Origin of the sequence: Saccharopolyspora oryzae, assembly GCF_027853915.1 — a bacterium.
Classification (GTDB): domain Bacteria; phylum Actinomycetota; class Actinomycetes; order Mycobacteriales; family Pseudonocardiaceae; genus Saccharopolyspora; species Saccharopolyspora oryzae.
Genome location: NZ_JAQGLA010000006.1, coordinates 1 through 191,787, shown reverse-complemented (window position 1 = coordinate 191,787; position 191,787 = coordinate 1). Strand labels below are relative to the sequence as shown.

Annotated in this window: 184 protein-coding genes, 4 tRNA genes and 1 pseudogene; 49 read left to right on the top strand and 140 right to left on the bottom strand. The window is 68.9% G+C overall.

The window, feature by feature from the left end:
- The 4 genes from OU415_RS06725 to OU415_RS06710 all read right to left on the bottom strand — a co-directional run.
- Positions 1–762 (bottom strand): anti-sigma-D factor RsdA (locus OU415_RS06725; RefSeq protein WP_270947698.1); only part of this gene is annotated, 762 nt, incomplete at its 3' end.
- The gene (locus OU415_RS06720) at positions 763–1,335 is read right to left on the bottom strand and encodes a sigma-70 family RNA polymerase sigma factor (RefSeq protein ID WP_093155087.1); all 573 of its coding nucleotides are present in this window, start codon (positions 1,333–1,335) and stop codon (positions 763–765) included.
- A 486-nt stretch (positions 1,336–1,821) separates the two neighbouring features.
- Positions 1,822–2,418 (bottom strand): response regulator transcription factor, encoded by a 597-nt coding sequence (locus OU415_RS06715; protein ID WP_270947697.1) that lies wholly within the window; start codon positions 2,416–2,418, stop codon positions 1,822–1,824.
- 299 nt (positions 2,419–2,717) lie between these two features.
- Entirely contained in the window at positions 2,718–3,803 is a 1,086-nt protein-coding gene (locus tag OU415_RS06710) for a MerR family transcriptional regulator (RefSeq protein WP_270947696.1), read from the bottom strand.
- Between the two features lie 204 nt (positions 3,804–4,007).
- Here OU415_RS06710 and OU415_RS06705 point away from each other — a divergent pair, with 204 nt between their 5' ends.
- A complete protein-coding gene (locus tag OU415_RS06705) occupies positions 4,008–4,313 on the top strand; it encodes a WhiB family transcriptional regulator (protein WP_093155089.1) in 306 nt (101 codons plus the stop codon).
- A gap of 195 nt (positions 4,314–4,508) precedes the next feature.
- Here the strand turns inward: OU415_RS06705 and groL are convergent, their stop codons facing one another.
- Complete coding sequence (groL, locus tag OU415_RS06700; RefSeq protein WP_270947695.1) at positions 4,509–6,134, bottom strand: chaperonin GroEL; 1,626 nt, start codon at positions 6,132–6,134, stop codon at positions 4,509–4,511.
- A 132-nt stretch (positions 6,135–6,266) separates the two neighbouring features.
- On the bottom strand, positions 6,267–6,557 hold the full coding sequence (groES, locus tag OU415_RS06695) for a co-chaperone GroES (protein WP_010316109.1): 291 nt from the start codon (positions 6,555–6,557) through the stop codon (positions 6,267–6,269).
- A gap of 795 nt (positions 6,558–7,352) precedes the next feature.
- On the opposite strand from groES, the gene OU415_RS06690 reads away from it, so the two are divergent.
- The 3 genes from OU415_RS06690 to OU415_RS06680 all read left to right on the top strand — a co-directional run bounded on the left by OU415_RS06690 (position 7,353) and on the right by OU415_RS06680 (position 12,618).
- Positions 7,353–8,927, top strand: a complete 1,575-nt coding sequence (locus OU415_RS06690) for an alkaline phosphatase D family protein (RefSeq protein WP_270947694.1) — start codon at positions 7,353–7,355, stop codon at positions 8,925–8,927.
- Between the two features lie 169 nt (positions 8,928–9,096).
- Positions 9,097–9,687 carry a SanA/YdcF family protein gene (locus OU415_RS06685; RefSeq protein ID WP_270947693.1) on the top strand — a complete coding sequence of 197 codons (591 nt, stop codon included), beginning with the start codon at positions 9,097–9,099 and terminating at the stop codon, positions 9,685–9,687.
- Positions 9,688–9,801: 114 nt separating this feature from the next.
- On the top strand, positions 9,802–12,618 hold the full coding sequence (locus OU415_RS06680; RefSeq protein ID WP_270947692.1) for a PQQ-dependent sugar dehydrogenase: 2,817 nt from the start codon (positions 9,802–9,804) through the stop codon (positions 12,616–12,618).
- 223 nt (positions 12,619–12,841) lie between these two features.
- Here the strand turns inward: OU415_RS06680 and tsaD are convergent, their stop codons facing one another.
- The 3 genes from tsaD to tsaB are packed head-to-tail and all read right to left on the bottom strand — an operon-like array spanning position 12,842 to position 15,023.
- A complete protein-coding gene (gene tsaD / locus OU415_RS06675; RefSeq protein ID WP_270947691.1) occupies positions 12,842–13,897 on the bottom strand; it encodes a tRNA (adenosine(37)-N6)-threonylcarbamoyltransferase complex transferase subunit TsaD in 1,056 nt (351 codons plus the stop codon).
- Complete coding sequence (gene rimI, locus OU415_RS06670) at positions 13,894–14,373, bottom strand: ribosomal protein S18-alanine N-acetyltransferase (RefSeq protein WP_270947690.1); 480 nt, start codon at positions 14,371–14,373, stop codon at positions 13,894–13,896. Before rimI ends, tsaD begins: the two co-directional genes overlap by 4 nt.
- A complete protein-coding gene (gene tsaB, locus OU415_RS06665; RefSeq protein WP_270947689.1) occupies positions 14,370–15,023 on the bottom strand; it encodes a tRNA (adenosine(37)-N6)-threonylcarbamoyltransferase complex dimerization subunit type 1 TsaB in 654 nt (217 codons plus the stop codon). Before tsaB ends, rimI begins: the two co-directional genes overlap by 4 nt.
- A 124-nt stretch (positions 15,024–15,147) precedes the next feature.
- Between tsaB and OU415_RS06660 the strand changes: the two genes are divergently transcribed.
- Complete coding sequence (locus tag OU415_RS06660) at positions 15,148–15,474, top strand: hypothetical protein (RefSeq protein WP_270947688.1); 327 nt, start codon at positions 15,148–15,150, stop codon at positions 15,472–15,474.
- A 452-nt stretch (positions 15,475–15,926) separates the two neighbouring features.
- Here OU415_RS06660 and allB read toward each other — a convergent pair whose 3' ends face one another.
- Positions 15,927–17,282, bottom strand: coding sequence for an allantoinase AllB (allB, locus tag OU415_RS06655; protein ID WP_270947687.1), 1,356 nt, complete (start codon positions 17,280–17,282; stop codon positions 15,927–15,929).
- 332 nt (positions 17,283–17,614) lie between these two features.
- Between allB and OU415_RS06650 the strand changes: the two genes are divergently transcribed.
- Together OU415_RS06650 and OU415_RS06645 are read left to right on the top strand one after the other, a co-directional pair.
- A complete protein-coding gene (locus OU415_RS06650; RefSeq protein WP_270947686.1) occupies positions 17,615–18,913 on the top strand; it encodes an MFS transporter in 1,299 nt (432 codons plus the stop codon).
- Between the two features lie 125 nt (positions 18,914–19,038).
- Positions 19,039–19,686: a GntR family transcriptional regulator gene (locus tag OU415_RS06645; RefSeq protein ID WP_270947685.1), complete on the top strand. Its 648-nt coding sequence runs from the start codon at positions 19,039–19,041 to the stop codon at positions 19,684–19,686.
- Between the two features lie 12 nt (positions 19,687–19,698).
- On the opposite strand, the gene OU415_RS06640 is transcribed toward OU415_RS06645, so the two are convergent.
- The 4 genes from OU415_RS06640 to OU415_RS06625 form a co-directional block, all read right to left on the bottom strand.
- The gene (locus OU415_RS06640) at positions 19,699–20,820 is read right to left on the bottom strand and encodes a glycerate kinase (protein ID WP_270947684.1); all 1,122 of its coding nucleotides are present in this window, start codon (positions 20,818–20,820) and stop codon (positions 19,699–19,701) included.
- Between the two features lie 271 nt (positions 20,821–21,091).
- Positions 21,092–22,795 carry a glyoxylate carboligase gene (gene gcl, locus OU415_RS06635; RefSeq protein WP_270947683.1) on the bottom strand — a complete coding sequence of 568 codons (1,704 nt, stop codon included), beginning with the start codon at positions 22,793–22,795 and terminating at the stop codon, positions 21,092–21,094.
- Positions 22,796–23,073: 278 nt separating this feature from the next.
- The gene (locus OU415_RS06630) at positions 23,074–23,952 is read right to left on the bottom strand and encodes a 2-hydroxy-3-oxopropionate reductase (protein ID WP_270947682.1); all 879 of its coding nucleotides are present in this window, start codon (positions 23,950–23,952) and stop codon (positions 23,074–23,076) included.
- A gap of 18 nt (positions 23,953–23,970) precedes the next feature.
- The gene (locus tag OU415_RS06625; protein WP_270947681.1) at positions 23,971–24,771 is read right to left on the bottom strand and encodes a hydroxypyruvate isomerase family protein; all 801 of its coding nucleotides are present in this window, start codon (positions 24,769–24,771) and stop codon (positions 23,971–23,973) included.
- Between the two features lie 209 nt (positions 24,772–24,980).
- On the opposite strand from OU415_RS06625, the gene OU415_RS06620 reads away from it, so the two are divergent.
- The 9 genes from OU415_RS06620 to OU415_RS06580 all read left to right on the top strand — a co-directional run bounded on the left by OU415_RS06620 (position 24,981) and on the right by OU415_RS06580 (position 32,189).
- The gene (locus OU415_RS06620; RefSeq protein WP_270947680.1) at positions 24,981–25,238 is read left to right on the top strand and encodes a thiamine-binding protein; all 258 of its coding nucleotides are present in this window, start codon (positions 24,981–24,983) and stop codon (positions 25,236–25,238) included.
- Between the two features lie 10 nt (positions 25,239–25,248).
- Entirely contained in the window at positions 25,249–25,614 is a 366-nt protein-coding gene (locus OU415_RS06615) for a helix-turn-helix domain-containing protein (RefSeq protein ID WP_408641809.1), read from the top strand.
- Between the two features lie 461 nt (positions 25,615–26,075).
- Positions 26,076–26,579 (top strand): 2-oxo-4-hydroxy-4-carboxy-5-ureidoimidazoline decarboxylase, encoded by a 504-nt coding sequence (gene uraD, locus OU415_RS06610; RefSeq protein WP_270947679.1) that lies wholly within the window; start codon positions 26,076–26,078, stop codon positions 26,577–26,579.
- Positions 26,576–26,911 carry a hydroxyisourate hydrolase gene (uraH, locus tag OU415_RS06605; protein ID WP_270947678.1) on the top strand — a complete coding sequence of 112 codons (336 nt, stop codon included), beginning with the start codon at positions 26,576–26,578 and terminating at the stop codon, positions 26,909–26,911. The genes uraD and uraH overlap by 4 nt, the downstream gene beginning before the upstream one ends.
- 7 nt (positions 26,912–26,918) lie before the next feature.
- Positions 26,919–27,809, top strand: a complete 891-nt coding sequence (gene pucL, locus OU415_RS06600) for a factor-independent urate hydroxylase (protein WP_270947677.1) — start codon at positions 26,919–26,921, stop codon at positions 27,807–27,809.
- Between the two features lie 291 nt (positions 27,810–28,100).
- On the top strand, positions 28,101–29,582 hold the full coding sequence (locus tag OU415_RS06595; RefSeq protein WP_270947676.1) for a nucleobase:cation symporter-2 family protein: 1,482 nt from the start codon (positions 28,101–28,103) through the stop codon (positions 29,580–29,582).
- Between the two features lie 189 nt (positions 29,583–29,771).
- On the top strand, positions 29,772–30,833 hold the full coding sequence (locus OU415_RS06590; RefSeq protein ID WP_270947675.1) for a S8 family serine peptidase: 1,062 nt from the start codon (positions 29,772–29,774) through the stop codon (positions 30,831–30,833).
- 204 nt (positions 30,834–31,037) lie between these two features.
- The gene (locus tag OU415_RS06585) at positions 31,038–31,262 is read left to right on the top strand and encodes a hypothetical protein (protein ID WP_270947674.1); all 225 of its coding nucleotides are present in this window, start codon (positions 31,038–31,040) and stop codon (positions 31,260–31,262) included.
- Positions 31,263–31,277: 15 nt separating this feature from the next.
- Complete coding sequence (locus OU415_RS06580) at positions 31,278–32,189, top strand: serine/threonine-protein kinase (protein WP_270947673.1); 912 nt, start codon at positions 31,278–31,280, stop codon at positions 32,187–32,189.
- A 146-nt stretch (positions 32,190–32,335) separates the two neighbouring features.
- Here OU415_RS06580 and OU415_RS06575 read toward each other — a convergent pair whose 3' ends face one another.
- The 4 genes from OU415_RS06575 to aceB form a co-directional block, all read right to left on the bottom strand.
- Complete coding sequence (locus tag OU415_RS06575; protein ID WP_270947672.1) at positions 32,336–32,665, bottom strand: hypothetical protein; 330 nt, start codon at positions 32,663–32,665, stop codon at positions 32,336–32,338.
- Between the two features lie 157 nt (positions 32,666–32,822).
- Positions 32,823–33,749: a carbon-nitrogen hydrolase family protein gene (locus tag OU415_RS06570; protein ID WP_270947671.1), complete on the bottom strand. Its 927-nt coding sequence runs from the start codon at positions 33,747–33,749 to the stop codon at positions 32,823–32,825.
- Between the two features lie 242 nt (positions 33,750–33,991).
- Positions 33,992–35,245 (bottom strand): DUF6986 family protein, encoded by a 1,254-nt coding sequence (locus OU415_RS06565; RefSeq protein ID WP_270947670.1) that lies wholly within the window; start codon positions 35,243–35,245, stop codon positions 33,992–33,994.
- Between the two features lie 150 nt (positions 35,246–35,395).
- Positions 35,396–36,982: a malate synthase A gene (gene aceB, locus OU415_RS06560; protein WP_270947669.1), complete on the bottom strand. Its 1,587-nt coding sequence runs from the start codon at positions 36,980–36,982 to the stop codon at positions 35,396–35,398.
- A 237-nt stretch (positions 36,983–37,219) separates the two neighbouring features.
- Here aceB and OU415_RS06555 point away from each other — a divergent pair, with 237 nt between their 5' ends.
- The gene (locus tag OU415_RS06555) at positions 37,220–37,999 is read left to right on the top strand and encodes an IclR family transcriptional regulator (protein ID WP_270947668.1); all 780 of its coding nucleotides are present in this window, start codon (positions 37,220–37,222) and stop codon (positions 37,997–37,999) included.
- A gap of 181 nt (positions 38,000–38,180) precedes the next feature.
- Positions 38,181–39,050 carry a PhzF family phenazine biosynthesis protein gene (locus OU415_RS06550; RefSeq protein WP_270947667.1) on the top strand — a complete coding sequence of 290 codons (870 nt, stop codon included), beginning with the start codon at positions 38,181–38,183 and terminating at the stop codon, positions 39,048–39,050.
- On the opposite strand, the gene OU415_RS06545 is transcribed toward OU415_RS06550, so the two are convergent.
- From OU415_RS06545 to glmS, 6 genes are all read right to left on the bottom strand, one after another.
- Positions 39,040–39,636 (bottom strand): DedA family protein, encoded by a 597-nt coding sequence (locus OU415_RS06545; protein ID WP_270947666.1) that lies wholly within the window; start codon positions 39,634–39,636, stop codon positions 39,040–39,042. The two genes, OU415_RS06550 and OU415_RS06545, sit on opposite strands and share 11 nt — an antisense overlap.
- Positions 39,633–40,112, bottom strand: coding sequence for a tRNA (adenosine(37)-N6)-threonylcarbamoyltransferase complex ATPase subunit type 1 TsaE (gene tsaE / locus OU415_RS06540; protein WP_270947665.1), 480 nt, complete (start codon positions 40,110–40,112; stop codon positions 39,633–39,635). The genes OU415_RS06545 and tsaE overlap by 4 nt, the downstream gene beginning before the upstream one ends.
- Entirely contained in the window at positions 40,109–41,194 is a 1,086-nt protein-coding gene (locus OU415_RS06535) for an alpha/beta fold hydrolase (protein ID WP_270947664.1), read from the bottom strand. Before OU415_RS06535 ends, tsaE begins: the two co-directional genes overlap by 4 nt.
- A gap of 16 nt (positions 41,195–41,210) precedes the next feature.
- A complete protein-coding gene (alr, locus tag OU415_RS06530; protein WP_270947663.1) occupies positions 41,211–42,350 on the bottom strand; it encodes an alanine racemase in 1,140 nt (379 codons plus the stop codon).
- Positions 42,351–42,404: 54 nt separating this feature from the next.
- Positions 42,405–43,919, bottom strand: coding sequence for an NAD(P)H-hydrate dehydratase (locus OU415_RS06525; RefSeq protein WP_270947662.1), 1,515 nt, complete (start codon positions 43,917–43,919; stop codon positions 42,405–42,407).
- Between the two features lie 399 nt (positions 43,920–44,318).
- On the bottom strand, positions 44,319–46,181 hold the full coding sequence (gene glmS, locus OU415_RS06520) for a glutamine--fructose-6-phosphate transaminase (isomerizing) (protein WP_270947661.1): 1,863 nt from the start codon (positions 46,179–46,181) through the stop codon (positions 44,319–44,321).
- Positions 46,182–46,297: 116 nt separating this feature from the next.
- Between glmS and OU415_RS06515 the strand changes: the two genes are divergently transcribed.
- Entirely contained in the window at positions 46,298–47,134 is an 837-nt protein-coding gene (locus tag OU415_RS06515; RefSeq protein ID WP_270947660.1) for a dienelactone hydrolase family protein, read from the top strand.
- 55 nt (positions 47,135–47,189) lie between these two features.
- On the opposite strand, the gene OU415_RS06510 is transcribed toward OU415_RS06515, so the two are convergent.
- Positions 47,190–47,945: a hypothetical protein gene (locus OU415_RS06510; RefSeq protein WP_270947659.1), complete on the bottom strand. Its 756-nt coding sequence runs from the start codon at positions 47,943–47,945 to the stop codon at positions 47,190–47,192.
- A gap of 113 nt (positions 47,946–48,058) precedes the next feature.
- Between OU415_RS06510 and OU415_RS06505 the strand changes: the two genes are divergently transcribed.
- A complete protein-coding gene (locus OU415_RS06505) occupies positions 48,059–48,682 on the top strand; it encodes a hypothetical protein (protein WP_270947658.1) in 624 nt (207 codons plus the stop codon).
- Between the two features lie 230 nt (positions 48,683–48,912).
- On the top strand, positions 48,913–49,530 hold the full coding sequence (locus tag OU415_RS06500; protein ID WP_270947657.1) for a hypothetical protein: 618 nt from the start codon (positions 48,913–48,915) through the stop codon (positions 49,528–49,530).
- Between the two features lie 64 nt (positions 49,531–49,594).
- On the opposite strand, the gene OU415_RS06495 is transcribed toward OU415_RS06500, so the two are convergent.
- From OU415_RS06495 to OU415_RS06395, 21 genes are all read right to left on the bottom strand, one after another.
- Entirely contained in the window at positions 49,595–50,188 is a 594-nt protein-coding gene (locus OU415_RS06495; protein ID WP_270947656.1) for a hypothetical protein, read from the bottom strand.
- Between the two features lie 34 nt (positions 50,189–50,222).
- Positions 50,223–52,853, bottom strand: a complete 2,631-nt coding sequence (locus tag OU415_RS06490) for a hypothetical protein (RefSeq protein WP_270947655.1) — start codon at positions 52,851–52,853, stop codon at positions 50,223–50,225.
- Positions 52,853–53,059 (bottom strand): hypothetical protein, encoded by a 207-nt coding sequence (locus OU415_RS06485; RefSeq protein WP_270947654.1) that lies wholly within the window; start codon positions 53,057–53,059, stop codon positions 52,853–52,855. The genes OU415_RS06490 and OU415_RS06485 overlap by 1 nt, the downstream gene beginning before the upstream one ends.
- A gap of 264 nt (positions 53,060–53,323) precedes the next feature.
- Positions 53,324–53,608: a hypothetical protein gene (locus OU415_RS06480; RefSeq protein ID WP_270947653.1), complete on the bottom strand. Its 285-nt coding sequence runs from the start codon at positions 53,606–53,608 to the stop codon at positions 53,324–53,326.
- Between the two features lie 51 nt (positions 53,609–53,659).
- The gene (locus OU415_RS06475; protein WP_270947652.1) at positions 53,660–53,932 is read right to left on the bottom strand and encodes a hypothetical protein; all 273 of its coding nucleotides are present in this window, start codon (positions 53,930–53,932) and stop codon (positions 53,660–53,662) included.
- Between the two features lie 51 nt (positions 53,933–53,983).
- Positions 53,984–54,229, bottom strand: a complete 246-nt coding sequence (locus tag OU415_RS06470; RefSeq protein ID WP_270947651.1) for a hypothetical protein — start codon at positions 54,227–54,229, stop codon at positions 53,984–53,986.
- A gap of 329 nt (positions 54,230–54,558) precedes the next feature.
- A complete protein-coding gene (locus OU415_RS06465) occupies positions 54,559–54,696 on the bottom strand; it encodes a hypothetical protein (protein WP_270947650.1) in 138 nt (45 codons plus the stop codon).
- 7 nt (positions 54,697–54,703) lie between these two features.
- Complete coding sequence (locus tag OU415_RS06460) at positions 54,704–54,862, bottom strand: hypothetical protein (protein ID WP_270947649.1); 159 nt, start codon at positions 54,860–54,862, stop codon at positions 54,704–54,706.
- A 51-nt stretch (positions 54,863–54,913) separates the two neighbouring features.
- Positions 54,914–56,248: a phosphoglucosamine mutase gene (glmM, locus tag OU415_RS06455; RefSeq protein ID WP_270947701.1), complete on the bottom strand. Its 1,335-nt coding sequence runs from the start codon at positions 56,246–56,248 to the stop codon at positions 54,914–54,916.
- A 201-nt stretch (positions 56,249–56,449) separates the two neighbouring features.
- Entirely contained in the window at positions 56,450–56,920 is a 471-nt protein-coding gene (gene rpsI, locus OU415_RS06450) for a 30S ribosomal protein S9 (protein ID WP_408641810.1), read from the bottom strand.
- A gap of 26 nt (positions 56,921–56,946) precedes the next feature.
- Positions 56,947–57,393: a 50S ribosomal protein L13 gene (gene rplM / locus OU415_RS06445; RefSeq protein WP_093155151.1), complete on the bottom strand. Its 447-nt coding sequence runs from the start codon at positions 57,391–57,393 to the stop codon at positions 56,947–56,949.
- A 356-nt stretch (positions 57,394–57,749) separates the two neighbouring features.
- Positions 57,750–58,040 (bottom strand): WXG100 family type VII secretion target, encoded by a 291-nt coding sequence (locus OU415_RS06440; protein WP_270947647.1) that lies wholly within the window; start codon positions 58,038–58,040, stop codon positions 57,750–57,752.
- 55 nt (positions 58,041–58,095) lie between these two features.
- Positions 58,096–58,407 carry a WXG100 family type VII secretion target gene (locus OU415_RS06435; protein WP_270947646.1) on the bottom strand — a complete coding sequence of 104 codons (312 nt, stop codon included), beginning with the start codon at positions 58,405–58,407 and terminating at the stop codon, positions 58,096–58,098.
- Positions 58,408–58,545: 138 nt separating this feature from the next.
- Positions 58,546–58,965 (bottom strand): hypothetical protein, encoded by a 420-nt coding sequence (locus tag OU415_RS06430; protein WP_270947645.1) that lies wholly within the window; start codon positions 58,963–58,965, stop codon positions 58,546–58,548.
- 26 nt (positions 58,966–58,991) lie between these two features.
- Positions 58,992–60,770, bottom strand: coding sequence for a type VII secretion-associated protein (locus tag OU415_RS06425; RefSeq protein WP_270947644.1), 1,779 nt, complete (start codon positions 60,768–60,770; stop codon positions 58,992–58,994).
- Positions 60,771–60,958: 188 nt separating this feature from the next.
- Complete coding sequence (locus OU415_RS06420) at positions 60,959–61,783, bottom strand: ESX secretion-associated protein EspG (protein ID WP_270947643.1); 825 nt, start codon at positions 61,781–61,783, stop codon at positions 60,959–60,961.
- 11 nt (positions 61,784–61,794) lie between these two features.
- On the bottom strand, positions 61,795–62,310 hold the full coding sequence (locus OU415_RS06415; protein ID WP_270947642.1) for a hypothetical protein: 516 nt from the start codon (positions 62,308–62,310) through the stop codon (positions 61,795–61,797).
- An 892-nt stretch (positions 62,311–63,202) separates the two neighbouring features.
- Positions 63,203–63,730 carry a DUF3558 domain-containing protein gene (locus OU415_RS06410; protein ID WP_270947641.1) on the bottom strand — a complete coding sequence of 176 codons (528 nt, stop codon included), beginning with the start codon at positions 63,728–63,730 and terminating at the stop codon, positions 63,203–63,205.
- 13 nt (positions 63,731–63,743) lie between these two features.
- The gene (locus tag OU415_RS06405) at positions 63,744–64,163 is read right to left on the bottom strand and encodes a hypothetical protein (protein WP_270947640.1); all 420 of its coding nucleotides are present in this window, start codon (positions 64,161–64,163) and stop codon (positions 63,744–63,746) included.
- A 136-nt stretch (positions 64,164–64,299) separates the two neighbouring features.
- The gene (locus OU415_RS06400) at positions 64,300–64,539 is read right to left on the bottom strand and encodes a DUF397 domain-containing protein (protein WP_270947700.1); all 240 of its coding nucleotides are present in this window, start codon (positions 64,537–64,539) and stop codon (positions 64,300–64,302) included.
- A gap of 7 nt (positions 64,540–64,546) precedes the next feature.
- Entirely contained in the window at positions 64,547–65,392 is an 846-nt protein-coding gene (locus OU415_RS06395; RefSeq protein ID WP_270947639.1) for a helix-turn-helix domain-containing protein, read from the bottom strand.
- Between the two features lie 129 nt (positions 65,393–65,521).
- Between OU415_RS06395 and OU415_RS06390 the strand changes: the two genes are divergently transcribed.
- From OU415_RS06390 to OU415_RS06380, 3 genes are all read left to right on the top strand, one after another.
- Positions 65,522–65,740, top strand: a complete 219-nt coding sequence (locus OU415_RS06390; RefSeq protein WP_270947638.1) for a zinc finger protein — start codon at positions 65,522–65,524, stop codon at positions 65,738–65,740.
- Between the two features lie 90 nt (positions 65,741–65,830).
- Positions 65,831–66,103, top strand: coding sequence for a hypothetical protein (locus OU415_RS06385; protein ID WP_270947637.1), 273 nt, complete (start codon positions 65,831–65,833; stop codon positions 66,101–66,103).
- 520 nt (positions 66,104–66,623) lie between these two features.
- Positions 66,624–66,989 carry a hypothetical protein gene (locus OU415_RS06380; protein ID WP_270947636.1) on the top strand — a complete coding sequence of 122 codons (366 nt, stop codon included), beginning with the start codon at positions 66,624–66,626 and terminating at the stop codon, positions 66,987–66,989.
- A gap of 298 nt (positions 66,990–67,287) precedes the next feature.
- Here OU415_RS06380 and eccCa read toward each other — a convergent pair whose 3' ends face one another.
- Positions 67,288–71,400, bottom strand: coding sequence for a type VII secretion protein EccCa (eccCa, locus tag OU415_RS06375; protein ID WP_270947635.1), 4,113 nt, complete (start codon positions 71,398–71,400; stop codon positions 67,288–67,290).
- Positions 71,401–71,692: 292 nt separating this feature from the next.
- Here eccCa and eccD point away from each other — a divergent pair, with 292 nt between their 5' ends.
- Together eccD and mycP are read left to right on the top strand one after the other, a co-directional pair.
- A complete protein-coding gene (eccD, locus tag OU415_RS06370) occupies positions 71,693–73,132 on the top strand; it encodes a type VII secretion integral membrane protein EccD (RefSeq protein WP_270947634.1) in 1,440 nt (479 codons plus the stop codon).
- A gap of 11 nt (positions 73,133–73,143) precedes the next feature.
- The gene (mycP, locus tag OU415_RS06365; RefSeq protein WP_270947633.1) at positions 73,144–74,553 is read left to right on the top strand and encodes a type VII secretion-associated serine protease mycosin; all 1,410 of its coding nucleotides are present in this window, start codon (positions 73,144–73,146) and stop codon (positions 74,551–74,553) included.
- Between the two features lie 125 nt (positions 74,554–74,678).
- On the opposite strand, the gene OU415_RS06360 is transcribed toward mycP, so the two are convergent.
- From OU415_RS06360 to eccB, 3 genes are all read right to left on the bottom strand, one after another.
- On the bottom strand, positions 74,679–75,998 hold the full coding sequence (locus OU415_RS06360; protein ID WP_270947632.1) for a WXG100 family type VII secretion target: 1,320 nt from the start codon (positions 75,996–75,998) through the stop codon (positions 74,679–74,681).
- Positions 75,999–76,000: 2 nt separating this feature from the next.
- Positions 76,001–76,312: a hypothetical protein gene (locus OU415_RS06355; RefSeq protein ID WP_270947631.1), complete on the bottom strand. Its 312-nt coding sequence runs from the start codon at positions 76,310–76,312 to the stop codon at positions 76,001–76,003.
- Positions 76,313–76,727: 415 nt separating this feature from the next.
- Entirely contained in the window at positions 76,728–78,323 is a 1,596-nt protein-coding gene (gene eccB, locus OU415_RS06350; RefSeq protein WP_270947630.1) for a type VII secretion protein EccB, read from the bottom strand.
- A gap of 175 nt (positions 78,324–78,498) precedes the next feature.
- On the opposite strand from eccB, the gene eccE reads away from it, so the two are divergent.
- Both eccE and OU415_RS06340 read left to right on the top strand, forming a co-directional pair.
- Complete coding sequence (eccE, locus tag OU415_RS06345) at positions 78,499–79,821, top strand: type VII secretion protein EccE (RefSeq protein ID WP_270947629.1); 1,323 nt, start codon at positions 78,499–78,501, stop codon at positions 79,819–79,821.
- Positions 79,818–80,549 (top strand): hypothetical protein, encoded by a 732-nt coding sequence (locus OU415_RS06340; protein WP_270947628.1) that lies wholly within the window; start codon positions 79,818–79,820, stop codon positions 80,547–80,549. The genes eccE and OU415_RS06340 overlap by 4 nt, the downstream gene beginning before the upstream one ends.
- Before the next feature lie 134 nt (positions 80,550–80,683).
- Here OU415_RS06340 and OU415_RS06335 read toward each other — a convergent pair whose 3' ends face one another.
- Together OU415_RS06335 and OU415_RS06330 are read right to left on the bottom strand one after the other, a co-directional pair.
- A complete protein-coding gene (locus tag OU415_RS06335) occupies positions 80,684–81,145 on the bottom strand; it encodes a VOC family protein (protein ID WP_270947627.1) in 462 nt (153 codons plus the stop codon).
- The gene (locus OU415_RS06330; protein WP_270947626.1) at positions 81,142–81,714 is read right to left on the bottom strand and encodes a DinB family protein; all 573 of its coding nucleotides are present in this window, start codon (positions 81,712–81,714) and stop codon (positions 81,142–81,144) included. Before OU415_RS06330 ends, OU415_RS06335 begins: the two co-directional genes overlap by 4 nt.
- Before the next feature lie 178 nt (positions 81,715–81,892).
- Here OU415_RS06330 and OU415_RS06325 point away from each other — a divergent pair, with 178 nt between their 5' ends.
- Together OU415_RS06325 and OU415_RS38435 are read left to right on the top strand one after the other, a co-directional pair.
- Complete coding sequence (locus OU415_RS06325; RefSeq protein ID WP_270947625.1) at positions 81,893–82,852, top strand: helix-turn-helix transcriptional regulator; 960 nt, start codon at positions 81,893–81,895, stop codon at positions 82,850–82,852.
- Between the two features lie 262 nt (positions 82,853–83,114).
- Positions 83,115–83,228: pseudogene (locus OU415_RS38435) on the top strand (WCX domain-containing protein); the annotation flags it as partial.
- Between the two features lie 80 nt (positions 83,229–83,308).
- On the opposite strand, the gene truA reads toward OU415_RS38435, so the two are convergent.
- The 8 genes from truA to infA form a co-directional block, all read right to left on the bottom strand.
- Entirely contained in the window at positions 83,309–84,187 is an 879-nt protein-coding gene (gene truA / locus OU415_RS06315) for a tRNA pseudouridine(38-40) synthase TruA (RefSeq protein WP_270947624.1), read from the bottom strand.
- Positions 84,188–84,204: 17 nt separating this feature from the next.
- Complete coding sequence (gene rplQ / locus OU415_RS06310) at positions 84,205–84,708, bottom strand: 50S ribosomal protein L17 (protein WP_270947623.1); 504 nt, start codon at positions 84,706–84,708, stop codon at positions 84,205–84,207.
- A gap of 47 nt (positions 84,709–84,755) precedes the next feature.
- Positions 84,756–85,841: a DNA-directed RNA polymerase subunit alpha gene (locus OU415_RS06305; RefSeq protein ID WP_270947622.1), complete on the bottom strand. Its 1,086-nt coding sequence runs from the start codon at positions 85,839–85,841 to the stop codon at positions 84,756–84,758.
- 145 nt (positions 85,842–85,986) lie between these two features.
- Positions 85,987–86,592 carry a 30S ribosomal protein S4 gene (gene rpsD / locus OU415_RS06300; RefSeq protein ID WP_270947621.1) on the bottom strand — a complete coding sequence of 202 codons (606 nt, stop codon included), beginning with the start codon at positions 86,590–86,592 and terminating at the stop codon, positions 85,987–85,989.
- Positions 86,593–86,618: 26 nt separating this feature from the next.
- Complete coding sequence (rpsK, locus tag OU415_RS06295) at positions 86,619–87,023, bottom strand: 30S ribosomal protein S11 (RefSeq protein ID WP_009948668.1); 405 nt, start codon at positions 87,021–87,023, stop codon at positions 86,619–86,621.
- 25 nt (positions 87,024–87,048) lie between these two features.
- Entirely contained in the window at positions 87,049–87,426 is a 378-nt protein-coding gene (gene rpsM, locus OU415_RS06290; RefSeq protein WP_270947620.1) for a 30S ribosomal protein S13, read from the bottom strand.
- 147 nt (positions 87,427–87,573) lie between these two features.
- Entirely contained in the window at positions 87,574–87,687 is a 114-nt protein-coding gene (rpmJ, locus tag OU415_RS06285) for a 50S ribosomal protein L36 (protein ID WP_010315372.1), read from the bottom strand.
- A 54-nt stretch (positions 87,688–87,741) separates the two neighbouring features.
- On the bottom strand, positions 87,742–87,963 hold the full coding sequence (infA, locus tag OU415_RS06280; protein WP_009948665.1) for a translation initiation factor IF-1: 222 nt from the start codon (positions 87,961–87,963) through the stop codon (positions 87,742–87,744).
- A 385-nt stretch (positions 87,964–88,348) separates the two neighbouring features.
- On the opposite strand from infA, the gene OU415_RS06275 reads away from it, so the two are divergent.
- Positions 88,349–89,011 carry a class I SAM-dependent methyltransferase gene (locus tag OU415_RS06275; RefSeq protein ID WP_270947619.1) on the top strand — a complete coding sequence of 221 codons (663 nt, stop codon included), beginning with the start codon at positions 88,349–88,351 and terminating at the stop codon, positions 89,009–89,011.
- 232 nt (positions 89,012–89,243) lie between these two features.
- Positions 89,244–89,846, top strand: a complete 603-nt coding sequence (locus OU415_RS06270) for a class I SAM-dependent methyltransferase (protein ID WP_270947618.1) — start codon at positions 89,244–89,246, stop codon at positions 89,844–89,846.
- A gap of 315 nt (positions 89,847–90,161) precedes the next feature.
- Here OU415_RS06270 and map read toward each other — a convergent pair whose 3' ends face one another.
- The 34 genes from map to OU415_RS06100 form a co-directional block, all read right to left on the bottom strand.
- Positions 90,162–90,953, bottom strand: coding sequence for a type I methionyl aminopeptidase (gene map / locus OU415_RS06265; protein WP_270947617.1), 792 nt, complete (start codon positions 90,951–90,953; stop codon positions 90,162–90,164).
- Between the two features lie 118 nt (positions 90,954–91,071).
- Positions 91,072–91,626, bottom strand: coding sequence for an adenylate kinase (locus OU415_RS06260; RefSeq protein WP_270947616.1), 555 nt, complete (start codon positions 91,624–91,626; stop codon positions 91,072–91,074).
- Between the two features lie 174 nt (positions 91,627–91,800).
- A complete protein-coding gene (gene secY / locus OU415_RS06255) occupies positions 91,801–93,114 on the bottom strand; it encodes a preprotein translocase subunit SecY (protein WP_270947615.1) in 1,314 nt (437 codons plus the stop codon).
- Positions 93,115–93,506: 392 nt separating this feature from the next.
- The gene (gene rplO, locus OU415_RS06250) at positions 93,507–93,956 is read right to left on the bottom strand and encodes a 50S ribosomal protein L15 (RefSeq protein ID WP_270947614.1); all 450 of its coding nucleotides are present in this window, start codon (positions 93,954–93,956) and stop codon (positions 93,507–93,509) included.
- 1 nt (position 93,957) lies between these two features.
- Positions 93,958–94,140: a 50S ribosomal protein L30 gene (rpmD, locus tag OU415_RS06245; protein ID WP_270947613.1), complete on the bottom strand. Its 183-nt coding sequence runs from the start codon at positions 94,138–94,140 to the stop codon at positions 93,958–93,960.
- A 3-nt stretch (positions 94,141–94,143) separates the two neighbouring features.
- On the bottom strand, positions 94,144–94,755 hold the full coding sequence (rpsE, locus tag OU415_RS06240) for a 30S ribosomal protein S5 (protein WP_270947612.1): 612 nt from the start codon (positions 94,753–94,755) through the stop codon (positions 94,144–94,146).
- A gap of 35 nt (positions 94,756–94,790) precedes the next feature.
- Positions 94,791–95,192: a 50S ribosomal protein L18 gene (rplR, locus tag OU415_RS06235; RefSeq protein ID WP_270947611.1), complete on the bottom strand. Its 402-nt coding sequence runs from the start codon at positions 95,190–95,192 to the stop codon at positions 94,791–94,793.
- A 2-nt stretch (positions 95,193–95,194) separates the two neighbouring features.
- The gene (gene rplF, locus OU415_RS06230; protein WP_270947610.1) at positions 95,195–95,734 is read right to left on the bottom strand and encodes a 50S ribosomal protein L6; all 540 of its coding nucleotides are present in this window, start codon (positions 95,732–95,734) and stop codon (positions 95,195–95,197) included.
- Between the two features lie 16 nt (positions 95,735–95,750).
- Positions 95,751–96,149 carry a 30S ribosomal protein S8 gene (gene rpsH / locus OU415_RS06225; protein WP_270947609.1) on the bottom strand — a complete coding sequence of 133 codons (399 nt, stop codon included), beginning with the start codon at positions 96,147–96,149 and terminating at the stop codon, positions 95,751–95,753.
- Between the two features lie 228 nt (positions 96,150–96,377).
- Entirely contained in the window at positions 96,378–96,563 is a 186-nt protein-coding gene (locus OU415_RS06220; RefSeq protein ID WP_270947608.1) for a type Z 30S ribosomal protein S14, read from the bottom strand.
- A gap of 3 nt (positions 96,564–96,566) precedes the next feature.
- On the bottom strand, positions 96,567–97,130 hold the full coding sequence (rplE, locus tag OU415_RS06215; protein WP_270947607.1) for a 50S ribosomal protein L5: 564 nt from the start codon (positions 97,128–97,130) through the stop codon (positions 96,567–96,569).
- Positions 97,131–97,132: 2 nt separating this feature from the next.
- The gene (gene rplX, locus OU415_RS06210; protein WP_270947606.1) at positions 97,133–97,447 is read right to left on the bottom strand and encodes a 50S ribosomal protein L24; all 315 of its coding nucleotides are present in this window, start codon (positions 97,445–97,447) and stop codon (positions 97,133–97,135) included.
- Positions 97,447–97,815 carry a 50S ribosomal protein L14 gene (rplN, locus tag OU415_RS06205; protein ID WP_150067120.1) on the bottom strand — a complete coding sequence of 123 codons (369 nt, stop codon included), beginning with the start codon at positions 97,813–97,815 and terminating at the stop codon, positions 97,447–97,449. The genes rplX and rplN overlap by 1 nt, the downstream gene beginning before the upstream one ends.
- 153 nt (positions 97,816–97,968) lie before the next feature.
- Complete coding sequence (gene rpsQ / locus OU415_RS06200; protein WP_093155214.1) at positions 97,969–98,247, bottom strand: 30S ribosomal protein S17; 279 nt, start codon at positions 98,245–98,247, stop codon at positions 97,969–97,971.
- Positions 98,244–98,486, bottom strand: a complete 243-nt coding sequence (gene rpmC, locus OU415_RS06195) for a 50S ribosomal protein L29 (RefSeq protein ID WP_270929395.1) — start codon at positions 98,484–98,486, stop codon at positions 98,244–98,246. Before rpmC ends, rpsQ begins: the two co-directional genes overlap by 4 nt.
- The gene (gene rplP / locus OU415_RS06190; RefSeq protein WP_270947605.1) at positions 98,486–98,905 is read right to left on the bottom strand and encodes a 50S ribosomal protein L16; all 420 of its coding nucleotides are present in this window, start codon (positions 98,903–98,905) and stop codon (positions 98,486–98,488) included. The genes rpmC and rplP overlap by 1 nt, the downstream gene beginning before the upstream one ends.
- Positions 98,906–98,908: 3 nt before the next feature.
- The gene (rpsC, locus tag OU415_RS06185) at positions 98,909–99,742 is read right to left on the bottom strand and encodes a 30S ribosomal protein S3 (protein ID WP_270947604.1); all 834 of its coding nucleotides are present in this window, start codon (positions 99,740–99,742) and stop codon (positions 98,909–98,911) included.
- Positions 99,742–100,161, bottom strand: a complete 420-nt coding sequence (gene rplV / locus OU415_RS06180) for a 50S ribosomal protein L22 (protein ID WP_029536138.1) — start codon at positions 100,159–100,161, stop codon at positions 99,742–99,744. The genes rpsC and rplV overlap by 1 nt, the downstream gene beginning before the upstream one ends.
- A 43-nt stretch (positions 100,162–100,204) precedes the next feature.
- Positions 100,205–100,486: a 30S ribosomal protein S19 gene (gene rpsS, locus OU415_RS06175; RefSeq protein ID WP_270947603.1), complete on the bottom strand. Its 282-nt coding sequence runs from the start codon at positions 100,484–100,486 to the stop codon at positions 100,205–100,207.
- A gap of 18 nt (positions 100,487–100,504) precedes the next feature.
- Positions 100,505–101,338 (bottom strand): 50S ribosomal protein L2, encoded by an 834-nt coding sequence (gene rplB / locus OU415_RS06170; RefSeq protein ID WP_270947602.1) that lies wholly within the window; start codon positions 101,336–101,338, stop codon positions 100,505–100,507.
- A gap of 29 nt (positions 101,339–101,367) precedes the next feature.
- Positions 101,368–101,667 carry a 50S ribosomal protein L23 gene (rplW, locus tag OU415_RS06165; RefSeq protein WP_270947601.1) on the bottom strand — a complete coding sequence of 100 codons (300 nt, stop codon included), beginning with the start codon at positions 101,665–101,667 and terminating at the stop codon, positions 101,368–101,370.
- Complete coding sequence (gene rplD / locus OU415_RS06160; protein ID WP_270947600.1) at positions 101,664–102,347, bottom strand: 50S ribosomal protein L4; 684 nt, start codon at positions 102,345–102,347, stop codon at positions 101,664–101,666. The genes rplW and rplD overlap by 4 nt, the downstream gene beginning before the upstream one ends.
- On the bottom strand, positions 102,347–102,997 hold the full coding sequence (gene rplC, locus OU415_RS06155; RefSeq protein ID WP_270947599.1) for a 50S ribosomal protein L3: 651 nt from the start codon (positions 102,995–102,997) through the stop codon (positions 102,347–102,349). The genes rplD and rplC overlap by 1 nt, the downstream gene beginning before the upstream one ends.
- A 33-nt stretch (positions 102,998–103,030) precedes the next feature.
- Positions 103,031–103,336: a 30S ribosomal protein S10 gene (gene rpsJ, locus OU415_RS06150; protein ID WP_009948626.1), complete on the bottom strand. Its 306-nt coding sequence runs from the start codon at positions 103,334–103,336 to the stop codon at positions 103,031–103,033.
- A gap of 716 nt (positions 103,337–104,052) precedes the next feature.
- Positions 104,053–105,246: an elongation factor Tu gene (gene tuf, locus OU415_RS06145; RefSeq protein WP_270947598.1), complete on the bottom strand. Its 1,194-nt coding sequence runs from the start codon at positions 105,244–105,246 to the stop codon at positions 104,053–104,055.
- 201 nt (positions 105,247–105,447) lie between these two features.
- Entirely contained in the window at positions 105,448–107,550 is a 2,103-nt protein-coding gene (gene fusA / locus OU415_RS06140) for an elongation factor G (RefSeq protein ID WP_270947597.1), read from the bottom strand.
- Between the two features lie 77 nt (positions 107,551–107,627).
- On the bottom strand, positions 107,628–108,098 hold the full coding sequence (gene rpsG / locus OU415_RS06135) for a 30S ribosomal protein S7 (protein ID WP_093155232.1): 471 nt from the start codon (positions 108,096–108,098) through the stop codon (positions 107,628–107,630).
- Positions 108,098–108,472 carry a 30S ribosomal protein S12 gene (rpsL, locus tag OU415_RS06130; protein WP_093155402.1) on the bottom strand — a complete coding sequence of 125 codons (375 nt, stop codon included), beginning with the start codon at positions 108,470–108,472 and terminating at the stop codon, positions 108,098–108,100. The genes rpsG and rpsL overlap by 1 nt, the downstream gene beginning before the upstream one ends.
- Positions 108,473–108,981: 509 nt before the next feature.
- The gene (locus OU415_RS06125) at positions 108,982–110,577 is read right to left on the bottom strand and encodes a TNT domain-containing protein (protein WP_270947596.1); all 1,596 of its coding nucleotides are present in this window, start codon (positions 110,575–110,577) and stop codon (positions 108,982–108,984) included.
- The gene (locus OU415_RS06120) at positions 110,574–114,347 is read right to left on the bottom strand and encodes an ADP-ribosylglycohydrolase family protein (protein WP_270947595.1); all 3,774 of its coding nucleotides are present in this window, start codon (positions 114,345–114,347) and stop codon (positions 110,574–110,576) included. Before OU415_RS06120 ends, OU415_RS06125 begins: the two co-directional genes overlap by 4 nt.
- Before the next feature lie 19 nt (positions 114,348–114,366).
- On the bottom strand, positions 114,367–118,467 hold the full coding sequence (locus OU415_RS06115) for a type VII secretion system-associated protein (protein WP_270947594.1): 4,101 nt from the start codon (positions 118,465–118,467) through the stop codon (positions 114,367–114,369).
- A 75-nt stretch (positions 118,468–118,542) separates the two neighbouring features.
- Positions 118,543–120,726: an ADP-ribosylglycohydrolase family protein gene (locus tag OU415_RS06110; RefSeq protein WP_270947593.1), complete on the bottom strand. Its 2,184-nt coding sequence runs from the start codon at positions 120,724–120,726 to the stop codon at positions 118,543–118,545.
- Between the two features lie 16 nt (positions 120,727–120,742).
- Positions 120,743–121,981, bottom strand: coding sequence for an ADP-ribosylglycohydrolase family protein (locus tag OU415_RS06105; RefSeq protein ID WP_270947592.1), 1,239 nt, complete (start codon positions 121,979–121,981; stop codon positions 120,743–120,745).
- A 3-nt stretch (positions 121,982–121,984) separates the two neighbouring features.
- Positions 121,985–125,116: a hypothetical protein gene (locus OU415_RS06100; protein WP_270947591.1), complete on the bottom strand. Its 3,132-nt coding sequence runs from the start codon at positions 125,114–125,116 to the stop codon at positions 121,985–121,987.
- 1,951 nt (positions 125,117–127,067) lie between these two features.
- Between OU415_RS06100 and OU415_RS06095 the strand changes: the two genes are divergently transcribed.
- Positions 127,068–127,409, top strand: a complete 342-nt coding sequence (locus tag OU415_RS06095) for a hypothetical protein (RefSeq protein WP_270947590.1) — start codon at positions 127,068–127,070, stop codon at positions 127,407–127,409.
- A gap of 571 nt (positions 127,410–127,980) precedes the next feature.
- On the opposite strand, the gene OU415_RS06090 is transcribed toward OU415_RS06095, so the two are convergent.
- On the bottom strand, positions 127,981–128,289 hold the full coding sequence (locus OU415_RS06090; protein WP_270947589.1) for an ESX-1 secretion-associated protein: 309 nt from the start codon (positions 128,287–128,289) through the stop codon (positions 127,981–127,983).
- A gap of 27 nt (positions 128,290–128,316) precedes the next feature.
- Positions 128,317–128,871: a YbaB/EbfC family nucleoid-associated protein gene (locus OU415_RS06085; protein WP_270947588.1), complete on the bottom strand. Its 555-nt coding sequence runs from the start codon at positions 128,869–128,871 to the stop codon at positions 128,317–128,319.
- 402 nt (positions 128,872–129,273) lie between these two features.
- Between OU415_RS06085 and pdxR the strand changes: the two genes are divergently transcribed.
- From pdxR to OU415_RS06060, 5 genes are all read left to right on the top strand, one after another.
- Positions 129,274–130,659, top strand: a complete 1,386-nt coding sequence (pdxR, locus tag OU415_RS06080; protein WP_270947587.1) for a MocR-like pyridoxine biosynthesis transcription factor PdxR — start codon at positions 129,274–129,276, stop codon at positions 130,657–130,659.
- A 92-nt stretch (positions 130,660–130,751) separates the two neighbouring features.
- Positions 130,752–131,246, top strand: a complete 495-nt coding sequence (locus tag OU415_RS06075; RefSeq protein WP_270947586.1) for a DUF6319 family protein — start codon at positions 130,752–130,754, stop codon at positions 131,244–131,246.
- A gap of 343 nt (positions 131,247–131,589) precedes the next feature.
- Complete coding sequence (locus tag OU415_RS06070) at positions 131,590–132,039, top strand: YbaB/EbfC family nucleoid-associated protein (protein ID WP_270947585.1); 450 nt, start codon at positions 131,590–131,592, stop codon at positions 132,037–132,039.
- Positions 132,040–132,042: 3 nt separating this feature from the next.
- Complete coding sequence (locus OU415_RS06065) at positions 132,043–132,369, top strand: hypothetical protein (RefSeq protein ID WP_270947584.1); 327 nt, start codon at positions 132,043–132,045, stop codon at positions 132,367–132,369.
- Complete coding sequence (locus OU415_RS06060; protein ID WP_270947583.1) at positions 132,369–133,610, top strand: WXG100 family type VII secretion target; 1,242 nt, start codon at positions 132,369–132,371, stop codon at positions 133,608–133,610. Before OU415_RS06065 ends, OU415_RS06060 begins: the two co-directional genes overlap by 1 nt.
- Positions 133,611–133,694: 84 nt before the next feature.
- Here OU415_RS06060 and OU415_RS06055 read toward each other — a convergent pair whose 3' ends face one another.
- The 4 genes from OU415_RS06055 to OU415_RS06040 form a co-directional block, all read right to left on the bottom strand.
- Positions 133,695–134,447, bottom strand: a complete 753-nt coding sequence (locus tag OU415_RS06055) for a hypothetical protein (RefSeq protein WP_270947582.1) — start codon at positions 134,445–134,447, stop codon at positions 133,695–133,697.
- Positions 134,448–134,507: 60 nt separating this feature from the next.
- The gene (locus OU415_RS06050; RefSeq protein ID WP_270947581.1) at positions 134,508–135,710 is read right to left on the bottom strand and encodes a hypothetical protein; all 1,203 of its coding nucleotides are present in this window, start codon (positions 135,708–135,710) and stop codon (positions 134,508–134,510) included.
- Positions 135,711–135,843: 133 nt separating this feature from the next.
- The gene (locus OU415_RS06045; protein WP_270947580.1) at positions 135,844–136,134 is read right to left on the bottom strand and encodes a hypothetical protein; all 291 of its coding nucleotides are present in this window, start codon (positions 136,132–136,134) and stop codon (positions 135,844–135,846) included.
- A 90-nt stretch (positions 136,135–136,224) separates the two neighbouring features.
- Positions 136,225–136,437: a zinc finger protein gene (locus tag OU415_RS06040; RefSeq protein WP_270947579.1), complete on the bottom strand. Its 213-nt coding sequence runs from the start codon at positions 136,435–136,437 to the stop codon at positions 136,225–136,227.
- A gap of 341 nt (positions 136,438–136,778) precedes the next feature.
- Between OU415_RS06040 and OU415_RS06035 the strand changes: the two genes are divergently transcribed.
- Together OU415_RS06035 and OU415_RS06030 are read left to right on the top strand one after the other, a co-directional pair.
- Positions 136,779–137,681, top strand: coding sequence for a helix-turn-helix domain-containing protein (locus tag OU415_RS06035; protein WP_270947578.1), 903 nt, complete (start codon positions 136,779–136,781; stop codon positions 137,679–137,681).
- A 30-nt stretch (positions 137,682–137,711) separates the two neighbouring features.
- Complete coding sequence (locus OU415_RS06030; protein WP_270947577.1) at positions 137,712–137,903, top strand: DUF397 domain-containing protein; 192 nt, start codon at positions 137,712–137,714, stop codon at positions 137,901–137,903.
- 191 nt (positions 137,904–138,094) lie between these two features.
- Here the strand turns inward: OU415_RS06030 and OU415_RS06025 are convergent, their stop codons facing one another.
- From OU415_RS06025 to rpoB, 3 genes are all read right to left on the bottom strand, one after another.
- The gene (locus tag OU415_RS06025; protein WP_270947576.1) at positions 138,095–138,889 is read right to left on the bottom strand and encodes a hypothetical protein; all 795 of its coding nucleotides are present in this window, start codon (positions 138,887–138,889) and stop codon (positions 138,095–138,097) included.
- A gap of 351 nt (positions 138,890–139,240) precedes the next feature.
- Positions 139,241–143,152, bottom strand: a complete 3,912-nt coding sequence (locus OU415_RS06020; RefSeq protein ID WP_270947575.1) for a DNA-directed RNA polymerase subunit beta' — start codon at positions 143,150–143,152, stop codon at positions 139,241–139,243.
- Positions 143,153–143,259: 107 nt separating this feature from the next.
- Positions 143,260–146,754 carry a DNA-directed RNA polymerase subunit beta gene (gene rpoB, locus OU415_RS06015; protein WP_270947574.1) on the bottom strand — a complete coding sequence of 1,165 codons (3,495 nt, stop codon included), beginning with the start codon at positions 146,752–146,754 and terminating at the stop codon, positions 143,260–143,262.
- Positions 146,755–147,848: 1,094 nt separating this feature from the next.
- Here rpoB and OU415_RS06010 point away from each other — a divergent pair.
- A complete protein-coding gene (locus tag OU415_RS06010) occupies positions 147,849–150,977 on the top strand; it encodes a CHAT domain-containing protein (RefSeq protein WP_270947573.1) in 3,129 nt (1,042 codons plus the stop codon).
- 42 nt (positions 150,978–151,019) lie between these two features.
- On the opposite strand, the gene OU415_RS06005 is transcribed toward OU415_RS06010, so the two are convergent.
- From OU415_RS06005 to rplJ, 13 genes are all read right to left on the bottom strand, one after another.
- A complete protein-coding gene (locus tag OU415_RS06005; RefSeq protein ID WP_270947572.1) occupies positions 151,020–152,051 on the bottom strand; it encodes a hypothetical protein in 1,032 nt (343 codons plus the stop codon).
- 37 nt (positions 152,052–152,088) lie between these two features.
- Positions 152,089–152,598, bottom strand: a complete 510-nt coding sequence (locus OU415_RS06000) for a nuclear transport factor 2 family protein (protein ID WP_270947571.1) — start codon at positions 152,596–152,598, stop codon at positions 152,089–152,091.
- A gap of 15 nt (positions 152,599–152,613) precedes the next feature.
- Positions 152,614–153,717, bottom strand: coding sequence for an MlaD family protein (locus OU415_RS05995; protein WP_270947570.1), 1,104 nt, complete (start codon positions 153,715–153,717; stop codon positions 152,614–152,616).
- Positions 153,717–154,850 carry an MCE family protein gene (locus OU415_RS05990; RefSeq protein WP_270947569.1) on the bottom strand — a complete coding sequence of 378 codons (1,134 nt, stop codon included), beginning with the start codon at positions 154,848–154,850 and terminating at the stop codon, positions 153,717–153,719. Before OU415_RS05990 ends, OU415_RS05995 begins: the two co-directional genes overlap by 1 nt.
- Positions 154,851–155,026: 176 nt before the next feature.
- A complete protein-coding gene (locus OU415_RS05985) occupies positions 155,027–156,199 on the bottom strand; it encodes an MCE family protein (RefSeq protein WP_270947568.1) in 1,173 nt (390 codons plus the stop codon).
- Positions 156,196–157,176, bottom strand: coding sequence for an MCE family protein (locus OU415_RS05980; protein WP_270947567.1), 981 nt, complete (start codon positions 157,174–157,176; stop codon positions 156,196–156,198). The genes OU415_RS05985 and OU415_RS05980 overlap by 4 nt, the downstream gene beginning before the upstream one ends.
- Positions 157,173–158,195, bottom strand: a complete 1,023-nt coding sequence (locus OU415_RS05975; RefSeq protein WP_270947565.1) for an MCE family protein — start codon at positions 158,193–158,195, stop codon at positions 157,173–157,175. Before OU415_RS05975 ends, OU415_RS05980 begins: the two co-directional genes overlap by 4 nt.
- Positions 158,192–159,526 (bottom strand): MCE family protein, encoded by a 1,335-nt coding sequence (locus tag OU415_RS05970; RefSeq protein WP_270947563.1) that lies wholly within the window; start codon positions 159,524–159,526, stop codon positions 158,192–158,194. Before OU415_RS05970 ends, OU415_RS05975 begins: the two co-directional genes overlap by 4 nt.
- Complete coding sequence (locus tag OU415_RS05965; protein WP_270947561.1) at positions 159,523–160,362, bottom strand: MlaE family ABC transporter permease; 840 nt, start codon at positions 160,360–160,362, stop codon at positions 159,523–159,525. The genes OU415_RS05970 and OU415_RS05965 overlap by 4 nt, the downstream gene beginning before the upstream one ends.
- 22 nt (positions 160,363–160,384) lie before the next feature.
- Positions 160,385–161,176, bottom strand: a complete 792-nt coding sequence (locus tag OU415_RS05960; RefSeq protein ID WP_270947558.1) for an MlaE family ABC transporter permease — start codon at positions 161,174–161,176, stop codon at positions 160,385–160,387.
- Positions 161,173–162,411: an ABC transporter ATP-binding protein gene (locus OU415_RS05955; RefSeq protein ID WP_270947557.1), complete on the bottom strand. Its 1,239-nt coding sequence runs from the start codon at positions 162,409–162,411 to the stop codon at positions 161,173–161,175. Before OU415_RS05955 ends, OU415_RS05960 begins: the two co-directional genes overlap by 4 nt.
- A gap of 287 nt (positions 162,412–162,698) precedes the next feature.
- A complete protein-coding gene (gene rplL, locus OU415_RS05950) occupies positions 162,699–163,085 on the bottom strand; it encodes a 50S ribosomal protein L7/L12 (protein ID WP_270947556.1) in 387 nt (128 codons plus the stop codon).
- A gap of 88 nt (positions 163,086–163,173) precedes the next feature.
- Positions 163,174–163,701: a 50S ribosomal protein L10 gene (rplJ, locus tag OU415_RS05945; RefSeq protein WP_270947555.1), complete on the bottom strand. Its 528-nt coding sequence runs from the start codon at positions 163,699–163,701 to the stop codon at positions 163,174–163,176.
- 325 nt (positions 163,702–164,026) lie between these two features.
- On the opposite strand from rplJ, the gene OU415_RS05940 reads away from it, so the two are divergent.
- Complete coding sequence (locus OU415_RS05940; protein ID WP_270947554.1) at positions 164,027–164,836, top strand: hypothetical protein; 810 nt, start codon at positions 164,027–164,029, stop codon at positions 164,834–164,836.
- 78 nt (positions 164,837–164,914) lie between these two features.
- Here OU415_RS05940 and rplA read toward each other — a convergent pair whose 3' ends face one another.
- From rplA to OU415_RS05915, 5 genes are all read right to left on the bottom strand, one after another.
- The gene (gene rplA / locus OU415_RS05935; RefSeq protein ID WP_270947553.1) at positions 164,915–165,625 is read right to left on the bottom strand and encodes a 50S ribosomal protein L1; all 711 of its coding nucleotides are present in this window, start codon (positions 165,623–165,625) and stop codon (positions 164,915–164,917) included.
- 80 nt (positions 165,626–165,705) lie between these two features.
- Entirely contained in the window at positions 165,706–166,140 is a 435-nt protein-coding gene (rplK, locus tag OU415_RS05930) for a 50S ribosomal protein L11 (protein ID WP_150067079.1), read from the bottom strand.
- Positions 166,141–166,292: 152 nt separating this feature from the next.
- Positions 166,293–167,162 (bottom strand): transcription termination/antitermination protein NusG, encoded by an 870-nt coding sequence (gene nusG, locus OU415_RS05925; RefSeq protein WP_270947552.1) that lies wholly within the window; start codon positions 167,160–167,162, stop codon positions 166,293–166,295.
- Between the two features lie 79 nt (positions 167,163–167,241).
- Positions 167,242–167,643, bottom strand: coding sequence for a preprotein translocase subunit SecE (gene secE / locus OU415_RS05920; RefSeq protein ID WP_270947551.1), 402 nt, complete (start codon positions 167,641–167,643; stop codon positions 167,242–167,244).
- A 30-nt stretch (positions 167,644–167,673) separates the two neighbouring features.
- A tRNA-Trp gene (locus tag OU415_RS05915) sits at positions 167,674–167,746 on the bottom strand.
- 204 nt (positions 167,747–167,950) lie between these two features.
- On the opposite strand from OU415_RS05915, the gene OU415_RS05910 reads away from it, so the two are divergent.
- Positions 167,951–169,174 carry a pyridoxal phosphate-dependent aminotransferase gene (locus tag OU415_RS05910; protein WP_270947549.1) on the top strand — a complete coding sequence of 408 codons (1,224 nt, stop codon included), beginning with the start codon at positions 167,951–167,953 and terminating at the stop codon, positions 169,172–169,174.
- A gap of 64 nt (positions 169,175–169,238) precedes the next feature.
- On the opposite strand, the gene OU415_RS05905 is transcribed toward OU415_RS05910, so the two are convergent.
- From OU415_RS05905 to OU415_RS05870, 8 genes are all read right to left on the bottom strand, one after another.
- Entirely contained in the window at positions 169,239–169,664 is a 426-nt protein-coding gene (locus tag OU415_RS05905) for a MaoC family dehydratase (protein WP_270947548.1), read from the bottom strand.
- Positions 169,664–170,122, bottom strand: coding sequence for a MaoC family dehydratase N-terminal domain-containing protein (locus tag OU415_RS05900; RefSeq protein WP_270947547.1), 459 nt, complete (start codon positions 170,120–170,122; stop codon positions 169,664–169,666). The genes OU415_RS05905 and OU415_RS05900 overlap by 1 nt, the downstream gene beginning before the upstream one ends.
- Before the next feature lie 153 nt (positions 170,123–170,275).
- Complete coding sequence (gene rpmG / locus OU415_RS05895) at positions 170,276–170,440, bottom strand: 50S ribosomal protein L33 (RefSeq protein ID WP_093155303.1); 165 nt, start codon at positions 170,438–170,440, stop codon at positions 170,276–170,278.
- A gap of 71 nt (positions 170,441–170,511) precedes the next feature.
- Positions 170,512–170,587: transfer RNA gene (locus OU415_RS05890), tRNA-Met, on the bottom strand.
- Between the two features lie 105 nt (positions 170,588–170,692).
- Positions 170,693–170,765, bottom strand: a tRNA-Thr gene (locus tag OU415_RS05885).
- Between the two features lie 135 nt (positions 170,766–170,900).
- Entirely contained in the window at positions 170,901–173,528 is a 2,628-nt protein-coding gene (locus OU415_RS05880) for a putative bifunctional diguanylate cyclase/phosphodiesterase (protein ID WP_270947546.1), read from the bottom strand.
- A gap of 312 nt (positions 173,529–173,840) precedes the next feature.
- Positions 173,841–174,824, bottom strand: a complete 984-nt coding sequence (locus tag OU415_RS05875) for an alpha/beta hydrolase (RefSeq protein ID WP_270947544.1) — start codon at positions 174,822–174,824, stop codon at positions 173,841–173,843.
- Positions 174,825–174,999: 175 nt separating this feature from the next.
- Positions 175,000–175,242, bottom strand: a complete 243-nt coding sequence (locus tag OU415_RS05870) for a hypothetical protein (protein ID WP_270947542.1) — start codon at positions 175,240–175,242, stop codon at positions 175,000–175,002.
- A gap of 79 nt (positions 175,243–175,321) precedes the next feature.
- On the opposite strand from OU415_RS05870, the gene OU415_RS05865 reads away from it, so the two are divergent.
- The 4 genes from OU415_RS05865 to rfbA all read left to right on the top strand — a co-directional run bounded on the left by OU415_RS05865 (position 175,322) and on the right by rfbA (position 177,445).
- The gene (locus tag OU415_RS05865; RefSeq protein WP_270947540.1) at positions 175,322–175,630 is read left to right on the top strand and encodes a hypothetical protein; all 309 of its coding nucleotides are present in this window, start codon (positions 175,322–175,324) and stop codon (positions 175,628–175,630) included.
- Between the two features lie 84 nt (positions 175,631–175,714).
- A tRNA-Tyr gene (locus OU415_RS05860) sits at positions 175,715–175,796 on the top strand.
- A gap of 143 nt (positions 175,797–175,939) precedes the next feature.
- Complete coding sequence (locus OU415_RS05855; protein ID WP_270947538.1) at positions 175,940–176,431, top strand: YajQ family cyclic di-GMP-binding protein; 492 nt, start codon at positions 175,940–175,942, stop codon at positions 176,429–176,431.
- A gap of 132 nt (positions 176,432–176,563) precedes the next feature.
- Positions 176,564–177,445: a glucose-1-phosphate thymidylyltransferase RfbA gene (gene rfbA, locus OU415_RS05850; RefSeq protein WP_270947537.1), complete on the top strand. Its 882-nt coding sequence runs from the start codon at positions 176,564–176,566 to the stop codon at positions 177,443–177,445.
- Between the two features lie 4 nt (positions 177,446–177,449).
- On the opposite strand, the gene htpX is transcribed toward rfbA, so the two are convergent.
- Complete coding sequence (htpX, locus tag OU415_RS05845) at positions 177,450–178,322, bottom strand: zinc metalloprotease HtpX (protein WP_270947535.1); 873 nt, start codon at positions 178,320–178,322, stop codon at positions 177,450–177,452.
- A 241-nt stretch (positions 178,323–178,563) separates the two neighbouring features.
- Between htpX and OU415_RS05840 the strand changes: the two genes are divergently transcribed.
- Positions 178,564–179,463, top strand: coding sequence for a YceI family protein (locus OU415_RS05840; RefSeq protein ID WP_270947533.1), 900 nt, complete (start codon positions 178,564–178,566; stop codon positions 179,461–179,463).
- Positions 179,464–179,854: 391 nt separating this feature from the next.
- Here the strand turns inward: OU415_RS05840 and ddaH are convergent, their stop codons facing one another.
- Complete coding sequence (gene ddaH / locus OU415_RS05835) at positions 179,855–180,709, bottom strand: dimethylargininase (protein ID WP_270947532.1); 855 nt, start codon at positions 180,707–180,709, stop codon at positions 179,855–179,857.
- Between the two features lie 74 nt (positions 180,710–180,783).
- On the opposite strand from ddaH, the gene OU415_RS05830 reads away from it, so the two are divergent.
- Positions 180,784–181,227, top strand: a complete 444-nt coding sequence (locus OU415_RS05830; RefSeq protein WP_270947531.1) for an Lrp/AsnC family transcriptional regulator — start codon at positions 180,784–180,786, stop codon at positions 181,225–181,227.
- A 122-nt stretch (positions 181,228–181,349) separates the two neighbouring features.
- Here OU415_RS05830 and OU415_RS05825 read toward each other — a convergent pair whose 3' ends face one another.
- From OU415_RS05825 to nuoH, 9 genes are all read right to left on the bottom strand, one after another.
- Positions 181,350–182,327 (bottom strand): sunset domain-containing protein, encoded by a 978-nt coding sequence (locus tag OU415_RS05825; RefSeq protein ID WP_270947530.1) that lies wholly within the window; start codon positions 182,325–182,327, stop codon positions 181,350–181,352.
- Between the two features lie 118 nt (positions 182,328–182,445).
- Entirely contained in the window at positions 182,446–183,474 is a 1,029-nt protein-coding gene (locus OU415_RS05820) for a polyprenyl synthetase family protein (RefSeq protein ID WP_270947529.1), read from the bottom strand.
- Between the two features lie 48 nt (positions 183,475–183,522).
- On the bottom strand, positions 183,523–185,076 hold the full coding sequence (gene nuoN / locus OU415_RS05815; protein WP_270947528.1) for an NADH-quinone oxidoreductase subunit NuoN: 1,554 nt from the start codon (positions 185,074–185,076) through the stop codon (positions 183,523–183,525).
- 11 nt (positions 185,077–185,087) lie between these two features.
- Positions 185,088–186,665 carry an NADH-quinone oxidoreductase subunit M gene (locus OU415_RS05810; RefSeq protein WP_270947526.1) on the bottom strand — a complete coding sequence of 526 codons (1,578 nt, stop codon included), beginning with the start codon at positions 186,663–186,665 and terminating at the stop codon, positions 185,088–185,090.
- 55 nt (positions 186,666–186,720) lie between these two features.
- The gene (gene nuoL, locus OU415_RS05805; protein WP_408641798.1) at positions 186,721–188,724 is read right to left on the bottom strand and encodes an NADH-quinone oxidoreductase subunit L; all 2,004 of its coding nucleotides are present in this window, start codon (positions 188,722–188,724) and stop codon (positions 186,721–186,723) included.
- A gap of 20 nt (positions 188,725–188,744) precedes the next feature.
- Positions 188,745–189,044, bottom strand: a complete 300-nt coding sequence (gene nuoK / locus OU415_RS05800) for an NADH-quinone oxidoreductase subunit NuoK (RefSeq protein ID WP_270947525.1) — start codon at positions 189,042–189,044, stop codon at positions 188,745–188,747.
- Positions 189,041–189,976: an NADH-quinone oxidoreductase subunit J gene (locus tag OU415_RS05795; protein ID WP_270947522.1), complete on the bottom strand. Its 936-nt coding sequence runs from the start codon at positions 189,974–189,976 to the stop codon at positions 189,041–189,043. Before OU415_RS05795 ends, nuoK begins: the two co-directional genes overlap by 4 nt.
- A complete protein-coding gene (nuoI, locus tag OU415_RS05790) occupies positions 189,973–190,539 on the bottom strand; it encodes an NADH-quinone oxidoreductase subunit NuoI (protein ID WP_270947521.1) in 567 nt (188 codons plus the stop codon). Before nuoI ends, OU415_RS05795 begins: the two co-directional genes overlap by 4 nt.
- A complete protein-coding gene (gene nuoH, locus OU415_RS05785) occupies positions 190,526–191,785 on the bottom strand; it encodes an NADH-quinone oxidoreductase subunit NuoH (protein WP_270947520.1) in 1,260 nt (419 codons plus the stop codon). Before nuoH ends, nuoI begins: the two co-directional genes overlap by 14 nt.
- Positions 191,786–191,787 lie beyond the last annotated feature (2 nt).

The following is a 191,787-nucleotide window of genomic DNA, read 5'->3' as shown; positions in this document are numbered from 1 at the left end:
CTGCAGCGCGGCCTGGGCCTCGTAGCGGTTGCCGCGCTCGATCGCGCTCTCCGCGCTGTTGAGGTCTTCGCGCGCCGAACTCGCGGCCACCACCGCGCGGGTGTGGTCGGAGTAGAGGACCTGCGCGACGCCCCACAGCATGTCGCCGGGCTGCGCGTCACGAGCTGCCACGCCGACACCGGTGAAGCCGATCATCAGCACCGCGGCCGCGGTCGCGACCGGCACCAGGTGCCGCCGCTTGAGCCGCCGGCGCGGGCGCGTGCCCTCCGAGATCGCGGTGGCGGCGGTCTCCACGTCGACCAGATCGCCGATCGGCGAGGAGTCGACGTCCTGCCGCCAGGCCACCAGCAGTGCTTCCAGGCTGGGACGTTCGCCCTCCGCCGGGACCGCCACGTCGGGGTTGGTCCCGCCGAGCGCGTCCAGCAGTGCGTCGTCGTCCTGCAGCGCTGCCAGGTCGATCGGCTCGTCCAGGTCGTCGTGGTCGACCAGCTCACCGGAGTCGCCTGCGTCGTCCCCGTCTTCCGCGCGCTGGCGGAAGGCGAGCACCGCGGCGCCGTCCGCGTCAGCGTCGCTGCGGGAGGTTTCGGACTCGCCCGAGTCGGAATCCCGATGGTTGTCGATCAGTTCCGTTCCCTCGTCTGCGGGCTCCTCGGCGGGAGCCACGTCCCGCTCGTCCGCCCGGGTCGAACGGTCTTCGTGCTGGCCGGACTCGATCGGGTCGCGTCCTGCCTGCTCCCCCTCGGGCCCCTTCCGCTCAGCCATTCAGACCACCTCCTCCGCGGACAGCGTCTTTCGCAGCCGGGCCAACGCGCGGTGTTGAGCCACGCGTACTGCGCCCGGCGTAGAACCGACCGCTTCGGCGGTTTCCTCCGCCGACAACCCGACGACCACCCGGAGCAGCAGGATTTCCCGCTGCTTGGCCGGGAGGACGCGAAGTAGTTGCGCCATCCTGCCCGAGAGCTCACCTTGCATCGCCCGCTGCTCCGGACCGGCTTCGGACTCCGGGGTGTCCGGAACGTCCGCCACGGGTTCGGAGCGGTTGCGGGCCAACGCTCGGTGCGCATCAGCCACCTTGTGCGCGGCGATGCCGTACACGAACGCCAGAAAAGGACGACCCTGGTCCTTGTAGGAGGGCAACGCGGTGAGCACCGCGAGACACACCTCTTGGGCCACGTCGTCCGCCGAAGCGAACGACCTCTCGTTTCGTCCGACTCTGGCGCGGCAGTACCGCACCACCAAAGGACGGATTTCGGCTAGCAAGCGCTCGATCGACTGACGATCGCCGTCGACGGCGGCGCTTACAAGAGCGTCCAGCCCGTCCCCCACGTTGGTCATCGCAGACAGCAGCCCTGGTGTTACGCGTTCAAGCGACTCGGATTTGCCCGGCGGACTTCGCGTGCACCGCACGCCGCGCCGAGCTCACCGTACCGGCAGAGGAGTGCTCGATGAACAGGGAGTCGAGATCAGGGGCGGGCGTAGTCACCCGTCCACATCTACCAGACGCCTCACGAAATGGCGTTTCACCTGGTCATCGAGATCTTCCCCGGAACGGGCGATGGGTTCCGGGGAGAACGGGCGAAGAGATCCGGCGGCATTTCGCGGTGTTCAACCGATTTGCCGCCTATCGCCGTTCGGCCCGCTATCGGCCGACTCCGGCAGGACTATGGCTCGCGTCACTCCGCCCGTCCGGGCGCGGTTCCGGACAACTGGACGGTGACGCGAGCCACACTCACTTCCGTAACGTCAGCTCGCGCGAGGCCAACATCGTCGAACACCGGCGGCCATTCGGGTCGCCCGCCGATGCACCGGCGATCTAACGGATCAAGCGACGAGGCCGCGGCGGAAGCCGTGCGCCACGGCCTGCGCGCGGTCGCGGACGCCGAGCTTGCGGAACAGCCGGCGCGCGTGGGTCTCGACGGTGTCCTCCGACAGGTAGAGCTCGCGGCCGATCTGGCCGTTGCTCTTGCCCTGGCTCATGCCCCGCAGCACCTGGAGCTCGCGCTCCGTCAGCTGGACACCGGGGTCGGACGGCTGCCGGGGAGCGGGCACCGAAGTGCTCGCCAGCGTGTGCGCCAGCGCAGCGACCAGCTCCGGCCTCGAGGCGTCCCAGCGGAGGTATCCGCGGGCCCCACCGGCGATCGCCGCGGCGATGCTCGCCGCGTCGTCCGGTGCACCGAAGACGATCACGTTGGCTTGCGGGTGCGCCGAGACGAGCCGTCGAGTCGCCTCGACACCGTTCGGGACGGCGCGCTGGGTACCGACCAGCACGACGTCCACGGCCTGCCGCGAGAAGCGGGCCAGCAGCTCGTCACCATGCGCGACGCAATCTATTCGACTCACTCCGGGGACAGCAGACATCACACGAGTGAGCCCTTCCCGGACGCTACGTCGGTCATCGCAGATCAGGACCGTCGTCACGGGAACTCCTTTCCTGCAGGCGAGTGACGTTCCACCTCCCCTATCGGACGCAGGGGCCAAAACCTTGACACGATCCGGTGCTTAATCCGTCAAGAAATTTCGCAATCAACCCATCCGAGCGGGGTTCACCGGATCGGAGCAAGGCGGACGGCGACTACCCCGTGCAGTCGCCCGTCACCCGTCATACCTGCAGTATTCACCCGATTGCTGATCGTTGTGGCCGAAATTTCGCCCGTCCGCAGGAACCCCAGAACGCGCCCTCATCCGATCGGTGTGACTTGTGTCACATGAGCCTCAACTCAGCCCAGAACGGTCTCCGAAACACGCGCCACAGCCGTCTCCAACGAGCCGAGCAGTTCCGCGTGCGAGGGCAGCGCCTCCGGCGACCACCCGGCGCCCGCCACGAACGCACGAGCCCGCTGGCGGGTGATCGGGATGTCCTCCAGGACCCGCGGAGAGGCGTAGTGCGACTGGTCGGCCCACAGGACGACGGCGGCGGGTGCTGAGCGCCGCACAGCGGCCGCCAGGCCCTCGCGGGGCAGCGAAGCACCGAACAGGCGGTGGCCGACGCGGTTGGCGGCCAGCGCGGCGGCGAGCGCCACGAGCTCGAGCTCCTGGGCCTCGCCGGGCGCCGGGGCGAGCACCACTGGACGCGGGTTGAGCGGCGCCGGGGCGGTGGCGATCACCGAGCGCAGCGCCGTGGAAGCGCAGTCGACCAGCAGCTGGAGCACTTCGATGCCGGATCCGGACCGCTGGCGGCGTTCGCTGACCGCGCGCAGGACCGGCTGCAGCATGTTCTGCCACACGGCGACGACGCCGTCGGCGTTCATCGCCTCGATCAGCAGCCGCTGCACGGACCAGGAGTCCAGCGCGAGCGCCGCCCGTCCCAGCCCTCGGGCCTCGGGGCCGGCGCCGGTGAGCTTCAGGCCCCGGCCACCGGTGTTGGAGCCGCCGACCAGCTTGAGGTCGTTGCCGCCGTCCAGAACACCGGACAGGAGCACGGGGCCACTGCCGGCATCCTCGGGCTGCTCCGCGACCTCCAGCGAGCGCTGCGGCGGCGGAGCGGCGACCGTGCGCGCGTACCGGGCGGCCTCCATCGGCGAAGCGCCGCGCAGCAGAGCGCGCTGCATCTGCTCGAGCCGCGCGATGTCGGCGGGTCCGTAGCGGCGGTGCCGGCCACTGGTGTGGTCGCTGGGGCCCAAGCCGTAGCGGCGGTCCCACGTGCGCAGAGTTGCGGGTGCGACGCCGAGGCGACGGGCCACCGCCGCGACGCTGAGCCGTGGTTCGTCGTCCGCTCCGGCGCCGTCCGAGGTGGCCGGTCGCCCCGAATCGTCGATCGGGACGGGGGTGTCCTCCCCTGGAGATGGTTCCGGCCGCGTCGTCACGCGGACATATTCCGGTTCCCGCCCGTTCGGGGCAAGCCGGTCGGTTCTCGATCACGCTGCCGAAAGATCACTCCAATGATGAACAAGTTTTGGCGCGATAAGGGTTGAACAAGTTTTGGCGCGGTTCTACGGTCGGATCATGCGAGGCTGCGGCGGGCCCGTCGCAGCAGGGAGGGGATCCACCGGTGGGAGGTGGTTGTCGCAATGGCAGACACTCGACGTCTTCCAGGACCGAACGCCGATATCTGGGATTGGCAGATACGAGGTTCTTGTCGAGGCATGGACAGCGCGTACTTCTTTCATCCGGACGGCGAGCGGGGTCCGGCGCGAGCTCGGCGCGAGGCGAAGGCAAAAGAGGTGTGCCAGCACTGCCCGGTGATCGCTCAATGCCGCGCCCACGCGTTGGCTGTGCAGGAGCCGTACGGCATCTGGGGCGGGCTGTCGGAGTCGGAGCGAGAAGTGATCATCAAAGCGCGCAAGCGCCAGCAGCTGGCGGTCGCGGCCAGCTGACCCGCTTGTGCTGATCGGGGCGGTCGGAGCCCCGGTCGCCGGAGTCGAATGACCACGAGGGGCGTCATTCGGCTCCGGGCGGAGCGGAACACGGAGATCGGGGCGGCACCCGCGCTGGGTGCCGCCCCGATCTCTTGGCGTTCTTGTGGTGCGGGCCGGGTCGTTCAGCCGACCCGCACCGCGGAACTCGTCAGGTCAGTGACCGTGGCCGTGGCCGTGCCCGTGACCGGCGGCCTCGGGGGCCTCTTCCTCCGGCTTCTCCACGACCGCGCTCTCGGTGGTGATGACCATGCGGGCGATGGAGGCCGCGTTGGCGACCGCGGAGCGGGTCACCTTCAGCGGGTCCACGATGCCCGACTGGACCAGGTCGCCGAACTCGTCGGTGGCGGCGTTGTAGCCCGAGCCCCAGTCGAGGTCGCGGACCTTGGCCACCACGACGGCGCCTTCCTGGCCCGCGTTGCTGGCGATCCAGTACAGCGGCGCCTCCAGCGCGCGGCGCACCAGCTGCACGCCGGTGGCCTCGTCACCGGAGAGCCCGAGGTCGTCGGACAGCACCTTGGCGGCGTGGATCAGGCTGGACCCACCGCCGGGCACGCTGCCCTCCTCGGCCGCGGCCTTGGCGGCGGCGACCGCGTCCTCGATGCGGGACTTGCGCTCCTTGAGCTCGGTCTCGGTGGCCGCGCCGACCTTGATCACCGCGACGCCGCCGCCCAGCTTGGCCAGGCGCTCCTGCAGCTTCTCGCGGTCCCAGTCGGAGTCGGTGGCCTCGATCTCCTTGCGGATCTGGTCCACCCGGTCCTTGACGTCCTCGGCGCTGCCGCGGCCGTCCACGATGGTCGTGGTGTCCTTGGTCACGGTGACGCGGCGGGCGGAGCCCAGCACCTCCGGACCGGCCTCGGCCAGCTTCAGCCCGACCTCGGGCGCGATGACCTGGGCGCCGGTGGCGACCGCCAGGTCGTCCAGGAACGCCTTGCGGCGGTCGCCGAAGAACGGCGCCTTGACCGCGACGACCTTGAGGGTCTTGCGCAGCGCGTTGACCGCCAGGGTGGACAGCGCCTCGCCCTCGACGTCCTCGGCGATGATCAGCAGCGGCTTGCCGTTCTGCGCGATCTTCTCGAGCAGCGGCAGCAGGTCCTGCAGGTTGGAGATCTTGTCCCGGTGCAGCAGGATCTGGGCGTCCTCCTGCACGACCTCCTGGCGCTCCGCGTCGGTGACGAAGTGCGGGGAGATGAAGCCCTTGTCGAACTGCAGGCCCTCGGTGATCTCCAGCTCGGTGGCCAGCGTCGAGGACTCCTCGATGCTGATCACGCCGTCCTCGCCGACCTTCTCCATCGCCTCGCCGATCAGCGCGCCGATCGACTCGTCGCGGGAGGACACGGTGGCGATCTGCGCGATGTTGTCGCGGCCCTTGACCGGGGTGGCCTTGCCCTTGAGGGCCTCCACCACGGCGTCGGTGGCCTTCTGCACACCGGCGTTCAGCGCCGTCGGGTTCGCGCCCGCGGCCAGGTTGCGCAGGCCCTCGCGGACCAGCGACTGGGCGAGCACGGTCGCGGTGGTGGTGCCGTCGCCCGCGACGTCGTTGGTCTTGGTGGCGACGTTCTTGGCGAGCTGGGCGCCCAGGTTCTCGAACGGGTCGCTCAGGTCGATCTCGCGGGCGATGGTCACGCCGTCGTTGGTGATCTGCGGTCCGCCGAACTGCTTGTCCAGCACGACGTGCCGGCCGCGGGGTCCGAGGGTGACCTTCACCGCGTCGGCGAGCTGGTTGACGCCGCTCTCCAGCGCGCGCCGGGCCTGCTCGTCGAAGGTGATCTGCTTAGCCATGGTTGCAACAGCCCTTCACAGGTGCCTGATCTGGTCTTTCCACGTCCGAGGCATCGCACCCCGGACATGGGACCGCCCCGGGGTCCCGCGGTCGGGACCGCCGGGGCGGCTACTGCTTCGCGCGTGGGTGCGTCAGTTGACGACGGCCAGCACGTCGCGGGCGGAGAGGATCAGGTACTCCTCGCCGTTGTACTTGACCTCGGTGCCGCCGTACTTGGAGTAGATGACGACGTCACCCTCCTTGACATCCACGGGGATGCGGTTTCCCTTGTCGTCCACGCGACCCGGGCCGACGGCCAGAACCTTGCCCTCCTGGGGCTTCTCCTTGGCGGTGTCCGGGATCACGATGCCGGACGCAGTCGTCGTCTCGGCCTCGCTCGCCTGGACGACGATCTTGTCCTCAAGCGGCTTGATGCTCGCCACGGTGTGACCTCCACCTTCTGGGGCCTTCGAAGCGTTGTCTGGGTTAAGACGGCTCCGTGGCTCCCCGCCGTCGCGGGTGCCGGGGCGCTGCGGCGCCGTTCTGCTAGCACTCTACCGACGAGAGTGCCAACGCTCAACAACCACCCGCATCCCCCGTTCGCCGGAGTGTCGCAGCACCCCCTCAGCGGCAGGTCGGCGCGATGCCCGAACCGCGGACCGGGGCGACCACCCGGCGTGCTCGTCCCGGTTCGCACCGCTACTCCGGCGGCTTCCGGCGCCGTCACCTGGGACGTCGTGACAGATGATCTACGCTGCGTGATCTTCGCAGGTAGATCGACATGCGGGAAACCTCACCAATCCCGGAGGCGGTGCACGGAAGTGGCGTTGTGTGCCCTAAGTTGCCAGGCATGCCAGCCCTCTCCAAGCCAGCGAACCGGCCGTGGGAACGTCGCCCCCGACCCGCGCGACCGCCCGGCCCACCCGGCCCGCCGACCCGAGCCGGTTGGCGTCCGAAATGAAGCCGACCAGCCGGCCGCGCTGAAAACCCGACGTTCCTGATCATCACCTCCGGCCGTCCCGATGTGGCCGCTTCTCGTGCACCGAGCCGGCCGCATCGGGCAACGCGGAGAATCCGACTTCGAGCAGCAGTTCCCCGATCGCAGCAGCGTCGCCGCGCGAGCGACGCTGAGCCGGTTGGGCTGAACGGGGCAGTCTTGTCAGAAATTCACGTGGACCTCATCACAGTCCGGTAGTTTCCGGCGACCGAACGCCGGAAACGTTCTTGGAGGACCAGTGATGAACGAATCCCCCGTCCCGTTATCCAGCCGGGTCAGCCGGCGCGCCGTGCTCCTCGGTGGTGCGGCAGCGCTCGGGGCCACCGCGCTCGGCAGTTCCGCGCTCGCCAACGCCCTCTCCTCGCCCGGCGCGGGCCTCCCCCGCCTCGCCGATCCGTTCACCCTCGGCGTCGCCTCCGGTGACCCGATGCCCGACGGGGTCGTGCTGTGGACGCGGCTCGCCCCGAAGCCGACCGCCGACGACGGCCACGGCGGCATGCCGGACAAGGTCGTGCCGGTGCAGTGGGAAGTCGCCGAGGACGAGAAGTTCACCAAGATCGTGCAGAGCGGCGAGACCGACGCCGCCCCGGAGTACGCGCACAGCGTGCACGTCGAGCTGGAAGGCCTGCAGCCCGGCGCCGAGTACTTCTACCGCTTCCGCGCCGAAGGCGAGATCTCGCCGGTCGGCCGCACCCGCACCACCCCGGCACCGGACGCGCTCAGCGAGCTGACCATGTGCTTCGCCTCCTGCGCGCACTACGGCGAGGGCTACTTCACCGCCTACCGCCGGATGGCCGAGGACGACCCGCACCTGATCCTGCACCTCGGCGACTACCAGTACGAGTACGCCGCCAAGGACGGCGACGTGCGGGAGGTGGTGGGGCCGGAAACCCGCACCCTGGCCAACTACCGGCAGCGCTACGCCCAGTACAAGACCGACGCGGACCTGCAGCTGGCGCACGCGACCGCGCCGTGGGTGGTGGTCTTCGACGACCACGAGGTGCAGAACAACTGGGCCGACGAGACGCCGCAGAAGCCCGACGACGGGTTCCTCGACCGGCGGAAAGCCGCTTTCCGGGCCTACTACGAGAACATGCCGCTGCGCAGCACCGCGAAGCCCTCGGGCATCGACCTGCAGCTCTACCGGCGGCTCCAGTGGGGTTCGCTGGTCAACTTCCACATGCTCGACACCCGCCAGTACCGCGACGACCAGGCCTGCGGCGACGGCTGGCAGTCCGGCTGCACCGAGCGCGAGGACCCGAAGCGGTCGCTCACCGGCGAGGAGCAGGAGAAGTGGGTCCTCGACGGGTTCCAGAAGACGACCGCGCGCTGGGACGTGCTGGGCCAGCAGGTGTTCTTCTCCAAGCTCGACCGCACACCGGGCGACGGCGAGAAGTACAGCATGGACTCCTGGGACGGCTACGTGGCCAACCGCGACCGGATCGCCACCGCGATGGCCGACAGCGCGGTCCGCAACGGCGTCGTGCTCACCGGTGACGTGCACCGGCACTGGGCCGCCGAGATCAAGCGCACCCACGACGACCCGGACTCCCCCGCCGTCGGCACCGAGTTCGTCACGACCTCGGTGACCAGCGGCGGGGACGGCGAGGGCGGCGGCAACGAGGACGTGCTGAAGGAGAACCCGCACGTGAAGTTCTACGCCGACCGGCGGGGTTACGTGCGCACGAAGTTCACCGAGGGCGAGCTGCGCGCGGACTACCGCGTGCTCGCGAAGGTGACCGAGAAGGACGCCCCGGCGGAGACGGCGAAGTCGTTCGTCGTCGAAGACGGCAACCCGAAGCTGAACCCGGTGTAGCGGTTCCGCTGGTCGAGTCCCGTGAGCACTTTCTGGTGCTATAGCCCCGCAAAGTGCTCACGGGGCGGGTCCGGGCTGCACAGCGCCGTCCTCAGCTCGGCGACGTCCTGGTGCGCGCGGGAGACGGCGGGCGGCACCGAACCCGATCCGCGGCTGGCACACTTGGTTCGTGGGTCGGCTGAAGGTTGGGATCTCGGCGCTGATCGGGCTCGGTGTGATCACCGGGGTGCCGTCGGCGTGGGCGTTCGCGCGCAGCGCGCGCCGCATCCGGACGTTGTCCGACGTGCCGGAGACGGAGGTCGGGCTGGTGCTCGGCGCCGGGATTCGCTGGGACGGCACGCCCAGCCTGATCCTGCAGGGGCGGCTGAACGTCGCGAAGGAGCTGTACGACGCCGGGAAGATCAAGCGGATCATCGTCAGCGGCAGCCCCGAGTCCCGGGGGTTCAGCGAGCCCGTCGTGATGCGGTACCACCTCTTGTCGCACGGGGTCCCGGCCGACGCGATCGTCCTCGACGAGTCCGGTGTGGACACTTGGCGGTCCTGCCGCCGGGCGGCCGGGGAGTTCGGCCTGCGCGAGCTGACCGTGATCAGCTCGCAGTTCCACCTGCGCCGCGCGGTGGCGATGTGCCGCCGGCTGGGCGTGGACGCCCACGGCGTCGGGCACGACGCGGCGGCCGACCGGCGGCTGGAGCGGGTCGCGGCGCGGGGCGTCCGGCGCGAATTCCTGGCGACCGTCAAGGCCTTCTGGTACAGCCGCTGACCGATCACTTCCCGTGATCTCCGATGACGTAGCGCGAGATCACGCGAAGTTGGCAACGTAATCGGAAGTTCGGGCGATATCAGCACATCCTTCCTGAACAGGGGTGTGGTCACCGTGATCGCTCGAAGAGCTCGCGCCTGGTTGTGCGCGGTTTGTTCGGTACTGCTGTCCATCGGCCTGCTGGCGGCGCTGCCCGCGCACCGCGCGGAAGCCGCTGTCCCGGCCGGGTTCGTGCTCCGCAACCAGCCCAGCGGCCAAGCCGCGTTCGACCTGACGGACTTCGCCCACCTGCCCGACGGCAGCGTCCTCAGCACCGGCAAGAAGGGCACCGTGGCGTGGGTTTCCACCGACGGCAAGGCCCGCACCATCGCCACCCTGCCCACCGAACCGACGCAGGACCTCGGGCTGGTCGGCATCGCGATCGCCGCCGACTACGAAACCTCGCACCACGTCTACCTGATCCGCTCCGTCCCCGGCGGCACCGGCGGCTACCTGCTGCGATTAGCGCGCTGGACGGTCACCGGCGCGCCGGAACCCACCGGGCTGTCCGGTGAAGCGGTGCTCTTCGAGTTCCGCAGCCCGTACGCGGTGCACGGCATGACCGGGGTGGTGGCGGCCGACGACGGCACGCTGTGGGTGTCGATCGGCGACCTCTCCGACTTCACCCGCACCGACCGCAACGCGCTGCGGTCGATGGACCTCGACAGCCCCAACGGCAAGGTCCTGCACGTCAACGCCGACGGCAGCGGTGTGCCGAGCAACCCGCACTTCCAGGAGTCGAACCCGTCGTCCTGGCGCAGCCGGGTGTACGCCAGCGGGTTCCGCAGCCCGTTCCGGCTGTCGCTGGACCCCGAGACCGGCACCCCGATCGTCGGCGACGTCGGCTACAACACCTGGGAAGAGCTCGACCTCGTCCGACCCGGCCAGAACTACAAGTGGCCCTGCTGGGAGGGGAACCACCCGACGCCCGGCTACACCGACCTGCCCGAATGCGCCTCGGTGGTGAACACGCCACCGCTGTGGGAGTACCACCACGGCGGCGGGGTCGACCAGGGCAACAGCGTCACCGGCGGCATCGTCTACCGGGGCGAGACCTACCCGGAGGCCTACCGGGGCGCGTACTTCTTCGGCGACTACACCACCAAGAAGCTGTGGACGCTGCGCACCGACGCGGAAGGCGGCCTGGCGCGGGCACCGGAGAGCCCGCCGTTCGCCACCGACATCGGCGGCCCGGTGAAGTTCGCCGCCGCGCCGAACGGCGACGTCGAGTTCGCCGACATCTACTCCGGCACCATCCGGCGGCTCAGCTACCCGCAGGGCAATTCGGCACCGGTCGCGGAGGCGGAGACGAGCACCGACCCGGCGACCCGCACGGTCACCTTCGACGCCTCCCGCTCGCAGGACCCCGACGGCGATCCGCTCACCTACCGCTGGGAGTTCGGCGACGGCACCACAGGCAGCGGGGTGCGCACCAGCCACACCTACCCGCCCGGTGACCGCTTCACCGCGCGGCTCGTGGTGACCGATCCGCTCGGCGCTTCCGGCAGCACCGACCTGGTCGTCGCGCCGTCGAACCACTCGCCGCAGCTCGTGCTGACCACTCCCGGCGACCGGACCTTCGCGGTCGGCGAGACGGTGTCGCTGTCCGCGCAGGCCAGCGACGTCGAGGACGGTGCGACGGCGGTGACGTGGATCAGCGCCGAGGTGCACTGCCCGGAGGAGTCGACCTGCCACCGGCATCCCGGTGTCGGCGGCGACGGGCCGGACTTCGAGGTCCCGTTCACCGACCACCCCGACTCGCGGATGGAGATCACCGCGTCGACCACCGACAGCGCCGGGGTCCGCACCAGCCAGACGTACTCGGCGATGCCGCGCGAGCACCTGCTGACCTTGACCAGCAACGTTCCCGCGGTGCTGCAGATCCCGTCCGAAGGCGGCCGGAGCTCGGCGATGGTCACCGAAGGGGCGACGCTGGACGTCGTCGCGGCGACGACCGCCACCGACGGCGTGGCCGGCTTCGCGGGCTGGGCGGACGGCGTCGGCGACCGGTCCCGGGTGCTGCGGATGGGCGCCGAGGACCTGACTCTCACCGCGCGCTACACCACTCCGATCGACCGGCGCTACGAGTCCGAGCCGGGGCTGCGCAGCCTGCTCGGCGCGCCGACCGGGCCGGAGATCGCCGAGGGCGGCACCCGCTACCGGACCTACGAGCGCGGTCGGCTGTACTGGTCGGAGCAGACCGGGGTGCACTACGTCTTCGGCGGGAACCTCGCGAAGTACCTGCAGCTCGGCGGGCACGGCAAGTTCGGCCCGCCGACCACCGACGAACTGTCCACACAGGACGGTACCGGCCGGTACAACCACTTCGCCGGGACGCCCAGCACCATCGCGGCGTCGATCTACTGGACGCCGGACACCGGCTCGCACGCCGTGTGGGGCGCGATCCGGCAGAACTGGGCGGCCAACGGCTGGGAGCGGGGACCGCTGGGCTACCCCACCACCGACGAGGTGACCACGCCGGACGGGATCGGCCGGTACAACCACTTCTCGAAGGCGGGCTCGATCTACTGGTCACCGGGCTCCGGCGCGCACGCGATCTGGGGTGCGATCCGGGTGACCTGGTCGCAGCTGGGCTGGGAACTCGGCCCGCTCGGGTACCCGACCACCGACGAGACGACCACCCCGGACGGGATCGGCCGCTACAACCACTTCTCGAAGGCCGGCTCGATCTACTGGACGCCGGGCACGGGAGCGCACGAGGTGTACGGGCGCATCCGGGAACGCTGGTCGGCCCTCGGCTGGGAGCGCTCGTACCTGGGCTACCCGACGACCGGTGAGTTCGCGGTCTCCGGCGGACGCCGGAACAACTTCCAGCACGGCTACATCCAGTGGACCGCGAGCAACGACACGACGATCGACCGGAGGTACTGAATTCTCCCGCGGCGATCGGCGGACGTCCCCGCCGCGTCGTCCGGGGTGACGCAATTTCAATGGAAATCGGACCTCTGATTTCCATTGAAATTGCGGAAGTTCTCCACAGGACCGAGGACCTGTCCACAGGTGTCGGCATGTCCGGGCCCGACACGCCGGTGCCGTGTCCGGTCGGATCTGCAGTTTCAATTGAAACTGCGGTCCGACCGGACTCAGCCGGGGGTCACTGGACGACGATGGTCTCGACCGGCAGGCCCGGGTTGGCGCCGAGGTCGACGGGCGAGGGCTTGGCGCCCGATGCCAGGACGTGGGCGCCCAGGGCCGCGATCATCGCGCCGTTGTCGGTGCACAAACGCGGGCGCGGCACGCGGAGCGTGATGCCCGCTTCGGCGCAGCGCTGCGCGGCCAGCTCCGACAGGCGGGAGTTCGCCGCCACCCCACCGGAGATCACCAGCGTGTCCACGTCCAGGTCCTTCGCCGCGCGCACCGCCTTCGCGGTCAGCACGTCGGCCACCGCTTCCTGGAACGAGGCGCACACGTCCGGGACCGGGATGTCCTCGCCCTCGCGCTGCGCCGTCTCGACCCAGCGCGCGACCGCCGTCTTCAGCCCGGAGAAGGAGAAGTCGTACTTCGCGTCGCGCGGGCCGGTGAGGCCGCGCGGGAAGGCGATCGCCTTCGGGTTGCCGAGCTTGGCCTGCTTGTCGATCGGCGGGCCGCCCGGGTAGGGCAGGTCGAGGATGCGGGCGACCTTGTCGTAGGCCTCGCCCGCTGCGTCGTCGATGGTGGTGCCGACCTCGGTGATCCGCTCGGCGATGCCCTCCACCAGCAGCAGCTGGGAGTGCCCGCCGGAGACCAGCAGCGCCAGGCAGCGATCCGGCAGCGGACCGTGCTCCAGGGTGTCCACCGCGACGTGCCCGCCGAGGTGGTTCACGCCGAACAGCGGCACGCCCAGCGCGGACGCGTAGGCCTTGGCCGCCGCGACGCCGACCATCAGCGCGCCCGCCAGGCCCGGCCCGGCGGTCACCGCGATCGCGTCCACATCGGACAGTTCTAGGCCGGATTCGTCCAGCGCGCGGCGCATCGTCGGCGCCATCGCGGTCAGGTGCGCGCGGCTGGCGATCTCCGGCACCACGCCGCCGAAGCGCGCGTGCTCGTCGACGCTGGAGGCCACCGCGTCGGCCAGCAGCTCGACCGTGCCGTCCGCGGCCAGCCGCACCAGGCCGACACCCGTCTCGTCGCAGGAGCTCTCGATGCCGAGAACCACCCGGTCCGCAGTCATCCCCCGGCCTCCGTTCCCGCCGCGGGCCGGCGCATGGTGTGCGCGTCGGCCCCGGACGGCTGGTAGTAGCGCTTGCGCAGCCCGACGATCTCGAAGCCGTGCTTGCGGTACATCGCGATCGCGGCTTCGTTGTCGGTGCGCACTTCCAGGAAAGTCGTCGCCCGCTGCTCGTCGGCGCGCGCCAGCAGCGCCCGCAGCAGCGCCTTGCCCGCGCCGTGCCCCTGGTGGTCGGGGTCGACGCCGATGGTGTGCACCTCGGCTTCGGCGTGCGGCGCGCGACCGACCACCGCCAGCCCGGCGTAGCCGATGAGCTGCTCGCCGAGGTAGGCGCCGACGTAGTAGTGGCCCTGGTCGAGCTCGGAGGCGAACGCCTCCCACGACCACGGGTCGTCGCCGGAGAAGAGCACCTGCTCCAGCTCCGCGCACCGCTTCAGGTCGCTGCGGCGCAGCTTGAGCACCTGCGCGACGTCGGTCACCTGGCACCCCTGGTCAGCACGGACTTCCGCTTGCCGGGCAGTTCCGCGTCCGGTCGCCGCAGGTAGAGCGGCACCAGCGGGGCCGGTTCGGCGTCCAGCGCGTCGGCCGCAGCCGCGACCAGGCCCACCGGCGCGGGGTAGCGCGGCTCGATGACAGGCAGGTCGAACGCCTCGGCCAGCTCGCCGGCGACGGCGGTGCAGCCCTCGGTCGGCACGTCGGCGGGGCGCAGCACGTGCGGGCCGTCGATCCGGGTCCGCCCGGAGTAGGTGGCCCAGTAGGCCTCCTTGCGGCGGGCGTCGGTGGCGACCAGCAGCTGCCCGGTCACGTCGGCCTGCGCGGCGATCGCGTCGAGGCTGCACACCGGGTGCACCGGGCGACCGAGCGCCTGGCCGAGCGCCGCGGCGGTGACCATGCCGACGCGCAGACCGGTGAACGGGCCGGGGCCAGAGCCGACGACGATCGCGTCGGCGTCGGCCAGCTCGTGGCCGGCCTCGGTCATGACGTCGAGCAACTGCGGCATCAGCAGTTCGCCGTGGGCGCGCGGGTTGATCGTGACGCGTTCGGCGAGTGAACGGGGACCACCTTCGTCCAGCGCGACCAGCCCGGCGGTCACCGCAGGGGTCGAGGTGTCCAGCGCAATGACGAGCACGGTTACTCAGCGTACGTCAGCGCTGGTGGGAGGTGGCGCGGGGCTGCCCACCCGCGCTCGGGGCCGCAGGTGGCCGGTGCCCTGGGAAGATCGCCGGTGAACCGTTGGCGAAAGAGGGGGTCAGATGTTCGGCAAGCGCGAAACGCACGTGATCGTGCTCAACGACTTGGACAACGGCCGGGAGTCCGTCCGGCGAGCGCTGGAGAACGCCTCGGCCGAGGACGTACCGGGCCTGCAGCTGGCGCTCCGGCTCCTCGACGAACCGGCGTCCGCCGAGGACCCCAAGGTCCGCTGGACCCGCGAGGTCCTGGCGAAGGCCGGGATCGACCCGCTGGAGCGCGAGATCCACGCGGTCCGCGAGGTCCGCAAGGAGCTCCCGGGCCTGTCCCTGCAAGCCGCGGTGGACATGGTCCGAGCCCTCAACCCCGACGCACGCGGCCACCGGAAGTGACCGACCGCGATTTCGTCGAGGTTTTCCATCCTCGTCTTGCGTGACGGTGCCGCCGCGGGTGGGCTATGCGCCTGCGGCGCATGCGACCCTCACCGCGCGGTGCCGGCCGTGCTTCGCGGTCACAGACCGCACCCGACGCAAATTCAATGGAAATTGGACATCCGATTTCCATTGAAATTGCGGAAGTTCTCCACGGACCGGACGACTTGTCCACAACTTCGGGCGTGTCGGACACCCGGTCGTGGGCCTCCGACGTCCCGGACCTCACCTCCGGGGCGCACCCGAGGCCAGGGCAACGTCGGTCCACTGTGGACCACTGGTCGCAGTTTCAATTGAAACTGCAGATCTCTGGTGGCGGTTTCCATTGAAACTGCGGGTCGGGGGACCACAGTTTCAATGGAAACCGTGCTCGTGGGGGTGCAGTTTCAATTGAAACTGCACCCCCGCGAGGGTCAGCGGGTGAGGAGCTTGCCCTGGGGGGTGGTTTCCGCGTCGGGGCCGACGATCTTGGTGCCGCGGAGCCAGGTTTCGCGCACCACACCGGCCAGCGGGCGGCCGTTGTACGGCGAGACCGGGTTGCGGTGGTGCAGCTTGTCCACGTCCACCACGAAGGCCTCGTCCGGGGCGAACACGCAGAAGTCCGCGTCCTGGCCGACCGCGATGGAGCCCTTGCGGTGCACCCCGGCGAGCTCGGCGGGCTTGCGGGACATCCACCCGACCACGTCGGCGAGGCTGTGGCCGCGCACCCGCGCCTGGGTCCACACCGCGGACAGGCCGAGCTGGAGGCTGGACACCCCGCCCCAGGCGACGCCGAAGTCGCCGATGTCGAACCGCTTGAGCTCCGGGGTGCACGGCGAGTGGTCGCTGACCACGCAGTCGATGATCCCGTCGGCCAGGCCCTTCCACAGCAGCTCGCGGTTGCGGGCCTCGCGGATCGGCGGGCAGCACTTGAACTGGGTGGCGCCGTCGGGGACCTCCTCGGCGCCGAAGCTCAGGTAGTGCGGGCAGGTCTCGACGGTGACCTTGACGCCGTCGGCGCGCGCGGAGGCGATCATCGGCAGCGCGTCCGAGGAGGACAGGTGCAGGATGTGCACGCGTCCGCCGATGCGCCGGGCGAGCTCGATGACCTGCGCGATGGCCACGTTCTCGGCGCCGCGCGGGCGGGAGTTCAGGAAGTCGCCGTAGGTCTCGCCGTGCGCGGTGGGCGCGTGCTCGATGGCGTCGGAGTCCTCGGCGTGCACGATCATCATCGCGTCGTAGCGGGCCAGTTCGCGCAGCGCCTCGTCGAGCTCGGCCGGGTTCAGCGGCGGGAACTCGTCGACGCCCGAGTGCAGCAGGAAGCACTTGAAGCCGAACACCCCGGCCTCGTGCAGTCCGCGCAGCTCGGCGAGGTTGCCGTGCACCGCGCCGCCCCAGAAGCCGACGTCGATGTGCGCCTTCTCGCGCGCGGTCTTGCGCTTGACCTCCAGCGCGTCGGTGTCGATGGTCGGCGGGAGGCTGTTCAGCGGCATGTCGAGGATGGTCGTGACGCCGCCGGCGGCCGCGGCGCGGGTGGCGGTGTCGAAGCCCTCCCACTCGGTGCGGCCCGGGTCGTTGACGTGCACGTGGGTGTCGACCAGCCCGGGCAGCAGGACCTCGTCCTCGGCGAGGTCGATGGTCCGCGCGGCGTCGAGCTGGGCGTCGAGGGGCTCGACGGCGGCGATGCGGCCGTCGCGCACGCCGACGCTGCCGGACGTCTCCCCGTTCGGGCCGATGAGGCGCCGCGCGCGGAACACGACGTCGTAGGACCCGGTGGCTGACTCGGACAACTCGGTTACCTCCTGAAATCAACTGTTCAACAAAGTGTTGAACCTTCGGCGGTTCCGGTCAAGGCCCCGCGGCCGGGAAGCGTGCCAAGACGCAACTTTCACATCGTGAAGTATACTTATCGGTTCTCGAAATCCTCGCCCTCGAACCCCTGTCACGTCAAGTGTTCCCCGACGAAGCATCGATTCAGCGCCGACTCGCGCCGGACGCCCGGAAAAGCTGAAATCCTGCCGCCCACCGATTCGCGTTTGCCCAGGTATTGACAGGCCTCCCGGCGCGATGTTTGGTATACCGCATCCCAAAACCAGCTCTCCTGCGACGCTGGAGGACCGCCGTGACGCAAGCGCCGGGAAAGACCACCACGCGCACCAGACCGACCCGAGTCCGTTGGAAGATCTTCCTGCTGCTGCTCGCAGTGGTGACGATCAACTACGTCGACCGCGGCTCGATCTCGGTGGCCCTACCGATGATCAAGAAGGAATTCGGGCTCTCCGAAGAAGTCACCGGCGTGCTGCTGGCCGCCTTCTTCTGGACCTACGCGCTCATGCAGCTGCCCAGCGGGTGGCTGATCGACCGGTTCGGCCCGCGCCGGGTCGTCGGCAGCTCCTGCATCGCCTGGGGCGCGGCCACCGCGCTGACCGCGACCGCACCCGGGCCGGGCGCGCTGATCGGGATGCGCGCCCTGATGGGCGCCACCGAAGCGCCGGTGATGCCTGCCGGCGGCAAGCTGAACGCGCTCTGGATGCCGCTGCGCGAACGCGGACGCGGTGCGGTGATCCTCGACGCCGGGGCTCCGCTCGGCGCGGGCATCGGCGGCATCGCGATCGCCGGGCTGATCGCGTGGACCGGCGGTTGGCGCCCCGCGTTCGTCATCGCCGGCGCGGTCACCGTGCTGATGGGCGTGGCCGCGTGGTGGTACATCCGCGACAACCCGCGCCAGCACCCGAGCGTCAACGACGCCGAAGCCACCGCGATCGAGACCTCGCACGAGGAGGAGGACGCCGCGGCCGGGAACTCCGGTCGGCGCCCGCTGCGGAACTACCTGAAGTTCCGGTCGTTCTGGGCGATGTGCCTGGCCTGGCTGGGCTTCAACGGCGTGTTCTACGGGCTGCTGACCTGGGGACCGCTGTACCTGTCCGAGACCAAGGGCTTCGACATCAAGACCATCGGCTGGTCCACCCTCGTCATCTTCGGCGCGGGGTTCGTCGGTGAGCTGATCGGCGGCTCGCTCGCCGACTGGTGGCGAGCCCGGGGGCGCAGCGCCAACACCGTGATGCGCGCCCTGCTGGGCGTCGCCGGGGTCATCGTGGTGGCCGGACTGGTCGGCGTGACCCTGGTGCCGGATCCGATCGCCGCCGTCGTGCTGCTGTCGACGGTGCTGTTCTTCCTGCGCTGGGTCGGTCTCATGTGGAGCGTCCCGTCGCTGCTGGGCGGCCGGGAGAACGCCGGGACGCTCGGTGCCGCGATGAACCTCAGCGGCAACATCGCCGGGATCCTCACGCCGATGCTGGTCGGGTTCATCGTCGGCGCCACCGGGAACTACACGTTCGCGCTGCTCTACTTCATCGGCGCCGGGCTGATCATGACGGCGTCGGTGCTCGCGCTCGACTACACCAAGCGCCTGCCCGCATAGCGTCGAACCCGCGTGAGCGGCGATGGTTCTTCTTGCCACCATCGCCGCTCGCGCAACGGGAGCACCGCGGCGGGCGACTAGGCTGAAGCTGGTTTTCAGAGGAGGGAGCGGAGGTGGCCCAGCCGGTGCCGTTGGGTTCGCGCGATCGCCCGTTGCGCGACCAGGTGTGCGAGGAGATCCGCAACCGCATCATCGACGGCCGCTTCGCGCCCGGCGACCGCATCGTGGAGCGCGAGCTCGCCGAGGAGCTGGCCGTTTCGCGCGTGCCGGTGCGGGAGGCCTTGCGCACGCTGCGCGTCGAGGGCTTCGTCGAGGACGTCGCCCGGCGCGGGGTGATCGTGCGCCGGCTGGACCGGCGCGACGTCGAGGAGCTCTTCGACGTCCGGGAAGCACTGGAGGGCATGGCCTGCCGACTGGCCACCGCCAAGGCCGATGCGCGCGGGTTGCGCGCGCTGCAGCGCCACCTCAACCGGGCGGACAAGGCGCTGCGCAACGACGACCTCACCGCGGTGGGCAAGGCGAACGCGGACTTCCACGACGAGATCGTGCAGCTGGCCGACCACCACCTGCTCGCCGGCATGCTGGAGCCGCTGCAGGGCCGCCTGCACTGGCTGTTCCAGCAGGTGGAGGACCCGAAGGCGTTGTGCGAGGAGCACACCCACCTCTACGAGGCGATCGCCTCCGGCGACCCGGACCGGGCCGCTGCGGAGGCGATCCGCCACGTCAACCACAACCGCGAAGTCGCCCGGCACCTCCTCTTCCCGGAGGCCTGAGGCGCAGCGGAACTACAGGTGCTGCTCGGCGATCTTCTCGGCGAGGGTCGGGAGGAGCGTCGCCGCTTCGCGGATGCAGCGCTGGGGGTCCGGCTCGATGTCGGTGAGGGCGTAGACCGCTTCGACGCCCGCTTCGCGGAGTCGTTCCGGGGAGAGCTCCGAGCGGCCTGCGATGGCCACGACCGGGACGTTCGCCGCGCGGGCTCGGGCCGCCACTCCGGCCGGGCCCTTGCCGTTCAACGTCTGCTCGTCGATGGAGCCCTCGCCGATGATCACCATGCCCGCGCCCTCGAGCTGGTGCTCGAAGTCGATCAGCTCCAGGACCACGTCGACGCCGGGGCGCATCCGGGCGCCGAGGACGGCGAGCGCCGCGTACCCGACGCCTCCCGCCGCCCCGGCGCCCGGCTGGTCGGCCACATCGCGGCCGCCGGCCGCGAGCACGGCGCGGGACCAGTTCGCCAAGGCCTCGTCCAAGAAGCGCACCTGATCGGGGTCGGCGCCCTTCTGCGGGCCGTAGACGTGGGCCGCGCCGCGCTCGCCGAGCAACGGGTTGTCCACATCGGACGCGAGGACGATCTCGGTGTCGGCCAGTCGCGGGTCCAGGCCGGAGAGGTCCACCGAGGCGACTCGCGACAGTGGTCCACCGCCTGGGGGCAGGGGATGCTCCGCAGCGTCCAAAACCCGTGCCCCCAGGACGGTGAGCATTCCGGCGCCGCCGTCGGTGCAAGCACTGCCACCGACGCCGAGCACCACAGTTCGCGCGCCCGCGTCGAGCGCGGCCAGGATCGCTTCGCCGGTGCCCTCGCTGGACGCCGCCAGCGGGGCCAGGTCGTCGGGGTCCAGCAGCGCCAGCCCGGAGGCCGACGCCAGCTCCACCACGGCCTTGTCGTCGAAGATCGCGATCTCGGTGTCCACCGGATCACCGACCGGCCCCGAGACGGTGACCGGGATCGACACGTACCCGGCGGCCACCGCGGCCTGCACGGTGCCGTCCCCGCCGTCGGCGACGGGGGCCGACCGGACCTCGACCTCGGGCCGGACCCGGCGCAGGCCGGTGGCCACCGCTGCGGCCACCTCCGGCGCGGTCAGCGAGCCCTTGAACTTGTCCGGCGCGATCAGGACGGGTCCAGGCAAAGCGAACTCCTGTTGTGCAAAGGGTTGGGTGTTCCCCGCCGAGACGCCCGGCACGTGCACGGCGGGGAACACCGAGGGTCGTCGGACATTCCACCCGACTACCCGGTCTGCGGGAAGTGGGGAAGGCGCTCACCGGAACACCACCGCGCGTTCCGGTGAACGCTCCCTCTCGCAGGGCTGCCCTGAAGCCCCGCACGGGGTGCGCGAGTGTGTGACAGGACCGATCGGCCCGGTTCCCAGCGGGCCGACGCCCTCCGCACCCCGAGTTCACTCAGGCGTTCGGCACTTCCTCCGGCTCGATCATCGCGTCGATGCGGATGCCTCGCGCGGTGTTCGCCTCCCGCTCGATCATCACCTCGACCAGGACCGGGCGGCTGGTGGCGACAGCCTCCTTGCGGGCCCACTCGATCGTGTCGGCGATGTCGCCCGGCTCGAAGACCCGGCGACCCGAGCAGCCGTAGGCCTCCATGATCTTGACGTTGTCCGTGCCGTGGTCGTCGTAGTGGATGTCGACCTCGGTCTTCATGCCGAACGCGTCGCCCTCGGCCTGGCGGATCAGGCCCAGGTACTCGTTGTTCAGCATGATGATCACGAACGGGACGTCGTACTGGGCCGCGACCGCCAGCTCCTCGACCAGGAACTGGAAGCCGTAGTCGCCGACCACCGCGACGACCTCGGCGTCCGGCTTCGCCGACTTCACGCCGATCGCCGCCGGGATCTCCCAGCCGAGCGGACCGGCCTGGCCGCACACCTGGTAGTGCCGCGGCAGGTGCGCGGTCTGGAACTGGCCGCCCCAGATCTGGTAGAGGCCGATCGCGGTGACGAAGTACGTCTCCGGCGGGAAGACCTCGTTGATCTCCCGGTACACGCGCGGCGCCTTGATCGGCACGGTGTCGTAGTCGTCCGGCCGGGTCAGGGTCTGCTTGAGCACGCCGACCCTGGCGACCCACTCGGAGTAGTCCTTCTTCGCGTTCCGCTTGCGGGCGACGTCGATCAGCGCGTCCAGGAACAGCCGGGTGTCCGAGACGATGCCCAGGTCCGGTCCGAAGACCTTGCCGATCTGGGTCGGCTCGATGTCGACGTGGATGAACTTGCGGTCACCGCGGTAGGTGTCCAGGGCACCGGTGTGCCGGTCGCCGAAGCGGGCGCCCAGCGCCAGCACCAGGTCGGACTCCAGGAACGACTGGTTGCCGTAGCGCTGGCTGGTCTGGATGCCGGTCATGCCGGCGAACAGCTCGTGGTCCTCCGGGAAGGAACCCTTGCCCATCAAGGTGATCTGCACCGGGACGCCGAGCAGCTCGGCCAGTTCCTGCACCTGCTCGTGGGCCTCGCCGAGGATGACACCGCCACCGGCGAGGATCAGCGGGCGGTCGGCCTCCAGCAGCATGTCCAGCGCGCGCTCGACGCGCGGCAGGTGCGGCTCGACGGCCGCGATCGGCAGCGGGGCGTCCAGCGACGGGTCCCACTCGATCTCCTGCTTCTGCACGTCCAGCGGCAGGTCGATCAGCACCGGGCCGGGGCGGCCGGAGCGCGCGATGCGGAACGCCTCGCGGAAGATCCACGGCGCCTGCGCGGCCTCCTTGACCTGCACCGCCCACTTGGTGACCGGCTTGGCGATGTCGACGATGTCGACCGCCTGGAAGGCCTCCTGGTGCAGCTTGCTGGAGACCGCCTGGCCGGTGATGCACAGGATCGGGATGGAGTCGGCGATCGCGGTGTAGAGACCGGTGATCATGTTGGTGCCGGCCGGACCGGAGGTGCCGATGGCCACACCGACGTTGCCGTTGGTGCGGGCCCAACCGTCGGCCATGTGGGTGGCGCCCTCTTCGTGGCGGACGATCAGGTGCTCGATGCCGCTGTCCTCCATCGCCGCGTACAGCGGGAGGATCGCCGCGCCGGGGCAACCGAAGGTGACGTCCACGCCCTCGGACTTGAGCACGTCGACGACGGCCTGCATGACAGGGACTTTGGCCATGGTGTAAGACTTCCTCTCGGGTGCTGCGCGCACCTTGTTGGGAACGGGTCGGCGGTTCTGGTTGCTTGGCGGCGCTTGGACCGCTGACCCGTGACCGTCTTGCTCTTCGAGATCGCCCGGTGGGGCGTGCCGGTCGAGTCGACCGACTGCAGGTGGAACAGCGGTGCTGCGCAGGAGTTCTGCCGCAGGAGACGAGGGATCTCCCGCGCAGCACCGCGGTCTCGGGATCGTGAGTGCGAAAACCGGCTCCAACCGGCTCATGCGCTCACGACCGGTTTTCAGTCGCGGCCGTTGAGCTGGGTGATCTGCTTGAGCAGACCGGAGTGGTCGAGCTTGCCGTCGCCCTGGGCGACCGCTGCCGCGACCAGCTGGCTCACCAGCGAGCCCAGCGGGATCGTCAGACCCGCGTCGCGCGCGGCGGCCTGCACGATGCCCATGTCCTTGTGGTGCAGCTCGAGGCGGAAGCCGGGGGCGAACTCGCGGTCGCGCATCTTGTCGCCCTTGGCGTTGAGCACGGTGCTGCCGGCGAGACCGCCGCCCAGCACCTCGAGCCCGGCCTTGGTGTCCACGCCGTGCGCCTCGAGGAACACCAGCGCTTCGGCGACCAGACCGATGTTGCCCGCCACGATGAGCTGGTTGGCGGCCTTCACGGTCTGCCCGGCACCGGACGGTCCAACGTGGACGATCGTGGTGCCGACCGCGTTCAGGACGTCCTGCGCCGCGGCGAAGGCGTCGGCCTCGCCACCGACCATGATGGACAGCGTGCCGTCGATGGCCTTCGGCTCACCGCCGCTGACCGGCGCGTCGATGGCGCGAACGCCCTTCTCCGCGGCGGCTTCGGCCACCCGCCGCGAGACGTCCGGGCGGATGGTGCTGCAGTCGATGAGCAGCGCACCCGACTTGGCGTTGGCCAGCACGCCGTCCTCGCCGAGCACGACGGCCTCGACGTCCGGCGAGTCCGGCAGCATGGTGAAGATGATCTCGGCGTCGCGCACGGCCTCGGCGACGCTCGCCGCCGCCTTGCCGCCGTCGGCGACCAGCTTGTCGATCTTGGCCTGGCTGCGGTTGTAGCCGACGACCTCGTGCCCGGCCTTGACCAGGTTGGCAGCCATCGGGCCGCCCATGATCCCGAGCCCGACGAATGCGACCTTGCTCATGGTGTTACCTCCGTTGGCTCAGCGCTTGATCCAGCTGAAGGAGTCCGCGCTGGCTCCGCTCGGCTTGTACTCCAGCCCGATGTAACCGCCGTAGCCCGCGGCGTCGAGCCGGTTGAAGAAGTTGTCGAAGTCGATCCCGCCGGTGCCCGGCTCGTTGCGGCCCGGGGCGTCGGCGATTTGCACGTGGCCGATGGCCGCGGCGTGCTTGTCGAGCGCCGCGTTCCAGTCGTCCCCGTTGGCCACCAGGTGGTAGATGTCGAACAGCAGGCGCAGGTTGTCCTCGCCGCCCGCGGCGCGCACCCGGTCGATCACCGCGATGGCGTCGTCGGCGGTCTTGAGCGGGTAGGCAGGCATGCCGCTGACCGGCTCGACCAGCACGGTGCCGTCGATGCGCGCCACGCCCTTGGAGGCGCGCACCAGGCTCTCGGTGGCGACCTGGTCCTGCGCGGCCGGGTCGACGCCGTCGATCCGGTTGCCGTACAGGGCGTTGAAGGCGCGGCAGCCGAGGCGCTCGCCGATGCCGACGACGACGTCGACGTTGTCGGCGAACTCGCCGGCCCGGTCGGGGTTGGACAGCACGCCGCGGTCACCCGCGGGCATGTCGCCGGCGAAGAAGTTCAGGCCGACCAGGGAAACCCCGGCGTCCTCGATCGCCTGCACGAACCGGTCCACGTCGCGGTCGGCGGGCACGGCCTCCGCGAACGGCCACCAGAACTCGACCGCGTCGAAACCGGCCGCCTTGGCCGCCGCGGGTCGGTCCAGCACGTCCAGTTCGGTGAACAGGATCGAGAGGTTGACCTCGTACCGGTTCGGATCCATGGGCACCCCCTCGGGAGAAGATTCGGAGATCTCGCATCTGAAATTTCATGATGCGGAAGTCTTGTTTCGTACAGCGATAGATTAGCGGTATCTCGCAAGCCGCGCAACGACTCCCCCCGAGTTACCCGCCGGTCGCCAACTGCGCTACGCAGAGCCGAAAACCGCGCGCGCCCCAGGACGACTACGGTGCGAGCAGGGAGGTTCCGCCGATGATGTTGCGAGCTGAATTCACCACCGAACCCTTCGAAGGCGAAGGCGAGCCGCCGGCGCACGCCGTGGCCGCGCGCGACTGCCTGCGCGCCGCCGGACTGGAGCCCGACTTCGGTCCGCTGGGCACGTCGATCACCGGCGACCGGGAGACGCTGCTGCCCGCGCTGGCCCGGGTGGTCGAGACCGTGCTGAACACCGGTGCGAATCGGATCACTCTGCAGGTGACCGTCGACGGCACCGAAGACGATCAGGTTTAGGCTGGTCAGCGTGCATCCGCTCGCCAACGCGATCGCCCCGCTGCTGGATCACATCGGCGGCACCGCCGTACCCGCGGACCAGCGCCAGCCCGGCGACGTCGTCCTGTACTGGGAAGGTGCGCCGGCGGTCGCCGTGCGGCTGCCCGGCGAGGAGCTGACCAGCGCCCTGGACCGGATCATCCGCGCGGTCGAGACCGAACTGGGCGGCCACCTGCCCGACCTGCCGCGCCCGGACAAGCAGCGGGCCGTCCGGCTCCTCGAAGAGCGCGGCGCGTTCACCATGCGCAAGTCCGTCGAAACCGTGGCCAAAGCGCTCGGCGTCAGCCGCTTCACGGTCTACAACTACCTGAACCGCGACCAGACCGACCGCAACTGAGAGCCAGTCAGTGGTTGCGTTGCTCAGGTGGTCGCCTAGCGGAACCTGAGAGCTTCCCTGGACTGCGGGTCCCCCTCCTGATGTATGCCCAATACACGACGGAGGGGCCGTCCTCGCCAGGAAACCTCTCAGAACCCGCAGGTGGTCCTTCTGCGTAGGTGGCCCAAGCGGCTGGCGCCGCTTCCACAAGCGCGGACGGCTACGCCGACAGGCACTGGACGCATCCCCACCGGGCCCCTCTTGCACTCGAGGCAAGAGGGGCTTTCTTGTGCCGGTCGCACAACCCTCGACCAGGATTTTTCAACAAAGTGTTGACACTTGTTCAGCTCAGTCGTAGCTTTTGCCGCACCGGAGCTCGACCAGCAACCGCACCACAGCCCAGGCATGCTCGGACCCCCGTCCGCCGCCTCCGCTCCCCCGGAAAACCTTCCGGGGCCGCACACATCCTGTGAGAGTTTGCGATGTCAACAACCACCCAGGACCGGCTCAACGGCCTGCCCCGCGCGGAACTCGTCGAGCAGCTCCTCGCCTGCCTGGACATCCCGCGCTGGGCCGCCGACATCGCCGACCGGCGCCCGTTCGCCGACGCCGACGCGATCTACCGGGCGGCCGAAGCCGCCGCCCCCTCGCTGACCCGCGAGGAGATCGACCAGGCGCTCGCCGCGCACCCGCGCATCGGCGACCGGCCGAAGGGTTCGGACACCTCGTCGAACTTCTCCCGCAACGAGCAGGCCGGCGTCGGCGACGACGCGGAGCTGGCCCGCGCGCTGCGGGAGGGCAACGAGGAGTACGAGCGGCGGTTCGGGCACGTCTACCTGGTCTGCGCCAGCGGTCGCAGCGGCGCGGAGCTGCTGGAAATCCTGCACTCCCGCTTGGACAACGAGCCGGAAACCGAGCTGCGGATCGTCGAGGACGAACTCCGCAAGATCGCACGTTTGAGATTGGCGAAGGTGATCGAAGGATGAGTGCCGTCACCACCCACGTTCTCGACGCCGCCCGGGGCAAGCCCGCGGTCGACGTCGCGATCCGGCTGGAGGCAGCCAAGGGCGCCGAGTGGGAGGCGCTCGCCGACGGGCGGACCGACGACGACGGCCGGATCAAGGACCTCGGCCCGGAGCGGCTCGAGGCCGGGGACTACCGGCTCACCTTCGACACCGGCGCCTACTTCGAAGCCCAGGGCACTGCGTCGTTCTACCCGCAGGTCCAGATCACCTTCCGGATCACCGATCCGGAGCAGCACTACCACGTTCCGATTCTGCTGAGCCCGTTCGCCTACTCCACCTACCGAGGGAGCTGATCACCCCATGGGCATCGTCTTGGGTCCCAACCAGTACGGCAAGGCCGAGGTCCGCATCGTTTCGGTCAACCGGGACCACGCGCGCCACACCATCAAGGACCTCAACGTCAGCTCCTCGCTCCGCGGCGACCTCGACGGCGCGCACCTCACCGGTGACAACAGCAACGTGCTGCCCACCGACACCCAGAAGAACACGGTCTACGCCTTCGCCAAGGAAGCGCCGATCGGCGAGATCGAGGACTTCGCGCTGCGGCTGGGCCGGCACTTCGTCGGCACCGCGGACGGGATCAACGGCGCTCGCATCCTCATCGACGAGTACAGCTGGGAGCGCATCCCCGTCGGCGGCACCGGCCACGACCACTCCTTCGCCCGCTCGACCGACGAGAAGCGCACCACCGCGGTGACCATCGACGGCGACCAGGCGCACGTGGTGTCCGGGCTCAAGGACCTGATCGTGCTCAAGTCCACTGGCTCCGAGTTCTGGGGCTACCCCAAGGACAAGTACACGACGCTGGCCGAGACCAACGACCGGATCCTGGCCACCGCGGTGACCGCCCGCTGGCGCTACCTGCACACCGACGTGGACTGGGGCAAGAGCTTCGAGTCGATCCGCGCCACCATGCTGGAGGCCTTCGCCACCACGCACAGCCTGGCGCTGCAGCAGAGCCTTTACGAGATGGGCAAGGCTGCCATGGAGAAGCACCCGGAGGTGGCCGAGGTCCGGCTGTCGCTGCCGAACAAGCACCACTTCCTGGTCGACCTGGAGTACTGCGGCCTGGAGAACAACAACGAGGTGTTCTTCGCCGCGGACCGCCCGTACGGCCTGATCGAGGGTGTCGTCAAGCGCGACGACGTCGAGGACGCGCCGCAGGCCTGGTACAGCCTCCCGCAGTTCTGATCGAGCGCTTCCGCCGGGAACGAGGGCGTTCCCGGCGGAAGCCCCGCACACCGCACCACGGGCTCCTCCGGCAGCGAGGAGTCGGCTTTTCGAGGATCACCGCCGATCCTGGACCTAGGGGCCACCGGAGGGAGACATTTCCTGGTGGCCCTCGCTGCTATCCGGACTTCGGGCAACAGCCCGGAAACCCCACAGGTCCACTGTGGAACGAAATTTGATCTTCCCGAAACGAGCAGAAGAACCCCGGCAGTGATAGTGACCTGATCTGACCCTGCGGCCCAGGAGTCACCCATGGCCCTCTTCAAGACCCGCCGCAACCGCGGCTCCCGGAACGGAAGAACCACCGACGTCCACCCGGTGGACGAGGTGATGCCGCCCGTGCGCATGATGGCGTTCGGCATCCAGCACATCGCCGCGATGTACGCGGGTGTGGTGGCACCACCGCTGATCGTCGGCGAGGCCATGGGCCTGCCGCCGACGCAGATGACCTTGCTCATCGGGGCGAGCCTGTTCACCGCTGGCATCGCCACCATGCTGCAATCGCTGGGGATCTGGAAGATCGGTGCCCGGCTGCCGTTCGTCAACGGCGTCACGTTCGGTTCGGTCGCGCCGATGCTGGCCATCGTCGCGCAGCAGGGACAGCAGCAGTCGCTGTCGGTGATCTACGGTTCGGTGCTGATCGCAGGCCTGCTGGCCTTCCTGATCGCCCCCTACTTCTCCCGCATGGTGCGGTTCTTCCCGCCCGTGGTCAACGGAACCGTGATCACGCTCATCGGTCTGGCGCTGATGCCGGTGGGCATCAAGTGGATCGCCGGGACCAACCCGGACGCCCCGGACTACGCCGCCCCGCAGAAGATCGCGCTCGGCGCGGCGACCTTCGCCCTGGTGCTGCTGTTCAACCGCTTCCTGAAGGGCTTCTGGAACCGGATCGCGCTGCTCATCGGCCTGGTGGTGGGCACGCTGATCGCCTGGCCGCTGGGCATGATCAACACCACCACGTTCGACTCGGCACCGGTGTTCAACCTGCCCACCCCGTTCGCGCTGGGCGCGCCGATGTTCGACCTGACCGCGACCATCTCGATCTGCATCGTGATGCTGGTGGCGATGATGGAGACCACCGCGGACATGGTCGCGCTGGGCGAGATCGTGGACCGGCCGGCGGACGAGAAGACGATCGCCGCGGGTCTGCGCGCGGACGGCGCGGGCAGTGCGCTCAGCGCCGTGTTCGGCGGCTTCACCTGCAGCGCCTTCGCGCAGAACATCGGCCTGGTGGCGCTGACCCGGGTCCGCAGCCGGTACGTGGTCGCGACGGCCGGTGGCGTGCTGGTGCTGCTGGGCCTGTTCCCGGTCGTCGGCGCGGTCGTCTCCCTCGTGCCGCAACCGGTTCTGGGCGGCGCCGCGCTGGTGCTGTTCGGTTCGGTGGCCACCAGCGGCATCCGCACGCTGAGCAAGTCCGACCTCAGCGACCCGTTCAACTCGCTGATCGTGGCCGGCGCGCTGGGCATCGGCCTGATCCCGGTGGTCGCGCCGCAGTTCTACGAGCACTTCCCGTCGGCGCTGCGCACCGTGCTCGACTCGGGCATCAGCACCGGCTGCATCGCGGCCCTGCTGCTGAACCTGCTGTTCAACGCCTGGCGCAAGAAGCCGGAGGAAACCGGCGGAACCGTCGGCGGTGACACCGTCGCGGTGATCGCGACCGCACCGGGCGAGAGCCCCGTCCCGGAGCCCCGCCAGACGCTGAAGGACTCCTCCTCGTCCGAAACCCTGCACTGACGTCCCACCGCTGAAGGGCACCTCCGAGCTGAACTCGGAGGTGCCCTTCTTGCGGGTTTCGGGTAGTTCATCCGTGCTCCGATCATCCGAACCTGCTGCGGCGAACGGAGGTTCTTCCCCGGCGGTCGAATCGGGCCCGCAGCGGACTCGTTGATCAGGCGCAACTATGCGCCGAAGTTGGGAGACGCGATGCGGGTTCGGGCACTGATGACCGCCGCACTGGCCGGGATGGCGATGCTGGCCACCCAAACCACCGCCACCGCGCAGCAAGCCGGTGATCCGCTCAGCGAGAAGCAGTGGGGACTCGCGCAGCTCCGCGCGCCGGAGGCCTGGTCCACCAGCACCGGGGCCGGTCAGATCATCGCCGTGGTGGACACCGGCGTCGACCTCGGGCACCCCGAGCTGGCGTCGAAGCTGGTCCCCGGCGCGACCTTCGCCGCCTGCGGCGACCGACCGGCGCCGTGCGGCAACGGCGACTGGCGCGGCGTGGACGGCGTCGGGCAGGCCTCCGACGTGCACGGCACGCACGTCGCGGGCATCGCGGCCGCCGCCGCGAACAACGGCGTCGGCATCGCCGGCGTCGCGCCGGATGCGCGAATCATGCCGGTCAAGGCGCTGGAGAACGGTTCCGGCAGCTTCGAGGAGATCGGCGCGGGCATCCGCTGGGCGACCGACCACGGCGCGAACGTGATCAACCTCAGCCTCGGCGCCCAACCCGGCACCCAGCTGCTGACGCTGCTCGGCCAGGGCGCCGAGACCAAGGACGCCATCGCCTACGCGCGCGAGAAGGGCGTGGTCGTGGTGGCCTCCGCGGGCAACGAGACCGCGCCGCTGTGCGACACCCCGTCCTGGGAGGCGGGCGCGCTGTGCGTCGCCGCCACCGACTCGGCCGAACTGCACTCGGTGTACTCCAACCTCACCCTGAAGTCGGACATGAAAGCCGTTGCCGCGCCGGGTGGTTCGTCGCTGAACGGCTGCGACGGCGACGTCTGGTCCGCGGTCCCGCGCGGCACGGGCTCGGCGGAGTGCGGTCAGGGCGACTACGACTCGCTCGCCGGAACGTCCATGGCCGCCCCGCAGGTCGCGGGCGTCGCCGCGCTGCTCGGCGCGCAGGGCCGCAACGCCGACAGCATCGAGCAGGCGCTGATGAAGTCGGCCCGCACGCCGATCCTGGGCGCTCGCGGGGTGTTCACGCCGCTGTACGGCTACGGCGTCGTCGACGCCGCGGCCGCCGTCGCGCAGCCCATGTGACCTGGTGCGAACGGGCCGTCCACCTCGCTCCGCGACGTGGACGGCCCGTTCCCCTACCACCAACGGCTAATAGCACCAACGATTTTCACGCCCTCCTACCCGCTCGGCTAAAACTCCTCGACCGCAAGCGGAAATCTCTGGACAATGATCACAGGGACCGCGTTCCGGTGCGCGGCCGTCGAGCTATCCAGGAGCGTGGGAGCGATGGACCTCTCCAAGCTGTTCAAGATGGTGTCCCCGGCCAAGCACCACAGCCGCGACCACTCCGGCAGCGGGCACCGCCGCCGCTACGACAGCAGCGACGGACACCGCCGCCGGCGGTACGACAGCAGCGACGATCATCGTCGTCGCTACGACAGCAGCAACGACCACCACCGGCGTCGCCGCAGCAGCAGCGGCGGTCACTACCGGCGCCGCAGCCACAGCTGATCGCGGTAGCCGGCGGTGCTGATCGACGCGTTGAGCTCTTACTACTACGGCGAACCGGACCACAGCTGGGGACCGGGCGAAGCACCGCTGGCCCCGGGTGAGCTCCTCGCGCCCGGCTACCGGGTCGTCGACCACCTGCGCCGCGGCAACCGCCTCGACGTCTACGACGTCTGGAGCGAAGAGCGGTCCTGCCGCTGCGTCGCCAAGACCGTCCGGCCGGAGCGGGCCGAGGACCAGCGCGCGGTGGGATGGCTGCGCAACGAGGGCGTGCTGCTGACCCAGTTCACGCACCCGCACCTGGTGCGCGGCTACGAGATCGTCCGGACCGAAGAGCCCTCGCGACCAGCGGTGATCACCGAAACCCTGCCCGGTCACACGCTGAGCTACCTGATCGACGAGCACGGCAGGCTGCGCCCGGTCGACGCCGCGGTGCTGGGCATCCAGCTGTGCTCGGTGCTGGCCTACCTGCACCGCCGGGGCTGGGTGCACCTCGACGTCAAACCGTCCAACATCGTCGAGGTCGGCGGCCGCGCGGTGCTGCTCGACCTGAGCCTGAGCTGCCGCATCGGCGAACGCAGCTCAGCGGGCACCTTCGACTACCTCTCCCCCGAGCAGGCCAAGGGCGAGGCGATGACTCCGGCGGCAGACACCTGGGGCCTGGGCATCACGCTGTACGAAGCCCTCTCCGGCACCACCCCGTGGGCGGACGTCTCGCACCGCGAGCAGAACAGCAACGGAACCCGCTACTACCCGCAACGCGACCGCACGGCAGCACCGCTGCGCACCCACCGACGCCTCCCCGCAGCGCTGTCCCGCACCATCGACGCCTGCCTCGCCCCGGACCCGAACTCCCGCCCCACGATCGAAGAAGTGGCGACCGACCTGATCACCTGGTCCGGCGCAGACCCCCGCACAGCCGTCGCCTGACCACCGGACTCGGTCACCGGGTCCGGTCACCGAGTCCGGTCACCGAGTCCAGTCACCGAGTCCAGTCACCGGAGAGTCAAAATTCCATTGAAATCGAAGGTCCAATTTCAATGGAATTTGCGGATCGACGGCTCAACGGCGACGGCTCAGCGGCGACGGCGGAACGCGATGGCGGTGACGATCAGCGCGGCGGCCAGGGCGAACTGCCCGCCCGAGACGATGCGGTTCACGCTGACCGCCGGATGCCAGCACACCGATCCGTCACCCGAGATCGAGAAGGCCCCGGCCGGTCGCGCGACCACGCCGACGCCCCGCCCGTCGTCGTCCCGACGGCCGCGGCGCCCACCCCCGATCCGGATGTTGGCCACCGGCACCAGAGTGGTGTCCCCCTGCTGCACGGGCTCGCCGAAGACCTGGTGCTTGCCCAACCGATCGGCGAGCAGCCCGACGACGTCGACGTGCTCGTTCTCAGCCATGCCCAACCCCCAACGCGACGAAGATTTCCGACCACCCCGACGCTAGTACGAATCCACCCCCACCGTCGCGCAGCAGCCGGAAAAGGTGACGCGAAGACCGGCCTCACCGCTCACGAGCCCAGGCCGAGAATGTGGAATTCGGCTTCGCAGAAGCCGATCAGAGCGACGTGCGGTTCCGCGACCGCTCGTCCTCGACCGGAGTACCGCTGTGCAAGACGCCGGCGATGGCCCGGTCCCGCCAGGCAGCGGTCGAGTCGTAGACGTCGGCCTCGGTGTCCACGGTCGTCACCAGAACGCCGGGTGCGTTCCGGCGTGCACGTCCGACGGTGACGCCGTCCGCGCGCACGAAGAACGCCGGCCACATGCTCTCCGGTGCCGACGAGTTCGGGCAGCTGATCCACACGTGGTTGCTCGCCGCTGCCGCCGTCATCGCAGCCGGCATCGTGATGCCCGGGTAGGTGAGCGTTGCCGCCTGGTTGAACCGCTGGAACTCCGGTCCGACGGCGGACTCGATCATCGCCAGCCGCTCCGCCGGGACGTTGCCCGCGTGGTACGAGTGGAACACCAGCTGCACTCCCAGCTTCCGGTACTCCCGGTACAGCTCGGGGTAGCGGTAGTCGTGGCAGATGAGCGCACCGCACCGGATCCCGCCGATCTCCCAGGTGCTGAGGTGGTCGCCCGGGCTGTAGTGCGCGAGATCGCCGGAACTCCCGTCCGGGGGCCCGGCGCAGAAGCGCTTGTCGTAGCGGTCGACGAGCTCGCCGCCCGCGTCGATCACGTAGAGGCTGTTGTGCGGTTTGCAATCCGCGCCGAGCTGGTGCGCGGATCCGAGCACCAGCCAGATCCCCAGTTCGCGGGCCAGGCCCATCAGCTCGGTGGTGGCCGACCGCAGCAGCTCCCAGTCGAACCCGTCGAAGCCGTCGAAGTCCACTCCCGCGTATCCGGACAGCGCCCCTTCCGGGAAGTGGGCGACATCCGCTCCCCGCTGCTTCGCCACGCGCAGCTGCCGCGCGATGTACCGGGAGTTGCCCCGGATGTCCGCGCTCACCGGAAACTGGCAGGTCCCCACTCGCATCACGGCCATGCCGGTCATGATCCGCCCGCACGCCAACCCGGTCCAGTGCATTACCTCGCGGGTGATCGACGCGCTGGCCTCTGGCCGTGGAACTCGGGGCAGCTAACGCGAATGGAGAGAAACTGGCACGGATTTCCGCGCTACCACTGAGAAATCCATGCGCACGCTGGCCGGTGGCGAACAACCTCACCGCGGCGTAGACGGTCGTGAGTGCGCAGCAGTGCTGGAACACTGCTGCGCACTCACGTCTGTCAGAGGCGGCCGAGCTTGCGGATCTCGGCCTCGGGGAGACCGGTCAGCTGTTCGACCTCCGCCGCGTCGATGCCGCCGTTGTCGAGGGCTCGGACGAACGAAGCCGCCAGGGCGCGGGCCGTGGCCGGCTCGTCGAGGACCGCTCCGCCGCTGGCCGACGCGTACGCCGACAGGCGCTTGGCCTCCGCCGGGGCGGAGTCGCGGAAGGCCGCGAAGACCGCCGCGTAGCGGGTCACCAGCTGGGCCGGGTGGAGGTCCCAGCCCTGGTAGAAGCCGTGTTCGAGGGAACGGCGGGTGAGGTCGTAGTGGGTGCGCCAGCCGTGGTGGACCTGGTCGCCGACCGGCAGGACGTTCGTCGAACCGTCGGAGAGGAACACCCCGGTGCCCGCAGCCGACACCTGCATCACGTGGCGCGCGAAGTCGCAGGCGCGGTGCGCGAGGTGCTGGTGGGCGGCGGTCAGGCCGCAGCTGGCGGTGTAGTCGTAGGTGCCGAAGTGCAGGCCGGTCACCCGGCCCGCGCCCGCGCGGAGGAAGCGCGGCAGCGCGAGACGCCCCTCTGAGTCCACAATGGACTGCGTGGTCTCCACCTGGATCTCGAAGCGCAGCGCGCGCTCCGGCAGACCCAGCTGCTGCTCGAACAGGCCCAGGAACTCGACGAACACCTCGACCTGCGCGACGTCGACGACCTTCGGGAAGGTCAGCACGAACCCGTCGGGCAGACCGCCGTGCTTCTCGAGCAGCGCGGTGAGGAAGACGTCCAGCGTGCGCACCGAACGAGCGCGCAGCTGCGGGGTGTCGAAGGACTTCACCCGCAACCCGAAGTTCGCCGGGGCAGCGCCCTCGCGCAGCCAGTCGGCGAGCACCCCGGCGGTGCGCACGGCCTCGGCGTCCTCGGCCTCGTCACCGGGGTTGCCGTAGCCGTCCTCGAAGTCGATGCGCAGGTCCTCCAGCGGGGAGTTCTGCAGCTTGGCGCGCAGCCGCGGGTGCACGGCGCGGGCGATCTCGGGGTCCATGCCGAGGATCTCGACCAGGTCCTCGGGCCGAGCCGCATCCCGGTCGAGCGCGGCCAGCGCCTCCTGCTCCCACTGCCGCACCGTGTCGGCGTCGACCTTGTTCGCCGGCACGTAGCAGGTGTGCACCGGCTGCCGAACCGCCCGCGCACCCGGATAGGCGCCGGCGATGTGCTCGTCCACGGCGGAAAGCCGGTCGAGCCTGCGGTTGACCTCGGCGGTTTCCAGCGAGGTTCTGGCCACTTGCGCTCCCTTCGGTTCGACAGCCGGGAGGCGTCCCCGGCTGCCCAGCTCGGCTGCAGCGAAGGGGCCGCGCGTCCCCGGAACGCGATCGCAGCGGGAATTCCGCTGAGATCGCGGGAGGACGCACGACCCCCGATCACCGCAGTTCGATCAGTCGATCTGCTCGTAGGCGGGCAGCGTCAGGAAGTCGACGAACTCGTCGGCGACCGCCACCTGCTCGAACAGCTCGACCGCCCGGCCCAGGTTCTCGACCGGGAAGCCCTCCTCGGCACGCAGCTGCTTCTCGGTGTCGGCCAGCGTCTCGCGAACCAGGTCGGCGGTGACCCGCTCGCCGCCGGCCAGCACCACGTCGTTGTGCAGCCACTGCCAGATCTGCGACCGGGAGATCTCCGCGGTCGCGGCGTCCTCCATCAGGTTGTGGATCGCCGCCGCACCGTTGCCGCCCAGCCAGGACACGATGTAGCGGACACCCACGTCGACGGCCGCGCGCAGGCCCTCGATGGTCTTCTCACCCGGGGTCTCGGCCACCGCGAGCAGCTGGTCGGCGGTCACGGAGACCTCGTCGCGGGTGCGGTCGATCTGGTTGGGCTTGTCGCCCAGCACCGCGTCGAACTCCTCGAAGCAGATCGGCACCAGACCGGGGTGGGCGACCCAGGAACCGTCGAAGCCGTCGCCGGCCTCGCGCTTCTTGTCCGCGTGGACCTTGTCCATCGCCGCGGCGTTGGAGTCGTCCTTGGTCGGGATGAACGCGGCCATGCCGCCGATGGCGAACGCACCGCGCTTGTGGCAGGTGCGCACCAGCAGCTCGGTGTAGGCGCGCATGAACGGCGCGGTCATGGTCACGGAGTTGCGGTCCGGCAGGATGTACTTGTCGGAGTCGCGGAAGGTCTTGATGACGCTGAACAGGTAGTCCCAGCGACCGGCGTTCAGGCCCGCGGAGTGGTCGCGCAGCTCGTAGAGGATCTCCTCCATCTCGAACGCGGCCGGGTAGGTCTCGATCAGCACGGTGGCGCGCACCGAGCCGTGCGGAACCCCGAGCTCCTGCTGGGCGTGGGTGAACACGTCGTTCCACAGACGAGCCTCGAGGTGGCTCTCCATCTTCGGCAGGTAGAAGTACGGTCCGCTGCCGCGGCTGATCAGTTCCTTGGCGTTGTGGAAGAAGTGCAGGCCGAAGTCGACCAGGGCGGCCACGGCGGGCTTGCCGTCGACGAGGACGTGCTTCTCGTCGAAGTGCCAGCCGCGCGGGCGCACCAGCGGCACGGCGTGCTTGACGTCGTCGCGCAGCTTGTAGGTCTTCTTGTCGGTGACCAGCTCGATCTGCTTGCGCACCAGGTCGTAGAGGTTGACCTGGCCGGAGACGACGTTGCGCCAGTGCGGGGTGTTGGCGTCCTCGAGGTCGGCCAGCCAGACCTTGGCGCCGGAGTTCAGCGCGTTGATCGCCATCTTGCGGTCGGTCGGGCCGGTGATCTCCACGCGGCGGTCGGCGATGTCGGCCGGCGGCGCGGCCACCTGCCAGTCGCCCTCGCGGATGTGCCGGGTCTCCTCGAGGAAGTCCAGCCGCCCCTTGGCGGCGGCCTCCGCACGGCGCTGCTTGCGGCGCTCGAGCAACTCGTCGCGCCGGGCGCCGAAGGCGCGCTGCAGACCGGCCACGAACTCGAGCGCTTCCTTGGTGAGGATCTCGTCCCCGCGCTCGACGGCGCCGCCGATGACCTGCACTCCTGCTGCCGTTTCGGACATGAGAAGTCCACCCTTTCTGCTGCCGGGTTCCAGACGGTGGCTGATGGCTCACCTTGCCGCGTGGCGGACCTGCGCGCACCCGAGGCTGCGCGACGCCCGTTCCGCTTGCGGTACGCCCGTAATGTTTTTCTGCATCGTGGATGTTAGTTTCCGTATAGCGTTCGAAGCAACATGAGCTGTCACACCCGTCACGGACTAGACTTCGGTCAGTCCGAAGGGCGAAAAGGGAGTTCTGCGATGACCACGGGCCCGCAACGGGCAAGCCAGGGCGGAGGGGTGCAGTCCGTCGAACGCACCTTCGAGCTGCTGGAACTCATGGCCGACGCCGGGGGCGAGGTGGCGCTGTCCGAACTCGCCGAGAAGTCCGGACTACCGCTGCCGACGATCCACCGGATCATGCGCACCCTGGTGAGCAACGGCTACGCCCGCCAACAACCGTCCCGCCGCTACGCGCTCGGCCCCCGGCTGATCCGCCTCGGCGAAACCGCCAGCCGCGCGCTCGGCTCCTGGGCCCGCCCCTACCTGGCGGAGCTCACCGAGGCGACCGGCGAGACCTCCAACATGGCGGTGCTCGACGGCGAGCAGATCGTCTACGTCGCGCAGGTGCCCTCGCAGCACTCGATGCGGATGTTCACCGAGGTGGGCCGCCGGGTCGACGCGCACGCCACGGCGGTCGGCAAGGCCGTCATGGCCACCATGCCGCCGGACACCGTGACCCAACTGCTGTCCCGCACGACCATGCACCCGCAGACGGAGCGCACCATCGTCACCGTCGAGTCGATGCAGGCGGAGCTGGACCGCATCCGCCAGCAGGGCTACGCCCTGGACGACGGCGAGCAGGAGGTCGGCGTCCGCTGCTACGCGGTCGCGGTCCCCGGCGCGCCGGCGGGCGCGGCGATCTCGATCAGCGGCCCGGAAGGCCGGATGCTGCGCATCTCGACGGACGAGGTCGTCCCCCTGATGCAACGCCTGGCCAAGGACCTCTCCGCCGAACTGAGCGCCAACAACACGCCCTGACCTCCGAAAACCCGCCCAGGACCACAGTTTCAATTGAAACTGTAGATCTACGCGTGGAGATTTACAGTTTCAATTGAAACTGCAGACCCCAGCCACGAGGTTTCGCAGTTTCAATTGAAACTGTGGTCCCGTGCCACACGACCGGGGGAATAAGGGGTGGGGGTTCCGTGCTGGAGGGGGCATGAGCGATGCGACGGAGCAGGTGGCGGGTGTCGAGGCCCAGCGGTTGGTGGCGTTCAGCAGTGATCCGCAGGGCGGGAACCCCGCCGGAGTGGTGCTCGACGCGTCGGGGTTGACCGATGCGGAGATGCTGCGGATCGCCGCCGACATCGGGTACTCCGAGACCGCGTTCCTGTTCCCGCGCGGCGAGCGCGCGCACGACGTCCGGTTCTTCAGCCCGAAGGCGGAGGTCGCCTTCTGCGGGCACGCGACGATCGCCACCTCGGTCGCGCTGGCCGAACGCGACGGCACCGGCCCGTTCGACCTGCACACCCGGGCCGGGCTGGTCTCCGTCGACACCCAGGTCGACGACTCCGGCCGGCACACCGCGACGCTCACCAGCGTCCCCACCTCGGTCAGCGACGTCGACCCCGCCGTCCTCGACGAGGCGCTGGCGGCGCTCGGCTGGACCCGCGACGACCTCGACCCGGACCTGCCTCCCAGCGTGGCCTTCGGCGGCAACGACCACCTCGTCCTCGCGGTGTCCACGAGGGCCAAGCTCGCGGCGCTGTCCTACGACTTCGACCGCCTCGGCAAGCTGATGGCCGACCAGGACTGGGCGACGCTGCAGCTGGTCTGGCGCGAGAGCCCCGAGCTCTTCCACGCCCGCGACCCGTTCCCGCCGGGCGGCGTGGTGGAGGACGCGGCGACCGGTGCGGCAGCGGCGGCGTTCGGCGGCTACCTCAAGCACCGCGGCCTGATCACCCCGCCGGCGCGCTTCCGCATCCACCAGGGCTTCGACATGGGCCGCCCCAGCATCCTCGACGTCGAGATCTCCGAGGCCCACGACCAGATCCGGGTCACCGGCACGGCCACCCGGATCAAGCGCTGAGCCGGGATCTGCGGCGGAGCCACCAGACCGTCAGGGCGACCGCTGCGGCGATGCCCACGACCGGGAGGCCGGCCAGGCCCGCGATGGCTTCCACCCGTTCGTAGGCGTCGCCCGACCAGGCTCCGAGGAGGACCAGGGTCGTCGCCCAGGTGATCGCGACCGGGAGGTTGCAGAGGGTGAAGCGGAGGTGGGTCATGCGGGTCCGGGCCGCCAGCCGCGGCACCAGGGTTCGCACCGCCGCGAAGCACTGCGACACCGAAACGGTCACCTCGGCGCGACTGTCCAATGCGGACACCAAGCGCTCGAACCGCTGCTCCCCCAAGCGCTTCACCAACTCGCGCCGCAGCAAGCTGCCGCGCCGACCGCGGTAGAAGCCGTGCTGGCACCCCAAAGCCGTCGCGCTCGCCGCGCAGACAGCAGCCAGCCACACCGGCGCCACGCCTTGCCCGGCCAACCAGCCGAGTACCAGGACGGTGCCCGTGCCCGGCAGGAAAACCCCTATCACCAGGCCGGATTCGGCGAACAGCACCAGCACTCCGGCGATCAGCGCGACCGGACCGGGGATCCCGGACAGGAAATCGGTCACCGGCCGAGCAATTCGGGGATCCGCGCATCCCACGACTCGCCGTGCGGCTCCAGCGCGACCTCGCGGACGTCGTCGGGACGACGGCGGATCCGCAGCATCAGGTGGCTGTCGGCGAGCCGCTCCGCCAGGCCCTCGCCCCACTCCACCACCACGGCGGCTTCGGTGAGGTCGGTGTCCAGGTCCAGGTCGTCGATCTCGTCCAGCCCGCCCAGCCGGTAGGCGTCGACGTGCACCAGCGCCGGGCCGTTGCCGGAATCCGGCCGGTGCACCCGCGCGATCACGAACGTCGGCGAGGTCACCCTGCCGGTGACGCCCATGCCTGCCGCGATCCCCCGCGCGAGCACGGTCTTGCCCGCGCCGAGCGGCCCGTCCAGCAGCACCAGGTCGCCGGCGCGCAGCGCAGCGCCCAGCCGTCGGCCGAACTCGAGGGTGTCGGCCTCCTGCGGCAACTCCGCGATCCGCAGCGCAGAACTCACTTCCCGCTCACCTTCCCCACCGCCCTGCGCAGCAGCGCGGTCAACTGCTCGGTGACCAATTCCGGCCGTTCCAGCATCACCGGGTGGCCCGCTCCTTCGACGCGCACCAGCGTCGCGTCCGGCAGCTCGGCGGCCAGGCTCTCGGCGTGCGGCGAGAACGGCGTGACCCGGTCGGCGTCGCCGCTGAGCACCAGCACCTCGCAGGTCCGGAGCGCGGCGAGCGCGGTCTTGCGGTCGTGCAGGCCGATCGTCTCCAGGAAGTCGGTGACGACCTCGACCGTGGTCGCTCCGATCATCTCCGCCATCAGGTCCACCACCGCGGGCGAGATCTTGCGGTCCCCGAACGACAGCGAGCGGATCAGGCTCCAGGTGATCTTGTCCCCCGCCCGCCGGGTGCGTTCCACCAGGTCGGGCTGGATGCTGGACAGCAGCGCGAGCCCGCGCGGCACCGGGTTGACGCGCGAGAGCCAGGTCCGGGGCAGCCCGGCCGCGCCGACCGAGTCGGCCGCGGTGCCGATCAGCGCCACCGCGCGGACCCGCTCGCGGAACAGCTCCGGGCGCTGCTCGGCCAGCGCCATGATCGTCATGCCGCCCATCGAGTGCCCGACCAGCGCGATCGGTCCCTTCGGCGCCATCGCGCGCAGGACCGCGTCGAGGTCCCGGCCGAGCTGCTCGATCGTGCTGTTTCGCTTGGTGGAGTGCCCGGAGCGGCCGTGGCTGCGCTGGTCGTACTGCACCACCCGGACCCGCGGATCGGTGAGCTCCGGCAGGTCGCGGCGCTGGAAGTGCCAGCAGCGGGAGTCCAGCGCGAACCCGTGCACCAGCACCACGGTCAGGTCCGGCTCGCCACCGTCGGCGGGCTCGATCTCCTGCACCGCCAGCGGAACTCCGTCGTCAGCGGCCACAGTGGACTGCCGGGTCGGGCGGAGCCGGCCCAGCGGCTCGTCGGCGTGCGGGTCCTCCGCGGATTCGCGCTGCCCGGCGACCCGCGTGCTGTGCGCGACGACGCCGACCGCGGCGCCGGTGACCGCGGCACCCAGCACACCGCTCGTCCAGGCCAGCGCCTGCCAGACGGGTTTCACACCGACTCCAGGCTCATCACGTCTCGTCCTCGACGGTTCGCGTCACGCGCGGGCGGTACATGCCGGTGACGATCTCGTAGTGGATGGTGCCGATCTCGTCGGCCCACTCCGCCGCCGTCGGCTCGCCCCGGTCGCCCGGCCCGAACAGCAGCACCTCGTCGCCCTCGTGGACCTCGTCGTCGCCGATGTCGACCACCAGCTGGTCCATGCAGACCCGGCCGCGCACCGGACGCCGCTTCCCCGCCAGCCACACCGACATCCGGCCGGACAGGGTGCGCGGCACGCCGTCGGCGTAGCCCACCGGGACCAGCGCGAGCCCGGTCGGCCGGTCCGCGGTCCAGGTGTGCCCGTAGGAAACGCTCTCACCAGCGGCGATGCGCTTGGTCAGCACCACCGAGGAGCGGAAGGTCATGGCCGGGCGCAGGTCGTGGTCGCCGTCCTGCGGCACCGGGTCCAGCCCGTAGACGGCGATGCCCGGCCGGACCAGCTCGAAGTGCAGGTCGGGGCGGGTGAGCACGGCGGCCGAGTTGGCGATGTGCCGGATCGGGTCCAGCCCCGCCGCGCGCGCCTGCTCGTACGCGCGCTGCAACCGCGCGGCCTGCTCGTCGATGGAGGGGTGGCCGAGCTCGTCGGCGCAGGCCAGGTGCGACCACACCGCGACGACCTCGACGTTCCCGTCGGCCTCGGCCTTCGCGGCGGCTTCCACCAGCGCGGGCCAGAGCTCGCCCGGGCAGCCGCTGCGCGACAACCCGGTGTCGATCTTGAGGTGGACCCGCGCGACGCGGTCCTGCGCCGCGGCCGCCGCCTCGATCTTCTGCAGACCGGTCAGCGACGACGCGGAGAGCTGGACGTCCTCGGCGATCGCGGGCGCGAAGTCCTCGTCCACGGCGTAGAGCCAGCAGAACACCGGAGCGGTGATGCCGGCGGCGCGCAGCTGCAGCGCTTCGCCGACGGAAGCGACTCCGAGCTGATCGGCGCCGGATTCGAGCGCGGCGCGCGCTACGGTCACCGCGCCGTGGCCGTAGCCGTCGGACTTCACGATGGTCATCGTGCGAGCACCCGACTCGCGGGCACGCGCCGAGAGCACCCTCACGTTGTGGCGGATCGCGCCGACGTCGATGCGCAGGTCGGCGCGGTACGCGGGCTGGTCACTCATGGCACGGTCATCGTCGCACACGGCCGGACCGCCAATACCGACAACCGGTGCAGATCAGCCCAGGGCAGCCCGGCGGACCTCGCGGATCGCCATCGGGACCGCCTCCAGCAGCGCAGAGGCCCCGATCGGGGCGCCGACCGCGGCGGGATCGACGGATCCGGCGTGCGCGGCGAGGTCCGCGGCCAGCGAGTGCACGTGGGCGGCGTAACCGCAGGCCAGCCAGGGTTCCACGCCGCTGGCCAGAAGCGCGCCGATCAGGCCGGTCAGGACGTCGCCGGAGCCAGCGGTCGCGGGCCAGGAGTGCTGCGCGTCGTTGACCAGCACCCGGCCGTCCGGGGCCGCGACGATCGTCGTGTTGCCCTTGAGCAGCACCACCGCGTCGAAGCGCGCGGCGACCTCCCGAGCCGCCTCGACCCGGTCCGCGCCCAGCTCGTGCCCGGCCAGCCGCGCGAACTCACCGGCGTGCGGCGTCAGGACCAGCGGGGTGTCCGGGTCGCGGGCGTCCCAGAGCGTCGGGTCGTTGGCGAACAGGGTGATCGAGTCGGCGTCGGCGCACACCGGCCGCCCGGACTCCAGGACGTGCTGCAGGACGTCGCGCCCGCTGGCGCCGAGGCCGATCCCCGGGCCGACGGCCCACGCCTGCACCTTCCCGGCGTCGCGGACCGACCCGGTCGCCACCACCTCCGGCCAGTGCGAGCGCACCACGTCGGCGGCCGGACCGGCGTAGCGGACCATGCCGGCGGTCGCCTGCACCGCAGCCCCGCTGGCCAGCACCGCAGCACCGGGATAGGTCGCCGAACCGGCGGCGACGCCGATCACACCCTGGGTGTACTTGTCGTCGGTCGGCCCCGGAACCGGCCAAGCCGCACCGATCTCGGCGGGCTGCAGCACGTGGAGCTCGGGGTCCGGCAGGTGGTCGTCGAGCCCGATGTCGACGACCTCGAGCTCCCCCGAGCGCACCGCGCCCTCGCCCAGCACGTGGCAGGGCTTGCGGCCGCCGAAGGTCACCGTCAGATCCGCCGACACCGCCGGCCCGTCGACGGCCCCGGTCATCGGGTCGACGCCGCTGGGCAGGGCGACGGCGATCCCCGGCACCACCACCCGGCGCACCAGCTCGGCCGCGGTCGGCCGCAGCGCCCCGCGCGCGGACAGCCCGACGATCCCGTCGACCACCACGTCGGCCCGCTCGACGGCGTCCGCCGCATCGGCGCCGATCCCCGAGGTGTCCGGGCTCGGGCCTTCGGCCGACACCGCCCGGCCTCCAGCGCGCCGCAGCGCGGCGAGCCCGGCGGCGTGCGCCTTCTCCGGCGCGAGCAGCACGGCGGTGACGCCGACTCCGCGGCGACGCAGGAAGGCTCCCGCCCACAGCGCATCGCCGCCGTTGTTCCCGGCCCCGACCAGCAGCGCAACGCGGCGACCGGACACTCCGCCGGTGATGTCGGTGAGCACTCGCGCGGTGTGGACGGCGACCGCGTAGGCGGCGCGGCGCATCACGACCGGCTCCGGCGTCTCGGCGAACAACTGCTGTTCGGCCGCGCGGATCTGGTCCGGGGTCCACACTCCGTGCATCGCGTCCTCCCTCATCACGGCACGACGATTGCGCACAGTCTGCCCCTCGCCCCACCAACGACGAACAACCCCACTCCCCCCGGGCATTTCACCCCCCCGCCCAGGTTCCGCCGCGACCGCTCCAGACCACAGTTTCAATTGAAACTGCGATCCGCCGTGCCTGGGATTTACAGTTTCAATTGAAACTGCACACCCGGGCGTGTCGGGACCCCGGCGTGTCGGGACCTCCAGACCCCGACACGCCGACACCTGTGGACAAGTCGTCCTGCCTGTGGAGAACTCCCGCAAATTCAATGGAAATCGGACCTTCGATTTCCATTGAATTTGCGTCACCGGGTGACGGCGGAAGCGCGAAGGGCACCTCCGAAGGGATCGGAGGTGCCCTTCAGCGGGATGAGATCACTCGACGGTGACGGACTTCGCGAGGTTTCGCGGTTTGTCGACGTCGTAGCCGCGGGCCCGGGCGATCTCCGCCGCCAGGACCTGGAGCGGGATCGTCGAGACCAGCGGCTGCAGCAGGGTCGGGACCGCCGGGATGGTGATCAGCTCGTCGGCGAACGGCCGCACCGTCTCGTCGCCCTCCTCGGCGATCACGATGGTGCGGGCACCGCGGGCCTGGATCTCGCGGATGTTGGACACCATCTTCTGGTGCAGCAGGGACCGGCCGGTCGGCGACGGCATCACCACGACCACCGGCAGGCCCTCCTCGATCAGCGCGATCGGGCCGTGCTTGAGCTCACCCGCCGCGAAGCCCTCGGCGTGCATGTAGGCGAGCTCCTTGAGCTTGAGCGCACCCTCCAGGGCCACCGGGTAGCCGACGTGGCGGCCCAGGAACAGCACCGCCTTCGAGTCGGCCATCTCCTGGCCGAGCTTGCGCACCTGGTCGACGGTGGACAGCGTGCGGCGCACCGCGTCGGGCATCGACGCCAGCTCGGAGTACTCGCGCGCCACCTCGTCGGAGTACTTCGTGCCGCGCGCCTGCGCCAGGGCCAGGCCCACCAGGTAGTTCGCCGCGACCTGCGCGAGGAACGTCTTGGTGGCCGCGACGCCGATCTCCGGACCGGCGTGGGTGTAGAGCACCGCGTCGGACTCGCGCGGGATCTGCGCGCCGTTGGTGTTGCAGATCGCCAGCACGCGCGCCCGCTGGGTGCGGGCGTGGCGCACCGCTTCCAGGGTGTCGGCGGTCTCGCCGGACTGGGAGATCGCCACCACCAGGGTGTCGCGGCCCAGCACCGGGTCGCGGTAGCGGAACTCGCTGGCCAGCTCGACCTCGACCGGCACCCGGCACCAGTGCTCGATGGCGTACTTGGCGAGCAGCCCGGAGTGGTAGGCGGTGCCGCAGGCGACGACGAAGACCTTGTCCACGTCGCGCAGGTCCTGCTCGGTCAGCCGCAGCTCGTCGAGCACGATGCTGCCGTTGGTGAAGTGCCCGCGCAGGGTGTTCTCGAGGGCCTCGGGCTGCTCCTCGATCTCCTTGAGCATGAAGTAGTCGTGGCCGCCCTTCTCGGCGGCCGAGAGGTCCCAGTCCACGCTGAACGGCTTGGTCTCGACCTCGACGTCGTCGAAGTCGGTCACCCGGTAGCCGTCGCGGGTGATGGTGACCACCTGGTCCTGGCCGAGCTCCACCGCGTCGCGGGTGTGCTCGATGAACGCCGCGACGTCCGAGGCCAGGAAGTGCTCGCCCTCGCCGACGCCGACGACCAGCGGCGACGAGCGGCGCGCCGCGACGACCTTGTCCGGCTCAGCGGCGTGCGTCACGACCAGCGTGAACGCGCCCTCCAGGCGGCGCGCGACCGCGCAGACGCTGGCGCTGAGGTCACCGGCGGTCGGACCGCTGGTGTAGGCCGCGGCGACCAGGTGCGCCGCGGTCTCGGTGTCGGTGTCGCTGGCCATCTCGATGCCGGCGGCTTCGAGCTCGCCGCGCAGCGCGGCGAAGTTCTCGATGATGCCGTTGTGCACCACGGCCACCTGTCCGCTGGCGTCGCGGTGCGGGTGGGCGTTGCGGTCGGTCGGCGCGCCGTGCGTCGCCCACCGGGTGTGACCCATGCCGGCGTGCCCGGCGAACCGGCCGCCGTCGACTTCGGCGAGCCGCTTCTCCAGGTTCGACAGCGCGCCGGCAGCGCGCTCCACGGCGAGGCCGCCCGCACCGTCGAGCAGTGCCACGCCCGCCGAGTCGTAGCCCCGGTACTCGAGCCGCCGGAGCCCGTTGAGCACCACGTCAAGCGCCTGGCGATGTCCTACGTAACCAACGATGCCGCACACTCGAGCCAGCGTAGCTACCCCATATGGTCTGAACCTGTCCGAGTCGGTCCTCCGGGGGAACCCCGTGCGTGGCGGCTACCGCGCGCGCACGATCAGGTCCGCTAACGTTGCTGACCATGGCCCGCACTGCCAAGAAGGCCCCGCCCGCGAAGAACGCGTTCGAAGAGCTGTCCCGCCGCGGACCGCACGACGTGCTGCACGGTGATCTGGCCCTCGTCGGCCTGCCGGGCATCGTCTGCACCCCGCGCAGCGGCCTGGGACTGCCCGCGATCGCTTTCGGCCACGGCTGGCTGCAGCCGCCGCGCCGCTACCTGGGCCTGCTCCGGCACCTCGCCTCGTGGGGCTTCGTGGTCGCCGCCCCGGCGACGCAGCGCGGGGTGCTCGCCTCGCACCGGATGTTCGCCACCGACCTGCGCACCGCGCTGGACGTCTGCGTCGGGGTCCGCCTCGGCGAGGGCGAGATCAGCGTCGACGAGAAGAAGCTGGGTGTCGCCGGTCACGCGATGGGCGGCGGGTGCGCGGTCCTGGCCGCCGCCGAGGACGAGCGGATCCGCGCGGTCGCGACGATGGCCGCCGCGGAGACCCACCCATCGGCGTTCGAGGCCGCGGCTCAGGTCAAGGTTCCCGGTCTGCACATCGCAGCAGGCAACGACCTGCTGGCCCCGGCGGTGTCCAACGCCGAGCCGATCTCGCAGGCCTGGGGCGGTCCGGTGCAGCTGCGCGACATCCCCAAGGCCAGCCACCTCGGCTTCACCGAGGGCAGGCACTGGACCCAGCTGGTGCTGCACGGCAAGTCCGAGTACGCGACCCAGCGGTCGACGAAGGCCCTGCTCACGGCCTACTTCCTGAGCACCCTGGCCGGTGACCGCCGCGGCGAGGCCCTGCTGGCCACCGACCTCAAGGGCACCCGGATCGACCAGGACCACACCCGCGGCGAGCTCACCGCTGCCTAACGGGGTCGTGAGCACTTTGGGTTGCCATAGCGCCCCAAAGTACTCACGACGCTGATCAGAGCCCTGCGGCGAACTCCTCCGCAACCATCTTGGCGGCCTTCTCGGCGTCCGCAGCCGGCATCCGGGTGTCCTCCCACGAGTAGCCCTTGTCGTAGCCGTCGTAGCCGACCTGGACGACGGCGGTGCCCTTGCGGAACACCAGCAGGGCCTGCTTCACCTCGGTGCCGGTGGCCAGGAACGCCTCGTCCCACGGGCCTTCCACGTCGGTCACCTTCTCCGCGCGCGCACCGTCGGTGTTCCGGTAGTTCTCGAAGTTCTCCTCGGCCATCGCCAGGTCTTCCGCGGGATCGCTGCTCTCCTCCGCGGACAGGGTGATGTCCAGGTAGCGCTCGTTGTTCCCGTCCTGGCCCTTCGTCGCCCGCCACATGCAGCTGGCGAAGCCGGTGTCACCATCCAAATTGGACTGGTCGACGAGGTTGCTGGTGTGCAGCTGGCGCAAGGTGGCCTCGCTGACCCGATCGCACGGCGCGTCCGCGATCTCGCCCGAGGGCTCCATCCCGGCGGGCTCGTTGATGATGCCGTTGCGCCAGTAGAAGTAGCCGCCCGCGATCCCGCCGACGACCAACAGGAAGATCACGCCGAGCACGATGAGCACGATGCAGCCGGCCCGGCTCTTCTTCTTCGGAACCGGCTGCCACTGCTGGAACTGCGGCTGCTGCTGAGGAAACTGCTGCGGCTGCTGGAACTGGGGCTGCTGCTGGAAGCCCTGCCCCTGCTGGGGGTCCCACTGAGCCGGCTGTTGCGGATGCACCACCAGAGCTTAGACAACCAGCGATTGGCCGATCGATCGCGAGGTGACAGGCCGGGGTGACGTGTACCAGAACGTCGCCCAAAACCCAGTCCCTACGAGCCACAATCACGACCATGACGTCGCCGCAGCCGCCCTACGGGCATCCGCAGCAGCCCGGCCCGCCACCCGGATACCCACAACAGCCCGGCCCTCCGCAGATGCCCTACCAGCAGCAACAATCCTTTCCGCAGCAGGGCTACCAGCAGCCCTACGGGCAGCAGCACCCCGCAGTGGCGCCAAGCGCGCCCAATCGCGGCCTGCTGATCACGACATCGATCGTGAGCATCGCCGTTGCCGTGTTCCTGTGCATCGTCGGTGTGCTGAGGCTGATTTCGCTGTCCAAGTACTGGACCGGCGAGTACAGCTTCGAGCTGTCAATACCCGGGGAAATCCTCTACGGCCTCGGCGTCCTCAGCCTGATGGGCGGTGGTGCACTCCTGGTACTCGGCTCGATCCTGCTGTTCCGAGGAAAGAAGAAAGGTGCACTGCTGACCGTGCTCGGTGGTGCTGCCGCCGTGGTCGCCTTCATCTTCAACTGGACGGGCAGCATCGTCAGCCTCGTGCAGATCTACCCGGAGCAAGTCAGCTTCTACAAGATCGTCGACGGGATCAAAATGATCTTCGTCTTCACCGCGCTTGCCGGGATCGCTCCCCTGGTACTCGGCCTGCTCCCACCGCTCAAACGCAGCTTGCGCTAGCCCCATGAGAAACCGGGGCCGGAACTGGAGGAGTTCCGGCCCCGAATCATCACCTCAGCCAGCTCCGGTTCTCGAAGTCGTCGTCATCGTCGAAAGCCGGTTGGCGACGCGGCGCCGGTTTGGGCGCTGACGGCGGCTTGGTTCCAGAACAGCACCACCGACTGATACCTGGGGTGACACTTGCCGGGAAGCACCCATTCTCCCGGACCGGTGAGCCACAATCAGCGGCTATGACGTCGCCACAGCCGCCCTACGGGCATCCGCAGCAGCCCGGCCCGCCACCCGGGCAGCCCCAGCAACCTGGACCACCGCCCGGCTATCAGCAGCAGCCGTTCTACCAACAACCCGCGCCGCAGCAAGGGTTTCAGCAGCAGGGGCATCCGCAGAACTACCCCGGCCAGCCGTTCCCGCAGCCATCGAAGCGTGCGGCATCACCAGTCTTCGCGATCATCCTCGGCGCGATCGCGATCATCGTCTCGCTGATCATCATCGCCGACTTCGCCACCACGAAGAACGTGATCACGGTGATCATCTGCGTGGCAGGTGGTGTGGCGCTGGCAGCCGGGGGAGTCACCCTCATCCTCCGCCACTGGATCGCACCGTGGCTTTTCGTCGCCGCAACAGCGCTCTTCATCGGGTTCTACATCGAGCGGGTCATCTACAAGATCCAAACCCTGGAGCCGGAATACGGTGAAACCACCGCGAGCGCGTTCTACTCGTGGGCCGCGATCGCGACGCTGATCCCAGTGGCGGTCATGACCGGGTTGGTCTTCCTGCCGTTCATCCGGAAGGCCCTGAAGCCCAAGGCCGCCGCAGCGCCTGCTCAGCCGGTGCAGTTCTACCAGTGAAAACGACTTCGACCAGCCAAGACGACGGCGGGACAGATGATCGTCTGCCCCGCCGTCGCTCGTTTCACCTCAGCCAGCTCTGGTTCTCGAAGTCGTCGTCATCGTCGAAGGACGGCTGACGGCGCGATCGAGGCTCTGGTTTCGGTGCTGGTGGCGGGGTCGGAGCTGCAGCCGGTGGCGGGGTCGGCTGCTGGTTCTGACGACCGAACCGTCCAGCTTGGACGTTCCACCTGCTGTTCTGCTCCGGCGCAGGCTGTGGTGCCGCCGGAGGCTGCACAGCGCGATCGGCGTGCACCGGCTGACCAGATGTCGACTGCGCCGTTGTCGCTGCTGCTTCTTCAGCACGCTTCTGCTGCGTGTACAGCTGTTGCGAGAAGCGCTCGACCTCGGGATCGGCGTCTTCGACCTCCGGTTCCTCACCGACCGAGATCTCCGAGAGCCCGCTCTTCGAGTCAAGGCTGCGCAGGTGCGCGGCGCGCTCCCGAACGCGCTCCACGAGCTTCTGCGCCTTCTCAGAAGCCTCCTTGGCGCCCTTTTCGCCCTCCTTGGCGGATTCTCGCCAGGATTGCTCGATCGCGTCGGCTCGCGTCGCGTGCTGCCTGGTCAGGCCTTCCATCGAGTTCCGGAAAGCCCTGGCGTTGTCACTGAGGGCGGTCACCGACCCACCTCTCCGTCAGCTCTGCGTCCATGCCTCACTTCTCACGATCCTCGCCGAGCACGGACTGGAAACGGACATTGGAAGCCTGGACACCATCGTCGAACAGCTGTCCTTGGGTGCGCCACGGGCTGGAGTTGGAGCGCTCCTGCTCACCACCGCCCTGCTGGCCGCCGTGAGCGCCGCCCATCATGCCCATGCCCCCCATCATGCCGCCGCCACCGGCACCACCGGCAGCACCTCCGACCGCCGCACTCGGGTTCTGGCCTTGCTGGCCGGACTGCGGCGGGCCTGCAGCCGGATCGCCGCCCATCGAGGACACTCCAGTGGCTCCCTGCGGATTGCCACCGGAGGGCGCATCACCGAACGAGGACACACCGGTCGCGCCACCAGGGTGCTGTCCCGGGGAACCTCCGCCGGGCTGCGGGCCAGGGGCGTCACCGGAGAAGAGCTGCCCGGAGCTGCTGCCGAACGAGTTCTGCACGCCCTCACCCATCGGGGTGAACGAGTTCACACCCGCAGCCTGCGGCGTTGTGGGCGCCGGGGTGTCCATGCCGACACCTCCGACCGGAGCTCCGTCGGGGTTGAAAGCAGGCATGGTGGTGACCCCACCGCCACCGACGCCACCAGCACCGCCGCCGAACGATGCGTCGGCCGGGCCCGGCACACCCCCGCCACCAGGAGCAGGACCAAACCCGCCTTCGCCAACAGGCATCGCACCGGCGCCGCCCTGCCCCGGCACCCCGGGGCCGTTGTCCGGGGCGGGCATCGTGGATGCCTCCGGCATGGTTCCGGCAGGACCGCCTGGACCGGGCATGCCCGGTGAGTCCTTGCCGAACTCGATCGTCTGGTTCATCGGTGGCTGGCCATTGCCGTTGTCGACACTGACCTTGATCTGGCCTTCAGGAGTGCGCTCGAGGGTGAGCGTGCGGCCGTCCTCCTCGATCACAGCCTTGCCGTCGGGCCCGGCCTGAACCTGTTCCGGCCCCTGGCCACCAACGCCAGGCGCTCCGCCGGGCCCGGGGACCTGGCCGGCCTGCCCAGGCGGAGTCTGCGGCGCACCAGGTCCAGGCTGCCCGGGACCGTCCTGCTTGCCGAAATCGACCTCGTAGGTCTTCGGCTTACCGTCGGGGCCCATCACCTCGACCTTAGTCTTGCCGTCGGGACCGGGCTCCTGAACGCTCACCGCATCCTTGCCCTCGCCGAGCGTGACCTTCTCCTGGTCGCCAGTGGCACCACCACCGCCGCCTTCACCAGGCATCGGCATCTCCGGCGGCTTCGGCATCTCCGGCGCTTCCGGCGGCTTCGGGATCCCGCCTCCGCCGCCTTCGCCGATTCCTCCACCACCAGCACCAGTACCGCCGCCACCAGCGCCAGTGCCGCCACCACCAGCGCCGGTACCGCCACCACCACCGGTGTTTCCACCGCCACCGCCGGTGTTTCCACCGCCCTGATCGCCACCCGGCTTGTCACCGCTTGGCTTGTCCCCGCCATCGTCCTTGCCACCGGGGTTCTGGAACGGGTTCTCCTCGGCCTTGTTCAGCTCGTCGTTCAGCTTCTTCCAGGCCTCGTCGATGTTCTTCTTGGTCTCGTCGCAGAGCTTCGTGAAGCTCTCGCAAACCGCTTCGACACCCTTTGCGCAGAACGAGTTTCGAGTGACTTCGCGGCACTTCTTCTCGATCTGGTCCTTCACCTCGTCGGTGAGATCGCCGCAGCTCTCATCGATCTGCACGTCCCAGATCGAGCACGCCTGCTTCAGGATCATGTCGTCATCGGTGCCGTTGCCGACCTGGATGGTGATGTCCCAGTCCGACTTCGCCTTCCCCGCGATCTGGTTGACCTGCTCGTTGTAGCCCAGCACCGCCTCGGCTTTCCCGCGGATCATCTCCGCGACTGCCTTGACGGTGTCCTGCGTCATCGACGCCGCGTCACTGACGGTGGCGATGACCCGCTCCTGCGCGGTGGGCGTGAACTTGGCCGAGAAGAAGTCCTGAGAAGCGTCCGAAGCCGCGCCGGTCCAGCTCTTCCACAGACCGCTCATCTTGTCGGACATGGTCTGCATCGACTCGCGCATGCCCTTCTCGGCAGCTTTGAGGTCGTCGATGTTCTTGGCGAACTTGTCGAAGTTCAGCTCGCGCTGCTCGTCATAGCGCTTGTTGACCTCGTCGAGCGACGGGACCTTCTCCCGGTCCTCGTAATACCCCTCGATCTTCTCGTAGAGCGGGATCCAGGTCTCGAAGAACTTCATCCCCGGTTTGCCCGCGTCGAGCAGTTCGTCGCCGCTCTTCGCGCCCGCGCCGCCGTTCTCACCGTTCTCGGCCTTGCGCTTGCTGTCTTCGAGAGCCCCTTTGCCGTTCTCGACGGCTTCGTTCTGCTTCTTCCGCTTCTCGCCCGCCTCGTCAGCGGACTTCTTGGCCGTGTCGAACTTCTCCCGCAGCGTCCCGTCGCGGTCGTCGTCAAACCAGTAATCGCCCTGCGGAGCCCAATAGCCGTCGTCGTACTTCTCGAGATACGGCTCGACTTCGTCCCGGATGCCGAAGGCCGCCCAGTCATCTTGGGCCGCATAGGCGTTCGCCAGCTCCCGCTTCTGGTCGTCCGGGACTTCCGGGTCATCAAGGACCTTCTTGATGTCCTTCCACTCCGGCACCGGCTTTTCGTCGTCAGCCATCAGTTACCCCCAGAACCCTTGACGGTCTCCGCTGCGTCGGCGTCGGACCAGGTGTAGCCGGAGCCGGTCTTCTCGAGCTTCCCGGCGAAGTCGTCCATGGCGTCGGCCATGCTGGCCACGCACTTGCCGATCTTGTTCATGGCTTCCTGGTACGGGCCGAAGTTCCCCGTGTGCGCCTTGCCGAAGTCGGCTTGCCCCATCCCCATGTCGCCGATCTTCTTGCTGTGGTCGTCGCGGACCGGGTCCGCAGCCCCCCTGATACTGCCCGCAGCGGATGTGAATTCACCCGCGTTCGCCCCGAACCCGGACACCCTGCACCCCTCTCGTCACTGAGCCGCCCATCTCCCGGACGGCGACGCCGGCAATCGATTCGACGCCCATCAAGACCATCTAGTTCCTCATCTTGACAGGTCTGACTGCGCGAAATGCCGGAAAGCGACAAGGTGCTTGCATCCGCGAAGAGACCCCACTCACTGCGGCGGGAACGGCCCCTGCGGGGGTTGACCGAAGCCCTGCTGCGGAGGCTGCTGCGGGAAGCCTTGCTGCGGGGGCTGCTGCTGGAAGCCTTGCTGCGGAGGTTGGGGGAAGCCCTGCTGGGGCGGGTACTGCTGCGGGAATCCTTGCTGGGGCGGGTAGCCGAACTGCTGCGGCGGCGGGGCCGTTTGCTTCCGGCGCTTCATCGTCACGACGATGGCCACGACCATCAGCGCGAGGAGCAGCAGCACGGGAATGATGTAGACCACCAGTGAACCCATGCGCAAGATGATGCCAGCTGGACGCGCCGCGATCCCGCAGCGATCGTCAGATCACTGCGGCGGGTAAGGCGGCTGGCCGAAGCCCTGCTGCGGGGGCTGCTGCTGGAAGCCCTGCTGGGGCGGGTACTGCTGCGGGTACGGCATCTGCGGCGGTTGACCGTAGTCCTGCTGGGCTGGATATCCCTGCTGAGGCGGATAGCCGAACTGCTGCGGGGGTTGCATCGACCGCGTCCGGCGCATGAGCGGGATCACGATCGCCGCGACCACCCCTCCGACGACCAGCAAGAAGAACAGGATGACGATCAGTTCCCAACCGCCCAGCATGCGTTTGATGATGTCAGACGGCCCGCCCCTGGATCTGCGGAACTCGTCAGATCACTGCGGCGGGTAAGGCGGCTGGCCGAATCCCTGCTGCGGGGGCTGCTGCGGGAAGCCCTGCGGGGGCTGGCCGTAACCCGGCTGGGGCGGGTACTGCTGCGGCTGCTGGGCGAAGCCCTGCTGCGGGGTGGCCATCGGCTGAGCCTGGGCGCCGAGCTTGCTCTTGACGATCAAGAAGGCCGTCAGCGCACCCCCGCCGGCACCGAGGACCAGGCAGATCAACATTGCGAGCAGAGCGGGCACAACTTCCTCCTGCGAAACGTCACTGCTGGTAGGGGCCGTAGCCGAAGCTCTGCTGCGGTGCTTGCGGAGGCATCGACTGCGGGAGCTGCTGCCGGGCCGATTTCTTGATCATCATGTTCGCCACGATCGCTGCCGCGCCAGCACCGGCGGCCAGACTCAAGACGACCGTGATCAAGAGAGCGCCGTACGGCACAGGAATCTCCCTTCGTCGGCTCGGACACCGAACCTATCCGAAACAGCGCGATCCGTGCCGGGAGGTCGATCAATCCGCACATGCGGAAGCGCCCGCGCACCTCGCCTGATCGGCGGGCGCGGGCGGGTTCGCGGGGTCAGTAGCCAGCGGCGGGCAGGAAGACGCCGAGGTTCCCGTTGTGGGCCAGGAGGATGGCCAGGAAACCGCCGACGACCATGATCACCAGCGGTAGGACCAGGACCATCAGGAGGTCGCCGAAGATCTGCCCTCGCATGGCGGGATCAACTCCGCTGTCGCCGGTTCACGAACCAGGAGCGGCCTTCGTGCGCTGCGTTGACGGCCTTGAGGCCGGCTAGGGCAAGCGCGGAGAAGACCACGATACCGACGACGAGCCCGACAGCGACGAGCCCTACGAACATGGCGACAACGATGGCACCCATGTGACCACGATCTCACAAACCTGGCGGAATGGGAGACCTAGATCACAAAGTTCACCGGATCGCGGCAACGATTTCGGCCAACCGCTCGGCGGCGGCCTGCGCGCGCTCCTCCGTTTGCGCCTCGACCATCACCCGGACCAGCTGCTCGGTGCCGGACTTGCGCAGCAGGACGCGACCGGTCTCGCCCAGCTCGGCCTCGGTCTCCGCGACCGCCGCGGTGACCTCGGGCGCCACGACCGCCGCCGCCTTGTCCGCCACGCGGACGTTGATCAGCACCTGCGGGAGCCGGCGCATCACCTTGACCAGGGACGACAGCGGCGTGCCGGTGGCCGCGACGCGGCCCATCAGGCGCAGCGCGGTGAGCAGGCCGTCGCCGGTGGTGGCGTGGGCGGGCAGCACGACGTGACCGGACTGCTCGCCGCCGAGGGCGAACCCGCCGGCGCGCAGCTCCTCCAGGACGTAGCGGTCGCCGACCGCCGTGGTGCGCAGGGACACGCCCTGCTCGCGCATCGCCAGGTGCAGGCCGAGGTTGCTCATGACCGTCGCGACCAGCGTGTCGTCGGTGAGCTCGCCCGCTTCGCGCATGGCCACCGCGAGGACGGCCATGATCTGGTCGCCGTCGACCACCGCGCCGCTGGCGTCCACCGCCAGGCAGCGGTCGGCGTCGCCGTCGTGCGCAACGCCCAGGTCGGCGCCGTGCTCGACCACCGCGGCCTGCAGGACGTCGAGGTGGGTGGAGCCGACGCCGTCGTTGATGTTGAGGCCGTCCGGCTCGGCGTTGATCGCCACCACCTCGGCGCCCGCGCGGCGGTAGGCCTCCGGGGCCGCGGTCGAGGCCGCGCCGTTCGCGCAGTCCACCACGACCTTCAGGCCGTTCAGCGGCTGCGGGGCGGATTCGAGCAGGTGGTCGACGTAGCGCTGCACCGCGTCGGTGACGTCGCGCACGCGGCCGACGTGCGTGCCGGTCGGGCGCTCGACCTCCTCGTCGAGGCGCGCTTCGATCTCGTCCTCGACGGTGTCCGGCAGCTTCTGCCCGCCGGCGGCGAAGAGCTTGATCCCGTTGTCGGGCATCGGGTTGTGCGAGGCGGAGATCATCACGCCGAGGTCGGCGCCGAGCTCGGCCACCAGGTGCGCCACCGCCGGGGTCGGCAGCACGCCGACCCGCAGGACGTCAGCACCGGCCGAGGTCAGGCCTGCTGTGACGGCCGCCTCGAGCATCTCGCCGCTGGCCCGCGGGTCGCGGCCGACGAGCGCCACGCGGCGCTTCGAGTCGTCGCGGTCGTAGAGCACCCTGGCCGCTGCGGCTGCCACTGACATCGCCAGTTCCGGGGTCAGGTCGGCGTTGGCCAGTCCACGCACCCCGTCGGTGCCGAACAACCGAGACATCAGCAGCAAGTCCTCCTCGTACATCGGCGCGGGCCTGCCCGGCGAGAGGCATCCCGATGATCAAGTCCGCAAATTCCATTGAAATCGAAGGTGTGATTTCAATGGAATTTGCGGCACGAACCCCCTGTGAAACGACTGCGGGAGCAGCCGGAAGTCCACGGAGGACTGTCGACTGCTCCCGCAAATCGTGTGAAATTCGCGTCAGCGCTTGCTGAACTGCGGCGCCTTGCGGGCCTTCTTGAGGCCGTACTTCTTGCGCTCCTTCTCCCGCGCGTCACGGGTGAGCATGCCGGCCTTCTTCAGCGCCGGGCGGTCGTCCGCGTCGTAGGCGACCAGCGCACGGGCGATGGCCATGCGCAGCGCGCCGGCCTGGCCGGACGGGCCGCCGCCGCGCAGGGTGGCCAGCACGTCGAAGCCCTCGAGGCGCTCGACGGTCACCAGCGGCTCCTTGACGATCTGCTGGTGGACCTTGTTCGGGAAGTACTGCTCAAGGGTCTTGCCGTTGAGCTTGAAGCTGCCGCTGCCCGGCACCAGCCGGACGCGCACCACGGCCTCCTTGCGGCGACCGACGGTCTGCACCGGGCGACCGGACGGCACCGGGAGCGGCGCCGGAGCGGACTCCTCGGCCTCGACGGTCTCGACGGCCTCGACCGTCTCCTCCGGGGCGCTCACTGCCTCTTCCTGCTGAAGTTCGTCAGTCACTTCTGGACCTTCGCCTTAATCTCGAACGGCTGCGGGTTCTGGGCCTGGTGCGGGTGCTCCGAGCCGGCGTAGACCTTGAGCTTCTTGCCCATGGCGCGGCCGAGCTTGTTCTTCGGGAGCATGCCCTTGATCGCCTTCTCGAGCAGCCGCTCGGGGTGCTTCTCCAGCACCTCACCGAAGGACTGCTTGCGCAGACCACCGGGGTAGCCGCTGTGCCGGTAGTGGAACGCCTGGTCCCGCTTGTTACCGGTGAGGGCAACCTTTTCCGCATTGATGACGACGACGAAGTCGCCGGTGTCCACGTGCGGTGCGTAGGTCGGCTTGTGCTTGCCGCGCAGCAGCGTCGCGGCCTGAGTTGCCAACCGGCCGAGCACAACATCCTCGGCGTCGATCACGTGCCAGGCGCGGGTCACCTCGCCGGGCTTCGGGCTGTACGTGCGCACGGGTCTACCTCGTCGTCGTTCGCGTCGGAATAGTCAGTGCGGAGCCCGTCTCGATCACGTCGGTCGGTCCCTTGTCGGGGAACCGGCACGTCCGTCAGCGCCGGCGCCGGGACCGTGATCCGCAGATCCGATCCTCTTGCGCGAGCTGCAGCCGCGCACCGCACAACAAAGAATGAGGGTACTTGGTGGCTTCTGGCCCGGTCAAAACGGGTCCTCGGTAGCGGGGTCGAGGACGTTGACCTGGCAGATCGCCGGAATCAGAGTAGCAATGCCCGGAGCCCGCCCGCGGCGGGCCCCGGACGAAGAACGCGGCCCCGGCGCGATGCCGGGGCCGCGTGCGCGCTCAGGGCGTGAGATCAGCCACCGAAGCGGCCGGCGTTCTTCTTCTCACCGGCCTGGAAGGCCTCGTTCGCGGCGCCGACGGCCATGCCCATCTTGGCGGCCGTCTCCTGCATGTTGGCGGCTTCCTTGTCCCACTCCTGCTGGGCGGCGTGGTAGGACTGCTGCGCCTCGCCCTCCCAGGTGGAGATGAGCTTCTGGATCTTGCTCTCCAGGTCGTCCAGCTCGCCCTGGATCTTCTGGGCGGCAGCCTGCAGGTCGTCGGAAGCCTGCTGCAGCTCCGCGAAGTTGACGTTAATCTCGCTCATTGCGTTATCCCCTCAAGACCTCTGAAGAAAGTTGGAGTGTGCGACTGTCGGACGATCAGCCGTCGAGCATGGCGGTGATCTTCGAGATCTCCTGGGCCTGGTCCTCCTGGGTCTGCGCGTAGTCCTGACCCGAGGACTGCACGTTCTGGCCCAGCTCGTCCAGCTTCTGGATGATCTTCTTGCCGCTCTCCTGGTAGGAGTCCATCAGCTTGCGGAAGACGTCCGCAGCGGCGCCCTTCCAGTTCTGGACCGGACCCTCCAGCTGACCGTGCAGCTGCTGCAGGGCCTGCTCGACAGCGTTGCGCGCCTCGTCGATGTCGGTCGAAGCCTGCTGAATCGCCTCGACGTCTGCACCAATTCCAGCCATCTCCGGATGACCCCCTTCAAACTCGCCATCAAGTTCGGATGAACCTGCGACGCAGACATTGCCACGTTCGGTTCCACGTTGTCCTGGATTTCTGGTGATCCCGTTGCTGATGTAAACGCTGATCGCGGAACCCGCAGGTCATCGCATGATTTGCGCTTGTGAAAAGTCGAGATCACTTCCGTCGGACGGCGTTTGCTCTTGCGATTTCCGGGCTGCCTGCGACTTCTCGGAGTCGTCCGCGTCACCTTCTGCGCGCGGATTTGCTTCGGCTAACTCGGGAACTGCGAGTCCCATCCGGTTGCGGTGCTCCAGAGCCGCCGCGCGCTGGTCCCCGTCGCCGGGCGCGCCGCGCTGTTCGGCGAGGTCCTCGGTGGTGCGCTGGAAGTCGACGGCCCGGTGGTGCGCTTCGGCTCGGGCGCGCTGCCCCCGTCCGACCGCCGCGGCGAGCTCGGTGCGGAATTTGCGGACCGATTCCGCTGCTGCGTCCATGGCAATGCCTTCCCCGCTCCCGCGAGCGAATTCTCGTCCTGCACGGCGGCGCGGGAGAATCGGCGGCATTCCGCCGCGGCGAATTCACCGCGGGTTCAGCCCGCCGCCAGAGTTCCGACGACCTGCTCGCACGCGCGCCTCACGTCATCCCGGTCGGCCGATGCGTACTTGCAGCCGACGCTCACCTTGAACTGACCGCGGTAGAGCGTGTACCACTCGACGGTCGTCTCCGGCAGGGATTCCTGGTAGTACACCACCGTTTGGCCCGCGAAACTGGCGGTTGCGGTGAACTTGGAGAACGGTTTTCCGGCCGCGACGAGCTGGTCGTACTCGGTGCGCAGCATCTGCACGGCGCGGGCGCGGTCGGTTTCGGTGTTGAAGCCCAGGCGGCCTTCCTCGACCGCGATCATCGATCCCTGCTGCTGGTCCTTGGGCTGGAGCAGCGTCTGGAACTTCGACGGGTCCGAGCCGCCGGCCACCTCCCAGCTGCCGGGGTACTCGAAGGAGTAGTCGAAGGCGTGCAGCTGCTGCGCGGGCGCGGCATCGGTGCCGCCGCTGGTGAGCAGCAGCGTGGTGGCCACGGCGGCGGCGATGACGGCCGCGGCACCGCCGCCGATCAGCCACGGCAGCTTGCTGCGCTTCGGCTTGGCCACCGGCAGCGTGGTGTCGCTGCCGCCGATGACGACGGTGCGGGCACGGCTGAGCGAGTCTCCCGCGGTGATGCCGGGCGGCGGGGCGGGCACCGGGACGGAGCGGACCGTCGTCGTCCCGGCCCAGGCACCGGCCGGGGCCAGGCCGCCGGTGCGCTCCGGGTCCAGCCGCACCGCGCGCAGCGCGCCGCGCGCCACGACGGTCTCCGGCTGGTCCAATGTGGTCGGAACCACTCCGGTGCGCTCGTGGATCAGCCTCGACACCAACGGGATTCGGCTGGACCCGCCGACGAGGAACACGCCGGCCAGCTGGTGGCGCGGCACCCTGCCCTCGCGCAGCGTGGTCAGCACCAGGTCTGCGGCGGCGCCCAGCGGGGCCGCGATCAGCGCTTCGAGGTCGACGCGGGTGACGTGCGCGTCGGAGAACGGCGGGGGCATCGGCACGTCGGTGTAGGTGTGCCGGGACAGGGTTTCCTTCGCCCCGCGCACGTCCTGGCGGACCACGCGGCGGCGACGGCGGTCGGCCATCTCGCGGCCTTCGACGAGCTTGGCCCAGGCCTCGGGATCGGTGCCGGAGACGAGTTCGCCGATGTGCTCGAGCAGCGCCTGGTCGATGTCGGCGCCGCCGAAGTTCGGCTGGCCGTGGGTGGCCAGGACCTGGAAGGACGCGCCCTGCTTGCGCACCACGCTGGCGTCCACGGTGCCGCCGCCGAGGTCGAGGACGGCGAGCGCGCCGCCGTCGGGGAGTCCGTGCCCGGCGGAGTGGAACACCGCGGCGGCGACCGGCTCGGGCACGAGCACGATCTCCTTGCCGAGCCCGGCGGCGGCTTGGCGCAGCTCGGCGGCGCGCACCGAGCCCCAGTCGGCGGGGTGGGTCAGGACCAGCAGGTCGACGGCCGCGCCACCGGCGAAGCGGCGGGCCTCGTTCACCGCGCGCTGCAGCACGGCGCGGATCACGTCGCCGACCTTGAGCACGGTGCTGCCCAGCAGCAGTTCGCCTTCGTCGATGCGGCGTTTCGGGTGCGGCTCGAAGCGGGCGGGGTCGACGGCGGCCTGCCGCTCGGCCTCGTGACCGACGAACAGCGTGCCGTCGGCCGCGGCGAACACCGCGGACGGGACCAGCGGTTGGCCGTCGATGACCACGACCTGTGGTTCAGCGCCGCCGACCGAGACCACCGTGCATGTGCTCGACGTGCCGAAGTCGATCGAGACGTGCAGGGACACCCAGAACTCCTTCACCGTCGCCGGAGCCCCTGCTCCTGGCGACGTCGTCGTCCGACCGTCGATCGCTCGACGCGCCGACTCCCCCCGAGCACCCTAGAGGTTAAGGGGGCGAGCACACCAACATCTGCCCCGGATCGAGGGCCTCAAGCCGGACCCGGTCACCGCTGGTGACGACCCCGGGTTCCGGGTCAGGCCGCGGTGCGGACCTCGTTGACCCGGTTCTCCAGGGCTTTGCCCAGGTCCGGTGGAGCGAGCGGGGCCAGCACGAGCTCGGCGCCGACGCCGGGGCGCTGCTGCTGGGTCACGCCGTAGCGGCCGTCGGGCTCGCGGGCGTCGAACCACTTGAGCACCTGGGAGCGACGCGTGCGGCCGTGCCGGTCCCGCATGTTCACCGCGAACTGGCCGTCGCGCAGGTGCGGTTCTTCCAGGACCGCGCGCAGCGCGTCGGCGCCGGACTGCTTGGGCCGGGCCGGCGCGGCCGACTGCATCATGTCCAGCTCTTCGAAGTTCTCGTCGGCCCGGCGCTCCTGCTTCGGCGCGAGGTCGGCGAACGGAACCGCCAGCCGCGGGCGCTTCCCGGGCGGCACCGGGGGCATGCCCTGGATCGCCGCCGCGACCGGCGAGGTCCGCGGGTGCACGGAGATGCGCAGGTCACCGCCGTGGCTCTCGGACTCCCCCGGGTCCTGGACGAGCAGCACCGCGCCTTCTTCGCTGGCCACCGACATCATCCGGACCGGCGCCGCGGAGGTCTCGTCGGGCGACCAGATCCCTTCGATCCACAGGCCGGGCTTGGCCAGCAGCCCGAGGACCTGCGCGAAGCGCGGCGCGAGACCGTTCCCGCCGAGCAGTCCTGCGGCCTGCATCTCGGGCAGGGCCCGCTGGCGCAGCACGGCGCGCTCTTCCATCGTCGCGCCGTGCGACCGCACCGCGATCGGGAACGGGTACTCGTCGAAACGCCCGATCTCCCAGCAGAAGTCGAACCACAGCGGTGGCAGCAGCCATCGCTCGGACACGCTTACCCCCGTCAGTTGCCCCAGTCACCGAAGACCGGCGGAGCGGTCTTGGGCATGTCGTCCATCCAGATGTCGTCCTGCTCCTCGAGCCAGCTCGGACGCTCGTGCTCCTGGTCCTCGCTGCCGCCCTTGCCGCCGCGACCAGCACCGGCACCAGCGCCCGCACCGGCCCCGCCGCCACGACCAGCGGCCCCAGCTCCACCGGCAGCGCCCGCACCGGCGGCTCCGGCGCCGCCGCCGGGTCCGCCCATGCCTGCTCGACCACCAGCGCCCATGCCGGGCCCACCGACACCGGCACGACCACCGGCACCCATGCCCCCAGCACCGGCACCGCGACCACCGCCGGCGCCCATCCCGCCAGCGCCACCGGGCGGCATCCCGCCCATGAACCCGCCACCAGCACCGGGCGGAGGGTTACCGGCACCGGGAGGAGGAGCCATCCCCGGCCCGGGCATGTTCGGCTGCCCGGCCCACTGCGAGCTGCTCTGCGCCGGAGGCGTGTAGCCGCCGGGCCCACGACCATCCAAACTGGACGAGCCTGTGCCGCCGGGGATACCGCCGCCGCCGGGAACACTGCCGCCACCCGGAACGCTCCCGGACGGATGCCCGCCGGAAATCCCGGACGGATGCCCGGAAATCCCTTGCGGATTGCTCCGCCCCTGATCCGGCGGCGGAGGAGGGTTCAACGGATCAACAGGCGGAGGGAACGACGGAGTGCTGGTGTCGACGGACTGGTACCCGGCGGCGTAGACGTTCTGAACGAGCTGCCGAGCCTGAGCAGTGGCCTCCCGCTGCTCCTGCATCTGCTGAGCACCGTCGAGGAGTCCGACACCCGGCATGACAACGGTGCGAACCCCGTTCCGCCAACTGTCAAACTCCTTCGGCGGCTCCAGGGTCGACTTGGTCTGAGCAGCAGCGTTCCCGGCTTCCTGGATCTTCAACCCAGTACCGCGAACAGAGTCGCCGAACGCCTGTCCCCACTCCTGCAACGGCTTCGCCGCTCCAAGACCAGCCTCAGCAGCCTCACCCTGCATCCCGTCACCAGCGGCCTGGCGCGTCAGGGCATCGAGATCAGCGAGTTCCTCTGCGATCCCCTCGCCCAGCGACACCCAGTCCTGGCCGTTGGCAAGGATGTCTTTGGGCTGCAGCGACTGGCCAAGCTGGTTGTACAACCGAGCGTGATCCCAGTCATTCCAGTTGTCATGCTGAGTAATCGACGCTGGGTCAGTGCCCTGAATGTTCAGGCCCTGCTGCTGTTGAGCCAACTGCTGACTGCGCGCCTGGCTGGCAGCAGTGGCAACAGTCTGCCGAATGCGAGCCTGCTCCTCGGCCCGGGTTTCACCTATACCCGTGGCTCTCGCGAGGAGGTCGCGTCCCTCCCCAAGAATGTCAACCATGCCGTTCCCCCTCGGCTAAGCCCTACTTCGGCAGCTTCTGCTCGACGACCTGCGCAACCTCCAGCGCCTTCGCACAGGGGTCGGTGTCCTTGACCCGGTCCGATTCGAGGACGACCACGATGTCAAGCGAGTCCTTGCCAGCATCGACGAACTGGTTGCAGACGCCCTGTCCCGTTCCACCGAGAGCGATGCCCTGAAGACCCTGACGACCACCAACGTCATTCTTGGTGAGGCTGTCAAAGTTGTTGCGACGCCCCTCCCAAGCCGCCAGATCCCGGCCCTCGGCTTTCAGGACCGTGAGCAGAAGGTCGTCGCCCTCGTAGTCACAACCAACCTCGCCCTGCTTGTTATACGGCTTGCTCTCGCCCGAAACGCCCAGATTCTGCAGTTCTGAGGAGCTCAGGGCAGTGCATGGGTCAAAGCCCGCCAAGCCGCTGGAGGCTGCAGAAGTCGTCTCCGGGTTCCCTCCCGTTTGCCCACCCGAGCAGGCAGACAGGAGGAGAGTCGCGATACCTGCAGCCGCTACAGCTGCGACACGTGTTGTACGCATACCCACCATCAGATCAGATGTTCCGCTTCAGTTCGCGAGCGTGCTCTTCGTCCCTGCCCTGAATCTCCCGCGCCGAATCGCGGTATGCCTGAGCCATGTTTTTCAGGATCTCCTGCATCTTTCGCAGAATCGGGATCAGCCCTGCGGCATCTTGCCCCTGGCCGCCCCCTGGGCCTCGAACCTTCTCGTTGAATTTCCGCTCCAGCTCGCGCCCGATGTTGCAGTCCCCGTAGACACTGTTCACGACCAACTGGTTGGCGTCACGGAGGTGCCGGTTGAAGTTTTCGGCCTTGTCCTCGTAGACCTTGGCGACGGCCTCTGCGGCCTCCGGATTCATCACGAGCTTGCCGCTGTCGACTGCAGCGCGCAGGCCTTGGGCCTGTCCTGCGAGCGCGCTGGCGCCAGCTGCGAGGCCTTCCATCCCCGTTGTCACGGAGCCCCCTCCCCACGATCGTGATCAGAGCAAGTCACACGCTGGTGTGATCACGACCGCAGAGAGTACAAGAGCACGCCCTCAACACGGACAACGTTCGTGAAACATCTTCCACGAACCACCCAAACAGCCCTATCTACCTGCGCTGATCCCGCAATCCTGAGATGAACGCCACCCACTGCGCCCGGGGGAACGTCAGCACAGCCCCACCCCGGTCCTTCGAGTCCCGAACCCCAACCACCTCGGGCTCCAACGCCACCTCAACGCAGTCCCCTTGGGCGCCGCTATAGGAGGACTTCAACCAAGCGACTTCGACGCAGTTCGAGGTCGATCCCGACCTGGTTGACTTTCGCCACTCTGCTCGGGACCAGTCCATCACTGCGCTACCTCAGCTCCCGCACGATGTCCTCCATCAGGTGCTGAGATTCTCTCGCATTCAATGCCACCGAGTCGATACGTTCCAGCGCTTCCCGGTAAGGGCCAGTTATCGGCGCTTCATCGAGGAAGACAGCAGTCCTGGCCAGTTCGACGTGCACGACGGGACGAGCCGATGGGAACTCCATCAGCTGGAACCCGCCCACCATCCCGGGATGCGCGCAGGATCGAGTCGGAACAACCCGCACCGAGACCGCTTTCAGCTTGGCAACTTCCCGCAAGTGGCGAAGTTGTTCCAGCATCACCTCGGGACCACCAACGACCGCGCGGAGCGCGGCCTCGCTGATCAGGCCGACGTATTCAATCCCCGAGCGGCGGAGGACCTGCTGACGGCGAAGCCGCGCGGTCAAGCGAAGTTCCGCCTGACTCGGCGTGATGCCGTCAGCGAGCATGAAGGACCGCGAATACTCCAGGGTCTGCAACAGACCAGGAATCAGCATCGGCTCCCAGCTGACCATGCGGGATGCTTCGGCTTCGTAGCTCGCAAGAGTCGCTGATTCCGACGGCAGCCCGGGAAGGCCGACCGCCCACCAACCCGGCTCGCCGAGGTTCCGGCTCATCCCGATAAGTCGATCTCTTTCGACGCCCGTCACCTCGTACAGCGCGAGCAGCGCAGACACTTCCTCCGGAACGATGTTGCGCAGCCCGTTCTCCAAACGGGACAGAGTGGACTTCGACCAGTCGAGCTTCGCGGCGACGGCCGTGACCGTAAGTCCAGCCGCCTCGCGCAACGCCGCAAGCTCAGCTCCAAGTCCCCGAGCCCGAACGCCAGGCTTCTTGCGTGGCACAAGCATTCCCTCCCTTGGAGTGACACCGCGTAGCTTGATCAGGTTGCAGTCTCGCCGGGTTGTTGCAGCAACAGACGTTACCCGCTGAAATCAGCATTGCACACGGAGTCACGAGTTCAGCAACGGAGGTCGCCCGTGTCCACTCCCGGTTACTTGACCTACGTGTGGCGCCCGGTCACCGGTGGTCGTCACGCTTTTCCCATCGCAGCAACGAAATCTCCGCCAGAAGACACCGTCGAGGCCTACTGCGGTGCGGAAGCCGAGGCCTCGGAACTCCACGACCGGTCCGAAGTGGACTGGGTGCGGGAGCAGACCTGCATGGACTGCTGGCGCGTCCTCGCCGCACAGCCCTGACGTCTGCGTGAGTGACGATGGTCGCTCTTACCACCATCCGCACTCACGAAACCTGACCAGCCACAACACCGCATTTGGAAGGACAAAGCCATGTTCTGGATCCAGCTGAGCACCTTCATCCTGTTCAACCTGCTCATCCTCGCCCTGCTCATCACCCACATCCCCGTCCCCGGACTACGCCTCGCCGCAGGTCAGCACGCAGGAACAGGCGACGGCGAGTACACCGTCTGGCACCTCATAGCCGACATCGAAGCCGAAAACCGAGCCATAACCCCACAACCACCAGCAGAACCACCACAACCCCAGTTCTCCGACTTCGACCCCGACGACCAACCCACCGGTCGCCACCACCTGCGCCTGTAACCCCAGACCGGGTCGGTGCGGCACGACATCCCCCGGCCACGTGCCGCACCGGCCCATCCCGGCGGCCGGGCGCGACCCCCTCCCCGCGCCTGGCCGCCGTCCCCCGAAGAACGAGAAACCCTCCCCTGCCGAGGCCGGGGAGGGTTTCTCGTCGTGACGGTCAGGCCGTGACGATCACTCCGGCGGGATGAACGCCGTCTGGATCATCTGCGGGCCACCGCGCAGGCGCCAGAGCCGGGGTCGGTGTCTCGCGCATCTTGCCGATCAGTTGCTCGTACAACGCACGTCCCGAACCACCCGAGTTGCGGGCCAGGATGCGCATTTCTACGCACAATCGACCACCTAGATAACCCGTAAATTTACGCATCGCACCGAGGCAAAAAGTACGCGACATTGATCCATTTACCCGCTCCTCCTACAAAATGATCAACACCTCGCTAGCATTCGAACTTGCGACAGCTGAATCAACGCAGTTCTGCCGCATGACAAATACCATCGCCCGTTCACACAGGAGAATTCCGTGAAGAAAATTAGCGCTGTCTGCCTCGGAGCGCTGTTCGCCGCCTTATCCCTTGCCCCTGTTTCCGCTGCCTCGGCCGCTACGAGCGACCAAGGCATTTCCGCCCAGGAGACCAGGACGACCGTCCGCAACGACATCCCTGGCCTGCCTGCCCGTACCGCCCCATACCCAGACGCCCCCATCCACAGCACCACACCTCCTGGTGCGATTTTGGTCGGCATCTGCTGGTCGGAAGGCGGCTACGTGGAAGCCTGGGGTGCCGCCCACAACAAATGGGTACTGGCTGACAACAGTGCCGGCGGCCTCTGGGTGTGGGGTGGAGGCCTTGTCGGCAACGAGACCGGCAACGTCAACAACCACTGCTGATCACCAAGATCCAGACACGGCCACCGCGCGGTACGCCGCGCGGTGGCCGTGCAATTCTGCTGATATTTCAACACGCAGTGCCCATGGCTACCGGTAACAACAATTGGCGTCAGCCAGCTATACGACGACTCTCCCACTGCACTGATCCAAGCTAACCGAGGCTGCAACCGTCGTATAGATGAAATCCACAATCCTGATTGTCGGCGAACTACATGATCTCGCACAGACGAAACGAAAAACCCTCCCCGGCCGAGGCTGGGGAGGGTTTCTCGTCGTCGTGACGGTCAGGCCGCGACGATCACTCCGGCGGGATGAACGCCGTCTGGATCATCTGCGGGCCACCACGCAGGCTGCGGCTCACCAAGGTACCGCGACCCGGCGGGAGCGGGCGGGACTTGATGTTCGCCACCAGCTGGCCGTCGTCCTTGTTCGCGCTCATCGCCAGACCCGGGGCCGACGTCTCGCGCATCTTGCCGATCAACGGCTCGTACAGCGCACGACCCGCACCACCCGAGTTGCGGGCCAGGATGATGTGCAGACCCACATCGCTGGCCGTCGGGATGAACTCCGCCAGCGGAGCCAGCGGGTTGTTGCCCTGCGGCGCCACCAACTCGTAGTCGTCGACGATCACGAACAGCTCCGGACCCTTCCACCAGGAACGGTTCTTCAGCTGCTCCTGCGTCACGTCCGGACCCGGCAGGCGCTTCTTCAACGACCCCGCCACATCCTTGACGTTGCTCTTGAGCTGGTCCGCACCCACCGCGTACTCCAGCAGGTGGCCGGTGTTGAGGAAGCCGAGCATCGTGCGCCGGTAGTCCACCAGCAGGATGAGCGCTTCCTTCGGCGTGTACCGCTCGGTGATGCCCCGGACGATCGTGCGCAGCAGCGCCGTCTTGCCCGACTCCCGCTCGCCGAACGCGTAGAAGTTCGGCTCGGCGTTGAAGTCCAGGTACACCGGGTGCAGACCGTCCTCGTTGATGCCGATCGGCACCAACTTCGGATTCGGCTGCTGCTCCGGACGCGGCAGCTGCTGGTGCGGCAGAAGATCCGGCAGCAGGCGGACCTGCGGCGCCGGGCGCCCCTTCCACGAGCTCTTGACCCGGTTCACCAGGTCCGCGACACCGTCGGAGACGTCGTCGTTGTAGAGCTCCCAACCCATCCGCGGGTTGCGCAGCGGCTTGCCCTCGTCGGCCTCGCGCTTGACCGCCTCGATCTCGTCGGCGACGCGGTCACCGATCTTCTCGCTGTCCACGCGGGGCAGAGCGGTCAGGAAGTGCAGCTTGGTGCCGTGCATACCGCGACCCGGGCGGCCCTGCGGGACCTTCACCGCGAACTTGCGGTCGATCTCCGACTCACTCGGGTCACCGAGGCGGAGCTCGATGCGGGTCTGCATCAAGTCCTTCATCGCCGGGCGGATCTCCGCCCACCGCGCCGCGGTGACGAACACGTGCACGCCGTAGGCGAGACCGTTGGCCGCCAGGTTCAGCACGTCCTGCTCGAGGGCCTCGAACTCCTCGCGGAACGTCCGCCAGCCGTCGATGATCAGGAACGCGTCGCCGAACGGGTCGTCCTCGAACTCACCGCGGCGGCGCTTGTTCCGGTAGTCGTTCATGCCCTCGACGCCGTGCTGCGCGAAACGGGCTTCCCGCTCGGCCAGCATCGTCTTGAGCTCGGCGATCGTCCGGCGCACCGTGTCCGCGTCGCGGCGGGTGCCGTAACCACCCATGTGCGGCAGGCCGCGCAGCGCACCGATCGAACCACCACCGAGGTCGACGCAGTAGAACTGCACCTCCTGCGGGGTGTGGGTCAGCGCCATCGAAGCGATCATCGCACGGACCGTGTTCGACTTGCCCGCACCGACACCACCGACGATCGCGCCATGACCGCCCTGACCGCTCAGGTCGAGGATCATCGGGTCCTGGCGCTGGTTGTACGGGACGTCGATCAGGCCGACCGGGACCTGCAGCCGACCGCTGCCCGCGTAACCGGCGGCGGTGTAACCGCGGTCGTCGGTCTGCTGCAGCGGAGGCAGCAGACTGTCCAAAGTGGGCGGGGAGTCCAGCGGGGGCAGCCACACCTGGTGGGCGGGCGGACCCTGACCGTGCACCTTGTCGATGACGATCTGGAAGTCGGTCGGGTCGAGGTCGCTCTTCTTCTCCTCCTTGACCTCTTCGACGACCGGCTTCTCCGGCTCCTTCGGCTTCTCCACGTAGTCCGGGATGAAGGGCCGCGGCATCTTCTCACCGGTGACCGGCGACGCAGCGCCCTTGAGCGCCGGCCGACGACCACTGGTCTGGTGCAGGTGACCGGACACGAACGCGGCGCGGAACCGGTCCATGCCGTTCGGGTGCTTCAGGTAGCCGTGACCACCGGTGGCCGGCAGGTCCGCGGCGTCCGGAACACCGATGGCCGCGCGGGATTCCGCCGCGTTGAAGGTCTTCAGACCGATCCGGTACGACAAGTGCGAGTCCAGACCGCGCAGCTTGCCCTCTTCCAGCCGCTGCGACGCGAGCAGCAGGTGGACCTGCAGCGAACGACCCAGACGACCGATCATCACGAACAGCTCGGCGAAGTCCGGCTGCTGCGAGAGCAGCTCGGAGAACTCGTCGATGACCACGAACAGCGCGGGCAACGGCTCAGCGCAGCGGTCGTCGCCGGCCTCGGCCATCTTCCGGTAGTCCCAGACGTTCTTCGCGCCCGCCTTGTTCAGGACCTCCTGGCGGCGGTTCATCTCACCGGCCAGCGCGTCCGACATGCGGTCGATCAGCGAACCGTCGCCCTCGAGGTTCGAGATGTTCGCCGACACGTGCGGCGCCGGGTCGAACCCGTTGAACGTCGCACCACCCTTGAAGTCGACGAGCACGAAGTTGAGCATCGACGACGAGTGGGTGGCGATCAGGCCCAGCACGATGGTGCGCAGGAACTCCGACTTACCGGAACCGGTCGCACCGATGCACAGACCGTGCGGACCCATACCGCCCGAGGCGGTCTCCTTGATGTCCAGGTGGACGATCTCGCCCTGCTCGCCGGGGCCGATCGCGACGCGGTAGAGGTCGTCGCGGGACCGCGGCCGCCAGGCCTCGTTGAGGTCGAAAGTGACGACGTCACCGGCCAGCCCCAGCTGCTCCACGTAGTTCAGCGGCGTGGTCAGCGGCTCGTAGCCACCGCTGTCCGCATCGGACGCGGCGCCCCCGCCACCGGCGACCCGGTACGGGGAGAGCTGGCGGGCCAGCGCAGCGGCCTCCTCCATGCTCAGCGAGTCCGGCTTGCCGAACCACTCGACACCGCTGCCGCCGCGAGCACCGACCCGGCCCTCCTCGACGACCATCCGCATGCCGCGGCGCGCGGTGAGCTGCCCGAGCAGGTCGGACAGGTCGATCATGGTCACGCCGGCCAGGCCGCCCTCGACGTAGAGCGCTTCCTCGCGGCTGATCTCGGCGTCATCGATGATGATCACGATGTGCGGCTGGCCGTCCGGCGGAGCCGCGTTGCGCTGGAAGCGCGGCCGCTCGGCCAGCTGCTCGGAGAGCATCTGCTCGATCGCGGCCAGCGAACCGGCCATCAGGCGCATCTGACCGATGCCGTCGGTCTCGGTCGGGTGCTGGGCGTGCGGCAGCCACTTCACCCACTCCCACTCGGTGCGCGCGCGGCCGCTGCTGGCGACCGCGATCATCACGTCGTCGGGGGTGTGGAAGGTGGCCAGCTGGCACACCATCGCGCGGGCCAGGCCGCGCACGAGTTCCTTGTCGCCCTGCAGGCCGACCGCGGCGAAACCGCGCAGCGAGGTGGCGATCGGCAGGTCCGGCACCAGCGAGTGCGCGCGCACGAAACGGCGCAGCGCCAGCGTCGTGATCGGCTCCAGCTCGTCGACCGGACCGGTCTGCGGCGGCACCAGGCGGGTTTCCAGCCGCTGCGAACCGCGGCCGACCCTCACCTGGCAGAAGTCGTTGTCGTTCGGACGACGCTCCCACATGCGCCGGCTCGGACCTGCCGCCAGCGACCACAGGGTCTGCGGGTCCGGGTGCACCCACTCCCGCGCCAGGCGCTGCTCGTCGGCAGCCTCCCGCGCGCGGTCGCGCATCTGACCGAGGTACCGCAGGTAGTCCTTGCGGTCCTCGTTCATCTCGGCCTTCTTCTGGCCGCCTTCCTTGCCCCCACCGGCCATCATCCCGAAAGTTGAGATGAGCATCATCATCGGCATCATCATCATCATCGGGTTGTTCTGCGCCCGCTGGAGCATGAAAACCATCATTCCCAGCGAAGCGACGATCATGACGGCCGGCAGGACCTTCTGGACGATGTTGCCCGGAATGGTCCGCGGGATCTCCGGCGGTGGTTCGAGGTGCACCTCCCCGCCCGGTGGCCTGGGAGCGGCCAGGCGTGGCGTTCGCTTGAACTGCAGCGTGCTCACCGGACGCAACAACCTTTCCGTGTCAAACGTGCTCTCGATGTCGCGCCCAGCATTCTGCACAGCTGCGGCGCCACCGGCGGCGGGGTGGGAGTCGGACGTGACCAAGCAGATATCAAGTCGTTGGCACGAGTTCCGCCAAACCCGTCACCCCTCGACGGTTGGTGTGGCCATACTAGGGGCGCTCTCCGACCGGGCGGGTCGGTTTCGAAAGAAAAACCCGGCCTTGGTTGGATCGAGCCCCAGACGACAAAAGAATGCAAGGCAATCAACCTTCAGGGAGTAGGGGGCCCAAGTGGCGACCGGGACCACGGTGTTCAGCCGCGTGACGGTGGTGGCACCTACAACTCGCATCGACCTGGCGCTGCCTTCCGACGTGTCGGTGGCAGACCAGCTGCCGATGCTGCTGGAAATGGCCCGCGAGACGACGCCCGACGGCGGTTCGCGGCACGGGGGCTGGGTCCTGGCACGGCTTGGCGACAGCGAGCCGCTCGAACCGAACCAGTCGTTGTCCGCGCAGGGCATCGTGGACGGCGACATGCTGCAGCTGCGGCGCGGCGCGGACAACCCGCCGCCGCCGCTGTACGACGACGTCGTCGACGCGCTCGCCGAGGCCGAGCCCGGCAGCTACCGGCCCTGGACCAAGGAGACCGCGGCCAAGGTCGGGCACACCGCCGGTGCGCTGGCGCTGATCGGCGGTGCGGCCGCGCTCGGCCTGGCCGGACCGGCCGGGCTGCTGCACCACAACCTCGACACCACCACCGCGATCGTGTTCCAGATCGTGGCCGCGGTGGTCGGCGTCGTCGTGGCGATCTTCGCGACCGGCGTCGGATCCATGGTGACCCGCGCCTACGCGGCGCCGACGACGGGAACCGTCATCGCGGCGGCGGGCGGTCTGCCGTTCGCCTTCGTGGCCGGTTTCAACATCGTCCCGGGCAACGCGCTCGAACCGCGATTGCTGCTGGCCAGCGCGTTGACGTTCATCTTCGCCTCAGTGTCGATCATGGTGATCGGGGCGGGCGTCGTCACGTTCATCGCCGCTGCGACCGCGGGCGCCTTCGGCACCGTGGCCTTCATCGTCGGCACCCTGGTGCCCGCTGCGAACCCGGCAGGCATCGCCGCCGGTGCCGCCGCCATCGGCCTGGCCGGCATCTCGCTGCTGCCGCGCATCACGATCCAGCTCGCCAAGCTGCCGCTGCCGCACGTGCCGGGCAGCGCCGAGGACCTCAAGGAAGACACCGGTTTCCCGGACTACCGCATGATCGAGCGGCAGACCGGCCTGGCGCACCAGTACATGACCGGCCTGATCGTGGGCTGCGGCGTGGTGGCCGCGGGCGGCGCCATCGTCGCCGCGGTGTTCAACCCGGTCTGGGGCGCGGCCTTCGCCGTCGTCGTCTCCGCGGTGCTGCTGCTGCGCGGCCGCAACTACGCCAACGGCAGCCAGGCGATCGCCCTGCTGTTCAGCGGTCTGCTGTCCTCGCTGGGCGTCACCATCGGTCTGCTGGCGCAGGTCGCGACCATGCCGGTCGCGGTCGCCTGGGTGTTCCCGCCGCTGCTGCTGCTGGGCGTCCTGTCGATCATCTTCGGCGTGGTGTTCCCGAACCGCCGGTTCTCCCCGGTGCAGCGCCGCATGGTGGACATCCTGGAGGCGGTCCTGATCGCCCTGGTGCTGCCGCTGGCGCTGGCCGCGATGGACCTCTACATGTACATCCGCGACCTCAACATCAACTTCTGAGGGACGGCTCGATGCGCTCAAGGTTCTCCCGCAGCACGCTGCGCACATCCGCGCTGCTCGCCGCGGTCGGTGTGCTCGCGCTGGGTGGGCCGACGGCACCGGCGGTCGCGCAGACGACCGTCGGTCCACCGCGACTGGACGAGTCCAAGCGGGCCGGTAACAGCCTGGACGGCTTCCCCTACCCGCAGAAGCAAGCCTGCATGCAGGGCAACCCCGGCAACTCCGTGATCGAGGAGAAGCCGTGGAGCCAGCGGGTCCTCGGGTACGAACGGGCTCACGAGCAGGGTCTGACCGGTGCGGGCAAGACCGTCGCGGTCATCGACACCGGCGTGAATCCGCACCCGCGGTTGAAGAATCTCCGCAGCGGCGGCAACAGCGTCCTGCAGGACGGCGGTCCGGGCGCTGGAACCAAGGACTGCGACGGGCACGGCACGATCGTCGCGGGCATGATCGCGGCTTCTCCGGACCCGACGAACCAGACCGGTTTCGTCGGGATCGCGCCGGATTCGGCGATCCTGTCCATCCGGCAGAACTCCAGCCTGTTCGTCGAGGACGAGACGAACCAGACCATCGGCAACACCCGGACGATGGCGCAGGCCATCAACATCGCGGTTGCCAGTGGTGCGGACGTCATCAACATCTCGCAGTCGTCCTGCCAGCCGATCTCCCGGGCGGAGAACCCCTTGGACGACGGCAACCAGGAGCTGCAGACGGCGGTCAAGCAGGCCTACGACGCCGGTGTCGTCGTGGTCGCCGCAGCGGGCAACGTCGGTGGTCAGTGCCAGAAGAACCCGGCCGGTAGCCCGACTACCGCGGTGCTGCCGGCGTGGTTCGACAAGTACGTGCTGACCGTGGCCTCGGTGAACGAGCAGGGCGCGCCCTCCGAGTTCACCGTTCCCGGCCCCTGGGTCGACGTCGCCGCCCCCGGCGAGAACCTGATCGCACTGGATCCGGGCCACAACGGCAAGGGCCTGGCCAGCCAGATCGCGCACGGCCAGGACGGCCAGATGGGCCCCATCGAGGGCACCAGCTTCGCCGCGCCTTACGTGTCCGGTCTCGCCGTGCTGATCAAGCAGAAGTTCGAGGAGGAGGGCAAGCACCTCGACGCCGGTCAGATCATGGACCGGATCAAGGAGACCGCCCTGCACCCCGGCGGCGCCGGTGGCCGCAACGACATCGTCGGCTACGGCACGGTCGACCCGGCGGCGGCACTGGGCAACATCGTCCCGGCCGAATGGGGCAAGACGAACCCGCCGCAGCCGCAGAAGAAGCTCGGCGCGGACGTCCTGCCGCAGAAGGACTACCCGGCCCTGATCATCGCCCTCGGCGGTGCGGGCGCGGGTATCGCGGCGATCGTCTTCACGGCGTTCCTGACCAACGCGGTCCGCAACGTCCGAGCCCGAACCCGCGGCGAACGCTGATCCTCCGCACGCAAAGCGGCCCGGTGTCCGAATTGGACACCGGGCCGTTCTGCTTCTGCCGGTCGGTCGCCGTGAGTCTTTTGAGAGCTGCTATTGCAGCCCAAAAGACTCACGGGTCCGTGAACTCAGGCCTTCTTGCGGCGCTTCGGGGGTGGGGCGTCGCCGACCGAGGCAGTAGCCGTTTTCGGCTTTGACGACTGAGCGTCGTTCTGTGGCTTCGGTGCGTCAGAAGTCGACTGTTTCGGGTGGAGGGCTTCGTCGATCGACTTGCGGGGCTTGTCCGTCTGCAGGATGGACGGGATGTCCAGCTTTCCCGTTCGGACCGGGCCTTCCTGGGACGGCTTCTGGGACGGCTTCGGGTCCTGCTGCTGGCCTTGCTCCGGGGCGCCGAAGACGGCTGGGGCCGTTTGCTGGGGTGTGCCGAAGAGCTCTTCGGGCTTGGACTTGAAGCGGGACTGGTTCTTCCGCTCCTGGCCGCCGTCCTGAGCGCCGCCCGCCATTCCGCCCATCATGCCCATCGGCATCATGCCGCCGTACATCCCGCCAGCGGCCGCAGCGCCGCCCGCGGCAGCCGCACCACCACCGGCCATCGCTGCGGCAGCAGGCGGCGTCGCTGAGGGCTCCTGAGCGGTGGTCGTGCCGCCTTCCTCCAAGTCCGGCGCTTCGGCAGCAGCAGTCCCAGCGCTGACCACGCCACCACCGGCACTGCCACCACCACCAGTCGAGTCGCCGCCTGCCGCCTCAGCACCTCCACCGCCAGCGGCCGGCGCTCCAGCGCCTTCCGACGCCCCGCCCGCCGATGCCGCTTCGGTCTCCACCGGCGGCTGCGGGGTTGCGGGCGCGTTGAAGTCCCAGGCCCCCGTCGGCATCCGGTTGTCGTACTGCACCGATCCCGTCGACCGGCCGGCTTCCAGGTCGTCGCAGAACCGGGCGAAGGCCCGGTAGGTGTCCGAAATGGACTCCGCGAGCTCCATCGCAGGCTGCGTCAGCTCCCCCATGTGCTTGCGGGCGCGCTCCGGTCCGCCTTCGGGCGCCAGCAGCGCCGCGGACACCGAATCCGCCGCTTCCGCGATCAGCTCCCCCAGATCGTCCACCTGCGCCTGGACGCCTTCGACGGTGTGCTCCAGCACATCCGCCAGCGCGCGCATGGAGTCGATCAGGTCGTGGCTCGCCAGGCCCACCTCGCGGATGTGCCCGAGGAAGGCCTCGGCATCCGCGCCCTGCCAGGAGGAATCGATCCCACCGAGGCGCCCCTGCACGTCACCGGTCGCCTGCTCGACGGCTTCGGCGTTCTGCCGCCAGATCCGGGCCGCTTCGCGCAGGTCCTCGTGGCGGCCGACCAGGTCCGCGAGGTCCGCCGGGATCGAGTTGGCGAAGTCCAGTTCGCGCGCCATGCGCTTCAGGTAGTCGAGGTGCTCGGCGATCTCGGTCTTGTCGCGGGCCATGATCAGACCTCCTGCTTGCGGATGTCGATGGCGCTGTCGTCGTCGCCACCGCTGTGGAAGTCCACGACCTCCTGCAGCTCGTCACCGGCGCGCGTCAACGCCTCGCTGGCGCGGCGGCTCTGGTCCACCAGCAGCGCGCACAAGCGCTGGTAGGACTCCGGCGCCCCGGCCTTCCGGCCGAGCTCGCCGAAGGACTCCGGAGCCAGCTCCGCGGCGGGCAGCTGCTGCGGCACGGCGGCGATCTCCTCACCGGCCGTGCGCACTTCCCGCGCGTACGTCGCCAACCATTCGACATCGACCCGGATCCCCGACATCCGGCACCTCCCGCGTAGCGCTCTGCGCACTGGCGAACGACATCCAGTGAGCCCTTTTCATCTTGTCCGGCCTGCGACCGCGAAACACGACCGGCACCGCGCGGCGCGGGCCGCATGCGCCGCAGGCGCATAACCCACCCTCGCAACCGGCACCGCCGCGGGTTCTCAGCGTTCGCCTGGCGAGGACGGCCCAGCCGCCGTGTATTGGCATACATAAGGCTGGGCACCCGCAGTCCAGGCGGGCGCTGAGGTTCCGCCACCCGCACCGCCACGCAGGACGAGGATGGAAAACCTTCAGTGGCACTTACAACAATCCGCCCGCAGCGTCACCGTGGCGCTGCGGGCGGATCGCTCGTTCTCTCGGACGTTCGAATCGGCCTGTTCGGTTCCCTCCCCGGCGGTGCCGGACGGAGGATCAGCTACCTGCCTGGGCCGATCCTGCTTGCTGCTGCGGGTTGTTCGGGTTCTCCGGCGGGCGGTTCACGCCCGGGCCGACCGGCACCGCGTCGTAGGTCATGCTGGCGTTCGCCGGGTCGAGGAAGTCGCCCTTCGGCAGCACCCGCGTGAGCCACGACGGACCCGCCTTGACGTCACCGGCACCGCCGATCACGCCCAGGCCCTGCGCGGTCGGGACGTCCTTGACGCCGTACTGCACGCCCTGGTCGGACACCATGAAGATCGGACCGCTGTCCGCGCCGGCCTCGTTGGAGGCGCCGCGAACCACGGCCGCCTTGCCCGCCGGCATGTAGAAGTAGTCGACCATCGGGCCGGTGCCGTCGTACTGCGCGAGCTTGACGGCGGCCTTGGCGGCCGGGGTGCCCTTGTTCAGGGTCACCGTGATGTTCTGGTCGCCGTTGACGTTCTTCCAGCTCAGGCACGAGGTGTCGGACTGCTGGAAGGTCACCGGCTTCGGCACCGCCATCGGGTAGCCGGACAGGTTGACCTGCTCGCTGCTGTCGGCCTCGTCGGCGTCGGTGATCGCACCGGTCGCGTTCGGGATGTCCTTGCTGTTGGTCTTGGCCGCGTGCAGCACCGCCGCCGCGCCCTCGCTGATCTTCTGCTTGCCGCTGGGCAGCAGCAGGTAGAACTCGTCGTTCTGGCCCGGAACCGTCCGGCTCACGACGTCACCGACCTTGCGGTTGGTCATGTAGCCCTGCAGCGCCTCGCCGTCCCGCGGGATGTTCGGCACGTGCAGCGCCGGCACCTCCGGGATCGCGTTGAGCATGTTGGTGCTGATGGTCCGCGGCGTCGCGCCCCGCAGCCCGTACATGTCCATCACGGTGGTCTCGGTGCTGTTCACCAGCGACTTGACCGCGTGGGTGTGCGGCTGACCCGGCAGGTCCTGCACCCGGTAGATCAGGTACTCCCGCTTGGAGGTCTGGTCCTTGACGTACAGCGACTGGTCCGGCGCGAGCTCCGCGCCGTGGTTGTCGTCACCGCCGATCACCGTCGTCTGGACCTTGGTCTCCTCCTCGACGCGGGCGTCGTTGATGGAGTCCTTGACCTGGCCGACGTCGCAGACCGCCCAGGACGGCACCGCGATGTTCTTGGCGTCCGGCAGGTAGGTCGGGGCGTTGACCAGACCGGTGAGCGAGCCGCGCGGGAAGTCGCCCAGCGCCGATTCCTTCACCACGGTCGTCGGGATCGCGCCGCTGCCCTGGCCGCCGCCCTGCTGCATGACGAGCAGCTTCGCCGACGCCACGTTGAGCATCGGGATCAGCCGCTTCTCCGCCTGCTGGTCGGAAGTGACGACGAAGACCGCGCCGGTCTCCTTGCCGATGATGATCGAACCCGGTTGCGGCACCGAGCCCTTGCCGCCGAACAAGCCCCATACGAGGAACCCGATGCACACGACCGCTGCCAGCACCGCACCGGCGATCGTGGCCCGCTTGTGGGAGCCCATCGGGTCGTGCAGCATCACGGCGTCCTTGCGCACCAGCGCCGACTCCATGCGGCGCAGCACGAACTGATACGCCTGAACCTGTGACTTGGTTGTGGGTGTTGATGCCATTCTTCGCCTACAGCTCTCCCGTCCGAGGTACGGTTTCGCAGGATAGTCGCAGAGAGATACCGAATGGGTGCGGTTCCGCCTAGTCCGTCAGTATTCTCTTCACGCGGCTGATCGAAGATTCGCGTCCCAGCGCGCCGAGAGCCGCACCTACCTGCGAGGGGGAGAGACCGAACGGATGTCCGTGACCACGCAACATCCGGCCCAGCCGAAAGCTCCCGGGCCCGCCAATCCGTCCCGCGCTCGCATCCGCGCGCGCCGGCGGCGCATCAATGGCGTAACGCTCGGCGGCATCCCTGCGGCCAACATCGTGCTCATCGAGGTGGGCCTCGCCATCGGGCTCATCCTGACGATCATCGGCGCGAAGCTCGACCTGGCGAACGTCATGCTGCCGGTCGGCGCCGGCATCGCGCTGCTGTCGATCATCATCGCGCTGCTGCGGCGCCGCGGCCGCTGGTTCACCCAGTGGTTCGGGCTGGTGCTCGAGTACCGCGGCCGCAACCACACCCGGGTGTCGAACCCGGCCGACGTCGACGCCATGGAACCGGCCGAGGACAAGAACGGTGACGGCATCATCGGCCCGGACGAGAACCACCGGGTCGCGCTGCTCCGCCTGGTCGTCGAGGACCTGGTGATCGCCCGCAGCCAGGACCACGACCGCAACCCGGTCGGAATGTCCTGGCACAACGGCAAGTGGACCGGCGTCCTCCAGGTCGAGGGCGCACCATCGCTGCTGAATCCCGTTGAGAGCGCACCGAACCTGCCGCTGAGCGCGCTGGAGCCGTGCCTGGAGGACCGCGGTGTCGTGCTCGACGCGATCCAGGCCATCTGGCACTGCTACCCGGGAAGTGCTGCGCTGCCGTCGAATTCGCCCGCGCTGAACTCCTACCTCGAGGTCCTCGGCCGGCTGCCCGCGGCTGCGCGGCGCACCACCTGGATCGCGGTCCGGCTGGACCCGCAGCGCTGCGCCAAGGCGATCGGCGAGCGCGGCGGCGGCATCCTCGGTGCGCAGCGCGCGCTGATCGGTGCGATGTCGCGAGTCCGCAGCGCGCTGGAGCGCCAGGGCGTTCCGACCCGGCCGCTGGACCCGGACGAGCTGCTGCAGGCCGGGATCTCCTCGGCGGAGCTGCACAACGTGATCGGTTCGCAGCGCCCGGTGGGCCTCAAGGAGCGGTGGGACGGCGTGACCGCCGGTGGCGTTGGTCACTCCAGCTACGCCATCACCGGTTGGCCGAACCAGATGAACGACAGCCTGAACGCGCTCACCGGTATCCGCGCGCTGTCCACCAGCATCGCGCTGTCCATCTCGCCGGTCGGCGAGGAGGGCGAGGTCGGGCTGCGCGGCCTGGTCCGGGTCAGCGCCCGCACACCGTCCGAATTGGACACCGCCGACGAGCGGCTGAAGGCGATCAGCCACCGCCTCGGCCTGACCCTCACCCCGCTGCGCGGCTCGCAACTGGCCGGTTACGCAGCGACGCTGCCGCTCGGAGGTGCGGCATGAGCCGAAGCAGAACGATCGATGTGCCCGGAAACCAGGGCGCAGCACCGGAATTCCTGGTCACCCCGGAAACCCTGGACGCCATCAGCCCGTCCGGCGACCGGGGCGGGGTGATCATCGGCTCCAACCCGCAGAAGGAAGCGGAAGCGGCGTCGATCCTCCGCCCGCACCCGACCCGCATGGTCACCGTCGGCGGCCTGTACCTCGCCCGGCAGCTGGCGCTGCGCGCGATGGCCACCGGCGCGTGGGTGATCGTGGCCACCGGACGTCCGGCGGCGTGGAAGACCTTGGAGCGCGCGGCCGGGCAGACCCCGGACGGCAAGCCGGTGCCGCTGGTGCAGATCCGCCGCCTGGCCCCGTTCGACCTGCCCCGGTCATCCGAGGACACCCCGCTGCTGGTGATCCACGACGGCGGTGCGGTGCCGCAGGAGCTGTTCCCGCCCCGCGCCCCGTGGCAGACCACGATGTACGTCCTGCCCTACCTGCACCCGCAGGTGAGCAGCGGCACGGCGGCGAACACGGCGGACCTGGTGCTCCTCCAGCGCCTCCCGCTGAACCAGGCCCAGCTGGCCCAGCGCATCTGGAGCCTGCAGAACCCGCAGGTCCAGCAGCTGACCCAGCTCCAGGACGACCAGGTGATCGCCCTGGGCAACATGACCTGGACGATGATCGGCCTGGTGACCAACAAGAAGGAGCAGGAGATCCTCGGCCCGATCCGCCGCGGCGACTGATCCTGGCACTCCCGCGGAGAAGCCCCGACCTCGCTGGTCGGGGCTTCTTCGCTTTCAGCGGCGGGAATTCGCGGCTATTACTACCCGCCGATTCGACTCAGCGGTGCGGCACCGGGGCTGATCGTCCGAAGTGGTCAGTCGAGGCAGAACTCGTTGCCGTCCGGGTCGGCCATCACGATGTGGCCGCCGCCGAACGGCGGTTCGGGCTCGTGGCGGCTCACCCGGGTCGCACCGAGCCCGACGAGGCGGTCGCATTCGGCTTCCAGCGCCGCCATTCGCTCCTCGCCCTGCAACCCGGGCGCCGCGCGGATGTCGAGGTGGAGGCGGTTCTTGGCGACCTTGTCCTCCGGCACCCGCTGGAAGAACAGCCGCGGGCCGCGCCCGTCCGGATCCTCGAGCGCCGACCTCGCGTTGCGCTGCTCCTCCGGCACGCCCACCCGCTCCAGGAATTCGTCCCACGCGGCCAGCGGGTCCGCGCCCTCGGCGAGCTCTGCGCCGGGCGGGCCGGGGATGGCGTAATCCAGGGCGTCGCGCCAGAAGACCGACAGGGCTCGCGGGTCGTGGGCGTCGACGGTGACCTGGAACTCGCGGCTCATCGGAGGGGCCCTTTCGCATGCACGTGGAGGTCGCGCAGCAGGCACACCTCGGACAGGTGGTGGATGAGCTCGCGGTGGATGTGCAGCACCAGCTCCGCCATCGAGCGCTCGGCCCACGGTCCTTCCGCCGACCCGCACGGTTCGGCGAGTCCGGCTTCGCCGAGGGCTTCGACCCCGGCGAGCCACGTGGCGCACTCCGCGTCGAGCTGTTCCAGCGCGTCAGCGGCGGTCTCCGCGTACTCGAACGACTCGTAGTCGGTGGGCGTGCGGCCGAAGTGCGAGGCGTTGCGCATCGCGAGGACGCCGACGATCACGTGCCCGAGCCGCCAGGCGATGGTCGTGAACGGCGCCGGCACCGGTTGCGGGAACGCGAAGTCGATGGTCATCGCACCCGAACCGGCCTGCATCTGAGCGGTGCCGGTGCCGCGCGGACGCACGTTCCAGCAGTCGGGCACGGGCTCCCAGAAGTACTCGTCGTCGGTGAGGCCGTCGAGGCGCGGCCGCAGCTGCTCGGTCCAGTGCCAAGTGAACTGATCCCGGAGCAGCGAGTTCCAGAGCTGGTCGGTCATGGGCCCATCGTCACCGATATTGCGGACAGGTACCTTCCGTGATTCGTGCGAGGATCCGCGCATGGCCCCCTTGTGCCGACCCTCAGGGGACCGTGACGCAACTCAGCCACAAGAAACCGCAAAAGGCGAGATCAATCCAGACGCAACCACCACTGAAAAATCGCGGAGAGGCGGGACTGTGACGGCCGAACGGGTTCTGCGGTTGCTGGCGCTGCTCCAGCGGAGACCGTCCTGGACCGCCACCGAGCTGGCCGCTGAGCTGGGAGTCACCGATCGCTCCGTGCGGCGCGACGTGGAGCGGCTGCGGGCGCTCGGCTACCCCGTGCACGCGACGGCAGGCGTCGGCGGCGGCTACCAGCTCGGCGCGGGCACCCGGCTTCCGCCGCTGCTCTTCGACGACGAAGAGGCGATCGCGACGGCGGTTTCGCTGCGCCTGGCCTCCGGCGGCACGGTCGCCGGCACCGGCGAAGCCGCGCTGCGCGCGCTGGCGAAGCTCGACCAGGTGATGCCGCCGCGGCTGCGCGCCGAGGTCCGAGCGGTGCACAGCGCCACCGACACCCTCGTCGGCCCCGGCACCGAGATCGACGCGGAACTGCTGGTGACCCTCGCCCGCGCCTGCCGCGATTCGGTCCGCGTCCGGTTCCGCTACGCCCGCCGCGGCGGCGAGGAGAGCGAGCGCGCGGTGGAGCCGGTACGGATGGTCGCCACCCGTCACCGCTGGTACCTGATGGCCTTCGACGTCGACCGGGACGACTGGCGCACCTTCCGCCTGGACCGGATGCGCGACGTGGCGGCGACGACCTGGCGCTTCCGCCCGCGAGAGCACCCGGACCCGGTGGCCTACGTCCAGCACTCCACGTCCGAAGCCCCGTACCGCCACCTGGCCCGAGTCCGCCTGCGAGCCACCGCCGCCCAAGTCCGCGACCTGGTCCCACCCCAGGTGGCGAAGGTCGAAGACGACGAAGACGGCTGGTGCACCTTCACGGCAGGAGGGGACGACCTCGACTGGCTGGCGATGCACATAGCCCGCCTCGGCTTCGAAGCAGAAGTCCTCGACCCCCCAGAACTCCGCCGAGCAGCCCAACACCTCGCCCACCGACTCACCACCATGGCCACCGGCGAACCCGGCACCCGGTGACGCAAATTCAATGGAAATCAGACATCCGATTTCCATTGAAATCGCAGAAGTTCTCCACAGGAACCCGGACCTGTCCACAACCACCGGCGTGTCCGACACCGACACACCCCGGCATGTCCGGACCCCGACACGCCGGTGGGACTGCAGTTTCAATTGAAACTGCGGATCCCAGGCACGGCGGATCACAGTTTCAATTGAAACTGCCTTCAGTCCGGACTGAAGGATCGGCACCTGATCGAGGGAGGCTTTTCCAGCCTGGCCGGCCATGCACATAGCCCGCCTCGGCTTCGAAGCGGAAGTCCTCGACCCCCCAGAACTCCGCCAAGCGGCCCAACACCTCGCCCACGACCTCACCGCAATGGCCACGCCCGGCTGAGGCTCCGGGGGAACGCAAATTCAATGGAAATCGGACATCCAATTTCAATGGAATTTGCGGAGCGGAACCGGGGGAACCGGTCAGGGGCGGGTGCGGACGGCCCGGGTTTGGGCGGCTCGGGCTTCGAGCTCCTCGTCCGGCGGGTAGTCGACCGCCGTCAGGGTCAGGCCGTGGGCCGGGGCCACCGCCGTGGTGCGGGTTTCCGACTCCAGGACCTGCCCCGGCCAGGGGCGGGGGCGGCGGCCGTCGCCGACCATCAGGAGGGTGCCCACCAGGCTGCGGACCATCGAGTGGCAGAAGGCGTCCGCGCTCACGTGCACGGCGATCAGGTGGTCGTCGAGGCGCTCCCACTCGAAGCGCTGGAGCTCGCGCACCGTGGTCGCGCCTTCGCGCGGCTTGCAGTACGCCGCGAAGTCGTTGAGGCCCAGCAGCTCTCGGGACGCCGCGTTGAGCGCGTCCACGTCCAGCGGGCGGTTCCAGGCGAGGGTGTCCCGGCGGCGCAGCGGGTCAACACCCCACGGCGCGTCGGACACCTGGTAGCGGTAGTGGCGCCGCAGCGCCGAAAAACGGGCGTCGAAGGCCTGCGGGACCACTCGCGCGCCCAGCACCCGCACGTCCGCGGGCAGGATCCGGTTCCACCGGTGCACCATCCGCCCGAGGTCCGGAATGCCTTGCGCGTCAACGGGAACCCGGCTGCCGCCGTCCTCGTGCGGCACCACGTCGACGTGCACGACCTGACCCGACGCGTGCACCCCGGAGTCCGTGCGACCGGCCACCACCACCGAGCGCGGCACCGACCGGCCCGGCGGCTGCTTCGCCAGCGCGTCCTCGACCAGTCCCTGCACGGTGCGCTGACCCGGCTGCTTGGCCCAACCGCAGAAGTCCGTACCGTCGTAGGACACGTCGAGGCGCACGCGAACGAGCCCGCCCTCCCCAGCGGGAGCGACGGGCTCGTTCACAGCACTGCTAGCCGGAATCAGGACTCGTCCTTCTTCTCGGCGGCGGTGTCCTCGGCCTGGGCCTCGGTCTCGGCGACCTCGGCCGGAGCCTCGGTCGTCTCGGCCTTCGGCTCGTCCTTGGCGAACTTCGTGCCGCGGGCGGCCTCCGCCTCGGTGGTGACCAGCTGCTCGGTCACCAGCGCGATGACGGCCATCTTCGCGTTGTCACCCTTGCGCGGCATCGTCTTGATGACGCGGGTGTAACCGCCGGGGCGCTCCGCGAAGTGCGGGCCGATCTCGGCGAAGAGCTTGTGCACGACGTCCTTGTCGCGGATGGTCTTCAGGACCTCGCGACGGTTGTGCAGGTCACCCTTCTTGGCCTTGGTGATCAGCCGCTCGGCCAGCGGCCGCAGCCGCTTCGCCTTCGCCTCGGTGGTGGTGATCCGACCGTGCTCGAACAGCGCGGTGGCCAGGTTGGCCATGATGAGCCGCTCGTGCGCCGGCGACCCGCCGAAACGCGGACCCTTGGTCGGGGTGGGCATCGGTTGCTCCTCTCAGGGCGCGCCGGAACCCCGGACGCGCAACACAGCTACAGCTGCTCTGTCTCCGCGTAGTCCTGACCGTCGTCGTAGCCGCTGTCCTCGACCGGACCGACCGAGCCGAGGGTGGTCTCCTCGTCCTCGGCCGACCAACCCTCGGACGGGTACTCGGCAGCCGCGGCGGACGGGTCGAACCCGGGCGGGCTGTCCTTGAGCGCGAGCCCAAGGCCGGCCAGCTTCATCTTGACCTCGTCGATGGACTTCGCACCGAAGTTGCGGATGTCCAGCAGGTCGGCCTCGCTGCGCGAGACCAGTTCGCCGACGGTGTGGATGCCCTCCCGCTTGAGGCAGTTGTAGGAGCGCACCGTCAGGTCGAGGTCCTCGATCGGCATCGCGTAGGCCGCGATGGTGTCGGCCTCGGCGGGCGACGGGCCGATCTCGATGCCCTCGGCATCGACGTTGAGCTCGCGGGCGAGCCCGAACAGCTCGACGAGGGTGCGACCGGCCGACGCCACCGCGTCACGCGGGGTGATGGACGGCTTGCTCTCCACGTCGAGGACCAGCTTGTCGAAGTCCGTGCGCTGCTCGACACGGGTCGCCTCGACCTTGTAGGTCACCTTCAGCACCGGCGAGTAGATCGAGTCCACCGGGATGCGGCCGATCTCGGCACCGGTCGCCTTGTTCTGCATGGCGGGGACGTAGCCGCGACCGCGCTCGACGACGAGCTCGATCTCCAACTTGCCCTTCGCGTTCAGCGTGGCGATGTGCAGATCGGGGTTGTGCACCGTGACACCCGCCGGCGGAACGATGTCCGCGGCGGTGACCTCACCCGGGCCCTGCTTGCGCAGGTACATGGTCACCGGCTCGTCTTCCTCGGAGCTGACGACCAGCTCCTTGATGTTCAGGATGACGTCGGTGACGTCCTCCTTCACACCCGGAATCGTGGTGAACTCGTGCAGCACACCGTCGATGCGCAGGCTGGTGACCGCCGCCCCCGGGATGGACGAGAGCAGCGTGCGGCGCAACGAGTTGCCGAGGGTGTAACCGAAGCCCGGCTCCAGCGGCTCGATGACGAACCGGGAGCGGGTCTCCGACACGACCTCTTCGGACAGTGTGGGTCGCTGGGAGATGAGCACTTGACTTTCCTTTCCTCACGGCGCCCGCTATTTGACGCCGATGGAATGGCGTGCCCGCACGATGCGGGCCGGTGGCGGATTCCTGCACCGCCACCGCAGGCTGCGAGCCGCCGACGACCGCTGCTGCGGTCGCCGGCGGGCCGCGTCACTTCGAGTAGAGCTCGACGATGAGCTGCTCGGTGACCGGGGTGTCGATCTGCGCGCGCTCCGGGCGCTGGTGCACCAGGATCCGCAGGTTCGAGGGCACGACCTGGAGCCAGGCCGGGACCGGACGCTCGCCCAGGGTCTCCTTGGCGATGATGAACGGCGTGGTGCCCATGGCCTTCGGCTTGACGTCGATGATGTCCCACTTCGAGACCTGGAAGCTGGGGACGTTCACCTTCTTGCCGTTGACCAGGAAGTGACCGTGGCTGACCAGCTGACGCGCCATGCGGCGGGTGCGGGCCAGGCCGGCGCGGTACACGACGTTGTCCAGGCGCGATTCCAGCAACTGGAGGAGGTTGTCACCGGTCTTGCCCGGGCGACGGTTCGCCTCTTCGTAGTAGTTGCGGAACTGCTTCTCCAGCACACCGTAGGTGAAGCGAGCCTTCTGCTTCTCCTGGAGCTGCAGCAGGTACTCGGTTTCCTTGATGCGCGCGCGGCCGTGCTGCCCCGGCGGGTACGGACGGCGCTCGAACGCCTGGTCACCGCCGACGAGGTCAACCTTCAGACGGCGGGACTTGCGGGTCGCGGGACCGGTATAACGAGCCATCTTAGTTCTTTACTCCTTCCCGCGACTCAGACCCGACGACGCTTCGGCGGGCGGCAGCCGTTGTGCGGCTGCGGGGTGACGTCCTGGATGGTGCCGACCTCGAGACCGGCCGCCTGCAGCGACCGGATCGCCGTCTCGCGACCCGAACCCGGGCCCTTGACGAAGACGTCGACCTTCTTCATGCCGTGCTCCGCGGCCTTGCGGGCCGCGTTCTCGGCGGCCATCTGCGCGGCGAACGGGGTGGACTTGCGGGAGCCCTTGAACCCGACGTGGCCGGCGGAGGCCCAGCTGATCACCGCACCGGTGGGGTCGGTGATCGAAACGATGGTGTTGTTGAACGTGCTCTTGATGTGGGCTTGCCCGTGAGCGACGTTCTTCTTTTCCTTGCGCCGCACCTTCTTGACGGCGCCAGCGCGAGACTTGGGTGGCATAGCTTTAGCTGACTCCTAGCGAGGCTTACTTCTTGGCCTTCTTCTTGCCGGCGACCGTCTTCTTCGGGCCCTTGCGGGTACGGGCGTTGGTCTTGGTCCGCTGCCCGTGCAACGGCAGGTGGCGGCGGTGGCGCAGCCCCTGGTAGCACCCGATCTCGATCTTCCGGCGGATGTCGGCCTGGACCTCGCGGCGGAGGTCACCCTCAACCCGGTAGTTGTTCTCGATGAAGTCGCGCAGCGCGGTGAGCTGCTCGTCATCGAGGTCGCGCGGCTTGGCGTCGGCCGAGACACCGGTGGCGGCGAGGATCTCCTTCGCCCGGGTCTTGCCGATTCCGAAGATGTAGGTGAGCGCGATCTCCATGCGCTTCTCGCGCGGGAGGTCGACTCCGACGAGCCGTGCCATGCGGCTCCTTCTCCTTCTCTCAGTCCAGGTCTGCTCCCACCCCACCCCCGCACGCGGCGGGGCCCCGGCCTGGCCCGGGGGTCAGTCGGCCCACTCTCGGGTCGACAGGTGGCGGGAGATCCTTGGTTGTCTAAGCGACTGCTGCGCTCAGCCCTGACGCTGCTTGTGTCGGGCGTTGTCGCAGATCACCAGAACCCGCCCGTGACGGCGGATGACCTGGCACTTGTCGCAGATTCGCTTCACACTCGGCTGGACCTTCACGGTCGTGCTCTCCTGCTCGAACGCGTGCTCGGGATCACCCGAACACCGTGGAGGTCACTTGTAGCGGTAGACGATGCGCCCACGGGAGAGGTCGTACGGCGAGAGCTCCACCACGACCCGGTCCTCGGGCAGGATGCGGATGTAGTGCTGGCGCATCTTGCCACTGATGTGTGCGAGGACCTTGTGGCCGTTCTCCAACTCGACGCGGAACATCGCGTTGGGGAGTGGCTCGATCACCCGACCCTCGACCTCAATGGCCCCGTCTTTCTTGCCCATGTCCTCCGCGTTTCGTGACGGTGACGGTTTTCGGACCGAAGTCCCTGCCGCCGATGCCGGAGGCCCCGGCACCCGCGACGGACGCACACCGGACCCCGGTCCGATCACACCGAAGAAGTCCTCTCCCGCACACTCGGGAAGGGATGTCCAGGCACAACGAACCGACGCCAGGAGCGCGCCGATGTTCCATCGTACGCGCCGCCGATTCGCGCCTCACATCGGGGCAGCTCAACGCGGTTCCAGGCACTCCCCGCCACCCCTCGGGTGACGGCTGCGCCAGCACCACTCCACCGCCGCTTGCGGGGGCGCTCGGGGTCTCATTACGTTCGATCAATCGCACGACACCGCGGTCGAGGCCCAGACCCAGGGATTACCGAGGAGCAGCGTGACACCGCAGCAGGACCACCAGGACCCGCGCACCGCGCCGTGGCTGAACCAGGCCGGCCGGAACGCCTCCCGCAAGTTCGGGGAGTACCGGACCTTCCTCAACACAGCGGTGCGCAACCCCAGGATGGTCGGCGCAGCCACCCCGACCTCGGCAGCCGTCGCAGCGACCGTAGCCCAGGTCGTGCCCACGACCGGCTCCCCCGTGGTCGTCGAGCTGGGCCCCGGCACGGGGTCGCTGAGCAACGGCATCCACGCGCGGCTGCCGCACGGGGCGCGGCACATCGGCATCGAGCTCGGCGAGGACATGGTCGAGCACCTGCGCCGGCACAAGCCGTGGCTGGAGGTCGTGCACGCCGACGCGGGCGACCTGCTGGCCCTGCTGGACAAGCGCGGCATCGACCGGGTCGACGCGGTGATCAGCAGCATCCCGTGGTCGCTGATGCCCGGCAGCGCCCAGGACCACGTCCTGCGCCAGGCCGCGGAGGCCCTCGCCCCGCAGGGCGCCTTCACCGCGCTCACCTACCTGCCGGCCGACCAGACCCCCGGCGGCCGCCGCTTCCGCAACCGCCTGGAGCACGTCTTCGACGAGGTGCTCACGCACACCACGTGGCGCAACCTGCCGCCGATCCTGCACTACATCTGCCGCCGCCCCCTGCAGTGACCTGCGACCCGCAGGGGTTGTGATCCGGGACTCACCTCGGGATGACCCCGAGGTGCCCGCTCGCGCGCCGCAGCACGCTCGGATCATGGCCCGAAACGCACGACTTTCGACCACGCAGGGCGACACCGCGACTCCGCTGCGCCACCTCACTGCGACTTTCCGTCAACGGTTGCACGCTTCACCCCGTGGAGGGGATACCGTCTCGGCGTTCCACTGGATGGTAGGAGTAGGCGTGAGCAAGCGAAGGAAGCTGCGCGAGTACTGGACGTTCCTCAACAGCGCAGCTCGTCAGCCGTCCACGGTGGGTGCCGTGCTGCCGACGTCCCGCTACGTCGCGGATGCCGTGGCCGCAGTGGTGCCCAGCAGCGGCTCACCGACGGTTCTCGAACTCGGACCGGGCACCGGCGCGCTCAGCGGGCCGATCCAGCGGAGGCTCTCCGAGGGAGCTCGTCACCTGGCGGTCGAGATCGACCCGAAGCTGGTCCGCTACCTGGAGCGCACCAAGCCCTGGCTGGAAGTGATCGAGGGGGACGCCACCCACCTGCGGAAACTCCTCGACGAGGCGGGAGTGGACAAGGTCGACGCGGTGATCAGCAGCATCCCGTGGACGCTCCTGCCCCCGCAGAAGCAGCGCGACCTGCTGCACGAAGCGGCCTCGGTGATGTCGGCGGACGGCGTGTTCACCACCGTCACCTACCTGACGACGCTGTGGCGGCCACCGACCCAGGCGTTCGTCGACGCCCTGCACGACACCTTCGACGAGGTGATGCCCAGGTCCACGGTCTGGCGCAACGTCCCCCCAGCCCGCGTCTACGCCTGCCGCCGCCCCCACTGAACCTCCGCCCCACGAGGTTCACGCAATTTCCATTGAAATTGGACGTCCAATTTCCATTGAAATTGCGGTCTCTCTGGCCTGCGACCGCGAAGCACGACCGGCACCGCACGGTGAGGGGCGCATGCGCCGCAGGCGCATAACCCACCCTCGCAACTCGCACCGCCGCGGGTTCTCAGCGTTCGCCTGGCGAGGACGGCCAACCCGCCGTGTATTGGCCATAAGGGTTGGCACCCGGAGACCAGGCGGGCGCTGAGGTTCCGCTACCCGCACCGCCACGCAAAACGAGGATGGAAAAACCTCATTGAACTGCGGAGGTCACTTCTCCGGGGCGGTGAGGACCCAGGGGCCTTCTTCGGTGATCGCGACCGTGTGCTCCCAGTGGGCCGAGCGGGAACCGTCGGCCGTGACCACGGTCCACTCGTCGTCGAGCTCCTCGGTCTCCGCGGTGCCGAGCGTCAGCATCGGCTCCACCGCGATCGCCATGCCGACGCGCAGCTTCGGGCCCTTGCCCGGCTTGCCGAGGTTCGGCAGGAACGGCTCCATGTGCATCTGGGTGCCGATGCCGTGACCGCCGTACTCGGCGATGATCCCGAACTCCAGGCCCTCGGCCTTGGCCGCGGCCAGCGCCGCGGTCTCCACCGCGTGGGAGATGTCGGTCAGCCGGTTGCCCGCCCGGACCTTCTCGATCCCGGCCCACATCGAGGCCTCGGTGGCGGCGGACAGCGCGCGGTCCTTCTCACCGATCTCGCCGATCGCCAGCGTCACCGCGGAGTCGCCGTGCCAGCCGTCCAGGATGGCGCCGCAGTCCACCGAGAGCAGATCGCCCTCGGACAGGACCTCGTCGCGCGACGGGATGCCGTGCACGACCTTCTCGTTCAGCGAGGCGCAGATCGACGCCGGGAAGCCGTGGTAGCCCTTGAAGGACGGCACCGCCCCGGCATCGCGGATGGTCTGCTCGGCGAGCTCGTCCAGCTCACCGGTGCTCACGCCGACCTTCGCCTGCGCGGTCACCGCCGCGAGCGCGCTGGCGACCACCAGGCCGGCCTCGCGCATCGCCTCGATCTCGCCACGAGACTTGAGCTCGATGCCCTTACCCCGACGCAACAACGCACTCACCTTCAACAGAGAATCTTCGGATTGCTTCACGCAGCGGCGCCGGTGGCGACGAGTGGCATCGCCGCTCACCTGGCGGCGTTCGGCCCCGGTCGCCCGGGGCCCGACGAGCTCAGCTGCGGTCGCGGAGCGCGGCCAGCGCGCGAGCGGTGATGTCCTCGATCGAACCCACCGCGTCGATCTTGATGATCCGGTCCTGGTAGTAGGACAGCAGCGGCTCGGTCTCCTCGCGGTAGACCGCGAGCCGGCGGCGGATGACGTCCTCGGTGTCGTCGGAGCGACCGCGCGCCAGCATGCGCGTGACCAGCTCCTCCTCCGGCACGTCGAACTGCAGCACGGCGGTCAGCTCGGTGCCCTGGTCCGCCAGCATGTCGCGCAGCACGTCGGCCTGCGCGGTGTTGCGCGGGTAGCCGTCGAGCAGGAAGCCCTTCGCCGCGTCCTCGTCGGCGAGGCGGTCGCGCACCATCTCGTTGGTGACCTCGTCCGGCACCAGCTCACCGGCGTCCATGTAGCTCTTGGCCTTCTGGCCGAGCGGGGTCTCGTTGCCGATGTTGGCGCGGAACAGATCTCCGGTGGAGATGTGCGGAACGCCGAGCTCCTCGCTCAGCACCGCGGCCTGGGTGCCTTTGCCCGCACCCGGCGGGCCGACGAGAACCAATCGCACCAAGGGTCTGCCTCCGAATCAATCCGATCGCACGCCAACTCCTGACGAGCGCTGCGCGGCGCCCACCTGCCTGCGAGCGACCGCTGCTCAACCCCACGCATGAGCCGTGCGTACGCACCAGCCATGCCGGAACCTGCGGTTTCCGGGCACGGCGAAGCCGCGCCCGGACCGCTCAGCTTACCGGAGGAATCCCTCGTACTTGCGCTGCGTGAGCTGGCTCTCGATTTGCTTCACGGTGTCCAGGCCGACGTTGACCATGATCAGCACCGCGGTGCCGCCGAACGGGAAGTTCTGGTTCTGGCCCTGTCCACCGGTGATGCCGAGGAAGAAGTTCGGCAGGATCGCGATGATGCCCAGGTACAGCGCGCCCGGCAGCGTGATCCGGGAGAGCACGAAGTTCAGGTACTCGGCGGTCGGCCGGCCCGGGCGGATGCCCGGGATGAAGCCGCCGAACTTCTTCATCTCGTCGGCGCGCTCTTCCGGGTTGAACGTGATCGACACGTAGAAGTACGCGAAGAAGACGATCAGCGACATGTACAGCAGGATGTGCACCCAGCTGGACGGGTCGACGATGTAGGTCTGGATGAACCGCGCCCACCAGGTGTCCTGGTTGCCGGCCAGCTGACCGATCAGCTGCGGCAGGTACAGCAGCGAGGAACCGAAGATGACCGGGATGACACCCGCCTGGTTCACCTTCAGCGGCAGGTAGGTCGAGGTGCCGCCGTACATCCGGCGGCCGATCATGCGCTTGGCGTACTGCACCGGGATCCGGCGCTGCGCCTGCTCGATGAACACGACCGTGCCGATGATGACGATCGCGAAGGCGCAGACCACGGCGAACACCAGGCCGCCGTGCGACTGCAGGATCATGCCGCCCTCGGCCGGGATGCGGGCCGCGATGGAGGTGAAGATCAGCAGCGACATGCCGTTGCCGACGCCGCGCTCGGTGATCAGCTCGCCCATCCACATCAGCACCGCCGCACCGGCGGTCATGACGACCACGATGGTGATCAGGTTCAGCACCGAGTCGTCCGGGATCGGCGAGACCGAGCAGCCCTGGAACAGCTGACCGCGCACGGCGAGCGCCACCACGCCGGTGCCCTGCAGGATCGCCAGCGCGATCGTCAGGTACCGGGTGTACTGCGTCAGCTTCGCCTGGCCGGACTGGCCTTCCTTCTTCAGCTGCTCGAAGCGCGGGATGACCACCTGCAGCAGCTGGATGATGATGCTCGCGGTGATGTAGGGCATGATGCCCAGCGACAACACCGACAGCTGCAGCAGCGCACCGCCGCTGAAGAGGTTGAGCAAGGAGTAGACGCCCTGCGAGCCGCTGCCCTGGATCTGCTCGATGCACTGCTGGATGTTCGGGTACGACACCCCGGGAGAGGGGATCGTCGCGCCGAGCCGGTACAGCACCACCATGCCGAGGGTGAACAGGATCTTGCGGCGCAGGTCCGGCGTCGCCAGAGCCGAGCGGAAGGCGCCGAGCACGCGAACCTCCTGTACGCGAGCCAGTCGAAACCGGCCGGGGAAAGATGCGGCAATTTCCGCAGCACCCGTTCATCACGGCACTGCCGGGGCGACTCTAGCAGGCGAGGAGCCCACCACGTTCGGCGACTGAAGCCTCACGCGTGATCACCGCGTACGCCGACGGCGAACACCGCCACCAGCAGTCACACCAGCCCCGAAAACCCCGTTGCCACAACAGTTTTGGAAGATCAATCGGCCCTCTCCGCGACCTGCGGGGAAGGACCCGGAAATGCGGGCGGGGCGACTTTTCGCCGGGAGGACCGGGAAAAGCGCCCCGCGCACATCACCTGATTGGGAAAAACGGTGAGGGCCGGTCGACTTCGCGTCGACCGGCCCTCATCGCGTTCGCCTCGTCAGCGGTCCAGCTTGGTGACCGAACCACCCGCGGCGGTGAGCTTCTCCTGGGCGCTGCCCGTGAACGCGTGAGCGGTCACGTCCAGCTTGACGCCCTCCAGGTCCCCGTCGCCGAGGATCTTCACGAGCTCGTTCTTCTTGACCAGGCCCTTGGCGACCAGCTCGTCGATGCCGACGGTGCCGCCCTCCGGGAACGCCTGGGCCAGACGACCGATGTTCACACCCTGGTACTCGGTGCGGAAGCGGTTCTTGAAGCCGCGGAGCTTCGGGAGCCGCATGTGGATCGGCATCTGCCCGCCCTCGAAGCGGGGCGAGACGTTCTTCCGGGCCTTGGTGCCCTTGGTACCGCGACCAGCGGTCTTGCCCTTGGAGCCCTCACCGCGGCCGACGCGGATCTTGTCGCGCTTGGCACCCGGGGCCGGACGCAGGTCGTGCAGTTTGATGACCATGTCAGTCGACCTCCTCGACCGTCACCAGGTGACGGACGGCGTTGATCATGCCGCGCACGTTCGAGTCATCCGGACGAACCACGGACTGACGGATCTTGCGCAGCCCGAGGGTGCGCATGGTGTCGCGCTGGTTCTGCTTGGAGCCGACCAGACCCTTCACCTGGGTGATCTTCAGCTGTGCCATGGATCAGACCCCCTGCCCCGCAGCACGCGCGCGCAGGATGAACGCCGGAGCGACGTCCTCGAGCGGCAGGCCACGACGAGCCGCGACCTCCTCCGGCCGCTGCAGCTGCTTCAGCGCGTCGACCGTGGCGTGCACGATGTTGATCGGGTTGTCGCTGCCCAGCGACTTGCTCAGCACGTCGTGGATGCCGGCGCACTCCAGGACCGCGCGCACCGGGCCACCGGCGATGACACCGGTACCGGCGCTGGCCGGACGCAGCAGCACGACACCCGCGGCCTCCTCGCCCTGGACCGGGTGAGTGATGGTGCCGCCCAGGCGCGGGACGCGGAAGAAGTTCTTCTTCGCTTCCTCGACGCCCTTGGCGATCGCCGCCGGAACTTCCTTGGCCTTGCCGTAACCGACACCGACCATGCCGTCGCCGTCGCCGACGACGACCAGCGCGGTGAAGCTGAAGCGCCGACCGCCCTTGACGACCTTCGCGACGCGGTTGATGGTCACGACCCGTTCGAACTGCGGGGTCTTCTCTTGGGCCGCCCCGCCACGGCCGCCGTCGCGGCGGTCCCGGCGGTCCTTGCCGCCGGACTCCCCGCCCTCACGCCGAGTGCGTCCAGGCATCAGGCGTCCCTTCCGTTCTCGTTCTTACGCACTTGTCAGAACTCCAGTCCGCCGTCACGCGCGGCGTCCGCGAGCGCGGCGACCCGACCGTGGTAGTCGTTACCGCCGCGGTCGAAGACGACCTTCTCGATGCCGGCGTCCTTGGCCCGGGCGGCGACGAGCTCGCCGACCTTGGTGGCCTTGGCCTTCTTGTCGCCCTCGAACGCGCGGACGTCGGTCTCCAGGCTGGTCGCCGAAGCCAAGGTGTGGCCCTTGGTGTCGTCGATGACCTGCGCAACGATGTGGCGCAGCGACCGGGTCACGACCAGGCGCGGGCGCTCGGACGTGCCGAGGATCTTCTTGCGGATGCGCGTGTGCCGCTTGGCGCGGGCCAGCCGACGCTTGGTCGAGATGTCCTTGCCCACCGGCTTGCGCTTGGTAGCTGTCGTCTCGCTCATGGTCACTTACCCGTCTTCCCGACCTTGCGGCGGATGTTCTCACCTGCGTAGCGGACACCCTTGCCCTTGTACGGGTCCGGCTTGCGCAGCTTGCGAATCCTGGCCGCGATCTCGCCGACCAGCTGCTTGTCGATGCCCTTGACCGCGATCTTGGTCGGGCCGTCGACCGCGAACTGGATGCCTTCCGGCGGTTCGATCACGATGGGGTGGCTGTAGCCCAGGGCGAACTCGAGGTTCGAGCCCTTCTGCAGCACGCGGTAACCGACGCCGTGGATCTCCAGGTCCTTCTGGTAACCCTGGCTGACCCCGATGACCATGTTGTTCACCAGGGTGCGGGTGAGCCCGTGCAGCGAACGGCTCTCCCGCTCGTCGTCCGGGCGCTTCACCAGGACAGCACCGTCTTCGTCCCGCTCGACGATGATCGGCTCCGCGACCTGGTGGGACAACGTGCCCTTGGGGCCCTTCACCGTCACCGACTGGCCGTCGATGGTCACCTCGACGCCGGAGGGGACGGTGATCGGCAGCTTTCCGATGCGCGACATAGCCGCTCCTCCTCCCTTACCAGACGTAGGCGAGGACTTCCCCGCCCACGCCGTTCTTCATGGCCTGCCGGTCGGTCAGGAGACCGCCGGAGGTCGAGATGATGGCGACGCCCAGGCCACCCAGAACCTTCGGGAGGTTGGTGGACTTGGCGTAGACCCGCAGACCGGGCTTGGAGACCCGGCGCAGGCCCGCGATGCTCCGCTCGCGGTTCGGGCCGTACTTGAGCTCGACGACGAGCTGCTTGCCCTTCTCGCCCTCTTCGACGCGGGAGCCCGAAACGTAGCCCTCGCGCTTGAGGATCTCGGCGATGTTCGCCTTCAGCTTGGAGTGCGGCATCACGACCTCGTCGTGGTATGCCGAGTTTCCGTTGCGCAGACGCGTCAGCATGTCTGCGATCGGATCGGTCATCGTCATGACCTGCTCAACCTTTCTCGTCTGGTTCCGATGGGTCCCGACCGGACACCGCCCGGAGGCGGCGCGTCTGGACCCTGGCCTGGACGAAGTTCGGGGTGTCCGACCGAGGTGGCCGGTCCCTTGTCATTTCGCGTGCAAGCACGGCGTTCGCCGCGGAGCGTGGGCATCAGCCCTGGTAACGCCTGCTGAGGGTACCGGTAGCCGGCATCACCCCAGCAGGCGGGCACATCACCAGGAGGACTTGCTCACGCCGGGCAGCTCGCCCGCGTGCGCCATCTCGCGGAAGCACACGCGGCACAGCCCGAACTTGCGGAACACCGCACGCGGACGCCCGCAACGCTGGCAGCGGGTGTAGCCGCGAACGCCGAACTTCGGCTTGCGCGAAGCCTTGATAACCAGCGCCTTCTTGGCCATCGCTCAGTTCTCCTTGAACGGGAAGCCCAGGTGCTTCAGCAGCGCCCGGCCCTCCTCATTGTTGGTGGCCGTGGTAACGACGGTGATGTCCATGCCGCGCGGACGGTCGATGCTGTCCGGGTCGATCTCGTGGAACATCGACTGCTCGTTCAGGCCGAACGTGTAGTTGCCCCGGCCGTCGAACTGCTTCGGCGACAGCCCGCGGAAGTCGCGGATACGCGGCAGCGCGATGGTGACCAGGCGGTCCAGGAACTCCCACATCCGGTCGCCGCGCAGGGTGACCCGCGCACCGATCGGCATGCCCTCGCGGAGCTTGAACTGCGCGATGGACTTGCGGGCCCGGCGGATCTCCGGCTTCTGACCGGTGATGATCGCCAGGTCGCGAACCGCGCCCTCGATCAGCTTGCTGTCCCGAGCGGCGTCGCCAACACCCATGTTGACCACGACCTTGACCACGCCGGGCGTCTGCATCACGTTGGAGTAGTTGAACTCCTCGTTGAGCGCCTGGCGGATCTCCTCGCGGTAACGGGTCTTGAGCCGCGGGACGATCTTCTCAGCGGTAGTCATGATCAGACGTCCTTACCGTTACGACGAGAGATGCGAACCTTCTTGCCGTCCTCACCGATGCGGTAGCCGACTCGGGTGGGCTTGCCGTCGGAGTCCACGACCATCACGTTGCTCACGTGGATCGGCGCTTCCTGGGTGACGATGCCGCCGGACTGCGCGCCACGCTCGGTCCGGGAGACCTTGGTGTGCTTCTTGATCCGGTTGACACCCTCGACCAGAACCCGCTGCTCCTGCGGCATGGCCTGGATGACCTTGCCCTTGGCGCCCTTGTCCTTGCCGGAGATGACGACGACCGTGTCGCCCTTCTTGACCTTCATCACAAGACCTCCGGCGCGAGCGAGATGATCTTCATGAACTTCTTGTCGCGCAGTTCACGGGCGACCGGCCCGAAGATGCGGGTTCCGCGGGGCTCGCCGCCCGGCTTCACCAGCACCGCAGCGTTCTCGTCGAACCGGATGTAGGAACCGTCCGGACGACGCTTTTCCTTCTTCTGCCGGACGATGACGGCCTTGACCACATCGCCCTTCTTGACATTGGCACCGGGGATGGCTTCCTTGACGGTCGCCACGATGATGTCCCCGAGGCCCGCGTAGCGACGACCCGACCCACCGAGGACACGGATCGTGAGGATCTCCTTGGCCCCGGTGTTGTCGGCGACGCGCAGTCGCGACTCCTGCTGGATCACGTCTTTCTCCCTGACCCTAAGTACCCGGGCTCGGTTGCCCGAGCACACTCTGGCGCGCCAAATTGCCGACCTGACGCGCGCGGTCAACTTCCGGCACGAAGCCCGGCTGGCCGCTGGGTTTCCCCGCGGCCAGCCGGGCCGCACACCTTCGTCTTACTTGGCCTTCTCGAGGATCTCGACGAGCCGCCAGCGCTTGCTGGCCGACAGCGGCCGAGTCTCCATCAGCAGCACGCGGTCGCCGACGCCGGCCGAGTTGGCCTCGTCGTGCGCCTTGACCTTGCTGGTCTGGCGCATGACCTTGCCGTAGAGGGCGTGCTTCTTGCGGTCCTCGAGGGAGACCACGATCGTCTTGTCCATCTTGTCCGAGACGACGTAGCCCTCGCGCACCTTGCGACGGTTGCGCTCCACGCCCTGTCCTTCTTTCTCGCTCATGCCGCGCCCTCCTCAGCGCCTTCGGGGGAAACCGTCAGGCCGAGTTCACGCTCTCGCATGATCGTGTAGATCCGGGCGATGTCCTGCCGGACCGTGCGCAGCCGCCGGTTGTTGCTCAGCTGACCGGTGGCCATCTGGAAGCGGAGGTTGAACAGCTCCTCCTTCGCTTCCTTCAGCCGCTGGACGAGCTCCTCGTCGTTAAGCTCGCGGAGCTCGGAAGCGGTGACACCCGCTGCCATCAGAAGTCACCACCCTCGCGGGACACGATCTTGCACTTCATCGGGAGCTTGTGCGCCGCACGGGTCAGCGCCTCGATCGCCGTCTTCTCGTTCGGGAAGGTCAGCTCGAACATGATGCGTCCGGGCTTGACGTTGGCGACCCAGGACTCCGGCGAACCCTTACCGGAACCCTGACGGGTTTCGGCGGGCTTCTTGGTCAGCGGGCGGTCCGGGAAGATGTTGATCCACACCTTGCCGCCACGCTTGACGTGCCGGTTGATCGCGATACGGGCCGATTCGATCTGGCGGTTGGTCACGTAGCCGTGCTCGATCGCCTGAATGCCGTACTCACCGAAGCTGATCTTGGTGCCACCCTTGGCGAAGCCCTTGCGCTTCGGTGCGTGGCTCTTGCGCCACTTCACCCTGCGTGGGACGAGCACGTCTCAGCCCTCCGTCTTCTCTTCAGCCGGTGCAGCCTGCGGCTGCTCGCCCTCCGCGGCCTTCTCGGCCTTGGCGGACTTGTCAGCTGCAGCGCGGTCCGCGCCGGCACCCCGGCGACGACCGCCGCGGTCCGAACGGCCACCGCGGTCACCGCGGTCGCCGCCGCGCGGCGGGCGGACCTCGGACTCCTGCTGCTTCTGCTTCAGGCCACCGACCAGCTCGCCCTTGTAGATCCACACCTTGACGCCGATGCGCCCGAAGGTGGTGCGGGCCTCGAAGAAGCCGTAGTCGATGTCCGCGCGCAGCGTGTGCAGCGGGACCCGACCCTCGCGGTAGAACTCCGAGCGGGACATCTCCGCGCCGCCCAGACGACCGCCGCACTGCACCCGGATGCCCTTGACCTGCGGCGAACGCATGGCCGACTGGATGGCCTTGCGCATCGCGCGGCGGAAGGACACGCGGTTGGACAGCTGCTCGGCCACGCCCTGCGCGACCAGCTGGGCGTCCGCCTCGGGGTTCTTGACCTCGAGGATGTTCAGCTGGACCTGCTTGCCGGTCAGCTTCTCCAGCGCACCGCGGATGCGGTCCGCCTCAGCACCGCGGCGACCGATCACGATGCCCGGCCGAGCGGTGTGGATGTCCACGCGGACCCGCTCGCGGGTGCGCTCGATCTCAACCTTCGAGATCCCAGCGCGCTCCATGCCGCGAGACAGCTGCCGGCGGATCTTGACGTCCTCCGCGACGTACTCCGAGTACTGCTTGTCGGCGTACCAGCGGGACTTCCAGTCCGTGGTGATGCCGAGTCGGAAGCCGTGCGGGTTGATCTTCTGACCCACTACCGGGCACTCCCCTTCTGGCTCTTTCGGGACTTGGTCGCCGCCTTCGGCCGGGACTCGACCTCGACCGTGATGTGGCTGGTCCGCTTGCGGATCCGGTACGCACGGCCCTGCGCGCGCGGCCGGAACCGCTTCAACGTCGGCCCCTCGTCCACGTAGGCGTGGCGCACGACCAGCGTCTCCGGGTCGAGGGAGAGGTTGTTCTCAGCGTTGGCGATCGCACTGGCGAGCACCTTCGACACCGGACCGCTGGCGGTCTGCGGCGCGAACTGGAGCACGGCCAGGGCATCGGCGGCACTCCGGCCCTTGATGAGCTCGACCACGCGGCGCGCCTTCATCGGCGACACGCGGACGAACCGGGCCCGCGCCACTGCGTGCGGGAATTCCTCCGCTGCAGTGGAGTCGGTACGGGCTGTCATCCTGCTACCCCTTGCTCTTACTCGTTCGTGTCACAGACCCGCCTCAGCGGCGGCGCGACTTCCGGTCTTCCTTGACGTGGCCCTTGAAGGTGCGGGTCGGGGCGAATTCGCCCAGCTTGTGCCCGACCATCGCCTCGGTGACGAACACCGGGACGTGCTTCCGGCCGTCGTGCACCGCGAAGGTGTGCCCCAGCATGTCCGGAATGATCGTGGACCGGCGGGACCAGGTCTTGATCACGGTCTTCTTGTTGGACTCGTTCAGCGCGTCCACCTTCTTGAGCAGGTGGTCGTCCACGAACGGGCCCTTCTTCAGGCTGCGTGGCATGTTTGCTTACCTCCCTGCTCAGCGCTTCTTGCCGGTGCGACGGCGGCGGACGATGAGCTTGTCACTGGGCTTGTTGCGGCGGGTGCGCCCCTCCGGCTTGCCCTTCGGGTTGACCGGGTGTCGACCACCGGAGGTCTTACCCTCACCACCACCGTGCGGGTGGTCCACCGGGTTCATGACGACACCGCGGACGGTCGGGCGCTTGCCCTTCCACCGCATGCGGCCGGCCTTGCCCCAGTTGATGTTGGCGTGCTCCGAGTTGCCGACCTCGCCGACGGTGGCCCGGCACCGCGCGTCCACGTTGCGGATCTCGCCCGAAGGCATCCGCAGCTGGGCGTACGGGCCGTCCTTGGCCACCAGCTGCACCCGGGCACCGGCCGAGCGAGCGATCTTCGCGCCCTGTCCGGGGCGGATCTCGATCGCGTGGATCACGGTGCCGGTCGGGATGTTGCGCAGCGGCAGGTTGTTGCCCGGCTTGATGTCGGCCCGAGGACCGCTCTCGATCGCGTCGCCCTGCTTCACGTTGTTCGGCGCGATGATGTAGCGCTTCTCGCCGTCGGCGTAGTGCAGGAGCGCGATCCGAGCACTGCGGTTCGGGTCGTACTCGATGTGCGCGATCTTGGCCGGCACACCGTCCTTGTCGTTGCGACGGAAGTCGATCAAGCGGTAGGCCCGCTTGTGACCGCCGCCCTTGTGGCGCGTGGTGATCTTGCCCTGCGCGTTGCGACCCGCCTTGCGGTTCAGCGGACGCACGAGCGACTTCTCCGGCTCCGACCGGGTGATCTCGGCGAAGTCGGACACGCTGCTGCCACGACGCCCCGGCGTCGTCGGCTTGTACTTGCGAATGCCCATGGTTAACGCAACCTCGTCCTAATCAGCCCTCAGGCGGCCGGTCCGCCGAAGATCTCGATCGGCTTGCTCTCCGGCGACAGGGTGACGATCGCCCGCTTGGTGTTCTTGCGCTTGCCGAAGCCGGTGCGGCTCCGCTTGCGCTTGCCCTCGCGGTTGATCGTGTTGACGCTGGTGACCTTGACGTCGAAGATCTTCTCGACCGCGATCTTGATCTCGGTCTTGTTCGAGCGGGGGTCCACCAGGAAGGTGTACTGCCCCTGCTCGAGGAGCCCGTAGCTCTTCTCGGAGATCACCGGCGCCAGGATGATGTCTCGCGGGTCGGCGCTCACTGCTCTGCCTCCTCGGCGGAAGACGCGGCGGCCTTGACCGACCGGCCCTTGGCCGGACCAGCGACGAAGCGCTCGAACGCGGCCTTGGTGAACACCACGTCGTCGCTGTTCAGCACGTCGTAGGTGTTCAGCTGACCGGGGTCGATCAGGTGCACGTTCTGCAGGTTCCGCAGGCTCAGCCAGGAGTTCTCCTCCTCGTGGCGGTTGAGCACAACCAGAACCTTCTTGGACTCGGTCCAGTTCCGCAGCGCGGTCTTGGCCGACTTGGTGGACGGCTGCTCGCCGCCGACCACACCGGTCACCACGTGCAGCTGGCCGGCGCGAACCCGGTCGGAGAGGGCACCGCGCAGGGCGGCGACCTTCATCTTCTTCGGGGTCCGCTGGGAGTAGTCCCGCGGCTGCGGGCCGTGGACGGTGCCACCGCCGGTGAACTGCGGGGCGCGGATCGAGCCCTGGCGGGCGTTGCCGGTGCCCTTCTGGCGGTACGGCTTCTTGCCGCCGCCGGACACCATGCCGCGCGTCTTGGTGGCGTGGGTGCCCTGGCGCGCAGCGGCCAGCTGGGCCACCACGACCTGGTGCATCAGCGCCACGTTCGCCTGCGCGTCGAAGATCTCGGCGGGCAGTTCGACGGTGCCGTCGGTCTTACCGTCCGGGGTACGGACGTCGAGCGTCAGGCTCATCACGCACCACCCTTCGCAGGGCTCTTGACCAGGACCAGGCCGCCCTTGGGGCCGGGCACTGCGCCCTTGATCAGCAGGAGACCGGTCTCGGCCTCCACCTTGTGGACCTTCAGGTTCTGGGTGGTGACGCGGTCCCGACCCATGCGCCCGGCCATCCGCATGCCCTTGAACACGCGACCGGGGGTGGCGCAGCCACCGATGGAACCGGGCTTGCGGTGCACCGCCTGGGTACCGTGGCTCGCGCCCTGGCTGCGGAAGCCGTGGCGCTTGATGGTGCCCGCGAAGCCCTTGCCCTTGCTGGTGCCGACCACGTCGACCACGGCGCCCGCCTCGAAGAGGTCGGCGCTGATCTCCTGGCCCAGCTCGTACTCGCCGGCGTCCGCGGTGCGCAGCTCGACGACGTGGCGGCGCGGGGTGACGCCGGCCTTGGTGAAGTGGCCGCTCCGCGGCTTGTTCACCTTGCGCGGGTCGATGGCGCCGAACGCCAGCTGCACGGCCGAGTAGCCGTCCTTCTCGGGGGTCCGAATCTGGGTAACCACGTTCGGCCCGGCCTGAACGACCGTCACCGGGACAATCCGGTTCTTGTCGTCGAAGACCTGGGTCATGCCGAGCTTGGTGCCCAGAATCCCCTTGATCTGCCTGTCAGACATAGGTCTCGTTCTCTCCAGCTACCTCGTCGCCGCTTACTGGATGTTCACGTCGACGCTGGCCGGCAGGTCGATGCGCATCAGCGCGTCAACCGTCTTCGGCGTCGGTTCGAGGATGTCGATGAGCCGCTTGTGCGTCCGCATCTCGAAGTGCTCCCGCGAGTCCTTGTACTTGTGCGGGGAGCGGATGACGCAGTAGACGTTCTTCTCCGTGGGCAGCGGCACCGGCCCAACGACCCGAGCGCCGGTGCGCGTCACGGTCTCGACGATCTTGCGCGCAGACGCGTCGATCGCCTCGTGGTCGTAGGCCTTGAGCCGGATGCGGATCTTCTGTCCCGCCATAGTGGCTTGCCGTTCCTCTAGTCTCGTGCCGCGGTTTGGTCTTGGGTGCGGGCGCACCGCACCGGTGCCCCACGCGGCTTCAGCCTGGTGTGGTCCCCGATCCCGGGAGCCGCCACAGCTCTCAGTCCGCCCCTGTTCAGGTATCTGGTGCCCGGTACACGCGGTCGGGCGTGTCGCCCAGCTATCGCAGACCGGTCCCCACGAACGTCGCCGATGGGGTGAGCCTCGCGGCTCGTACACCTTCTTGCGCCCCGTTCGGTCCGCCAACCGGAAACCGGCGGCATCAGCACCACCAGAGAGCGGTCCTGAACCAGAACAAGGGCCCGAGGCTCTCGCAGCAAGGCGGCCGGACCTTCGAAGTGCTCCGAATTTCCAGCCGCCCTGAACGAGCAACCCATACAGGATGACACACAGCCTGTGCCAGCCAAAATCGGGGGTCGCTTTCAGCCAAAAACTGTGCTGCACCCAACTTGCGGGGGTGGTCCCGTAGCGGAACCTCAGACGCCGCCTCGACTGCGGGAGCCCCGACTTATGTATGTCCAATACACGGCGTCGGGGCTGTCCTCGCGAGGACGACGCCTGAGAACCCGCCGGTGGTCACCCTGCGTGCGTGGGCTAAGCGGCTTCGCCGCTTCAAAGACAGGTTCTCGGCAGCAAGTTGTTGGCCGAATGCAGAGGGCCCGCCTCCACCGGAGCGGAAGCGGGCCCTCGCCACGTCACTTGTGGATCTTGGTGACGCGACCGGCACCGACGGTGCGGCCACCCTCGCGGATGGCGAAGCGCAGACCCTCGTCCATCGCGATGGGCTGGATCAGCTGCACCGACATCGCGGTGTCGTCGCCCGGCATGACCATCTCGGTGCCCTCGGGGAGGGTCACCACACCGGTCACGTCGGTGGTCCGGAAGTAGAACTGCGGACGGTAGTTGTTGAAGAACGGCGTGTGACGCCCGCCCTCGTCCTTCGACAGGATGTAGACCTGCGCGTCGAACTCGGTGTGCGGGGTGGTGGTGCCGGGCTTCACGACGACCATGCCGCGCTCGACCTCTTCGCGCTTGACGCCGCGGATCAGCAGACCCACGTTGTCGCCCGCCTGGCCCTGGTCGAGCAGCTTGCGGAACATCTCAACGCCGGTGACGGTGGTCTTGATCGGCTTCTCCTTGATACCGACCATCTCCACCTCCTCGTTCACGTTGATGACGCCGCGCTCGATGCGGCCGGTCACGACGGTGCCGCGGCCGGTGATCGAGAAGACGTCCTCGATCGGCATCAGGAAGGCCTTCTCGACGTCGCGGACCGGGTCCGGGACGTTCTCGTCGACCGCGTCCATCAGCTCGACGATCTTCTCGGCCCACTCGGCGTCGCCCTCGAGCGCCTTCAGCGCGGAGACGCGGACCACCGGCACGTCGTCGCCCGGGAAGTCCTGGGCGGACAGCAGCTCGCGGACCTCCATCTCGACGAGCTCGAGGATCTCCTCGTCGTCGACCATGTCGGACTTGTTCAGCGCGACCAGGATGTACGGCACGCCGACCTGGCGGGCCAGCAGCACGTGCTCGCGGGTCTGCGGCATCGGGCCGTCGGTCGCCGCGACCACCAGGATCGCGCCGTCCATCTGCGCGGCACCGGTGATCATGTTCTTCACGTAGTCGGCGTGACCCGGGGCGTCGACGTGAGCGTAGTGACGCTTCTCGGTCTGGTACTCGACGTGCGCGATCTGGATGGTGATGCCGCGCTCGCGCTCCTCCGGCGCCTTGTCGATCTCGTCGAACGGCGTGAAGGGGTTCAGCTCCGGGTGCTTGTCGTGCAGAACCTTGGTGATGGCCGCGGTGAGCGTGGTCTTGCCGTGGTCAACGTGACCGATGGTCCCGATGTTGACGTGCGGCTTGTCCCTCTCGAACTTCGCCTTAGCCACTGGATTGTCCTCCTGGACTTGTTAACTTTCCGCCGTACGACTTGGTGTGCCAGGCGGAGTCCTGTCGGGTAGGTGACGTGCGGGCCGCTGCCCTTGCGGATCTCGGCCCGCACGCCGCCGAACTGGAGGGGATTGCTCCCCGGTCGCCTTCGCGAGGCGTCGCCTGCGCCCGGTCCCGGTCACCCGGGGCCGAGCAGCGGGTCACTCGCCCGTTGCCTTGGCGATGATCTCCTTCGCCACGTTCGCCGGAACCTCGGCGTAGGAGTCGAACACCATCGAGTAGTTGGCACGACCCTGGGTCTTGGACCGCAGGTCGCCGACATACCCGAACATCTCCGACAGCGGCACGAGGGCCTTGACGACGCGGGTACCGCTGCGCTCCTCCATGGCCTGGATGTGGCCGCGGCGGGAGTTCAGGTCGCCGATGACATCGCCCATGTAGTCCTCGGGCGTGGTCACCTCGACCGCCATCATCGGTTCGAGCAGCGCCGGGGACGCCTTGGCGGCGGACTCCTTGAGCGCCATCGAACCAGCGACCTTGAAGGCCATTTCCGAGGAGTCGACCTCGTGGTACTGGCCGTCGAGCAAGGTCACCTTCACGCCGACCAGCGGGTAGCCGGCCAGCACGCCGTACTGCATCGCGTCCTGCGCACCCTGGTCGACCGACGGGATGTACTCCCGCGGGACCCGGCCGCCCGTGACCTTGTTCTCGAACTCGTAGGTCGGGGCGTCGGCGCCCTGCTCGATCGGGTCGAGGGCGATGATCACGCGCGCGAACTGACCGGAACCACCGGTCTGCTTCTTGTGCGTGTACTCGTACTTCTCGATCGACTTGCGAATCGTCTCGCGGTAGGCCACCTGCGGCTTACCGATGTTCGCCTCGACCTTGAAGTCGGTCTTCATGCGGTTGACCAGCACCTCAAGGTGCAGCTCACCCATGCCCTTGATGATGGTCTGACCGGTTTCCTCGTCCAGCTTGACCTGGAACGTGGGGTCTTCCTCGGCGAGCTTCTGGATCGCCGTGGAGAGCTTCTCCTGGTCGGCCTTCGTCTTGGGCTCGATGGCCACCTCGATGACCGGCTCCGGGAAGGTCATCGACTCGAGCACGATCGGGTTCGCCGCGTCGCACAGGGTGTCACCGGTGGTGGTGTCCTTCAGGCCGATCACCGCGTAGATGTGGCCGGCCTGCACCTCCTCCACCGGGTTCTCCTTGTTGGAGTGCATCTGGAACATCTTCCCGATGCGCTCCTTCTTGCCCTTGGTCGAGTTGATGACCTGGGCGCCGGAAGCGACCTTGCCCGAGTAGACGCGGATGTAGGTCAGCTTGCCGAAGAACGGGTGAACCGCGATCTTCGAGACCAGCGCGGCGAACGGCTCCTCGGTGCTCGGCTTGCGCTCCGCCGGGGTCTCGCCGTCCTGCAGGGTGCCCTGCACCGGCGGGACGTCCAGCGGCGACGGCAGGTAGTCCACCACCGCGTCGAGCATGGGCTGGACGCCCTTGTTCTTGAACGCGGTACCGCACAGGACCGGGAAGGCCTCGCGGCTGGTGGTGAGCTTCCGGATGCCGGCCTTGATCTGGTCCTCGGTCAGCTCCTCGCCGCCGAAGTAGGCCTCCATCAGGGCCTCGTCGGTCTCCGCGACAGCCTCGACCAGCTTCTCGCGGTACTCGGCGGCCTTGTCGGCGAGCTCGGCCGGGATCTCCTCGACCTCGTAGTCCGTGCCCTTCTGGACCTCACCGCGCCAGGTCAGAGCCTTCATCTTGACCAGGTCGATGACGCCCTCGAAGTCCGACTCGGCGCCGATGGGCAGCTGGATGACCAGCGGGGTGGCGTGCAGCCGGTCCTCGATGGTCTTGACCGTGAAGTAGAAGTCCGCACCCAGCTTGTCCATCTTGTTGACGAAGCAGATGCGCGGAACGTCGTACTTGTCCGCCTGGCGCCAGACCTGCTCGGACTGCGGCTCGACACCCTCCTTGCCGTCGAACACCGCGACCGCGCCGTCGAGCACGCGCAGCGAACGCTCCACCTCGACGGTGAAGTCGACGTGGCCCGGGGTGTCGATGATGTTGATCTGGGTGTCGCCCCAGAAGGTGGTGGTGGCAGCCGAGGTGATGGTGATACCCCGCTTCTGCTCCTCCTCCATCCAGTCCATCTGGGAAGCGCCGTCGTGCGTCTCACCGAGCTTGTGGGTGATCCCGGTGTAGTACAGGATCCGCTCGGTCGTGGTGGTCTTGCCCGCATCGATGTGGGCCATGATGCCGATGTTGCGGACCTTGGTCAGGTCAGTCAGCACGTCGCGTGCCACGAGTTTGTTCCCCGTTCCCTACAGCAGGTGCAAGCTGTTGAAGCGGTGTGCCAAGGCGGGCAAGAGCCGACCCGACATCACCAGCGGTAGTGCGCGAAGGCCTTGTTGGACTCCGCCATCTTGTGCGTGTCTTCGCGCTTCTTGACGCTCGCGCCGAGACCGTTGCTGGCGTCCAGCAGCTCGTTCATCAGGCGCTCGACCATGGTCTTCTCGCGGCGGGCCCGCGAGTAGCTGACCAGCCAGCGCAGCGCGAGGGTGGTCGAACGACCGGCGCGCACCTCGATCGGCACCTGGTAGGTCGCGCCACCGACGCGGCGGCTGCGGACCTCCAGGGTCGGCTTCACGTTGTCCAGAGCACGCTTGAGCGTGACGACCGGGTCGGTGCCGGTCTTCTCCCGGCAGCCTTCCAGCGCCGCGTAGACGATCCGCTCGGCCAGCGAACGCTTGCCGTCGACCAGGACCTTGTTGACCAGCTGCGTGACCAGCGGCGACCCGTAGACGGGGTCGGCGTGCAGCGGCCGCTTCGGGGCCGGACCCTTGCGGGGCATCAGCTCTTCTCCTTCTTCGCACCGTACTTGCTGCGAGACTGCTTGCGGTTCTTCACACCCTGGGTGTCAGCGGAACCGCGGAGGATCTTGTAGCGCACACCGGGAAGGTCCTTCACACGGCCGCCACGAACGAGCACGATCGAGTGCTCCTGCAGGTTGTGACCCTCACCGGGGATGTAGGCCGTGACCTCGATGCCGCTGCTCAGCTTCACACGGGCGACCTTGCGCAGGGCCGAGTTGGGCTTCTTGGGGGTGGTGGTGTACACGCGGGTGCACACGCCACGCCGCTGCGGGCTCCCCTTGAGCGCCGCGGTCTTGGTCTTGGCGACCTTGTCCTGGCGGCCCTTACGGACCAGCTGCTGGATGGTGGGCATGGACCGGCTTTCTGTCAGCGTTCGCGTCTTCTGGTACTCGACCAAGCGGCCGCTCGTTCGAGCTTCGGCGTGCCCTGGCGTCGAGCACCTGTCAGGCACTGTGGTTCGGAACTCCCCCGCCCACGAGGTCGGGCGTGTCGCCCTCTTCTCGGCCTTGCGGCGCTGATGCACCCCAGCGGGAACGACCCCGGTGGGGTTGTCGAGAGGAGTTCCGCACATCCTCGGCGCTGGCGCAGTCGCCCGAAAACGGGGACCACGTCATGCACGGGCATGCGGATCGACCCGATGGGTGTCGGGTCCGATAAACAAAGATACCTGCCCCGTTCTCAGAGGGTCAAAACGGGGTCCCCCTTGACCTGCTCGATCACCCGGCGCTGCCGCCGCGCCACCTCAGGAGTGCGAGCTCTCATCAAGTCGTGCACCACTGTACCTACCGTGACAAGGGTCTCCCGGCAGGCGAGACGGATCGCAGCGCGGCGGCCCGCCGCGCTGCGATCGGAGGGGTCCGGTCAGACCTCGGCCAGCCAGCCGCCCGCCACGAGCGCGCGCACGTCGTCGGGCAGGACGAAGGCGGTACCGCCCCCGACCTGGCCGAAGTCCGGTTTGGCGACCCCGGAGATGACGTCGAAGCCGGTGACCACCCGGTACCGGCGGTACTCCCCCGGCGGCTGCTGCGGCGGCACCGACCGCTGCGGCAGCGTGGTGCCGGCCACGAACACGGTGTTGCCGGTCGGCTCGCCGAACCGGTCGACCTCGTCCCCCGCGCGCAACGTCACCAAGAACTTGTTGTCGTAGGACGCCAGCGGCGGTTCGCCGGGGAACGGCTCGTACCGGCACTCGAAGTCCTGCAGCGGCTCGTCCGGCTCCCGCAGGAACTGGGTCCGCGTGAGCGACATCGCACCGATCAGGTGAGCCGCGGCGGCGTACGGGTCGGCGAAGCGGGACCGGTTCTTCACCCGGCCCTGGTCGAGGCAGAACACCGACCACCAGCCGTCGGGGCCGCGGAGCATGCTCCAGCCGCCCTCGACCGGCTCCTCGAAGCTGTAGAAGCGGGTGCTCATGCCCATCGCGCTGATGAAGCCGCGGGCCAGGTCGATCGCGCCGGCCGGGTCGAACTGCTGCAGCGCGTCGGGATCGCCGCCGAGCACCAGCGCCTTGGCCTCGGCGGCCGCGCGGTCGGCGATCTCCCGCGGCGGTTCGTGGCCCAGGCTCCGGATGTGGTCGAGGAAGTCGCGCGGCGGCGCGATGTCGTGCGCTTCCAGGTAGTAGGCCATCGCCAGCGGCCACACCCAGGTGCCGTCGGTGTGGAACTGCTTGGGCACCTCCGGCGGGCGCTGCGGGTCCACCTCGTCGGGGTCCGTGCTGTACGCGCGCAGCAGGATCTCGCCGCCGTGCAGGTAGTAGAGCACCAACTGCTTCTCGACCCAGGTGAGCGCCGGCCGGTGCACCAGCGGGCGGTTCTCGGCGTCGCGGCCGTCGAAGAGCTCGGCCATCCGGACCGGCTCGGCGCGCTCGTCGAGGTCCCGGTGCTCCGCGAAGTGCGCCCAGGCCGGTTCCAGCAGCCATTGCGGGATGGTGTTGCTCGGGTAGTAGCGCAGTTCCTCGTAGTAGGCGCGGTTGTCCTCGGGCGCCTTGGTCCAGGCCGGCTCGTCGTGACCGGTGTGGAAGTCCGAGCCGTCCCGGCTGATGTGGAAGCCCGCGGAGGTCCAGGCACCGGTCGCCGGGTGGAAGGAGACCTCGCGGTGCCGTCGCAGCACGTCGACGACGTCCTGGGTGGGGATCCACTGGTGCTTGCCATCGGTGGTGACCGTGGCGGTGATCTCGAGTCGAGTACCCAGCGCGGTGCAGCCGACCTCCGCCTGCTGCCAGCCGTCCGGCAGCCCGGCGGCGACCGCGTCGCCCAGCGCCCGGACCAGGTCGCGCTGCTGCGCGGAGCGGTCCGGGAACCCGCCGTAGGACGCCGGGGCCGGGAAGCCCGACCGCACCGGGCGGGCCTCGTCGTGCTGCACGAACAGCACCGCCTCGGCTCGGTCGAGCGGCACGTCTTGCCGGTACTCCCCATCGACCAGGCCGTGCGTGCCGGGGATCGGCGTCCCCAGGATCATTCGTCCTCCCCCTCGGGCAGTTCTTCGTGCGCGACGCCGTTGATGCGGCGCGGTGCCGGCTTGGGTGCCGGGAAGTCCGGGCCCGGCGCGGCGACGGCCGGCTCGGGCGTCGCCGACCAGTGCGGGCGGACCGGGTAGCGCTCGTTCCAGTCCTCGCCGGTGGGCGGCTCGATCGCGGCCTGGGCCGGCTGGAACGCGCCGTGCCCGAACTCGGCCACGCAGTCCAGCGCGATCTGCTCGACCACGTCGCGCAGCTCCAGGTCGGCCAGCCAGTCCACCGGCAGCGCGGCGACGCCGTGCAGCGCGCCGACGATGTTGCCGCAGATCGCACCGGTCGAGTCGCTGTCGCCGTCGTGGTGCACGGCGATCCGCAGCGCCTGCTCGACGTCGTCGCCGCCGACCAGAGCCGCGCACACCGCGATGGCCAGCGCTTCCTCACCGACCCAGCCGCCGCCGAGCTGCTCCGCGACCTGCTGCGGCGTCGGCGTGCCCGCCTCGGCGAGCTGGACGGCGGCCTTGAGCGCGGCGCTGGTCTCCTCGTGGTCCTCCCAGGTCTCCAGGACCTGCAGGGCGAGCCACACGCCGTCGTCGAGACCGCGGCCGAGCAGCGCCTGCTGGACGATCACGGCCAGCGCCCCGGCGGAGTGGTAGCCGGCGGGGTGGCTGTGCGTCAGCGCGGCGGTGCGAGCGGCGAGGCGGAACACCTCGGCGGGATCGGCGGACCACAGCGCGACCGGGGCGGCGCGCATCGCACCACCGCAGCCCTTGGAGTCGTTGATCCGCTCGGTGAGCGAACCGGCCGGGTGGCCGTCGCCGAACCGGGCCAGCGCGCGCCACACCGTCTTGCCCGGCGCGCGGGTCGCGAACAGGCCCGGCACCTCGACCAGCCAGCCGTCCGGCGCCGGGTAGTCGGAGGCGAACGGGCCCGCCGCGGCATCCCAGTCCACGCCCTGCGTGTGCAGCCAGCGCTGGTAGGCGAGCTGGACCTCGGGCAGCGGGTCCTCGCTGCCGAGCATCCGGTTCGCGATGCTGCCGCGGATCAGGCCCTCGGCGGTGAACAGCGTCATCTGGGTGTCGTCGGTGATCGCCCCGCGCACGCCGTAGGCCTCGCGCAGGCCAGAAGGGCCGTCGGCGCCGAAGCGCGCCGTGATCGCCTCGGCGGTGATGAACTCGAGGTCCGAGCCGAGCGAATCGCCCAGGGCGCCGCCGAGGAAGCTGCCCAGCACCCGCTCGGTCAGCGACGGCGCGCTGTCGTCCGGGCCGTCCGCCTTGCGGTGCCCGCCTCGGGGGCGCACCGCCGGGGTCGGCTCGGGGGTGTCCTGTTCGGACTCGGGCTGCCCGGTGTCCGGTTCCTCGTCGGCGGGCTCGGCCTCGACCGGGGCCGCGAGGCGGATCACCTTCCGCGTCGGGATGTGGTCGACGACCGGCGCGTCGGACTCGGCTCCTTCGTGCTCCACCGGCTCATCGGCAGCGCTGACCAGCGACATCGCGGCGACCGGTTCGGACTCCCCGGGTTCCGCTGCGGCGTCGTCGGCGACGACGTCTTCTTCCTCGACGTCGGCGGTGTCGTCCGGCACGACGGCGCTCTCCACCTCGGCGTCGTCTTCGACGTCGGCCAGCGGCATCGGGACGACCTGCTCGACGGCGGTCTCCGGTTCGTCGGTGTCCTCGTCGAGTTCGGCCGCCAGGTCGTGGCCGGCCGGTGCGAGGTCGATCGGCGCGCGCGCAGGCGTCTTCACGCCGACCGGCTCGCGCTCCGGCAGGTCCTCCGGAACGACGGGCGCCTCCTCGACCGCAGGAGTCGGAACCTCTTCGTCCGCAACACCTTCCAGCAGGTCGGAGCTCGTCTCGGGAGCTGCTTCGCCGGCGTCCTCCGGATCTTCGAGCTCGTCGGCGGTCAGACCGGATCCGGCAGCAACGGCATCCGCGTCCGGCACGACGATCAGCGGCTCGGGCTCCTCGGAGGGAGCACCGTCGTCCTGGATCTGCTCGGGCTCGGTGTCGGTGGTCAGATCCGCCCCAGCGGCAACGGCGTTGGCGTCCGGCACGGAGATCCGGCCGCGGTCGGATGCTTCGCGGACGATCCGCTCCGCGACTTCCCGGTCGACGGCTGCTTCTTCCGGCTCGTCGGCGACCGCCTCTTCCTCGTCAACGGCGAATTCCGGCGCAGGGGTGCGGTCGAGGTCCGCCGCTTCGCGGACGATGCGCTCCGCGACCTCCCGGTCGACGACTGCCTCCTCCGACTCGACGAACTCCGCCGGGTCGGCCTCGACAATCTCCGGCACGACGATCCCGGCGTCCTCGGGCTCCACGATCCGGGGCTCGCTCGGCGGTGGGAAGGCCCCGATCTGCGGCGCGTCCGCTAACGGCTCCTCGTCCCGGATCGCCGGGAACACCGCGGTGGTCTCCGCAGGCACCTCGGCGGAGCGCAGGCTCGGCACCGGGATCGGCCCGGTGCTCGACAGGTCGCTCTTCGCGGAGCTGGGGAACGTCGGCGCCCCGATGTTCGTCGAGCGCCGGCTCGGCTGTCCCTGCGGAGGTGTGTCGTCCGCCGCCGGAACGGCCGGCAGGACCATGGTCTGCTCGGCAGCGCCTTCGACGGTGTTCGGGCCGGTGAGCTCCCGCGGGCCGCCGAACGACCGCGAGTTCGGCACGTACCGCTGCGCCCACTGCGGCGGCGGTGGCGGTGCGAAGGCCTCGGCGGCGTCCGCGCAGAGGGTGTCGATGATCTGGCGCAGTTCGAGTTCGTCCAGCCACTGCGCGGGAATCCCGCCCGGCCCGTAGATCGCACCGGCGAGCTGCCCCGCCAGCGCACCGGTGGCGGAGCTGTCGCCGGACTGGTTCACGGCGACCCGCACCGCGTCGGCGAAGTTGCGGGTGCTGCCCACCGCGGCCAGCGCGATCCCGAGCTCGCCGGGCTTCTCGTCCAGGTCGAACTCGACGTCGAGGTCCCGCGGGTTCGGGCGGACGCCGCGCTGCCCGACGAACATCGCGGCGTGCACCGTCCTGCGCACGTCGGCCGGCACCTTGCCCGTCCAGTAGGCGTTGCCGAGCCGGTGGTGGTCGGACGTCGACACCGCGTCCCACAGCGGCACGCCCCTGACCAGCTGCGCCAGCACGTCGCTGTGCAGTCCGGCGGCGGCGATCGAGTTCGGCCCGGAGGTGAGCAGGTTCGCGGCCGCGGCACCGACCGAGTACACCTCTTCCGGCACGTTCGACCACGCCATGGCGGGCGCGGCCCAGACCGTGAACTCCGCCGAACCGTCCAGTTTCATCGGTGGGCGCAGCGTGCCGTCGGCGCCCAGCGGGGACTGCTCCGCCGTCCGCCCGATCACGAGCAGGCCCGTGCCGCCCGGGTTGCGGGTCGAGTACAGCTCCGGCCGTTCGAGCAGCCAGCTGTTGGGCGCGGGCTCCGTCGACAGGTACGCCGACATCGCGTAGTCCCACGGCACGCCCTGGGTGTACAGCCAGCGCAGGTAGTTCGTGAAGATGAACTCGGTCGGCAGCCACCCGCTGCCGGAACGTGCGGCCTTCGCGCGCAGCAGTGCTTCCAAGGTGAACACGCTGAGCTGCGTAAGGTCGGTGACCGCGCCGCGCCGCCCGTAGACGGGCAGGTAGTCGACGACGCCCTGCGGGCCGAACCACTGCTGGATCTCGCTGGTGCTCCGGTTGCGCACCCCGGCGCCGAGAGCGTCGCCGACGGCACCGCCGAGCATCGCGCCGCGAAAGCGCTCCGCCCACGACAGCTGCGGCGGTCGAGCGTCGGTCATCGCGATTTCTCCCTCGTGGTCACCAGGCCGGGTAGCGCCGAGTCCAGGCCGGATCGGTCGGCGGCCCGGGGCTGAACTCGGCGAGCGCGTCCCGCGCCAGCGCCTCGATCACCCCGCGCAGCTCCAGGGACGCGAGCCACTCCGGCGGAACGGCCCGAGCCCCGTGCAGAGCCCCCGCAATGTTGCCGCACACGATCCCCGTGGAGTCCGAGTCCCCCGAGTGGTTCACCGACAGCAGCAGCGCGTCCCGCAGGTTATCCGTGGCCAGCGCGGCGTAGAGCCCGATCGCGAGAGCTTCCTCCCCGACCCACCCCTGACCGAGGGTGTCCTTGATCACCTCAGGAGCGACCGGCCCCTGCTGAGCGAGCTCAACGGCCTTGTCGAGGACCTGCACCTGCTCCTCGTGCCCGCGCCACCGCAGCAGCAGTTCCCGAGCCAGCCTCACGGATTCCGGCAGCGGCACGTCCCGGATGAGCTGGTGCACGATCACGGCGAGCACCCCGGCGGACAGGTAACCGCTGGGATGGCTGTGCGTCAGCGCGGCGGTGCCGACCGCGGCGTGGAAGACCTCGGCGGGATCGTTCGACCACACCGCCACCGGAGCGGCCCGCATGACCCCGCCGCAGCCCTTGGAGTCGTTGACCGGGTTCTGCAGGGTGGCGTGCTGGTGCGTCTGCGCGAACCGCGCCAACGCAGACATGCACGTGCTCCCTGGAGCCCGCGCGCTGAACAACTCGCGGTTCGTGATCAGCCACCCGTCGGGCTGCTGGAGGTGCCGCGCGTACGGACCACCGGCCTGCGCCCACGGCTGGTTCTGCGTGTGGAACCACCGCTGGTAGGCGTGCTGCACCTCGGGAACGGGGTCGTTGTCCACCGGATTCATCCGCCGAGCCACATGAGCCCGGATGAGCCCCTCGAGCGTGAACAGCATCATCTGCGTGTCATCGGAGATGTGCGCGGAACCATCCCGCAGCACCGGAGCGGTCAGCCCGGCATCGCCGTGCGTCCGCCGGATGAGATCGATGTCGTGGAACTCGATGGCATACCCGAGCGCATCCCCCACCGCCCCAGCGAGCATCGCCCCCATGAACCGCTCCTGCGGATCAATCGGCTTCGGAGCAGGCTCGGGCTGGGCGGGCTGCTGAGGCGTTGTCGCTGGACGCTGCTGCCCCGCATCACTGGGCTTCTCCTGCTCCAGTGATGCCAGCACCTCCAGCAGCAGTTGCCCGGGAAGATGGGTCTGGTGGCGCGTACCCAGATCGATGACCAAGTCGGTCTCTTTGAAAGCAGGCGTCATTTCGGCAAAAGTTGCCTTGACCTTCCCCTTGGCGAAGCCGGGGATGTGCTCGGAGGCCGAGGCGGCAACGAGCGTCGGCCGGTCACCGAGCTGAAACGCCGCAGGCACACCATCCTCGTGCGCCGCGAGGACGATCACCGACTGGTTGAGCACCTTCACCAGAGTCCGTTCGGAAATCTGGTCAGTGACGTGCAGCTGGAGGAAATGCTCAAGCCTGCTCTCCGGCTCCGGGAACCCCAAAGTCCTCGGGGAAGGCCGGTACGCGGGGTTCGGTCGGTACTGATCGGTGACGGTCCCGTTCTCATCGACCCAGTACTCGCCGACGACAAGGCGCTCGGGGACGCCCTCCCACGGCTTTTCGCGCAACATGCGATCCGGCACGCCCAGCCAGGTGCCGGGCTTCTTCAGCCCCTCTGCTCGCACCTGGTCCGTGATCTCCGGGGCCGAGAGCAGCACTGCCCGCGAACCGATGATCATCAGGTCCATCACGTCACCGCGGGTGAGGATGCGCACGTTCCGATCAGCGAGCAGCGGCAGCAACCGGTAGCCGTTGACCGGGACGGTGCCCGTCGGTCCCAGTTCCGGCATCCCCAAATCCGGCGCCGCGCTTTCGTCGGTGCAGACCCAGATCTGCTCCTTCGGCTGATCCGCGATCCGGAAGTACGCGGGCGACGAATCCGGCGCAGTGATCAAGAACGTCCTGGCGACCAGGAACTCCCGGTAGACGTCCTCGACGGGCCCCTGCCCAGTGCTGAACCGCGCAATCGCCTGCTCCAGCGCGGTCATCTCCACACCCTGCGGCTGGCTCATGTCCACCTCCGCATCCCCGGCTCGACGACTCACCGGCTGATCCTGCGCACTCTCGTCGACGAAACGGTAGTAGCTCATGTCGTTGCGCTTCAGGAGCGCGCGCATGAACTCGGGGCCCTCGCTGGGAAGCACATCGCGCTTCTCGGACACCAACGAGACACCCCGGTGGTAGTGGTACAGCGCGACCTTGCCCCACTCCTGGTCGAAAACCTCGACGGTGACCCCGGCCTCCGTGCTCCACCGAAACTCCGCGACCCGCTGCGGTCCATCGCCCGAAGCCATCGAGTACACACCGATCAGCGTGGGGCCCGCGATCGCGTCCGCAGGACGATCTCCATCGGCATCCTGTTGGGTCGAGGCCGGAGTTTCCGCTAAGCCACTGTCACTCAACGCAGTTCGGGAAGGATCTGCTTGGCCCTCTCCGCCCTGCATCGGACCGCCAACCTGTGCAGGAGCCCCAATGGGCATTTGAGCAGGCGCGGGTTGCGGTTGGAATCCCGGTCGGGCGTGTTCCCACTTCGGGTCAAGCGGAAACACGTCGTACTTGATGCAGTACGAGCGAGCAATACCCCTGCGGTCGTCCTCGATGGTGACGGTTTCCCACACTTTGTGCACGAAGTAGACCTGAGAGGCGTCAGCCTCTGAGCGCACTAGGTATGCCGGCCCGATGTCCTCCACGTGCACCGGATCAACCAGTACGCCGAGATCCTCGCGGGCGCAGTCGATGGCCTGATCCGGAGAAGTGATCGACAGCCGCGGCTCCGGTCTCAGCTTGTACGGCTCCGGCCTGGCCGGATCGAGCCCCGTCACCCGCTCGGCGAACAGCGCGCGCAGCTCCTCAGGGAAGTCCTTCGCGCACGTCAGCAGCTCGATGGAGAGTTCGGACTTCCGGTGCTCGCGCACATCGGCCTGCACCCAAGGCGTGATGGCGTCGGCAAACCGATTGGCGAGTACGACCGCTCGCGTCTGCCAGGGCATCGCACGCAAGTGCTCCACGTAGAAGTGGTACACGAGATCCGCCACGACCTCAGCACGCGCCGGGTTGACATCGGACGACGGTTCGCGCGGGCTCGTCGCCGAGCGCAAGATGGCACGCGCACGCGTCTCCTCGTCCCCGCTGATCACAATGGTGCGGGAGCCGCCGTACAGGATTTCGACGCCCCGGAAAGCAGCCGTTGCCGCAAGCACGTCCGGATCGGCGATCCCGCCCTGGACCAGCACTTCGACCGCGTTGATCCCAAGCTCGATCTGACGGGCACGCGGGACGGTGGTCTCGCTGAGCTTCCCCCACCGGGCCAGCGTCTGCTCGATCGCATCGAACGTCGGCTCGTCGACCAGCTTGGTGAGTCGCGCGCTCTGCTCCACCCAGATCGCTGGCCCAACATCAAGCCCGCCCGATGGGTTGTCCACGAGCAGGCCGATATCACGCAGCGCAGCTACCAAGTCCGCAACCAGGAACTTCGCCTGCAGCTCGGCAACGCCGTTGACCACCAGGAACGCATCCGGGGGGAGCGCTTTCAACAGCCTGGGCACGTACATCGGCTTCGCACGTACATCGTCCGGTACCAGGCAACTTGCGGCAAAGGCCGTCAAGCGAGGACCGTCCGGATCTTGGAGCGTCATCGGATGCCCGTCCGGCGTCATGAGAACGGGCAACACGGCTTTGGCAATCAGCTCGAGGAGGACGTGCTGATCGATATGACCGGCCATCGCCCAACGCATCCCCCGATCGATCCAATTCACCGGAGGTCCCGCGCGCTCAACCGATGACGACCGGCAGTCGGGATTGGCCTGACGGTTTGCCGACTCCGCGTTCTGCTCCTGGCCCGCAGGGGACAGGTTGAAGTCCTTCAGCCCGATCGGGAAGTCGCCGCCGGGCTCACTCTCGGTGAATAGGCCGTACCGACTGGCCTTGTCGGCATGCGCGGCCGCTGCATCCGCGGTCGTCCGAACCTCGAGCGACGACGTGCGGGAGTCATTGCTCGGGTTCCGGACTGCACCTTCGTGATCCACTATCAGTTCACCTTCCCCCGGCCAGCTGCGAAGTCCGCGGGCTCACGCACTGCAACCTGGCTGCGGATCGCAGGCTTACCAAGCCGGGTAGCGGCGCAGCCATGCCTGGTCGCTGGGCGGGCCGGGACTGAACTCGGCGAGCGCGTCCTTGGCCAGCGTCTCGACGATCTCGCGGAGTTCCAGCGTGTTCAACCACTCCTGCGGAATCGCGCGAGTTCCGTACAGCGCCCCGCCGATGTTGCCCGCCACGATCCCCGTCGAGTCGGAATCCCCCGAGTGGTTCACCGACAGCAGCAACGCATCCCGCAGGTTGTCCGTGGCCAGCACGGCGTAGAGCCCGATCGCGAGTGCCTCCTCGCCGACCCAGCCCTGCCCCAGGGTGTCCTTGAGCTCTTCCGGGCTGACCGGGCCCTTTCTCGCCAGCTCCACAGCTTTGTCGAGGACCTGCAGCTGCTCTTCGTGTCCACGCCACCGCAGCAGCAGTTCCCGAGCCAACCGAATGGAATCCGCCAACGACACATCACGGATGAGCTGGTGCACGATCACCGCCAGCACACCAGCGGACAGATACCCACTGGGATGGCTGTGCGTCAGCGCAGCCGTACCGAACGCGGCGTAGAACACCTCAGCAGGATCGCCGGACCACACCGCCACCGGTGCAGCGCGCATAACACCGCCGCAGCCCTTGGAATCGTTGATCGTGTGCTGCGGAGTGGCGTGCTGATGCGTCTGCGCAAACTTCCTCAACGCCGACATGCACGTACTCCCCGGAGCACGCGTGCTGAAGAGCTCCTGGCGCGTGATCAACCACCCATCGGGCTGCTGGAGACGCTGCGCATAAGGCCCACCCGCCTGATCCCAAGGCTGGTACTGCGTGTGGTACCAGCGCTGATAGGCGTGCTGCACCTCGGGAACCGGATCGTTGTCGACAGGATTCATCCGCCGAGCCACATGCGCCCGGATGAGCCCTTCGAGCGTGAAGAGCATCATCTGCGTGTCGTCGGAAACCTGAGCAACACCGTCCCGCAACACCGGATCGGTGAGCCCAGCGTCCCCGTGATTCCGCCGAATCGTCCCGATGTCCTCGAATTCGATGGCGAACCCCAACGAATCCCCGACGGCCCCGGCCAACATCGACCCCATGAACCGCTCGTGCGGCTTCGGCTTCGCCGGCTCTGCGGGCAGGAGCGCACTCGGCTGAAACGGTGAGTTCTCGCTTCGGGCATCAGATTGCGGGGTGATTCTCACCTTGTCCGGACCGAATTCGGTCATGAACGTTTCAGCGACGGACTCGAGCTGGGCGACGGGTTCGAGCTTCCGCCGCCAAAGCAGTGGGAATGCCTCCGCACCGTGTCGAGCACCGGTGAGCAGACCGGACACCTGCGCGTTTCGAGACCGGCTCCCTCCCGCGAAGGCGTGGAGAATCTCCGCCCATCCGCCGGTGTTCCGATCTCCGAGGTAGAGCGCCCGAGAGACCGTCTCCGGCCCGGAAGCGCCATCGCCCAGCTCTACTAGAGTCGCTTGTTCGCTGACGTCTTCACCTGCCGCCGCAAGGTGATCCAGCCTGCGGCGGAGCTCGGGGTGCTCGGTGCCCAACTGCTCCAGCAGCAACCTGGAGATCTGGTCCAGGCGGAGGTTCTGGCCGTTGAGCGCTCGTACGAGCGCCACAGCGAACACACCCGCGCTGGCCCGATCCTCCGAGTGCTCGCTGAGCAGACCAACCAGTTCTGCAGCTCGACGGAACGCATCCTCGTCCGGGCTGGTGATGCTGACCAGCGCGGCGGGAATGGAAGCGGCGAAACATCCGAGAGTGCCACCGAGTTCTGCCTCTCGAGCACGTGCCATCAGCGCAACATCGAGGTCCTCGCCTTCGCCGTGATCCGAGTGCGCGCGGATAGCGATCTCGACGGCGCTGACCAAGGCCGCTGAGTTCGGTGCCCGCCACTGCCGGGATCGGAGAGCGGCCAGCAACGCACCGCCGCCCGTAATTCCCTCCGCTTCGGCCGCGGCCCCTAGGGAATCTCCCAGCGCGCCACCGACGAGCATGCCCATCACCCTGCCGAGAACCTGGTACTGCCGCCGCGGCCAGGCGAGCGGAACGTTTCGGTCACCCCCAAAGACCATCCCGACCTGGCGGTCGACTTCGGCGAACCACGACATCGGAAGAAGACTCGGCCGGGACTTGATGTCCCGCCATGCCTGAAGCGTCTTCAACTCGTTCGGGGTCAGCTCGCCCTGAGCCGCAAGGCTGTCGTTCATCTCCAACTCCCCGTGCTCAGAACCCTGGGTAGGGTCCGGCCCAGTCGGGCGTCCATACCCGCTCCGGCAGTCCGACTTGAACGGCCGCGACGTCGAAGACCAACCGATCGATCACGTCGCGGAGCTCCAGCCGTTCCAGCCACTCCCTCGGAAATCCCTGCTCACCGTTTCGCGCACCGTGGAACCCGCCGACGAGCGGCGCGGCCGCGGGCAGGGCCTCCGCCGCGCGCCGCACGGCGGACTCGAAGTCAGCGTCGCGCGCCGCGACCACCGCAGCTACGGCCAGCGCGTTCGGAGCCGCACCGTCCTCGACGAGTGCTGACAACTCGCCCAGCGAGGGCGGCGGACCGGTCAGATCGCAAGAACTCAGCAGCCGCTGGACGTTCTCATCCGGCCACTTGGCCAGCTCGTCCACGACCACCTCGATGCCGTCTTCCAACGTCCCCCCGGACAGCACGGTGTTGACCATGACCGCATACGCGCCCGCACTCAGATATGCGTCTGGGTGCCCGTGCGTGAGCAATGCGTTCGCGGCAGCCTGCTCGAAAACGCGCTCCGGGATGTCCGACCACGCCGCCAGGGCGATCGCCCTTGGTAGCGCAGACGGCGTCCGGGCTCTGTTGATCGGCTTTGAGAACCACCCCGTCACGTTTTTCTCCGCGAATGCGGACAGCGCCTCGATGCACACCGGGTCCGGGTCGCGACGCTCGAAGAGTTCTGGGACCTTGATCAGCCACCCGGTCGGTTCGGGGACTTCTTCGAGGATGCCTGCGGTCACAGCCCTGTTCCACGGGACACCCTGGGTGTGCAGCCACCGCAACAGGCCCAGCAAGCTGATCATGCGCGGGATCAGCCTCTTCGTCTGACGCAGCCAGGTCTCCGTGCGAACCACCGCATCGAGGCAGAACAGCGTCATCTGGGTCGACGAGGAGAGCCGTCCGCGCACCACCACGTCGGCCAGCACGGACTCCAACGCCGCGAACGGGAAGTGCATGCCTATCCCGTAGAACGCGGACGCGTCCTTGATGGTCTTGTCGTACTGCAGTTCCTGACAGAACTCGTCACTGCTACGCCCGAAGACCCTTCGCACGCGCTGGGCGTCCCAATACCCCATGACGCGTTCGCCGTTGCGCCACTCGTGGTCCGTCGTCGTGTCCGACCGACCGCGGGTCTCCAGCACGACTTGCTCGTCGAGAGTCAACGATTCGGCGATCTTCCCTGTCAGCGCTGCATTCGTCTGCTGATGCTGATCCATCGCTCACTCCCGCCCGCGGTCGATCAGGTGAATCTTCCACTCACCCGATTCAGGATCGAAGAACTGCTTCGAGACCTCGAAGCGATTGCCGTCTGGCCAGAGGATTTCCCGCTCGTCCGGGTTCATGAACTCCAGATCCTTGGCATAGCGTGGCTCTTCGATGACGAACTGAACCCGATGCTTGCCGTCCACCTTTCCGAACTGGTCGAGCGGAGCGTCCTTGCTGGCGCTGGTGAACGCATTTTCCACGACATCGCTGCCCGGCTTGTAACGCTCCAGCAGCGCGTCCAGGTCTTGCGGGTCGACGCTGATGTTCCGGTAAGCAGCAGAGCCCGCATAATCCGGCATCTGATTGAGGGCACTGCGCAGGACCTTGATCTCCGGGGCCAGGTACTCCAGGTCCATCTTGTCCATGGAACGCAGCGCGTGGTTCAGCGACATCGCGTCCTCACCCACGTAGCGGCGCAGGCCCACCGCTTCGACGTCGGGAAGGTGAGCCATTTCCGGATACTCCGCACGCAACTTGGCAACGCTCTCCTCGAACGTTGCGCCGCGCAATCTGCGTTCGATGCGTTCCTGGTAGGCCTGGCGATCTGCCTCCGTAGCCCGGAAGCTGGGGCTCTGATCACCGACCGCTTCGAGCGCGTCGGGCCTTTCGGCCGCAGGCGCATGCATGTCCGCAACGGGGTCGTACGGGTGCATGTCCGGCGCGTGCGGAGCCACATCCGGAGCGTGCGTTCCCAGGTCAGGAGCGTGGGTAGCCGGACCGCTGGGCGAGTCGTCGGAACCTCCCAGCAAGTCCTCGATCCTGGATCGCACCGGAGGCTCGCCAGTGGCGGCCGCTCCGTCGAAGTCCGAGCGGCTCTTGGACGGATTGTCCGACGAAGCTCCCGGGATTTCATCGCCGGAGTGATGGCTCAAGGTGTGCGTCGGGGCGACATCCATCCTGGCCCACGACTCACGAACGCTGAGACCAGGCCCGGACTTCGACGGCTCAGGATCGAAATCGTTCCGCCGGCTCTCCGCGGGCTGATCAGGCCGCGAAGCAGTTGCATCCGCTCGCGCTTCCCTATCAGCTGTCTGCGGTGGCCGCGGCTGGTCAGCATGCTCCGCCGCAGAATCACCGACACCGGATCGCGACGGGGCCGGGCTTTCTACCTCGGTGGATGTCTTCCGCGGACCGCTCACGTCCAACGGCTGTGCCGGGCCGGCCGCCTTCGGCGGATCGCTGACACCAGCCGGCGGCACGCCATGCTGTCCAGACGGCCTGTCCAGCCGTGGTCCGCTGACGTCCACTGGTGGAACCGCTGGACGCGGTGCTCGCGGCGGTTCGCCAGGACCGCTCATATCGGTCCGCTGCTGGCCCGACAGACGCGTCAGTGGTGTCGTTTGCTGCGGGACGTTCGGAGCTTGCTGTGCCACCGGTGGTTGTGGTGCAGCAGCTGCCGGGCGCGATTTATCGGGGGCAGACTGCGCCGGCGGATTGGGCGCTGCAGCGGGTTGTTGCTGCAGCGGCGGGCGTTGCGCGCCGTGGGGTGCATTCCCCGCAGGTATGGGCGGCTGCTGCGCGGGGCGCGGCATGTCCGGTCGTTGCTGCGCGGGCGCCGGAGAGGATTGTCCTGCCGGTGGCTGCTGGCGCAGCGGCTGGCTCGCCGGCGGGGCTCCTTGCTGGACCTGCCCCCGTTGGGCCGGCCCCGGCTGGTATTGGCCTTGCTGAGGTGCTCTCGGCTGGGCCTGCCCAGGCTGGGGCGCGCCTTGTTGTTGCTGGTACGAACCCTGCTGAGACTGACCTTGCTGGAACTGACCTTGCTGGAACTGGCCCGGCTGAGGCTGGCCCGGTTGAGGTGCTCCTTGCTGGTACGGACCCGGCTGCTGCGCGGGACCTTGCTGGAATTGCGCAGGCTGGGGCGCGCCCGGCTGGAACTGGCCCGGCTGGAACTGGCCCTGCTGAGGCTGGCCCGGCTGAGGTGCTCCTTGCTGGTACGGACCCGGCTGCTGCGCGGGACCTTGCTGGAATTGCGCAGACTGGGACGCGCCCTGCTGGAACTGGCCCTGCTGGAACTGGCCCTGCTGGAACTGGCCCTGCTGGAACTGGCCCTGCTGAGGCTGGCCCGGCTGAGGTGCTCCTTGCTGGTACGGACCTGGCTGCTGCGTGGGGCCTTGCTGGAATTGCGCAGACTGGGACGCACCTTGCTGCGGCGCGCCCTGCTGGAACTGGCCCTGCTGGGGCGGACACTGCTGGAACTGACCTGGCTGAGGTCCGCCAGGTGCCTGTTGGCCTTGCGGCAGGCGCCATTCCTGCGGCAGGTGCGCCGGTTGCCCATGCTGCGGTTGCTGGGGTGGGAAGCCTTGTTGTTGCGGTGGCGAATGAGTACCGGGGTACCTCGTCGCCCAGTCCTCGTCTAGATCATCGGCTTTGTTCTTCTTGCTCCAGCGGTCGAACAAGCCGCGTTGTTCGGCGTTGGCTGCTTGGGCTCCGTGGCGGACCCATTCCGGTTCGTGGCCCGGGGGGTAGGGGCTGTCGTGGACCGCTTGGGTGCCGTCCGGGTGGAAGCTGGCCCACTGGCCCAGTTCGTCGAAGGTGGCTTGGACGCCTTCGGGGCCGTTCGGGTCCAGCTTCGCCCTGGACTCGCTGGCGTACATGTTGCCGAAGTTGTCGACCCACGCGTTGGTCTTCGGGGCGAGGACTTCGACGCCCAGTTCCTTCGACAGCTGCTGGGCGAAGTTCGGGGAGCCGTCCGGCAGGTCGGCGCCGGTGTTGCAGGACAGCAGGCGGACCGGGGCGCCCGGCTTGTAGCCCGGTGCGCCCTTGATGATCTCGGCCAATTCCTTCGCGGAGAGCTCCTGGCCGCGGAAGCTCACGCCGTTCGGGCTGCCGTGCACCTCGACCGTGTAGCGCTTCGGGTCGATGGACGGGTTCGGTTCCCGCCAGTGGTCCAGCGGAGTGCGCGGCGTGCCGGGCACAGCAGGACGCGGCGGCACCATCGAGAGACCCGACTTGGTGTTGCGGATCCCCGTGGGCTCGCTGCCCAGCTTCTGCCGCAGCTCATCCGAGACGTTCACCCGCTCGTGCAAGCCCGCGTTGAGGTTCCAGGCGTGCTCGTGAGGGACCGCCGGGGGACGCTCGGCCGCCATGGACTCCGCGGTGGAGCGCTCCGGAGCCGGTTCCGGCTGGTGGCCGGGGGATTCCTCGCGGACGGGCTGCTGGCGGTCCGGGCCCCAGCGCTGGTCGCCCTCGGTCCTGACGTTCGAGAACGAGTCGGAGCGGACCTGCGAGAACTCGTTGCGACCGGCGTCCGGATGGCGCGGGCCTGGTTGGTGCGCGGTGGGCGCGTTTCGGTTCGGCGCGTCCGGGCGTGCGTTCTGGGGGTGGGCGCCGCTCGGGTTCTGCCCGGACTCCGGGTGGCGCTGACGTGGCGCGTCCGGGTCGGCATCGGGGCGAGTTCGGGACGGGCCGTCCGGGTGCGTCGACCGGTCGGAGTGGGACGGACCGTCGGACCGCTGGTGCTGAGCGGGCGGGCCATCGGGCCGCGGTGCCGGCTGGCGCGACGGGCCGTCCGGGTACTGGTTGGGGCGGGCATCCGGGCGCGACGGATCGTTCGGGCGCGCGGGCGCGTCAGGGCGCGGCTGACCGCCCGGGTGCTGCGGCGTGTTAGGCCTCGACGCGTCCGGGCGTGACGGAGCATCCTGCTGCCTTGGACCAGCCGGGGGCTGCGGGGCGTTCTGCCGCGGCGGACCGTCCGGGTGCCCGGAACGGGCGGGGTTGACTGGCCCGTTCTGCGACGCAGGTGCAGCGGAACGCGGTGCGCCGCCTGGATGTTGCGGCGTGTTCGGGCGCGATGGCGCCTGCTGCGCGGGGTTCGGCCCGTCGGGCCGTCCCGGCCCTCCGGGACGGTTCGCACCGGCCGGACGCTGTCCGGCCTCGCTGCGCCGCTCCGGCGCGTCCGGCTTCGCCGATACGCGCGCGGACGGGCCCTCCGGCCCGCGCTGACGCGCGGCCTCGGGGCCGTTCCTCCCGGCTGCGCCGGGGCTTCCCGGGGTTCCGGTCCACCCGCCGGAACCGGTCCGTCCGGCGCCTCCGCCGGTCGATCCCGCCCCTCCGGACGCGCCGGCTCCGCCTGCCATGCCACCGCCGACTCCGCCGCCAGCGGCTCCGCTGGTCGACTGGTCGGAGCGGGTGGGCGGCGGGCCGGACACGGGTGCCGCAACACCTGGATCCGATGGCCGCGCAGGTGCATCCACATTGGACGAAGTGGTGCTCGCGGGGGTGTTCGGCGCAGCCGTGCCATGACCGCCGCCCGGTGAGCCGAATCCACCTGCAGGACCGCCAACCGGCCCGGCAGACCCACCCGAGGCCGGAGCCCCGGTCGGCGACGCACCGGAGTGCCCCGGACTCCCGCCACCGGGCTGCGGACCGCCGGAGTGCTGGCCACCCGGCTGAGGGCTGCTCCCACCGTCAGGACCAGCACCACCGGAGTGCGAACCACCAGGCCCGCCCGAGTGGGAACCACCGGGATTCGACCCATCGGAGTGCGAACCACCAGGCCCACCGTGCTGCGAACCACCGGGATTCGGACCGTCGGAAGGCGACCCGCCGGGGTGCGAGCCACCCGGATTCGGGCTGCTCGACGGCGAACCGTGCCCACCATCAGGCCCGGCACCACCGGAGTGCGAACCACCAGACCCGTCCGAAACCGGGCCAACGGACCCGCCCGGTTCAGAAGTGCCAGACCCACCCGGACGCGAACTGCTCGAGTCGGTACCGCCCGAGCTGTCCCCTGACGCCGACTGCTCCGACATCGCGGTCCGCGGGGAATCCGGCGCCGTGCGGTCATTTCCACCGTCCGCTGAGGACGACCCGCTCGGCCCATCCCCCGAACCGGAAGCCGTGTCCACCCCGCGACCGGATTCAGCGTTCCCAGCGGTATCCGAGCCACGCGGAGAACCCTGCCCATCACCACCAGCCGGAGTCTCCGAGTCACCGGAACCCCGAGGAGTCCCGCCGCTCGGCGAATCGGACTCCCCACCTGAGTCCTCGCCGGAGTCTCCACCCGGCAGGTCCGGCCCCCCGAACTTCGCCTTGTGCTTGCCCACGACGTCGGTACCCGCGACGTCGTCGATCTTCTTCCAGGAACTCTCGGCGAACTTGTCCGCGATCTTCCCCGAGACCTTGCCGGAGATGTCGACGTTGTCGGCGAAGTTGGCGATCTTGGTGACGCCCTTGGCGCCCATCTTGGCCAGGGCCTTCATCACGTCGCCGAAGACCTCGGCCATCTTGGCCAGCTTCGGGGCGACGTTGCTGATCGTCTTGATCAGCTTGGTGATGACCTCGCTGATCTTGCCGACGGTCTTGGAGATGAACCCCACCGCCTGCGGGACCACCCACGCCAAGGAGACGACGGGCGGCGCGAGGGCCTCGAGCGCGTAGGCGATCAGGCGCGAGATGCAGTCGGTGACCAGTTGCTGGACGAAGTCGCGGACGAATCCGACGACCTCGCCCATGACCGTCACGACCGAGCTGATCGTGCCGGACAGCTTGGCGGCGCCGGCGAGGGCTTCGCCCTTCTCCGCGGCCAGCTTGCGGTAGGCCTCACCGGCCTGGCCGGTCCACTCCGAGGTGTCCGACCGCACCGCGTCCTGGTAGGCGGTGGCGGCCTCGCCGACCGCCTTCGACACGTTGTCCCAGGTCTGCCCGTACGCGGCAACCCCGGCTGGGTCACCGGCGAGCCAGTCCAGCGCGTCCTGCAGGGGCCCGATGTGCTCGATCAGCCAGCCCACGCCGTAGGACACCAGGGTGCCGACCGGGTCGAGAACGGCGCCGACGACCTCCAGCGCCGCCGAGCCCCACGCCAGGCCGGTCTCGACCCAGTTCGAACCGTCGTTGAGCTCGGAGATCCCGTCGACCGCGTCGAGGATGCCGATCCCGCTGGTCCAGCTGTCGCCCTTGGTGATGAACCCGTCGTCACCCGACTGCTCGGACTGGGCCACGAGCGGATTGCTCATACCTCGACCCCACCGATCAGGTCGCGGTTCTGGTCGTCGACGGACTGGTAGTCCTCGGCGGCGCCGCGCACCTCTTCGGCGACGTGCTGCATGCCCTCGACCGCCTTCTGCAGGGTCTCGACGCCGATCCCCTCGACCATGTCGATCAGCATCGCGAACGGCTGACCGATCAGGCCGTAGGCGTCGTTGTCCACCTTGACCTGCTGCGACGCGTCGACCGCCACGTTCAGCTGGTCGACCACCGAGTCCACTTTGGACGCGTGGGCGCGCAGGTTCTCGATGACGACGTTCATCTCATCGGGCATCGCGAAAACTCCCCCAGGTCAAGGCTTTCAGCGCAGGAACGAACCGCTTCCGAAGTCGTCGTCGTCGAAGTCGTCGACCGGCTGGCGGCGCGGCGGCTGCCGGGGCGGCTCGGGTGGACGCTTCGGCGGCTCGTAGTCGTCCTCGACCGAGACCTGCACCTCCTGCAGCCCGGCGGAGCGCTGCGGCGCTTCTTCCTCCTCCGGCGGCTCCGGGAAGTACTTCCGGGACTGGGTCACCAGGTGCTGCGCGGCGGTGTCCTCCAGGCCCACGGTGTCGACGACGGCCTGCTCGACCATGTCCGGGACCTTGGACTGCGCCAGCTGCACCATGCTCATGATCTCGGCGGCGAGCTTGGCCATCGGCCGGCTGCTCGCGCTCTCCGCCAGCTGGAGGGACTGCAGCATCCCGCTCGAGTTGACCGTCACCTGGATCGCGCCGTCGCGGGAGGCCTGGGTGATCACGATCTGCTCGATCTGCTGCTGCATCTGGCCGAACTTCTGAGCCTTCTCCTCGGCTCGTTCCTGCCATTCGCGAACCATCCGCTCGGTGTTCGCGATGCTCTGCCCGATGTCCTCAGCCACGAGTCCCCTGCCACGAATAGCACTGCCTGCGGCGACGAACCGTACCAACGGCGAATGCCGCAGCGGGGCGGAAAGCGACAACTGCACGTGTAGCGATCATCACCCACCGGACGTTTGATTCCCCAGCCGCGACGCCCGACGCGCCCAGCCAGCACAGGCCGCCGCAAGCGCGCAGCGCTTAACCCACCCTCGCAACCGGCACCGCCGCGGGTTCTCAGCGTTCGCCTGGCGAGGACGGCCCAGCCGCCGTGTATTGGCATACATCAGGGTTGGCACCCGGAGTCCAGGCGGGCGCTGAGGTTCCGCCACCTGCACCGCCACGCAAAACGACCACGGAATCAATCAACCTCCGGGGCGGAGTCGGCGTCCGTCACCCTCTGCTCCGGCGTAGGGTCGGAGGGCGTGACGGTTGGATGGTCCCCTGCTGAGCTGCGCTTGGACCAGGGGCGTCCGGACAGCCGCGGGTTGGCCGAGGCGCTGCGCGCCGCGATCCGCGACGGGCGTCTTCCCGCCGGTTCCCGCGTGCCGTCCACCCGTGCCCTCGCGCAGGACCTCGGCGTCGCTCGGGGCACCGTGACCCGCGCCTACGACCAGCTGATCACCGAGGGCTTCCTGATGTCCCGGCAGGGCGCGCCGACCACGGTGGCCGATCGGCTCGCCGCGCCGGACCCGGTCGACGACGCGCCGAGCCCGGCGCCGCCCACCGCGCGCTGGGACTTCCGACCCGGGCGGCCGGACCTCAGCGCCTTCCCGCGCCGGGACTGGCTGGCCGCGAGCCGCCGGGCCCTGCACGACATCCCCGCCGACGACCTCGACTACGGGGACCCGCAGGGGCACCCGCTGCTGCGGGAAGCGCTCGCCGACTACCTCGCGCGCGTGCGCGCGGTGGCCACGGCGCCGGAGCGGATCATCGTCTGCAACGGCTACACGCAGGCGTTGTCGCTGCTCAGCAAGGCCCTTCACGACCAGGGCGTGGACTCGATGGACTTCGAGGACCCGTCCGCGCCGCAGCTGCGGACCATCCCGGCCAGCCTCGGCATGGCGGTGCGCGGCGTGCCCGTCGACGAGCACGGAATCGACGTCGAGCAGCTGCGCAGCGGGGCGGTCGTGGTGACGCCGGCGCACCAGTTCCCGCTCGGCGTCGCGCTGAGCTCGGCACGGCGGATGGCGCTGGTGCAGCGCGCCAAGGCCGAGGACCTGCTGGTCGTCGAGGACGACTACGACGGCGAGTTCCGCTTCGACCGGCAGCCCGTCGGTTCGCTGCAGGGCATGGCGCCGAACCACGTCGCCTACGCGGGCACCGCCAGCAAGACGCTGGCCCCGGCGCTGCGCCTGGCGTGGCTGGCGCTGCCTCCGCAGCTGGTCGATCCGGTCCGCACGCTGAAGATCAACAGCGGGTTGCACGCGCCGCTGTTCGAACAGCTGGCCATGGCCGAGCTGATCCGGTCGGGCGCTTACGATCAACACGTCCGCCGATCGCGCGCCGCGTACCGGAGGCGGCTGGAGCTGCTCGGCGCCGCGCTGGACGACCTGCGCGCGAACCACCGGCCGCACCCGGCCGGGATCTCGGCCGGACTGCACGTCACCTTGCAGCTCGACCCGGAGGGACCGACGGAGCGAGAAGTCCTGGCCCGGGCGCGGGAGCAGTCGGTGGAACTTGAGGTACTCGGGCCGCACTGGATGCGCGCGGGGGCCCATCCGCCCGGCGTGGTCGTCGGCTACGCCGCCCCGGCGGAGCACGCCTTCCGCCCCGCGCTGCAAGCACTGGTCGCCGTCCTCCAGCGGTGACCCGATCGGGCGCATGCCCGGCAAGTCCACAGCACAACAGGGGAACACCTGTTCTATTCTGGGTTCCCCGCCGCACGACACAGGAGACAGAGTTGACCGAGGAACAGTCGAGCACCGAGAACGCCCCGGCCCAGCCCGAGTCGGCGCAGTCCCCGGTCGAGCCGGCCGCGGAGACCCCGGCTGCCGACGCTCAGGCCGACACCACCGCGACCGACACCACCGCAACCGACACCGCACCGACCGAGCCGAAGCCGGAGGCACCGGCCGAGGAGGCGCCGAAGAAGCCGCGGGCCCGCAAGCAGAGCACCGCGAAGAAGACCCGCACGGTCGAGCTCACGTTGACGGTCACCGGCACCGCCGACGGCGAGTGGCAGGCGGACCTGCTGCACTCGGGCAAGCGCATCGTGCAGGGCCTGCCCATCGCCGCGGCCGCGGTGTCCAAGGCCGCTGCCGAACTGCACGAGGACATCTCGACAACCATCGAGAGCGTGCTCAACCAGGCCCGCCAGCAGCACGAGGCCAAGCTGGCCGAGCTGGAGGCCGAGGTCGAGCGCGTCCGCAAGGCGCTCGCCGAGCTCGAGAGCTGAGCCGACCCGGCTTCTGACCTTCGTCCTCGACACGCCGGAGGCGCGCTAGCCGCACCGCCGCGCAAGACGAGTCCGAAGCGGAGAAGACCGCAGGCCGGGCGTGCCGTGTTGGCCCCTCGACGACACGGCACGCCCGCCACAACCTGCACCGATCGACCGAGCCGATCCACGTCACGGTAACCCGCGCTGCTGCGCGATCCGAACCGCAGCTCCGGCCACCAGCGCCGCCGCCTCCCCCGCAATTGGTCCGTTCCGCGCACATTTCGCGGAAACGTCCCACATCGCGCGCCCGGATGTACGACTATCTGGGCGAAGGGCCACCAAGCAAACGGAGGAGGCGCAGATGTCCGCGGACCTGGACGATCTGCAACGCAAGCTCGAGGCGCTGAAGGAGGCCGGGCGCCGAGCGGAACAGCAGATGGGCGACTTCGGCCGGATGCGCGAGCAGATCAGCGAACTGCAAGTCAGCGCCACCTCGCCGGACCGCTCGGTGACCGTGGTCGCCAGCCCGGGCGGCGTGACGGACATCCAGTTCACCCAGGACGCGCTGCGCAAGTCCCCCGGCGACCTGTCCAACCTGGTCATGAGCACCCTCCAGCAGGCGGTCGCCGAAGCGGCCCGCCGCCAGGCCGACATCGTCCAGGAGTACGTCCCGGACAGCGACGTGCGCGAACAGGTCCTGCGCACCCAGGAACAGCTCTTCAACCCCGACGCGAACCAGCACCGCAGCGCCCCGGCGGACGACCCGGGCGACGACGACATGCCCGACTCGTTCCTCGACGGCGGGCGGTGACCCGTGGGCGGCTACAAAGCACAACCGGACGCGATCACCAGCTGCGGCAACAACGTCGGAGGCCTATCCAGCGAGGCGAACTCCATCAAGGAGAAGGCCGCTGCCGCAGACGTCCCGGCCGTCTCTTGGGGTGCCCTCGGCGCCATGATCCTCCGAAGCGACTACACCGAGCTGTACCAGGCCTTCATGCAGCACCTCGATGAGATGGTCACGGGACTGACCAAGGCCGGCGAGGACATCAGCGAGTGCGGCAAGGACTACCAGAACGTCGATCGCGAGCTCGCCGAAAAGCTGAAGCAGATCAGGGTCGACGCCGGGAGCCAGTACTGATGCCCAGCAACACTGAAGCGCTTCTCGAGAACAGTGCGGTAAGCCCGATCGCGGCACCGGTCGACGGCTCTGCCTTCGGGAAGCTGCCGTTCGTCAAGGACATCATCAGCGCGAGCGATCACGCTGGCCAGGGCGATGTCGAAGGCCTCAAAGGCGATATCGACAGCTACCTGACCAGCGCGACCAGCTTCGCGATGGACCCGATGGGCTTCCTCATCGGCACCGGCGTCGAATTCGTGATCAACTTCGTCGCACCGGTGCGGGACGCCATCCAGCTCGTCACCGGCGACAGTGAAGCGCTGGCCGCTGGTGCCAAGGCGTTCGACCAGGTGAAGGGTGACATCGACAAGCTCGCCGGGAAGCTGGTCGAGACGCTCGACGGCGAGCTGTCCGGCTGGGACGGCGAAGCCGCGGACGCCCTGCGCACCAAGATGGCCAAGTTCATCGAGGGCGTGCAGTCCACCGGCGACCAGGCCAACAACATTTCCCAGATCCTGCAGATGAGCGGCACCTTGATGGAGGCCGCCGAGGGCGTGATCAAAGGCATCCTCGCCGACTTCCTGACCTGGGCGATCACCACCTGGATCACGGCGACGGCCTCGGCCGGGCCGACTTTCGGCGGATCCATCGCAGCAGCAACGGCTGTCACCACTGCGGAGGCGGGCATCACTTGTGCCCGCGCCGCTCAGCAGATCCAGCGGATCACCACGATCATCGATCGCGTCATGACCGTGATCACCGCGATCAAGGCGATCCTCGACACGATCCGCGCTTACAAGGCCTGGGAGAAGATCAAGTCCGGCGGCGGCAACGGTGGTCAGGACGCTGTCGGCACCGGCAGCAAGGCTCTGGGTGACGCGACGAGCAATACCGCCGAAGAGCGGAAGGCGCTGAGCCAACTCGGAGATGGCTACGCCAGCGAAGCGAAAGACCGCGGCTACCAGGTCGACAAGCCGGAGAAGGCCGGACAACAGGGCAAGATCTGGCAAGTGGGCGAAGACGGTACCCGCACCCAGGTGGACAGCTCCGGAGATGTCGCCACAGATCGGCACGGCCGCCCCATCACCTCCGAGGCCCCCGCGCCTAGCGGCTACGGCGCCAAGGAAGTCGGCAAGGCCGCGTTGAACAGCTACGGGTCCAGCGTCTCCACGGCGGCTGACAAGCTGGAACAGCAGGCTCAGGACGGCGGCTTCAGCGACGTCCCACCGGACGAGACGATCAGCGGCGACCTCAACTGGTGACCGCAGACCGAGCAGTCAAAGCGGGGTGCCTTCCAGCGGAACTCTGACCGCTGGAAGGCAGCCTGCTGCGTTGTACAGCGATCCTCAGCCGAACTGAGCCTGCAACTGCGCCAGCGGAACGTGCTGCTGATCCGCCTGCAAAGCAGCCGGATCCTGGTACGCCGCCGGTGGGATCCATCGCATGATCTCGTCTGCGATCCAAAGCAATGTGTCGACCACCGCGGGGTCAAGCGGACGCTGCAACCAGACGATGAGCTTTCGGCCGGACAACCGGAAGCCCAGAGCGCCAGCGGCTCCGCGGATCTCGGGCAGCCCTCGGTCCGAATTCGCCAGCCAGAACGCACGCGGTTCGGTGAGTACTGCGTGCGCGTACGCAGGACTGGCGTCGAACACGTGGAAGCTGCTCCACTTCCGCGATGTCGCCGGGTCGATGATCGGAACCTCAGCAGTGGGCCGCCCCTGAAACACCCCCCGGGATCGGTTCAAGCTGAGCAAGTCTCCGAAGTCTTCGAGCCCGTCCCGCTTGTCATCGACCAATAGCTCGGGAACCGGGGCTGGCATTTCGACGACCGCCACGCTGAACGACTCCCACTTGGCAACGCTTCTCGAACCATTCAGCGCCACACCGTTGGTGTTGTAGACCGTCGGGCCACTGCCACCCGCCAAGCCCTTGTACTTGAAGTCGATCTGCATCGCCACTGCCGGCATGCCCCGGTGAAAGCCGCTCAGCGCGAGCGGGATCTTCTTCCGCCGGTACCGGTCGAACGGCTGCCCGGGCAAACCCTTCAGCGCACTCTTCCGGACGTTCCACGAGGTCCGCCAGCCCTGCTGCTGCATAGCTCCCCACTCTCCTTCCCGGCCAACGAACCGCTGCCATCGGCCGGCAGAACGACGTCCTCAGCCAACCGGAATCTGCCACTGCACCAGCGGAACGTGCCGCTGATCCGCCTGCGCGGCAGCCGGATCCTGGTACGCCGCAGGAGGAATCCACCGAACGATCTCGTCCGCAGCCGCGAGCAGCGCGTCCACGACCGCGACACCGCCCAGCTCGGTGTAGGCCCACACGACGAGCTTCCGCCCCGAGAGCCGGAAGAACACCGGCCCGCTGGAGCGGTTGCTCTTCAGCCAGGTCGCCCGCTCCGGCGTCAGCACCGCGTGCGCGTACGCGGGATCGGCGTCGTACAGGTAGTAGTCGCCGAGGTAGCCGTCCGCCGCGCTGAACGCGATGGACGGGCCACCCGTCGCGACCTGGCCGACGGCGCGTCCCTGGAAGAGCCGCTGCGCCTTGTTCAGGAAGAACAGGCTTTCCACGTCGCCGAGCAGGTTCCGCTTGGTGCCGACCAGCAGTTCCGGCACGGGCGCCGGCAGTTCGACGACCACGGCGCTGATCGTCGTCGTGTGCTCGACGGTCTTCGACGGCTCGACGTACCTGTCCGCCCCGGGCGAGTAGTACGACGGCCCCGTGGTCGCCTTGTGCAGGTGCCGGAAGTCGACCTGCGCGACCATCGCCGGCGCACCCCGGTGGTGGCCGCGCATCAGCACCGGAACCTGCTTACGCCGGTACTCGTGGAAGGGCTGCCCGCGGAGCTGGTCCAGCACGCTCGACGGCACGTTCCAGGCGACCTGCCACCCCTGCTGCTGCGCCCACTGCGCCAGCGGAGCCCGCGCAGGTTCCGGGCTCCGGACCTCGCCTTCGCACCAGACCCGCACCGGCCTGGAGTTCAGCAGGAACGCGCACCCGAACATCAGCAGCGCGATGCCCAGCCCGATCAGGAGCGATGCCGCGCTCCCAGTGCTCGCCGCGCCCATGATGAGCGCGGCGAGCACCATCACCAGGCCGAAGAACACCTCGACGCCGAACAGGACTCCGCGCGCGGACTTCTTCCCGAGCCAAACCCCGATCAGCAGCCCGACGCGAACGAGCGCACCGACGACGACCAGCAACAGGCGGACCGCGTTCGCCGCGCCGTACGAACTCGATCCGAGCCCCAGCACCCAGACCAGCTCGAGCAGCACGTCGACGACCAGCACAGCCGTGATGACCAGCAGAAACACCGTCGGCGGGTGCGCCGGACGCACCCTTTCGGTCTGTCGGTTCATCACGACGTTCCCCATCGACGTGGTTGGTCACCTGCCGCCGCACACCGTAACCGGCACACCGCGGCGCTCAAGCCCCGAACAGGCGGTTTCCGGACGGATCACTCCTCAGCCCTGCAGGCCGCAGCACGCGAGTTCACAACACCGCAGCCCGGTCCGGCCGGAGGTGATGACGACCGGTGGGTTGCTCGTCGGGGTCCTGCACGGGGAATTGCGGCGCTATCTCAGGCTCCGCAACCCGATGCCGTTCGATCCCGCGCTCAGCCTCGACATCCGCTATGAGGTGCCAGACCGTGTACTCGCCATCGCCTGTTCCTGCGTGCTGACCCGCGGCGAACCGCAGTCCGGGCACAGGGATGTGGGTGAGGAGCAGGGCGAGGATGAGCAGGTTGAACAGGATGAAGGTGCTCAGCTGGATCCAGAACATGGCTTTGTCCTTCCAAATGCGGTGTTGTGGCTGGTCAGGTTTCGTGAGTGCGGATGGTGGTAAGAGCAACCATCGCCACTCACGTAAACGTCAGGGCTGTGCGGCGAGGACGTGCCAGCAGTCCATGCAGGTCTGCTCCCGCACCCAGTCCACTTCGGACCGATCGTGGAGCTCCGAGGCCTCGGCTTCCGCCCCGCAGTAGGCCTCGACGGTGTCCTCTGCTGGGGATTTCGTTGCTGCGATGGGAAAAGCGTGACGACCGCCGGTGACCGGACGCCACACGTAGGTCAAGTAACCAGACATGAGCAGCCTCCACTGCTGAAACGGATAGCTCTGCATTGACCGGTGACCGGGCGCGCGAGGGAGGGGACGCAGGCGCCCGGTCACCGAGGTGGGCTGGCGCGGCGGAGGTCGGGGGCAAACACCGCACCAGCCCGGCTAGAAGACCCGCCCCGCCTTTGACCTGTGAGAAACCGACGGGACGGGCTGTCGGGGCCAGCAACTCGCGCTGCGTAACCGTCCGACGACAATCAAGGTAGTCCACGTAATTACGTGGCGTCGATACTTCGAACGTGTGGATCTACGTACTGAGTTCGTGAAAGGTGGTGCAAGATGGGGGAAACCGACCATCGACGGAGGTAGGCATGGCCGCGATCTCGCCCGAGGAAACCGGCTTCCAAGCGGATGACGGCCTCGAACTCGGGCCCACCCTGCGCAGGCGGCAGCTCGGACGGAAGCTCCGCGGTTACCGCGAGCAGGCCGGACGCAAGGTGGCGGAAGCAGCCAAGTACGCCGGATTGCGCGATGCGACGGTGAGCCGAATCGAGAACGGTCGACACGCCATCAGGCCAGGCAACGTCCGACTCCTGTGCCAGTTCTACGGTGTCGGCGCACCGACCGTGGACACGCTCATGCGACAAGCCGAGGAGTCGAACGACCGCGGCTGGTGGACCGCGTTCTCCGACACCCTGGAGGACTGGTTCGAGACCTACGTCGACCTGGAAAGCGACGCCCGCGAACTGCTCACCTACAGCCCGACGCTCGTGGACGGGCTGCTGCAAACACCGGAGTACGCGTTGGCCGTCATGCAGGGCGGCTGGCCGGAGATCACCAAGTCCGATCTCCACCGATCCGTCGAACTCCGGCAAGCACGGCAGGAGAAGCTTCACCAACGAGGTTCGACGAAGCAACTCCACGTCGTGTTCGACGAAGCGGTCCTCCGCAGGGTCGTCGGCGGCCCCGAAGTCATGCGCGAACAGCTCGAGTCGCTGATCGAGTCGGCGGCGAAACCGAACATCACCATCCAGGTGATCCCGTTCTCCGCCGGAGCCCACGCAGGCATGAAGGGCGCCTTCTCCGTCCTCCGGTTCCCCGAAGGATTCGAGGACATGAACTCGGTCTACCTCGAGAACCAGCGCGGATCCGTGTGGCAGGAACGCCCCAACGACGTGGACCACTACAGCAACGTCTTCGAGAAGGTGAGCGAGCAAGCTCTCTCAACCTCGGAGACGACCGAACTGATGACTAGCCTGGTCAAGCACCTGTGAGGAACCCGGCTAGGGAGAAAAATGATCGACATGTCGCGTGCCGACTGGCGCAAGAGCAGTCGGAGTGGCAACACGGGCCAGTGCGTCGAGTTGGCCCAGAACCTGCCCGACGTCTCCGCCATCCGTGACTCGAAGGCCCCGGAGCAGGGCGCCCTGGTCTTCACCAAACCCCAGCTCAGCGCCTTCCTGACCAACGTGAAGGCAGGCCTGCTCGACCGCTGACACCGAACAGAGCCCCATCCCGGACACCGCGCCAGGATGGGGCTCTCCCATATCCGCGCTCCGTTTCCGCTGGTTGCGACTCGTGAGTACTTTGGGGTGCTATAGCCCCACAAAACACTCACGAGACCTGACCAGCAGAAACGGAGCCATCCCCGAGAACTGCGTTGAGTTCGAGCGCGACGGGGCGTCGGTCAGCCGTTGGGGTAAGCCGCCGTGATCGCGTGCGCACGCCACCTCGCGAACTGCGCGTACATGTCGTGGAGGAGATACAGGTCGCGGCGGCGGGTCCAGGGCTGGCCGGAGAGCTCGTCGTAGGTTCCGGGCATGGTGACGCCTTCGGGCGCGAAGGCCGTCATGCCCCGGTCGCGCGTGGTCAGAACGCAGCGCTTGACGTGGTCGCGGAACCCGACCACCCCTGCGGTGCCCGACGTGCCGCCGCGAAATGCGACGACCTGCTCCGCAACACCGTCGGTGCTCAGGTAGACGATGGTCCCGTCCGGCTGGACCACCGGTTCGACCGAGGTCACGCGATCCATCGAGTACTTGGTCTCGAGGAAATGGGCGATCTCCCACTGCGCGAAAACAGGGATGTCACGCGCTGCCCGGACCTTCGCCACGGCGTCCGCGAGAGCCTCGTTCACGGGTCCGGGCTCGTACCTGACGCGTGACGGGTCGCCGCCACCGGCCGGCGGGCGATTCCCGAACGAGTACGCCACCACGTAGTCGAGGCTCGCGATCGGCGCGACGGGCGGGTGCCAGTTGAAGCCGATGTCCTCGACAGCGGGCTCGACGGCGGCGGCCGTTGCCGCGTCGTCCAGCTCACGGGTGAGCGCGTCAAGCATGATTCGCTGCAGCGCACGGTCATTGGAAGGACTCGCGTTGGCCGGCGCCGCCTCGAGGAGGGGCATCGACGCCGCCGCGAGCGCGGCGGCCGAAACGAAGGAGCGGCGGTCCATGAGCGGCCTTTCGAGCGGGGAGAACATCATTCCCCCGCAACGTAGTTCCGCAGGATGAATCCCGTCCGAATTCAAGGCATGCGGCGCATGCACGAGAGCAACCAGCCGATGGCTCCGTTTCCGCTGGTTCCGACCCGTGAGCACTTTGGGTCGCTATAGCCACCCAAAACACTCACGGGACCTGACCAGCGGAAACTGATCGCTACGCTGAAAAACCATGGGCAGCGAGGACTTTCACGCGGAATCCCTTGAGGCGCGGCTGATGCGCGCCGAAGCCGCGCTCTACCGCCTCATCGCCTGACGCGAAAACCCTTGCTGCGCATGGCGAAGGGCCCCTGTCCGGAGGAGTCGGACAGGGGCCCTTCGGTCAATCGATCAACTTCAGCGGTAGTCGCGGCCGAAGTCGTAGTCGTCCAGCGGGACGGCCGCACCGGTGCCGGCGCCGAACACATCCGGGGTGTAGTAGCTGTCGTCGTAGGACGGGATCGCGTACGCCGCGGCCCGCGCCTCCTCCGTCGGCTGCACCTGGATGTTGCGGTACCGGTTGATACCCGTACCAGCCGGGATCAACTTACCGATGATCACGTTCTCCTTCAGGCCGACCAGCTTGTCACTCGCGCCCTCGATCGCGGCGTTGGTGAGGATGCGGGTCGTCTCCTGGAAGGAGGCCGCCGACAGCCACGACTCGGTGGCCAGCGACGCCTTGGTGATGCCCATCAGGACCGGACGGCCGGACGCCGGGTCGCCGCCCTCGGCGACGACGCGGCGGTTCTCCGCCTCGAACTGCGAGCGCTCGACCGGCGAACCGGGCAGGAACTCGGTGGCACCCGAGTCGATGATGATGACCCGGCGCAGCATCTGGCGGACGATGACCTCGACGTGCTTGTCGTGGATGCCCACACCCTGCGACCGGTACACCTCCTGCACCTCGCGCACCAGGTGCAGCTGGGCCTCGCGCGGGCCCATCACGCGCAGCACCTCGTGCGGGTCGACGGCACCTTCGAGCAGCTGCTGACCGACCTCGACGTGGTCGCCGTCGGAGATCTGCCGCTCGCTGCCGTCCACCGAGATCGCCGCGAGCCGCTGACGCTTGGACAGCTTGTCGTAGACGATCTCCTCGCCGCCGTCGTCCGGAATGATCGTGATCTTCCAGTAGCGGTCGTTGTCCTCCAGCCGGACGCGACCCGAGGTGTCGGCGATGGGCGCCTTGCCCTTCGGGACGCGGGCCTCGAACAGCTCCTGGACACGCGGCAGACCGGTGGTGATGTCGTCACCGGCGACACCGCCCTGGTGGAACGTACGCATCGTCAGCTGCGTACCGGGCTCACCGATCGACTGGGCGGCGACGATGCCGACGGCCTCGCCGACGTCGACCAGCTTGCCGGTCGCCATCGAACGGCCGTAGCAGACCGCGCAGACGCCGACGCCGGACTCGCAGGTCAGGACGCTGCGGACCTTGACCTTGGTGACCTTGGCGGCGAGCAGCTTCTCGATCGCCGGGTCGCCCAGGTCCGAACCGCGGGCCAGCACGATGTTGCCGTCGGCGTCGGTGACGTCGTCGGCCGTGGTGCGGGCGTAGATGCTGGTCTCGACGTGGGCGTCGCGCAGCAGCTTGCCGTCGGGCAGCAGCTCCGCGATCGGCATCTTGATGCCGCGCTCGGTGCCGCAGTCCGTCTCGCGGACGATGACGTCCTGCGAGACGTCCACCAGACGACGGGTCAGGTAACCCGAGTCAGCGGTACGCAGCGCCGTGTCGGCCAGACCCTTTCGAGCACCGTGGTTGGAGATGAAGTACTCCAGCACGGACAGGCCCTCGCGGAAGTTCGCCTTGATCGGGCGCGGGATGTACTCACCCTTCGGGTTCGACACCAGACCACGCATACCGGCCAGCTGAACGACCTGGGTCATGTTACCGGCGGCCCCGGACTTCACGATCGTGCTGATCGAGTTGTCCTCGGGGAAGTTGGTCTCCATGGCCTCGGCGACCTCGTCCTTGGCCGCCGTCCAGACCTTGACCAGCTCCGCGTTGCGCTCCTGGTAGGACAGCGCACCGCGGCGGTACCGCTTCTCGACCTGGTCGGCCTTGGCCTCGTACCCGTCGAGGATCTCGGTCTTGTTCGGCGGCACGACCACGTCGGTGATCGACACGGTCACACCGGAACGGGTCGCCCAGTGGAAGCCGGCGTCCTTCATCTTGTCCAGCGTCTGGGACACCGTGACCATCGGGTACCGCTCGGCGAGGTCGTTGACGATCGCGGCCTGCTTCTTCTTCGGCAGCAGGTCGTCGACGAACGGGTAGTCCTCGGGCAGCAGCTCGTTGAAGAACACCCGGCCCAGGGTGGTCTCGGCCAGCCACGGCTGACCGGGCTCCCAGCCCTCCGGGGTGGCGCCGCGCGACGGCACGACGTCCTTCAGCCGGATCTTGATCTTGGCCTGCAGCCCCAGCACACCGCGGTCGAAGGCCATGATCGCCTCGCCGACCGAGGAGAACGCCAGGCCCTCGCCCTTGGCACCGTCCACCTGCTTGGTCAGGTGGTACAGGCCGGTGACCATGTCCAGACGCGGCATCGCCAGCGGGCGACCCGACGCCGGGGACAGGATGTTGTTGCTGGACAGCATCAGGATCCGGGCCTCGGCCTGGGCCTCGGCCGACAGCGGCAGGTGGACCGCCATCTGGTCACCGTCGAAGTCCGCGTTGAACGCCTCGCAGACCAGCGGGTGCAGCTGGATGGCCTTGCCCTCGACCAGCTGCGGCTCGAAGGCCTGGATGCCGAGGCGGTGCAGCGTGGGAGCACGGTTCAGCAGGACCGGGTGCTCGGCGATGACCTCTTCCAGCACGTCCCACACCTGCGGGCGCTGGCGCTCCACCATCCGCTTCGCGGACTTGATGTTCTGCGCGTGGTTGAGGTCGACCAGCCGCTTCATGACGAACGGCTTGAACAGCTCGACCGCCATCTCCTTCGGGAGACCGCACTGGTGCAGCTGCAGCTGCGGACCGACCACGATGACCGAACGGCCGGAGTAGTCGACTCGCTTGCCCAGCAGGTTCTGGCGGAAGCGGCCCTGCTTGCCCTTGAGCAGGTCGGACAGCGACTTCAGCGGCCGGTTGCCCGGGCCGGTCACCGGACGCCCGCGACGGCCGTTGTCGAACAGCGCGTCGACGGACTCCTGCAGCATCCGCTTCTCGTTGTTGACGATGATCTCGGGCGCACCGAGGTCGATCAGTCGCTTGAGGCGGTTGTTGCGGTTGATGACCCGGCGGTACAGGTCGTTGAGGTCGGAGGTCGCGAAGCGGCCACCGTCCAGCTGCACCATCGGGCGCAGGTCCGGCGGGATGACCGGCACGCAGTTGAGCACCATGCCGCTCGGGTCGTTGCCGGTGGCCTGGAAGGCCGCCACGACCTTGAGCCGCTTGAGGGCGCGCAGCTTCTTCTGGCCCTTGCCGCTGCGGATGGTCTCGCGCAGCAGCTCGGCCTCGGCGGCGATGTCGAAGTTCGACAGCAGCGCCTGGATGGCCTCGGCGCCCATGCCGCCGGTGAAGTACTCGCCGTACCGGTCGTAGAGCTCGCGGTACAGGATCTCGTCGGCGACCAGCTGGCGGGGCTCCAGCTTGGTGAAGGTCTCCCAGATCTCGTCGAGCTTGTCGAGCTCGCGCTGCGCGCGGTCGCGCAGCTGCTTCATCTCGCGCTCGGCGCCTTCCTTGACCTTGCGGCGCTGGTCGCTCTTGGCGCCCTCGGCCTCGAGCGTGGCCAGGTCGCCCTCGAGCTTCTGGGCCCGCGCCTCGAGGTCGGCATCGCGCTGGTCAGCGATGTGCTTGCGCTCGACGCTGATCTCGCTTTCCAGCGTCGACAGGTCGTTGTGCCGCAGCTCGGTGTTCACACCGGTGATCACGTAGGCCGCGAAGTAGATGATCTTCTCGAGGTCCTTGGGGGCCAGGTCGAGCAGGTAGCCCAACCGGGACGGGACGCCCTTGAAGTACCAGATGTGGGTGACGGCAGCGGCCAGCTCGATGTGGCCCATCCGCTCGCGACGCACCTTAGCGCGGGTGACCTCGACGCCACAGCGCTCACAGATGATGCCCTTGAAGCGGACGCGCTTGTACTTGCCGCAGTAGCACTCCCAGTCCCGGGTCGGACCGAAGATCTTCTCGCAGAAGAGCCCGTCCTTCTCCGGCTTCAGGGTGCGGTAGTTGATGGTCTCGGGCTTCTTGACCTCGCCGTACGACCACTGGCGGATGTCGTCGGCCGTAGCCAGGCCGATGCGGAGTTCATCGAAGAAGTTGACGTCAAGCACGTCGGGTCTTCTCCCTTGGTCGAAAGGTTCTGCCGGCTAGGGGCAGGGGTGCCAGGTTGGGTCGGTCGCCGGTCCGCGGGATCGCTCCCGCGGACCGGCGGCGAGTGTCAGTGCGCGATGTCGTCGACGGACGGCGACTCGTTGCGGGACAGGTTGATGCCGAGGTTGGCAGCAGCGCGCTCCAAGTCCTCGTCCTCGCTGTCGCGCATCTCGATGGCCGCACCGTCGCTGGAGAGCACCTCGACGTTCAGGCACAGCGACTGGAGCTCCTTCAGCAACACCTTGAAGGACTCCGGGATGCCCGGCTCGGGGATGTTCTCGCCCTTGACGATCGCCTCGTAGACCTTCACGCGGCCCACCACGTCGTCGGACTTGATGGTGAGCAGTTCCTGCAGCGTGTAGGCGGCGCCGTAGGCCTGCATGGCCCAGCACTCCATCTCACCGAAGCGCTGACCACCGAACTGCGCCTTACCGCCCAGCGGCTGCTGGGTGATCATCGAGTACGGACCGGTCGAACGGGCGTGGATCTTGTCGTCCACCAGGTGCGACAGCTTCAGGATGTACATGTAGCCGACCGCGGTCGGGTACGGGTACGGCTCGCCGCTGCGCCCGTCGAACAGCTGGGCCTTGCCGTCGCCGCCGACCATGCGCTCGCCGTCGCGGTTCGGGCGGGTGGAGGCCAGCAGACCGGTGATCTCCTCCTCGCGGGCACCGTCGAAGACGGGGCTGGCGGTGTTGGTGCCGGCCTCGACCTCGTACAGCTCCTCCGGCAGGCGCTTGGCCCACTCGGCGTCACCGTCGATGGACCAGCCCTGGGAGGCGATCCAGCCGAGGTGCGTCTCCAGCACCTGGCCGATGTTCATCCGTCGCGGAACACCGTGGGTGTTCAGGATGATGTCGACCGGGGTGCCGTCGGAGAGGAACGGCATGTCCTCGGCGGGCAGGATCTTGCCGATGACGCCTTTGTTGCCGTGGCGGCCGGCGAGCTTGTCGCCGTCCTGGATCTTGCGCTTCTGCGCGACGTAGACCCGCACCAGCTGGTTGACGCCCGGGGGCAGCTCGTCGTCGTCCTCGCGGTTGAACACGCGGACGCCGATGACCTTGCCGGTCTCGCCGTGCGGCACCTTCAGGGAGGTGTCGCGGACCTCGCGGGCCTTCTCGCCGAAGATCGCGCGGAGCAGGCGCTCCTCCGGGGTCAGCTCGGTCTCGCCCTTCGGGGTGACCTTGCCGACCAGGATGTCGCCGCCCTGGACCTCGGCACCGATGCGGATGATGCCGCGCTCGTCGAGGTCGGCCAGCACGTCGTCGGAGACGTTCGGGATGTCCCGGGTGATCTCCTCGGCGCCCAGCTTGGTGTCGCGGGCGTCGACCTCGTGCTCCTCGATGTGGATCGAGGTGAGCACGTCGTCCTGCACCAGGCGCTGGGACAGGATGATCGCGTCTTCGTAGTTGTGGCCTTCCCAGGGCATGATCGCGACGAGCAGGTTCTTGCCCAGCGCCATCTCGCCGTTCTGGGTGCACGGACCGTCCGCGATGACCTGACCGGCCTCGATGCGGTCGCCCTCGTTCACGATCGGCTTCTGGTTGATGCAAGTCCCGTGGTTGGACCGCGAGAACTTGTTCATCCGGTACGAGCGGCGGGTGCCGTCGTCGGCCATGATCGTGACGAAGTCGGCGCACAGCTCCTCGACCACACCGGCCTTCTCGGCGGTGATGACGTCACCGGCGTCGACCGCGGCGCGCAGCTCCATGCCGGTGCCGACCAGCGGGGACTCGCTGCGCAGCAGCGGCACCGCCTGGCGCTGCATGTTCGCACCCATCAGGGCGCGGTTCGCGTCGTCGTGCTCGAGGAACGGGATCATCGCGGTCGCGGCGGAGACCATCTGCCGCGGCGAGACGTCCATGTAGTCGATCTCGGTCGGCGCGAGGAGCTCGACCTCGCCGCCCTTCCGCCGGCCCAGCACGCGGTCGTCGAGGAAGTTGCCGTCGTCGTCGATCGGCGCGTTCGCCTGCGCCTTGACGTAGCGGTCCTCCTCGTCCGCGGTCAGGTAGTCGATCTGGTCGGTGACCCGACCGTCGACGACCTTGCGGTACGGGGTCTCGATGAAGCCGAACGGGTTGACGCGGGCGAAGGTCGCCAGCGAGCCGATCAGACCGATGTTCGGGCCTTCCGGCGTCTCGATCGGGCACATCCGGCCGTAGTGCGAGGGGTGCACGTCTCGGACTTCCATGCCCGCGCGCTCACGGGACAGACCGCCCGGGCCGAGCGCGGAGAGGCGGCGCTTGTGCGTCAGGCCCGCGATCGGGTTGGTCTGGTCCATGAACTGGGACAGCTGCGAGGTGCCGAAGAACTCCCGGATCGCCGCCGTGATCGGGCGGATGTTGATCAGGGTCTGCGGGGTGATCGCCTCGACGTCCTGGGTGGTCATCCGCTCGCGGACGACGCGCTCCATGCGGGACAGGCCGACCCGGACCTGGTTCTGGATCAGCTCGCCCACGGTGCGCAGGCGCCGGTTGCCGAAGTGGTCGATGTCGTCGACCTCGACCGGCACGGTGGCGCCTTCGCCCTCACCGCGAGCGGGCATCTCGGTCTCGCCCGCGTGCAGGCGAACCAGGTACTCGATCGTGGTGACGATGTCCTCTTCGGTCAGCACGCCGGTCTCGTAGGGCAGGCCCAGACCGATCTTCTTGTTGACCTTGTAGCGGCCGACGCGGGCCAGGTCGTAGCGCTTCTCCTTGAAGAACAGGTTCTCCAGGAGGGTCTGCGCGCTTTCCTTGGTCGGCGGCTCGCCCGGGCGCAGCTTGCGGTAGATGTCGAGCAGCGCCTCGTCGGTGCCTGCGGTGTGGTCCTTCTCCAGGGTCGCCATCAGGGTCTCGGAGAAGCCGAACCGCTCGCGGATCGCCTCGGCCGACCAGCCCAGCGCCTTCAGCAGCACGGTGACCGGCTGGCGGCGCTTGCGGTCGATGCGGACGCCGACGGTGTCGCGCTTGTCGACGTCGAACTCCAGCCACGCACCGCGGCTGGGGATCATCTTGACGCTGAAGACGTCCTTGTCGGTGGTCTTGTCGACCGACTGGTCGAAGTAGACACCGGGGGACCGGACGAGCTGGGAGACGACGACGCGCTCGGTGCCGTTGATGATGAAGGTGCCCTTGTCCGTCATCATCGGGAAGTCACCCATGAACACGGTCTGGCTCTTGATCTCGCCAGTGCCGTGGTTGGTGAACTCCGCGGTGACGAACAGCGGGGCCGCGTAGGTCATGTCCTTGTCCTTGCACTCCTCGACGGAGGCCTTGACCTCGTCGAAGCGTGGGTCGGAGAAGGACAGCGACATCGATCCGGAGAAGTCTTCGATCGGGGAGATCTCGCCGAGGACCTCCTCGAGACCACCAACCGGAACTTCCTCGCCGGCGTCGACCCGGCGCTGGAACCAGGCTTCGTTACCGACAAGCCATTCGAAGGACTGGATCTGCAGGTCTAGCAGGTTCGGCACGTTCAACGGTTCGCGAATGTTCGCGAACGAGACCCGCTTGGGTGCCCCAGGGATCCCCGACGTGTAGTTGGAAGCTGCAGAGACCTTGGTCGCGCGGGAGACTGCCAAGATGCGTCCTTCCGGGACTCTGAACTGGCTACAGCCGCGTCATCAAAGCGCGCGTTACGCGAACGCACAGTCCGCTAACACAGCTGTCAAGGGTGCAAGTGGCGCCCGCCATCCTACGACCCGAACGCACGGGTAGACGGAAAGAGGGCAGCGCAAAGTAGCAGTCTAGCTGGAACCCCGCCAGCTGTCGAGGGGGCCCACTGATAGCGGCCCAGCCCCGCGTTGGCCACCAGAGTGAACCCCAGCGCGCCGCCAGTCAAGAGATCACGCTCCGATCACCCTCGTGGCGCAAAACACGATCACTGAACGTGGCCGTTCCGGACGTGCTTTTGGCTGGTCAGAGCACTACCACAGGTCGCCCCGAGCCGCTCCCCCACGACACTCCCGACCACCCTCCGAACGGCTCTTGACAGCACCCCGCCGGATCGCCCCGGGAGTGACCGGCGCCTCAACATTCGATGTCGATCACGACCGCTCCCGGACGACTGGGCCGAACGGAGTCAATCCGGCGAAGTCGCCCGCAACGGCTGACCCCTTGTGCTCGGATCTGCACCGACGGTCACGCGGAACACGAATTCGATCTTCGAATTCCCGATCTTGAACTGGGAGGTCGATTTGCGCCCGGGCACGCAGAGTCGCGAAATCGGCACCCGCGGCGAGGAAAACCGATTTCCCGGACTCCTGGTCACCTCCGCCGCTCCGGCCCCACCGGACCCGCCCGCACCACCGGCACCCGGTCCGAGCGAAAAGATCGGCTCGGCGCCTGTTCCTCCGAAATCGACGGTCGGGCGAACGCACCGCGCGAATTCGAGTCCGATCACGCGGCACCCCGCGGCCGGCCGATCCGGACGCAGCGGTGATCACTGCGTGGTAGCCGTGAGTATTAATGATCTCAACCGGAACCCCTCGTCGCGCGGGCCGAGTAGGTTCGGAGATCGAGCGGACCTCGCCCGCGGACACAGCTGTCCACCGGTGCGATCTCAGGTGGTGCACACGGACTATTCGGCGGCTGCGCGCGCCGGTAGCGTGTTACGACCCCACCGAGAATTCCCCCGACCCGGTGACCCGGTGAGCTAGCCACAGGAGAACGACCGATGACAGACGATGCAAGCCGCGCGAACGACCGGTTCGGCGGGCTGCAACGTTGGACCGCGGCGCAGAGCGCTCGGGGAGGTACCCGCTCCAGCTGGTTCACCGACGAACAGGACGTCACCCCGGAACCCCCGGCCCCGGAACCCGCAGCTCAGCTCCCGGATCCCCGCCGCGGCGCCGAGCAGCGCTACGCCGACGCGATCGCGGCGATGAACCAGATCGTCGCCACCCTCGACTTCGAGCACCTGCCCTGGGTCACCGAGGTCTTCCGCGCCACCGCGGGCATGCTCCGCGAGGACGACCCCGCGCGCGCGGGCGTGCTCAACAACCTCGGCAGCGCTGCGCAGCTGTCCCACCTGCGCAGCGGTGATCTGGCCGAGCTCGAGGACGCCATCGGCCACTACCGGTCGGCGACCACCGCGGCGCACGGCAACGACCGCGACCGGATCCTCTACCACTGCAACCTCGCCCTGGCGCTGGCCGATCTAGCGGGGAAGACGAACCGCGCGGCGACGGCGGCCGACAGCGTGCGGGCAGCGCGCAACGCCGTCGAGGAGGCCGCACGTCGCGACCCGCGACGGGCGATGGCGCTGGTCAGGCTGGCCAACGCGCTCAAGCTGCACGCCCAGCTGGCCGGCTCGGCCGCCTCCGACGACGAGTCGATCGAGGTGTTCCGGGAGGCCGCGCGGATCTCCCCGGCCAACGATCCGGCCACCTCCGAACTGCTGGTCAACCTCGGCTCCGGGCTGCTGCGCCGGTACCAGCGCAGCAACTCCCAGGACGACCTGGACGAGGCCATCAAGCACCTCGGCTCGGGCGCCGGGGCGCTCGCCGACGGCGATCCGCGCCGGGCGGCGCTCTGCGACCTGGCCCGTGCGCTGCGACTCCGGTTCCGGGCCAACGGCGACCTGACCGACCTCAACTCGGCGATCAGCGAGCTGGTCGGGGTCCTCGGCGTGCTCGACACCGGCCACCACCTGCTCGGCACCGCGATCTGGAACCTGGCCACCACCACCGTCGAGCACGTCGACGCCACCGGCGACGCCAGCCAGCTGCGCCGGGTGCTGCGGCCGATCGCCCCCGCGGTGCGCGCGATGTCCGCCGACGACACCGAGCGCGCCACCGCCCTCACGGCTTACGCGACCTTGCTGCGCAGGCACTTCGTGCACGGCGCCGAGCCGAAGGTGCTCGACACCGCCGTCACCGCGGGACAAGCGGCGGCCTCCGCAGCAGCGGCCGAGCAGCGCGGCGCGGTGCTCAACGCGCTGACCACGACGCTGATCGAGCGCTTCGAGCACAACCAGGACAGCGCCGACCTGGACAGCGCGGCCGACCTGGCGCGCGAGGCGGCCAAGGAGGACCCGTCCGCGCAGCACGTCGCGCTGACGCAGTTGGGGATCATCGCGGCGCACCGGTTCCGGCTGTCGAGCAGGACCACCGACGTCGAAACGGCGATCGAGCTGTTCGAGCAGGCGCTCAACGCCATGCCGCTGGACGCCCCGGAGCGCGCGAACGCAGCGATCCACCAGGCCCGCGCCTTGCAGTCGCTGTACCAGCGCAGCGGTCGCAAGCGCTACTACCGGTGGGCGCGCAAGGCGCTCATGGAGGCCGCGGAGCAGGACACCGCCCCTGCTGACCAGCGGCTTCGGGCAGCGGCGCTGGCCGGCCGGATCTGCGCGCAGGCGGGCCGCTGGCCCGAGGCGCTGGAGTCGTTCACCTACGCCGTCGACCTGCTGCCGCTGGTCACCCGGGGCAAGCGCGTCGTGGCGCCGCCGGTCTCCCAGCAGCGGTGGGCGTCGATCGCGGCGGACGCGGCGGCGTGCGCGGTGGAGAGCGGCGACGCCGAGCTGGCGGTGGAGCTGCTGGAGCACGGTCGCTCCGCGATCCTGGCGGACTTCCTGCCCACCGGCGGCGAGCTCGGTGAACTGCACCGCACCCACCCGGACCTGGCCGACGAGGCGGTCCGGCTGCGGCGCCTGCTGGACCGCCCGGTGGCCGAACCCGGTCTGACCGAGCTCGACGACCGGACCCGCCTGGCCCGCACCTGGGACGAGCTGCTGGCCGAAGCCCGCGCGGTGCAACCCGACCACCTGCGCCGCACCCCGTTCGCGAAGCTCGCCGAGGCCGCGCCGGAGGGCTCGGCGGTGCTGATCAACCTCAGCCGCTACCGCTGCGACGCGCTGGTGGTCATCGGCGGCCGCGCGCTGATCGTGCCGCTGCCCGACGTCACGCCCGAGAAGGCGGCCGAGCGCGCCGCGGAGATGCTCGAGTCGGCGCACCGGGACGAGCACTCGGTGCTGACCGATGGCCTCGACTGGACCTGGCGCTGCATCACCCGGCCGGTCCTGCACCGCATGGGCTACCTGAACACGCCGGCACCGGGCGCCCGCTGGCCCCGGATGTGGTGGAGCGCCTTCGGCGCCCCGGCGTTCCTGCCGGTGCACGCGGCGACGGCACGCACCGGCGAGTCCACTTTGGACCGGGTGGTCTCCTCGTACACGCCGACGCTGAGCTGCCTGCTGCGCGCGAGCGAACGCCCGGTCCCGGAGTCCGGAACCCCGCTGGTGGCAGCGGGTTCGGCGGAGATGGTGGCCCGCGAGCTGCCGCGGCAGAACCAGGTCCTGGCCAAGAGCTGGCCGTCCGCGGAGATCGCGGCGGTGGAAACGACGAACGCGGCGGAGATGCTGCGCATGATCCCGAACCACCCGTGGCTGCACGTCTGCGAACCGAGCTCGCAGTTCCCGACGCAACCGGCAGCGGGCATGCTCCTGGACCGCGAAGCCCCGCAGCGCCCGCTGGGCCTGGTCGAGCTCGGCCAGATCTCCTTGGACGAAGCGGAGTTCTGCTACCTCGGCCAGTGCGCGACGGCGGCCGACGAGCCCTGCGCGGCGGCGGTGTCCCTCCCGGCGGCGCTGGGCTTCGCGGGCTTCACCCACGCCATCGGCACCCTGTGGGAGGTCGACGAGGACAGCGCGGTGGCGATCCACTCGGACGTCTACGCGGACCTGTTCACCGACCACTTCGACACCGACCGAGCGGCCTACGCCCTGCACAACGCGGTCCGCCAGCTCCGGGCCCACTACCCGGACGAGCCCTCCCGCTGGTCCGCCCACGTCCACATCGGACCGTGAGCGTTTCGGGGTGCTATAGCGCCCCGAAACGCGCACGAGGGCTCAGCGGAGGGTGATCTGGCTGATCTTCCAGGTGTCGCCCTGCTTTTCGGCGCTGACCGAGATCTGGGCCGGGCCCGCGTTCTCGCCGGGGGCGTTGGCCCGCCTGGCGTGCTGGTCGACGAAGAGCAGCAGCTCCGCGCGGTCGCCCTGGAGGCGGGTCACGGAGCGCTCCTTCACCGTGGTGGTGACGATCAGCTGCTGCTGCGGGGCCTGGTCCTTGACCACCGAGAACAGCTCTTGGTAGCGCTGGACCGCCGGGCCGGTCAGCAGGTCCCGCGCCGCCGTCTCGGTCTTGGCCGTGTCGTTGAAGTCGTAGGAGAACAGCTTCTCCACGGCGTCGGAGACCTGACCGGTGACCTCGCTGGTCTCCCCGGCCGACACCAGCGCCTCGTTCGCGGCAGCACCGGTGTAGCGCACCGCGTAGGCCTCGACGCCGAACCAGACCGCCAACGCGGCGAGCACGACGGTAGCGGTCCACAACGCCCAAGCGGGCTTGCGCGCGGTAGCACCGGATTCGGCGTCGTCCGAAGCTCCGCCGGACTCGCTCGGCTCCGCCGCCGGAGCGCTCTCCGCTTCCGCTTCGAGCACCGCGACACCGGTCGCCGACCGCTCGGCGGCTTCCGCCGCCGCGGCTCCACCGGCGTCCGCCACGGCTTCGCCGCGCTCCGCCGCGACCTCGTCGACCTGCTCCGGCTCCGCCTCCGCGGGCTCCCGACGCTCCGCTTCCGCCGAAGCTTCGCCATCGGCCGGCTCCGCCTCCGCGACCTCCGCCGAAGCTCCGCCGCGATCAGCCGGCTCCGCCTCCTCCGAAGCTCCACCGCCATCAGCCGGCTCCGGCTTCGCCTCCGCGACCGCCTCCACAGCCTCCGCCGGGGCTGCGCCGGAATCCGCCCGCTCCGGCTTCGCCTCCGCGACGGCATCACCGCCGGCAGCTCTGGTCGGGACGTCTTCGTTGTGCGTCGGGCGGTTTCGCAGGCCCGCGACCTTGGGGCGGCGGGGTTGCTGCTTGCCGGGGCGGCGGTTGGTTGGCACTTGGGGGTACTCCTCGTGTTGCTCGCGCGGTCCGCCGTCAGCCCACCGGCACCAGGCCGAGGGCGCTGAGCTTCCAGGTGTCGCCTTCGCGGGTCAGTTCACCCTGGTAGCGGTCCTGCTTGGTGGCCGGTTGTTCCCCCTCGACGTTCACCGTCACCTGGAGGACCGCGATCATCCGCGCTTTTCCGGCTCGATCGTCGAGTTCGACGATGCCCGAGTCGAGGACGCGGGCCGTCGTGGTGCTGCGCTTCTGCTCGATCTGGGTCGCGTAGTCCTTGCGGCTCTGGCGGATCTCGTCGCGCAGCGGGCCGGTCGAGTGGTCTTCCCAGCTCTGGAGGCCGCGTTCGACGTCCCGGTAGTCCAGGGTGTTGAAGTTGATCATCGCGTTCTGCCCGTCGCGCAGCGCTTCGTCGCGCACCTCGGCGTAGGCGATCGAGGAATCGTTGGCCGCCAGGGCCCACGAGACCCCGGTGACCAGGCACGCGACCAGGCTCACCGCGAACAGCACCAGGCTGACGACCGGGCGCCGTCGGGTTCCTGCGGACATTCTCCGGCTCCTCTCCTACTGCCCGGGTGCATTCTGCGCGCCGCGCACCGAGGTCTCGCTACCCGGGGGCTCCGCGCAGTGCGCCCCGGTGTTGACCGGGACCGGGTCCATCTCGATGCCGTTGCGGCGGTCAGTCTGCTCGTAACCCTTGGTGCAGGGCAACGGGTCGAACGCGTTGAGCACCAGACCGAAGTGCGCGGTGCCGTCGCCGGGCACCACGGATCGGCTCGGGGTCACGACCGCCGGGTAGAGCACGAACGCGTGCTCGATGCCGTCGACGTGCTTGGCGATCAGCTGCGAGGTGCTGGTCAGGTTGGTCAGCAGCGGGGTGAGCTGCTGGTTGTCGTGGATGAGCCCGCTGATCTGCTGGGCGGCCGGCGGGGCCTTCTGGATCACCGCGCGCAGGTCGCCGTCGGAGTTCTTCAGCTGCTCGGAGATCAGCCGGAGGTCGCGGCTGAAGGACTTGATCGACGAGCCCTGCTCGTTCTGCGTGGCCAGCACGGTCTTGCCGTCCTCGAGGAGCTGCACGGTCTGCGGCAGGTGCTGCTGGGCCGTGGAGATGAACTCGCGGCTGGTGTCCACGATGGTCTGCAGGTTGCCGCCGTTGTTGCGGAACGCCGTGCCGAGCTCGCTGACCACGGTGCGCAGCGATTCCTCCGGCACCGAGTTGGCCAGCCCGTCCAGGTTGGTCATCAGCGTTTCGACCGGCAGCGGTGTGGTCGCCGACTGCTGGGTGATCACCGAACCCTGCTCCAGGTACGGGCCGTCGTCCCGCTTGGGCTGCAGGTCCACGTACTGCTCGCCGACCGCGGACCGGTTGGTCACCACGGCTTCGACCTCGTTCGGGATCTGCGGGGCGCTGGGTTCGATGTCCAGCGGGATGTTCACCCCGGAGCTGGTGAGCTCGATGGTGCCGACCCGGCCGATCGGCACGCCGCGGTAGGTGACCTCGGCGTTCTCGAAGACCCCGCCGGTGTCGGCGAGCTTCAGCGTGACCACGTAGCCGCGCGGACCGAACAACCGGTCCAGCCCGGCGTAGCGGGCGCCGGCGAAGCTGACGCCGACCAGGGCGATCGCGACGAACGCGATGATCTGCAGGCGAACTCGACGGGTGAGCATCAGCGACCACCTCCCAGCAGCGAGCCCAGCAGGCCGCCACCGGAGTCCTTCTGCGGATCACCGGGTGGCGGTGGTGGCTGGGTGTTCTGCCCGGCCGACGGCGCCAGCGGCAGCGGCAGCTTCTGCACCGCGTCCGGCAGCGGGATCAGCGGCTGCCTGCTGCGGCCGAGGTTCTGCAGGATGTCGGTGAGGTTGAGGTTCACGTTGGTGTAGAGGTTGACGTAGTCGCTGTTCTGGATGCCGTCCGTGACGTTGTCCGGGAACGGGTACGTCAGCAGGACTTCCAGCGACTTCGGCAGGTTGTCCCCGGCCGCGGTGAGCTGCTGGAGCACCGGGGCGAGCTGGTCGAGGTTGTGCACCAGGTCGTCGCCGGAGCGGTTGACCACGTCGGTGGCGACCACGGAGAGCCGGTCCAGCGCCTTGAGCATGTCGACCAGCTGCGTGCGCTGCTCGTTCAGCACCCGCAGGCCCGGTTCCAGGTCGCGCAGCGCGGTGTCGATGCTGCCGCGCTGCTCGTTGATCCGGGCGCTGAGCCGGTTGATGCTGTCCAGGGCGCGGGTGATGTCGTCGCGCTGGGCGTCCAGACCGGACACCAGCTGGTCCAAGTTGGACAGCAGGCCGCGCAGGTCGGACTCGCGTCCTTCCATCGCGGCGTTGAGCTCCTTGGTGATGCTCTGCAGCTGGGCGACACCACCGCCGTTGAGCAGCATGGACAGCGCGCCCAGCACCTCTTCGACCTCGGGGTTGCGGCCGGTGCTCGACCGGGCGATGACGCTGCCGTCGGCGAGCTTGCCGACCGGCGGCTGCGATTCGGGCGGTCCGGCGAGCTCGACGTACTTCTCGCCGAGGAGGCTGGACTGCCGCAGCCGGGCAGTGGCGTTGGCGGGCAGCTTCACGTCGCCGTTGACCAGCACGGTCACCTGAGCGTCCCAGGAGCCGTCGGCGAGCCCGATGTCGCTGACCCGGCCGACCGGCACGTCGTTGACCCGGACACCGGCGTTGGGCACCAGGTCCAGCACATCGCTGAACTGCACCTTCACCTCGTACGGGTGGTCGCCGACATCGGCCCCACCGGGCAACGGCATGTCGTAAACCCCACGAGAACTGCACCCGCCCAGCACCACGAGAGCCATCGCAGCCGCCGCGCCAACCCGCCACGCGCGCCGCTTCCCCGGCGTCCGGTGGTCCGCAGTTTCAATTGAAACTGCGGTCTCCCGTGAGGGGCCGGGCGCAGTTTCCATTGAAACTGTGGTTCCCCGTGCTCGGATGAGCGGTTCCGGACCGGTGCCCCGGCGGAGTCGGTGGAGGTTCATCGGGTGCCTCCCTGCGGGGAAAGCGGGAGCGGCAGGTTCGGCAGCTTGCCGTTCTGGATGGCGTTGAGCGCCTCCGCCGGCGTCGGCAGCTTCGCGACGCCGTCGATGACCGGTTGCAGCGACTGGCAGGCGTCGCTGACCTCCTTCGGCACGTCGGCCGGGGCCTGCTGCTCCAGCAGCTTGCACACCGCGACCGCCGGCGGCTGGGCCAGCTCGTTGATGGCGATCCGGGTGTCCAGCGTGCCGGAGGACCCGTTGTAGACGTTGCTGAGGTTGGACAGCGCCAGCGGCGAGTTCACCAGCGACTCCCGCAGCGCTTCCTTCTGCTTCACCAGGACCTCGGACACCCCGTGCAGCTGGTCCACGTTGGACTTCACCAGTTCCCGGTTGTCCCGCACGAAGGACTCCACCTTGCCCAGCGCGACGGCGAGCTCGGCCATCGCCGCGCCCATGTCCTCGCGCTCGCCCGCCAGGAACCCGCTGACCTGCTGCATCTGGGTGTTGAACCGGCGCACCTGGTCGTCGTTGGCGGCCAGCATCGAGGTGAACTTCTGCAGGTTGTCGACGGTGGCGAACAGCTGATCGCTGTTGCCGGACAACGTGGTCCCGGCTTCGCCGAGGTTGCGGATGGTGTCCGAGAGCGCCTGCCCGTTGCCGTCGAGGTTGGCCGCGCCGGTGTTGAGCAGGTCGGTCAGCGCGCCGTCGGCGTTGGCCCCGTTCGGGCCGAGCGCGCTGGACAGGTCGTTGAGGCTGCGGTAGATCGAGTCCAGCTCGACCGGGGTCGCGGTGCGCTCCTTCGGGATCACCGCGCCGTCCTCGAGCGTCGGTCCGCCCTTGTAGACCGGGGTGAGCTGCACGTACCGGTCGCTGACCACGCTCGGCGCGACCGCCACCGCGCCCGCGTCGGCGGGCACGTCGACGTCGCGGTCCACGCTCATCACGACCCGCACCAGCTTGCCCTGCGGGACCACTTCGTCGACGGTGCCGACCGGGACGCCGAGGACCCGGACGTCACCGCCCGCGTAGATGCCGACGGCGGCGTTGAAGTAGGCGGTGACCTTGCGCTCGGCGGCGCCGAAGAACAGCCACCAGATGGCGGCGGCGACGACGAGCACGAGCACCACCGCGATCGACAGCACCCGGGTGAGCGAGGGGCGTGCGCTGGTCATGGCTGGCAGCCCTTCTGGTTGATCGGACCGACGGCGGGCGGCAGCAGACCGCAGACGTAGCTGTCGAACCACCGGCCGTTGCCCAGGACGTTGGAGAACAGGCGGGTGAACGGCGCGAACATCTCCAGGCTCCGGTTCAGGTTGTCCTGGTTGCGCTGCAGCATCTTGGTGACCCGGTCCAGCTGCTGCAGGGTCGGGCCGATCTGCGCGGCGTTGTCGTCGACCAGGCCGCTGAGCTGCTGGGACAGCTGGCGGGTGCCGTCCAGCAGCTGGCTGATCGAGTCGCGCCGCGCCCGGATCTCCTCCAGCAGGAGGTTGCCGTCGGCGAGCAGCTTCTCGAAGTCGCCGTTGCGGTCGGCGATGGTCTTGGACACCTGCGCGGTGTTGTTCAGCAGGTGCTCCAGCTGCTCGTCGCGCGAGGAGATGGTCTGCGACAGGCGGGAGAGCCCGTCCAGCGCACCGCCGACCTCCTCCGGGGTGTTGGAGAACGTCTGCGACATCGCGCGGAAGCTGTCCGCCAGCTGCTTGGTGTCGACCTTGTCCACAGTGGACGACAGGTCGCTGAAGGCGTTGATCACGTCGTAGGGCGACATGGTGCGCTGCAGCGGGATCGGCTCGGACGGATCGGCCTCCTTGCCGCCCTGCGGGTCCAGCGCCAGGTACTTCTGCCCGAGCAACGTCTTGATCTTGATCGCCGCGGTGGTGTGGTCGCCGATCCAGGCGTCGTTGACCCGGAAGCTGACCAGCACGTGGCCGTCCTCCAGCTCCACGTCGGACACCGTGCCCACCTTCACCCCGGCGATGCGCACCTCGTTGTCCGGCCGCAGCCCGGCCGCCTCGGTGAACTGCGCGGTGTAGGTGGTGCCGCCGACCAGCGGCAGCCGCTCGAAGTTCATCGCGAGCACGAACATCATCACCAGCACCAGCAGGCCGCCGATGCCGATCTTGAGCGGGTCGCGCTTGGAGAAAGCTGTCATCGCTGGCACCTCGGCTGGGACACCGGCTGCAGCGGCAGCGGCAGGTTCAGCTCACCGACGCCCACGGTTCCGGTCATCTTGCAGTTGAAGAAGTTGAACCAGGAGCCGTGCGACGCCGTCCGGGTCAGCATCTCGACCTTGCCCGGCATGTTCTGCATCCACCGCTCGACCAGTTCCTGGTTGTCGTTGAGGTTCTTCGACAGCGAGCCGAGCCCGGCGATGTCCTGCTGCAGCCCCGGACGCGCCTCGGTGAGCAGCCCGGCGGTGCTGTTGGTCAGGCCGTCCATCGCGGTCACCGCGTCGCCGATGGCGTTCCGGTCCTCGGACAGCCCCGACACCACCTGGCGCAGCTGGCCGATCAGCTCGGACAGCTGCTGGTCGCGGGCGTTGACGGTGTCCAGCACCCCGTTGAGGTTGTCGATGACCTGCCCGATCACCTGGTCCCGGGAGGCGATCGTCGAGGTCAGCGAGGCGGTGTGGGCCAGCAGGCTCTCCACCGTGCCGCCTTCGCCCTGCAGCACCTGGATGATCTCGTACGAGAGCTTGTTGACGTCCTCCGGCGAGAGCGCCTGGAACAGCGGCTTGAACCCGCCCAGCAGCACCGTGAGGTCCAGCGCCGGTTTGGTGCGCTCCAGCGGGATCGTCGAACCGGGCTGCAGCACGCCGGTGTCGCCGGGCCCCGGCTCGAGCGCGATGTAGCGCTGGCCGACCAGGTTCCGGTACTTGATGGTGGCCGTCGCGGTGGCCGGCAGCGGCCGGTCGGCGACGTTGAACTGCACCTCGGCGACCCGCCGGTCGACCAGGTCGATGCTCTCCACCTCGCCGACCTTCACACCGGAGATGCGCACCTCGTCGCCCACGTTGAGGCTGGTCACGTCGGTGAACCGCGCGTTGTAGGTCTTCGCCGAGCGCAGGTCCTTGTTCGCGATGGTCAGCACCAGGACTCCGGTGGCCAGCACGGTGACCAGCACGAAGATCAGGAACTTGACCAGCGGTCCGGTGATGCTGCGACCGTTCACCGGTAGCTCACCTCCGCTCCGCGCAGGACCGGGCCGACCAGCAGCGAACCCCACTCGGGCACGTCAGCTGCGTCGCGGCCGATCGCCGGGGCCAGCACCATCGACACCATGTCCCGCTCCGCCGGGGAGTTCACCCACTGCGAGGACGTGCCCGCCGGCAGGTAGCCCTCGCCCGCCTGCGGCGGGTTCTGGCCCTGGTCGACCTGGCGCGACGGCGCGGGCGGGGTCGCACCGTCGTTGAACGGGCCGTCCGGCGGGTACTCCGGGAACGGGTCCGGTGCGGGCAGCAGGTTGTAGCAGCGCGGACCGCGCTTGTCGCCGAAGATCGGCTCGTCCTGGTTCGGGCGGTACTTCCCGCGGTGCGCCACGACCTCCAGCGTGATGTGCAGGCCGGGCTCGTTGGTGCCCTCGCCGAACACCTTCCGGATGCGCGGCACGTAGTCCGCCATCTCGTCCAGGAAGCACTTGTACTCCGGCGAGTACTTCGCCAGCACGTCCAGCGTCGGCCGCTGCGCCTCGCCGAGCTGGATGAGGTTGTTCCGGTTGTTCTTCAAGAACTCGGTGGTGTCGCCGGCCGTGGTGGTGAGCTGGCCGGTGAGGGTCTTGAGGTTCTCCCGCTGGTCCACCAGGGTCCGCGCCGTCGTGCTGAAGTTGTCCAGCGCCTCCAGCACGTCCGGGGCGGCGTCCTCGTAGGTCTGGGCGACGCCGACCATTTCCTTGAGGTTGCGCTGCAGGTCCGGCACCGACGGGTTGAGGCCGTCGAGGTAGGTGTTGAGCTGCGACAGCGTCTCGCCCAGCTGCTTGCCGCGCCCGGAGAGCGCCTGGTCCAGCGCGTTCAGCGTGACCGCGAGGTCGTCCGGGTGCACCGCCTGCAGCACCGGCATGGTGTCGGCCAGCACCTTCTCCAGCTCGATGCCCGCGCTGGTGCGGTCCTGCTCGATGACGTCCCCGGCGGCCAGCGTCGTGGTTGAAGCCTGGTCGGGCAGCTCCAGTGAGACGTAGCGCTCGCCGAACAGCGTCCGCGGCAGCAACCGCGCCGAGACGTTGGACGGCAGGTGCTGGACCTTGTCCGGTTCCAGCGCCAGGTGCAGCTCGGCACCGTCCCCTGTGGACTTCACGTCGACCACGCGGCCGACGACCATGCCGCGCACCTTCACGTCCGAATCCGGCAGCAGCTGGTTGCCCGTCGACGCGGCCTTGAGCACCACGTCCACGCTGGACGTGAACGCCTTCTGGTAGGACGCCACGGTCAGGCTGACGAACAGCACCATGCACATCAGGAACGCGAGACCCGCGACCCGGCGGCGAACGATCTTCCCTCGGGTACTCATCCGGTGATCCGAACCGTCGTAGTGGTGCCCCAGATCGCGAGGCTGAGGAAGAAGTCCAGCAGCGCGGTGGTCACGATCGCGGTCCGCACCGCACGACCCACCGCAATGCCGACTCCGGCCGGGCCTCCGCTGGCCCGGTAGCCGTAGAAGCAGTGCGTCATGATCACCACGACGCTGAACACCAGCACCTTCCCGAAGGACCACAGCACGTCTTCGGGAGGGAGGAACAGGTTGAAGTAGTGGTCGTAGGTGCCCGCGGACTGGCCGTAGAGGTAGATCGTGACGCCGCGCGCCGCGACGTACGAGGTGAGCAGGCCCAGCACGTACAGCGGGATCACCGCGATGAACCCGGCGATCACCCGCGTGGTCACCAGGTACGGCAAGCTCGGCACGCCCATCACCTCGAGCGCGTCGATCTCGTCGGAGATCCGCATCGCGCCCAGCTGCGCGGTGAACCCGGAACCGACCGTCGCCGACAGCGCCAACCCGGCCACCAGCGGCGCGATCTCGCGGGTGTTGAAGTAGGCCGAGACGAACCCGGCGAAGGCCGAGGTGCCCAGCTGGTCCAGCGCGGCGAAGCCCTGCAGACCGACCACGGTGCCGGTGAACAGGGTCAACCCGATCATCACGCCGACCGTGCCGCCGATGACCGCGAGCGCACCGCTGCCGAAGCTCACCTCGGCCAGCAGCCGCAGCGTCTCCTTGGCGTAGCGCGTGATCGCGCGCGGAATCCACACCAGCGACCGCACGTAGAACGACAGCTGGTCGCCCAGGTCGTCCAGCAGTTGCAGCGGCCGCCGGGCCGCGCGCTTGGCGCGCTGAGAGATCGTCACCATGTCACTTCCCCAGGCGGCCGGATCACATGCCCTTGGGGGGCACGAGTTGCAGGTAGAGCGTGGTCAGGACGAAGTTCACCGCGAACAGCAGGAGGAACGTGATCACCACCGACTGGTTCACCGCGTCCCCGACGCCCTTCGGGCCGGGCGGTGGGTGCAGGCCGCGGTAAGCGGCCACCACCCCGGCCAGGAAGCCGAATATCAGCGCCTTCAGCTCGCCGATCCACAGGTCGGGCAGTTGCGCGAGCGCGTTGAAGCTCGCCATGTAGGCGCCGGGCGTACCGCCCTGCATGATCACGTTGAACGTGTAACCGCCCAGCACGCCGACGACGCTGACCATGCCGTTGAGCAGCACCGCGACCAGCATCGCGGCCAGCACCCGCGGCACCACCAGGCGCTGGATCGGCGAGATGCCCAGCACCTCCATCGCGTCGATCTCGTCGCGGATCGTCCGCGAACCCAGGTCCGCGCAGATCGCCGAACCACCGGCACCGGCGATCAGCAGCGCGGTCACGATCGGGCTGGCCTGCTGGATGATCGCCAGCACGCTGGCCGCACCGGTGAACGACTGCGCACCGATCTGCCGGGTCAGCGACCCGAGCTGCAGCGCGATCACCGCGCCGAACGGGATGGACACCAGCGCGGTCGGCAGGATCGTCACGCTCGCGATGAACCAGCACTGCTGGATGAACTCGCGGAGCTGGAACGGCCGCTTCGGCAGCGACCGCATGACGTCCAGGCCGAGCGCGAACAAGCGCCCGGTCTCGCGCAAGCCGCCCGCGCCCGGGAACTGCGCCTGCGAAGGCGAACTCACTGCTCACCCCGCTTGCGTCCGAACCACCGGCGACGCGACTCGGCCGGTTCCGGCTCCGCCTCCGACGCGCCGGCGGCCCACGGCGGAGCCTCCGGGTCCCGGGGGTGCGGCGACGGGCGCACCTGCTGCGGCACGTCGGCGACCTCGGACTGCGGCAGCGGCTGGGCCGGGGGCTGCGGTGCCTGCGGCCGGACCGGCTCGGTGTGCTGCTGCGGCCACGCGGGTTCGCCGCTCTGCGGCCAGGCACCGGTCGCGGGAGCCGAGTGCCCGTAGAGCGCGAGCTCCTCCGGCGTCAGCGTCTTCAGGATCTCCTGCTGCGCCGACGGCGCCAGCGTGCCCAGCTGCCGCAGCACCCGGTCCTTCCGGCGGCGCACCGCGGAGCGCTCCGGCATGCCGGGCGTGACCTCCAGCTGCGCCATCATCGGCGGCACGGACAGCTCGTTGAGCCGCGCCAGCTCGTTCTCGCCGGCGTCCTTCTCCTCGCTCATCCCGATCGGCCCGTCCGGGCGACCGTTGAGGAACTGCACCACCACCGGCTCCGGCGAGGTCAGCAGCACCTCGCGCGGGCCGTACATCACCAGGTGCCTGCGGTAGAGCATGCCGATGTTGTCCGGCACGGTGCGGGCGGTGTTGATGTCGTGGGTGACGATCAGGATCGTCGCGTCGATCTGCGCGTTGAGGTCGACGATCAGCTGGTTCAGCAGCACGGTGCGAACCGGGTCCAGACCGGAGTCGGGCTCGTCGACCAGGATGATCTCGGGGTCCAGCACCAGTGCTCGGGCCAGACCGGCGCGCTTGCGCATACCGCCGGAGATCTCGCCGGGCAGCTTGTCCTCGGCGCCGAGGAGACCGACCATCTCCATCTTCTCGAGCACGATCCGGCGGATCTCGGACTCGTTCTTGCGGGTGTGCTCGCGCAGCGGGAAGGCGATGTTGTCGAAGAGGTTCATCGACCCGAACAGCGCACCGTCCTGGAACAGCACGCCGAACAGCTTCCGGACCTCGTAGAGCTCCTTCTCCGGGCAGGTGCAGATGTCGACACCGTTGATGACGACCTTGCCCTCCTCCGGCTTGAGCAGACCCACCAAGGACTTCAGGAAAACCGACTTCCCGGTTCCCGAAGGCCCCAGCAGCACGCTGATCTCGCCGGGAGGAAGCGTCAGCGTGACGTCCCGCCAGATGGTCTGCGAGCCGAAGGACTTCGACAGCCCATCGACAACCACCTCGACGCCCATCCGCACCTCCGCGTCCTCGAATTCAACTCGGCCGGGCCGCCCCGAAGACGCAGCCTGGCACATGTGACGCGGACAACGAAGGTCATCAGCGTCACACCTGTGCAACGAGCTCGACGCGAAGGGGTTACTCGCCAGTTCACTTGAATTGCCGAGGAATCTGGATTCGTCCGAATGACCGGGATTCGCAATTCCACGAAGCAAAAAAGGACGGGTACCCGCAACTGCGGGTACCCGTCCTTTCACCGTGAGTCAGGAGGAGCGAAGGACTCCGCTCACTCCTTTTCAGCTCACTTCAGGGAGACGGAGGCGCCAGCCTCTTCCAGCTTGGTCTTGGCCTCTTCGGCCTTCTCCTTCTCGACCTTCTCCAGGATGGCCTTCGGGGCGCCCTCGACCAGCTCCTTGGCCTCCTTCAGGCCCAGACCGGAGACGATCTCGCGGACGACCTTGATGACCTGGATCTTCTTGTCGCCGGCACCCTCGATGATGACGTCGAACTCGTCCTGCTCCTCAGCGGCCGGAGCAGCACCAGCGGCGCCCGGGGCGGCCACGACGGCGGCCGGAGCGGCGGCGGTGACGTCGAAGGTCTCCTCGAACTGCTTCACGAACTCCGACAGCTCCAGGAGGGTCATCTCCTTGAAGACGTCCAACAGCTCTTCGTTGCTCAGCTTCGCCACGGCGGCGTTCCTTTCAGTTCAGTCCCCGAGCGCCGACGGCACCCGGGAGGGGAGTTCTTGCGACCGACAACTGCATCCCACGGGGGACTCAGGCGTCGGCGTCGCTGCCCTTCTTCTCCTGCAGGGCAGCGGCCAACCGAGCCACCTGGGACGCCGGCGCGGCGAACAGCGCGGCGGCCTGGCCCATCTTGGCCTTCATCGCACCGGCCAGCTTGGACAGCGTGACCTCGCGCGAGTCGAGGTCGGCGATGCTCTCGACCTCGGACACGGACAGCGCGCGGCCGTCCATGTAACCGCCCTTGATCACCAGGGACTGGTTGTCCTTGGTGAACTCCTTCAGGGCCTTGGCAGCGTCGACCGGCTCGCCCTCGATGAAGGCGATCGCGGTCGGGCCGACGAACAGGTCGTCGAGACCCTCGACGCCCGACTGCTCGGCGGCACGCTTGACCAGCGTGTTCTTCGCGACACGGTACGTCGCGCCCTCGCCGAGGGCCCGGCGCAGCTTGGACAGCTGCGCCATGGACAGCCCGCGGTACTCGGTCACGACCGCAGCGGTCGAAGTGTTGAACTTCTCAGCGATCTCGGAGACCGCATCGACCTTGTCGGGTTTCGCCATGTCGCCTCCTCTCTATCTCCGACTGTGATCCGCATCCAGTCGGTCCTGAGACGACAAAACGCCCCGGCGCAGAAAGCACGGGGCGTAAAGATCATGGGCGCGCAGTGCGCGCACGCGTAGCCTCGTCCCTCCTGCGCGGGCCGCCCGCATCTCACGGGACCTTCGTTCCCCGAACCCCAGCGGGGCGCGGAGAAGACCAGCGGTCTTGGGTGGAACCTCGTCCAGAGTACTTGACACTCCCAGCCGACTCGCACCCACCCCTTGACTACGTGCGGACCGATCACCAGTGGTGACCTCCGGCGCACTGGCGGGCATCATGTGGGGCGTGGCTGATCAGCACGAGTCGCCTGAGGCCGGCTCCAACCTGCCGGACAAGTCCCGCCCCGCCGACGTCGTGGACGCCGAGGTGGTGGAGAGCGAGGTCGTCGCCGCACCCGACCCGCAACCGGCCGGGCCGTCGCAGCCGATCGACGACGAGCAATTCCGCCAGTTCCAGCAGTTCCAGAAGTTCCAGGAGTTCCAGCGCTGGCAGGAAGCCCAGGGCGGCGGCGACGTCGCGGTCCCGCCCACCGGCGCCAAACCCGCGGAGAAACCGGAGAAGCCCTGGTGGAAGAAGGCCCTCGGCCTGCTCCGCTTCAAGTTCGTCCGCCGCCTGATCTACCTGTTCGTGCTCCTCCTGCTGCTGAACTACGCCTACGACTACTACTTCGGCAGCAGCAACAGCTCGGAACCCGTCAACCCCGGACAACCCCCGGTCCGCCCGGTCCCGCGGAAGGCTCCGACCCCGGAGTACGCGCTGTTCGACGTCTACAACTTCCTGCGCGGTGACGACCCGGCCCTCGCGTGCGGCTCGTTCGACTCGGCGGGCGCGAACGGCTTCGCCGTCGCCAACCAGGCCCCCGACTGCGCCACCGCGGCGCAGAAGGTGCACGACCAGATCACCGACGGGAACGCGTACGCGAACCCGAAGATCGGCTACGACGCGATCGACATGACCGGCCGGGAAGCAGTGGTGCACGGCTGCCGCATCCAGGCGAAGGGCGGCCCCCAGCTGGGCAGCTTCAAGCTCACCCAGCAGCAGGACGGGGGCTGGGCGATCAGCGCCTACAGCCTCCACACCGCCACCTGCCCCTGACGTTGCCAGGTTTGAGGGCAAACGCGAAAGGGCGGGCCGACCGGGTGGTCGGCCCGCCCTTTCAGCGGGATTGCGGGATCAGGCGGAAGCCGCGATACCGCGCGTCGCGTTCGGGTCGACCGGGATGCCCGGGCCCATCGTCGTGGTGAAGGTGACCTTCTTCAGGTACTTGCCCTTCGACGCCGACGGCTTGGCACGCAGGATCTCCTCCAGCGCGGCCGCGTAGTTCTCCACCAGCTTCTCGGTGTCGAACGACGCCTTGCCGATGATGAAGTGCAGGTTGGCCTGCTTGTCCACGCGGAAGTTGATCTTACCGCCCTTGATGTCCGCGACCGCCTTGGTGACGTTCGGGGTGACGGTGCCGGTCTTCGGGTTCGGCATCAGGCCGCGCGGACCCAGGATCCGCGCCACCTTGCCGACCTTGGCCATCTGGTCCGGGGTGGCGATCGCCGCGTCGAAATCGAGCCAGCCGCCCTGAATGCGCTCGATCAGGTCCTCGGAACCAACCGCGTCCGCACCAGCGGCCTCGGCCTCAGCGGCCTTGTCGCCGACGGCGAACACGATGACGCGGGCAGTCTTACCAGTGCCGTGCGGCAGGTTCACGGTGCCGCGGACCATCTGGTCTGCCTTGCGGGGGTCGACGCCCAGCCGCAGCGCCACCTCGACGGTGGCGTCGTACTTGACCTTGGAGGTCTTCTTCGCGAGCTCGGCGGCTTCCGACGGCGCGTACAGACGCGTCCTGTCGATCAGCTCGGCCGCCTGCTCGTATGCCTTGCTGCGCTTAGCCATTTCTGTCCCTATCAGCGGTGGATCAGTTGTGGTTGGTCGGGCTGCGCTGGAGCCCTCCCACACTGCCGTTTCCGGCTCGGTCAGCCCTCGACCGTCAGGCCCATCGACCGGGCGGTACCGGCGATGATCTTCGCGGCCTGGTCGATGTCGTTGGCGTTGAGGTCTTCCATCTTGGTCTGCGCGATCTCGCGGACCTGGTCCATGGAGACCTTGCCGACCTTGGTCTTGTGCGGCTCGCCGCTGCCCTTCTGGACACCAGCGGCCTTCAGCAGCAGCTTGGCGGCCGGCGGGGTCTTCAGCTTGAAGTCGAAGGACCGGTCCTCGTAGACGGAGATCTCGACCGGGACAACGTTGCCACGCTGCTGCTCGGTCGCGGCGTTGTACGCCTTGCAGAACTCCATGATGTTGACGCCGTGCTGACCCAGCGCGGGGCCGACCGGCGGAGCCGGGTTGGCCTGGCCCGCCTGGATCTGCAGCTTGATGATCGCTGCCAGCTTCTTCTTCTTGGGCGGCATGTTTGCTTCCTGTGTCTTCGCTATCCGGTTACCCGGCCCCGCCTAGTGGCGGAGCCGAATCTGGCGAGACCACGAGACGGTGGCATCGCCCGCTTCTGCGCGCGGTCCTGCCAGATCCACGCGCAGCCGCCGCGCTCCCAGAGGGAGCCCGGTCAGATCTTGGAAACCTGGTTGAACGACAGCTCAACCGGCGTTTCGCGGCCGAAGATCGACACCAGGACCTTGAGCTTCTGGGCGTCCGGGTTGACCTCGTTGATGGTCGCGGGAAGGGTCGCGAACGGCCCGTCCATGACGGTGACGGACTCGCCGACCTCGAAGTCGACCTCCACCGCGGGCTTGGCAGCGGTCGGAGCAGCGCCAGCGGCCTTCTTGCCCGGCTCGGCCTTCTTCTCCTCCACCTGCGGCGCGAGGAACTTCAGCACGTCGTCGATGGTCAGCGGCGACGGCTTGGAAGTGGCGCCGACGAAACCGGTGACCCCCGGCGTGTTGCGCACCGCGCTCCAGGACGCGTCGTTGAGCTCCATCCGGACCAGGATGTACCCGGGCAGCACCTTGCGCTGCACGAGCTTGCGCTGGCCGTTCTTGATCTCGGTGACCTCTTCGGTCGGCACCTCGACCTGGAAGATGAAGTCCTCGACGTCCAGCGTCTGGGCGCGGGTCTCGAGGTTGGTCTTGACCTTGTTCTCGTAGCCGGCGTACGAGTGCACGACGTACCAGTCGCCGGGCGCGCGGCGCAGTGCGGTGCGCAGCTCCTCGACCGGGTCGGTCTCCTCGCCCTCGTCCTCGCCGGACTCGTCGGCAGCGGCCTCGTCGGTGGCTTCGGCAGCAGCCTCGGCCTCGTCGGCGCTGTCGTCAGCGTCGGTCTCGGTGTCGGCCGGCGCCTCGGCGTCGTCGGCGGAACCGGTGTCCTCGGCGGACTCGACTGCGTCGACCGAGTCCGCGGCCGCCTCGACCTCTTCGGCCGCTGGCTGCACCTGCTCGTCGGTGAGGCCGGTGGTTTCCTGGCCCTCGTGGGAGGTCACAGTCGGTCTCGCTTCCTCTCGTGCGTTGCGTGCCGGGTCGTTGGTCCGCCGGCACCACCTAAAGCGCGGGCCCGAAGGTTCAGCCGGAGCCGAACAGCCAGCCCACGCCCTTGGCGAAGAGCACGTCCACGCCGGACACGAACGCCACCATGATGCTGACGAACACCAGCACCACGAGCGTGTAGGTCACCAGTGCCTTGCGCGTCGGCCAGATGACCTTGCGCAGTTCGCCGACGACCTCGCGCAGGAAGCGTCCGACCTTGCGGAACAGCGAAACCCGACCCTGCCGACCGTCCCGGGATGGGGTCGGCCGACCCTTCGACTCAGTTGTGCGCGTCGAGCTGGAACCCGACTCACCGGACCGGCCCTTGCGACCGGTCGGACGGGAGGAAGCACGGCGCTCGCGCCGCGCCGCAGCGCTGGACGGACGGTTGGCGTCGTCGCGCGCCCCGCCCTGCTCCTGCTCGCGGTCCTCGCTCACGCCAATCCTCCGCTCACCGTCGCATCGACGCAGGGGTGACAGGACTTGAACCTGCAACCTGCGGTTTTGGAGACCGCTGCTCTGCCAATTGAGCTACACCCCTTTGCGGCCCAAGACCTCGACCGCAGCTCGGGACGCCCGTCACCGCCATGGAACCGGAGTCCCACGGTGTGCTCAGGCATCCCAGGTTCGAAAGTGTACGGCACGCCGACAACCGCTTTCCAACGGCACCCCCCGTGTCGCGCGGAGAACATCTCCGCCGCAGGTGAGGAGCGTGTCGATGACCACTTTCTGCCACCATGCTGCCATGACCCCACCTGACGCGGAGAACCAGACCCGGGTGTCGGCGCGGATCGGCGGCATCACCGAGTCCGCCACCCTGGCCGTGGACACCAAGGCGAAGGCGCTCAAGGCGGCCGGGCGCCCGGTGATCGGGTTCGGCGCCGGCGAACCGGACTTCCCCACGCCTCAGCCGATCGTGGAAGCCGCCATCGCCGCCTGCAGCGACCCGAAGAACCACCGGTACAGCCCGGCCGCAGGCCTGCCGGAGCTGCGCGAAGCCATCGCCGCCAAGACCCGGCGGGACTCCGGCTACACCGTGGAGCCCGGCCAGGTGCTGGTCACCAACGGCGGCAAGCAAGCCGTCTACGAGGCGTTCCAGACCCTGCTGGACCCGGGCGACGAGGTGCTGCTGCCCGCGCCGTACTGGACGACCTACCCCGAGGCGATCACCCTGCCGGGTGGAATTCCGGTGGTCGTCCCGGCCGACGAGTCGACCGGCTACCTGGTGTCGGTCGACCAGCTGGAGGCGGCGCGCACGCCCCGCACGAAGGTCCTGCTGTTCAACTCGCCGTCCAACCCGACGGGCGCGGTCTACCCGCCGGAGCAGGTCGAGGCGATCGGCCGCTGGGCCCTCGAGCACGGCATCTGGGTGGTCACCGACGAGATCTACGAGCACCTGGTCTACGGCGACGCCCAGCACGTGTCGATGCCCGCGGTCGTGCCCGAGCTCGCGGACACCTGCGTGGTGCTCAACGGCGTCGCCAAGACCTACGCCATGACCGGCTGGCGGGTGGGCTGGATGATCGGCCCGCAGGACGTGGTCAAGGCGGCGACGAACCTCCAGTCGCACCTGTCGTCCAACGTCGCCAACGTGTCCCAGCGAGCCGCCCTGGAGGCCGTCAGCGGCCCCCTGGACGCCGTCCACGAGATGCGCGCGGCCTTCGACCGGCGGCGCCGCAAGATCGTCGAGCTCCTCTCGGCGATCCCCGGCGTCAGCTGCCCCGAGCCCCAGGGCGCGTTCTACGCCTACCCCTCGGTGAAAGCCCTGCTGGGCAAGGAGATCCGCGGCACCCGCCCCCGGACCAGCGTCGAGCTGGCGAGCCTCGCGCTCGAGCAGGCCGAGGTCGCGGTGGTCCCGGGCGAAGCCTTCGGCACCCCCGGCTACTTCCGCCTCTCCTACGCCCTCGGCGACGACGACCTGATCACCGGCGTGACCCGCCTGGGCGAACTCCTCGCCGAAGCCGAATAGCTCGGTGGAGGGCACCTCCGCAGGTGCCCTCCACCGCTCACCAGATCGTGTTCGAGGCCGGGCCCTACCGGGGGAGGCGGACGGTGGCGGTGGCGCCGCCGAGGACGCCCTGGTCCGCGCTCTTGGCCGTGATGGCGACCTTGACCGTGCCGTCCTCGTTGATCTTCGAGATCTTGCCGGTGATGTTCACCTGCGCGCCGGTGCCGTCGTCGGGCACCACGACGGGGCGGGTGAAGCGCACTCCGTAGTGGACGATCGCGCCCGGGTCGCCGGTCCACTCGCTGACCAGGCGTCCGGCCACGGCCATGGTGAGCATGCCGTGCGCGATGACGTCCGGCAGCCCGACCTCGGTGGCGAACCGCTCGTTCCAGTGGATCGGGTTGAAGTCGCCGGAGGCGCCCGCGTAGCGGACCAGGTCCGCGCGGGTGAGCGGAACGCTCAGCTCGGGCAGCTGGTCGCCGACGGCGACCTCGGAAATCCGCACCTTCATCACGCCTCGCCCTCCGCGGTGCCGCGAGCCACCAGCATCGACTTCGCGGTGCACACCGGTTCGCCCTCAACGGTGGTGATCTCGGCCCGGACGGTCAGGAAGTCGTTGCCCGCGCGCGCCTTGATGTCGTCCACGTGCACGACGGTGACCAACCGGTCACCGGCCCGGATCGGCCGGTGGTGGGTGAACTCCTGCTGCCCGTGCACGACCCGGCTGTAGTCGAGGCCGAGCTGCGGGTCCTCGACGATCGCGTCGTGGGCACCCATCGAGAGGATCACGGCGAAGGTCGGCGGAGCGATCACGTCGGGGTAGCCGGCGGCCTTCGCGGCCTCGGCGTCCCGGTACAGCGGGGAGTCGTCCTTGATGGCGGAGGCGAACTCCCGGATCTTCTCGCGCCCCACCTCGTAGGCAGCGGTGGGCGGATACTCACGTCCGATGAAAGACTGGTCAAGCGGCACCCGCGCAGGCTACCGGACCCCGGAAGAGCCCCAACCCCGCCGACCAGCGCAGACCCGGAATCGTGCCGCTCCCCACAGATCAAACCCCGGCCCCGGGCACGAAAAAGCCCGCCCCCAGTGTCGGGGACGGGCTGAAAACCGCGGAGACTCCGCTCAGCGAGTTTCCTTGTGGAGCTTGTGCGTGCCGCAGTTCATGCAGAACTTCTTCATCTCCAAGCGGTCCGGGTTGTTGCGCCGGTTCTTGTTGGTGATGTAGTTGCGGTGCTTGCACTCCTCGCACGCCAGCGTGATCTTGGGTCGGACGTCGGTGGCGGCCACGGGGGTGCCTGCCTTTCTGCCTCGGTAATCTGCTGGGACGGCTCGCGGGCGGGCCCGCGGGAGCCGGTGACTGGTAGCGGTGGCCGGACTTGAACCGGCGACACAGCGATTATGAGCCGCTTGCTCTACCGACTGAGCTACACCGCCATGCCGAGACCTTCGATGCGAGCACCGGGAGCCTCAGCCGACGCAGGATATCCCACGCAAAACAGCCACAGCACCTAGTTTAGCGAGCACTGCGGCTGTCTTTCGAGCCCCAATACGGAATCGAACCGTAGACCTTCTCCTTACCATGGAGACGCTCTGCCGACTGAGCTATTGGGGCGTTGCTCCCTGCGGAACGTCTAGAACTTTACACACCTCCCGAGGGCCCCAGAACAGGGGGGTACCTTTTCGGTGAAAACGCTGGTCAGGGCCGGTTTTTCGGCGCCAGGAGGCGTTCTGGGCGGCAAAACCGGGCTCAGTGCAGGAGTGTGAGGACGGTCTCCGATCGGGAGCCGGTTCCCCGTTTGGTGCGGGCCTGCAGCCACGCCTCGAACCGCTCCTCGGACAGCGGCCGGGAGATCAGGTAGCCCTGCGCCACGTCGCAGCCCATCTCCACCAGCAGATCGCGCGCGGCGTCGTCCTCGACGCCCTCGGCGACCACCGCGAGGTCCAGGGAGTGGCCCAGCTCGACGATCGAGCGGACCACGGCCATGTCACCCAGGTCGGTGCCCATGCCGAGCACGAAGCTCTTGTCGATCTTCACCTCGTCCACCGGTAGCTGCCGCAGGTAGGCCAGCGACGAGTAGCCGGTGCCGAAGTCGTCCACCGCCAGCACCACGCCCATCGCGTGCAGCCGCCGCAGGACCGGCAGGGCCCGCTCCGGGTCGGCCATCACGCTGGACTCGGTCAGCTCGAAGGTCAGCAGCTCGGGCGGGATGTCGTGGCGCGCCAGCGCCTCGGCGACGTGGTCCGGGAAGTTCTCGTCGGCCAGGTTGCGCACCGAGAGGTTCACCGCCACCGACATCCGCAGGCCGCCGTCCAGCCACTCCCGGATCTTGATCAGCGCGCACTCCATGACGAACGAGGTGAGCGCGTCGACCAGGCCGGTCGCCTCGACCAGCGGCACGAACTCGTCCGGGTCCAGCCGCCCGTACTCCGGGTGCGACCAGCGCACCAGGGCTTCGGCGCCGACCACGCGGCGCTCGGGCAGCGCCACCTTGGGCTGGTAGTGCACCTCGACCTGGCCGGTGTCCATCGCCTGCCGGAACTGGGTGACCAGCTGGAACCGGCGCAGGAAGACCTGTCCCATCGCGGGCGCGTAGCCGCGGACCCCGTCCTCGCCGTTGCGCGCCGCGCGCACTGCGACGTCCGCGCGCTGCAGCAAGGTGTCGATGTCGTTCTCGCACTCGCCGTCGGCCGGCGCGGACGAGGCGTACCCGGCGACGCCTGCCGCCTCCACCACTATCCGGTCCAGCGGGTACGGGCGGGCGATCGTCTCGCGCAGGTGCTGCGCCAGCTCGTGGGCTTGGGCTTCGGTGCGGTCCAGCAGGAGCACCGCGAAGGAGTTGGCCTCCAGGCGGGCCAGCGGGGCTTCGCCCAGCTCCTCGCGCATCCGCTGCCCGGCGGCGACGACCATCCGGTCGCCCCAGGTGTAACCGAGGGCCTCGCTGACCGTGGTGAGCACGTCGAGGTCGATGCGCAGCACGACCGCGGTGCGGCCGTTGCGCAGCTCCTCGGCGGCCATCTCGCGGAACCCGGTCCGGTTCAGCAGCCCGGTCAGCGGATCGTGGTAGGCGTCGTGGCGCAGCCGCGCGAGCAGGCGCCGGTTGTCCATCGCGGTCGCGAGGTGGCTGGCCAGCGTGTGCAGCAGCCGCACGTCAGCCCGGCCGAAGCCGCGCCAGCGGCTGACCCGGTCGTGCACCTCGACGGCTCCGAGCAGCTGGGTCGCGCCGCGCAGCGGGACGGCCAGCGCCTCGTACGCGCCGCGCTGCCGCAGTGCGCGCCGCACTTCCTCGGGCGCTTCCAGCGTCTTGAACGAGCGCACGTGGCTGCCGGGCAGTTGCAGCAGCGGGTCGTCGCGCAGCGCCGACGGCGCGGCCTGCCAGGCAGCGTCCGGCAGCTGCTCACCGGAGACGAGCGTGCTCACCTCGCCGCTGGGATCCAGCCGCAGGCGCAAGACCACGCGGGTGGCGTTGAGCTGCTCCCGGATCCGCTCGGCGACGGGCTCCCACTCCCCCGCCTCGGGCTCCACGTCCGCGGATTCGCTCGGCCCCTGCGCGCTGCGCTGCCCGTACCGCGCCACGCTCAGGCTCACGTCGCTGAGCGCTTCCAGGTCGCGCTGCTCGCGCATCAGATCGGAGTACGCCCGGTACAGGCCGATCACCGCCGCGGCGACCAGCGCCACCAGCAGCCAGCCCCACGGCGTGCTCAGCGCCACCTCGTAGCTGATCAGACCGACCGAGGTGTTCAGCAGACCGACGGCGAGCGTGCGCACCGCCAGTCGCGCCCCGGCCGAAACCCGCATGGCGCCGCCCAGCACGTGCAGCGCGGCGAGCGCGAAACCGCAGCTGATCAGCGATGAGGTCAGCGTGCCCACGACCGGGCCGAACCAGACCGGGGCGACCTCCATCAGCGCCTGGTTGACCCCGTGGGCGACCGCGAACGGCACAGCGATCTCCAGGCACATGACCCCGGCGTTGTAGGCGACGTGGGTGGCCGCGCGGCGGCCGACCTGAGCACCCAGCCCGGCCAGCAGGTTCGCCGCCAGCGCGACTTCGAACGGGACCGTGAGCAGGGCGAGGATCAGCGGGATCTCGGTGAAGGAGATCGTCCAGCCGACCCGCTTGACGTCCACGTCGATGGTCAGCTGCTCGGCCAGCAGGAAGCCCATGGCCAGCAGCGGACCGAGGAACAGCAGGTCGGAGCGGTAGTGGAAGGGCAGCCAGGCCGAGGTCAGGGCAGAAGCCAGCACACCGGCGGCCAGGACCGCGAAGGAGAAACCCGCGAACACCCGGCGCCGGGCCGGGTCGACTTCAGGGCGCACCGGTGGCCGCGCCGGCTCCAGTTCGGCCTGTGGACCGAGGGAGCGGTGACGCCCTATCATCCACGCTCCTCCCCGCCCGACCTGCACGGGCGCACCACGAAAACGCCGCGAACGATCGTGACGCACGCCAGCACGCCTTGGCCAGGGGCTAATGGCCCGCGTCGCACCTGGCGGACGTGGGCCGGAGCAGCGGTGTCGATCATTGGTCCGGACATCTCCACCGGAGATCCGGGGTTGACCTGCGGGTATTTCACGTGCGCCACTCGAGCAACACCGCTCGTTGGGCTCAGCGCGCCAACCGCGAAGATCCTGTGAGTATCCCCGCAGCAACCAAATCGACGCACACGGTCCGCGCACGCCGATCACCGAAGGTCACGACTGGAGGCCGAACTCGTCGAGGAAGTCCCGGATGGCCCGGTCGAGGTCGGCCAGCCCGGACTCCTCGACCGGCAGGTGCCCGGCTCCGGCCAGCTCGGCGGACCGGGTCGGCCCGCTGATCCGGTCGAAGAACCGCTGGGACAGCAGCGGAGGGGTCCAGCGGTCGTCGGCCGGGTGCGCGAGCAGGAGCGGCGGGCCGCCGAACGCTTCCGGCGGCACCGCGGGCGGCGCGGCGAGGCAGCTGCGGATGAAGCCGAGCGCCAGCCAGCTGCCGCCGCCGACGGGATCGGCCCACACCAGGTTGGCCAGCTGGGCGTGGTTGGACACCGCGGCGATGTTGGCGAGCCAGTGCGCGGGCACCCGCGCGACCGACAGCGGACCGGGCACCAGCCCGAGCAGGCCGGACCACCGGGCCATCTCCGGCCGGGCGGCCAGCCGTCGGCGGGCCTCGCTGCGCGTCGGGTCGACCAGGCAGGTGGCGATCACCCCGGCCACCGCACCACCGGAGCGCGCGGCGACGTCGTAGGCCAGGCGACCGCCGGTGCTCATGCCGAGCAGCACGATCGGCCGGTCGTCGCGGGAGCGCTCCAGCCGCACCAGGTCGCGCACGCAGTCCACCCAGTCCTGGTAGGTGGTGCCGCGCCGGGACGCGCTGGTGAGGCCGAACCCGGGCAGGTCGGGGGCGATGAACTCGAAGTCGGACAGCGCGGGCAGCCGCCCGTACGGCGCGAGCATCCGGCCGTAGGTGCCGATGCCGTGCAGGGCGATCAGCTTGGTAGGCGCGTGCTCGCGCACGACGCGGTCGAGGTGCACCTTGACGTCCCGCCACGACCACCACTGCTCGGCTGGCGCGTTCTCCGCGGTGACCTGCAGGGCACCGGGGAAGAAGTCCTGGTAGCGCAGCCAGTAGAGCTGTTCGCGGTAGCCGGGGCCGACATCGGCGGCGGACCCTGGGGTGGATGGAGCGCTCGAAGGCACACTTCGAACATACGGAGTGAACGGGACCTCCCGCATCGACCGGGAGCAGGCCCGCACTTGGTCCGTCCAGCCGCGAACAGCCCTTCTGACCTGCGTCGATGCTGCCGGATGGGCGACTCGGACGGCGTGCGGGAATGTGATCGTCACCGCATTCGACGGCGGATCGGGTGACGCGTCAGCTGCGCGGATCGAGGCGGATCACGTCGGAGTCGAGGTCCAGGGGACCGCCGGACTCGCGCTCGTCCTCCTTGACCACTTCCACCCAGGCCAAGTGCTCCAGCTGGTGCTTCGCACCCGCGCTGAACAGCCCTTCGACGCCCAGGACCGCCGACCCGGTCGGGCGCGGCTCAGCTTCCCGCGGCGCAGCTGCTCGCTGCTCCTGCCGCCGCTTCGCGCGGGCTGCCCGGTCGATGGCCATGCGCCCAGGCTAGCCGGACGAACCGCGCATCCGGCAGTCCTGCCGTCAATGCGCCACACCTCGCGTACGCTGCGATCTCGTGCTCGATCCGTACTTCGTCCAGGTCAACACGGCGGAACTCGCGGACCTCGGGCGGGCGTTCGACGTCATCGACCGGCACGCCGAGATCAACGACCGGTACCGCGCGATGCTCGCCGCTTCGCAGCAGGTCCTGGCCGCCGACGAGATCCGGCTCACCCAGGCCCGCGGACTCGCCAAGCGGCTGATGGTCCTGGTCAAAGCGGCCGGACCGGGCTTCCGGGACAGCTTGCCCGCGGAGGCGCGCACCGCGCTGGACGCCGGTTCCGCGCAGGCCAGCGCGCTGGTCCTCGATCTCGGACAGGGCTGAACACCCGCAACACCACCCCCGGCGAAAACGGGTGGACGACGGGTTGTAGTATTTTTTTCGCAAGCCAGCGCTGCTGGTGCGCACGCCAGGTTGCCCGAGCGGCCAAAGGGAGCTGACTGTAAATCAGCCGGCATTGCCTTCGGAGGTTCGAATCCTCCACCTGGCACACGCCGAACCGACCCCGTGACCAGCTGGTCACGGGGTCGGTTCTTTTGCTGGGCAGGTGCGGTGCGAGCCCGCCCCGCCCCCGCAGCACCCGGTAGCGTGTTCGCACGACACGAGGCTGCGTCTCAACGGGAGGTAAGACACGTGGCAAACCCGTCCTTCGACGTGGTGAGCAAGGTGGACACCCAAGAGGTGGACAACGCGCTCAACCAGGCGGCCAAGGAACTCGCCAACCGGTTCGACTTCCGGGGCACCGGCACCAAGATCCAGTGGTCCGGGGAGGCCGCGGTGGTGCTGGAATCGGAGACCGAGGAGCGCTGCAAGGCCGCGATCGAGGTCTTCAAGGAGAAGCTGATCAAGCGCGGCATCTCGCTGAAGGCCCTGGAGATGGGCGAGCCGGCCAGTTCGGGCCAGATCTACAAGGTCTCCGGCAAGATCGTGCAGGGCATCTCGCAGGACGTGGCGAAGAAGATCTCGAAGAAGATCCGCGACGAGGGCCCCAAGGGCGTCCAGGCGCAGATCCAGGGCGAGCAGCTCCGCGTCTCGGGCAAGAAGAAGGACGACCTCCAGGAAGTCATCCAGTTGCTCAAGTCCAGCGACTTCGACGTGGCCCTCCAGTTCGAGAACTACCGCTGAGAAGCGCGTTTCCGGTGCGGGCGCCGGTCCCGTGAGTCTTTTGGGTCGCTATCGCAGCCCGAAGGACTCACGGGGTCTTGGCCGCCGCGCTGGGCTGGGGGCTCTGCTGGTGTTCGAGTGGGAGGTGCTCGGGTGAAGGGGATCGTGCTGGCCGGGGGCAGCGGAACGCGGCTGCACCCGTTGACGCAGGTCGTGTCCAAGCAGCTGCTGCCGGTCTACGACAAGCCGATGGTCTACTACCCGCTCTCGGTGCTGATGCTGGCCGGGATCCGGGACGTGCTGCTCATCTCCACCCCCGCCGACATGCCGCTGTTCCAGCGGCTGCTCGGCGACGGCTCGCAGTTCGGCATCGAGATCTCCTACGCCGAGCAGCCCGAACCCAACGGGCTCGCCGAGGCCTTCGTGATCGGCGCCGACTTCGTCGGTGACGACCCGGTGGCGCTGGTGCTCGGCGACAACATCTTCTACGGCCAGGGCTTCTCCGGGATCCTCCAGCAGTGCGTGCGCGATCTCGACGGCTGCACGCTGTTCGGCTACCCGGTGCGCGACCCGGAGCGCTACGGCGTCGGCGAGGTCGGCGACGACGGCCGCCTGGTGTCGATCGTCGAGAAACCGGCCGAACCGAAGTCCAACATGGCCATCACCGGGCTGTACTTCTACGACAACGACGTGGTCGACATCGCCAAGGGCCTGACCCCGTCGGCGCGCGGCGAGCTGGAGATCACCGACGTCAACCTCGCCTACCTGCGCGAAGGCCGAGCCCGGCTGACCTCGCTGGGCCGCGGCTTCGCGTGGCTGGACACCGGCACGCACGACTCCCTGGTCGAAGCGGGCCAGTTCGTGCAGGTGCTGGAGCACCGCCAGGGCGTGCGGATCGCCTGCCTGGAGGAGATCGCGCTCCGGATGGGCTACATCTCCGCGGACGCCTGCTACGAGCTCGGCGCCCGCCTCGCCAAGTCCGGCTACGGCGAGTACGTCATGGACGTCGCCCGCCGCTCCGGCGCCTCGCGCTGAGCCGTCACCAGGACGGCGGGAGCTGGTGGCCCGCCATGCCCTCGAGGCGGCGCACCCGGTCCTCGATCGGCGGGTGCGTGGAGAACAGCCGGGTCATCCGCTCGCCGGGGCGGAACGGGTTGGCGATCATCAGGTGGGACTGCGACACCAGCTTCGGTTCCGGCGCCAGCGGCGCCTGCTGGGTGCCGCGCTCCAGCTTCCGCAGGGCGGAGGCCAGCGCCAGCGGATCGCCGGTGAGCGAGGCCCCGGACTGGTCGGCCTGGTACTCGCGGGAGCGGCTGACCGCCATCTGCACCACCGCCGCCGCGATCGGACCGACCAGCGCGACGAGCAGCATCGCGATCGGGTTGGGGCGGTCCTCGTCCCGGCCGAACATGCTGAAGAACATCCCGAAGTTGGCCAGGAAGGTCACCACGCTGGCCAGCGCCCCGGCCACGCTGGAGATCAGGATGTCCCGGTTGTACACGTGCGAGAGCTCGTGCCCGAGCACCGCGCGCAGCTCGCGCTCGTTGAGCAGCTCCAGGATCCCGGCCGTGCAGCACACCGCGGCGTTGCGCGGGTTCCGGCCGGTGGCGAAGGCGTTCGGGGCTCGGGTCGGGCTGATGTAGAGCGCGGGCATCGGCTGCTTGGCCGAGGTCGCCAGCTCCCGGACGATCCGGTACATCGCGGGCTGCTCGGCCTCCGACACCGGCCTGGCGTGCATCGCGCGCAGGGCCAGGTTCGCCGAGTTGAAGTAGGCGTAGCCGTTCATGGCGAGCGCGACGACCAGGCCGATCACCAAGCCGGTCCGCCCGAACAGCGATCCGATGAGCAGCACCAGCGCGCTCATACCGCCCAGCAGCAACGCCGTTTTCAAACCGTTGAAGTGACTGTGCACCGTGCCTGCCTCCACCAAGGGCCCGACTGGGGGCCGACACCTTCAGATCGCCGCAACCGACGATCTCCCCGATCTGTTCGAAGGTCACTCAGAGAACGAGCAGGCGCGACTCGTAGTTCCGCTGGGCGGATGTGCCGAAGGCAACGGGAGGCCGCGCACCGACTCGATCTAGCATGACCCGCCGGTAGTTGAAAATAAAACTTCGCCCGCTGCGGCCGGCGGTCGGGCAGGAGGGATCCAGATGATCTTCGCCAAGTTGCGGCGGCGTTCGGCGGGCAAGAGCGGCTCGTCGCGACCCGGCGTCTCCAGCTTCCTCACCAAGCCGCTGGACAGCGGGGTGGTGACGTTCCAGGTGCAGGACGAACGAGGCCAGCTGCTGCCCGGCGCCGTCGTGACGCTGAAGGGCCGCCTCAACCAGCAGACCGCGCACGGCGTGACCGACAGCTACGGCAGCTTCGCCACCTCGGTCCCGCCCGGCGAGCACCGGCTGTCCATCAGCGCCGGCGGCTACCGCCGCTACACCACCCAGATCGAGGTCGGCGTCAACCGGCACGTCCAGCTCGGCACCGTCCAGCTGACGCCGGACGAATCGCTGGAACCCCCGCTGCCCGGCCGCTACCGGTTCGACCCGTACCACACCGAAATCCGGTTCGTGGCCCCGCACATCGGCATGTCCAAGATCCACGGCATGTTCAAGGAGTTCGACGGCGTCGTGCAGGTCGCGGAGCGGTTCGAGGACTCCCGGATCGAGGTGGCGATCAACGCGGCGAGCATCGAGACCGGCGTCAAGATGCGCGACGACCACCTGCGCTCGGCGGACTTCTTCGACGTGGAGAACCACCCGCACATCCGGTTCACCAGCAACCGCTTCACCCACCTGCGGGCCGACCGCTGGTCGATCAGCGGGCACCTGACGCTGCGCGGCACCACCCGGCCGGTCGAGCTGGAGACGACCTACCTGGGTCAGCGCAAGTGGCAGGGCCCCGGCTTCGACGGCGACCTGCGAGTGGCCAGCCACTCCACGGCGACCCTGCGCCGCGAGGACTTCTCGGTGGACTGGAAGGCCACCCTGGCCAAGGGAATCGCGGTCGTCGGCCCGACCATCGACATCGAACTCGGCGTCCAAGCCGTCATGGAGTGACGCAAGTTCCACCGAGGATTTTCCATCCTCGTCCTGCGTGGCAGTGCCGGTCATGCCTCCCAGCCCCAGGCCGGACAGGATGGAAAAGCCTCCCTCGATCAGGCGCCGATCCTTCAGTCCGGACTGAAGGCAGTTTCAATTGAAACTGTGATCCGCCGTGCCTGGGATCCGCAGTTTCAATTGAAACTGCAGTCCCACCGGCGTGTCGGGACCCCGACATGCCGGGGTGTGTCGATGTCGGACACGCCGGTGGTTGTGGACAGGTTCCGGGGCCTGTGGAGAACTTCCGCAAGTTCAATGGAAATCGGACGTCGAAATTCCATTGAACTTGCGGGAGACAGCACGAAGGGCACCGCTCGGCGGTGCCCTTCGCCTTCCCCGGCCCCCTCGGTCAGGTGTGCAGTTCGAGCGTGCAGCACTTGGGGCCGCCGCCCGATTTCCGGAGCTCCGAGATGTCCACCAGGATCGGCTCGTAGCCGCGGGCGGCCAGCTGCGCGGCCAGCTCCGTCGCCTCGGTCGGGAGCACCACGTGCTTGCCGTCGGAGACGCCGTTGAGGCCCAGGCAGGCCGCATCCGCGGCGTTCGCGATCACCGCGTCCGGGAACATCCGCTCCAGCACGCGGCGCGAGCCGTCGGAGAACGCCTCCGGGTAGTAGGCGATCCGCGCGTCCTCGCCTCGCTGCAGCACGAACAGCGCGGTGTCGAGGTGGTAGTAGCGCGGGTCGACCAGGCGCAGCGACACCACTGGAACGCCCAGCACCTCCTGCGCTTCGGCGTGCGCCTCCGGGTCGGTGCGGAAACCGCTGCCGGCCAGCAGCACCCGTCCGGTCCAGGCGAAGTCGCCCTCGGCCTCGTTGATCCGGGACGGCATCACCAGGTCGCGGTAGCCGCGGGTGGTGAACCAGCGGCGGAAGTGCTCGGCCTCGGCGGCCCGCTGCGGGGCGCGGAACCGGGCGCCGAGCACCCGGCCGTCGATCACGGTGCCGGAGTTGGCGGCGAAGACCATGTCCGGCAGGCCCGGCTGGGGCTCGATGACGTCGACGGTGTGGCCGAGGCGCTCGTAGGTGCGCTTGAGCTCGTCCCACTGGATCATCGCGCGGTCGGCGTCCACCGGGGTTCCCGGATCCATCCACGGGTTGATCGAGTACTCGACGGTGAAGTACTTGGGCGGGCACATCAGGTAGTGCCGCCGCGTGGCCTGCGGCGACTGGATCGTTTGGGCAGCCTGCTCGGCGATGACCGTCATGAATCGAAATGTAAGCGGTGTCCGAAGCGACCATCAACAACGCTACGTTCGATATTTGCGGCAGAATGTTGCGTATGGACGCCTTGGATCAACGGATCATTTCGCACCTGGTGGCGGACGCGAGGGCGAGCTACGCCGAGATCGGCGCGGAGGTCGGCCTGTCCGCGCCCGCGGTGAAGCGGCGGGTGGACAAACTGCTGGACCTGGGCGTGCTGCAAGGATTCACCGCGGTCGTCGACCCGGAGGCGCTGGGCTGGGGCACCGAGGCGTTCGTCGAGGTGCACTGCAACGGCAACGTCCCGGCGCACCGGATCCGCACCGGCCTGGAACCGCTCCCGGAAGTCGTGGCGGCCTACACCGTGTCGGGGCAGGCGGACGCGATCGTGCACCTGCGCGCGGCGAACATCCACCACCTGGAAGAAGCGATGGAACGCCTGCGCTCGGTCGAGTTCGTCAGCCGAACCGTCTCGACCGTGGTGCTCTCCCGGCTGCTGGAGCGCCAGCCCCAGCCCGACTGAAAGGAACTTGTCCCCGGTGGTCGTTCTGCGTGGCGGTGCAAGTAGCGGAACCTCAGCGGCGCAAGCGCCGAAGGTGGGCTATGCGCCTGACGGCGCATCAAGGACGAAGACCGAAATGAGCGTCAGTCGCGGGCGCGCTGGCCGTTCCAGGGCTCGAAGCCGGCGATCTCGGCGTCCGCCGCGGAGCGGAACCAGACGTCGGCGACGATGTCGTCGTACTGCGGCGAGTCCGGCGAGTGGTACTGGCGGGACGCCGAGTGGCCCTTGATCATCGGGCCGGTCGTCCAGCCGCTGTCGCGCCCGGGGTGCGGGCCTGCGCCCGGCGTGCGCTGCGGCAGCGGCGGTACCGCCTCAGCAGCGCCGTCGGCATCGCCCTCGTCGGTGGCCTTGGGCATGACCTGGGTCGCCTCGGCGCCGACCGGCGGCACGTACGGCGTTTCCCGCTCGCCCTTCGACTCCACCGACTCGAACAGCGACCGCAGCTGCCCGGAGAGCTGCTCCCCGCCGTCGTCGTCCAGCTTCCCGGTCATCCGCGTTGGTTCCGGCTCCCGCTCGACCGGCGTCACCGCCGTGTCGGGCTCCGGCGAGCTCTCAGCGGCGTCCGAGTCGGACGGAACCTGCGTGACCGCGGTGTCCTCCACCGGCGCGGCGGACTCGTCGGCCTCCGGCGCGACCCAGGTGTCCGCCTCCGGCGCCTGCTCCGCGGCCGGGGAGACGCGCGGCTGCACGGCGGTCACCGCGACATCCGATGCGCCGTCCGGGCTCTCCTCGTCCCACTTGCGGAACCAGGTGTTCTCCGTGTCCTCGTCCTCCACCTGGCGCAGGCGCGGGTCGGCCCACGCGCGCGGCGGGCGGTCCCAGTCGCCGATCGGCGGCTCGTCCGGGGGCTGCGGCCGGTGCAGCAGGTCCAGCGGCTCCTGCGCGGTGCCCGGCTCGTCGTAGCCGCCGTCCTCGTCGTAGTCGTAGCCCTCGTACGCCTCGGAGTACTCGGCCAGGCGCCGCTGCAGCGGGCGGACGAACAGCAGCCAGGTGATCAGGGCGCCGAGCGCGAACGCTGCGAGGCTCCACAGCCACACCTGGGTGAACAGCCAGGTGATCACGAGAGATGTCCCTCCTCACGGGCTCCGGCGGCGCCGTTCCCGGCATACCTACCACGGAGCACCACCGCGGCGAGGCGGTGTGATCGGCTCGTGATCGCGCGCACCGGACCTCCGCGGCTCAGCGGGTCCGCGCCACCACGTAGTCGACCAGCGTCGACAGCGCTTCGCGGGCCGGGGTGTCCGGCAGCGAGGCGAGTTCCTTGCGGGCGTCGCCGGCGTATTCGTCCAAAGTGGCCCGAGTGCGCTCCAGACCGTTCGACGCGCGCAGCAGGTCCAGCGCCTCGTACACCTCGGCGTCCTCGGACAGCGGGCGCGACAGCAGATCGCGCAGCCGCGGGTCGGTGTCCGGGTCTGCCAGCGCGTACAGCATCGGCAGCGTGCTCACGCCTTCGCGGAGGTCCGTGCCCGGCGTCTTGCCGGACTCGTCGGCCGGCGAGGCGATGTCGATGATGTCGTCGGAGATCTGGAACCCGATGCCGATCAGCCGGCCGATCCGGTCCAGCGACTCGATGGTCGCCTCGTCCGCACCGGAGAACCACGCGCCGAACCGGCCCGCGGTGGCGATCAAAGAACCGGTCTTCTCGTAGATGACCTGCAGGTAGACCTCGACCGCGTCCTCGTCCGGGCCGACCCCGACGGTCTCCCGCATCTGACCGGTCACCAGCAGCTCGAAGGTGCGCGCCATGTCGCGGACCGCTTCCGCGCCGAGGTCGGCGATCAGCGCCGACGCCTGCGCGAACAGGAAGTCCCCGGCCAGGATGGCGATCGAGTTGTCCCAGCGGGCGTTGGCGCTGGTCGCGCCGCGCCGCATGGTCGCCTCGTCCATCACGTCGTCGTGGTAGAGCGTGGCCAGGTGGATCATCTCCACCACCGCGGCGGACTTGATCACCTCGTCCGCGTGCGGGTCGCCGAACTGCGCCGCCAGCAGGGTGAACAGCGGCCGGAACCGCTTGCCACCCGCCTCCATCAGGTGCAGCGAAGTCCGGGTGGCGAAGTCGAAGTCGCTCCGCACCGACTCGCGCAGCAACTGCTCCACGCGTTCGATGCCCTGCTGCACCGAGTCCGACAACGCCGAGTCGGCGATGTCGATCCCGATCCCCCTGCCCTTGATCAGCTCGCTGATCGGGTCACTCGCTGGCCTGCTCACGTCACCGTCGCCTTCGCTCCCCCAACGATCGCCCTACCGGCGTGCACTCTACGACACGAAGCCACCGACGTTCGCCCAGTCCAGCGCCAAGGTCGGCAGCACGCCCAGCAACAGCGTGACGACCACACCGAGCGTGATCGCAGCTGTCGTGAACGCACCCGGAACGCTGACGGTGGGGCCGTCCGCAGCGGGTTCGCTGAAGTACATCAGCACGATGACACGAAGGTAGAAGAACGCGGCAACCGCACTGGCCACCAGGGCCACCACGACCAGCGGGGCCATCCCGTCGGCCAGCGCCGCCTCGAAAACGACGAACTTCCCGACGAAACCGCTCGTCAGCGGGATCCCGGCGAGGGCGAACAGCAGGAAGGTGAACACCCCGGCGACCAGCGGGGAGCGCTTGGCCAGACCGGCCCAGTCGGACAGGTGAGTTGCCTCACCATCCGACCGGCGGACGAGGCTGATCACGCCGAACACGGCGATCGTGGTGAACCCGTAGGCCAGCAGGTAGAACAGCGTGCCGGACAGGCCGCGCTCGGTCAGCGCCACCGAACCGATCAGCATGAACCCGGCGTGCGCCACCGAGGAGTAGGCGATCATCCGCTTGATGTCGCGCTGGGTGAGGCCGAGCACCACGCCGATGACCATCGAGGCGATCGCGATGGCCCACAGCACGCCCTTCCACTCCCAGCTCGACGCCTGGAACGCGACCTGCAGCACGCGCAGGATGCCGCCGAAGGCCGCGACCTTGGTGCAGGCGGCCATGAATCCGGTCACCGCGGTCGGCGCGCCCTGGTAGACGTCCGGGGTCCAGGTGTGGAACGGACCGACCGAGGCCTTGAACAGCAGACCCACCAGCAGCAGGCCGAGACCGGCGAACAGCAGGGTGTCCGAGCGGTCCGAGCCGGCCGTGGCGTCGGCGATGGCCTGGAGCTTCACCGAACCCGCGTAGCCGTACAGCAGCGCCAGGCCGTAGAGGAAGAACGCCGAGGCGAAGGCGCCGAGCAGGAAGTACTTGACCGCCGCTTCCTGCGAGAGCAGGCGACGGCGCTTGGCCAGACCGCACATCAGGTACAGCGGGAGGCTCAGGACTTCCAGCGCGATGAACATGGTCAGCAGGTCGTTCGCCGCGGTGAACACCATCATCCCGCTGAGGGAGAACAGCGCGAGCGGGAAGACCTCGGTGCGCATGCCGGAAACCGCCGCAGCGGCGCGGCTCATGGTGCCCGGTCCTTCAGCGGGCCGGGACTCGGCGACGAACGCGCCGCCGGGCTCCACCGAGCGGTCCGCGATCAGCAGGATCGCGGCCAGGCCGAGCGCGAGCAGGGTGCCCCACAGGAACAGGGTCGGCGGGTCGATCGCCAGGGTGTCCGACAGCGTGGTCACCCCGGTGCCGCTGGAGCGGGCGTAGACCGCCAGCGCCACTCCCGCGACCACGATCGACACCAGGCTCAGCCCGACCTGCACCGGCCAGCGCTGGTGCCGCGGCAGGAACGCCTCGACCAGGATCGCCAGGCAGGCCGCGCCCAGCAGGATCAGGATCGGGGCGATCGCGGCGTAGTCGATCGGCGGGATCTCCACTTTCGGCGCCTGCGCGCTCAAGACACCCACTGTCAGTTACCTCCCTGCGAGGTCACGGGGTCGGTGACGCCGACCTCGCTCATGGTTGCCGCGACCGACGGGTTGATCACGTCCAGCACCGGCTTCGGGTAGAAGCCCAACGCGAGCACCAGCACGATCAGCGGGGTCAGCACGGCGATCTCGCGGGCGCCGAGGTCGGCGACCCGCTGCCGGTGCGCGCCGGGCTTGGCCGGGTCCACCACGGCACCCGGACCGCCCGCGGTGCCCAGCAGCGCGTCGCCGCGCACCGGGCCCTGCATGGTGCGCTGGTAGAGCCACAGCACGTAGACCGCGGCCAGCACCATGCCGATGGTGGCCAGCACGGTGTAGACCGGCCGGGTCTCGAAAGAGCCGATCAGCACGAGGAATTCGCTGATGAACGAATTCGTGCCGGGCAGCGACAGGGTGCTCAGACCGGCGATCAGCAGCGTGCCGGCCAGCACCGGGGTCACCTTCGCCATGCCGCCGTAGTCGGCGATGCGGGAAGAACCGCCGCGGGCGATCACCATGCCGATCACCAGGATCAGCATGCCGGTCGCGATGCTGTGGTTGATCATGTACGACACCGCGCCGGCCTGCGCCTGCGAGGTGAACGCGAAGATGCCCAGCGCGATGAACCCGAAGTGCGCGATCGAGACGTAGGCGATGAACCGCTTGAGGTCGGTCTGCCCGAACGCCTGGAACGAGCCGTAGAGCACGCCGGCCACCGCGAGCACCAGCACCAGCGGGGCGAGCTGCTGGGAGGCGCCCGGCGTCAGCGGCAGGCTGTAGCGCAGGAAGCCGAACGTGCCGACCTTGTCCAGCACGCCGACCACGATCACCGCGACCCCGATCGGCGCCTGCTGCGCGGCGTCCGGCAGCCAGGTGTGGAACGGGATCAGCGGGGCCTTGATGGCGAATGCGGTGAAGAAGCCGAGGAACAGCCACACCTGCACGCTCATCGGCGCGTCGCGCAGCACCGGCACCAGGGTCGCCCAGTCGAAGGTGCCTTGGCCGGTGACCTCCGCGCTGTAGACGTAGGCGCCGATCGCCGAGGCCAGCATGATCAGGCCGCCGAGGAAGGAGTACAGGAAGAACTTCACCGCGGCGTAGGTGCGGTGCTCGCCGCCGTAGCCGCCGATGAGGAAGTACATCGGGATCAGCATGATCTCGAACAGCACGTAGAACAGGAACAGGTCGGTCGCGGCGAACACCGCCACCGTCAGCGCCTGCTCCAGCAGCAGCAGCGAGAAGAACCCGCCGTGCGTGCGGCCTTCCGGCAGCCGCTCGCCCCAGCTGTAGCCGAGCACCAGCGGGGTGAGCAGCGCGATCACCGCGATCATCACCAGCGCGATGCCGTCCACGCCGAGCGAGAGGCGGATGTCGAACGCCGGGATCCACTCCACCGAGCTGGTGAGCTGCAGCCGCGGCCCGGCCGGGTCGTAGGCGGCCCACGCGGCGAGCGCGAGCACGAGCTCCACCAGGGAGAACCCGAGCGCGGTCCACTTCGCCGCCGGCGCGTTGCCGCGCAGCAGCGCCACCACCACCGACCCGGCGATCGGCAGCAGGATCAGTGCGACGAGCAGGGTCATCGGATCTCCTCCCGGAGCTCGCTCGGCCGACCGAGTCCACAGTGGACGTAGTTGGTCATGACGGGATCCCCACTGCCATCAGGGCGGCGATCACCACGATGCCGCCGAAGAGCATGGACAGGGCGTAGGACCGGACGAACCCGGTCTGCCAGCGGCGGAGCCGGCCGGAGGTGAAGCCCAGGATCCCGGCGATGCCGTTGACCGCGCCGTCCACGCCCTTGCTGTCCACGGTGACCAGACCGCGCGCCAGGCCGAAGGCCGGACGCACCGCGATGGCGTCGTTCAGCGCGTTGCCGCCGAGGTCGGCGCGGGCCGCGCGCACCAGCGGCGAAACCCGCACCGGGCGTTCCACCGGCACCGGCTTGCGCCCGACCACCAGCCACGCGACCAGCACGCCCAGCGCGGAGATCGCCACGGTCAGGATCGGGATCAACGCGTGCGGGATGGCGCTGTGCCCGGATTCCTGGAGCTCGCCGAGCGACGGCGTCAGCCAGGTCACCAGCCGGTCGCCACCGGCGAAGAACATGCCCGCCGCCACCGAACCGACGGCCAGCACGATCATCGGCGCGGTCATCACCGTCGGCGACTCGTGCGGGTGGAAGTCCTTGCCGTTGCCGGCCTTCAGGTCCTTCCAGCGCTTCTCGCCGAAGAACGTCATGAGCACCAGGCGGGTCATGTAGAACGCGGTGAGGCCCGCGCCCAGCAGCGCCGCGCCGCCGAACACCAAGCCGCGCCAGCCCTCCTGGCCGAACGCCGCCTCGATGATGGCGTCCTTCGAGTAGAAGCCGGACAGGAACGGGAACCCGATCAGCGCCAGGTAGCCGAGCCCGAAGGTGGCGAAGGTGATCGGCATGTACCGGGCGAGGCCGCCGAACTTGCGCATGTCGACCTCGTCGTTCATGCCGTGCATGACCGAACCGGCGCCGAGGAACAGCCCGGCCTTGAAGAAGCCGTGGGTGAGCAGGTGCATGATGCCCAGCGCGTACCCGGCCGGGCCGAGCCCGACGGCCAGCATCATGTAGCCGATCTGGCTGACCGTGGAGTACGCCAGGACCTTCTTGATGTCGTCGTAGGCGCAACCGATGACGCACCCGACCAGCAGGGTCACCGCACCGACGATGGTGACCGCCAGCTGCCCGCCCGGCGAGAGCGTGAACAGCGGGTTGGCGCGGGCGATCAGGTACACGCCCGCGGTGACCATCGTGGCCGCGTGGATGAGCGCGGAAACCGGGGTGGGGCCTTCCATCGCGTCCGGCAACCACGCCTGCAGCGGAACCTGACCGGACTTGCCGCAGGCGCCCAGCAACAGCAGCAGCGTGATGGCCAGCAGCACGCCCGGCGAGAGCTCACCGGCGCGGGCGAAGACCTCGGTGTACTGCGTGGTGCCCAGGTTCGCGAACAGCAGGAAGATCGCCAGCGCCAGGCCGACGTCGCCGACCCGGTTCATCACGAACGCCTTGGTCGCCGCCGCGGCCGCCGACGGGCGGCCCTGCCAGAAGCCGATCAGCAGGTAGGAGGCGAGACCGACGCCCTCCCAGCCCAGGTACAGCGTCACGAAGCTGTTGCCCAGCACCAGGACCAGCATCGCGGCGACGAACAGGTTCAGGTAGGCGAAGAACCGGCGCCGCTCGGTGTTGTCCCTGCCGCTGCGGCCTTCCTGGTCGTGCGCCATGTAGCCGATCGAGTAGATGTGGATCAGCGATCCGACACCGGTGATCAGCAGCACGAACACCATCGACAGCGGATCCATCCGGAGCCCGAAGTCGACCTGCAGCTCGTTGACCGGGATCCAGGAGAACATGTGCAGTTCCCGGATCTGCCCGGTCGCCGGCATCCCGGCGATGGAGGAGAACAGCAGGAGGCCGTAGACGAAGGACGCGATCACCGTGGCGCAACCGAGGACGTGCCCCCACCCGTTGGCCCGGCGCCCGGCGACCAGCAGGACCAGCGCGCCCAGCGCGGGGAAGGCGACCAGCAGCCAGGCGCTCTCCTGGACCGCACCGGCCGCGCTGGTCACGTCCGGGTTGGTCCCGGCGAGGAAGGCCCCGGTAGTCATCATTGCCGTCACCACGCGCCCTCTCAGTACTTCAGCAGGTTGGCGTCATCGACCGAGGCCGAGCGACGCGTCCGGAAGATCGACATGATGATGGCCAGGCCGACCACCACCTCGGCCGCCGCGACCACCATCACGAAGAAGGCCATGACCTGCCCGTGCACCGAGCCCTCGATGCGGGCGAAGGTCACCAACGTCAGGTTGACCGCGTTGAGCATCAGCTCGACGCACATGAACACCACGATCGCGTTGCGCCGCACCAGGACGCCGACCGCGCCGATGGTGAACAGCAGCGCCGACAGCAGCAGGTAGTACGTGGGGGTCACTGCCGGACCTCCTCGGATGGGGCGTGCTCGGACTCGTGGCCGTTGTTCGACCCGTTGGTGCGCGGCTCCGCCGCCTGCTGCTCGGGCACGTCGGGCGACTCCTCGTGGTGCCCGGCGGTCAGCGCGTGCGGGTCGGGCCCGGCGGTATCTCCCGCAACGGCCCGGCGTTCTTCGCCGAGCCGGTCGGCGGGCAGGTTCTCCAGCAGCTCGGACAGCGACTCCGGCGCCACCGAACCGTCCGGCAGCAGCGCGGGGACGGCCACCGAGTTCGTGGTGGCGTACACGCCGGGGCCGGGCAGCGGCGACGGGCGGGCGCTGCGGAAGCGGGCGTTGGCGCGCTCCTTCTGGCTCAGCTTCGGACCGCGTCCCTTGCCGCCGTAGGCCAGCACCATCGCCCCGACCGCGGCGGTGATCAGCAGCGCCGAGGTCAGCTCGAACGGGAACAGGTACTCGGTGAAGATCAGCCGACCGAGGCCGCCCGCGCCACCGCCCTGCGGCGTCCACGGGTTCAGCGGTGCGGCGACCGGCACGTCGACGAGCGCCCGGGCCAGCCCGGACACCAGCAGCGCGGCCAGGCCGATGCCGCCGATGCCGGCCCACAACCGTTGCCCGCGGAGGACTTCCACCACCGAGTCGGAGGAGTCGCGGCCGACCATCATCAGCACGAACAGGAACAGCATCATGATCGCGCCGGTGTAGACGATGATCTGCGTGAACCCGAGGAACTGGGCGCTCTGCGCCATGTAGAGCACGCCGAGGCACAGCATCGTCAGCACCAGGAACAGCGCGGAGTGCACCGCGTTGCGCGCGAAGACCATGCCCAGCGCGCCGACCAGCGCCAGCGGCCCCAGGATCCAGAAGGCCGCGGTCTCACCGGCACCGATGGTGGCGCCCTGCGCCTGCACCAGGAACTGCGCGGTTTCGAGGGTCATCTCCCGGCCTCCTCGTGCCCGGACTCGACCGTCTCCTCCGCCGGGATCCCCCGCTGCCGGGCGAGCTCCGGACCGCGGACGTAGTAGTCCTGCTCGTCCTCGCCCAGCCGCATCGGGTGCGGAGGCTGTTCCATGCCGGGCAGCAGCGGCGCCAGCATGTCTTCCTTGGTGTAGATCAGGTCCTGGCGGTTGTCGTCCGCGGTCTCGTACTCGTTGGTCATCGTCAGCGCCCGCGTCGGGCACGCCTCGATGCACAACCCGCAACCGATGCAGCGCAGGTAGTTGATCTGGTAGTCCTTGCCGTAGCGCTCACCGGGCGAGTAGCGCTCTTCCTCGGTGTTGTCCCCGCCCTCCACGAAGATCGCGTCGGCCGGGCACGCCCAAGCGCACAGCTCGCAGCCCACGCACTTCTCCAGCCCGTCCGGGTGCCGGTTGAGCTGGTGGCGGCCGTGGAACCGCGGCGCCGGGATCTTCTTGACCTCCGGGTACTCCTCGGTGACCACCTTCTTGAACATCGTCGAGAAGGTGACGCCGAAGCCCTTGATCGGATCAAACATTCCCATGCGGCGCCTCCTCGCCCTCCGCACGCTCGACCTCGCCCGCGGCACCGGAGCGCACCGGGGTGGGGCGCGGCGGGGCCTCGGGGACCTGCAGGTCCAGCGGCGGGATCGGGTAACCGCTGCCCGACAGCGGCACTTCGTCGGTGTCCTTCTCCGGACGGCGGTCCGGGATCAGGAACGTGGCCACCAGCAGCACCGCGATCACGACGGCGCCGCCGATGAGGAACTGCTGCGTGGTGACCGCTTCGTCGTTGCGCACCGCGCGGATCACCGTCACCGCGATGATCCACAGCAGGCTGCAGGGCACCAGCACCTTCCAGCCCAGGTTCATGAACTGGTCGTAGCGGAGGCGGGGCAGCGTGCCGCGCAGCCAGATGAAGAAGAACAGGAACGCCAGCGTCTTGCCGAGGAACCACAGCACCGGCCACCAACCGGTGTTGAGCACCCCGTCGCCGATCATCGACAGCGGCCACGGTGCGTGCCAGCCGCCGAGGAACAGCGTGGTCGCCAGCGCCGAAACGGTGACCATGTTGATGTACTCGGCGAGGAAGAACAGCGCGAACTTCAGCGACGAGTACTCGGTGTGGAAGCCGCCGACCAGCTCGGACTCCGCTTCCGGGAGGTCGAACGGGGCACGGTTGGTCTCACCGACCATCGCGATCACGTAGACCACGAAGCTGAACGGCAGCAGGAATGCGAACCAACCGTTGGTCTGGGCGTCGACGATGCCCGAGGTGGACAGCGTCCCCGAGTACATGATCACCGCGACGAACGACAGGCCCATCGCGATCTCGTAGGAGATCACCTGCGCCGCCGAGCGCAGCGAGCCGAGCAGCGGGTACGGCGACCCGGACGCCCAGCCGGCCAGCACGATGCCGTACACGCCGACCGACGCGCAGGCCAGCACCACCAGCAGGCCGACCGGCAGGTCCACCAGCTGCAGGGCGGTGCGCTCGCCGAAGATGGTCACCTCGGGGCCGATCGGGATCACCGAGAACGACACCAGCGCGGGCGTCGCCGAGATCACCGGGGCCAGGAAGTAGACCCACTTGTCGGCCAGGACCGGGCGGATGTCCTCCTTGAACGCCAGCTTCAGGCCGTCGGCCAGCGACTGCAGGAGGCCGAACGGGCCGGCCCGGTTCGGGCCCGGCCGGTGCTGCATCCGGCCGATCACCCGGCGCTCCGCCCAGATCGTCAGCAGCGTCATGACGACCAGGAAGACGAAGATCGCGACGACCTTCAGCAGGATCA

Coding starts and splice junctions, on each gene's coding strand:
- OU415_RS06720 (WP_093155087.1), bottom strand. CDS start 1,335: ATGACCAACGTGGGGGACGGGCTGGACGCTCTTGTAAGCGCCGCCGTC.
- OU415_RS06705 (WP_093155089.1), top strand. CDS start 4,008: ATGGCAGACACTCGACGTCTTCCAGGACCGAACGCCGATATCTGGGAT.
- groL (WP_270947695.1), bottom strand. CDS start 6,134: ATGGCTAAGCAGATCACCTTCGACGAGCAGGCCCGGCGCGCGCTGGAG.
- OU415_RS06690 (WP_270947694.1), top strand. CDS start 7,353: ATGAACGAATCCCCCGTCCCGTTATCCAGCCGGGTCAGCCGGCGCGCC.
- tsaD (WP_270947691.1), bottom strand. CDS start 13,897: ATGACTGCGGACCGGGTGGTTCTCGGCATCGAGAGCTCCTGCGACGAG.
- OU415_RS06660 (WP_270947688.1), top strand. CDS start 15,148: ATGTTCGGCAAGCGCGAAACGCACGTGATCGTGCTCAACGACTTGGAC.
- gcl (WP_270947683.1), bottom strand. CDS start 22,795: ATGGCCAAAGTCCCTGTCATGCAGGCCGTCGTCGACGTGCTCAAGTCC.
- OU415_RS06630 (WP_270947682.1), bottom strand. CDS start 23,952: ATGAGCAAGGTCGCATTCGTCGGGCTCGGGATCATGGGCGGCCCGATG.
- OU415_RS06625 (WP_270947681.1), bottom strand. CDS start 24,771: ATGGATCCGAACCGGTACGAGGTCAACCTCTCGATCCTGTTCACCGAA.
- OU415_RS06620 (WP_270947680.1), top strand. CDS start 24,981: ATGATGTTGCGAGCTGAATTCACCACCGAACCCTTCGAAGGCGAAGGC.
- uraD (WP_270947679.1), top strand. CDS start 26,076: ATGTCAACAACCACCCAGGACCGGCTCAACGGCCTGCCCCGCGCGGAA.
- uraH (WP_270947678.1), top strand. CDS start 26,576: ATGAGTGCCGTCACCACCCACGTTCTCGACGCCGCCCGGGGCAAGCCC.
- pucL (WP_270947677.1), top strand. CDS start 26,919: ATGGGCATCGTCTTGGGTCCCAACCAGTACGGCAAGGCCGAGGTCCGC.
- OU415_RS06595 (WP_270947676.1), top strand. CDS start 28,101: ATGGCCCTCTTCAAGACCCGCCGCAACCGCGGCTCCCGGAACGGAAGA.
- OU415_RS06590 (WP_270947675.1), top strand. CDS start 29,772: ATGCGGGTTCGGGCACTGATGACCGCCGCACTGGCCGGGATGGCGATG.
- OU415_RS06585 (WP_270947674.1), top strand. CDS start 31,038: ATGGACCTCTCCAAGCTGTTCAAGATGGTGTCCCCGGCCAAGCACCAC.
- OU415_RS06575 (WP_270947672.1), bottom strand. CDS start 32,665: ATGGCTGAGAACGAGCACGTCGACGTCGTCGGGCTGCTCGCCGATCGG.
- OU415_RS06570 (WP_270947671.1), bottom strand. CDS start 33,749: ATGGCCGTGATGCGAGTGGGGACCTGCCAGTTTCCGGTGAGCGCGGAC.
- aceB (WP_270947669.1), bottom strand. CDS start 36,982: ATGTCCGAAACGGCAGCAGGAGTGCAGGTCATCGGCGGCGCCGTCGAG.
- OU415_RS06555 (WP_270947668.1), top strand. CDS start 37,220: ATGACCACGGGCCCGCAACGGGCAAGCCAGGGCGGAGGGGTGCAGTCC.
- OU415_RS06550 (WP_270947667.1), top strand. CDS start 38,181: ATGAGCGATGCGACGGAGCAGGTGGCGGGTGTCGAGGCCCAGCGGTTG.
- alr (WP_270947663.1), bottom strand. CDS start 42,350: ATGAGTGACCAGCCCGCGTACCGCGCCGACCTGCGCATCGACGTCGGC.
- OU415_RS06525 (WP_270947662.1), bottom strand. CDS start 43,919: ATGCACGGAGTGTGGACCCCGGACCAGATCCGCGCGGCCGAACAGCAG.
- OU415_RS06515 (WP_270947660.1), top strand. CDS start 46,298: ATGGCCCGCACTGCCAAGAAGGCCCCGCCCGCGAAGAACGCGTTCGAA.
- OU415_RS06505 (WP_270947658.1), top strand. CDS start 48,059: ATGACGTCGCCGCAGCCGCCCTACGGGCATCCGCAGCAGCCCGGCCCG.
- OU415_RS06500 (WP_270947657.1), top strand. CDS start 48,913: ATGACGTCGCCACAGCCGCCCTACGGGCATCCGCAGCAGCCCGGCCCG.
- OU415_RS06490 (WP_270947655.1), bottom strand. CDS start 52,853: ATGGCTGACGACGAAAAGCCGGTGCCGGAGTGGAAGGACATCAAGAAG.
- OU415_RS06485 (WP_270947654.1), bottom strand. CDS start 53,059: ATGGGGATGGGGCAAGCCGACTTCGGCAAGGCGCACACGGGGAACTTC.
- OU415_RS06480 (WP_270947653.1), bottom strand. CDS start 53,608: ATGGGTTCACTGGTGGTCTACATCATTCCCGTGCTGCTGCTCCTCGCG.
- OU415_RS06475 (WP_270947652.1), bottom strand. CDS start 53,932: ATGCTGGGCGGTTGGGAACTGATCGTCATCCTGTTCTTCTTGCTGGTC.
- OU415_RS06465 (WP_270947650.1), bottom strand. CDS start 54,696: ATGCGAGGGCAGATCTTCGGCGACCTCCTGATGGTCCTGGTCCTACCG.
- OU415_RS06460 (WP_270947649.1), bottom strand. CDS start 54,862: ATGGGTGCCATCGTTGTCGCCATGTTCGTAGGGCTCGTCGCTGTCGGG.
- glmM (WP_270947701.1), bottom strand. CDS start 56,248: ATGTCTCGGTTGTTCGGCACCGACGGGGTGCGTGGACTGGCCAACGCC.
- OU415_RS06440 (WP_270947647.1), bottom strand. CDS start 58,040: ATGAGCGAGATTAACGTCAACTTCGCGGAGCTGCAGCAGGCTTCCGAC.
- OU415_RS06435 (WP_270947646.1), bottom strand. CDS start 58,407: ATGGCTGGAATTGGTGCAGACGTCGAGGCGATTCAGCAGGCTTCGACC.
- OU415_RS06430 (WP_270947645.1), bottom strand. CDS start 58,965: ATGCCGCCGATTCTCCCGCGCCGCCGTGCAGGACGAGAATTCGCTCGC.
- OU415_RS06410 (WP_270947641.1), bottom strand. CDS start 63,730: ATGCGTACAACACGTGTCGCAGCTGTAGCGGCTGCAGGTATCGCGACT.
- OU415_RS06400 (WP_270947700.1), bottom strand. CDS start 64,539: ATGGACTGGTCCCGAGCAGAGTGGCGAAAGTCAACCAGGTCGGGATCG.
- OU415_RS06395 (WP_270947639.1), bottom strand. CDS start 65,392: ATGCTTGTGCCACGCAAGAAGCCTGGCGTTCGGGCTCGGGGACTTGGA.
- OU415_RS06385 (WP_270947637.1), top strand. CDS start 65,831: ATGTTCTGGATCCAGCTGAGCACCTTCATCCTGTTCAACCTGCTCATC.
- mycP (WP_270947633.1), top strand. CDS start 73,144: ATGCGCTCAAGGTTCTCCCGCAGCACGCTGCGCACATCCGCGCTGCTC.
- OU415_RS06360 (WP_270947632.1), bottom strand. CDS start 75,998: ATGGCCCGCGACAAGACCGAGATCGCCGAGCACCTCGACTACCTGAAG.
- OU415_RS06355 (WP_270947631.1), bottom strand. CDS start 76,312: ATGTCGGGGATCCGGGTCGATGTCGAATGGTTGGCGACGTACGCGCGG.
- eccB (WP_270947630.1), bottom strand. CDS start 78,323: ATGGCATCAACACCCACAACCAAGTCACAGGTTCAGGCGTATCAGTTC.
- eccE (WP_270947629.1), top strand. CDS start 78,499: ATGTCCGTGACCACGCAACATCCGGCCCAGCCGAAAGCTCCCGGGCCC.
- OU415_RS06340 (WP_270947628.1), top strand. CDS start 79,818: ATGAGCCGAAGCAGAACGATCGATGTGCCCGGAAACCAGGGCGCAGCA.
- OU415_RS06335 (WP_270947627.1), bottom strand. CDS start 81,145: ATGAGCCGCGAGTTCCAGGTCACCGTCGACGCCCACGACCCGCGAGCC.
- OU415_RS06330 (WP_270947626.1), bottom strand. CDS start 81,714: ATGACCGACCAGCTCTGGAACTCGCTGCTCCGGGATCAGTTCACTTGG.
- rplQ (WP_270947623.1), bottom strand. CDS start 84,708: ATGCCCACCCCGACCAAGGGTCCGCGTTTCGGCGGGTCGCCGGCGCAC.
- rpsD (WP_270947621.1), bottom strand. CDS start 86,592: ATGGCTCGTTATACCGGTCCCGCGACCCGCAAGTCCCGCCGTCTGAAG.
- rpsK (WP_009948668.1), bottom strand. CDS start 87,023: ATGCCACCCAAGTCTCGCGCTGGCGCCGTCAAGAAGGTGCGGCGCAAG.
- rpsM (WP_270947620.1), bottom strand. CDS start 87,426: ATGGCACGGCTCGTCGGAGTCGACCTCCCGCGCGAGAAGCGCATGGAG.
- infA (WP_009948665.1), bottom strand. CDS start 87,963: ATGGGCAAGAAAGACGGGGCCATTGAGGTCGAGGGTCGGGTGATCGAG.
- rplO (WP_270947614.1), bottom strand. CDS start 93,956: ATGGTCATCAAACTGCACGACCTGCGTCCGGCCCCGGGTGCCAAGCGC.
- rpmD (WP_270947613.1), bottom strand. CDS start 94,140: ATGGCACAGCTGAAGATCACCCAGGTGAAGGGTCTGGTCGGCTCCAAG.
- rpsE (WP_270947612.1), bottom strand. CDS start 94,755: ATGCCTGGACGCACTCGGCGTGAGGGCGGGGAGTCCGGCGGCAAGGAC.
- rplR (WP_270947611.1), bottom strand. CDS start 95,192: ATGAGCGAGACGACAGCTACCAAGCGCAAGCCGGTGGGCAAGGACATC.
- rplF (WP_270947610.1), bottom strand. CDS start 95,734: ATGTCGCGCATCGGAAAGCTGCCGATCACCGTCCCCTCCGGCGTCGAG.
- rpsH (WP_270947609.1), bottom strand. CDS start 96,149: ATGACGATGACCGATCCGATCGCAGACATGCTGACGCGTCTGCGCAAC.
- OU415_RS06220 (WP_270947608.1), bottom strand. CDS start 96,563: ATGGCCAAGAAGGCGCTGGTTATCAAGGCTTCGCGCAAGCCGAAGTTC.
- rplE (WP_270947607.1), bottom strand. CDS start 97,130: ATGACTACCGCTGAGAAGATCGTCCCGCGGCTCAAGACCCGTTACCGC.
- rplX (WP_270947606.1), bottom strand. CDS start 97,447: ATGAAGGTCAAGAAGGGCGACACGGTCGTCGTCATCTCCGGCAAGGAC.
- rpsQ (WP_093155214.1), bottom strand. CDS start 98,247: ATGAGCGAGAAAGAAGGACAGGGCGTGGAGCGCAACCGTCGCAAGGTG.
- rpmC (WP_270929395.1), bottom strand. CDS start 98,486: ATGGCAGCGGGTGTCACCGCTTCCGAGCTCCGCGAGCTTAACGACGAG.
- rplV (WP_029536138.1), bottom strand. CDS start 100,161: ATGACAGCCCGTACCGACTCCACTGCAGCGGAGGAATTCCCGCACGCA.
- rpsS (WP_270947603.1), bottom strand. CDS start 100,486: ATGCCACGCAGCCTGAAGAAGGGCCCGTTCGTGGACGACCACCTGCTC.
- rplB (WP_270947602.1), bottom strand. CDS start 101,338: ATGGGCATTCGCAAGTACAAGCCGACGACGCCGGGGCGTCGTGGCAGC.
- rplD (WP_270947600.1), bottom strand. CDS start 102,347: ATGAGCCTGACGCTCGACGTCCGTACCCCGGACGGTAAGACCGACGGC.
- rplC (WP_270947599.1), bottom strand. CDS start 102,997: ATGTCTGACAGGCAGATCAAGGGGATTCTGGGCACCAAGCTCGGCATG.
- rpsJ (WP_009948626.1), bottom strand. CDS start 103,336: ATGGCGGGACAGAAGATCCGCATCCGGCTCAAGGCCTACGACCACGAG.
- rpsG (WP_093155232.1), bottom strand. CDS start 108,098: ATGCCCCGCAAGGGTCCGGCCCCGAAGCGGCCGCTGCACGCCGACCCC.
- rpsL (WP_093155402.1), bottom strand. CDS start 108,472: ATGCCCACCATCCAGCAGCTGGTCCGTAAGGGCCGCCAGGACAAGGTC.
- OU415_RS06125 (WP_270947596.1), bottom strand. CDS start 110,577: ATGATCCTGGGGACGCCGATCCCCGGCACGCACGGCCTGGTCGATGGG.
- OU415_RS06120 (WP_270947595.1), bottom strand. CDS start 114,347: ATGACCGACGCTCGACCGCCGCAGCTGTCGTGGGCGGAGCGCTTTCGC.
- OU415_RS06110 (WP_270947593.1), bottom strand. CDS start 120,726: ATGAACGACAGCCTTGCGGCTCAGGGCGAGCTGACCCCGAACGAGTTG.
- OU415_RS06105 (WP_270947592.1), bottom strand. CDS start 121,981: ATGGATCAGCATCAGCAGACGAATGCAGCGCTGACAGGGAAGATCGCC.
- OU415_RS06100 (WP_270947591.1), bottom strand. CDS start 125,116: ATGGCGGCCGAGCGTCCCCCGGCGGTCCCTCACGAGCACGCCTGGAAC.
- OU415_RS06090 (WP_270947589.1), bottom strand. CDS start 128,289: ATGCCCGATGAGATGAACGTCGTCATCGAGAACCTGCGCGCCCACGCG.
- OU415_RS06070 (WP_270947585.1), top strand. CDS start 131,590: ATGTCCGCGGACCTGGACGATCTGCAACGCAAGCTCGAGGCGCTGAAG.
- OU415_RS06060 (WP_270947583.1), top strand. CDS start 132,369: ATGCCCAGCAACACTGAAGCGCTTCTCGAGAACAGTGCGGTAAGCCCG.
- OU415_RS06055 (WP_270947582.1), bottom strand. CDS start 134,447: ATGCAGCAGCAGGGCTGGCGGACCTCGTGGAACGTCCGGAAGAGTGCG.
- OU415_RS06050 (WP_270947581.1), bottom strand. CDS start 135,710: ATGAACCGACAGACCGAAAGGGTGCGTCCGGCGCACCCGCCGACGGTG.
- OU415_RS06045 (WP_270947580.1), bottom strand. CDS start 136,134: ATGTTCTGGATCCAGCTGAGCACCTTCATCCTGTTCAACCTGCTCATC.
- OU415_RS06040 (WP_270947579.1), bottom strand. CDS start 136,437: ATGTCTGGTTACTTGACCTACGTGTGGCGTCCGGTCACCGGCGGTCGT.
- OU415_RS06035 (WP_270947578.1), top strand. CDS start 136,779: ATGGCCGCGATCTCGCCCGAGGAAACCGGCTTCCAAGCGGATGACGGC.
- OU415_RS06030 (WP_270947577.1), top strand. CDS start 137,712: ATGTCGCGTGCCGACTGGCGCAAGAGCAGTCGGAGTGGCAACACGGGC.
- OU415_RS06025 (WP_270947576.1), bottom strand. CDS start 138,889: ATGATGTTCTCCCCGCTCGAAAGGCCGCTCATGGACCGCCGCTCCTTC.
- OU415_RS06010 (WP_270947573.1), top strand. CDS start 147,849: ATGACAGACGATGCAAGCCGCGCGAACGACCGGTTCGGCGGGCTGCAA.
- OU415_RS06000 (WP_270947571.1), bottom strand. CDS start 152,598: ATGTCCGCAGGAACCCGACGGCGCCCGGTCGTCAGCCTGGTGCTGTTC.
- OU415_RS05995 (WP_270947570.1), bottom strand. CDS start 153,717: ATGCTCACCCGTCGAGTTCGCCTGCAGATCATCGCGTTCGTCGCGATC.
- OU415_RS05990 (WP_270947569.1), bottom strand. CDS start 154,850: ATGGCTCTCGTGGTGCTGGGCGGGTGCAGTTCTCGTGGGGTTTACGAC.
- OU415_RS05985 (WP_270947568.1), bottom strand. CDS start 156,199: ATGACCAGCGCACGCCCCTCGCTCACCCGGGTGCTGTCGATCGCGGTG.
- OU415_RS05980 (WP_270947567.1), bottom strand. CDS start 157,176: ATGACAGCTTTCTCCAAGCGCGACCCGCTCAAGATCGGCATCGGCGGC.
- OU415_RS05970 (WP_270947563.1), bottom strand. CDS start 159,526: ATGAGTACCCGAGGGAAGATCGTTCGCCGCCGGGTCGCGGGTCTCGCG.
- OU415_RS05965 (WP_270947561.1), bottom strand. CDS start 160,362: ATGGTGACGATCTCTCAGCGCGCCAAGCGCGCGGCCCGGCGGCCGCTG.
- OU415_RS05955 (WP_270947557.1), bottom strand. CDS start 162,411: ATGGGCGTCGAGGTGGTTGTCGATGGGCTGTCGAAGTCCTTCGGCTCG.
- rplJ (WP_270947555.1), bottom strand. CDS start 163,701: ATGGCGAAACCCGACAAGGTCGATGCGGTCTCCGAGATCGCTGAGAAG.
- rplA (WP_270947553.1), bottom strand. CDS start 165,625: ATGGCTAAGCGCAGCAAGGCATACGAGCAGGCGGCCGAGCTGATCGAC.
- rplK (WP_150067079.1), bottom strand. CDS start 166,140: ATGCCGCCCAAGAAGAAGAAGCTGGCAGCGATCATCAAGCTGCAGATC.
- OU415_RS05910 (WP_270947549.1), top strand. CDS start 167,951: ATGACCCCACCTGACGCGGAGAACCAGACCCGGGTGTCGGCGCGGATC.
- OU415_RS05905 (WP_270947548.1), bottom strand. CDS start 169,664: ATGAAGGTGCGGATTTCCGAGGTCGCCGTCGGCGACCAGCTGCCCGAG.
- OU415_RS05880 (WP_270947546.1), bottom strand. CDS start 173,528: ATGATAGGGCGTCACCGCTCCCTCGGTCCACAGGCCGAACTGGAGCCG.
- OU415_RS05870 (WP_270947542.1), bottom strand. CDS start 175,242: ATGGCCATCGACCGGGCAGCCCGCGCGAAGCGGCGGCAGGAGCAGCGA.
- OU415_RS05840 (WP_270947533.1), top strand. CDS start 178,564: ATGATCTTCGCCAAGTTGCGGCGGCGTTCGGCGGGCAAGAGCGGCTCG.
- ddaH (WP_270947532.1), bottom strand. CDS start 180,709: ATGACGGTCATCGCCGAGCAGGCTGCCCAAACGATCCAGTCGCCGCAG.
- OU415_RS05830 (WP_270947531.1), top strand. CDS start 180,784: ATGGACGCCTTGGATCAACGGATCATTTCGCACCTGGTGGCGGACGCG.
- OU415_RS05810 (WP_270947526.1), bottom strand. CDS start 186,665: ATGACCCTGCTCGTCGCACTGATCCTGCTGCCGATCGCCGGGTCGGTG.
- nuoL (WP_408641798.1), bottom strand. CDS start 188,724: ATGATGACTACCGGGGCCTTCCTCGCCGGGACCAACCCGGACGTGACC.
- OU415_RS05795 (WP_270947522.1), bottom strand. CDS start 189,976: ATGACCCTCGAAACCGCGCAGTTCCTGGTGCAGGCGCAGGGCGCCACC.
- nuoI (WP_270947521.1), bottom strand. CDS start 190,539: ATGGGAATGTTTGATCCGATCAAGGGCTTCGGCGTCACCTTCTCGACG.